We start from the raw sequence: 197,930 nt of genomic DNA, 5'->3' as shown, positions 1-197,930 counted from the left end.
ATTCCGGTAGCGGACCTTGCCGGCCCGTACGAGGGAATCGAGGGCTGCCATGGTCTCCTCGACCGGCGTCTCGGGGTCGAAGCGGTGGACGTAATAGACGTCGATGTAGTCGGTGCCCAGGCGCCGCAGCGAACCGTCCACCTGCTCGAGGATCGCTTTGCGCGAGAGGCCGCTGCCGCCGGGGCCCTCGTGCATCTTCCCGCTGACCTTGGTGGCGAGCACGATGTCCTCGCGCCGGGAGAACCTCCTGATCGCCCGGCCGACGAACTCCTCGGACGAGCCGCCCTGGTAGACGTTCGCGGTGTCCCAGAACGTGACGCCCAGTTCGACGGCCTGCTGGAAGAACGGCGCCGCGGCGTCCTCGTCCAGCGTCCACCGGTGCATGCCGGTGACCGGGTTGCCGTAACTCATGCAGCCGAGGGCGAGCCGGCTGACTTTGAGACCGGTACGGCCGAGTCGGGTGTGATTCACGGGTGCCCTCCTGGACAACGTCGGGATGCCTGGGAAGTATCAGGCCGGATCGAGGCGCATGGTGGCGACTGCGGAGGAGGCGTGTGTCATGGCCTGGGTGCCGGGCGGGTCCAGCCCGGGATCTCGAGCTCCTCGCTGACCGCGACGTCACCGCCGTAACCCTCGGTCGCGCTGTAGCGCCCGAAACCCGACAGGGAGACAGCGTGCAGGTGAGCGAGATCAAGATCAGTCAAGGGTTTCGGTTCCGGGCGGTCGACGTAGAGCACGCCCTCGGTCATGGTGATCGGCCGCCCGGCCCGATCCCGGGCGGGGTGCGTGTCGTCGGGGCCGTCGTCGAGGCTCAGGATCGCGACATAGCGGCCGCTGGGGGAGGCGACGCAGCCCCCGGGGGTGCCTTTGCCGATCTCGTACACTCCCTGAGGCCGCCCGTCGTTCCCGTCCCACCAGCGCAGCGTGCCGTCCACGTCCGTGGTGCAGACGGCGTCGTCCCGGGGCACCACGGCGCTGCCGGTGAGGATCGCGGAGTGCGCGACCAGCACCTTGTCGAGGGCCTTGCGGTCCAGGTCCCAGCGCAGCACCTGACCGTCCCAGCCCGCCGACACCAGTCGGCGGCCGTCCGCGGTGAACGCCGCTGAGCTCACCCAATCCCGGTGCCCGCGCAGCCGGGCCAGTTGCTCGCCCGTACTCAAGACCCGGACCATCAGGGTACGGTCGCGGCTGCCGGAGACGACCAGCTGCCCGTCGGGCGAGATCACGCAGGTGGTGATCTCGTCGTGGTGACCGTCGAGGAGCCGTGCGGCGCTGCCCGGGCGGCCGAGGTCGACGACCCGGATCAGGTGATCCGCCCCGGCACTGACCAGGTGGCTCCCGTCGGGGGTGACGGCACATCCGGTGACCAGTGGCGCCGACATGGTCCAGGTCGCCGCCGGCCGGTCGTCCGGGCTGATCGGGAAGGCCCGGACACCGCCGTCCCACGACGTACTCAGAATGGTGTTGTTCGCGGGGTTGACGGCCACGCCGCTGACCCAGGCCTCGTGACCGCCGCGGGTGGCCAGCAGCTTGCCGTCGGCGACCGACCAGATCCGCAGCGAACGGTCCCAGCCGGCGGTCACCAGCCATTGCTCGTCCGCGGAGAAAGCGCAGGTGGTGATGCGTCCGGTGTGGCCGCTGAGCCGGATCGTCCGCCGGTGCTCACGGTCGAGGACACGGACCACGCCGTCGCTGACCGGGACGATGTTGTGATGGGCCGCCCAACCGGTTCGGCGGCCGGGCAGACGCACCTGGTGCGCGACACGGTTGCCGCCGTCGATCGGCGCGACCTGCCGGGTCCAGTCGATCAGCAGCTCCGGTGCGCGGGCGACGGGCGCCGGGACGACCGCCGTGCGGGTCGGCGCGGAGACCCCGGGGGTGATCAGGAACGGCCAGCCGGAGCGGGGCATGGGGTCCGAGGTCAAGGTCGTTCACCGGAGGGCAGGGTCGAGCCGGGGTAGCGGCGCTCGAATGCGGCGAGGTCCCTCCGGAGCAGGTGCACCACGTTGATCCGCGCGAGTACCGAGTCGCCGGCTCTCTTGCGCATGTCCTGCAGCTCCTTGACCAGGCCTGCCGAACCCTTCAAGCTCTGTGCCTTGCGCTGGAAGGCGGCCAGCGCCCAACCGTTCTCCGGATTCGCGGCCTCCTTCTCGAACGCGAAGAAGCCCATGTCGATCTTCGTGAACCGGCCGGCGAAGCCGAGCACCCAGCTGAGTGACGCCACGCCCCAGAACTTGCGGCGATCACGCTTGGCCTGTTTGATCCGGCGCGCGAACGTACGGTCGCTCATGTCGTTCACGATCGCCTCGATCCGGTCCGGAAGCAAGGCGGTGAGCAGGACACTCAGATTGATCGGCGAACGGGGCCGATCCCGCTGCTTGACCATGGTGATCACGCCGTCGGTGTGTGTCTCCGGGGTGACCTCGTGGCCGGTGGAGGCTACCGGGATCAGCCGGACCGGAACCGTCCGGTGCGCGATCAGCTCGCGGATGTCCATTTCGGCGAGCAGGAAGTCGCGCACGGCCGTCAGCGGGATCCCGCGTGACTCGAAGAGGTCCCACTTGGTGATGAGCAGGTGAGCGACCTGGTCCCTGTCGTCGCTCCCCACGTAGAAGAGGTTCTCGGTCATCCGCTTCAGCACGGTCGCCGCGTCCCCCGGGTCGACCCCGAACGCTTCCCGGCCCAGCATGGCCTTCAGCACGATCTCGCCGTCGACAGCCAGCAGCAACGCGTCCGCCTGCTTGACGACACGATGCAGCTTGCGCCGCAGCGAACGGGACTCGCGAGACGGTTGCTCGTACAGGTCACCGGCGTAGTCCCAGTAATGCACGTCCAGCACCGGCTCGTTGCTGATCCGGCAGGTGAACGTGTACTCCTCGATCTCGTCCAGCGCGGTCTTCGGCGGCCACACCGCGCCGGCCTCGGCAACCCGGCGCGCGTTGGCCACGAGTTCCTCCTGTTGCTCCGGGTCCTGGCAGCGCAGCAGGTAGCCTCGCGCGTTGCCGCGGTCACGGGACAGTTCCTCGTACATCATCGCCAGCAGCGCCGTCTTCCCGGCCCTTTGCCCGCCGACCATCACCACCTTGAAGGTCGGCCGCCGCAGATTCGCGTTGCCGGGCCGGTGCCGGCCTCCTCCTTCGGCGGAATGCCGCGGGTCCCGTCCGGCCGTCTCCTCGTCGGAGCCGGCCGAATTCAGATCGGCGAGGCCGGGTTGTGCGGTGCCGGTGAGAACGCGTTCGCGCTGCTCGTCGATGTCGAGCAGCCGGCCGGTGTCGGGATGATCGGTCAGTTCCCGGACGCGCCAGTCCCGGCGTTCGTTGACCCGGGTGACCACCTGCGCTGCTCCCTGGTGCAGGCTGCGATCGGCCCGGTCGAACGCCGTGGCGTAGACCTCCACCTCCATCGACGCCTTGACCATGTCGTACGGTCGGCGCCGGCGCAGCGACATGAAAACCTTGTAGGTGATCGGGAAGATCTCGATCACCAAGAAGACGATCCGGAACGCGACCACCTCGGGACCCATCGGTGTCGGCGGCGCCACCCAGTTACGCAGCGAGCACAGCCAGCGGAAGAAACCGCGGCACGGCGGGATCGCGTCCTGCTCCGGCGTCTGGGGATCGGTGTCATGCTCGAGGTCGGTAAGTGCGGCCCGGCGCAGCAGCAGCCCGGCCTCGGCCGCGTTCACGCCGGGCACCTTGTCGATCTCCGACTGTTGCCCACCCGGAGCCGCGTTGTCCTGACGGGTGAGTTCCTCCAGAGCGAGCTTGTTCTCGCGGAGGATCGCCCCGCGCCGATCACCGAGTGCATCTCTTCCGTCGGAGACCTTCCCGGTCAGGTCCGAGACCAGCGATTCCTGGGTGGCGGCCTGATCGGCGAAGGTCCTGGTCGCCGGGCCGCTACCGCCGCCGCCCGTCGTACTGATGACGGTGCCGTCGGAGAGCTGGTACCGGCGTGCGACACCGTCCTCCTCCTTGGCCGCGGCGTCCTGGAGTTTCACCAGGTCGGCGCGGGCATCGGTCAGGCGCTTCTCCAACTGATCCAGGTCGCGGCCCAGCCGATCGAGTTGTGGATCGCCGGCGCCGGTCAACTGCTCCCGCCGGGCCGACCGGTCCTTCGCCCGCTGAACGTAATCCTGCTGGATCGTCTCGACCCGCTTCTGGTGGAGCCTTTCCTGCAGGTATTCCGTCCGATCGCCCACCTCTGCCTGGAAGATCAGCAGCAGGATCATGTCGGCCATGATGAAACTGGTCGCGAGCGCGAGAGCGATGCGCAGTGACGCCACCGAGAGAACCTTGATCACCTCGGCCATCCGCGTGCCGGCACCCCGGCCGGCCGTCTCGTGCGCCCAGTTCGTGAAGCGATGCGGATCGCTGAAGCCGCCGATGTCGGCCCGGCTGAAGTGGAACGGGTTCAGTGTCCCGGACACCAGTGCCCGGTCGAAGAAGAAGATCAGCACACCCCAGGCGAGCCCGATCAACACCGTCACCGGCGTCACCGCGAACCGGCCCTCGACCAGCACTCCCGCCGCCGACAGCGCCGCGACGACCGCGACGATCGACGTCAGTACGACCAGGCTTCCCTGAACGACGAATTCCGACTCGTCGACGGCGGCCCGGGCCAGGATCCGCCGGTCCACACCGGAGGCGTAGAGCACGAAGCGCCGGGGCCACGGCTCGTCGCCCGGTGGCTCGCCGCCCGGCAGCGGTCGTACCCGCGTCGGCTCGACGACCTCGCCCTCGGCCACCTCGGTGTCCGGTGCCGCCCGCGAACGCGGGATCTCGATGGTGACCTCGTGCTCGCGCTGAACCTCGGGACCCCAGCCCGCGACTATCCGTGGTCCTTGATCAGATGATTCGTCCCGCACCACATTCCTCCTCAGCCGCCACAAAGGAGTCGGACAGATCCGATGCCGCCTGATCGTAGGGACGCTTGATCGGGAACTACCACCACGCGCGGGTGCACACAATCGGATCTGATCGTCCACCACCGGATGGATGATCGGCGATGCTGTCATCCATTCAGGTGCACGGCGCGGGCAGGCGCCGCGGCCGGCTGACCGCGGGGCGACCAAGGCGACTGCGCAAGCGCAAGCGCCGCCATCTGTTGTCGCATCGCGACCGTGGCCGATACGGCATCCGGCTCGACGCCTGTCATGAGTGGGCGTGAGGTCGAATATGGCCTTCAGCGGCGGGCCCGCCGGAGACGACCCTTCGCGGCAGGCGGCGGCCCGTTCCGTGCGGAACGGGCCGCCCCTGTCCTACGGGTTGACAGTGAGCAGGTGGGCCCGGTATCCCTCGCCGAACGTCTTGGTCGGCGTGCCGGACCAGTCCTCGATCAGCACGTTGCCGGAGGTGCCGCAGCCGCCCCACGGATTCCAGGTCCACGCGGTGTATCCGACACCGTGGGCGTCCGCCCAGGCCATGACCTGGTCGATGTAGTCGTGGCCGCAGGTGTCCTGGCCGATCTCGCCGGCCTGCACCGGCACCTGGGCGGCCACCGCCCCGATCTGGCTGTCCCAGCAGGCGGTGGTGACGCACGCGTTGAAGTTGTACGAGTGCCACGACGCCATCAGGTTGCCGGTCGGGTCCACCGGCTTGTACGCCAGCCACTGCGACAGGTCGTTGGTCCAGGTCAGCCCGGCGCTCATGACGACGTTCGTGGCGCCGGTGGCGCGGACCGCGTCGAGCAGGTCCTGCATGCCGGCCACCTCGTAGGTGATGCCGGTGCAGGTGCCGCCGTCGCGCAGGCAGCGCCAGGCCGCGGCCATGTCCGACCAGTTGTTGGCGGCGTCCGGGTACGGCTCGTTGAACAGGTCGAAGACGACGGCGTCGTTGCCCTTGAAGGTGGTGGCCACGCCGGTCCAGAACCGCGGGGTGTGCTCGGCGCTCGGCATCGGCTTCTGGCAGGTGGCGTTGACGTCGGAGCAGGCGGAGATGTTGCCGGTGTACTGCCCGTGGGTCCGGTGCAGGTCGAGGATCGGCGTGATGCCGTTGGCGACCAGCGCGTCGACGAAGACCTTCACCTGCTGCTGGTACGCGGCCCCGCTGGGTGACCCGGACAGTCCGAGCCAGCAGTCCTCGTTGAGCGGGATCCGTACGGCGTGGATGTTCCACGACTTCATGGCGTCGATGTTGGCCTGCGCGGCCGGGTCGCCGTCCCACATGCCCTTGCCCTGTACGCAGGCGAACTCGCCGCTGGAGCGGTTGACGCCGAGCAGCCGGTACGTCTTGCCGGCCGCGGTCACGAGCTTGTTGCCGGACACGTGCAGGGCCGGAGCCGGGCCGGTGACCGGCGGCGAGCTGCTCGGCGGGGTCGAGGGGGAGGTGGACGGCGACGTCGACGGGGAAGTGGACGGGCCGGCCGACGGAGTGGCGACCCCGCCGGTGCACGGCACGCCGTTGATGCTGAACGCGCCCGGCTTCGGGTTGGCGCCGGTGAAGGTGCCGAGGAAGCCGAGCGACGACACGGTCCCGCTGGTGGGCACGGCCCCGTTCCAGCTGGTGCTGGTCGCGGTGACGTGCCGGCCCGACTGCGCCCAGTCGGCGTTCCAGCCCTGGCTGATCTTCTGGCCGGCGTCGGGCAGGTCGAACTCGAGTTTCCAGGCGATGAGCGGGTCGCCAAGGTTGGTGAAGGAGACGGCGCCCTGGAAGCCGCCCTGCCACTGGCCGGCCACCGTGTAGGTCACCGAGCATCCGGCAGCGGCCGCGGCGGCCGGCGTGATGATGCCGGTCAGGCCGGTCGCGGCCAGCAGCCCGGCCGCGGCCGCGGCGAGCGCGGCATAGCGAGGTCTCATCGGTTCTCCTTGCGTCGGGGATGGGTGGCCGATCGGGGCGTATCGATGTCGGCGCCTGGTTGGAGGGTGGCGAACTGAAACATTTAAGTCAAGAGTTCGACATGGTTCGATGATATGTGGCAGCCTGATCGGCAGGGCCCGTGCTTAAACGCTTAAGGGGGAAGGGCAACCGTGAAACGCCCGACCATCGCGGAGATCGCGGCGCGTGCCGGCGTCTCGATCAGTGCCGTCTCCTACGCGCTCAACGGCCGCCCCGGCGTCTCCGACGCCACCCGCCGGCACATCCTCGCGATCGCCGACCAGATCGGCTGGCGGCCCAGCGTCGCCGCGCGATCACTCTCCGGGTCCCGGGCGCACAGCGTCGGCCTGGTGATCGCCTGGCCGGCGGACACGCTCGGCGCCGAGCCGTTCTTCATGCGGTTCATCGCCGGGCTCGAGGGCGAGTTGTCCCGGCGCAGCATCGGCCTGCTGTTGCAGTTCGTCGACGACCATCGCGCCGCGATCGACGCGATGCGGCGGTGCTGGGCGGAACGCCGCGTCGACGGCATGGTCCTCACCGACCTGTGGCGCACCGACAGCCGCCTGCCGGTCGTCGAGGAACTCGGGATCCCGGCCGTCCTGGTCGGTGGTCCCCGCGCCGACAGCCGGCTGCCCTCGGTCTGGACCGACGACACCGCCGCGGTGACCTCGGCGGTCGACTATCTCGTGGCGCTCGGGCACCGGCGGATCGCCCGGGTCGCCGGGCTTCCCGCCCTGGAGCACACCCAGGTGCGCATCGGCGCGTTCCGGGCCGCCGCCCGCACCCACGGCCTGCCCGAACCGCAGGTCATCGAGACCGATTTCACCCGGGAGGCCGGCGTACGGGCCACCCGCACGCTGCTGTCCCGGCGCGACCGGCCGACCGCGATCATGTACGACAACGACGTGATGGCCGCCGCGGCGCTCAACGTGGCCCAGGAGATGAACGTCGCCGTGCCGGACGAGCTGTCGGTCGTCGCCGGCGACGACTCCCAGTTGTGTTTCCTGGTCCGGCCGGCGCTCACCGCCCTCGCCCGCGACATCCAGGCCTACGGTGTGCACACCGCCCGGGTGATGATGGACGTCATCGACGGGCGATCGCCGCAGTCCCAGCCGGACACCCCCACCCGCCTGGTGGTCCGTGCCAGCACCGCCGCGCCCGCGACCTGACCCCGCTGTCCACGTCGCGAGGCGAGCCGAGCTTACCGAGACATCCTATGTATACGGGCCCGAAAGCGCCTTGCAGCGGGGTACGCCGTGAAGGCTCTTGCGATCAACTCGGCATTACACGGCAATTTCGGCCGAGTCTCTGGACATGAGTCAGCTCGCGGGTCTACAAAGACATCCCATGTCCGGTGAGGTCGACCCCGGTGTGCCGGTCCCGGATCTGCTCCACTCTGCCCTCGGTACGCCCCTTGCTACTCGGATCGGAGCACCTCATGAGACTTCGGCTCGGCCCGATCGGGGCCGCCTTGTTGCTGACCACCTCACTGACCGCGGCATGTGGCGACAGCGGTGGCGGAAACGGATCCGCCGGTGACGGCAAGCTGGTGGTCGGCGTCGACTATCCCCGCTCGGACACCGACTTCTGGAACTCCTTCATCAAGTACACCCCTCAGTTCGCCGCCGAGCTCGGGGTGGAGATCAAGACCACGAACTCGCAGAACGACGTCGCCAAGCTGGCCGCCAACGTGCAGACCTTCATCAGCCAGGGCGTCAAGGGTGTCTCTATGGCACCGCAGGACACCGCCGCGATCGCACCGACGCTGCAGCAACTGGAATCCAAGAAGATCCCGGTCGTGACGATCGACACCCGGCCGGACACGGGCAACGTGTTCATGGTGGTGCGAGCCGACAACCGCGCCTACGGCGAGAAGGCGTGCAAACTCCTGGGCGCCAAACTCAAGGGCGCCGGCAAGGTGGTCATGCTGGAGGGCGGCTTGGACTCGATCAACGGCCGTGACCGGACCGAGGCGTTCGACCAGTGCATGAAGAGCAACTATCCCGGCATCACGGTGTTCGGGGAGGCGACCAACTGGGACGGCGCCGTCGCATCGCAGAAACTGCAGACCCGGCTCACCGAACATCCCGACATCAAGGGCGTCTACATGCAGTCCAGCTTCGCCCTGGCCGGCACCCTGCAGTTGCTCAAGCAGCGCAACCTGCTGGTCCCGCCCACCGACCCCCGGCACGTCTTCGTGGTCAGCAACGACGGCATTCCGCAAGAGCTCAAGAGCATCGCCGCCGGCGAGATCGACGCGACCGTCTCGCAGCCTGCCGATCTGTACGCCAAGTACGCGTTGTCGTATCTGAAGGACGCGATCGCGGGCAAGACCTACCAGCCCGGCCCGACCGACCACAGCAGCACGATCGTCCAGGTGCGCCCGGGAGTCCTCGAGGACCAGTTGCAGGCGCCGCTGGTGACCGCGGACGGAGCCACGTTCGACGGCGTTCCCAGCATCAAGTCCGATGACAAGTCGCTGTGGGGAAACAGCCCCAGCTGAGCCGACCGTTAGGCGGGTGCACGCCGACATGAACGACCACGAGGAGTCCGGCACGACGCCGGGTCCGCTCAGTCGCGCCGCACGGGTCCCTGACCGCCCGGCCGTGGTGCACGCTGCACACATCAGCAAGAGGTACGGCTCCACCGTGGCACTCGACGATGCCGGCCTGGTCGTCACGGAGGGGGAGACCCACGCGCTCGTCGGCCGTAACGGGGCCGGCAAGTCGACCCTGGTGTCGATCCTGACCGGGCTCCAGCAACCCGATGCCGGGCAGGTGCGGTTCGCCGGTCGCCCGGCTCCCAGGAGCACCGATCGGGACGCGTGGCGCCGCGAGGTTGCCTGCGTCTACCAGAAATCGACGATCATCGGGTCGTTGTCGGTCGCGGAGAACCTGTTCCTCAACCGGCAGAACCGTGGCCGGCTCGGTCTGCTGGACTGGCCGGTGGTCCGTCGCCGGGCGCGGGACCTGCTGGAGGCCTACGGCGTCGACGTCGATCCCCGGGCGCCGGCCGGGGACCTGTCCGTCGAGCAACGTCAGTTCGTGGAGATCGCCCGGGCCCTGTCGTTCGGTGCCCGGTTCATCATTCTCGACGAGCCGACGGCGCAGCTGGACGCCGGCGCCATCGACCGGCTGTTCGGCAAGATCCGTGAGTTGCAGGCGCAGCGGGTCACCTTCTTGTTCATCAGCCATCACCTGCAGGAGGTCTACGACCTCTGCACCACCGTGACCGTCTTCCGGGACGCCCGCTGGGTGCTGACGGAGCCCGTCGCCGAGTTGCCCCGTGCCGACCTGGTCGCCGCCATGACCGGTGAGGCCGGTGGGCTGATCACCGCCCGCCAGCGCCCGCTCGCCGGCGCGGGCGCCGTGCCGCTGCTGCGGGTCGCAGACCTCACCGCGCGAACCTTCGCCCACCTCAGTTTCGACGTACGCCCGGGGGAGGTGGTCGGCCTGGCCGGCGCCGGTGGCAGCGGGCGGATCGAGGCCGCCGAGACGATCGTCGGTCTGCGCCGGGCCACCTCGGGAACCATCACGGTCGACGGCGGTGTGCTGCGCCCCGGCGATGTGGGCGCCGGTCTGGCCGCGGGCATCGGTTTCGTCCCGCGGGATCGGCACCGCCAGGGATTCGTGCCGGACATGTCGATCGCGGCGAACGCCACCATGACCATCGGCGGACGGCTCACCCGGGCCGGTCTGATCAGCCGGCGCCGCACCGACGCCGAGGCCGGCCGGATGATCGACAGCTTGGCGATCAAGACGTCCGGGCCGGACGTCCCGGTGCGGGCGCTGTCCGGGGGCAACCAGCAGAAGGTCGTCATGGCTCGGGCTCTGGCCGGCGATCCCCGCCTCCTGGTGCTGATCGATCCGACGGCCGGAGTGGACGTGCGCTCCAAGGAGTTCCTGTTGAACAAGGTCGACGAGGCGGCCGGGGCCGGCACCGCGGTGCTCATCGCCTCCGACGAGCTCGACGACCTGCGCCCCTGTGACCGCGTACTGGTGCTCTTCCAGGGACGCATCGTCGCCGAACTGCCACGAGGCTGGCACGACCACGATCTGGTGGCCGCGATGGAAGGACTGAGCCGGCATGTCTGAGACCGCAACAGCCCCGCCCGCGCCGCAGGACACCCCGCACCGGCGAGGAGCACGGGGTGGCCTGTCCGGCATCCGGTTCGCCCGGCTCCGCGACCTCGTCCTGGTCCCGGCGATCGTGGTGATCGCGATCATCGGCCAGCTGGTCAACCCGGTCTTCCTCAACCGGGACAACCTGGTCAACATCTTGCAGACGATGTCCGAGGTGGCGCTGCTGGTGCTGGCGCAGACCGTCGTGCTGGTGGCGGGGAAGATGGACCTGTCGCTGGAGTCGACGTTCGGTCTGGCGCCCGGCCTCGCCGCGTGGCTGACCGTCGCCGCGGGCGCCGGTCACGGGCTCGGTCTGCTCTCCGGCGCCTGGGCGGTGCCGATCGTGCTGGCCGTCGGGGCCCTGGCCGGGATCGCCAACGCGGCGCTGATCGTGCGCTTCGGACTCAACGGCTTCATCGTGACGCTCGGCATGCTGATCGTGCTGCGTGGCCTGCTCACCGGCATCTCGGGTGGGCAGACCTTCTTCGGGCTCCCGGAGTCGATGATGTATCTCGGTACGACCGTATGGCTCGGGGTGCCCGTATCGGTGTGGTTGTGTCTGGTGCTCTTCGCCGTCGGAATCGTCGTCCTGGGCTACACCCGTTTCGGCCGCGCGCTGTATGCCATCGGCGGCAATCCGGACGCCGCCCGGGCGGCGGGCGTGCGCGTCGAACGGGTGCTGACCATCGCCCTGGTCGTGGCCGGTGTCCTCGCCGCGCTAGGTGGCCTGCTCCTGTCCGGCCGGCTGGCGTCGGTGGCATCGGGGCAGGGTAACGGCTACATCTTCACGGTGTTCGCCGCCGCGGTGATCGGCGGCGTCAGCCTCAACGGTGGCAAGGGCACGATGTTCGGGGCGTTCACCGGCATCCTTCTGCTCTACCTGATCCAGAACGTGCTGACGCTGGCGAATGTGCCGGCCCAGTGGATCGGCGCGCTGAACGGCGCCATCATCCTCATCGCGCTGATCCTGTCCCGGATCACCTCCGGCAAGGCGCAGGACTGATCGCCGGCGGCCCGCCGTCCACGGATCCGGCGGGCCGCTCGCCTCAGCCGGCTGCGGGCTGCTCGGTCCGTAAGTGCTCGCGCAGCCATTTCTCGGTGTTGCTGACATGCAGCAGCGCGGCGGCCTGGCTCAACGGCGCGTCACGCTGTGACAGGGCGCCGAGAATCGCCTCGTGCTCGGTGAGCGTGCGCACGGCGGACTGGCTGTCGTGCATCCCCCGCCAGATCCGAGCCTGCAGGGTACGGCCGGAGATCGCGTCGAGCACGGCGGTCAGCGTGGTGTTGCCGGTCGCCGCGACGATCGTGTGATGGAAAGCCGCGTCGTGCCGGTTGAGCAGCTCGACGTCGTCCCGGGAGTCGCGCATCGCGTCGAGGTGCCCGTGCAGCTCGGCCAACTGGTCGTCGCTGATCCGGACCGCGGCCAGCGCCGCGGCCACGGGCTCCAGCAGGCGTCGCACCTCGAGCAGTTCCAGAAGCGCGCCGGGATGTGCCTGGAGCAGTTCCACCGCACCGCTGAAGCTCTCCAGCAGCAGGCCCGGCTGCAGGCTGGTCACGTAGGTGCCGTCCCCGCGTCGCACCTCGAGGATCCGCGCCACCGACAGCGCCTTGACAGCCTCCCTGGCGAGACTGCGCGACAGGCCCAGTTGAGCTGCCAGCTCCTGCTCCGGGGGAAGTTTCGAGCCCGGCGGCAGGTCACCGGACTGGATGAGATCGCGGATCTGAGCGATGGCCTTATCGGTCAGTGACACGTGACTTCTCCCTCGCGTCCGGCACCGGCACGTCGGAGCTGATCAGACCCCGTGCGCGCAGCTCGTCCCACAGGGCCTGCGGGACACGCGAACTGTGCCACGCGATGTTGCCCCGGACCTGTTCCTGGTTGCGCATGCCGAGGGTGACGTTGACGACCGCCGGATGCGCGAGCGGGAATGAGATCGCCGCGGCCGGCAGCGTGGTGCCGTGCCGTTCACAGACCTCCGCGATGGCCCGCGCCCGTGCCACCAGCTGCGGTGGCGCGTCCTGGTAGTCGTACTTCGAACCGGCCTCCGGTCGCGGCGTGGACAGCAGACCGGAGTTGAAGACCCCGGCAGCGACGACGCCCTTGCCGTGCTGCACGGCGGCCGGCAGCACATCGTGCAGCGCGGACTGGTCCAGCAGCGTGTAGCGACCGGCGAGCATCACGACGTCGGCGGCTGTCTCCCGCAGGAACCGGGCCAGCATCGCGGACTGGTTCATGCCGGCCCCGATGGCGCCGACGACCCCCTGATCGCGAAGGTCGGCCAGGGCCGGCATGGCCTCGTCGGCGGCCTGTCGCCAGTGTTCGTCCGGATCGTGCAGGTACACCACGTCGAGCCGGTCGAGGCCGGTACGCAGCAGGGTCGCCTCGATCGAGCGCAGGACCCCGTCCCGGCTGAAGTCCCACTGCCGGCGCAGGTCGTCCGGCACGGCGAAGCCCTCGCTGTCGCGGCCGCTGCGATGCTCGTTCGCCACCAGCAGGCGGCCCACCTTGGAGGAGACGACGTACTCGGCACGCGGGTATCCGGCGAGTGCGGCGCCGACGCGGAGCTCGGAGAGGCCGAGACCGTAGTGCGGTGCGGTGTCGAAGTACCGGATACCGCACTCCCAGGCGGTGGAGATCGCTCGGGATGCCTCCTGCTCCGAGGTGACCCGGTAGAGATTGCCGATGACCGAGCCGCCGAAGCCCAGTTCGGTCAGCGCCACCGGGGTGCCAGGTATCTGTCGTCGGAGCACGGGTCCTCCTTCACGTGATGCGGACGTCACCGCTCTGCGGGCGTCGGCGAGATTCTCGGGCACGAGCGATCCAGACCGGCCCGTCCGGGTATGCGTACTCCTTCAGGGACGCAGCGTGCATCTGCGCGCTCAGTCCGGGTGCGGCCGGAGCCAGGTAACGACCGTTGCGGACTCGCACCGGGGCGACGAAGTGCTCATGCAGATGGTCGACGTACTCGATCACCCGGTCCCGCACGGTGCCGGAGACCGCGACGTAGTCGAACATCGACAGGTGTTGCACCATCTCGCAGAGCCCGACGCCACCGGCATGCGGGCAGACGGGAACCTCGAACTTCGCAGCCAGCAGCAGGATGGCGATGTTCTCGTTGACACCGCCGACGCGCGCCGAGTCGATCTGGACGATGTCGATCGCGCCCGCCTGCAGCAGCTGTTTGAAGACCACCCGATTGGCCACGTGTTCGCCGGTGGCGACCTTGATGGGTGCCACCGCGGCACGCACCCTGGCATGCCCCAGGATGTCGTCCGGTGAGGTGGGCTCCTCGATCCAGTAAGGCTCGTACGGGGCGAGCCGGCGCATCCAGTCGATGGCCTCGGCCACGTCCCATCGCTGATTGGCGTCCACGGCGATGCGAACGTCCGGCCCTACGGCGGCGCGGGCCACCCGCAGGCGCCGGACGTCGTCGTCGAGTGAGGCGCCGACCTTCAGCTTGATCTGGGTGAAGCCGTCGGCGACTGCTTCCCGAGCCAGCCGGGCGAGTTTCTCGTCGGAGTAACCCAGCCAGCCGGGCGTCGTCGCATAAGCCGGATAGCCGTTCGCGGTCAGTGCGGCGAGCCGGTCGGCTCGCCCGGGCTCGGCCTGTCGCAGCAGCGTGAGCGCCTCCTGCGGGGTGAGCGCGTCGCTGAGCCAGCGGAAGTCGACCTGAGCGACGAGCTCCTCCGGTGACATGTCGGCCAGCAGCCGCCACACCGGCTTGCCGGCCCGCTTGGCGGCCAGGTCCCACGCGGCGTTGACGACCGCGCCGGTGGCCATGTGGATCACGCCTTTCTCCGGACCGAGCCAGCGCAACTGCGGGTCGTGCACGAGCTCGCGGGCGAAGCCGCCGAGGTCGGAGCAGAGTTCGGTCAGATCACGGCCGACGACGTACGGCGTGAGAGCGGAGATCGCGGCAGCCTGCACATCGTTGCCACGCCCGGTGGTGAATGCCAGCGCATGTCCCTCCAGGCCGTCGGGCGCATCGGTGCGCAGCACGACGTAGGCGGCGGAGTAGTCCGGCTCCGGGTTCATCGCGTCGGAGCCGTCGAGGTGCTCGGAGGTGGGGAACCGGACGTCGAGAACTTCCAGAGCCGTGATGCGGGCAGCCCGGGCGGCCTGAGGCATGTCGTCTCCCGTGGACGGGCCCCGCAGAAGTCGAGCCGGAGCCGGATACATGTGATGTATACCGGCGGCGGGCGAGTGCTGTCCAGGTACTCCGGCCCGGCGGGCGCTCGTTAGCCCTCCTGGGCGCCGTGCATGGTGCCGAGCGGGGGAGAAGACATGTAATGTATTACTTCTCGGGATCGCAGCTCATCAGCTGCCCTGCGGCGCGAGTTGCTCGACCGCGCCATGGCCGCCGTCGGCTGAGCCGGCACGCGCTCCCTTCGGACTACCGCAAGCGGGTCAATGGCCGTACGGCGAAAGCGTCTTCTGATCGATCCGCGGAAGCAGCAGCGGTGTCGCGAGCAGGAGCAGGCCGGCCAGGGCGATCGCGGCGCGCGGGCTGGTGACGGCGGCGAGCACGCCCCATAGGGCGGTCATCGCGGCGATCGTCGCGCTGCTGGTGATCGACCACGCCGTCAGCGTGCGCGCGACGCGATCCGTCGCGGTCTGCTCCAGGCGGTACGTCGCGAACACCGGATTGAACACGCCCATGCACGTGACCAGGCCGAACTGGACGGCGATGACGAGCACGAGCCCGCCGGTACCGGGACCGACGAACGCCAGCCCGATCGACCAGCACGCGCGCAGCGTCCCCGAGACGAGCAGGGTGCGGCGCTCGCCGAAACGGCCGACGATCCGCCGGGCGAGTCGCGCGCCGAGCAGGCCGCCCAGGCACGGGAGGCCGAAGGCGAGACCGTACTGCCAGGTCGGGAACCCCAGCCGCCCGAGCATCAGGACGGCCATCAGCGGCGCGGTCGCCAGGATCAGGCCGTTGACCAGCACCGTGTTGAAGAGCAGCGGCCGCAGCGCCGGATGCGCCAGGAGGTAGCGCCAGCCGCCGATCCCGGTTCGCGTGCCGCCGGTGCGGGCCGGGCGTGGCTCCGGGCCGCCGATCGCGCCGATGCCGGCCGCCGACAGCAGGTAGCTGACCGCGTCGGCCGCCACCGTGATGACCGGCCCCAGCACGCCGATCGCGGCGTTGCCCAACGGCGGCCCCAGAACGGTCGCCGTCCACGTCGTCGCCTCGAACCGCCCGTTCGCGGTCAGCAGATCCCGCGGCGCGACCAGCGATTTCAGGAACGAGCCACTGGCCGCCCGGAACGCGATGTCAGCGGCGCCGGCGATCACCGACACGATCACGAGCTGCAAGAACGAGAGACAATTCAGCGCGTACGTCACGGGAATGCTGATCAGCGCGGCGAACCGCACCAGATCCATCGCGATCATCACGGGCCGTTTGCGGCGGAACTCCACCCACGGCCCGAGCGGCACGGCGATCAGCGCCCCGACGGCGAGTCCCGCGGCGGACAGCAGGGACACCTCGGCCGGGCCCGCGTGCAGCGCCAGGATCGCGATCAGCGGGAACGCGTCGAACCCCAGCCAGGTGCCCAGCGTGCTCGCCGTGAACGCCAGCCACATCCACCGGAATTGCCGTCCCACTGATCCACCCCTCGTTGACTGAGAGGATCCAAGCAACCCGCTGGCCTGCGGATCAAACAACCGGATCGCCGTCAGTGCACAACTCGTGGTTGTATGAGGAGGTGGATCTCGATGCCGTACGCACCTTCGTGGCCGCCGCCGATCTCGGTCAGTTCCAGGAGGTGGCCGCCGAGCTGACGATCTCGCAGCAGGCCGTCTCCAAGCGCGTCGCCACCCTCGAACGCCAGCTCGGGGTGCGGCTGTTCACCCGCACGCCGCGCGGCGCCGAGCTGACCCTCGACGGGCAGGCGTTCCTGCCGCACGCCCGTGAGCTGCTGAAAGCGGCCGAGCGGGCGGCCGCGTCGGTGCTGCCGGGCCGCCGTCCACTGCGGGTCGACGTGATCGCCTCACGGCTCGCCACGTCCGGGCTGATGCGCGACTTCCACCGCGCGCACCCCGCGACCGAGCTCGACGTGGTCAAGCTCTTCACCGTCACGGCGGCCGTCGAGGCGCTGCGCTCCGGCGCGATCGACGCCTCTTTCCGGGCCGTGGCGATGCCCGGCCATCCGCTGCCCGAGGAGATCTGCGCGGTACGTGTCCTCGACGAACCGTTGCAACTGCTGACCGGCCCGGCGCACGCCCTGGCGGCGGCGCGCTCGGTGAACCTCGCGCGGCTCGCCGGGCACCGGCTCTGGATGCCCGGCATCGAGCCCGGCACCGAGTGGGGCGCGTACTACGACGACCTCGCCGCCGAGTTCGGCCTGACGATCGAGGCGACCGGGCCGAACTTCGGCTCCGACGCGCTCCTCGACACGATCGCGGACACCCCGGCGCTGGCCACGTTCATCGGCGCGCAGACCCGGCTGGTGTGGCCCGAGAGCCACGGTCTGCGCCGCATCCCGATCGTGGATCCGACGCCGGTCTACCCGCACTTCCTCTTGTGGCATCGGGACAATCCGCACCCGGGGCTGGCCGCGTTGCGCGCCCATCTCGGCCCGCCGCCGGCCGTGACGGGATGGACGCCCGGCTGGGTCGTCTGACAACGTTGCCGCCATGTCCAGCCCCGCAGACGTGCCACCCGAGATCCTCGACCGGCTGCGGCCGATCGTCGGGCAGTTGCCGGAGACGTACGAGGAGCCGGCCTGGATCGGTGTCCGCTGGCGGATCCGGGCGCGGACGGTCGCGCACGTCTACACGCCCGACGTGCAGCGGTTCCCGGTCTACGCCCAGCACGTGATCGACGACGCGGAACCGATCGTGATGACGTTCCGCGTCCCGGTCGAGGACCTGCTCGGGCTGACCGTGGCCGGCTTCCCGTACTTCCGCGCGCCGTGGGGCGACAACGTGGCCGCGGCCGTCCTCGGCGCCCACACCGACTGGACCGAGATCGTCGAACTGCTCACCGACAGCTACCGCGAACTGGCCCCGAAGTTCCTCGCGGCCCGCCTGGCCCCACCCGGTCCGGCGGCCGGCCAGCCGCACCACGTCTCGCGGCGAACTCCCGGCGTCATCGACTGACCGGCGCACCATGGCGGCCACGACCGGGAATTCGTCGCGGAAGTCGCAAGATGTGCTCGAACACTTTACTGCGAAACCGGGGAAACAGCCCGGTGAATCGGAGTGAATTCACCTCGACGAGTCGGTGGAATGCGTTCTCGGATGATCGGTCAAATGTGCGTTGCGGCGGTGATCCGTATGGGTGACGGGCCGCCTATGGATCACGTATGACCCGTAGGTTGAGCCGCAGGAATTCAGCACTTCACCGGCGGTCAGGGGTGGCAGGGAATGGGAATTCGTAAACTCTTTTCAGGTGCATTGGTTGTCGCGACGACCGGGATCGGAATGGCTTTGACGGCACCATCATCGGCGAGCGCCGCCAGTCCCGGCGATGCCCGGTGCAAGGCGGCCTCCCACGGTGGCCGGCTCTACATCGGCAAGAGTCATCAGAATTCCGGCGCACCGAACTACGTGCCGAGCGGCTGTACCTCGATCTGGATGCAGCTGACCGAGGTCCACTACATCACGCACGCGAAGGCGTGCCTGGAGACCAGTTCGGGGCGGAACTACCGCTGCGGCCCGTGGGTGTACCTCGAGGACAACTACGCCTGGAACCGGCTGCTCCCGCAGGTGCGGCCCGGCGACCAGTGGCAGCTCTACCTGCACGCGCAGGGCCCCGGCTGGGTCCGCTTCGCCTTCTCCGGCTGACCGTCTCCGCCGATCGGCGGCTGATCGATGTTCCCCGTCCGATCCGGCCGGGGAGCATCGCAACGGTGATGCCCGCCGATTCCCGGCCTTCCGCGAACCTCGACAACCTTCCGGACCGGGTGCGCCGCCTCGGTTGTCACCGCTATGTCGCCCAGGGCGGTGACGTCGGCGCCGGCGTCACCGACGCGATGGGCCGGATCGGCCCGGACGGGCTGGCGGGCATCCACACCAACCTGCTCGTGCCCGCGCTCAACGACCCGGCGTCGCTACCTAACAGCATCGATGCGCCACGGACCGGGGCGAGCAGCGGCATCACCGGCTGGTCGCGCCACCGCACCCGGGCGCGACCGCACAGCTCTTCCGCCCGCGGCAGACGGTGCGGGCCGGCAGCGGGCAGGTGGGAGTCATTCGAGGGCCGGCCGCGCGAGGGTTGCCGGTTCGCGTCCGGCCAGCACCCAGGCGCCCAGGTAGGCCAGGAGTGGTAGCCCGGCCAGGATCGCCGCCAGGTTGGTCAGCGGCACCGGGGTGAGCCATTGCGCGTCGCGGTGATGCCAGGCGAGCAGGGCCAGGTAGGCGCCGGCCGCGCCGAGCAGCGCGCCGGCCAGGGCCAGTGCCCCGGCAGTGGAGGCGGTCAGCGCTCGCCGGGTCCGTCGGCGGGCACCGGCCGCGGTCAGGGTGCGCAGGTCACGGGCGGTCTCACTGCGGATCAGCCCGACCGTGGTGGCCAGCGCACCACCGCTCGGCGGGCGCTCATCCCGCCGTGGCCGGCGCCGAGCGAAAGCGGGCGGTCCCGCGCCGGGGCGCTCATCCGGCCGGCTCCTCGGCCAGCAGCGAATCCGGGTCGGGGCGGCCGCCGGTGTGGTCGACGATCCGGCCGTCGCGGATGAACACCACCCGGTCCGCCCAGGACGCAAGCTGCGCGTCGTGGGTCACCACGACCACGGCCAGCCCGCGCCGGCAGGCGGTGAGCAGCAACCGCATGACCGCCTCGCCGTTGGCCGTGTCGAGGGCGCCGGTCGGCTCGTCGGCCAGCAGCAGCCGCCGGTCGCCGACGATGGCGCGGGCGATCGCGACGCGCTGCCGTTCGCCGCCGGAGAGCTGGTCGGGGAAGTGCCCGGCCCGCTCGGTCAGGTCCAGCTCGCGCAGCGCGGCCACGGCGGAGACGCGGGCCTTGCGGGCGGACAGGCCGTCGAGTTCGAGGGGGAGCGCCACGTTCTCCGCCGCGGTCAGACCGGGCAACAGGTTGAAGTCCTGGAAGACGTACCCGATGGCCCGTCGCCGCAGGCGGCTGCGGTCGTCGCGGGACATCCCGGCGAACGCCAGCCCGCCGACCGTGACCTCGCCGCTGGTCGGGGTCTCGAGGGCGCCGGCGATGGTCAGCAGCGTGCTCTTGCCCGAGCCGCTGGGCCCCATCACTGCGACCATCCGCCCGGCCTCGACGCTCATGCTGACCTCGCGCAGGGCGTGCACGTCGTCGGTGCCGTCCCGGTAGGTCTTCGACACCTCGCGCAACTCCAGGACGCCGGTCATCGCCGGGCCCCCGTCCGACGCCGGAGCTGGGGCGTGGACCGCACCGGCGGCGGTGTGAGGGCAGCCCGCTTGAGGCGGCCGTCGGCGGTGTCCAGCCAGCGCACCACCGCGTCGAGCCGGAACAGCTCGGCGTCGACCGCGAGCGCGAGGCTCAGGTCGTGCTCGGCGTCGCCCTCCTTGAGGCGGGTCCACTGCTGCATCAGCTCCACCACATACCGCCGGTGCGCCTGGATCACCTCGTGCACGTCGACCCCGGGCAGCCGGACCGCCACGAGAATCTTGATGATCAGCTCGTCGCGCGGCGGCGAGCCGAGATCCGGCGGTGTGCGCAGCCATCCCGCCAGCTCCGCCGCGCCCGCCTCGGTGATCCGGAAGCCCTTCTGCGGGCCCGGCTCGGCGTCGTCGCCGGACTCGGCCAGGCCGTCGCGTTCCAGGCGCTGCAGCGTCTGATAGACCTGCCCGACGTTGAGTGGCCACACCTCGCCGGTGCGGGCCTCGAACTCCTCGCGCAGCTGCAGTCCATACTTCGGGCCCTCGCTGAGCAGCGCCAACAGCGCATGCCGAACGCTCACGTCGTCACCATGCTCGATATCATGGCCAGTAGAATACCGGGTATACACGGTGCTCGGTGATGACGGATGTGCCAATCCGGGATCAATGCCCACCCGATCGGCGGCGGATCCGCCCGCCCGCACGCCCGTACCGGTGCTGGCCGGCAATGTCACCGATGGCGTAGACGTGGTCGTATCCCGGGCCGCTCGGGGCCACCTTGGCATTCTCCGGCTGACCGTCTCGTTCGATCGGCTCGTTCGATGGCTCGTTTGATCGGGGCCTGGCGCGATCACTACTGTGACGGCCGTGAATGAACAACACGGGGTTCCGGCACCGCCGTCGCCCGGCGTCCCGGCGCAGCAGGCCCACCCGGACGCGCAGTTCGGGCAGCCCTGGCCGGATTCGGCTCCCCGGGAGCCGATCCGGTCACTGCGCGCTCCGCGGACCGCGTGGGGAACCTTCAAGATGCTGTTCGGTGCCGCCATCGTCCTGGCGTTCGTGGGTGGCGTCGTCTACACCCACGTCATCGATCCGGATCGCGACGACGCGGGCAACGTCCGCGGTGACCGGACGATCTCCTTCGACGACGTACGCACCGGCGACTGCGCCAACCTCAACAGGTTCATCGGCCTCGACAGCGACATGGCGGCGACGCCGTGCACGAGCGCCCACAACGCCGAGGTTATCGGCATCTACACCATGCCCAAGGGCGACTGGCCGGGTGAGGAGGCGGTCGGCGAGACGGCGAAGACCGAATGCTCGCGCCGGTTGCAGGCCTACACCGGCACCCCGGCCGACGACCTCGAGACCGTCTACGCGACGCCCACGTCGGCGACCTGGAGCAGGGACCGCGACATCGTCTGCTTCGCCTACCGGTCGGGCGGCGGTCTCACCGCCTCCGTGCGTCGCTGACTCAGGGTCGTAACGCGAGCTTGCCGACCGTGGCCCGGGCTTCGAGCGCCGCGAGGACCTTCGGGCCGTCCGCCAGGTCGTGGACGACCGGGCTCGCGGGCCGGATCACGCCGGCGGCGATCAGCGCGAACAGCGATCACCTGCGCGATGGCCGCCTGGGACTCGTTCGTGACCGCGCGGCCATCGACGGCCGGATGAAACGGCTAAGGGCAGCAGGCTGTTCGGCTGTGTCGGTGGACACCAATTCGGCCGGGTGGCGTCATTCGGCGTGCCGTTCGCGTAGCTTGGAGTGCTGCCCCGGGCAGCTCAGCGCCGTGTGCCTGGCCTGAGACGGACCTGTGGTGGAGAGGGAGCATGCCCGGTGACGGTGACCACTGACCTGCGTCTGATCGAGCTTTCCGAGATCGCGGCGTCGCCCGGGGCCCCGGCGGTGTTCCACTCCCGCTCCGCGCCGATGCGCCGCACCCTCGTCGACATCCTGGACGACACGGTGCGCGAGCACCCCGGAGCTCCCGCGATCGACGCCGGGGACGTGACGCTCACCTACCGCGAGCTGGCCGGCGAGGTGGAGACGCTGCGGGCGAGGCTGGCCGGGCACGGGGTCGGGCCCGGCGACCGGGTGGGCATCCGGATCTCCTCCGGGACGGCCGAGCTCTACCTGGCGATCCTCGGGGTGCTGGCGGCCGGCGCGGCGTATGTGCCGGTCGACGCCGACGATCCGGACGAGCGGGCCGAGCTGGTCTTCGGCGAGGCGGGCGTGTGCGCGGTCCTCGGTGACGGGCTGAGCGTGTCGTCACGCCGTACGCCGCAAGCAATGTCCGGACGTCCCGGCGCGGCCGACGACGCGTGGATCATCTTCACCTCCGGCTCGACCGGCACCCCGAAGGGCGTCGCGGTCTCGCACGGCTCGGCGGCCGCGTTCGTGGACGCCGAGGCGCAGTTGTTCCTGGTCGACGAGGGCATCGAGCCGCTCGGGCCCGGCGATCGCGTGCTGGCCGGGCTGTCGGTGGCCTTCGACGCCTCCTGCGAGGAGATGTGGCTGGCCTGGCGGCACGGCGCGTGCCTGGTGCCGGCCGCCCGCTCGCTGGTGCGCAGCGGCGTCGACCTGGGGCCGTGGCTGGCCGAGCAGCGGATCACGGTGGTCTCGACCGTGCCGACGCTGGCCGCGCTCTGGCCGGTCGAGGCCCTCGAGGACGTGCGGCTGCTGATCTTCGGCGGGGAGGCGTGCCCGCCCGAGCTGGCGGAACGCCTGGCCGTCGAGGGGCGCGAGGTCTGGAACACGTACGGGCCGACCGAGGCGACAGTGGTGGCGACCGCCGCACGGCTGACCGGCGAGGGTCCGGTGCGCATCGGCCTGCCGCTGGCCGGCTGGGAGCTGGCCGTGGTCGGCGCGGACGGTGAGCCGGTCGCGATGGGGGAGAGCGGCGAGCTGGTCATCGGCGGCGTCGGCCTCGCGCGCTACCTCGACGCCGCGAAGGACGCCGAGAAGTTCGCGCCGCTGCCGTCGATGGGCTGGGCCCGGGCGTACCGCAGTGGTGACATCGTGCGCGCCGAGCCCGAGGGGCTGCTGTTCCTGGGTCGCGGCGACGAGCAGGTGAAGCTCGGCGGCCGGCGCATCGAGCTGGGCGAGATCGACGCCGCGCTGCAGGCCCTGCCCGGGGTCGCCGGCGCCGCCGTCGCGATCAAGAAGACCGCCGCCGGCAACCAGTTGCTGGTCGGCTACCTGGTGCCGCAGGGCGGCGCCGAGTTCGACGTGGCGGCCGCCAATCAGCAGATCCGGGAGCAGCTGCCGGCCGCGCTGGTCCCGCTGCTCGCGGTGATCGAGGACCTTCCGACGCGTACGTCGGGAAAGGTCGACCGGGCGGCCCTGCCCTGGCCACTCGTCGTGGACGGCGCGACCGCGGCCGAGCTGACCGCGGCGCAGGACTGGCTGGCCGGCGGCTGGGAGCAGATTCTGGGCCTGCGCCCGGCCGACGGGGACGCCGACTTCTTCAGCAGCGGCGGCAGCAGCCTGAACGCGGCGCAGCTGGTCGCCTGGATCCGCGAGACGTACCCGCAGATGTCGGTGGCCGACATCTACCAGAACCCGCGCCTGTCGCAGATGGCCGCGGCCGTCGAGGCGCTCGGCGCGAGCGAGACCACCCATCGCGAGGTGCGGCCCACGCCGCTGTGGTCCGGGCTGGTCCAGGCGCTGCTGATGCTGCCGATGCTCGCGCTGGTCGGGCTGCGCTGGATGACCGTGCTCGCGGCGCTCGGCAAGATCCTCACGATGCTCGCGCCGGCCCCGTGGGCGCCGCAGGTGTCCTGGTCGTGGATCGCGGCGAGCTGGCTGGTGCTGTTCAGCCCGGCCGGGCGGATCGCGGTCACGGCCGCCGGCGCGCGGCTGCTGCTGCGCGGGGTGGGCCCGGGCAAGTACCCCCGCGGCGGCGGCGTGCACCTGCGGTTGTGGGCGGCCGAGCGGCTCGCCGAGCTGACCGGGGCGAACGGGGTCACCGGGGCAGGCTGGATGATCACGTACGCGCGGGCGCTCGGTGCCCGGATCGGCCGCGACGTCGACCTGCACTCCGCGCCGCCGGTGACCGGGCTGCTCAAGCTCGGCCGGGGCGTCGCGATCGAGCCCGAGGTCGACCTGTCCGGCTACTGGATCGACGGGGACGTCGTGCGGGTCGGCATGGTGCGGGTCGGTGCCGGCGCCCGGGTCGGCTCCCGCAGCACCCTGATGCCCGGCGCGCGCGTCGGCAAGAACGCGAGGATCGGTGCCGGCTCGACCGTCACCGGCGCTGTTCCCGCCGGTCAGCGCTGGGCGGGCTCCCCGGCCGTGCCCGTCGCGACCAAGGACGGCGAGGGCTGGCCGGCGCAGCGCCCGGCACGGCACCGGTTCGGCGCGAAGTTCTGGGTCGGGGCGTACAGCCTGACCGCCCACCTGCTCGGCCTGGTCCCGGTCGTGGCGGCGCTTCCCGCGCTCGCGATCCTCGGCTGGGCGCTCGGCGAGCAGCCGGCCGCGCGCGCGGCGCTGCTGGCCGCGCCGGTCGCCGCGGTCAGCTACCTGATCACGTACGCGCTGGTCGTGCTCGTCGCCGTCCGGATGCTCAGCATCGGCCTTCGTGAGGGCTTCCACCCGGTCCAGGGCCGCCGCGCCTGGCAGGTGTGGACCACCGAGCGCCTCATGGGGATGGCCCGGGTCGCGCTGTTCCCGATCTACTCCAGCCTGTTCACCCCGGTCTGGCTGCGGCTGCTCGGCGCGAAGGTGGGCCGCAACGTCGAAGCGTCGACAGTGCTGGCGCTGCCGGCCATGACGACTGTCGACGACGGCGCGTTCCTGGCCGACGACACCATGGTCGGCACCTACGAGCTGAGCCACGGCTGGCTGCGGATCGCCCCCGCCCGCATCGGCAAGCAGGCGTTCCTCGGCAACTCCGGGATGGCCGCGCCCGGCCGTTCGGTGCCCAAGCGTGGCCTGGTCGGGGTGCTCTCGTCGGCGCCGCGCAAGGCGAAGAAGGGCTCGTCGTGGCTGGGCGCCCCGCCGATGCCGCTGCGGCGCACCGTCGAGGCCGCCGACGCGAACCGGACGTACGCGCCGCCGCTGCGGCTGAAGGTCGCCCGTGCCCTGATCGAGCTGTGCCGGGTCGTCCCGGTGATGGCCGCCGGCACGCTGGTGGTCGGCGTCCTGGTCGCGCTCGCGTCGATCTGGCAGAGCTTCGGCGGCTGGGTGGCGGCGCTCGCCGCGGGTCCGGTCCTGCTGGCGTCGGCGATCGCCGCCGCGCTGCTCGGCACGGCCGCGAAGTGGCTGCTGGTGGGCCGGTTCCGGGTCACCGAGCACGCGCTGTGGACGTCGTTCGTCTGGCGCAACGAGCTCGCCGACACGTTCGTCGAGGCGTTCGCCGCGCCGTGGCTGTTCCGGTTCGCCAACGGCACGCCACTGCTCAACATCTGGATGCGGACCCTCGGGGCGAAGGTCGGCCGCGGCGTCTGGCTGGAGACGTACTGGCTTCCCGAGTACGACCTGGTGCGTCTCGGCGCCGGCGCGACGGTGAACCGGGGCTGCGTTGTCCAGACCCACCTGTTCCATGATCGAATCATGGCCATGGACGAGGTGACTCTGGGCGCGGGCGCGACGCTCGGCCCGCACGGGATCGTGCTGCCCGGCGCGAGCATCGGCGGCGGCAGCACGGTCGGGCCCGGCTCGCTGGTCACGCGCGGCGACGCGGTGCCCGGTGACAGCCGGTGGCTGGGCAACCCGATCGCGGCCTGGCCCGCCACGGCCCGCCGGCGGTCATGACCTCGGCCGCATCACCGGGCACCGACCACTCCACCGATCCGTACCTTCCCGGGCATGGCAACGGTGGCTACCGGGTGCTGCACTACAACCTGGAACTCGACTACCGGGTGCCGACGAACCGGCTGGACGGCAAGGCGGTCATCACCGCCCGCGCCGTCCAGTCGCTGTCCCGGCTGACCCTCGACCTCGGCCGCACCCGGGTCAAGGAGGTCCGGATCGACGGGCGGCCCGCGAAGTTCGACCACCGGCCGGACAAGCTGCGGATCCGCCCGGAACGCAACATCCCCTACGGGACGATCTTCAAGATCGAGATTCGGTACGGCGGCAAACCCGCCCCGATCCGCGGACGCTGGGGCGACATCGGCTGGGACGAGCTGACCGACGGCGCCCTGGTGGCCAGCCAGCCGAACGGGGCGCCGTCGTGGTTCCCGTGCAACGACCGGACCGACGACAAGGCGACATTCCTGGTGTCGGTGACCGCGGCGGCGCCGTACACCGTGGTGGTCACCGGCGACCTGGTCACCCGCCGCCGCGAGGCCGGCATGACAACCTGGGTGTACGAGCGGAACGAGCCGACCGCGCCGTACCTGATGGGCGTGCAGATCGGCCGCTACGAACTGCTGGAACTGGCCCCCGGGCGGATCGTCCAGCGCGCCGCGATCCCGCCCCGCGTGCACACTGCCTTCCGGCACGACTTCGGCCGGCACGGCGAGATCATGGCAGCGCTCGAGCACTTGTTCGGGCCGTACCCGTTCCGCGAGTACGTCGTGGTCATCACCGACGACGACCTGGACGACCCGATCGAGGCGCAGGGCATGGCCGTCTTCGGGCGCAACCACGTCGACGGGCGGCGCACCCACGAACGGCTCGTCGTGCACGAGCTCGCCCACCAGTGGTTCGGCAACAGCCTGACCGTCGCCAGCTGGCGGCACATCTGGCTGAACGAGGGCTTCGCGACGTACGCGGAATGGTTGTGGTCAGGCGCCTCGGGCGGCCGGTCGGCGGCAGCGCACGCCGCCCAGTGGCACGCCTGGGCCTCCGCCCAGCCGGCGGACATCGCCATCGCGGACCCCGGGGTGGACCGGATGTTCGACCCGCTCGTCTACAAGCGCGGCGCGCTGACCCTGCACGCCCTGCGGGCCCGGATGGGGGATGCGGCGTTCTTCGCCCTGGTCCGCTCGTGGGTGGCCGAGCACAGGCACTCGACGGTGACCACCGAGGAGTTCCGCGCGCACGCGACCCGCTTCACGACGCGGCCGCTCGACGACCTGTTCACCGCCTGGCTCGACCGGCCGGCTCTGCCCCCGCTGCCCCGCACGTCGTAGCCCCGCCGCGCCGTCAGCCGGCCTGTCCCGGCCCTTCGCTGCCTCCTCACGCCAGGACAGCTGCCTTACGGTTGGCGCGCACGCCGGGCAGGAGCAGCGGATGCCGCGCGTGTCGACATGCCAATTTCTCGTCTTTGAACGTTGGCGTTGTGATTCGTCGGTCGGCTCGCGATCGAGGGCAGCTCGGCCATTATGGAAATGTGGTGGCCATTTCCATTTAGATGCCGCCCGGAGGAGATTGTTTTGGCGCGTGCCGACGCTTGTGTCAGCATTTTCCGGGCTGGAATAATGTGATGGTGGCGCAGATGTCGTTGTTCAGTCGGACCGAGCTCGCGGGAATGCGGGATCGGACTCTGGCGCGCAATTACTCCGCGGAGGCAGAGGAGTTTCGGCGTGTACATGAGCGGCATCGTGCTTGGGGTTTACGTCAGCGGCATGCGCGGAAGCTGGTCCGGTCGGGGTGGGGTGCTTCGGCGGCGTGGGCGGCTGTCACCGCCGGGCAGGATCAGCGGCTGGAGGCGGCGTCGACGGTTGCCGTTCCGGCGCGGCCAGCGGATCCTGTCCCGGGCGCCGTGGCTCCGGTTGTTGCCTCGTCGGCGGGCCGGGCGTGCGGTGAAACGCCGGCATCGCCGCGACAGGTGTCCGGGCGGTCCGCGCCTGCCAGCCCTGAGCTTGTGCCCGGCCGTGGGCGGGCTGGGCTTTTTATTGTTTTGGTGGGCTGGTGTGTGATGGTGGTCAAGGTGGCACTCGATAAGGTGGGATGCCGCCGGGTTTGTCGTAGTCACTGGGCTGGGGTTCAGGTCAGGGCAACCATTTCTTGTTCTCTTTGCTGGGGTCGGAAGGCGCTTGGTGCTCGTGATCCGCCGAGTTTTCTTCGACGCCTGATTGAGTCTTTCATCGGCACGATTTCTCGGCGCGGTTCGCCCGGTCCGGGGGCTTCGGTGGGCGACAGTGCCCGCACGAGCACTTCCGAGTGTCGGCGCCTGCCCGGAGCAGCCTCAGAGCCCCGCGGATTACACCGCCAACGTTCAAAGGGGAGGCCCTAATCGAGCGGGATGACACGAAAGTCCGTCACGAAGCTGGCGATCCGCCCGTCCTCGGTCCTGCCGACATAGGTCGCGTATGCGCCGTCTCCCCATCCGGAGCCGACGACGTACACATTCGCTGCCGTGCGTTCGTCCACGACTGCGGCTATGACGGCTTCGATCGGGTCATGGGGAATCTGCGCAGGGATGAACGTGTCTTCGATCTGGTCGAAGTCCCATTGGGCCGTTGTCTCGATCGCGACCTGGTCGGCGAGGGTGCCGGTGCCCGAGTCCACGGGGTAGCCGAAGAAGGTGTCATCGCTCAGAGACGTGGCCTCCTGCCCCGGGAGCAGTGCCATGGTCCAAGCAGCGACCGGCTCGTCCAGAACTACCAGTTGCAGTGCTGCTGTCCGGCGTTGTGACTCCGAGCCGTTCTCGAACAGAACCGCCACCCAGGCCCGCAGGGGGTAATGGCCCGGCGCTACTTCGTCAACGAACGGCACGGCCTGCGGTACGAGCGGGTCGCACCCCACGACCTTGCCGGTGGGCAGCACAACAGGCCCGAGCGCATGAGGCTCGACGACGTAGGTGATCTCATCACGCTCGACGCGATATCCGGCGGTCAGAAGCAGTCCAAGATCAGGTACGTACGCCATGCGGCGCAGCCTACCGAGGTCGTCATCTCTCGAGGAGCCGCGGTTGAGCGCTGAGTTCGCGGGCGGGGACGTGGCCGGTGCGCGTCGGGAACGCGATGCGCACCGGCCACCCGGACCCTGGGGTCAGCTTGCCCGGCGCAGCGCCACGATGGGGAAGTCGACCGGCACCCCGAGGGCGATATTGACGTAGTTGGTGAACAGGTTGAGGGCGACCTGGGCGATCGTCTCGACGATCTGCTCGTCACTCCAGCCGTGTGCACGGACGGCCGCGACGTCCTCGGCCGTGACCTGGCCATGCTCGTCGACCAGCTTCAGGGCGAAGCCGAGCAGGGCGGCGGTCCGGGCGTCGCCGGACTCCCCGGTCTGCGCGGCGGTGAGATCCTCGCGGCTCAGGCCCGCCTTCCTGCCGAGCGCGGTGTGCGCGGCCAGGCAGTACTCGCACGAGTTGCGGTTCGCGACCGCCACGGCGATCTGCTCGCCCAGGGCTGCTCCGAGGGTGCCGCCGGAGAACGCGCCGAACGACCCCCACATGCTCTTGAGCGCGGCAGGGGAGTTCGCGACTGCCTTGAACATCGCGGGTACGGCACCGAAGGCGGCGTGGATCTGGTCCAGCTGCTCCTTCACGTCGCCGGTGGCGGAGTCACGGTCGATCAGGGGCACGTTCGTCATGACTGGGTCCTATCTGAGGTGACCACCCCGTTGTCGGGGCTGTGCACCAAGCCTGCCCTGAGTGGCCGGACGATACGTATCAGAAAGTCTTTGATTCGTAGCGGATCGTCCATAGGATGGCGGGTGTGGAATCCTCCGATCGCCTCACCTCGCTGCTGCAGCGGTTCCGGGTCAACACCAGCCTGTTCCACGCCGGCCCGCTCTGCGGGGTGACGACGTTCGCGGCCCGGCCCGGCCGGGGCTTCCTGCACATCCTGCGGCGCGGAGAGGTGGCGGTCACCCATCGGGAGCCCGGCGGCGCGGTGAAGCGGATCGAGCTCGACCGGCCGACCCTGATCTTCTACCCACGGCCCCTCGAACACGCCTTCCACAACGCGCCGGCCGACGGCTCCGACTTCGCGTGCGCGTCGCTCGATGTCGAGGGAGGTGCGACGCACCCGCTCCTGCTGACCCTGCCGCCGGTGCTCATCGTCCCGCTCGACGCCGTCAAGGGGCTGGAGCCGCTCCTGCAGTTCCTGTTCGACGAGGTCGACAATGTCCGCTGCGGGCAACGGCTCATCGCCGACCGGCTGTTCGAGGTCGTCCTCATCCACCTGCTGCGCTGGATCCTCGACCACGTCGGCGAGCTCGGCATCCCCTCGGGCATCCTGACCGGGCTGGCCGATCCGCGCCTGGCTCCGGCACTCGTCGCGCTGCACGACGCGCCGGAAGCGGACTGGACGCTGGACAGCATGGCCCGCGAAGCACGCATGTCCCGCAGCGCCTTCGCGGCCCACTTCAGGGAGGTCATCGGCTCGAGCCCGGGGCAATACCTGACTCACTGGCGGCTCACCATCGCCCAGGAGCGTCTGCGCGCCGGTGCCGCGGTGTCCACGGTCGCGGCCGAGCTGGGATACGCCAACGCGTCCTCGTTCTCGCGAGTGTTCTCCCAGCACCTCGGCACGGCGCCGAGGAACTGGCTGGCCGCGCCACCGCAATCACCGATCCCGGCGTGACAGCGGGCCCTGGTCAGCGGAAGCCGTCAGAACCACGCTTCGGCGGCTCGGACCCCGGGGTGACGAGCTTGTTCTGGTGGGCGACGACCACCGCCTGCGTACGGTCGTGCACCTCCAGCCGCATGATGATCCGGCACACGTGGGTCTTCACGGTCGGCCGGACGGGGAGGGCCCGGCGGCTCACCTGTCGCCAGGGGACAGCTAGCGTCCGGCGAGGGACAGTTCCACCTCGTCAATGACGGTCTCGAGCGCCCACGATCGGTGCCACGGCGGTTCACCCGGCAGTTGCGGCGACCCCATCGCGGCACCCGATCGCTTCTGCCTTCTCAAGATCCGCCGCTCGAATTCCTCGGATAGGAGAAGAAGTTGAAACTCAACCGATGGACCCGACTCGGCTCGCTTGCCATGGGGATGATCGTCCTGACAGGACTCGGAGCCGCTCCGGCGACCGCTGACTCGAGCCGGGCAGTGAAGATCGGAAAGACGCTCCAGGCAGCGACAGCGGGGCACGCGGACGAAGCCGTCGCGGCTGCCGGTAACGGCAACTCCATCATCGAGTACCGCGACCAACGGACGGATGTGCAGGTCCCGAGGAACGCTCGTGACGGCGTCAGCATCACCGGCGCTGCAGGAACTCTCAAGATCGGTCTGCCTGCGGCAGCGAGCGCGGCCGCCGGCGTCCAGACGTCAAAGGGCACCGTCGTCTATGCCGATCGTGGGCGGGCCGCCGACGTCGCGGTGCAGACCATGACCGAGGGCGCCCGGGTCCTCGTCACCATGGCAAACGCCTCGGCCCCGAAGGAATACCGGTTCCCGTTGACGCTTCCCGCCGGCACCGAGCTCGCGGCGACGGCGGACGGCTCCGTGACGATCGTCAAGAGGATCGGCCGCGGGACCGCCGTTCTCGGCACCGTCGAAGCGCCGTGGGCCAAGGACGCCAAGGGAAGTGCGATCAAGACCCACTACCGGGTCGCTGGAAGCAGTCTGGTCCAGACGGTCGACACGGACGCACATACCGCGTACCCGGTGGTCGCCGACCCGAGCATCTCCTTCGGGCGGTTCGTCTACGTCCGGTTCAGCAAGAGGGAAATCCAACGCATCCCGGCCAGGGTGTTCTCGGCCGGCGCGTCCGCGGTCATCCAGTACGCCTGCGGCCTGATCCCCAATCCTCTCTACAAGCGCCTTTGCAAAGGCATGGCGCGCGTGTACGTCGGCAGCGTCTACAACACCTTCCGTGCGGCCCGCCGGGCCAAGCAGTGCGTCGAACTCAAATACAACTACACACCCCAGCTGCTGGTCGGCTGGAGGCGTTACAGCTGCTGAGCTCGCCGCTGCGTGTTCCCGGTCGGCCTCGGGCCGGCCGGGAACACCGGACGTGCCGGCCGATGAATCTGCTCGTCCCCTTACATCCCCAGCCGTCCGCGGCCCCCTCCGCTACGCCGTCGAACTGGTTGAACGGCAAGCTCAGATTTCGCCGACAGTGAACGGTGGAAGATCGTCGACATCCGCGTGGTTGAGCGGCATGTACTCAACTTCTGCGGAGGTACCCGGTGACCAGCAAGCGTCTCCCTGTGTTGTTCCTCGACGACATCGTGCTGCTCCCCGGCATGGTCGTGCCCGTCGAGCTGGATGAGAAAGCCCGCGCGGCCGTCGACGCCGCCCGTTCCGCGGCCGGCTCCGAGCTGCTGATCGCTCCGCGCCTCGAGGACCGCTACGCCTCGTACGGCGTCGTCGCCAGTATCGAGCAGGTCGGCAAACTGCGCGGCGGTGCGTCCGCGGCCGTGCTGCGGACCGGCGTGCGCGCCCGGATCGGCAGCGGCGTGACCGGCCCCGGCGCCGCGCTGTGGGTCGAGGCCGAGCCGGTCGAGACCGGCAAGCCCGGCGAGCACGTCCGTGAGCTGGCCGCCGAATACAAGAAGCTGGTCGTCTCGGTGCTGCAGCGTCGCGAGGCGTGGCAGGTCATCGACTCGGTCAGCGCCATCGACGACCCGGGTGACCTCGCCGACACCGCCGGCTGGGCGCCGTACCTGTCGAACGACCGCAAACGCGAACTCCTGGAGACCCCGGACGTCGAGGCGCGGCTGCGGCTGCTCATCGAGTGGACCGGCGACTTCCTGGCCGAGTCCGAGGTCAGCGACAAGATCGAGACCGATGTGCGCGAGTCGGTCGAGAAGCGCAACCGCGAATACCTGCTGCGCGAGCAGCTCAAAGCCATCCGCAAGGAACTGGGTGAGGGCGAGGCCGACGGCACCGACGACTACCGGGCCAAGGTGGAGGCCGCGGAACTTCCCGACGCCGTACGGGAGTCGGCGCTGCGCGAGGTCGACAAACTGGAGCGCGCCGGCGATCAGAACCCCGAGGCCGGCTGGATCCGCACCTGGCTCGACACCGTGCTCGACCTGCCGTGGAGCGTCCGCACCACTGACAACACGGACCTGGCCGCCGCCCGCGCGGTGCTCGACGCGGACCACCACGGCCTCGACGAGGTCAAGGACCGCATCGTGGAGTACCTGGGCGTGCGTGCCCGCCGCGAGTCCCGCGGACTGAGCGTCGTCGGCGGGCGTGGCTCCGGCGCGGTCATCCTGCTGGCCGGTCCGCCCGGAGTCGGCAAGACCTCGCTCGGCGAGTCCGTGGCGCGCACCCTCGGCCGCAAGTTCGTCCGCGTCGCCCTCGGTGGCGTGCGGGACGAGGCGGAGATCCGCGGCCACCGCCGTACGTACGTGGGAGCTCTTCCCGGTCGCATCGTGCGAGCCATCCGGGAATCCGGCTCGATGAACCCGGTCGTCCTGCTCGACGAGGTCGACAAGATCGGCAGCGACTACCGCGGCGACCCCGCGGCGGCCCTGCTGGAGGTGCTGGACCCGGCGCAGAACCACACGTTCCGTGACCACTACCTCGATCTGGACCTCGACCTGTCCGACGTGCTCTTCATCGCCACGGCCAACACCCTGGAGACGATCCCGCAGGCGCTGTTCGACCGGATGGAGCTGATCGGGATCGACGGCTACACCGAGAACGACAAGGTCGCCATCGCCCGCGACTTCCTCGTGCCCCGCCAGCTGGAGAAGGCCGCGCTCGCCGAGGGCGAGGTGACGGTCACCGAGGACGCTCTGCGCGAGATCGCCGCCAATTACACCCGCGAGGCCGGCGTACGGTCGATGGAGCGTCTCCTCGCGAAAGCGTTCCGCAAGGCCGCGCTCGGTGAGCTGCCCGCTACTGTCGACGCGCCCGACCTCAAGGAGCTGATCGGCCGTCCCCGGTTCACCCCGGAGTCCGCCGAGCGCACCGCCGTCCCGGGCGTCGCCACCGGCCTGGCCGTCACCGGCATGGGCGGCGACGTGCTCTACATCGAGGCGTCGCTGCTGCCCGGCGACAAGGGCGGGCTCTCCGTCACCGGCCAGCTCGGCGATGTGATGAAGGAGTCCGCGCAGATCGCGCTCTCCTACGTCCGGGCGCACGCCGGTGAGCTCGGCATCTCGCCCGAGCAGCTGGACCACCCGATCCACCTGCACGTGCCGGCGGGCGCCGTGCCCAAGGACGGCCCGTCAGCCGGGGTCACGATGACGACCGCCCTGGTGTCCCTGCTGCTCGGGCGCAACGTGCGGGCCGAGGTCGGGATGACCGGTGAGGTGTCGCTGACCGGGCGGGTCCTGCCGATCGGCGGCGTGAAGCAGAAACTGCTCGCGGCGCAGCGGGCCGGGCTGACCGAGGTCTACCTGCCGCAGCGCAACGAGCCCGACCTCGACGACGTCCCGGCGGACGTGCTGGCCGCGCTGACGGTCCACATCGTCTCGGACGTCCGCGAGATCCTGAACACCGCCCTGGAGCAGGTCGCCGTCGGCGTCGCCGCCTGACCCTGCCTCCACCAGTGGCCGTGACTCCCGCCCGGGAGTCACGGCCACTTCTCTGTCCACGGGCCGGCGGCACCTCAATTCCGGACACGTGAGCAAGGCTCCGGAGAGAGTCACGGAACGCTGTCCGGCCCGGTCAGGTAACGGGTCAGCATGGTGACCAGCTCGTTCTCCAGCCGCTGCGGATCGACCGGCTCCGGGGCGGCCGTCAGCGTGTGGGTCACCAGCTCCACCGTGGTCACGACGAGCCGGATCGCGGTGTCCGGGTCGTCGACGCGCGCCTCCGGGTGGGTCTGCAGCAACTCTCGGAGCTCGGCGGCGCGCTTACGGTCGTACCGGGAAATCTTGTCCACGAGGTCGGGGGAGAGGGGCGCCTCCTCGATCATCATGCGCAACAACCGCGGGTCGAGGCGGTGCTGGCTGACGGTCTGGTGGACGAACCGCCGGATCGCCTCCTCCAGGGTGAGCCCGGCGGTGTTCAGAAACGGGCGGCTGTCGTCGATGTGCTGCAGGAGCAGTTCGGCGAGGATCGCGTCCTTGTTCGGGAAGTACTGGTAGAGCGAGCCGATCGAGACGCGCGCCTGCTCGGCGATGCGGTTGGTGGTGCCGGCGGCGTAGCCGTACTCGCTGAAAACGTGAGCAGCGGCGGCGAGGATCCGTACCCGGGTGAGTTCCGCGCGGACCTGAACGGGCCTGCGACGTGGCTCGGAGCGTTGATCACCGCGAGGCATGAGAGGTCTCCTCAAAGCGAGTACCGAAAAGCTGAAACTTTACTCACAATATAGTCATGACCAGTGAATACGTGGCACGCCTGCGTCGGTTGACGGCGGTCGGGCAGGTCGAGGCGATCATCGGGCGGCCCGGCGCGCTGATCAACCTGAAACAGCGGGACCGGCTCGACGACGGCGGTGCCACGGTGCTCGCGCACTCGCCGATCGCGGGCTTCGGCTACCGGGACGCGCGAGGGGACCGCCGGGCCACGTTCGTCGGCGGCACACCCGGGTTCGTCCGGGTCCACACCCCGCGCCGCATCTCGCTGGCCGCGCCCGCCGACGAACCGGGACCGATCAGCGGCGGGGTGTCGTTCGTCTTCCTCCTTCCGGGCGTCGGCGAAACCCTGCGCCTCAACGGCTCTGTGACAGGGCAGGACCGGTCACGGATCCAGGTGGAGATTCAGGAGGCGTACGTCCATTGCCCCCGCTGCATCCTCCGATCGCGGCTGTGGGAGCAGCCGCGCTCGGCCTCGTCCGCGCCCGGATCCACCCGCCTGGAAGTGACAGTCAAACGGGTCGAGGGCGGCGTCTTCTCCACGCACGCCCATGACACGTTGCGGGTGGGCGACCGGCTCTCCGTGCGTGGCCCGTCCGGGAACCTCCGCGTCTCCGGCGAAGTCGTCATGGTAGCGGCAGGCAGCGGGATCACGCCGATGATGAGCATCCTCCGCAGCGGGCTCGACGGTGCCCTGCTCTACGGGAACCGGGACGAGACGAGCATCCTGTTCGCGGACGAACTCGACCGGCTCCAGCGCTCCCGGCCCGGGCTGTCGGTGACGCACCGGCTGACCCGGCCGGGCCCGGCCTGGACGGGGCAGCGCGGCCGGCTCGACACCGAGGCGGTGCGGACCTGGCTCGACGAAGTGGCCGCCTCACCCGCGGCGCAGTACGTGCTGTGCGGGCCGGACCCGGTGATGCGAACCGTGCATGACGTGCTGGCCGAGCGCGGGGTGCCGGATGATCGGATACACCAGGAGAGCTACACCAGCGCGGTCGTCGCTCCGGTGGCGGGGACCGGGCCGCACCTCATGACCGTCGAGGACGGCGGGCACGAGGTGGCGGCGGTGACGGTCACGCCCGGCGAGACGCTGCTGGCGGCCGGTGCGCCGATGCCGTACTCCTGCACGGTCGGCAACTGCGGCGAGTGCGTGGTGCGCCTGCGCGCCGGCGACGTCACGATGAGCTCGCCGAACTGCCTGACCCCCGAGCAGCGTGCGGCCGGCTTCGTGCTGACCTGCGTCACTCAGCCGACGTCGGCGGTCACCGTCGACGTCGCCGACTCGTACTGAGCGCTCCGCGATGCCGGCGTAGGTGTGTCACTCAACCGGCGAAGCTCGCTATTGCGTCCGCCACCACCGAAGGATTGTCCTCCGGCACCTGATGACCGGCGCCGGTAGCGACGACGATCCGGCTCTTTGCGGAAAGCCCGGCGAGGCGCTTCTGGGCGTCCAGCCAAGCCGGCGTGACGTTCTTCTCCCGGCGGATCACGGTCATTGGCAGGTCAGCGAACTCGTGACTGCCGCGAGCCACTGCGGAAACGGTCTGGTCCTGCACGGCCGGCAGATCCAAATGCTCGGCTGCCATGGGCACTTCCGTCCAGGAGGAGGCGCCGAGCGCCTCGAGCAGCCCGAACTGAGGGTCGACGCCGTCCACCAGGATGACACCGCTCACTCGAGCACGGTGCCGCGCGGTGTAGATCAATACGGGGTAGCTGCCGAACGAGTGCCCGACAAGCAGAACCGGCCGATCCGGATCAGCCTGCTGCACCACGCCGTCCAATTCCTCCGCCAGTTGCGCAGCGTCTCGGCCACGTCGCGACGGCTCTGGGCTGTCTCCCGCGCCGGGCCGGTCGTAACGACACACTCGCCGGTCCGCCGGCAGTCCGGCGAGCACCTCACTGAACGACGAGGAGCCGGCATGGTCGCCGATGCCGTGCACCACGACGACTGCGGGTCCAGCCGTGCCGACACAAAGCACCCGTTGCCGCTCACCGGCTGCGGTATTCACCGATCCCCACTCCGGCTTGCTGGAGCACCCTCCAATGAGAAACGCCAGCAACGCGGCCGCCGACAGCAATCTCCGATTCGCCTGGCTCAGCATCCGACTCCTTGTCGAGGGGACCCATGCAGTATTCCTGACGGACGAACCGAAAGGCATGGGTGTTGCGGCCGGTCAGCCTCCCGACGAGATGCCGCCGGCCGTGGAACCGCTGCTCCCGCGGCCCACGACGTTGGTCTTCACGGTGCCGTTGGAGACAGGCCCCGAGGTCGGCAGCTTGAACGCGCGCCGGCTCGCGGTGTCACCGGGTGAGAAGGAGTCACCGCCGTCCAGGTAAGCCCCCGGCCCGAGGCCGCGGGAGTAGGACGTGGAGTGCCAGATGAGATACCGGCTGGTGTCGTCGTCGCAGTATTCCTCGTCGACGATTTCTCCCTCTTCGTCCGCGCAGTAGAACACCTCGTCGGCGGGCTCTTCATCGAGGGAATCCTCGTCGGTGACGGAATCCTCGACGACCGGATCCTCGACGACCGTGCCGCTGCCGCTGCCGCTGCCGCTGCCGGAGCCGCTGCCGCTGCCGGAGTCGTAGGCGTAGGCCGGCTCCTCGGTGTGCTCCCACTGTTCACCGGCGCCGTTGTCGCAGGCAGCGGTACCGCCGGCCGCCAGGGCGAGGAACGTGGCCGTCAGGACGACCTTGCGTGAACTGATGCGCCGGATGCTCACTTCGGCGTGGCGAACAGGCCGGCCGCCGACGACACCGTGGTCAGCAGAAGGGCAGACCGAGACAGACGCAACATGAACCATCCTCGGACGGGTAGGGATCAGCAACGTACCTGTTCCCGGCAAGTGCCGGATCGGCTCTGTGGCCGGAGCTTCACAACCGGCACCGCCGTCCACGAATCGGCTGGGTTCCCGTCAAGCATCCGAACGGTCGAAAAGCGCCTTTCACCCGGGTTGCACCGTCGGCTCGCCGGTGAGGCGGCGGTGAGGTCGCCCGGCGGGTCATGCCACTGTCGGATCACCGGACAATGGAGTGTGTCGATGCCTGGCGGCGCGTAGGGTCTGCCTGCGGCTTCCCCGTGGCGACGGGCGGGCCGTCACCGGCGACAACTGGTTTCGCCATGCCAACCCGATCAGTGTCGCGACTCGGTTTGCCGCCCGGCAGGAACCGTACGCCGCAGGGGAGTACTGAACGCCGGAACCGCGTCCCGATGTGCAGCCCGGGCCGGCGAATGAGCCCGGCGCGGACGGCGCTGACATACGGGAGCAGAGGCGATGAAGACGATCCGACAGTGGGGAGCGGCCGGACTGGCCGTTATCACGATGGTGACGATGACCGGCTGGTCCGCGCCCGCGGCGGCGGGCTCGGAGCGCGGCCCGACCTGGACCGGCTGCGGTCCACGTCTGGAGTGCGCCGAGGTCACGGTGCCGCTGGACTGGAGCCGCCCGCACGGACAGACGATCACCCTGCCGGTGGTGCGGCACCTGGCGAGCCGTCCGCAGCAGCGGATCGGTTCCCTGTTCGTCAACCCGGGCGGACCGGGTGACTCGGGCGTCGAGATGGCAACCACCCGCGGTGACGCGCTGGACGCGGCCACCGACGGACGCTTCGACATCGTCGGCTGGGACGTCCGCGGCGCCGGCGGCACCGCCCGGGTCGACTGCTTCGGCGACCCGGCACAGCGACAAGCCTTCTGGGCCGGCAAGCCGATCCCGACGACCGCCGCCGAACAGCGGGCCTACCTGGCGACGACCGCCGAGTTCGCGCGCCGCTGCGGCGCCGCCAACGGTGAGCTCCTCACGCACATCTCCACCGCGGACACCGCCCGCGACCTCGACCACCTGCGCCATCTCGTCGGCGACGAACAGCTGTCGTACCTGGGTGAGTCGTACGGCACCTTCATCGGCCAGGTCTACGCGAACATGTATCCCCGGCGGGTACGAGCCATGGCGCTCGACGGCATCGCCGACCCCGTCGCCGTCACCGGCGGAACCGAGACCGCCCTCGCCGCCGCGCTCGTCAGCACCGACAAGGCGTTCGAGCAGTTCCTCGCCACCTGCCAGGCCGCCGGACCGGATCGGTGCGCCCTGGCCGGTCACGGACCCGTCGCTCCCCGCGTCGACGCGATGCTGCGGCGACTCCGGCACACCCCGCTGCCCGCGCCGCACGCCACCCCACCGGGAACGCTGTCCTACCAGGAGGCGCTCGCACCACTGAAGTTCGCCATCCTCGGCCACCCCATCCTGTGGCCGGAAGCCGCCGCCGCCCTGGAAACCGCCATCGCCGGCGATGGCTCGGCTGTCAAGGACGCCGCCTCCTTCCCCGCCAGCGAGCAGTTCCACCGCCTGGTGGAGCCCGGGCAGGCAATCACCTGCGCCGACAGCCCGGCCAAGGTTCGCGCCGCCCGATGGCCGCAGGTCATTCACCGGTTCACCCAGATCAGCCGGATCGGCGGCGCACCGCTGGGCTGGGGCATGGGAGCGGCCTGCGCCTCCTGGCCGGCCGGCGACACCCACCGGTACACCGGACCCTGGAACGCGGCGACCAGCAACCCGATCCTGCTGGTCAACACCAAGTACGACCCGAACTCGCCGCTGGTCGGCGCGCGTCGCGTCGAACGCCTGCTCGGCAACGCCGTCCTGCTGGTGCACGACGGCTATGGGCATCTGACCAACTCCGACCCCAGCTCGTGTGTCACCGCCGCGACGCGTCACTACCTGGTCGAGCTCACCACCCCGGCACCGGGCAGCGTCTGCCTCTCCGACCGTGCACCCTACGATCCCGCCTTCGGCGGGCCCACGCCCTGACCGCTCGAGCGTCGACTGCGGTCACGAAGGTGACCAGCGCGGCTCCTCGCACTCGTAGCTCCTTGCCCGATCCGTCTGACGCGCTCAAAAACGGCCGAGCTGAGCGGCATCGGGCGGGGCGGCGAGGTCCAGCAGATAGTCGTGGTGCCCGCCGGGATAGCTGATCTCCGGCACCTGCTGCGGCTCGCCGCGTCCGTGCCGGGGGAGCCGCGCGATGCGCCGTACCCGCCAGAGTCGTTCGATGTCGCGGCCCAGCGCCTGTCCGATATCGTGCGCCACGTAGCCGTCGGCGACACTGACGCTGCCTCGAACGCGCACCCGTGCGCCCTGCTCCGGGACCGGCTTTTCCGGGTCGGAGCCGGGAAGCCGGTCGTTGACGCCAGGGACGACGCCCGCCCCGCGTCCCGCGGAGGATTCGACGACGTAGAACGGAATGCCGTCGACCTCGAGGACCCAGCCGCCGAGCGGGCACGATGGATCGACCGCAACGGCGACGCCGGTGAGGACGAACTCGCCGTCCGGGCCCCTGTCGGCGCCCGCCGGCTCGTGATCCCCGACCTGTACCCGGTGGCGGCAGTAGACCTCCAGCGCCAGCGGTGTCTCAGCGCCCACCCGGGCGCGGAAATCCGAACTCGCGACCAGGTCGGACGTGACGAGGACTCCGGACAGCATCCTCGAACGCTATCGCGGCGACTTCTGGGAACGCGGGATCGGGAGGAGCACCCCGACGAGTCGGCCCTGTCAGGCGGCGCTCGCGCGCACGCTGGTGGTCCGGGTGACCGGGGCGGTGCGGCGCCGACGGGCGAAACCGCGGCCGGCGCTCAGGCGGGAGCTCGGGTCGCGGCTGGTCTCGGTGTCCGAGGTGCGGTTGACCGTGCGGCGCAGGCCGGGGTGCCGGGTCTCCCACGCATCACGGACCCGGGACGGCAGGTGCAGGTCCCGCCACACCCGGCGGAGCATCGCCGGGTTGATCAGGTCCTCGACCTCGCCGCAGCCGGCCGCCTCGCACAGGACCTGTTCGTAGGCGTGCCGCAGTTGCGCGGGATCCTCCAGGTCGTACCGGCGGCGGCTGGCGTGCCCGCAGGCCATGTGGTGGGGGACTTCGAGCACGCCGATACTGCTGCCGTGCAGATCGTCGATCCTGTCAGGAACGGCTGGGGCCCGGTGCGCGGCGCTGCGATCCCGGCGCCCGTCACGGGTGGCGACGTACGACATGTGCTCAGGTTAGGGGGCGCGGAGGCCGCGGTCGGCGTTCTCCGGCCCACCGGTGACGAGGGTGTGCCGGAGTGCCCGCTGGGACCAAAGGTGTCATCCGGGGCCCAGTTGATGCGGGCCATCGTCGGGCCGGGGCTCATCGCGGGGCGGACATCTGCTGGGTGCCGATGGTGGCGAGCAGGTCGAGTTTGCCGCGGGCGTCGGTGCCCGCCCGCGGGGTGTAGACGATCAGGTGCAGATGGGAGCCCTGCGTCGTGAGCACGTCGCAGTCCAGGGCGATGTCCCCGACCTCCGGATGCTCGACGATCTTGTGCGCACCCTGGTGCTCGGCCACGTCGCCGCGCTGCCACAGCTCGCGGAAGCGGTGGATGCGGTTCAACCGGGTGACCAGTGCGGCGAGCTCCGGGTCGTGCGGGTAGCGGCCGGTGGCGGCGCGCAGGTCGCTGACCATCGACTCCTCGAACGCGGCGCGTTCCTCGGTGGTCTGCCGGACCCGGGACAGGCCGTCCTCGAAGTGCATGAGCAGGGCGTTGCGGGCACCGGCACCGCGCACGGTGGGGTCGCCGAAGGTGGCCGCGAACAGCGGATTCCAGTGCAGCAGCCGCCAGGCCGCGTCGTAGACCGCGAGTGGGTGACCGGCGAGCTGATCCATGATCCGGTAGAGGCTGCCCGGGATGACCCGGGGCACCCGGTCCGAGCCGGTGGCGTGGCCGGCGAGCCGCATCAGGTGGGCCTGCTCGGAGTCGGAGAGGCGCAGCGCGCGGGCCAGCGCCGAGCAGACCTGCGCGGAGGGGATCGGAGCGCGGCCCTGTTCGAGGCGCACGACATACTCCGCGGAGATGCCGGCCAGCACGGCCAGTTCCTCGCGACGCAGGCCGGGCACGCGGCGTGGGGAGTGGTGCGCGAGGCCGGCGGTGGCCGGGTCGAGCCGGTCCCGCCAGGCGCGCAGGGCGACGCCGAGCTGATCCATGCCCGTCATCATCCTGCACCGGCGCCGTCCCTGCCTGGTACCGGCTGTACCAGGATGAACGCTCTCTGCCCGACCGGCTCGTACGCGGGCAGACTCGGCGGCATGAACACCACGATCACCCTCGCCGACGACCTGGTCCTGACCCGGATGGGCTATGGCGCGATGCAGCTCGCCGGCCCGAACGCCTTCGGTCCACCGCGGGACCGTGCGGAAGCCGTCCGGGTCCTGCGCGCAGCCGTCGATCTGGGCATCACTCACATCGATACCAGCGACTACTACGGGCCGTTCGTGACGAATGAGATCATCCGGGAGGCGCTGCATCCGTACGCGCCGGATCTTCGTATCGTCACCAAGCTCGGCTTCCGCCGCGGGCCGGACGGCAGCTGGGTCCCGTCATCGCACAACCTGCGAGAGCAGGTGCAGGACAACCTGAAGCGCCTCGGCCTCGACGCGCTCGACGGCGCCAACCTCCGCGCCGAGGGGCCGGGTTCGATCGCCGACGCGTTCGGGGAGCTCGCTGAGCTGCGGCGCGAAGGGCTGGTACGTCATCTGGGGCTGTCGAACGTCAATGCCGAGCAGGTCGCCGAGGCGCGGAAGATCGCACCGGTCGTCTTCGTGCAGAACATGTACAACGTGGTGCTGCGCGACGACGACGCGCTGATCGACGAGCTCGCCGCGGAGGGGATCGGCTATGTGCCGTTCTTCCCGCTCGGTGGTTTCACGCCGGTGCAGTCCGAGGGGCTCGACGAGGTCGCCGGCTCGGTCGGCGCGTCGGTGCAGCAGGTGGCGCTTGCCTGGCTGTTGCGGCGGTCGCCGAACATCCTGCTCATCCCGGGCACGTCCTCCGTGGCTCACCTGCGGGAGAACGTCGCCGCCGCCGACCTCGAGCTTCCCGGGGAGGCGATTGCCCGGCTGAATTCCCTATGACTCCGAGCCGTGCAATTCTGAGCATCGATGAAGTTGGATCGATTGGCTTGGAGGCACCATGCGGATCAGCAGACTTCTGGTCACCCTGGCCGTCACCGGGGCGGCCCTCACCGTGCCGGCGGCGGCGTTGGCCGACGTGCCGCCGCCGGCGCGCGTCATCTCCCGGTACGAGACGGCCAGCGGTAACACCGCCAGCCGCGACTGCGGTTACAGCGCCGCGCTCCCGTCGGCGAGCGGTCAGGCGCTGTGGACGTTCTGCGACACCGCGATCAACAATCCGGCCGGCGCTGTGATCGGCTTCATCGGCGGCTCCACCGCTGCGGTCGGCTCCTACACCGCGGGCCAGGTGCCGAGCACCCTGAGCGAGCTGCCGACGCCGCCCGCCGCGCCGGCCGTGCCGAGCACCCGGGCACCCGCGCCGTTCCTGCCCACTCCGGCCGGGCTCGTGCTGCCCGGCACCTCCACCGCCTGCGGCGCGAGCGGCACCTCGTCGTACGCGGCCTCCTGGATCTCCGGTCTTACCCGCGGGCCGAACCGGACCATCAGTGGCCGCAACGGCTCGTCGCTGCTGTTCCTGACCTACAGCAACGTGTGTGTCTACAACAACGCGTGGACCACGCAGAGTTACGGCGTCACGTTCTACGACCCGGCGACGAACCAGCTCGTCGGCCCGGCCACGGTCTTCCCGCGCCCCGCCACCGGCGAGCTCGCCTGGCAGCGCCGGCTCGGCTCGCCGACGTTCGCCGCCGACGGCTACCTCTACCTGTTCACCTCGCTGTGCACCTCGTCGGCGTTCGGCGCGTGCGGCGCCGGAACCGTCGCGCTCGCGCGCACCCCGTGGTCGGCGAGTGCCGGATGGTCCAACGCCGCCAGCTATCGGTACTGGACGGGCACCACCTGGTCGGCCGACCCGGCGACCGCGGCCTCCGCGCTGCCGGGCGCGCGCCCGTTCGGCATCGACGTGCACGTCTTCCCGGGCCGGGGCTACGTCGCGATCGAGCAGACCACGATCGCCGGGCACTACCGCGTCTGGACCGCCGCCGCGCCGACCGGCCCGTGGACGGCCGGCGCCGAGAACGTTCTCCCCGGCTGCGCCAGCACCACCACGAGCTGGTGTTACGCCTTCATCGGCCACCCGGAGCTGAGCACGTCGACCTCGCTGTTCATCTCCCATTACCAGCCCGACGACAAGCACGTACGGGTCGTGGCCGTGCCCTGGTGACAGAGGGCGGCCGCGCTCGCGGTCTCAGTGGCAGCAGTGGGTGTCGCCGGTGAGGGCGGTGGTGCCGAGGTCGTCGTCGCGGCCGGCGGCGAGGCGAGCCCACTGGGCGGCCGGGCGGCCGTCGAGGCGGAACTGGTCGCCGTCGGTGCGGAACCGTTGCGGCCACCCGGCCGGCGCGTCCTCCCACTGCTCCTGCCTGCCGTGGACGGTCATGTCGAGCACGCCGTAGGACGGCGCCATGGCCTCCACGCCGCGGCCGCTCGTCCAGTAGGTCTCGAAGACCCGCGAGCCGTCCCGCAGGTAACACGCCTTCATCCCGAACGCGCGCCCGGCCACGAGCGCGCCGAGCGACTCCGCGGGCACCGAGTACCAGGGCGCCTGCCACCCCATGAAGTCCCGGTAACGCGACGACTCCTCGTAGGGACCCTGGCAGAAGACCGCGAACGTGACGTCGCGTGAGTGCAGGTAGGACAGCTCCAGCACCTGACCGGTGAAGAACGTGCAGCCCTCGCACTGCTCGGCGGCCGGCCTGCCGGTGTGCCACATGTGGAACGACGCGAAGAGCTGACTGCGGCCCTCGAAGACGTCGATCAGCGGAGTCGGCCCGCTCGCGCCGGTCAGCGTGGTCGCCGGGTCGACCTCGACCATCGGCAGGCGCCGCCGGGCTGCCGCGATGGCGTCGCCCTCCCTGGTGTGCGCCTTCTCGCGGTGTCGCAGCTCGTCGATGCGCTGCTGCCAGCTCTGCCGGTCGGTGATCGGAGGAAGCATCATGCTATGACGCTAATAGTGACTGGTATGCTGCCGCAAGAGGAGGTGTCATGCCGGCACAGCGGGGCTATCGGCAGGGCTGCGGCATCGCGCGTGGCCTGGATATCGTGGGGGAGCGCTGGTCGCTGCTCGTCGTGCGCGAGCTGCTGCTCGGTCCGAAAAGGTTCACCGATCTCCAGCAGGCGCTCCCGTCCGCCAGCCCGAACGCGCTCTCCGACCGGCTGCGCGAGCTGACCGGCGCGGGCGTCATCGTGCGCCGGGCGCTGCCGATGCCGGCCGGTGTCCGGGTGTACGAGCTGACCACCTGGGGCCGCGAGCTGGAGCCGATCGTGCTCGCGCTCGGCACCTGGGCGCTGGCCGCTCCGGCAACGCCCGAGCAGCGATTCGTCAGTGCTGACAGCGCCATGCTGACCATCCGGACCTACGCGCGCCCTGCACCGGGACGGCCCGCGGCGACCCTGCGGATCGAGTTGCGCGACCACGGTCCGGCCGGAACCTTCGGGGTGCGCCTCACCGCGGACGGCGCCGAGATCATCAGAGAGCCACTCGACTCACCGGACGTCACCGTGATCACCACGACCGACGCGCTGCTGTCCGCTTTCGGTCATGGTCCCGCGGTTCCCGGCAGCGTCACCACGGGCGACCCCGAAGCGGTGCGTCACCTGCTGGCCGCGGTCCAGATCAAACCCTCGGAAGACGATTCGGCGTACGACCGATCAGCCCGCGACCCGCACTGATTCCGCTCGAGCCCGCGCCGGCCGGACGACGGCGCGGGCGAAGCGGGTCAGGTGCCGGTGCCGTAGGCGGGGCAGACGTTGGTGATGGCGGCGTCGCGGATCGCCTCCAGGATCGGGACCGGCACCTCACCGTCGTAGTTGATGATCTCGTCCGGGGAGCTGCCGCTGTTCAGCCTGTCGCAGTAGGCGTGGCCCAGCGCCACCACACTGGAGCGCAGGCCGGGAGCGGCCCAGAGCGGACTGTCGGCAGCGGCCGAGCTGCTCGCGAAGTCGCGCCACAGGCCGTTGTCCCAGCCGAGTCCCCGGGGCCCCTGCTCGCCGGTGGCCCCCTTCTGCCCGGCCTCTCCGGTCGCCCCGGCGGCGCCCGCCGCGCCGGGCAGGCCCGCCGCGCCGGGCAGGCCCGCCGCACCCTGCTGTCGGATGCCGAAGTCGTGCAGACATGTCGGTCGTCCGCCCGTGCGAGTTGAGGAACTCGCGGCACGGTAATCTCGCCGCTCGTGCGTACTTTGAAGATCGTCGTTGCCGTACTGCTCGTGGTGGCCGGGCTGGCGGGTTGCAGCCTCTTCGGCCACGGCGAGCCCACGAAGGAGGAGCAGCTGCAGAAGGTCCTCGACGACAATGCCCAGTTCACCGTGTTCCTGCGCGACGACGCCACCGAGGCGCAGCGCAAGGATGTCGAGGCGGCGCTGCGGGCGCTGCCCGGGGTCACCGAGGTCAGCTTCGAGAATCATGACGACGCCTACCGGCGGATGACCGAGCTCTTCTCGGCGGATCCGACGTTCGTGGCCGGGGTCGAGCCGGAGGCGCTGCCGGAGAGCTTCAAGGTGAAGGAGACCGACGTTGCCGCGATCCGCAAGATTCGTGACGAGGGCACGGTGAGCAAACTGCCGGGCGTGTTGAAACCCGTCTTCACCTGCCTCGACGTGGAGGAGTGCAAGCGGATGTACAGCCCCCGGCCGAGTGGATCACCGGCCTGATCCGATCGATCGGCTTGACGGTGGCGCCCGGTCGCGGCACGCTCGGCCGAGTGACGATCTCTCGCCGTACGCTCATCGCTGTGGCAACCGCGGGCGCCGCCGCCGCGTCGGGTTCACCGGCGCAGGCGGGCGGCAAGCAGGTCGTCCGGCCCCCGGCGCTGCGGGCCGGTGACCGGGTGCGGGTGGTCGCTCCGGCCGGCGTGCCCGACACCCGGGTCGCCCGCGGCATCGAGATCCTGCAGAGCTTCGGCCTGGTCGTCGAGACCGGCGCCCACCTCTACGACCGGTACGGGTACCTCGCCGGCACCGACGAGGACCGGCTCGCCGACCTCAACGCGGCCTTCCGGGATCCGGGCGTGCGCGGTGTCTTCGCCGCCCGCGGTGGCTACGGCACGCAGCGGATCATCGACGGCCTCGACCTGGCCGCGGTCCGCCGGGACCCGCGCGTCGTCGTCGGCTTCAGCGACCTGACCGTGCTCAGCGGCCGGTTGTGGACGGCCGCGCGACTGGTCAGTTTCTACGGCCCGATGATGAACTGGAACGACGCGCGCACCGGCCCGGCCGAGATCGAGTCGCTGCGCCGGGCCGTCATGACCACCGATCCGATCGTGCTGACCAGCGACCCGGCCGAGCCGAGCGCCGCGGTCACCGTCCCGGGCGTGGCGACGGGGACGCTGCTCGGCGGCAACCTGACCATGATTCAGACGAGTGTGGGTACGGCCGATCTGCCCGCCCTGCGTGGCGCGATCCTGCTCTTCGAGGACACCGACGAGTCGCCGTACAGCTACGACCGCATGCTCACCCACCTGATCCGCAGCGGCGCGTTGCGCGGGATCGCCGGCGTGGCCATCGGCCAGTTCACCAACGCGCCGGTGACGAGTGGCCAGTGGACGGCGGTGCAGGCCGTGCAGGATCGTCTCGGGAGCCTGGGTGTGCCGGTCCTGGGCGGTCTGCGCGTCGGTCACGGCAACGGTCAGCTGACCGTTCCGCTCGGTACCCGCGCGACGATCGACACGGCGGCCGGCACCCTGACCGTGGCGGCCGGGGTCCGCGCCGGATCGGCGTACTGAATCCGGATTGGCCCATCCGATCGGCCGCAGAATGGCCCATCCAGCGAGCCGATCGCCGATTAGCGTGAGCCCATGCGGATCTTTGTTGCCGGGGCGACCGGCGCGGTCGGACGCCTGCTCGTGCCCCTGCTGCTCAGCGACGGCCACCAGGTGACGGGCACGACCCGCAGCTCGGCCGGCGTGCGGGCGCTGACCGCCCAGGGCGCGACCGGCATCCAGGTCGACGTCTACGACCGGCCCGCCCTGACCACTGCCCTGCGCGAAGCGGAGCCCGACGTCGTCATCCACCAGCTCACCGCCCTCGGCGACCACAACCTCGCCGACAACGCGCGGATCCGGCGCGAGGGCACGCGTCACCTGGTCGACGCCACGACATCTGCTGGGGTACGACGGCTGATCGTCCAGTCCATCGCCTGGGCCTACCAGCCGGGCGACGTCCCCGCGGCCGAGGAGACGCCGCTCGACCTGGCCGCGTCCGGGCCCCGCGCGCAGACCGTGGGCGGGGTGCACGCCCTCGAGACGCAGGCCGCCGAGATCGACGAGCACGTCATCCTGCGCTACGGCGCCCTGTACGGCCCCGGCACGTGGTACCGCCCGGGCGACCGGATCGGCGAGCTGTTCCGGTCGGGCGGCTTCACGGCGACCGACGCGGTCACGTCGTTCCTGCACGTCGAGGACGCCGCCCGGGCCGCGGTCGCGGCTCTCGGCTGGCCGGCCGGCGCCTACAACATCGTGGACGACGAGCCGGCCCCGGCCCGGACCTGGGCGCCGGTCTTCGCCCGGACGGCCGGCGCACCCACCCCGCCGGTCGCCCCCGGCCGGGCCCCGTGGGAACGCGGCGCCGACAACACCCTGGCCCGCACGAAGCTGGACTGGCACCCGGAACACCCCACCTGGCGCACCGGCTTCGCCGCCGCTTGAGCCGGTCCGCACGGCCGTGATCGGGCGGACGACCGTGAGCACCTGCCGATGCACTGATCTGCCGCTGGGCGCGCTCGGGCCGGGCCCCGCCGGCCCGCCAACCCCTACCACTCCGTCGACATCCGCGGGTCCGCGGAACTGGTCGATAACCCTGCGAAGACGCTGCCGGCCCGGCTGGCGGAGCGCTACCTCGGCAACGCCAACGCCAACCCGCCCGAGCCGGCCGAGATTAGCGGGGAGGAGTGGTGGATGAGACCTCGCGCGTCAGCGCTGTGGCCTCGCGGCGCCGGACGGCCAACCCGGGTGCACGAGATCCGAGTGAGCGGCACGTCGCGTGGCGGAACCCGCTGACGTCGTAGAGTCTGGAACGGCGCTCACGAGGACGACAGCCGTCGATGTTCGATTGACGGCGGGTGCCTCGCGGATCATATCGAACAGTAGTCACGTCGTGACAGTTTCAGGTCCGCCCGTCGCATTGCACGATGGCTCAATCAGCGACCGAAAAGTGTTACATCAATCGATGCGCGTTAGTCGCGGGCGATTCTTATTGAGGGTTCGGCGGCGCTCTCGTAACATGTTGGCAACGGTTGTTAGCGCTAACAATGATGGTTCGCCGACCTCGAAAGCCGCCGCCCCCACTCAGGAGAGAATCTGTGAACAGATCCAGACGAACGAATGTCGCCGTGGTCTCGGCCGGCGCCGTGCTGCTGGGATCGGCGACGCTGGCGGTGGCGCTGCCGGCCAGTGCCGCCGTGGCGGGCTGTTCGGTCAACTACGCCGTGTCCTCGCAGTGGCAGGGCGGGTTCGGCGCCAGCGTGTCGATCAAGAACCTCGGCGACGCGCTGAGCAGCTGGTCTCTGACCTGGACGTACGGTGCAGGGCAGACGGTGACCGAGTCGTGGAACACCGCGCTGACTCAGAGCGGTTCCGCCGTCACGGCCAAGAACGTCAGCTACAACGGCTCGATCGGCACGAACGGCGAGGTGTCGTTCGGCTTCAACGGCTCGTCGACCGGCAGCAACCCGGTCCCGACCGACTTCGCCCTCAACGGCGTGGCGTGCACCGGGCAGCCGACTACCAGCAGCCCGCCGGTCACCCCATCGTCGGAGCCGCCGGTTGTTCCGTCCTCGCAGCCGCCGTCGGACCCGCCGGCCTCCTGCGCGCTGCCGACGTCCTACCGCTGGTCGTCGACCGGCCCGCTGGCGCAGCCGAAGTCCGGCTGGGCGTCGCTCAAGGACTTCACCATCGCCCCCTACCAAGGCAAGCAACTGGTGTACGCCACCACGCACAGCAGCAGCGTCACCGGTGGCTGGGGTTCGATGAACTTCGGTCTCGTCGACAACCTGAACCAGCTCGGCACGGCCAGCCAGAACACCATGAACCAGGGCGCCGTCGCGCCGTCGCTGTTCTACTTCGCGCCGAAGAACATCTGGATCCTCGCCCACCAGTGGGGCGGCCCCGCGTTCTCCTACCGGACCTCCACCAACCCGGCCAACGCCAACGGCTGGTCCGCCCCGCAGACCCTGTCGACCGCCAAGGTCACCGACCCCGGCACCGGCGCGATCGACCACACCATCATCGGCGATAGCCAGAACATGTACCTGTTCTTCGCCGGCGACAACGGCAAGATCTACCGCCAGATCATGTCGATCGGCAACTTCCCCGGCAGCTTCGGCTCGAACTTCACGACGATCATGAGCGACACTTCGGAGAAAATCTTCGAGGCGCCGCAGGTGTACAAGGTGCAGGGCCGCAACCAGTACCTGATGATCATCGAGGCCCGGACCGCCTCCTGGGAGCGCTACTTCCGCTCGTTCACGGCGACCAGCCTGGGCGGTACCTGGACGCCGAACGCGGTGGACTACAACAACCCGTTCGCGGGCAAGGCCAACAGCGGTGCCACCTGGACCAACGACATCAGCCACGGTGAGCTGCTGCGTACCAGCGCGGACCAGACGAACACGATCGACCCGTGCAACCTGCAGCTGCTGTACCAGGGCCGCGCCCCGAACTCGAGCGGTGACTACGGCATCCTGCCGTACCGGCCGGGACTGCTGACCCTGCGCCGCTGATCACGAATAGGTGAGGCAACGAGGCGGGCCCGGTTCCACCGGGCCCGCCTTCGCGTGTTTGAACGCCGTCCCGTCGATGTCCTTGTCGGTAATCGGACGAAGCCGCGCTATCGGCGAGTATGTCCTGCATGGACGGGACATCGTCGAAAAGCTGTCCGATGGTGGGCTGTGGCGCTCCGGCCTCGAAACGCAACGCAACCCACGGGCCGATCGTCCAGTAATGGTCGGCACCGAGATCAAGAACTGACCCTGCCGCCTTTCGATCTCGTCCAGGGTCCGAGTCACTGCTCGCCATAGTCACCAAGGTTTCACTGCTCATGAACGCAGCGTGCGACGCGAACCTGAGCCTGATCCAGTGCCCTCTTCTGCCGCCGAGCGTGCGCGCCCGTAGGTGGACGCCGTCACGCCGAGTCACGCAATCGGGTCGGCACGGCGCACGCTCGTGCCGATGAGAGCGCGTCGCGTTCCGGCCGGGCATTCAGCGTCCTGAAACGGCGTGCGAGAGCCGTGAATGCCAGCCGGGCGCGCGGGGCAGGCGGGTGGTCCGGCCAGCAGCGAGCGTCGAGCCCTCGGCTGGTTCTCTTGGGCGTTATCCGGGTCGGATAACGCCCAAGAGAACCAGCCGGGACCTCACGCCGACGCGGCGTACTCATCTGCCGCAGAGAAGGCGCGGCCGACGATCGACGCCGCCTGCCAGGACTGGTTCGTCGGCACTCACCGTAGTTGCCCCGGGGACGTGGTGAGCTGCTCGGCGGCGACGCCGGGCAGACGGCGAAGGTTGAAGGACGAGCTGACCCGGGTTCACCTCGTAGGGTGTGGCGGTGGGGTGGGAGGCGCTCGGGCAGTGGGGTGACGACGTCACCCGGATCGAATCGCTCTCCGGTGGGGTCGCCAACGACGTGTGGAGCGTGCGGGTCGGCGGGCGCCTCGCGGTCGGTCGTCTCGGCACGAGAAGCGACGCCGACCTCGCGTGGGAGACCGGTCTCCTGCACCACCTCGACCGCCAGGGCCTGACCGTCCCGGTGCCGATCCCGACCGCGGACGGCCGGTTGTTCGCCGGCGGTCTGGTGGTGATGACCTACGTGGAGGGCGGGCCGCCGGAGACGCCGGCCGACTGGCGTCGGGTGGCCCGCATCCTTCGTGAGCTGCACCGGCTGACGCGAGGCTGGCCGCAGCGGCCGGGCTGGCGATCGTCGGCCGACCTTTTGCACGCGCGGACCGGCACGAGGATCGACCTCGGCGCGATGCCGCCGGAGGGCGTGGCCCGGTGCCGGGCGGCGTGGGCGCGGCTGGCCGGGCGTCCGACGTGCGTCGTCCACGGTGACCCCAATCCCCGCAACCTTCGGGTGACCGCGAGCCGGGTCGCGTTGATCGACTGGGACGAGTCGCACGTCGACGTCCCCGACCTCGACTTGGTGCTGCCCGGCAACGCCGCCGGTCTCGACGACAGTGCGTACGACATCGCCGCCCAGGCGTCAGCCGCCTGGGAGGCCGCCGTCTGCTGGGACGACGACCACTCGGTCAGGCGCCTCGCCGAGGTCCGCGCGATCTGAGGCCTCCGGAGCCGTGGCGCGGGACGTCACGCCGCCGCGTTCAGCGGCGTGTGGATCGGTAACGGCCCGGGGTCGTGCCGACGATGCCGGTGAAGGCCGCGATGAAGCCGCTCGGATTCGCCCACCCGCAGGCACCGGCGACCCGGATCACGTCGTGCCCGTCGGCCAGCAGGAGAAGGGCGTGAAAGACCCGCAGCTGGGTCCGCCATTCGTGGAGCGTCATGCCGAGCTCGTCGTGGACAAGCCTGCTGAGCGTACGGCCACTGGCCCCGATCTCTCGTCCGATGGCCGCCAGGGTGGTGCTGTTCGCGGGGTCGGCGCGGAGCAGTCGCGCGACCGCCCGCAACCGGTCGTCGCGCGGCTCCGGCAGCCGCAGCGGCTGTTCGCGGGCCTCCCGCAACTCGTCGACCAGCACCCGGCGCAGCCGCGCAGTGGCGGCCCGGTCACGCTGGTGCTCAGCGGCGGCCGGGTGGTGCCCGGTTTCGCCGGCGGGAGCGGTGAGCGCGAGCAGCACCTCCCGCACGAGCCCGGAGACCAGGAACACCGCCGGTCGGCCTGGCGGCTGCTTCCCTCGCGTCCGCACACGGCGTGGAGGTAGCGGCCACGAGCCGGCAGGCGCGCAAATCCGAGGTGCTGAAAGCGGCCGGAGTCGCCCGCGTACTGCTGGATGCCGAAGTGCACACGGTCTGGCCGGACGGGCCGGATCACGTGCTCGACCTGGTCGGAGCCCGCACGATTCCCGACTCGTTGCGGCTGGTCCGCCCCGGCGGCACGGTGTGCGTGAGCGGTTCGCTGAGCGGCTGGGCGCTGACGGACTTCGAGCCGATCGCGATGATCCCGTCCGGCACGCGGCTCACCGCCTTCCACAGCGACACGATGAGGGGCCGCGCCGACGTTCTGCAGCGCGTCGTCGACACCGTTGAGGCCGGCCTGGTGAAGCCGATCGTCGACAGTGCTTTCGCGCTGGACGACATCGCCGCGGCCCATCACCACATGGAAACCGATCAGGCCGCCGGCAAAGTGGTCATGCTGCCGTGAGCCCGTCCGGTTGAAGATCGATACCGAGAAGGGCACATGCATTGCCGTACGCGAAATCGGCCTTTTGCTTTTCGGTGGGAAGGTGGCTGAAGAAGGCGGTGATGTCGTCGCGACTCGGGTTCTGGAACGGGTAGTCGGTCGAGAAGATCAGCCGGTCCGGAGTGGTCACCGAGAGCGCATGCCGCAGCAGCGCCGGGTTCAGCATGCCGGACGTGGTGATGTGGAAGTTCGAGCGGACGTAGTCGGAGACCAGCCGCGGCAGGCCGGCCACCCGGGACAGGCTGTCGGCGCGGTCGAGCCAGAACAGCAGCATCTCGCCCCAGTGACCGAGAATGATCTGCAGCTCCGGGTGCCGGTCGAAGGTGCCACGCACGATGAGGCGCAGCGCGGCCGTCGCGGCGTCGAGGTGCCAGCCCCAGCCGAACGTGGCCAGCGCCAGGTCGGTGATCGGGTCGAAGCCGCGGTACGACGCGTCACGCAACGCGGGCGACGGCAGCTGCGGATGCAGGAACACCGGCTGTCCGAGCCGTGCCGCGGTGGCGAAGAAGTCGTCGTAGGCCGGGTCGTCGAGGAACCGGTCACCGCTGCGGCCGTAGACCATCGTGCCGACATGCCCGAGACCGGCGGCACGTTCCAGCTCGGCGGCCACCGCTTCCGGCGCGGACATCGGCAGCGTCGACAACGCACGGAACCGGGCCGGGTTCGCGTCGACGGCTGACGCGGCCAGGTCGTTGGCGGCGCGGCTCAGCCGTACGGCGGAGTCGGGGTCCAGGGGCTGGGTTCCCGGTGGGGTCAGCGCCAGCACCGACAGGTCGATGCCCTGGGCATCCATCGCTGCGATCCGGCCGGCGCCCAGATCCTGGAGTCGCCGCCGGTGGTCGCCGAGGTCGTTGAAGGCGAGGCTTTCGTCCCTGCCGTCGAGGGCGGACGTCAGCCCGGGCATGATCCAGTGTTCTTCGATGGCGATGAGAGTCATGATCCAAGCATCGAGCGGGCCGGGTGTCGTCATGCCGGTCGAGGTAGCATCGCCGTCATGGAAGACGTTGAATCGGCGGATTCCATCGTTCTGGATCCGGAAGACGTACGAATCCTTCGTGCGCTGCAGATTGATCCCCGGGTCGGATTCGCGGCCGTGGGGAGCGTGCTGGGGCTTTCCGAGCTGACCGTCGCGCGGCGGTATCGGCGGATGTGCAAAACCGGGGCCATCCGAGTCGTCGGCGTGGTCGATCCAGGGGCGTTGGGGCAGAGCCAGTGGCTGGTACGGCTGCGATGCCGGCCGGGCAGCGTGACAGCGATCGCGGAGGCGCTCGCACAGCGTTCGGACGTGAGCTGGGTGGCGCTGAGCGGTTCCGAGGTTCTGTGTGCGGTGCGGTCGCGAACCCAGGAGCAGCGCGACGACCTGCTCGGGCGTCGACTGCCCCGGGCGGCGGCAGTGCTCGACATCCAGGCGTCCGTGCAGTTACGGCAGTTCGTGGCCGGGCGCGGGCATTACTGGGCGGCGCTGGCCGGGGTGCTGACCCCCGCGGAGGAGTCGGCGCTGGGCTCCACCGGGCAGAGTCCGTTCACCGAGCGGCCCGTCGCCCGGGGCCAGGCGGCGCCGTTGACCGATGCGGACAATGCGCTGATCGCGGCCCTGGCCGTGGACGGGCGAGCCAGCCTGGTCGACCTCGCGGCCGCGGCCGGACTCACCCCGGGCCGGGTGTCGCGGCGCATGCAGTCGCTGCTGGCGGCCGGGATTCTCTACTTCGACGTGGAGGTGGCGCCGGCAGCGCTCGGTTACCGGACGCGCGCCAACCTGTCGATGCGGGTGCATCCGGCGTTGCTCAAGACGGCCGGGCGGGCGCTCGCGGGGATGCCGGAGGTGGCGTTCGCGGCGGCCGTGTCAGGTCCGCACAACCTGCACGCGGTCGTGCACTGCCGCGATCTCGACGGCCTGTTCGAGTTCACCACCGACCGGGTCGGCGCGCTGCCCGGGCTGGAGACGCTGGAGGTCAGCCCGGTCTCCCGCCAGGTGAAACAGGTCGGCACCCGCATCGACGGCGGCCGCCTCACCTGACCCTCCGCCCCGCTGCCCAGGCGCGTCACCTGATGTTCCGCTCCGCTGCCCAGGCGCGTCACCGGGCTTTCGCGCCTGCCGCCGAGCTGTGTCATCGGGCTTTCCGGGCCTGCCACCCGGCGGCGGCGAGGCCGACGGCGATGAGCGCGTCGACAGTGGCTGTCGGGCGCCACCGGCCGGACGTGACGGCCAGCCAGACGCAGGTGCTCGCATGCGCGGCGTCGACGAGCACGCTCAGCCCCGCCACCCGCGGCGACGGCCGTGCCGCGATCACCAGCGCCTGCGCGACCTGCCGCGCCCCGAGAACCCTCGCGACCGTCACCGCCCTGGCCGGTGGTGCTCCACGGCCGCCGATTCGCAGAACCCGCTGGGGTACGGCGAGGAGCGCGCACCCCCAGCCTGCCCGCACCAGGGCGGCGGCCCGCAGTTGCCACGCCGGATCCGGCGTTCTCGATCTCACGGGTCCGCTCTTACCCGATCCACCCGCCGCTACGCCCGGCAGCCGTGGTCGGCACAACGACCAGCACCCCATCCACGCACGGTGACGGAGACCGGAGAGAAGGCGAGCGTTGTCCGCGGCACATGAGGGCATCACCACGACGAGCACCAGCCGGGCCGCGACGTTCTCGGATCACGCCGCAGCGCTACCGATGGAGGCTTCAGGCCGAGCGAGCGCGGAGAGGGAAGCGCGATGTGGGTGCCGACTGCGCCGCGGGTGCCGGCTGCGCCGCGGGTGCCGGCTGCGCCGCGGGTGCCGGCTGCGCCGGGTGCTGGTTCGGCGCAAACAGCGCCGGTATGAATGCGCGAGGCCACATTTACGGCGGGCCGTCAAGAATGAATCTGGAATAGGGAGACGGCATTGCGGCCGGGAATGCAATGTTGGGCTTGTCACGCGCGTGTCGGCTGATTCGCCATTAGTGTTGCCGCTCGACGAGAGGGGACACTGATGCGGGCTCTTGCCGAGGAACAGCAATTCTTGAATGCGGCAGTGGCGCGGCGCGCGGAACTGCTCGCGCAGCTGCGGGCCGAGCTGGAGGTGGCGGCGACCGACGCGCTGGAGAAGGCGCGGCAGCGTGGGCTGTTGCGGCAGTTCGAGGAGTTGCGGCGGGCCGGCGACGGGCTGATCTTCGGGCGGCTCGACGGGCTCGACGGGGCGGTGCTGCACCTCGGGCGCGCCGGGGTGCGGGCCGAGGCGGAGGACGCGGATCCGCTGGTGATCGACTGGCGGGCGCCGGCGGCGCGGCCGTTCTACACCGCCACGGCGCGGGAGCCGCAGGGGCAGGCCCGGCGCCGCCACGTCAGGACCAGCGGCACCGTCGTGACCGGTGTCGACGACGAGCCGCTCGACGGTTCCGTGGACGGTGAGCTGGCCGGCGAGGGGGCGCTGCTGGCAGCGCTCGGCGAGCGGCGCACCGGGCGGATGTCGACGGCGATCGCGACGCTGCAGCGCGAGCAGGACGAGATCATCCGTGCCGGGGCGAGCGGGCCGCTGATCGTGCAGGGCGGCCCGGGCACCGGCAAGACCGTGGTCGCGCTGCACCGGGTCGCCTACCTGCTCTTCACCCACCAGCAGCTGGCCGACCAGGCGGTTCTGGTGCTCGGGCCGTCGCCGCGCTTCCTGGAGTACATCGCGCAGGTGCTGCCGGCGCTCGGCGAGACCGCCGTGGTGTCGGCGACCTGCGACACGCTGCTGCCGGGTGTCGCCGTGACCCGGCCGGAGAGCCGCGCGGCCGCCGAGATCAAGGGGCGGGCGCTCTGGCAGCCGGCTCTGCAGGGGTACGTGGCGTCGCTGCTCCCGGTGGCGCGGGAGTTGCGGTTGCGCTGGGAGGGCGAGTTCTACGTCATCGACGCTTCCACCGTGCGGCAGGCGCTGGCCTCCGCCGTACCGGGAAAGGATTGTCACCGTGCCCGGCGTGCCTTTGCCGAACAGCTTCATCAATTGCTCGCGGACGCGGTCGCGGAGCAGCGCGAGGCTTTGCTGAACGAGATGGAGGAGGGGTTCGAGGAATTGCTCGCCCGTTTCGACAGGGGGGTGCGGCCCGGCCCGGGAATCCACGAGTCCGCCTCCGATGTCGACGGGCTGCTCTCCGAGGAGGAGATCGAGGAGCTGCGGGAGCGGATCGCCGGGGATGCGAGCATCGCCCGGTTCGTGGACGCGTGGTGGCCCGTCGGGGATCCGGGTGCGACGCTGGCGCGGTTTCTCCATGACGGCGCTCTGCTGAGCCGATTCGCGCCGGAGCTTTCCGCGGCCGAGATCGCGCTCGTCACGGCGGAACCCGCCGGGTGGGCGCCCTCCGACATTCCGTTGCTCGACGCCGTCGCAGAGTTGATCGGCGAACCGGAATCGCCGCGATCGCAGGCCGATTTCGTCGCCGATCGGGCAAAGGCGCAGAGGAATTGGACGTACGGACATGTCGTCGTCGACGAGGCGCAGGAACTGTCCGAGATGCAGTGGCACATGGTGGTGCGGCGCTGCCCGGCCCGGTCGATCACCGCGGTCGGCGACATCGACCAGGCCGAGGCGTCGCACCGGCACACCACGTGGGCCGAGGCGGTCCGGTCGACGCTGGGTGAGCGGTGGACCGCCGCGGAGCTGACCATTTGTTACCGCACGCCGCGCGAGGTCATGGAACTCACCGGCCCGGTCCTGGCGAGAGCCGGCAGCCGTAACCGTCCGCCGCGCGCGGTCCGCAGCTCCGGGATCGTCCCGTGGGAGCGGGTCGTCGAGCCGGGCGAGGTGCTCGACGCCGCTGTCCGGGCGGTCGCCGAGCTGCGCGGACGCTGGCCGGGCGGGACGGTCGGGGTGGTCGCTCCGGAGGCTCGGGTGGCAGCGCTCACGGCCGTACTGCCGGAGGTTCCGGTCCTGACCGCGCCGCAGGCCAAGGGCCTGGAGTGGGATGCGACGCTGCTGATCGACGCCGACGGGATCGCCGCCGAGCCGCGCGGCTGGAACGGGCTGTACGTGGCACTGACCCGCTGCACGCAGGAACTCGGCCGGCTCCGTAGTTTCCGGTAGCGTCCGGGGCCGCTCAATCCGGTGGGACGGTGACGTCGTCGAGCGCGGCGCGGCTGCGGTCGGCCTCTGCGGGGGCGACGCGGAAACCGGCCGGGAGCTTGAGGCGCTGGGCGGTCAGGAAACTGTCGAAGGAGTCGCCGAGCCCGGCGTGGACGATACCGATGCAATGCCGGGTCAGGCGCTCGTCCCACTGCTTCTCGGTGTTGTGCGCGAGGTAGCTCAGCGGAACGATCAACACCTGGAATCCCGCGCAGAAGACAAGAACGAGGAAGCCATTGGTGGAGTCGGGTGAGGGATCCCAGGTGGACATATTCGCGAGAACCGTGATCACGAAGGTGACGTGGCCGGCCAAGGAGAGGCAGAGCGCGCTCGTCGCCGCGAGTCTCCAGAACCCGAGGCCCGCCCAGCGACTCCAGCCGGGAATGCGTTTCTTGATCCAGGCGATGACCTCGCGCTTCACCAGGTCGGAGGGGACCGCGGCGCCTGGCCGGTTGCTCTGCCGACGGTGATGTGCCTGCGCCGCGGCCAGGAGCCGGCCGGGAAGCCGGCGTTTCTGGAAGGCGAGCAGGACCGCCGGATAGAACGGATCCGTGGCGGTCCCGAGATCCTTCTCGACCCGGTCCACGATGCGGGTCACCCCCCACAGCACCAGGGCCTGCACCATGCCCCCGGTCACCAGCGCGGCGCCGGCGACGGTCAGGATGGCGGCCGGATCCCAGAGCGTCACGATCCACCCAGCATCAGAACGGACCTCCAACACGCGTCGTAACCCGTCGATGGATGGCCGACGGTAGCAACTGGGAGCCAGCAGCCGGGACGCAGGCGGCGGAGGTCACCCTGCCTGCCCGGGTGCCGGCCACCCGCGGCTCAGGGGTCGTGCACCCAGCGGTCGACCAGCGCCTCGTGGGCCTGAAGCCGTTGTTGCGTGCGGTGCGGGTCGGTCTTGGCGACGGCGTCGAGCAGGCTGATCGCCAGGGTGACCGCCGCCGCGTGGGAGTCGAAGACCAGGCCGGTGCCGACCGGGGCGGCCAGCAGCACGTCGGCGTCCCCGGCGAACGGGACGAGCGGGCTGTCGGCGATCACCACGGTGGCCATGCCGAGGCCGCGGGCCAGCCGGATCGCGGCAACCGTGCCGGCCGGGTACCGCGGCATGGCGAAGAACAGCAGCGCGCCGGCGCCCCGCCGGCTCAGTTGCAGCACCGCGTCGTCGACCGTGCCGGCGTCGGTGCAGACGCTGACAGCGGGCAGCACCCGACGGGCGAAGTAGCCGAAGTACTGCGCGAGGGCAGCCGACGCTCGCAGGCCGATCACGCCGAGCGGCCCGGCGCCGGCGAGCAGCCGCACGGCCCGGCTCATCGGGTCGCCGGTGACGACCCGTTTAAGGCTCTCCAGGTTCGTGCGCTCCTGGTCGATCGCGGCGACCCCCGCCTCCTGCCGGGCGGGGGACCGCTGCTCCGGGAGGCCGGCGAGGACGGCGTCGCGCAGCGCGGCGCGGAACTCACCGAACCCGGCGAAGCCGAGCGCCGCGGCGAGCCGGGTGACCGTCGGCTGGCTGACCCCGGCGCGCTCGGCGATCTCGATGGTCGACAGGAAGGCCACGTCGGGGAAGAGGCCGAGCATGCGCTGCACGATCTGCCGCTGCGCCGGGGAGAGCCGGTGCGCCCGGGCCAGGTCCAGCAGCCATTCCGCGGCCCCGTCGCGCGCCATCGATCTCCTTCTCCGTGTCCCCGTTGGTGAATACTCTAAAACACACAGGAGATATGGTGGATGCGATGATTCATGAGGACCGCGAGCCCGCCGACGCCGGCCGGATGCTCCGCCACCGATGACCGGCGAGCTGCGGGTGCGGACGGCGGCGGACCTCAGCCGTACCGAGATCGTTCTCGTCGCCCGCGAGGCGAAGCGAGTCGTGCTGGAACCGGCGCTGCTGGCCGAGGTGGCGGCGAGCCGCGCGGCGACGCTGGCGGCGCTCGACGGGGACCAGCCGGTCTACGGCGTCAACACCGGCATGGGCGCGCTCGCCGGGATCCGCCTGGACGCCGAGGCTCGCGCGCGGCACCAGGACACCCTGATGGCCGGGCGTGCCGTCGGCTCGGCGCCCTGGTTGCGGCCCGACCAGGCCCGAGCGGTCCTGGCCGTGCGCCTGCGGACGCTGCTGCACCCGGCGGCGGGCGTCTCCCCGGAGCTCTGCGGGCATCTGGCCGACCTGCTGAACGGCGGCGTGGTTCCGGCGATCCCGGCGCGTGGCGCCGGCGCGGCAGGGGAGATCATCCCGCTCGCGCACCTCGGGGCTGTCTTGATCGGAACCGGTCAGGTGCTCGACGCCGCGGGGCGCGCCGTGGACGTGACCGGGGTGCGGCCGCGGTCCTTCGGGGCCAAGGAGGGCGTCGCGTTCCTGGAGGGCGTGCCCGGGCTGACCGGGCTCGCGGTGCTGGCCACGCAGGCGGTCCGGGCACTGGCCGACCAGGTCGTGACGGTGGCGGGCGCGGCCCACGCGGTGATCGGCGCCAGCGCTGACCCGCTGCGGGCCGAGCTCGCGGCGGGCGACGACGAACTCCGTACCGTCAATGCCGCCCTTCTCGCCGCCCGCGGGGACGGACCGGTCAGGGCGTTGCAGGCGCCGGTGTCGTTCCGGGTGACCGGGCCCGCGCTGGCCGTGGTCGTCCGGGCGACCGGGGCTCTGGACGCGGCCGCCGAGCGGGCGTTGATCGGGGTGACCGACTCGCCGGCGCAGCTGGACGGGCGGTTCTACGGCACCGCGGGATTCGCCGGGACCGACCTCGCCGCGGCCTGCGGGGCGCTGACCACCGCACTGGTCCACCTCGCCGAGGTCGGCGCCGCGCGACTGCACCGGCTGCTGGACCCGGCCGTGACCGGGCTGCCGAAACAGCTGTCCGACGCGCCCGGTCTGCACGCCGGGATGGTGGCGGTGCACAAACGGGCCGTCGGGGTGGCGCATCGGCTGCGGCGGTTCGCGATGCCGGCGCTGACCGGGGCGATGGAGACCTCGGGTGGTCAGGAGGACGTGCAGAGCTTTGGGTTCGAGGCGGCCGAGTGCCTGGGGGAGGCGATCGACGGCCTGCGGGAGGTCCTGGCCTGCGAGATGCTGGCGGTGCACCAGGCCCGGCTGTTGTCCGGCGGCCCCGGTGGGTTGCTCCCGCCCGGCACCCTGCCGGCGGGGACCGCGGACCGGCCGTTCGGACGCGACCTCGACACCCTCATCGAGCTGCTGCGATCGGGCTGGTCGAGCGGCGCACGATGAGCTCCGGGCGGAACATCGGCGCGTCCGCGGGCTCGTCGAGCTGAGCGACCGCCGCCTCCACGATCGCGTCCTCGTCCCAGGCCATCGTGGTCAGGCCCGGCTCGACCAGCACCGCCAGCTGATGATCGTCGTAGCCGACCACCGACAGGTCGGCGGGAATGCGCAGGCCCGCCTCGCGGGCGGCCCGATAGACCGCGAACGCCAGCGAATCGGTCAGGCAGAAGACGGCGGTCGGACGGCCGGCGCCGGCGAGCATCGCGGCGACCACGGTGACGGCCTCGGTCGTGGCGGCCGGGGCGGCGACCACGATCAGCTCGATGCCCAGGCCGGCGGCGACCTCGCTGGCGAGCACCTCGGCCGGGCGGCCCGGCGTGGTGGGCAACGACGGGGCGAGCAGGCCGATCCGCCGGTGACCCAATTCGGTCAGGTGGGCCAGCGCGGTGCGTACGCCGTAGTCGTTGTCGAAGAGCACACTGCCCGAGCCGGGCCGGGCGATCAGGGCGTCACCGATGGAGACGACCGGGACCTCCGGGCCGAGCAGTCGCCAGTAGTCGGCGGCCGGGTCGACAGGGGAGACCAGCGCGCCGTCGACCCGCTGGGCGGCGAACTGCTCGACGATCAGGCGTTCCTGCTCCGGGTCGGCGTCGGCGTCGGCGATCGTCGCGTACCGCCCCTGGCTGCGCAGCGCCCGGGTCAGCATCACCGACAGGTCCTGCTGCCACAGATCACGCAACGAGCCGCTGACCCCCACCGATCCGGTGCGGCCGCTGGCCAGCGCCCGTGCGATCGGGTCGACCGTGTAACCCAGCTCCGCGGCGAGCGTGCGGACCCGCTCGATGGTGGCGGAGGAGCCACGGACGCCGCGCAGCGCGTACGAGGTGGCGGCCAGGGAGAGGCCGGCGGCGGTGGCGAGATCCTGCAGCGTACGCCGGGTCTGCCCCGGTTGGGTCCGTGACGGTTGGGTATGCCCGGGCGTCTGGCCTGGTTGCGTCTGGCCCGGTTGCGTGTGGCCTTGCCGCGTCGGGCCTTCTCGCATCGGGCGAGGGTAGCACCGACGGCGATACCGGTCATCGAGATCACGTTGCGCCGCGGCGAGTGAAGCGCTTCACTAGCGGGGTGGAGTGAAGCGCTTCACTCATCGGGAGACGGGAGGCGCCGGATGCTGTTCGACTGTCACCAGCACCTGTGGCCCGCGCGCTTCGTCGAGGCGTTGCGGCGGCGTGACTCGTACCCGTACCTGCGGGATTGGACGCTGCATCTGCCCGGCGAGGCGCCCTACCCGGTCGATCCCGCCGCGCACGACATCACCCGGCGCCGCGAGCGCGAGATCGCCGAAGGCCGGTCGCAGGTGCTGCTCTCGCTCTCCAGCCCGCTGGGCATCGAGCACCTGCCCGGCGACGACGGCGCCGAGCTCGTGGCGCTCTGGCACGAGAGCACCGCCGAGCTGCCCGACCCCTACCGGATCTGGGCCGCCGCGGCCATTCCCGACCCCGACCCGTCCGCCCTGGCCAAGGTGCTGCGCGAGGAGCGGGTCGCCGGCCTGCAACTGCCCGCGACGGCGCTGTCCGAGCCGGACGACATCACCCGGATGGGGCCGCTGCTGGCCGAGGCGGAACTCGCGGGCAAGCCGGTGCTGGTGCATCCCGGGCCCGCGCCGGCCTGCGCGCCGGATCTGCCCGGCTGGTGGCCCGCGATGGTGCCGTATGTCGCGCAGCAGCACCGGGCGTGGCTGGCCTGGCACATCGCCGGCCGGCGTGCGCACCCACGGCTGCGGATCGCGTTCGTGGCGCTCGCCGGGCTCGCGCCGCTGCACCACGAGCGGCTCGCCGCGCGCGGGGGAGAGCTCGGGCCGCTCGACCCGCACGTCTACTACGAGACCTCGTCCTACGGCACGCGGGCGATCGACGCGCTGGTCCGGGTGGTCGGCGTCGACCCGATCGTGCACGGCTCCGACCGGCCGTACGCGGAATCGATCGATCCTGGTCTCGGCGCGGCGTTCACCCATGCCATGTTCACCGCCAACCCCCGCCACCTGCTGACAGGAGACGCCCGATGACGACGGACACCCTGGCCCTGCCCGCGCTGCCCGGCCGTGTCCTCACCCCCAAGGAACTGCAGCTCTGGGTGGCCGAGCTGGCCGCCCGCCCGCACCTGTGGCAGCACCTGGTCCGCCACGACACGGGCGGGCGGCACTACGCGTCGCTCTATCGCGACGGGGACATCGACGTCTGGGTGCTGTGCTGGAACGTGCGGGACGACACCGGCTGGCACGACCACGACGTGTCGTCGGGCGCGGTCGCGGTCACCCGCGGCGCCGTCACCGAGGCGACCCCGCGGATCGGCGGCGACCCGGCCTCCCGTGTCGTCGAGGCCGGGCGGACGTTCGCCTTCGGGCCCGACCGCATCCACCGGATGAGCGGCGCCGTGGACGGGTCGGTGTCGCTGCACGCCTACTCGCCGCCGCTCTGGCGGATGGGGCAGTACTCGATCAGCGCCGACGGCGTCCTGCGCCGCAACTCCGTCAGCTACGCCGACGAGCTGCGCCCCATCGGCGAAGATCAGTAACCGCCGCCGTCGGTGGCCGTCGCGGCGGCCGGGCTCTCGCCGCGTGCCCGGGCCGCGAAATCGTCGAGGATGGCCTCGGTCGCCGTCGCGCCGAAGCGGGTGGCTCCGGCGTCGTGCAGAGCGAGCAGGGTGTCGAGGCTGCGGACGCCGCCGGCCGCCTTCACCTCGACGTGCGGCGAGACCGCGGCCCGCATCAGACGGATGTCGGCCAGGGTCGCGCCGCCGGGAGCGAAACCCGTGCTGGTCTTGACGAAGTGCGCCCCGGCCTCCTCGGCGAGCCGGCAGCCGGCCACCTTCTGCTCGTCGCTCAGGTAGGCGTTCTCCAGGATCACCTTGACGACACGGCCCGCCGCGGCGGCGACCACGGCCGCGATGTCGTCGTGAACGTACGCGGTGTCGCCGCTGCGCAGCCGTCCGATGTGCAGCACCATGTCGATCTCGTCGGCGCCCGCCTCGACGAGCTGACGCGCCTCGCCGGCCTTGACCGAGGTCAGCGTGTCACCGTGCGGGAAGCCGACCACCGTTCCGACGAGCACGCCGGTCCCCGTGAGAGCGGCGGTGGCCAGGGCGACGTCGGAGGGCCGGACGCAGACCGACGCGACCTGGCGGCGGGCGGCGATCTCGCAGCCGTGCCGGACGTCGCCGGTCGTCAGCTCGGGGCGCAGCAGCGAGTGGTCGATCATCTTGGCGATGTTCATCGGATCTCTCCCGTTCGGGGCGGCTGCACGTCGAAGGTGACGTGCAGGTCGTAGCGGTCGCCGACGTAGCGGCTCACGGTGTGCTCCAGGGGCGCCGAGTGCTGGTCGACGATCAGCCGGGTCTCCACCAGCAGAGGCTCGTCGGCCGGAACGCGCAGCAGCTCGCCGTCACGGCCGGCACGCTGGGCGGTCAGCAGGGAGGAGCCCAGGGTGGGACGTAACCCCCTGTCGTGCAGGGCGCGATGCAGTGACCCGGCCTCCAGGTCGAGATCGAGCAGGGCCTCCAGATGGGACGGGAAGCAGGCATACTCCACCGCCAGGGGCACGTCGTCGGCGAACCGCACCCGCACGATGGAGACCACCCGGGGCGCCGCCGCGGTCAGTTGCAAAGCCGCCGCCTCCGCGGGTGAGGCCGCTCGCACCTCACCCTCCACCAGGCGTGAGGAGGGGACACGGCCCCAGGCGCGCACCTGGTCCTGAAAGCTCATCAACGTTCCCGCGGCCCGCGGTTCCGGGCGGTGCCGCACGAACGTGCCCCGCCCCTGGATCCGCTCGACGAGACCGTCGGACTCCAGGGCGTTGAGCGCCGCCCGCACCGTCATCCGGGCCACGCCGAACTCCTCGGCCAGCGCCGACTCGGCCGGCACGGCATCGCCCGGACGAGCCTGGCTCAGGCGCGCCCGCAACTCCCGCTCGATGCGCATGTACAGCGGTGGCGTCTTCGCCATCATCGGTCCTCCAGGTCGTCTAGACAACCTAGAAGATGCCAGACGGCCAGCCTCGCGTCAACGGATGACACCGGTTACCGAGGTCACTGCTACCGTCGGCCGTCGGGGCGAATCAACGGGGGTTGCAGTGGATCCGACGGAGCAACAGTCACCTCTGCCGCAGTTCATGATCCTGATCTACGAGCGCGAGGCGCCGGCCAGTGCCTCGGCCGCCCCGCCCACGGTTCTCGAAGCCCACCTGCGCCTGCCGGGACAGATCGCCGAGACCGGAGCCCGAATCGTCGCCGGCAACGCGATGGGGCCGGCCTCCCACGGGGTGTCCGTCCGCGACAACGTGCCGGTCAGCGGGTCGCTGGCCGGGAACGATCAGACCCTGGCCGGCTACTTCCTGGTGGAGGCGTCGGACCTGGACCACGCGGTGTGGATCGGCCGGATGATCCCGGTCATCGACGGCTGGGTCGAGGTCCGCCCCGTCCTCACGGCCTGACCTCGCGAACCGGCAGGTCGCTCATCGTGGTCACCCCGTGGCTTCCCGCGGAGTCCGCGGGGCTCGTGACAGCATTCCCGGATGCGTGAGTCCGTTGCGGTCGTCCATGACCTGGTGTCCCGCCTCTCCCCGGCCGACGAGCTCGGCGCCGCCCATCGCGCGTCGGCGCTGGCCTGGCTGGCCGGCACGGACGACGTGTTCCGCCGGGTCAAGCCCGCGTCCCCATCCCAGCACCTGGTGTCGTACGTGGTGCCGGTCGCCGCGGACGGGCGGATCCTGCTCGTCGACCATGTCAACGCCGGATTGTGGCTGCCGCCAGGCGGTCACGTCGAGATCGACGAGGACCCCGCGCACACCGCGCGGCGGGAGATCGAGGAAGAGCTCGGTCTGGGCGATGCGGGCCTGTCACGGTCGCCGATCTTCCTGACCGTCACGCGTACGGTCGGGCAGGACCACGGCCACACGGACGTCAGCCTCTGGTACGTCCTGGCGTGCACCGGCGACGAGAACCTGCGTCCGGACACGGGCGAGTTCCACGCGGTCCGCTGGTGGACCCGCGACGAGCTGGCGGCGGCTGATCCGGGCCGTTTCGACCCGCACTTCTTCCGCTTCCTGGCTGCCCTCGACCGGGCTCGCCCGGTCCCGGGCGACTGAGCGGCGGGCCCGGGCGTGTCACTGCTCACGAGCGGGCCGCGGGATGTTCGACGGCGCTGGATCGGGCATACCAGAGGAGGAAAGCGCCACATCTCCGGGAGGAAACCATCATGCAGAGTCGTTCCATCGGTGACGTGCGGGTCAGTGCGATCGGGCTCGGCGGCATGCCGATGTCCATCGAGGGTCGACCGGACGAGGCCCGGTCGATCCGGACCGTTCACGCCGCCCTGGACGCCGGGATCACCCTGATCGACACCGCGGACGCGTACCACATCGGGGCGGACGAGGTCGGTCACAACGAGACGCTGATCGCGCGGGCGCTGGCCGGTTACGGCGGGGACACGTCCGGCGTGCTGGTCGCCACCAAGGGCGGTCACCTGCGGCCGGGCGACGGGAGCTGGACCCTCGACGGATCACCCGACTACCTCAAGCGGGCCTGCGAGGAGTCCCTGAAGCGGCTGGGCGTCGACGCCATCGGTCTCTACCAGTTCCACCGGCCGGACCCGAAGACGCCGTACGCCGACTCGATCGGCGCGATCCGGGACCTGCTCGACGCCGGGAAGATCCGGATGGCCGGCATCTCCAACGCGAACCCGCAGCAGATCCGCGAGGCGCAGGAGATCCTGGGCGGACGGCTCGTCTCGGTGCAGAACCAGTTCTCGCCGGAGTTCCGGTCCTCCGAACCGGAGCTGGAGCTCTGTACCGAGCTGGGCATCGCGTTCCTGCCCTGGTCGCCGCTCGGCGGCATCAGCGCGGCCGGTTCCCTGGGCGGCGCGTTCGCCCAGGTCGCACAGAAGTACGGGGTGAGCCCGCAGCGCGTCTGCCTGGCCTGGCACCTGGCCAAGTCGCCGGTGTCGATCCCGATCCCCGGCTCGAGCCGTCCGGAGACCATCACCGACTCGGCCGCCGCCGACTCGCTGGAGCTGACCGCCGAGGACCTCGCCCTCCTTCCGTAGGGACGTCGTGCCCCTGGCTGAGGTCAGCCAGGGGCACGCGGAGAACCCGCCGTGGAAGCGGGCGCCCGGGTGTGGGCGGACGCGTCGCGGGTATCGGGCGAGCAACGCCCCGGTGCGGCAGCGATGCCGGGGCCGGCGACGACGGAGGGCGAGCCGGATGACAGCCGGACACCGGGACACCGAACTGCGCCGGATCGGCGAGGCCATCGAGCGTTCCGGCGTGTACCTCGCGTTCGTGCCACAACCGACCCCTCTCGAGACGTGCTGGTACACGGTCGGCCTGACCGGTCACGGGCATCCTGAGCTGGTGATGTTCGGTCTGCCTCCGGACATCGCGCAGCCGGTCCTGCACACCGTTGCCGGGGAGGTCGTCGCCGGCCGGCGTACCTGCGTGGCGGGCCGGTACGCCGACGATGTCATCGAGGGGCACCGCGTCCGATTCGTCGCGGTGACCGAGCCGGATCGCCACCTGCCCGTTGCCGCGCAGTTCTACGCCGGCGCCGAGCCCGCGATGGAGGCGATCCAGATCGTGTGGCCGGACCGGTACCAGCGCTGGCCGTGGCAGCCCGGGTCCCGGGTGGACGACATGCCGGTGCTCGGGCCGTACGCCACCTAGGGAGCGGTGCGGTCCGCCGCGGTCAGGCCGGGTCGTAGGCGCCGTCGGCGATCTCCTGGAGCAGCGACCGGCGCGACGGCTTCCAGCCGAGCTCACGGCGCGCCTTCTCGCCGGTGGCCTGCTGGTCGAGCAGCAGGGCCTCGCCGAAACCGCCGAGCCGTTCGACCAGCGCGGCGGCGTCCTCGGGCACCACGCGGCCGTCGAGGCCCAGGCGGCGCGACGCGGCCTCGCCGAGCTCGCGGGCTGTGGGGTTGTCGCCGCTCACGCCGAGAAACACCGAGCCGCTCCCGGCCTGCTCGAGCGCTGCCACGTACAGCTCCGCCAGGTCGTCGACGTGCACGCTGGTCCAGTGCTGGGTGCCGGGACCGACCAGGCGCAGCGCGGCCGGATCGCCGGCCTGCTCGCCCGCGAACACCACGGTGGGGATGCCGATGCCGTTGCCGTAGACGGTGCCCGGCTCGATGAGGACCGACCGGATCCCCGGTGCGGCCAGGACGTGCAGGTCCAGCTTCTCGCGCCACGCCACCAGAGCCGGCGCGTTCCGCGGGGTCGTCTCGGTGATGTCCGGGGCGGAGCCGTGCACCCAGACACCGCCGGTGCGCAGGAAGGTGGCGCCCGGCCGCAAGCCGTCGAGGACGGCTTCGGCGAACGCGGTCTCGACCGAGCTGCTGGTCGCGTCACCCGGCGATGCGGTGGCGATCACTGCCTCGGTGCCGGCGGCCAGACGGCGTACGAGATCGAGGTTTTGAATGTCGCCGACGACGGCCTCGCCGCCGGCAGCGCGCACGGCGGCCGCCTTCTCCTCCGATCGCACCAGCGCCGTGACGGAGTGGCCGGCGGAGATCAGGGCGGGCAGGACCGCCGAGCCGATGTGGCCGGTGGCGCCGGTCAGAAAGACCTTCATGGTGACGAGCTCCTCGTTCGGGATCGGATGTCGCGCCAAGACTGCCGTGGTGCGACGTTCGCTACCAACGAATAGTCTCGATGCCCTTTATCGCCCTGACCGATTAGCATCGGCGGGTGGAACAGCGTCAACTGCAGTACTTCGTGGCCGTCGCCGAGGAACTCAACTTCACTCGCGCCGCCCAGCGCGCCCATGCCGTCCAGTCGACGGTCTCAGCGAGCATCCGGGCGCTCGAGCGGCACCTCGGCGCGCCCCTGTTCGAGCGCAGCACCAGCAAGGTCGCGCTCACCGAGGCCGGCGAGGCGCTGCTGCCCGAGGCCCGCCGGGCACTCGACGCCCTCGACCGGGCCCGCGCCGCGGTCGTCGGTCTGCGCGAGGGGCTGACCGGCAGGCTGCGTGTCGGCACGCTCTCCAGCCTCACTGTCGTCGACCTGCCCGGGTTGGCGAGCGACTTCCGCAGCCGCCACCCCGGCGTGCGGCTGAGCCTGAGCATGGCTGCCGGTGGCAGCGACGGGCTCCTTGCCGACCTGCGCGCCCGCGAACTCGATGTCGCGCTGGTCGCCCTGCAGGCCGTGAGCGTGCCCGACCTGCACGTGGACGTGATTGCCGAGTTCCAGCCGCGCGTGCTCGTCCCGGCCGGTCATCCGCTGGCCGAGCGGGCCACGGTGAGCCGGGCCGCATTGGCCGGCGAACCGTTCATCGACCTTCCACCCGGTTTCTGCAACCGCATCCGCACCGACCACGACTTCCGCCGGGCCGGCATCACCCGCACCATCGCCGTCGAGGTCAGCGACATCACCACCATTCCGGGCTACGTCGAGTCCGGTATCGGCCTGGCCCTGGTGCCGCCGCTGGCCGCCGAGGACGGCCGTCGCGTCGCCACGGTCGACCTGGACCCGCCCGCCGCGTCGTGGACCCTGGCCGCTGTCAGCCTCGGCGGCCCCGCGCCGAGCCCGGCCGTGCGGGCGTTCCACGACCTGATCGAGGCGCATGTGGTACGCCGGGATCGCTATTAGAGCCACCTCCCGCGGCACCGAACAGCTCCGCGAGATCCTTGGCCGCTGCCCGGAATCAGCCGGTTCGCCCCGGCCTCGCCGCGTCACCGCCGGGCTGAGCCTTTCGTTCAGCTCAGGACCGGTCGACGGCAACGTCAACCGGATTCTTCACCATCCTGGCCACCTTCGCCGAGTTCGAGGTCGACCTGCTGCGCCTGCGCACCCGCGAAGGCATGGCTATCGCCAAGGGCAAGGGCATACTCAAAGGCCGCGCACGAAACCCCGGCCTGAACACCCCATGAGAAGCGAGCACTACACCGTGTCGATCACCGCTGACAGAACCGCCCTCACCGACCCCGCCCGGCTGGCTGCGGTGCGCCGTTACGAGATCCTGGACGCCCCTGCCGACGGCCAGTTCGACACCATCGCGGTGGCCGCCGCAGCGGTGTGCGGCACGCCGATCGCCACGGTCAGCATCGTCGACGCCGACCGGGTCTGGTTCGCCGCGGCCAAGGGCCTGGATGGCGTCGCGCAGGTCGGCACCGAACCGGGACTCTGCGCGTCGGCGTTCTGCGCCGAAGGCTCCTACGTGGTCAACGACGCGGTCACGGACCCGCGCACCCTCGACCATCCTCTGGTCCGTGGCGAGCTGGGACTGCGGTTCTACGCCGCCGCCCCGATCGTCACCGCCGACGGGCACCACCTCGGCACCGTCACCGCGATCGACGCCATGCCCCGGGAGTTGACCGAGACGCAGACGACCGTGCTCGGCCATCTCGCCGACCAGGTCGCGCAGCACCTGGAGCTGCGCCTGGCCACCATCAAGGCGGTACGCGCGGAACGCCAGTTGCGCGACGATGCCGAGCAACGCGCCGCCGCCGCGGCCGAGCTCGCCGCCCAGATGCGAGCCGCGGCTGCCGTACAGGCCACCACGCCGCACCCTGAGCACTGCCAGCTCGGCGGCACCACCGACTGCACAGAACCCGCCGAGATCAAGATCGCCGACTCGTGGGGCGATTCGGCCTGGGGCTGCACCACCCACGTCGAGGAGGCCATCCTCAACGTCCGATCGGTGTTCATCGCCAGCGAAGAACTCGGCGGCCTCGACGCCTACGTCCACCGCTCCGGCAAAAGGTGACCATCACCGTCAGCGCGGACACCGGCGCCGTTCGTATGTACGTCGATGGCGAACTCGACATGGCCACCGCTGACGACCTACGCCAAGCCGTGCATCGCGGGGTCGGCCGGCCGGACACGACCGTGATCGTGGTCGACGTCGACCAGGTCTGCTTCTGTGACTGCGGCTGGTGAACCCGCAGCCGGCCGTCCGCCGGGTCGTGGCCCTGGTGACCGACGTCGCCCGGCTGGCCGGGCCCGCGCCGGGGTGCGGCCGGAGACTCGGCTGACGGCATGTCCGAGGGAGCCGGTGGAGAGGGGGCGTGACCGATTTCGCGTCAGCCGGTATGGTTTCGCCCGACCGTGCAGTGATCTCCGTAAATCCGCGGTCATGGGGGCGAGACGCTGATGGATGCCGGTGTGCTGGCAGTGCAGCAATGGGTCAACGCGACCTATGCCGCGGTCCCGGGCTACACCCGGATCGCCGAGGACGGCATCGCGGGTCAGCAGACCATGTTCGCGCTGATCCGGGGGTTGCAGCACGAGGTGGGGATAACGGCGCTCGCCGACAACTTCGGCCCGGCCACGCTGGCGGCGCTCACGGCGCACGGGCCGATCGGCCCCGGCGAGACCAACCAGAATCTGGTGCGGATCGTCCAGGGTGGTGTGGTCTGCAAAGGCTATGCCTCGATCCCTCTCACCGGTGTCTTCGGGACGGCGACGGCCGGCGCGGTGGCGGCTCTGATGACCGACGCGGGCCTCGCCGGGCGCATCGACGGGACCGTCATCCCGAAGGTCTGCAAGGCCCTGCTCTCCGGGGACGGTCACACCCTGGCGGCCGGTGGCTCCGCGCCGCTGCGTGCCGCCCAGCAGTGGCTGAACGGGCGCTACCTGAACCGGTCGGCGTTCTCCGTGCTGGCCTGCGACGGTCTGCGTTCGCGCCAGTTCCTCACGGCTCTCGTCTTCGCCGTGCAGTACGAGGGCGGCCTGACCGACGCGCAGGCGAACGGCAACTTCGGCCCCCTGACCCAGGCCGCGGTCCGGGCGTCCGGGCTGATCCGGGCCGGCTCGTCCGGGCCCTGGGTGCGGCTGTTCTCGGCAGCGCTCACGCACTACCCGGCCGGGTCCGTCTTCACCGCTGACTTCGACGCCCCGCTGGCCGCCGCCACCCGCGCTTTCCAGGCTTTCTGCCAACTCACCGAGAACGGCGAGGGCGACTTCCCGACCTGGGCGTCGCTGCTGATCAGCACCGGTGACCAGGCCCGCCCGGGCACGGCGGCCGACACCGTCGACGAGATCACCACGGCCCGGGCGCAGACGCTGCGGGCCGCCGGTTACCGCACGATCGGCCGTTATCTGACCAACGTCGAGGGCAGCGACTTCGACAAGAAGATCAAGCCGGGGGAGCTGGCGGTCCTGGCGGCCAACGGCTTGAGCCTGTTCCCGATCTTCCAGACGTACGCGGACTCGGCGAGCTACTTCACCTGGGCCCAGGGCTTCGCGGACGCTTCCGCGGCTCACGACGCGGCACTGGGTCACGATCTCGACCCGGGTGCTGTCGTCTACTTCGCCGTCGACTACGACGCCACGGACACCGAGGTGACGCAGCGGGTCATCCCGTACTTCCTCGGCGTCGACGCCGGGCTGCGCCAGCGCGGCGGTCGTTACGCGCACGGCGTCTACGGCGCTCGCAACGTCTGCAGCCGGCTGGCCGCCGAGGCGTTCCCGCGGTGGAGCTTCGTCAGCGGCATCACCTCGGGCTGGACCGGCAACGTGACGTACCCGTTGCCGGGCAACTGGGCCTTCGACCAGATCTCCACCATCCGGATCGGCACCGGTGGCGGCGGCTTGGAGATCGACAAATGCGTCCGGCGTACGGGCGCCGACCCGGGCGAGTCGGCCTTCGGTTCCCCCGCCACGGCCCTCGACGGCTACCTCGACTGGATCGACCGGCTGCACGAACTCGCGGTCGCCCACGGCCAGGGCGATCCGGGCGAGCGGGTCCTGGAGTACCTGCGCGCGGGCCGTTACGACAACTGGCGGAGCCGGAAGGTCGGCGGTGACACGGACGCGGCTTTCGTCGCCTACGTGGACGGCACCGGGTTGCCTCGCGTGCGCACCTATCGGGATCCGGTCGCCGGGGTGGACGTCGACGTGAGTCGTTTCGGCGCGGCCGCGCTGGCCGGGCTGCGCGACCCGGTGCGCGGGGATGTCGCCGGGTGGGGCGGCGACCTGATCGCCTTCTACGGCGGCTGGCGGTTCACCGAGCCGGGCACCCCGGCCCGCGACTACTGCGCGGCACGGCTGGCCCGCGGTGACATCGGGTCGGCCCTGGACCTCGCCGGTCTGGTCGCCGACGTGGACGCCCATCTCGCCGCCGAGGCGTTGCGCGCGGGCGGCACCCTGGGCGGTCACCTGCGGGCGGCCGATCGTGGCATCCGGTTCAACCTGTTCCACCGCGGGCGGTTCGGCGGCGACGTGACCGCCGCGGCGACCGCGGCGCAGACCATGCTCACCGACACCGGCGACACCGTGCTGGCCTCGGCCCGGTCCCTGCTGCTCCGTGGCCTCGTCGCCGGGCCGGTGACGGTGGACGAGCAGGTGCGCCAGTTCTGCCGCGGTTTTGCCGACCGGCTGGCCGCGCTGGCCGAGACGGAGCAGACGTCACTACGGCGACGGAAGGGATTCTGATGCGGCGACGTACCCTGCTGGCCTCGGCGGGAGCGGGGGCGGTGCTGGCCGTGCCCGGCCTGCCGGCCCCGGCTCAGGCCGACCCCGCTCAGGCTGCCCCGGCAGCCACCAGTCCAGCCCTGCGGACCTTCGCAGTGCAGGGCACCGACATCTCGGTGGCGCTGCTTCCCGGGCCGGCGGCGACGGTCCTGCTCTACGCGGCACGCCGGTTCCACTACGAGATCGACGCGCTGCACCCGGGGGATCTGCTCACCGGCGCGTCGGGCATCGTCCTGGACATCCGTCCGGGGTGGTACCCGGCCGGCGCCCGGGACGGCCTGCTGCCGTACCAGCTGATCGTGGTGCGGGACATCGTCGCGCAATGCGACGGGTTGCTCCGCTGGGGCGGCGACTCGGCGCGGGAACCCCGGGAGGGCCGTTTCGAGATCGCGGTGCCGCCGGCCGACCGCCGGTTGCGGGCGCTCGCGAAACGCCTGGACGCCGACGCCGAGATCCCGGGCCGCCGGGTGGGCGCGGGCACGGCCCTGCCGTTCACCCCTGATCGCGTACGGCGGGCGGAGTCGATCCGTCGCGGTGCGGCCGGCTGACGCCGGTGGTGACCGTGTGCACGGCGCTGACCCGGAGGAACTCGAGCCTCTCGGCGTCCGGGCTGCCCGCCGCCGCGGTGTAGACGATGATCCTCAGGTCGGAGCCGGGCACGGTCAGGACGTCGCAGTCCAGGACGAGCTCACCGACCAGCCGGTGCCGGACGACCTTCCGGGAGCTGGCGTGCCGGCCTGCCACGCCCGAGTTCCACAGTTCACGGAACCGGGGACTGGCCTCGGCGACGTCGGCGACCAGGGAGCGGAGGTGCTCGTCGGCCGGGTACGAGGTCACGGCCTGACGCAGGTCGGCGACAAGGGCGCGCTCGATATCCTCGTCCGGGCCGTGCGCGGCCGACTCGCCCGGCGCCCGGCAGAAGGTGGCCCGGATGAGGTTGCGGCCGGCCGCCGGCCATCCGGCCGGGTCACCGCTCAGCGCGCTCCACATCGCGTTCCAGGTGATCAGGGTCCAGTCCGCGGCGAAGACGGCGACCGGATAGTCGGCCATCCGGGTGACGAGCCGCTGGACGCCCGGCGGGACGTGCACCGGCACGGCACGGCTCGACGGCGCCGGAAGCCCGGCGGCCTGGTGGAGAACGGCGGTCTCCTGTTCGTCCAGTTGCAGGGCCCTGGCCAGCGCGGCCACGATCGGCGGGCCGGGACGCCGCGACCGGCCCTGCTCCAGGCGCACCAGGTAGTCGACGCTCACCCCGGCCAGGCCGGCCAACTCCTCGCGGCGCAGCCCGCGGGCCCGTCGCCGCCCGTGCGCCGTCAGGCCGACGTCGGCGGGAGCACATCTGTCACGCCAGGCACGCAGCAGACCGCCCAGATCATTCTCCGCGGAGGACATGCCCCCCATGATGGCCGCGGCGTCGCGGAGTTGCCTGGTAACGCCGTTCCTACCGTTGCGGCGGGCACTGGCTGCCGGCCCCCGGCCAGGTGAGCCTCGACGCATGACAGAACCTCTCGCCGGTCGGACCGCCGTGGTCACCGGATCCAACAGCGGCATCGGCCGTGCCACCGCGCGCTCCCTCGCCGGGCAGGGCGTCCGCGTCGTGCTCGCCGTCCGGGACCTGGACCGCGGCCGGGCGGCCGCCTCGTCCATGAACGGCCGGACCGAGGTGCGCCGGCTCGACCTCGCCGACCTGGCCTCGGTGCGGGACTTCACCGAGTCGTTCACCGACCCCGTCGACCTGCTGATCAACAACGCGGGCGTCATGATGCCGCCCCTGGGTCGTACGGCGGACGGCTTCGAACTCCAGTTCGGCATCAATCACCTGGGGCATTTCGCCCTCACGAACCTGCTGCTTCCCCGGATCAGGGGGCGGGTCGTCACGGTCGCGGCCGGCGGTCACCAGGCCGGGAAGCTGGACCTGGACGACCCCAACTGGGAGCGGCGTCCGTACCGGCCGTTTCCCGGATACGCGCAGTCCAAGCTCGCCAACATGCTGTTCACCGCCGAGCTGCAGCGCCGCCTCACCGCGGCCGGCTCCGGCGTCGTCGCCACCGTCGCCAACCCCGGCCTGGCCGCCACCAACCTGCTCGGTCACGGCGGCAACCTGCCCACCCGCATCATGAACGCGCTGCTGCGCCCGCTGTCCCAGAGCGACGAGGGCGGTGCGCGGACGACCCTTCACGCGGCCACCGCCGACCTCCCCGGCGACACCTACATCTCGCCCGGCGGCTTCCTGCAGGCCCGCGGCGTCCCGACGATCACCGGTCGCTCCCGGGCAGCCCGTGATCCCGGACTGGCCCGTCGCCTCTGGACCCTCTCCGAGGAGCTGACCGGCACCGCCTTCCCGCTGTAGAGCCGGCTCCGATCGAGCGCTATCTCTTGGTAACGATGAGCTCGCACAGTTCCGCGATCTCGGTGGCACCGGCCAATTCGCCTGCGCGCGCCAGGAACACCGCGACGTCTCGCCCGACCCACCACACGGCCTGCGCGTCCGGAGCGATCGCCACCGCGAAGGCGAGCAACGTCCGGTCACCGGTGCCGGCGGCGTACGCCGAAACCCACGAGCCCATCCACCTGGGAAACGGATGCGGCGCGGCGGCGAGCGTGCCGGGCACCAGCCGCATCTCGTCCGCACCGAATTCCTCGTACGGGATCCTCGTCCCGGTGCGGAACGCCGCGGCGAGCAGATCGGAGAACAGGTCAGGGTTGCGGCTCGCGAGGCGAGTCCGGGGAGCCATCGTGAGCAGGGACCTCAGCACCGCCCGGTTGGACCTGCCGGCCGGCGCGGCGAACAGCGAATCGGCAGCCGTATGGTCGCCGGCATCCACCCGCGCCCAGGCGAGCGCGACGTCGGCGGCCGCTTGCCAGTGCCGCAGACGGGCTCGCATCCGTGGTACGTCAGTCGTGGCCAACTCCGTGCGTATCGCTGCGTCGCCGAGGCGGTGGACCAGCCGCACCGCGTCGATGACGACGTCGTCCAACTCCTGCGCGATGACGTGGTCCCCGGCGAGCACGTCGAGCAGCGTTCGCAGCCGTGCCGGGGTGGCTTCTGCCGGCCGGTCCGCGAATCGGCGCAGGATCTTGACGGTCAGCTGTGCGGGACCGTACTCGGTACCGTGGCAGTCCGGCTGCTGGACCAGCTCCGCCATCGCCTCGTCGACCCGGTCGAGGGCGAGCAGCAGACAGATCCGACGGCCGCGATAGATCAGCTGGTCGATACGCTGCCGGCTCACCTTGGGGCACTTACGGTAGGCGGCGACGAGTGCCTTGCCCTGGGCGGCCGACAGGTCCGGCCCGGCCAGTCGTAGGAGCGCGGGTTGCCGAGCGCCTGCGCCGAGTGTGACGGCGAGGGCCAGGGCGTCGTCGAAGCGGCCGGCGTCGGCGTACGCGGCGGTCAGGGCCTCGCCGGCTTCGTCGGCGACCGTGCCGCACAGCCGCAGCGTCTCGTCGAGACCGAGCGGGCCGAGCAGCGGCGCCGCGAAGGCGAGATGCCGCCGATCGTCGCCGGCGAGCAGGCCGGCCAGGTGGTCGAGGTACGCCGGCTCGCCGCGGTGCGCCTCCGCGAGGGCCGCGACGACCACGCCGACCCGGTACGGGGTTTCCCGCCATGCCTCCGGCGAGTGCTCCAGCACCTTGCGCAGCGCGGCGTCCTCGAGATGCTGATCGCCGTCAGCCAGGCGCACGACTGTTGTCGCCACGCCAAGATACGGGTGCGACGAAGGACTTCCGTACCGCTCGGTGACGTGCGCGCTGGCGAGCATGGCGATGGCGAGTGCACGACGTCGCTCGCGGGCCTTGATCCTCGTTGCCGGCCCGTCGAATCCCTCTACCAGCTGTTCCCGGTGCAGGAGGTCGAGGAGCTCCACGAAGGCCCGCTCCTCGTGCCCGCCGTCGAGCAGCGCGTCGATCCACCGGATCGGGTCACCCATTCCGAACCGGGGCGGAGGCCCGCCGCACCGGGCGAACGCGTCGTGGACAGCCGCAACGAGGCCGGCGTCAGCCGTGGACGTGGATTGCACGCGCCGACTCTAGAGGCGGACCACCCGTGCCACTGAGCCAGCCTCGCGTCTCGACGACACCGCCCGACCTGTGGTCGCAGGTCGGGCGGCCGGCTTCATGGCACCAGGTACGCGGTCAGCCGATCGGCGAGTTGCCGCGGGTGACTGAGTGACACGCAATGGCCACCGTCGATCTCATCCGGAGTGACGCCGAGCCGGTCGGCGGCCACCCGGCGCTGGAAGCCGGGCAGGAAGAACTGATCCTGGCGGGCGATGAGCACCCTCGTCGGCACGTCCGGCCAGCAGTCCAGCGGCCACGGCTGGTCCCCTTCGGCGCTGACCTGATCCCGGCTGTGCTCCGCGGCGGCGGCGACGACCTCGGCCGGCACGCCGTTGTAGAACTGCTGTTCCTCGTCGAGCCCCGGGACGCCGTGGTAGCCGGTGTTGCCCCACCAGTCCGCGGGCTTCTCGCCGGACCGCGGGATCATCGGCGTGAGCAGGACGATCATCCGTACCGGGAGCTTGCCGGCGATCAGCGGTGCGGTGAACGCGCCGTAGGAGTGCCCGACGACCACGAGCTCACGCCGGTCACCGACCGCATCGACGACCGACTCGCAGAACTCGGCGAATCCCGCTGAGGGGTCGTCGATCGGCAGTTCCGGCACCACCACGTCGTGGCCGAGAGCGGTCAGCTCAGGGACCACCAGATGCCAGTCCCAGGCGCTGCCCCCGCCGCCGTGGATCAGAACGAACGTCGCCATGCCAAAAGCCTTGCACGGGTACGACAGGCCGGCGACCCGAGCCCATCGCGTTCACTGCCGCAGGCGTCACGCCGGTTCCTCTCACGCGTCGACGCCTTGATCTGCCGAGTTGAGCGCGTCGCGGCCCGGCTGGCGCTCACCGTGGTTATCGGGGCGGACAACCACGGTGAGGACCAGCTGGCAGCCCGCGCCGACGCGATGTCCTCAGCCGGGAGGGTGAACGACCGGCTCACCGGGTGTCGGACATCGTAGTCGTGACCCCGCCGGCGTTCGTCGCGGTCACCAGACAGGCCAGTGACGTGACCGCCTGACCGGGGCCGAGGCGCAGGGTTCGCGAGGTGGCGCCCTCGATCGGCGTGGGAATGACGAACGGGCCGTACACCGTGACGGTCGCCCATTGGAAAGTGATCCGGGACGGCGGCAGACCCCGTGACAGGTCCCAGGCCGGCGCGGTGCACCGGGCGGTGTCACCGGTCAGGCTCACCCGCGGGACGGCCGACGGGTAGGGCTGTGCCGGCAGGACCGGCAGGTGCGCCCACGCCCGGAACGCGACGGGGTCGGCGAAGTAGAGCGGTGACGGCTGCCCGCACTCCTTCCCGGCGGTCTCGCCGCCGAAGCTGAACACGCCGGTCAGCCGGGGGACACCGTTGACGGTCTGCACCAGCGGGCTGCCGCTGTCCTGGTAGCAGCCGGTCACCGGGGGCGTCGCGGGGTCGGCGGCACACCTGACCGAGGCGCCGTCCACGGTCGCGGGTGTGGCGTCACGGCAGGCGGCGTCGTCGAGGACGGTCAGGTCGCCGCGGTGCAGGACGTCGTTGCGGTAACTGTCCGGGCCGGCGATCCCGGTCGTGCCGTGGGCGAAGAACGCGACGGCGGTCCCGGCCGCCGGGCGGCGCACGGCGATGCGCAGCGGCACGACCTCGGTCACCGGGGCGTCCAGCAGGACCACGGCGAGGTCGCGGCGGGCGCTGGAGAAGTCCGTCCGGGCCGGGTCGACCGGTGACGGCAGGATGCGGTACCCGGGAAGTGCCGAGATGCCGCGGATCCCCCGGGTGCGGCCCGGTTCCGACGACAGCACCCGGGCACCGACGTGGACCTCGGTGCGGCTCGGGTCGATGCCGTCCACACAGTGCGCCGCGGTCAGGACCCGGTCGGGGGCGATGAGGGCTCCACCGCAGCCGGCGCGCTGGAGCAGCGGCGCGTCGCCGGTCATGGCCAGGGTCGCGACCCAGGGCGCCGTCGTTGGGTCGGTGACCGCGGCGCCACCGGACATCGCCGCGGCCGCTCCGGCCGTACCGGCCACGATCGAGGCCGCCAGGCCGGCGGCGATCGCCGCTCGTGAAAAGATCGACATGCCGGAGAAATCTAGGTTGGACGATCCCCGAGATTCATCAGGGAACGCCCTGTTCCGACCCCGGGGATCGTCGCCGCGGTGCCCTGATCAGCGCTCGGGACGAGAGTGCACGGCGGCATGCGGTTTGCCGCGATCACCGGGGGGTAGAGCGCGGCCATGTTGTCAGGCACGCAAGAGTCGTACTGGATCGAGTCCACCACACCGACCGCCTACCCGCGGCTGTCCGGTGATGCCGACACCGACGTGGTCGTGGTCGGCGGGGGCATAGCGGGGCTGTGCACCGCCTGGGAGCTGACCGAGGCCGGGCATCGGGTGACGCTGCTCGAGGCGGACCGGATCGCCACCGGCGTCACGGGGTACACGACCGCCAAGCTGTCGGTGCTGCACACCCTGGTCTACGACAAGTTGCGCACCTCCTTCGACCAGGTGAGCGCGCGGCAGTACGCCACGAGCCAGCAGGCCGCCGTGGAGCGCGTCGCGGAGGTGACGGCGCGCCTCGGGATCGACTGCGAGCTGGAACGGGTGCCCGCGTACACCTGGGCCGAGTCGGGCGACACCCTGGAGAAGGTGCGCGCCGAGGCGGACGCGGCGGCCGCTGCCGGGCTGCCGGCCACCTTCGTCACCGGGACGGGGCTGCCGTTCCCGGTGGCCGGCGCGGTCCGGGTCGGTGGCCAGGCCCAGTTCCACCCCCGCAAGTACCTGCTGGCCCTGGCTGACGACCTGGTCCGTCGTGGCGGGTCGATCTTCGAGCGCAGCCGGGTCACCGACCTGGACGAGGGCGATTCGTGCACGGTCACCACCGAGGGCGGGCACACCGTCACGGCCCGGCACGTCGTGATCGCCACCCATTACCCGATCTTCGACCGCGCGCTGCTCTTCTCCCGCCTGCAACCGCGCCGCGAGCTGGTGGTCGCCGCGGTGATCCCGGCCGGGCAGGACCCGGGAGGCGCCTACCTCACGCCGGATCTGAACACCCGCTCGGTACGGACCGCGCCGTACGGGGACGGGCAGCGCCTGCTCATCGTCACCGGCGAGCATTTCACCCCGGGCGCGGGTGAGGCCACCGAGCAGTGGCAGCGTCTCTCCGACTGGACCCGGGAGCGCTTCCCGGACGCGCGGATCGTCTACCGCTGGGCCACTCAGGACAACAGCACCACCGACGGGGTGCCGTTCATCGGGCGCTTCCACCGGGGCGTCGAGAACGTGTACGTGGCCACCGGCTTCGGCGGCTGGGGGATGAGCTCGGGCGTGCTCTCCGGTCAGCTGCTGGCCGCGTTGATCAGCGGCGACGCGCCGGAGTGGGCCGGGCTCTACGATCCGCGCCGGCTGGGCCTGACCCGGGAGGCCGGTTCGATGCTGAAGCTGGGGGCCGAGGTCGCCGGGCATTTCGTCGGCGATCGCGTACGGCCCTCGCACGTCGACTCGATCGACGACATCGCCCCGGGCCACGGCGCGATCGTCCGGGTCCGCGGGCAGCAGTGCGCCGCCTACCGGGACGCGGCGGGTGAGGTGCACACCCGCTCGGCCCGGTGCACGCACCTGGGGTGCATCGTCAACTTCAACGACGCGGAGACCGCCTGGGAGTGCCCGTGCCACGGCTCCCGTTTCGGCGTCGACGGCGCTGTCCTGCAGGGGCCGGCGATCAGCCCGCTGCCGCCGTTCGAGTGAGCCGGGTCGAAGGAGTGCGGCGTGGTGCCTGCCGGGCGCGGTCAGAGGAGCGCGGCGAGGGCCGGGAGCACGGTGACGGCGTTGTCCAGGTCGGTGCCGAGCGGCCGGTCGTCGAACCCGGGTTCCAGGTTCTTCGCGGCCAGCTCGAAGGCGTCCCGGGCGCTGCCCTCCGGCAGTCTGCCCGGTGCCATCCGCAGCGCGCGGACGGCAGCGACCAGCTCGGCGGCGAGCAGGGTCGGGGCGAGCCGGGTCATCCGCCGCAGCGAGCGGGCGCCCTGGGTGGCGAAGCTGGCGTGTTCCTCCAGGCCGAGCGAGATCGTCAGGGTGCCGGCCGCGGTGGGCTGCATGCCGACGCGGATCTCGGTGAGGACGTCCTGGACCACGTACTCGCCGATCATCAGGCCGGAGCTGCCGGCCGGCCCGTCGGCGAGGAAGGCGCGCAGGCCGGTCATGTCGGGGCGCATCAACAGGCCTACCCGTGCCGACGACAGCGACAGCACCGGCAGGAACGCGCTGCGCACCGCGTCCAGGCCGGCCGCCAGGGTCGCGGTGTGGAACTGGCCGTGGTGCAGCACGCCGTCGTCGGTGACCAGCGGGTTCTCCACGGCGGCGTTGAGCTCGGCGGTGAGCACGTCGTGCAGGGAGCGGGCCGCGTGCACGGCCGGCGCGGTGACCTGCGGCACGACGCGCAGCCCGAACGGGTCCTGGATGCGCACCGGCGGCGCGCACCCGGCCACCAGGGCGCTGAGCTGCGCGGCGACCTCCACCTGCCCGGGATGCGCACGGGCCCGGTGGACGGCCGGATGGTAGGCCTCGGGGTTGCCGCGCAGCGCCAGGAACGACAGCCCGGCCACCACCACCGAGGCCCGGATCAGCTCGTCCACCTGCGACAACGCGATGACTCCGGTCGCGACGGTGAGCGCGCTGGAGCTGATCATCGGCAGCGCGTCGGTGCTGTCGATGGTGATCACCGGCCCGTTCCCGGAGCGCCAGGGACGTTCCCCGGCCAGGGTCAGGCCGAGCTCGGCGAGCGCCGACAGGTCCGCAGTGCCGATCGCGCCCCACGGGTGCAGACTCGGCACGGCGCCGTCGCGCAGCGCCGTGGCCAGCGCCTCGGCGACCCGCCGGGAGACCCCGGAACCCCCGGACAAGATCTGATTCAGCCGTACGGCCATGGCCGCGCGCGCCGTCACGTCGTCCTCCTCGGGCCCGACGGCCGCACAGTGGCTGCGCAACAGGCGCAACCCGTGCTCCCCGGCGTCACCGGTGTGCTCGTGCCGGTTCGCGCCCACGCCCGTGTTCGCGCCGTAGACCGCGCCGCGCTCCCGGGCGTCGTGCAGCCGCGCGTGCCGCGCCTCGACGAGCCGCAGGGCGGCCGGTCCGACCTCGGTCACCGCCTGTCCGGAGGCGATCGCGAGCAGACCGGGGATCGTCAGGTTCCGGCCGTCGAGGGTCACACCGGTGGCCGTCTGCATGTACCCTCCAGCCCGCGTGTTAACGAGCCGTAACACGTCTCACGTGCCCGTTGACTTGTTATTCACCACTGAACAAGTATGAATAGCAGTATTCATGACAACGTCTGCCGCCGCCAGGAGCGCCATGATCACATTTGAGGACGTCGTCAAGATCTACCCAGGCGGCAGCACCGCGGTGGACCACCTCTCGATGGAGTTGCCCACCGGGAAGATGACGGTTCTGGTCGGGCCGTCCGGGTGTGGCAAGACCACCTCGCTGCGCATGATCAACCGGATGGTCGAGCCCACCTCGGGCCGGATCCTGATCGACGGCCGGGATGTCGCGGGGCAGGACGAGGCGCTCCTGCGGCGCGGCATCGGCTATGTGATCCAGCACGCCGGGCTCTTCCCGCACAAGACCGTGCTGGACAACGTGGCCACCGTGCCCCTGCTGCTCGGCAAGACCCGGCGCGAGGCCCGGGCGGCCGCCCTGGAGCTGCTGGAGCGCGTCGGGCTGGCCGCCGAGTTCGCCGGGCGCTACCCGGCCCAGCTCTCCGGTGGGCAGCAGCAGCGCGTCGGCGTGGCCCGCGCGCTGGCGGCCGACCCGCCGGTGATGCTGATGGACGAGCCGTTCAGCGCGGTCGACCCGGTCGTGCGCGAGGGCCTGCACCGCGAGTTCCTGCGGCTCCAGCAGGACCTGGGCAAGACCATCGCGATGGTCACCCACGACATCGACGAGGCGATCAAGCTCGGTGACCGGGTCGCGGTCTTCCGGCAGGGCGGGCATCTGGCGCAGTTCGGCACGCCGCAGGAGCTGCTCGAACAGCCGGTCGATGACTTCGTGGCCGAGTTCGTCGGTCGTGACCGCGGTCTGCGCAGCCTCTCCTTCGACACCGCCGCCGACCTGCCGGTCAGCCCGCTCACCGACGGCGGCGCCGAGCTGGTGCTCGACGAGGCCGGGCGCCCGGTCGGCTGGCGGCTCGGCGGCGTGGTCCAGCCGACCGCCGGGGTCTTCACCAAGGCCGACTCGCTGCGGATGGTCACCGACCTGGCGATCATGTCCCCGGTCGGCGTCGCGGTCCGGGTCGGCGCGGACGGCACTGCCGACGGCCTGGTCCGCCACCACGACCTCGTCGACTTCCTGGCGACTCGGCGCGACCGGCGGGCGGCGGAGCAGGAAGCATGATCCAATACCTGAGTAACAACCATGAGGTGGTGCTGGCTGCGCTGCGGCAGCACATCTACCTCGCCCTGCTGCCCATCCTGATCGGTTTCGTCGTGTCCCTGCCGATCGGCTACCTCGGGGTGCGGTTCCCCTGGTTCTACCACCCCCTGGTGAACGTCTGCGGCGTGCTCTACTCGATCCCGTCGCTCGCCCTCTTCGTCTTCCTGCCGGTCATCCTCGGCACCAAGATCCTGGCCCCGGCGAACATCGTCGTGGCACTGACCATCTACACGGTGGCGCTGCTGTCCCGCACGGTCGCGGACGGCCTGCGCGCTGTCGACCCGATCGTCACCCAGTCCGCCACCGCCATGGGATACCGCCGGACGCGCCGCCTGCTCGACGTCGAGCTGCCGGTCGCGCTGCCGGTCATCCTGGCCGGCCTGCGGGTCGCCACGGTCTCCAACATCAGCCTGGTCAGCGTCGGCGCGCTGATCGGCATCGGCGGGCTCGGCCAGCTGTTCACGCGCGGCTTCCAGCTCTTCTACCTGGAGCCCATCATCATCGGCATCATCCTGTCCGTGCTGCTCGCCGGGCTGGCCGACCTGATCATCGTGCTCATCCAGCGGGCCGTCACCCCGTGGGCGAGGTTCCAGCGCGGGGGTGGCACGGCGTGAACCTGTCCTATCTGTTCGACGCCGCGCACTGGGACCTCAGCGCGCCCGGCGGCTTCCCGCAGCTGATCCTGGCCCACCTCGGGTACGTCGCGCTGGCGCTGCTGATCGGCACGGTGATCGCGCTGCCGGTCGGTCTCTGGATCGGGCACACCGGGCGCGGCTCGTTCATCGCGATCAACTCCGGCAACGCCGGCCGGTCGCTGCCCACCCTCGGCCTGCTGATGCTGATGGTCACCCTGCTCGGGCTGGGCCTGACCCCGGTGCTGATCGCGTTGACCGTGCTCGTCATCCCGCCGATCCTGACCTCGGCGTACGCCGGAATGCGGTCTCTCGATCATCGCGTCGTGGACGCGGCGAAGGGCATGGGCATGCGCCCGTGGCAGGTGTTGTTCAAGGTCGAGGTGCCGATGGCGCTGCCGGTGCTGATGAGCGGCTTCCGCAGCGCCGCCCTGCAAGTGGTTGCGACCGCCACGGTGGCCGCCGCCGTGGGGCTCAGCGGACTGGGCCGCCTGCTGATCGACGGCCTGGCCGTCAACGACTACTCCCGGGTCCTGGCCGGCGCCATCGTCGTCGCCGTCCTCGCCGTGCTGCTCGACCTGCTGCTCGCGCTCGTGCAGCGGTGGATCGTCTCACCCGGGCTCAGCGGACGGGCGCAGCCCCGTTCGCGCCGTGCCACCACGTGAAGAAAACCCCCATCGGAAGGTCGACCATGTTCCGCATACGTACCATCGGCGCCGCCATCACCGGTATCGGCCTCGCCCTGTCCCTGGCCGCGTGCGGCGCTGACAGCGACCCGCTCGCCGGCGACACCAAGGGCAGCGGTTCGGCGGCCGCGGTCACCGTCGGCTCGGCCAACTTCGCCGAGAGCGAGCTGCTGGCCGAGATCTACTCGCAGGCGCTGGAGGCCAAGGGCGTCACGGTCAAGCGGCAGTTCAACATCGGCGCCCGCGAGCTCTACCTCAAGGCCCTGCAGGACAAGTCGATCGACCTGCTGCCGGAGTACAACGGCGCGCTGCTCGCCGCGCTCTCCACCGGCGGCGTGCCCGAGAACATCAGCAGCCCGACGGACGTGCTCGCCGCGCTCAAGAAGGTCCTGCCGGCCGGCACCGAGGTGCTGGAGCAGTCCGCCGCCGAGGACAAGGACACCCTGACCGTCACCAAGGCGACGGCCGACAAGTACAAGCTGACCAGCATCGAGGACCTCAAGGCCGCCGCACCGACGCTCAAGGTCGGCGCCGGCCCCGAGTTCCAGGAGCGCCACCAGGGGCTCAAGGGCCTCGAATCGGTCTACGGCGTGAAGTTCAAGGAGTTCAAGGCGCTCGACGCCGGCGGCCCGCTCACCATGAAGGCCCTGGTCGACGGCGACATCGACGTCGGCAACATCTTCTCCACCGACTCGGGCATCGCCACCAACAAGCTGGTCGTGCTGCAGGACCCGAAGAACCTCTACACCTCGCAGAACGTCATCCCGCTGATCCGTACCGAGGCGAAGACCGACGCGGTCTCCGGCGCGCTCAACGCCGTCTCGGCGAAGCTGACCACCGAGAACCTCACCACCTACCTGGCGAAGATCCAGGTGGACAAGCAGGACAGCGCGACAGTGGCCAAGGCGTTCCTCAAGGACAACGGCCTGGCCTGATCCCCGGCTGACCGCGGGACTCCGCCACCCGGGGGGAGTCCCGCCGTCAGGCGTGTCACCGGTGCTTCGGTGGCTTGGGATGCTTCGGCGGCTTCAGTGCCTTCGGCGGTTTCACCTTCGGAAGCTTCAAGGCCTTCGGGGCCGGGCCGGAGCGGGCCGTCTTCGCCGCGGGCGCGGCCGGCGCGGCGCCGTGGTCCACCACCTGCCGGACGACCGTCGCCTGCATGGACGTCGACGTCGTCGAGGTCGTCGTCGGCGGTGCTGAGCTGGTGGCGGAGGTGCCCGGCGGCGGGGCGGCGGCCGCCGGCTGCGAGGCCGGGGACGTGCCGCCGCTCATGGTCCACCAGGAGGCGCCCAGCGCCAGCAACGTGGCCGCCGCGGCACCGGCCAGCACCGGCCGCGATCGACGGTCGCGCAGCCGGAGCGCCGGCACCGTCCGGGAACGACGACCGCGGATCCGGGACGCCACGGCGGGGCGGGAACGACGGTCGCGAAGCCGGGGCACTGCCAGCGACGGCCCGGCGGCGCCGCGCAGCACGGTGGACCGCGGCTGGCCACTGATCTCGCCCAGCACCTGGGCGATCTCGGCCGACGAGGGGCGTTCCCCGGGCTTCTTGGCCAGGCAGCGGCTCAGCAGCCGGACGACCTCGGCGGGCAGGCCGTCGACGGGCGGCAGCGGTGCGGGACTCGCGTACACGTGCGCCTTCAGCATCTGTGTCACCGTCGTCGCCTGCCACGGCATCCGGCCGGCGAGCGCACGGTAGAGCAGCAGGCCGAGCGCGTAGACGTCGGTCGCGGGCCGCACCGGTCCACCCGCGATCCGCTCCGGCGCCAGGTAGGCGGGAGTGCCGAGCACCATGCCGTCCTGCCCGTCGAGCTCGCCCACCGTTGCCGAGATGCCGAAGTCGACCAGTTTGATCCCGGTGGCGGTCACCATGACGTTGCCCGGCTTCACGTCCCGGTGCACGACCCCGGCCCGGTGCGCCGCCGCGAGAGCAGCCGCCACCTCGGCGCCGATCAGGACGGTCAACTCCCACGCCAGGGGTTCGCCGGTCAGCATGTCGGCCATCGACCGGCCCTCGACCAGCTCCATGACCACGTACGACAGGACGCGTCCCGCTTCGGTCAACTCGCCGTAATCGAAGACCGCCACGACACCGGGATGCAACAGCCCGGCGGCGGCCCGGGCCTCGGCGCGGATCCGCTGCCGCAGCGCCGGGTCACCGGCCAGCGCGGCGGAGAGCACCTTGATCGCGACCTCGCGCCCCAGACTCTCGTCGTCAGCGCGCCAGACCACTGACATGCCGCCCTGCCCGAGGCGTTCGCCCAGTCGATAACGGCCGTCGATCAGGTCTCCGCGCTTCACAGCGGCCCTAGTTCCCGGCCGCCGCCCACCGAAACCGAATCGAAGATCAGAAATCAGCTGGGTACGTCGTCAGCCCGCCCCGCCCAGCGCGGCGGCAGCCCTCGCCCATGCACCCGGACCCAGGTCGCGCCTCCGAGCCGGTCCACGCCGTCCTCCCTGAACGGTTCCGCCCGCCGCTCTCGCCCGGCCGCCCGCCCTGCCAGCTGAGCAAGCACCTCGGCGCGGACTTCAGGCTGTTCACCACCGTGGTTGTCCGCCCGCACAACCACCGTGAGCGCCAGCCGGGCCGCGACGTCCTATTTGCTGATCGCGTTCAGCGAGCACGCCGGTCAGATGCCTGCCACTCTCGCCACGTTGCCGGCCGTCCTTCTCGTCGGGCACGACGGTCCCCCGTCGCCGGGTCGATGAGGGTCTACGGCGGCTGAGTGGCCACGATGGTGGTGCGGGGATCGAGACACCCAGCGGGCCGGAACCAGGTCGCCCGGATTCGTGACAGGTGTTGACGGGTTGATCGCTGCGTGCCCCGAAGTCGGGTCGCCCGGGGCGGGGCGCGGGTTTGCTCGGGTGGGGCTCGGGTAGCCGTGGCACAGCGGCACCGCGCGGACAGCCGTGGCACAGCGGCACCGCGAGTCGAGACCACGCGAGCCAGGAGGGCAGGCGTATGGAACCCATCGGTGATCCGGACGACGACACCGGCGACTTCGCCGAGGAGCACGAGCTGACCGAGGTCAGCGCGGAGGAGGCCGACGACGAGCCGGAGAGCCCGGGCCGGTGGACCGGGGGAATGGACCACGACGGGCCGCCGTGAACCACGACGGGCCGCCGGAAAACGGCGTACCGATCCGGCGAAGTCGATTGCGGACCGCCGGACTATCCGGCCCATGTCGTGGGCACACTGTCGCTGTGGAAATCACGGTGTGGATCGATCGAGCTGACTGGAACTGTTGTGGCGAGCCGTTCCGGCTGGGTTCCCGGGTGACGTGGGAGCTCCGGCGCGACATCGACAAGCGGTGGCTGGAAGAGGCCGTGGGCCCGGACACGGCGGCCCGCGTGGATGCGTATCAGTATCACCACGCCGACACCGGCATGGTGATCGAGCCGACGAACGGGACCGTCGCCCGGATCCAGGCGGTCCACGGGAGGCCCGATCCGCAGACCGGCACGGCGCGGGGGTCGGGTGTGCTCACCGAACTGGGGGAAGCCGACCGTGGCACCCCGGATCGGGGCGACCTGACGTTCGAGGGCTTCCTGGTCAACCTAGAGTTGTAGCCGCCTTGGGTCCGGCCGCGGATCATGGGCTCCGGCGCCGGGCCGCCCGCTGATGGCGGCTGCGGCTCACGGTCCGGCCGGGGTGAGCGCGGGGCTGGGCCGCCCCCTGATGGCGGCCGTGGCTCACCGTCCGGCCGGCGTGAGCGCGTACCCGTCTCGCAGCTCGGCGGCCTCGACCGCCCGGTCGAACAGCCAACCCTGGCCCAGGTGGACGCCCAGGCCGGCGAGGGCCGCGGCGTCCGCGGCGGTCTCGACGCCTTCGGCGACCACCGTGGCGCCGACCGCGGCGGCCAGGTCGGTCAGGGCGTGCACGACCGCCGCGAGCACCGCGTCGCCGGCCACCCCGCTGACGACGCTGCGGTCGAGCTTGATGACGTCCGGGCCGGTGGCCACGATGTGCCGGAGCGAGGAGTAACCGGCGCCGACGTCGTCGATGGCCAGTCGCATCCCGCGGGCGCGCAGGGGTGCCAGCACCGTGGCGAGCCGGTCGTAGTCATGGATCGGGTCGTGCTCCGACAGCTCGAGCACGATCCGTTCGAGCGGCAGGCGTGCCAGGAAGTCCACGCTGCCCGGAGACCAGAGGGTGGCGGGGGAGATGTTCATGGCGATGTACCCGCTGACGCCGGGCAGATGGTCGGCGGCCCGGTGCAGTGCTGCCAGTTCCAGGTTCTCCCGTTCGCCGATCAGGTCGGCGTCGGCGAAGACCTCGTCGGGCGGTTGCTGCCATTCGCGCGGGAAGCGGCTGAGCGCCTCGGCGCCGACCCGCCGCCCACCGGCGAGTTCGACGATCGGCTGGAGCAGGACCACCGGGCCGCCCCGGTCCAGCACGGGCCGCAGCCGGCTCTCGATCTCGGCGTTGCGCCGCTGCTTGCGGACGTCCGGTTCGATGATGGCGGCCGCGGCTTGGGCCAGCACCTGCATGAGTGCCCGGTCCCGGTCGGCCAGCTGGGGGTCGGCCTGCAGGCCCGCGCTGCAGAACGTGCCGTAGAGGGTGCCGTCGCTCAGCTCGACGGGCACCGACAGGTAGCTGCGGAGGCCCTGCTCGGCGGCGGGCAGGCGCATCGCCGCCGGGAAGCGGGTGACGTCCGGGATCACCGGCGGCAGTGCCCCGTCCATGATCGCCTGGCAGAACGAGGTGGCGCGCGGCTGCGTCATGCCGTCCTGCATGGGCAGCACGGAGTCGACGACCTCGAGGTGCTGGACCGGGCCCTCCATCCGGCTGAGGAATGCCAGCTCCATGCCGAGGGACTGCCGGGCGGTACGGAGGAGGTCCGCGACCTGCCGGGCGCTCTCGGTGCGTTCCGGCATCGATGTCCCCTCCCAGGCCGTACTTTCCTCTCGCGTTCTTGATCGGCATGGAGCCCAGCGGGCTGAGCCGATCGGCACCGGTGACCGGGCGCGCGTGCAGCCGTAGACGGGGTGACGGCACGCCCGGGATGCCCCGCGCGCGGGGACGGTCCGCGCGCGGGGGCCGCCCGCGCGCAGGGAGGTCGCGCGGGAGGTGGCGGGGTGTCACCCCTTGACGGCGCCGGTCAGCCCGCCCACGATGCGGCGTTCGAAGAGGCTGAAGAACACCAGCGCCGGGATCATCGACAACGACGTGAACGCGAGCACCTTCGCGGTGTCCACCGAATACTCCGACGCGAATGCCTGCACCCCGAGCGGCAGGGTGAAGGTGTCCTGCTCGCTGAGGATGAACAGCGGCAGCAGGTAACTGTTCCAGCTGTTGATGAACGCCAGGATCCCGGTGGTGACCAGCCCGGGCACCGACAGCGGGATGACGATCCGCCAGAAGAAGCCGAGCCGGCTGCAGCGGTCGATGGCCGCGGCCTCCTCGATCTCCCGGGGGATCGCCCGCAGGAACGGGACCAGGATGATGATCGTCGTGGGCAGCGCGAAGGCGATCTGCGGAAGGATCACCCCCGGGAGGGTGTTCACGATGCCCAGGCTCTTCACCAGGATGTAGACCGGCGTGATGGCGACCGTCACCGGGAACATCAGACCGGCGGCGAAGAGCGCGTACATCGCTCCGCTGCCGCGGAACCGGTAGCGGGCCAGGACGTAACTGGCCATCACGCCCAGCAGGACCACCCCGAAGGTGGTGACCACCGCCACGATCGTCGAGTTGCCGGCCTGGCGCCAGAAGCCGCTGCTGCTCAGCACGTTCGTGTAGTTGCCGAACTCCCACGGGTGCGGCAGGCCGGCCGGGTCGACGGTGATCTGCGCGTTGGTGCGGAATCCGCCGATGATGATGTAGACGACCGGCCCGAGCATGACGCCGATCAGCAGCAGGGCGCCGGCGTAGATGCCGGGGTGTCCCCAGCTGTTGTCATTCCTGCCGGCCATGTCTACCGCCCTCCGGTGAGCGCGCCCTCGGTGTCCCGGCGCAGGACGAAGCGCTGGTACAGCAGCGCGATGGTCATCGAGACGACGAAGAGCACGACGGCGACGGCGTTGCCGTAGCCGTAGTTGCCGGCGTTGCGGCCCTCGTTGACCATGTAGGTCACCATCGTCGAGGTGCCCGCGGTCGACGAGACGTACTGGCCCCAGATGATGTAGACCAGGTCGAACAGCTGCAGAGCGCCGATGATCGACAGGAAGCCCCAGATCCGGATGGTCGGCCCGAGCAGCGGCAGCGTGATCCGCCACTGGGTCTGCCAGTAGGAGGCCCCGTCGACGGCGGCGGCCTCGGCCAGCTCCTCCGGGATGTTCTGCATGCCGGCCAGGAACAGGATCACCGCGAAGCCGATGTACTTCCAGGTCAGGATCATGATCAGGGTCCAGATGGCGAGTTTCGGATTCGCCAGCCAGTCCTGCGTCAGACCATCCAAGCCGATTGATCTGAGTACGCCGTTGACCGCCCCGTTGGTCTGCAGCAGCAGCGCCCAGGCCGTCCCGACGATCACCTCGGCGATCACGTACGGGACGAAGATCAGCACACGGATCACCGACCGTCCGCGGATCTTCTGGTTGAGCAGCAGCGCGAGCGCGACAGCGATCGGACCCTGGAAGATCAGCGACAGGACGACGATAATGCCGTTGTGCCGGAGCGCGGCCCAGAAGGCGCTGTCCTGCAGGATCGTGACGTAGTTGTCGAAGCCCACGAAGTTGGTGGGAAGCCCGAAACCCTTCCACCGGTAGAGGCCGATGTACGCCGCGATCAGGATCGGGGCGACCACGAAACCCAGGAACATGAGGATCGCGGGCCCGGCCAGCAGCAGGATCTCCAGGCGTTGCGCCCAGCCGATGCCACGCCGCCGGGGACGTGCCGGGGGTGGCGGCTGAACGCCACCCCCGTCGCGTACGTGATCGGCGATCACGAGACTGCCGGCCACACTCAGCCCTTCTTGGCCGCGTCGTTGACGGCCTTGATGATCCCGGCCACGTCACCCTGGCCGGCCAGCAGGTTCACCACGCCGACGTTCAGCGCGTTGCCGACGTTCTGGCCGTACAGGGTGTCCAGCCACTGCGAGACGTACGGCGCCTTGTTATAGGCGTCGAGAACCGCCTTGAGGTACGGCTCGGTGATGGCGCCCTGAGCCTGCTTGTTCACCGGGAGGGAGTTGAAGGCCTTGTAGAACGCCTCCTGCACGTCCTTGGTCACGATGTAGTTCAGGAAGTCGGTGCACTCCTTCGGCGCCTTGGCCGAGCAGGAGTAACCGTCCGCGCCACCCATCACCGCGGCCGGGTCGCCCTGGCCGCCGGCGACCGCGGGGAACGGGAAGAAGCCCAGGTCGGGCAGGGGCTTGGTGTCCTTGGTCAGGGAGGCGATGACCCCCGGGTCCCAGGCGCCCATCAGTTCCATGCTCGCCTTGTGGTTGGCGAGCAGGCCGGCCGAGCTGCCGGCGCCCTGCTGCGCCGGGGTGGTCAGGAAGCCGTCGTTGAACGGCTTGGTGTCGGCGAACGCCTTGAGCTGCTCACCGGCCTTGGTCCAGCACGGGTCGTCGAAGGTCTTGCTCTTCGCGGCGGCGTCGAGGGTGGCCTGGCTGCAGGCGCGCAGCGCGAAGAAGTAGTACCAGTGGGCGGCCGGCCACGCGTCCTTGGCGCCGAGGGCGATCGGGGTGCCCTTGGCCTTGAGCTTGGTCACCGCGGCGTTCAGATCGTCCAGGGTGGCCGGTGGCGTGGTGACGCCGGCCTGCTGGAACAGGTCCTGGCTGTACCAGAGGCCCCCGGGCAGGATCGAGACCGGGACGGCGTACGCCTTGCCGTCGACCTGCCCGGTCTTGAGAGCGGCCTCGCCCACGGCCTGCTTGGTCTCGGCACTGACGGCGCCGGTGATGTCCTTGAGCTGGCCCGCCTCGACCATCGCGGCCATCTTCCCGCCACCGCGCTGCAGGAAGATGTCGGGCGCGGAGCCGGAGTTGAGCGCGGTCTGCAGCTTGCCGTCCAGGTCCTCGTTCTGGATCGACTGGATCTTGATCTTGACGGTCGGGTGGGCGGTCTGGAAGTCGGCGACCGTCTTCTCCCAGAACGCCTTGCCCGGGCCGGTGGTGGAGTTCTGCCACAGCTCCATCGTGACGTTGCCGCCGGAGCTGGAGCTGTCGTCGTCGCCGCCCCCGCAGGCGGTCAGGCCCAGGGTGCTCAGCGCCAGCACGGCGACCGCGGCAAGGGTTCTCTTGGGTGTCATGAAAAGCCGACCTTTCGTGAGCGAAAGTTTCGGAGTTATTTCGGAAGATGGCTCAAACTATGAAGCAGGTCATAGAGATGTCAAGATATTGATCGAAGCGAGATGCTTTGCTCCAGGTGAGGTGGTGTCATACGCAGCGTGATCCTCTTGAGGAAACCGACTGCTGAGCGGTAGAAAGATCGCTGTCGGACGGGCGGCGGCCGTCTCTGTGGCGCGCTGTGGGACGTACGCGATAGTTGTGGGATTTTTCCCGAAAGTTTCGGACGGTCAATCTTCTTCTCGGCGGGAGCTGTGCCGTGTCACCAGTCCATCTCGGCCATCGGACCGGCGAGGTCGTGGTCACCGTGCTCGACGCCGGCGGACGTCCGCTGAGTCACCGCGACGTCATCGCCGAGCAGCGATCCCACGCGTTCCCGTTCGGCAACATCGGCTTCGACCTGGTCGACCTGGCCGACGAAGCCCTGGCCGACGCGGAGAGCGACCCGGCTGCGAGCGGGTCCGCGGGCGTCGCGCGGGCCCGGCTCGTACGGCTCGCCGGTCAGTTTCTCGAGGTCTTCAACACGGCGACCCTGCCGTTCTACTGGAGTGACTTCGAGCCGGCGCCGGGCAGCCCGGACACCGCTCGGCTGCGCCGGGCCGCGAGATGGTTCGCCGAGCGTGGGTGCCGGGTCAAGGGCCACCCGCTGGTGTGGCACACCCTGGCGCCCGACTGGCTGCGGGAGGCACCGATCGGCGAGATCGAGGCGACCGTCCGTGCGCGGGTCCGGCGCGAGGTGGGTGACTTCGCGGGGCTGGTGCGGACGTGGGACACGATCAACGAAGCGGTGATCATGCCGGTGTTCCGCAACGAGCCGCACCGCAACGCGATCACCCGGCTGGCCTGGGAGCGGGGCCGGATCGCCACCGTGCGGCTCGCCTTCGAGGAGGCGCGCGCCGCGGATCCCGCCGCGACGCTGGTGCTCAACGACTTCGACATGTCCACGGCGTACGAGTGCCTGATCGAGGGGGTCCTCGAGGCGGGCGTCCGGATCGACGCGATCGGCCTGCAGAGCCACATGCACCAGGGTTACTGGGGTGAGGAGCGGACCCTCGCGGTGCTGGAGCGGTTCTCCCGTTACGGGCTGCCGCTGCACCTGACCGAGACCACCCTGGTCTCCGGGCACGTGATGCCGCCGGAGATCGAGGACTTGAACGACTACCGGATTCCGTCGTGGCCGTCCACCCCGGAGGGCGAGGAACGGCAGGCCGACGAGATCGTGCGGCACTACCGCACGCTGCTCGCGTATCCCTCGGTGCAGGCGATCACCTACTGGGGGCTGTCCGACGAGGGCGCCTGGCTCGGCGCCCCGGCCGGCCTGGTGCGCGCCGACGGCACCCCGAAACCCGCGTACGACGCGCTGCGGGACCTGGTGAAGGGGGAGTGGTGGCTGCCTCCCACGAGACTGCGGACCGACGGCGCCGGGCGGGTCGAGGTGCGCGGCTTCCTCGGTGACTACCGGCTCTACGACGACGGTGACGGCGGCGCGGCGCTGCTGACGATCACCGCGCCGGGCCGGGCGGAGACGACACTGCGACTGAAGGGCGAACGGTGACCATCGAAGCCGTCATCAACGTGGACCTCGGCGGCCCACGGATCAACCGGCATGTCTACGGGCACTTCGCCGAGCATCTCGGGCGGTGCATCTACGGCGGCTTCTACGTCGGCGAGGACTCGGACCTCCCGAACGTGGGCGGCATCCGGCTGGATGTCGTCGAGGCGCTGCGCGACCTGAACATCCCGAACCTGCGCTGGCCCGGCGGGTGTTTCGCCGACGAGTACCACTGGCGCGACGGCGTCGGGCCCAGGGACGGGCGGCCCGTCATGGTCAACACCCATTGGGGCGGGGTGGAGGAGAACAACCACTTCGGCACCCACGAGTTCATGGCGCTGTGCGAGATGCTCGGCGCCGAGCCGTACATCAGCGGCAACGTCGGCTCCGGCACGGTGCGGGAGATGAGCGAGTGGGTGGAGTACCTGACCCGCGCCGGCGACTCGCCGATGGCCCGGCTGCGCCGGGAGAACGGCCGGGACGAGCCGTGGCGGGTACGGTTCTGGGGCCTGGGCAACGAGGCGTGGGGCTGCGGCGGCAACATGTCCGCCGAGCATTACGCGCACCAGGCCCGTCAGTACGGCACCTACTGCCGCGACTACGGCGACAACCGGCTCTACAAGATCGCGGCGGGCGCCAACGGCACCGATTACGCGTGGACCGAGACGCTGATGAAGCAGCTCGGGCACCTGGGCTGCCGGCACATCTCCAGCACTGCCTACCACGCCCTGTCGGTGCACTACTACACGGTGACCGGGCCGACCTGGGAGGAGAAGGGCTCGGCCACGGTCTTCGACACCGGCGAGTACTACACGACGATGGCGGCCGCGGCCCGGGTCGAGGAGGTGCTCGCCGGGCACGCGGCGGTGATGGACTGCTACGACCCGACCGGCAGCGTCGGTCTCGTCCTGGACGAGTGGGGCACCTGGTTCGACGTGGCCCGCGGCACCAACCCGGGCTTCCTGTACCAGCAGAACACACTGCGCGACGCGCTGGTGGCCAGCGTGCACTTCGACGTCTTCCACCGGCACGCCGGCCGGCTCGTGATGGCCAACATCGCGCAGACCGTGAACGTGCTGCAGGCCATGATCCTCACCGATCCGGATTCGCAGGCCATGGTGCTGACCCCGACCTACCACGTCTTCCGGATGAACCGCGATCACCAGGACGCGACGTCGTTGCGCGTCGACTTCCGCACCGCGCTGCCGTCGCGCGCGGTCGGCGACGCGGCGCTGACGACGATCTCGGCGTCCGCCAGCCGCAAGGACGGCCGGCTGCTCGTGTCGCTGTCGAACCTGGACGCCTCGGCCCCCGCCGACGTGGCGATCGACCTGCGGGGTGGCGCCGTCACGGCCACCGACGCGACGATCCTCACGGCCGGCCTGCTGCAGGACCACAACACGCCGCAGTCGCCGTCGGTGGTGGCGCCCCGGCCGTACGACGGGGTGACGGTGGCCGGCGGCACACTGCGGGTGCACCTGCCGGCCCACTCGTTCGTCACGGTCAGCGGCGCGCTGTGAGCGGTGGCTGTGAGCGGCGCGCTGTGACCGGCGCGCTGTGACCGGGGTCAGCGCGTGTGGTAAACCGCCCGGTCGAAGTCGGCGTAACCGCCCTCGGCGCCCAGGTCCTGCACCCAGAGCCCGACGAAGGCGCCGGTGAAGCCCCACACCGGGGGCTCGCCGTCGGCCACCGTCGCGGCGTACTCGTCGGACAGGGTGGTGGCGTCGAACCGCTGATCGAGCTCCTGCCAGGGCGCCCCGGTGTCCGGGCCGGCGGTCCAGGCGAAGGTCAGGTCCGGGCCGTCCAGGCGGGCACGCAGCCCCACCCGGCGGACGTCGCCGAGCGGGATCCGCAGGCCCGGCGCCACGCTGACCCGCCCGCTGTCGCAGCACAGCACGTCGAGCACCGCCGCGCCGTCGTCGTCGGCGGTCACGTGCAGGTAGTACCAGTTGCGCGTGTTGTAGTAGGCGGTGATCCCGGCCAGCTGACGGTAGCTGCCGGGACGGAAGTCGAGCGTCGCCTCGAAGGTGCAGCGTTGCGCCGTCACCCGGCGGGCCACCAGGCTCGGCCGGCGCCGGCTCATCGGTGACTGCCCGCCGTGGATCCGCAGGTGCGAGGGACGGGCGGCCAGGTCGATCCAGTCCGGGGTCGCGGGGCGGCGCAGGGTCGACCAGTTGGGCCCGAGCACCGGCGCGTCGAAATGATCGTCCTCGGACTGCTCGCTGGAGAGCCGCGGCGGCGTCAGCGTCACCCCGGCCGGAGCCGGCACCTGCTCGGCCGGCACGCCGTCGAGGATGCGGGGCCAGCCGTCGGCCGGCCACTCCACCTTCTGCAGGGCGCTCTCCCGGCCCAGGACACAACGGTCGCCGGGCGCGTACGGCCGGGCGGCCAGATGCGCCAGGTACCACTCGCCGGCCGGGGTCTGCACGAGACTGCCGTGACCCGCCTTCTGCAGGGCCAGCTCGGGGTGCCCGGCCGAGGTCAGCATCGGGCCGGCCGGGTCCACCTCGTACCCGCCGAACAGGTCCCGGGACCGGGCGACGGTGACCTGATGGGTCCAGCTCGTGCCGCCCTCCGCGGTGACCAGGTAGTACCAGCCGTCCTTGCGGTAGATGTTCGGCGCCTCGGTGAGACCGGCGTCGGTGCCCTCGAAGATGACCCGCTCCGGGCCGACCAGGCGCCGCTCGTCACGGTCGTACCGCTGGATGGAGATGCCGGCGAAGCGGTCGCGCCCGGGGCGCCAGTCGGCGCGCATCGACAGCATCCACGTCGTGCCGTCCTCGTCGTGGAACAGCGAGGCGTCGAAGCCGCGGCCGTGCAGGACCACCGGATCCGACCAGGGGCCGTCGATGGCCGGAGCGGTCACCAGGTAGTTCTGCGGGTCCCAGTAACCGCCGGCGAACGTGGCGACGTCGGCGTAGAGCAGGTGGAACAGCCCGTCGTGGTAGGTCAGGTTGGGCGCCCAGACGCCGCACGAGTCGGCACTGCCGGTGAGGTCGAGCAGCCGCCGCTCGGACAGCGCCCCGCCGAGCGGCTCCCACTGGACCAGGTCGGTCGAGTGGTGCAGCCGCACCCCTGGGTACCACTCGAAGGTGGACGTCGCGATGTAGTAGTCGGCGCCGACCCGCAGGATCGACGGATCCGGATGGAAACCCGGCAGCACCGGATTGTGGATCACGCCGTCGGCGCTCCCGGCGACCCCGGCGGTCGAGGAAGTGGCCTTGACGATCGTCATGTGCGGAACCTCCGCTGAGAGATGACGCGCGAGAAGTCGGCGGCGTCTGGTGGCGAGGATGGCGGCCATCCCGGCCCACCATGGCGCGATCGTCACCCGCCGATGCCGGGGCTGTCAACAACTTCCGGAATCAAAACGGAAATACCGGCACTGTCCAGATACGACAGAAGCCACGGATCAGGGCAGCTCGGAGCCGCTCTGATCCGTGGCCTGGCTCGGGTCTCACCGTCGGCTCAAGAAGCTCCGAAAGTCGCGGTGAAACCTTTTCCGAAAGTTACGACGATGCGCAGGCGCTGCCGTTAAGGGTGAACCCGCTGGGCGCGCCGGCATTGCCGGAGTGACCGGCCTGGAAGCCGGCGGTGACCGCGGCACCCGGCGCGATAGTGGCGTTGTAGGACTCGTTCCTGGCGGTCACCGCGCCCGTCGCCGGCGTGAACGTGGCGTTCCAGCCGCCAGTGATCGTCTGCCCGGCGGGCAGGGTGAACCCCAGCGACCAGCCGTTGATCGCGCTGGAGCCGGTGTTGGTGACGGTGAGGTTGACGGTCAGGCCGTTGCTCCAGGCGTTGACCGAGCTGGTCACCGTGCACGTGGCGGTGCCCGCCGGGCCGCTCGGGGACGTGGACGGCGAGACGGGTGCCGACGGTGAGACCGGCGTGGAGGGTGAGACCGGCGTGGAGGGTGAGACCGGCGTGGACGGTGAGGCCGGCGACGACGGCGTGCTGGTGCCGTCCAGGCCGAGGAAGGAGATGGCGTACGCGAGTTGTCCCGCCATCGGCAGCGCGTGCCCGACCCCGGCGATGCTGATGCCCTCGATCGTCGCCCGGGTGCCCGTCGAGCCGTACCGGGTCCGGGTCCAGGACGACTGCGGGTGATCGGTGAATGCCGGGCTCTGGCCGAGACCGTGCAGGTTGGTCCACTGCTTGATCTCCTCGCCGAAGTTCGGGTAGGCGAGGGTGGTGTCGGTGGTGCCGTGCCACAGCTGCATCCGCGGGTACCCACCGGTGTATCCGGGATACATCGCCCGGGCCTGGTCGCCCCACTGCTGAGCCGACTTGATCAGGTTGCCGCCGGAGCAGGTGCTGTTCCAGAGCGAGCCGTTGGTGGTGGCGAAGCAGCCGGCCGGCACCCCCGAGAAGGCCGACGCCGCGGAGAACACGTCCGGGTACTGAGCGGCGAGCACGTTGGTCATCATGGCTCCGGAGGAGAACCCGCTCACCACGATCCGGGCCGGGTCCACGTTGTACCGCGTGCGGGCCCAGCTGACCATCGACATGATCCCGGTGGAGTCGCTGCCGCCGTTCCGGCGCAGCCCCTGCGGGCTGGATACGTCGAAGCACTTCTCGGTACGGGTCGCCTCGGGCAGCACGACGACGTAGCCGTACCGGTCGGCGGCGTTGAGGTAGTCCTTGCCGTTGCCGCCGGCGATCGCCCCGGCCGAGCCACCGCAGTAGTGCACGAGCAGGAGCAGCGCGGGCCTCGCCGCCACCCGGTCGGGCACGTAGGCGTACATCTTGAGGTTCGTCGGGTTGGCGCCGAAGCCGGTCACCTGGGTCAGCGAGGCGGCCGCGGCGGGGCGGGCGAACAGTAGCACCGCGACCCCGATCAGCGGCACCAGGGCGGCGACCAGCGCCGCGCGGAGATAGCGTTTCATGTCGTCCTTTCATGGGCCGTGTTTCGTGGTGCGGCCGCACTCGGCGCACCACGAAACACCGCCCGGGTGCGTGGGCTCAGCCGAGAGCGCAGGTGAGCGTGGGTGTCGCCGCCGAGTTGCCGTTGGCGAGCAGGCCGAAGGTGGTGCCCGCGCCGGGCGCCAGCGAGCCGTTGTAGTTGGCGTTGGTGACCGTGGCGGTGCCGCCGCTGCTGCTCAGCGAGCCGTTCCAGACCTGGCTCACGGACTGGCCGGCCGGCACTGCCCAGCTGACCCGCCATCCGGTCGTGGCCGCCGTTCCGGTGTTGGTCACGGTGACCTCGGCCTGGAAGCCGTCCTGCCAGCTGTTGACCACCCGGTACGCGGCGGTGCAGGCGCCGGGCTGGCCGCTGGGGCTGGTGGACGGGCTGACCGACGGGCTGACGGACGGGCTGACGGAGGAACTGGCCGACGGGCTGACCGACGGCGAGGTGGTCGTCGTGCTGGGCAGCTGCGAGAAGAACCTCCAGATCTCGCCACCGACCCAGGTGCGGGCGCCGCTCGTGCCGGTCGAGCCGTCCACGGGTTCCGGCGTGTGGTCACCGTCGAACGCGGCCCACCGCACCGGATAGCCGGCGCGGCACCCGCTGTAGGACGTGACGATGTGCGTCAGGCTGCCGCGGGCCGGTTCGGGCGGATTCTGCGGGGTGCAGCCGTTGTTGCGCACGAACGTGTCGCGGATCCCGCGCCCGAGCGAGATGTCCAGAACACTGTCGTGGGTGCCGTGGATGCCCAGGTAGGCGACCGGCTGGGTGCCTCCGGAGCAGCCGCTGAGGTTGGCCCCGGACATGACCGCCACCGCGCGGAAGACGGTGGGCCGGGCGCACGCGACGGCGTAGCTCATAGCGCCGCCGTAACTCCAGCCGGTCGCGAACAGCTGCGAGGTGTCGACGCACAGGTCACCCTCGATCAGCGCGGTCAGGTCGTCCACGAGGGTCAGGTCGCGGCCGCCGGTGTTGGCCCAGCCGTTGTCGATGCCCTGCGGCGCGACCAGGATCGCGCTGTTCTCCGAGAGGCCCTGCAGCCCGTAGTAGCCCGCGCTCGACACGTTGCCGGCGGTGCCGTTCAACCAATGGAAAGCGAAGATCAGCCGGTACGGGCGGTTCCGGTCGTAGCCGTCCGGCACGCGCAGGATGTAGCTGCGGTTCAGGTTGGCGCTGCGGATGGTGCGGGTGCCGCTGGCCAGCGTGGGGGCCTTGCCGCACCCGGCGGTGGTGGCCGCCGCGGCGGTCGGCGCCGCGGCGGCGACGCCACCGAGGACACCGGTGAGCATCGCGGTGGCCAGCGCCAGCGCGGCGGCGATCGCGGTCAGTGGCGCGAGACTTCGTCGGGACATCGCACGTTCCTTTCCCCGGCGCCGGCCGTGGCAGGCGGCGCCGGGAGCGGATCGACGGGAGGGGATCAGGCGGCCGAGCAGGCCGGGGTGGCGGTGGGACCGGTGCCGGTGCCCTGGAAGCCGAACTCGGTGACGCCACCGGCGGCGAGCTGTCCGTTGTAGCTCACGTTGCGGAAGGTGACGTTGCCGGTGGTGCCGCTGTTGGTGGCGCTCCAGGTGCTGGTCACGGCGCTGCCCGAGGGCAGTGACAGGCTGACGGTCCAGCCGTTGACGGGCGCGGATCCCGCGGTGACCTTGATGGTGGCGACGAACCCGCCGTTCCAGGAGTTGAGCGACACCGACGCGCTGCACGCGCCACCGGGCTGCGGAGAGGTGCTCGCACTCGGGGACGGTGCCGACGGGGACGGCGACGACGGCGAGGGCGAGGTGGTGCCACCGGCGTTGAGGGCGTTGAGCACCGAGGTGTACGCCGCCTTCTTGTTGCCGGAGTTGTCGAACAGCAGCGGGTTCTCACCGGTGCGCCACGAGTCGCTGTCGCGGATGCCCCACACCGTGATGCCGGTGCACCGGGACACGGCCAGGCAGGCGCGGGTCACGCTCGCGTAGATGTTCGCCTGGTTGCCGCCCTGCGCGACGTCGAGCTCGGTGATCTGCACGTCGACGCCCAGGTCCGCGAAGCGCTGCAGGTTGGCCTGGTAGTCGCCGGGGATGCCGGTGCCCAGGTGGGACTGGAAGCCGACGCAGTCGATCGGCACACCGCGGGACTTGAAGTCGCGGACCATGTTGTAGATGCCGGTCGACTTCGCGTTGACCCCGTCGGTGTTGTAGTCGTTGTAGCAGAGCTTCGCGGCGGGGTCGGCGGCCCGGGCGGCCCGGAACGCGGCCTCGATCCAGTCGTTGCCGGTGCGCTGCAGGTTGGAGTCCCGCCGGGCGCCGCTGCCGCCGTCGGCGAACGCCTCGTTCACCACGTCCCAGGCGTAGATCTTGCCCTTGTAGTGGGTGGCGACCTGGGTGACGTGGTTCATCATGGCGTTGCGCAGCGCGGTGCCGGACATCGACTGCGCCCAGCCCGGCTCCTGCTGGTACCAGAGGAGGGCGTGGCCGCGGACCTTGGCGCCCATGGAGATGCCCTGGTTCAGAATGCGGTCGCCGTTGGTGTAGGTGAACCGGCCCTGCGACGGTTCGGTGGCGTCCCACTTCATCTCGTTCTCGGGCGTGACCGAGTTGAACTCGCGATTCAGGATGCCGGTGTAGGTGGCGTCGCCGAGCCGGCCGGCGGCGATCGCCGCGCCGAAGTAGCGCCCGGACTGGGCGGCCGACGCGCCCAGCGTGCTGGCGGCCTCGGCGGTGCCGATCACGGCGACACTGGCCGCGACGACCACACCCGCGGCGGCCGAGGCCAGCAGCAGGAAGCGGTTTCTCTTGAGCAGTGGCATGGCGGGGGACCTTTCGGGGGCAAGGCATATGGGAGCGTTCCCAATGATGCTGGCCAATGTTGCCAGCGCATTTCGCGGAAAGGCAAGACGCGACTATTGAGCGCGGGCCGCCATAACGGTTTCCGTGTGCCGATTCGGCGGCATCAGAAAACTCGTCTCGCCAGAAGTGTTATGTGGGCGTCCGCCGCGAAGTCGGAGGTCCCTGCCGGGCCGACGAGCCACAAAAGACCTCTTGAATGTCTCGAAACATCCTGGCAATGTTCCACAGCAAGCTGTTAGCGCTCCCATCCCCGGTGCGTTTCCAGCCGCTCCTCGCTCATAGCAGGCGCCAGCCCGGTGTGAGCGATAACAGACCATCCCCCGTTCCACCAGCTCGTCAGGGAGGCGTATCGCCATGCCCAGAAGAAGACGGTGGTTGCTCGCAGCCGTCCTCGCCACCGCCCTGGCCGCCGTCGGTGTCGTGGCCGAGCCCGGCGCGGCCAGTGCCGAATCCAACGGCGGGACCCGGGTCATGCCGCTCGGCGACTCCATCACCGAGGGCACGCAGGTGCCCGGCGGATACCGGATCGGCCTGTGGCAACGCATGGCGACCGCGGGTTACCGGGTGGACCTGGTCGGATCGCAGTTCAACGGGCCGGCCGCCCTCGGCGACCACGACCACGAGGGCCATCCCGGCTGGCGGATCGACCAGATCGACGCCAACATCAGCGGCTGGCTGCGCACCACCACCCCGCGCACGATCCTGCTGCACATCGGCACGAACGACATCCTGCAGAACTACAACGTGGCCGGCGCCCCGGGCCGGTTGTCCACCCTGCTCGATCACATCAAGGCGGCCACGCCCTCGGCCGACGTCTTCGTGGCGACCCTCATCCCGCTGGCCAACTCCGGACAGGAAGCCGCGGCCCGCACCTTCAACGCCACCCTTCCCGGCATCGTGAGCGGCAAGGGCTCCCGGTTCCATCTCGTCGACATGCACGCCGCGCTCACCACCGCCGACCTGATCGACGGCGTCCACCCCACCGCCGGTGGCTACGACAAGATGGCCGCCACCTGGTACGCGGCGCTGCGGTCGGTCCCGGGAACGATCGGTGACCCGGCCACCGGCACCGGCGCCGCGCTGGTCGGCACCGCGTCCGGGCGCTGCCTGGACGTTCCGAACGGCAGCACCGCCAACGGCGTCCAGCCGATCATCTGGGACTGCAGCGGCGGCACGAACCAGCGCTGGGCCTACGACGGCCAGACCCTGCAGTCGGGAGGCAAGTGCCTGGACTCGCCCACCGGTGCGGTCGCCGGGAGCAAGTCGCAGCTGTGGGACTGCACCGGCGCGGCCAACCAGCGATGGACGTTCACGTCGGGCTCCACGATCCGTAACGCCCAATCGGGACTGTGCCTGGACGTCACCGGCAACGCCACCGCCAACGGCACCGCGGTCGTGCTCTGGACCTGCACCAATGCTCCCAACCAACTGTGGACGAGGCGATGATGGAGAACGAGCGGAACGGTTGTCGGTGCCACCCCGGCCGGATGCCGCGGGGATAGGGCAGGATCGACACGGTTCACAGGAACAGCCCTGCGCGTGGTGATGGTGACAAGAAGCATGGCAGTGACGCGGGTTGGCGGTCCCGGCCTGGTGCGAGCAGCCCAGGCCGGTGACCGTCACGCGCTGGACGAGCTGGTCGCGGTGCATCTGCCGATGGTCTACACGATCGTGCGGCAGGCGCTGGACGGCGACCCGGACGTCGACGACGTCGCGCAGGACATCATGCTGCGCGCGCTGCGGCAGCTGCGGTCGCTGCGCTCGCCGGACAGCTTCCGTCCCTGGCTGGCGGCGATCGCGCTGCGTCAGATCAGCACGCATCAGCACCGGCAGGACCGGGAGGCCGCCCGGGTCGTGCCGCTCGACGACGCCCCGGAGATGCCGGACGCCGGGGCCCGCTTCGAGGGCGTCACCGATCTGCGCCTGGAGTTGTCGGCCCAGCGCCGCCAGGTGCAGCGGGCCGGCCGCTGGCTCGACCCGGACGACCGGATGCTGCTGTCGCTGTGGTGGCTGGAGGTGGCCGGCCGGCTGTCCCGTGCCGAGCTCGCCGAGGCGCTCGGGATCACGGCCGTGCACGCCGGCGTCCGGATCCAGCGCATGCGCGCCCAGCTGGAGCTCAGCCGGGCGATCCAGGCGGCCCTGGACGCCCGGCCCCGGTGCCCGCGGCTGGACGCCGAGCTGACCGGCTGGACCGGGACCCCCGACCCGCGGTGGCGCAAGCGGCTGGCCCGGCACGTCCGGGACTGTCCGATCTGTGCCCGGGCGGCCGGCGACCTGGCACCGACCGAGCGGCTGCTGCCCAGCGTGGCGCTGCTCCCGGTGCCCGTGGCGCTGACCGCGACGGTGCTGGCCAAGAGTGCGGGCGGCGGCGGTGCCGCCGCGACGGCGTTGTCCACCGCCGCGGCCGTCGGCAAGGCCGGGGTGCTGGGACAGCTGGCGCCGCTGGCCGCGGCTCATCCGGTGGTGGCCGTGGTCGCCGCGGCGACACTGATCGCCGGCGCCACCGCCGGCGCGGTGCGGCTGGCCGGCCCGGAGACGCCACGACCGGCGACGATCGCGCAGACGCCGCGACCGGGCTCGATCGCGGCGCCGACGCCCACGCCGGCCCCGGCCTCGCGGAGCACCCCCGGGAGTGCGGCGGCCACCACCAGCCCACCTGCCACCACCAGCCCACCGGCCTCCGCGGCGCAGCCCGGTGTCCTGCGCGCCGGGCCGGTGTCGCTGGAGGCGGCGAACGCCACCGGGCGCTTCGTCACGGCGGCCGGGAGCTACGGCATGCTCACCCAGGTGGGAGCGGGGAACACGGTGACCGCCCGGCGGCAGGCCAGCTTCCGGGCGGTGGCCGGGCTCAACGACCCGCAGTGCTTCTCGTTCCGCGCGACCGACGGCGGTTACCTGCGGCACGCGTCGTGGCGGTTGCGGCTCAATCCCGACGACGGGTCGAAGCTGTTCCGCGGCGACGCCACGTTCTGCCCCGGGCCGGGTCAGGTCGCCGGCTCGATCACCCTGGAATCGTCGAACTATCCCGGTTGGTTCCTGCGGCACCGCGGCGACGAGCTGTGGGTCGACCAGTTCGACGGCAGCACCGCATTCCGTGCAGACGGATCCTTTCTGGTCCGTCCGGCGTTCGCCGGCTGAGCCGACCACGGCGTCGCCGCGCCCATAACAGAAACGGCGCGATCTCCTTTCGCGTCACCGAGTGAAGGAGTTTCCCGGAAACCGTTATGGCGCGGTTCCCGGGCTGGTCGGACGGTTAAGGAATTGAAACGCATGAAACCGTCTGGCAATATCGCATCACGAATGTGAGCGCTCCCATAACGGCCTCATGCATCGATTCGAGGAGTGGGCGATGAGGGTCTACCCTGCAATTCTCCGCCGGCCGTGGCGTCTGGTCGCCGCAGCTCTGACCGCCGTCCTGAGCGCCGCGCTCGTTCTCACCGCCACCTCCGCGGCCGTTGCGGCGACGATCGACACCAGCGCCTCGTACGTGCTGGTCAACCGCACCAGCGGCAAGGCGCTCGACCTGTACAACCTGGCCACCAACGACGGCGCGCGGATCACCCAGTGGACCCGTAACGACCAGGCGCAGCAGCAGTGGCAGTTCGTCGACTCCGGCGGCGGCTTCTACCGGCTCAGGTCCAAGCACTCCGGCAAGGTCCTCGACGTCTCCGGCAACTCGACCGCCGACGGTGGCGCGATCGTGCAGTGGACCGACAACAACGCCGCCAACCAGCAGTTCAGCATCCAGGACATCGACGGCTACATCCAGCTGATCAACCGCAACAGCGGCAAGGCCGTCGAGGTGCAGGGCGCGTCGACCGCCGACGGCGCGAACATCGTGCAGTACAGCGACTGGAACGGTGCCAACCAGCAGTGGCAGCTCGTCAAGCTCGGCGGCGGCACCCCGTCCACCGGGACCTTCACGAACCCGGTGGTGTGGCAGGACTTCGCGGACGGCGACATCATCCGGGTCGGGGACGCCTACTACTACTCGGCGTCGACCATGCACTACTCGCCGGGAGCGCCGATCCTTCGCTCGTACGACCTGGTCAACTGGGAGTACGCGGGCCACTCGGTGCCGCGGCTGGACTTCGACTCGAACGCCTACGACCTCAACGGCGGGCGGGCCTACGTCAAGGGCATCTGGGCGTCGGCGTTCAACTACCGGCCCAGCAACAGCACCTACTACTGGCTGGGCTGCACCGAGTTCAACCGCACGTACGTCTACACCGCGTCGGCGGTCGACGGCACGTGGTCGAAGAAGGCCCGGATCAACAACTGCTACTACGACGCCGGGCTGCTGTTCGACAACGACACCCCCTATGTGGCGTACGGCAACGGCACGATCAGCGTCGCGCAGTTGTCGCCGGATCTGACCTCGCAGGTGCGGTCGCAGACGGTCTACACCACGCCGTCGAGCATCGGCACCCTCGAGGGGTCCCGGATGTACAAGCGGGGCAACTACTACTACATCTGGGTGACCCGCCCGGCCAACGGCCAGTACGTGCTGCGCTCGACCAGCCCCTGGGGTCCGTACGAGCAGAGGCAGGTCCTTCTTGACCTTCCCGGGCCGATCTCCGGGGGAGGTGTGCCGCACCAGGGCGGCCTGGTCCAGACCCAGAACGGTGACTGGTGGTACATGGCGTTCACCGACGCCTACCCCGGCGGCCGGGTGCCCACGCTCGCCCCGATCACCTGGAACGGCGACTGGCCGGTGCTGACCACCGTCAACGGCCGGTGGGGGAGCTCGTACCCGAAGCCGAACATCACCACCTCGAAGACCGTCCAGTCGATGATCGGCGCGGACACGTTCACCGGCAGCACGCTCGGCCCGCGCTGGGAGTGGAACCACAACCCGGACACCAGCAGGTTCAGTGTCGGCAACGGGCTGCGGCTGTCCACCGCGACGGTGACGAACGACCTCTACAACGCCCGCAACACGCTCACCCACCGGATCCAGGGGCCGACCTCCACCGCCACCGTCGAGCTGGACTACTCGCAGATGGCGAACGGCGACCGGACCGGCCTGGCCATGCTGCGCGACTCGTCGGCCTGGATCGGCATCCGCAAGGACAACGGCACCACCCGGGTGTCGATGACCAACGGACTGACCATGAACTCCAGCTGGGCCACCACCGGCACCGGCACGGAAGCCGCCGGCGCGAACGTGAGCGGCGGCAAGGTCTGGCTGCGGGTCAGCGCCGACATCCGGCCCGGCTCCGGGCGGACCGCGACGTTCTCCTACAGCACGAACGGCAGCACGTTCACCACGCTCGGCCCGGCGTTCACCCTCAACAACGCCTGGCAGTTCTTCATGGGCTACCGCTTCGGCATCTTCAACTACGCCACCCAGGCGCTGGGTGGCGCGGTCACGGTCAGCCGGTTCGACCTGACGACCCCCTGAGGTACCAGCGCCATCCCCATCCCTTCCCCCGAGGAGAACGACATGACAACGGGTAGTTCCCCCGTATCCGGGACGGTGCCATCGGTGCCGGCCGTGGGTCGCCGCCGATGGTGGCGCAGTGCCTTCGCCGCGATGGCCGTCCTGGCCGCCGCCGGTGGGGTCGCCGTCACCGCCTCGTCCGCGTCCGCCGCGACGATCGACACCAGCGCCTCGTACGTCCTGGTCAACCGCACCAGCGGCAAGGCCCTCGACCTGTACAACCTGGCCACCAACGACGGCGCGCGGATCACCCAGTGGACCCGTAACGACCAGGCGCAGCAGCAGTGGCAGTTCGTCGACTCCGGCGGCGGCTTCTACCGGCTCAAGTCCAAGCACTCCGGCAAGGTCCTCGACGTCTACAACCTGTCGACGGCCGACGGCGGCGCGATCGTGCAGTGGACCGACAACAACACCACCAACCAGCAGTTCAGCATCCAGGACATCGACGGCTACATCCAGCTGATCAACCGCAACAGCGGCAAGGCCGTCGAGGTGCAGGGAGCGTCGACCGCCGACGGCGCGAACATCGTGCAGTACAGCGACTGGAACGGCGCCAACCAGCAGTGGCAGCTGGTGAAGGTGGGCAGCGGGGGCACCCCGAGCTCGCCGCCGCCGTCCGGGTCGTGCACGCTGCCGTCGACCTACCGCTGGTCGTCGACCGGCGCGCTGGCGCAGCCCCGGTCGGGCTGGGCGTCGCTCAAGGACTTCACGGTCGTGCCCTACAACGGCAAGCACCTGGTCTACGCCACCACGCACGACAACGGGTCGAGCTGGGGCTCGATGAACTTCAGCCCGTTCACCAACTGGTCCGACATGGCCTCGGCCAGCCAGAACGCGATGAACCAGGGCACCGTGGCGCCGACGCTGTTCTACTTCGCGCCGAAGAACATCTGGGTGCTGACCTACCAGTGGGGCGGAACGGCGTTCTCCTACAAGACGTCGAGCGACCCGACGAACCCCAACGGCTGGTCCGCGGCGCAGCCGCTGTTCACCGGCAGCATCACCGGGTCCGGCACCGGGCCGATCGACCAGACGATCATCGGCGACGGTACGAACATGTACCTGTTCTTCGCCGGTGACAACGGCAAGATTTACCGGGCGAGCATGCCGATCGGGAACTTCCCGGGCAACTTCGGCTCCTCCTACACCACGATCATGAGCGACACGACGAACAACCTGTTCGAGGCGCCGCAGGTCTACAAGGTGCAGGGTCAGAACCAGTACCTGATGATCGTCGAGGCGATCGGCAGCCAGGGCCGGTACTTCCGCTCGTTCACCGCGACCAGCCTCAACGGCTCGTGGACCCCGCAGGCCGCCACCGAGAGCAACCCGTTCGCGGGCAAGGCCAACAGCGGCGCCACCTGGACCAACGACATCAGCCACGGTGAGCTGATCCGGGCCACCGCCGACCAGACGATGACCATTGACCCGTGCCACCTGCAGCTGCTCTACCAGGGCCGCTCGCCGAGCTCCGGCGGCGACTACGGGCTGCTGCCGTACCGGCCCGGTGTCCTCACGTTGCAGCGGTAACTGATCCACCCCGATGGGCCGGCCCCCTTCCGGCCCATCGGGGACCTTCCCGCGTTCCCTGATGTGTCCGAGGGAGAAACGATGTTGAGAAAGAGACTCCTGGTGTCGGCCGGTGCCGCGCTGCTCGCCTCGACGGCGGTGGTGGTGGCGATGCCCGCGGATGCCGCGGCGGCCGGCTGCTCGGTGAACTACGCGGTGTCCTCGCAGTGGCAGGGCGGGTTCAACGCCGACGTGTCCGTCACCAACCTTGGCGACCCGTTGTCCAACTGGACCCTGACCTGGGCCTACGGCGCGGGCCAGACGGTGACGCAGGCGTGGAACGCCACGGTCACCCAGAGCGGCTCGGCGGTCACCGCCAAGAACGTGAGCTACAACGGCTCGGTCGCGACCGGCGGCACGGTGTCGTTCGGCTTCAACGGCTCGTGGACCGGCAGCAACCCCGTGCCGGCGAGCTTCAGCCTGAACGGGGTCGCCTGCACCGGAGGGGTCGGCCCGTCGCCGTCCAGCCCCTCACCGTCCAGCCCGTCACCGTCGTCACCGTCCACCTCGCCCTCGACGCCGGGCGGCACGTGCACGCTGCCGTCCAGCTACCGCTGGACGTCGAGCGGTGCTCTGGCTCAGCCCAAGTCGGGCTGGGTGTCGCTGAAGGACTTCACCAACGTCGTCTACAACGGCAAGCATCTGGTGTACGCGTCGAACGTCTCCGGCTCGGGCTACGGCTCGATGAACTTCGGCCTGTTCAACGACTGGTCGGAGATGGGCTCGGCCAGCCAGAACGGGATGAGCCAGGGCACCGTGGCGCCGACGCTGTTCTACTTCGCGCCGAAGAACATCTGGATCCTGGCCTACCAGTGGGGGCCGACCGCGTTCAGCTACAAGACCTCCACCGACCCGACCAACGCCAACGGCTGGTCCGCGCCGCAGACCCTGTTCACCGGCTCGATCACCGGCTCCGGCACCGGCGTGATCGACCAGACCCTGATCGCGGACGGTACGAACATGTACCTGTTCTTCGCCGGTGACAACGGCAAGATCTACCGGGCGAGCATGCCGATCGGGAACTTCCCGGGCAGCTTCGGCTCGTCGTACACCACGATCATGAGCGACACGACGAACAATCTGTTCGAAGCGGTCGAGGTGTACAAGGTGCAGGGTCAGAACCAGTACCTGATGATCGTCGAGGCGATCGGCAGCCAGGGCCGGTACTTCCGTTCGTTCACCGCGACCAGCCTCAACGGCTCGTGGACCCCGCAGGCCGCCACCGAGAGCAACCCGTTCGCGGGCAAGGCCAACAGCGGCGCCACCTGGACCAACGACATCAGCCACGGTGACCTGGTCCGCACCAACCCCGACCAGACCAAGACCGTCGACCCGTGCCACCTGCAGTTGCTCTACCAGGGCAAGAACCCGAGCGCCGGCGGCCCCTACGACCAACTGCCGTGGCGTCCCGGCCTGCTCACCCTGCAGCGGTGACGAACGGCCCACAATCCTGATTCGATGGGGAATCGGCCCGGTGTGCTCGGCGGCGAGCGCACCGGGCCGGTGTGCGTCCCGGCATCGAACGAGCCTTGTCGAGGACCGAGGAGAGTAGCTGCTGGAACGGCGTTCCGGTAGGGCCTTGTCAAGTCGTCCATCGATACCTAGAGTCCCCGTGCTGCTAACAACTACAAACGGGGAGCTCGATGTCACACCACTGGCGTCATCGATCGGTCCACCGCAGGACCGGTCACCTTTTCCCCGCCACCGGCCGCGCCCTGGCCGCCGCCCTGGCGGTCGCCCTGGCCGTCGTGATGAGCGACAACGTGCTGCCGCCGGCCGCCCGGGCCGACCCGGCCGCCGCGCCGCCCGCGGCCGGCGCGAAGCTCGAGCGGCCGGACGAGCTCTCGGCCCTGGCCACCGCCCGGACCACCGGCAAGCCGGTCACGATCACCGGGAAGACCACCGCCACGTCGGAGTTCGTCGCGCTGCCCAGCGGCAGCATCGAGCTCACCACGTACACCGCCCCGGTGCGGGTGCGCCGCGGCGACGACTGGGTGCCGGTCGACCTGACCCTGCACCGCGCCACGGACGGCTCGATCAGCCCCGCCGCGCACCCCGAGGGCCTGCGGATCACCGGTCGGCGCTCGGCCACCTCGGGCGCGCTCGCCACCCTCGGCGCGGGCGACCGGCAGGTCGCCATGGGCTGGGCCGGCGCGCTGCCGGAGCCCGAGCTTTCCGGCAACACGGCCACATACGCCGAGGTGCTGCCGCAGGTCGACCTCGTGGTCGAGGCCACCCGCACCGGCTTCGAGCAGTTCGTCGTCGTCAAGAGCCGCGCCGCCGCCCGCCGGGTCGCCTCGCTCTCGCTGCCGATCACCGGCCCGTCGGTCGCCTCGCAGAAGCGCGACGCCACCGGCGCTCTCGTGCTCGCCGACGCCAAGGGCCGGACGATCGTCACCGCGCCGACCCCGCTGATGTGGGACGCCACGACCTCCGCCGACGGCGAGACGCCGCAGCGGCGGGCCGTGGTCCGGTCCTCGGCCAGGAAGCGGCCCGCCGCGGCGGGCCGCCACGCCGGCGTCGACCTCACGCTCACCCCCGACCTGGCCTGGATCGACGACCCGGCCACCACCTTCCCGGTCACCATCGACCCGGCGCTGGCCGTCGCGACGACCTTCGACACGTACGTCAAGGACGGCGACAGCGCCGACCACGGCGGCGCCAACGATCTGCAGCTGGGCCTGCTGAGCGGCACCGGCGGCAAGCGCACCCGCTCGTTCGTCACCTGGGACACCACGGCGCTGCGCGGCAAGCAGATCACCTCGGCGACCGCCCAGTTCTACAACTGGTACTCGACGACCTGCACGGCCACCTCGTGGGAGATCTGGAGCACCGGCGCGACGACCTCCGACACCCGGTGGGCCAACCAGCCGGCCTGGTCGGCCAGGGAGGCCACCTCCACACAGACCAAGGGCTTCAGCTCGAGCTGCAGCGACGGCTGGGTGTCGATCACCGCGACGTCGTTCTTCCAGCGTGCCGCCACGGCCAACGCGACCCGCGGCTACATGGGCATCCGGGCGACCGACGAGACCAGCACCAGCGCGTTCAAGCAGTTCCGGTCGCGCAACGCCGCCGACAACGCGCAGGTGCCCAAGGCCACCGTCACCTACAACTCGATCCCGGTGGTCGGCACGCGCTCCACGACCCCGGCGACCTCGTGCGCGACGGGCACGTCCCGCCCGTACCTCGCCAGCCGGACGCCGGCGTTGAAGGCCGCCGCCTCGGACAGCGACGGCACCGCGCAGAAGGTGACCTTCGAGTGGTGGCCGGCCGGTGGCACCGCCAAGATCGGCAGCGCGACGGTGAGCGTCGCCTCCGGCGCCACGGCGTCGACGACGGTCCCGGCCGGCGCGTTCGCCGAGAACGGCACCTACTCGTGGCGGGTCAACACCTCTGACGGCACCACCACCTCGGCGTGGTCGCCGTTCTGCGAGTTCACCGTCGACACGACCGCGCCGGGCACCGCGCCCGCGGTCAGCTCCACCAGCTACCCGGCCGGCACCTGGTCCGGCGCCCCCGGCACGGCGGGCACCTTCACGTTGTCGGCCGTCGGCGTCGCCGACGTCAAGTCGTACGTGTACGGCCTGGACACCAACCCGCCGGCCACCACGAAGGCGGCAGCCGCCCTCGGCGCCGCCGTCGACGTCCCGGTCACGCCGGCCACCGCCGGTCCGCACACGCTCTACGTGCAGTCGGTCGACCGGGCCGGCAACAAGTCGCCGCTGACCTCGTACGCCTTCTCGGTCGGAGCCGCCGCCGTGCTCTCGCCCAGCGAGGGCGCGACCAGCGCCGGCCTCACCCGGTTGCAGGGCTCCGCGCCCCCGTCGGTGACCGGCGCGACCTTCCAGTGGCGTCGCGCCGACACCGACGCGTGGGTGAACGTCCCGGCCGGTGACGTCCGGTCCGCCGCCGGCGGCACCGCCGTGAACTGGCCGGTCGCCATGTCCGGCGGCACGTCCGCCGCGCTGAACTGGAACGTCCGGCAGACCCTCGCCAACGCCAACAGCCCGGCCTCGCTGACCGGCCGCTGGTGGCTCAACGAGACCTCCGGCAGCACCGCGGCCGACTCGTCCGGCAAGGCGCACGACGCCACCACCTCCGGCGGCGTCACCTGGTCCGGCGACCACGGCGGCTCGGCGGTGCTCAACGGCGCCGACGGCTACATCCGGACGAACGCGCCGGTCATCGACACCACCGGGTCGTTCACCGTGTCGGCCTGGGTGAACCTCACCGACACCAGCGACCACCGGGTGCTGCTCAGCCAGTCCGGCACCCGGCAGGCATCGTTCGCGATCCAGTACGAGAAGGACGCGAAGCGCTGGGAGCTGATCCGCTGGGGTCAGGACGTCGACGACCCGGCCCAGGCGTACACCGTGGACTCGCTGGCCGAGCCCCGGCTGAACAGCTGGACCCACCTGGCCGCGGTCTTCGACAAGACGACCAGCAGCATGCAGCTCTACGTCGACGGCGTGCTGCAGGGCGGCGCCACGTTCGCCACCCCGATCGCCGGCAACGGCCCGCTGCTGATCGGCAGCGCGATCTGGAACGCGGCGCCCGCCGCATTCTGGAAGGGCGGCATCGCCGACGTGCAGGCCTACACCGCGGCCCTGTCGGGGGCGCAGGTCGCCACCATCGCGCAGGGCGGGCAGGCCGTGAACACCAGCGCGCCGCTGACCGGCCCGCTGCAGGTACGCGCCGTCTACACCGGCAGCACCAGCAGCAACTCGGCGCCGACGCACTTCGTCTTCGACCCGGCGCAGGCCGACGCCGAGGCCGGCAAGGTCGGCCCCGGCGACGTCAACCTGCTCACCGGCAACCTCGAGGTGACCGAGGCGGACGCGGCGATCGACTCGTACGCCGCCCAGTTGTCGGTGTCGCGCACGTTCAACAGCCGGTCGGCGCGCGACTTCGACAACACCCACATGTTCGGCCCCGGCTGGACCTCCAGCGCGGTCGTCGACACCACCGGCCTGCTCTACGGCGGGCTCACCGTCAGCGGCTCGCTGGTGCAGGTCACCCGCACCGAGGACGGCATCCTGGGCTTCACCCAGGCCGCGACCGCGGGCGGCGTCACGTCGTTCACCCCGCAGGTCGGCGAGGAGGATCTGAGCCTCACCTACACGGCGGCGACCAACACCTACGTGCTGAGCACCCGGGGTGGTGTCAAGGTCACCTTCACCGCGGCCGGTGTGGCCGGCCGATACGCCCCGACCCGGGTCGACCAGCCCGGCGTGGCGCAAAGCACGACGATGAGCTGGGAGGCGGCAACCGTCGACGGGGTCGGCGTGGTCCGGCCGACAAAGGTCCTCGCGCCGCTGCCCGGTGGGGTGACGTGCACGACCCCGGCGGCCGGCTGCCGGCTGCTGACCTTCACGTACGCCACGGCGACCACCGCCACGGCGACGGCACGCGGCGACTACGCCGGCCGGCTGAGCAAGGTGTCGTTCACCGCCTTCGACCCGGCCACCTCGGCCATGCGGACCGTCGATCTGTCGGCGTACCAGTACGACGCCGGCGGCCGGCTGGCCGCGCAGTGGGACCCGCGGCTGGACAACGGGACCACCCACCTGCAGACCGTCTACACGTACCACGCCGACGGCACCCTGGCCTCGGCCGGTCCGGACGCCACCCGGGCATGGACCTTCGCGTACACGACCGTCCCGGGTGATCTCGGTGCCGGGCGGCTCGCCTCGGCGTCACGCACCGCGCTGACCGCCGGCACCGCCACCACCACGGTGGTCTACCGGCTGCCGCTCTCCGGGACCGGCGCGCCCTACCAGCTGAGCACCGCGCAGACGCTGCGATGGGGGCAGACCGAGGCGCCGGTGTACGCCACCGCGATCTTCGACCCGGGCCAGATCCCGGCCGGCAATCAGGCCGGTGGCGTCCTGCCCACGTCGTGGACCCGGGCGACGGTCACCTACCTGGACGCCAACGGCCGGGTCGTCGACACCGTCACGCCGGGCGGTCACACGACCGCCACCTGGTACGACGCGTACGGCAACGAGACCCGCTCGCTGACCGCGGCGAACCTGGCCGCGGCGCTCACCGCGTCGTCGTCGGACACGGCGGCGCAGGAGGCGGCGCTGGCCGAGGCGGTGTCCACGGTCACCGTGTACTCCGCCGACGGGCTCACCGAGCTCAGCACGGTCGGCCCGGCGCACCAGGTCACGCTGGCCGACGGCGCCGTGGTCACCGGCCGCTCCGTGGTGCTGACCAGCTCCGACCAGAACGCGGCAGCGCCGTGCCCGTGCGGGCTGACCACCACCCAGCGGACCGGGACGCAGTACGTGGACGCGAACGGCGCCACGGTCAACGCCGACCTGGTCACCAAGACCACGGCGTACGACTGGGACCTGCGCAAGGACGTCACCGTCACCACCGACCCGGGCGCCGCGCCGCACCTCAACCTGGTCGAGCGCACCAGCTATGACGACGCCGGGCTGGTCACCTCGCTGACCCGGCCGGGCGGCGGCGGCTCGGACACCACCGCGTACACCACCCGGACGACGTACTACCGGGCCGGCACCGGCTCCGGTCACACCGAGTGCGACTCGCGTCCGGAGTGGGCCAACCTGGTCTGCCGCACCGACCCGGCCGGCCAGCCCGCGTCCGGTCCGGCGCTGCCGGCGACGGTCGCCACCTACAACTACTACCTCCAGGAGGCCACGGTCACGGAGCGGACCGCGGCGGGCGTCCTGCGCACCACGACCACCACCTACGACGGCGCCGAGCGGGTCGCGACGATCGCCGTGACCGGCTCGACCGGCCAGCCGGTCTCCACCACGCGCAGCGTGTTCGACCCGGCGACCGGCCACATCGCGCAGGTGCAGGCGGTGGGGGCGGACAACACCGTGCTCGCGAGGACCACGGTGGGCGTCGACGGACTCGATCGGGACTCCTCCTACCTCGACGCCGACGGCGCCGCGTCCACGGTCGGCTACGACCTGCTCGGCCGGATCCAGACGCGGAGCGGCACGCTGGGCACCCGCACCTACACCTTCGACCAGAACGGTGAGGCGCGCGGGCTGCCGACGCAGGTGGTGGACTCGCGGGCCGGCACCTTCACCGCGACCTACGATCCGGACGGCCGGGTGGTCACGGAGACGTGGCCGACCGGGATCACCGTCACGCACACGTACGACGCGGTGGGCGAGACCGGCGTGACCTACACCAAGCCGGGCTGCGGGCTGAGCGACTGCACGCTGTACTCGCAGTCGCGGACGGCCGGCTCCAACGGGCAGCCGGCGGCCACGGTGTCGCCGTTCAGCGGCGAGGCGTACACGTACGACGCGGCCGCGCGGCTGACCGCGGTGCAGGACACCCAGCACAGCACGTGCACCACCCGCACGTACCGGTTCAACGCGGCCGGCGACCGGACCGGCCTGACCACGTACGCCCCCGGCCAGGACGACGGCTGCCAGACGGCGACCGCCGACACCGCCCGGACCTGGACGTACGACACGGCCGACCGGATCACCAACGCCGGTTACCAGTACGACGTGCTCGGCAACGCCACCGCGATCCCGGCCGAGGACACCCAGACGGCCGAGACCGGGCCGGTCACCCTGGGCTACTACGTGAACGGCCGGATCCGGTCGATCACGCAGAACGGCACGTCGACCGCGTACGAGCTGGACGCGGGCAACGAGCGCGTCCGGTCCTGGACCGACCCGCAGGGCGTCACCCACGTCAACCACTACACCGCCGCCGGCCAGCGGGACGCGGCGTGGACCGACGAGGGCGACGGCAACCGGACCATGCCGGTCGCCGGCCTGTCCGGTATCGCCGGCACCGTGACCGTCGGCGCCACCACTGACGTCGCGTGGCGGCTCAGCGACCTCGACGGCGATCTCGTCGCCACGGTCGCCGGCGCCGACACCGCCGTCTCGGCGTTCACACTCACCGACGAGTACGGGACGCTGGAGGACAGCTCGCAGGCCGGCGCGGTGCGCTACGCCTGGCTGGGCGAGCGGCAGCACGCCGCGGACAACCCGGGCGGGCTGGTCTCGATGGGCAGCCGCGTCTACAACCCGGCGACCGGCTCGTTCACCGCGGACGACCCGATCCCCGGCGGCGGCGTCAGCCGGTACGGCTACTGCGGCGGCGATCCGCTCGGCTGCCGGGACACCAGCGGCGAAGGGGAATGCTCGGGGTGGGGCATCTTCAAGATCTGCGGCAAGGTGACCAACAACTGGATCTCCGACAAGCCGGGCGAGATCGCCCACCACCGCAACAGCCGGGGCAAGCCCTCGACCACGAACGGGCAGAACTTCTGCCGGCTCAAGCCGGCCAAGCACTCGTGGAAGGCGCCGTGCAGCTTCAAGGACACGGACCTGCTGTGCAACAAGGGCAAGTGGAAGATCGTGCACGACGACGAGCACCTGCCCATGTACGTGCGCAAGCAGGACCGGGGATGGTGTTCGCACATGACCAAGTAGGCGGGTAGGCGCACGCCGGCCGGGCCCGTCACGGGCCCGGCCGGCGTGTTCGCGGCCATGACACACTCCACAGCGCAACAGCGACACGAGGGGCCACCGACAATGACCGAGGCGCGCAGGCGACCGAACTGGCCGGCCCTGATCTCGATCGTCAGCGCGATTCTGGCGGTGCTGATCCTCTTCTTCGCGGTCGCGGGTTTCTTCGGCGGGTTCTTCGTGTGGCATCCGGGCACGCCGCCGGACGCCGGGCGGTCCCGGGCGGCGGGGCTGCCCGCGGCGGTGGGCGTGCCGGGCATCCGGGCCGCCGACGAGGCGGAGCACCCGGTCGGCGCGGCCTCGATGCTGCTCACCGGTGAGGACTGGTTCGCCGACGACTCCGACTGGTTCGGCGCGGTGATCGGGGCCGGCGGCTACCGGGTGTTCGTCAACGGCACGAACCCGGCCGGGCTGGGCGCCGTGCTCTCGCCGGACGGGCGCCGCCTGGCGTCCGGGGACGGGATCCTCGACGTCGCGACCGGGCGGTGGACGGCGTATCCCGGGGCCTGGCGCAACCGGGAGCTCGCGCCGCAGGCCTGGTCGCCGGACGGTGCGCGGCTGGCCGTGACCAGCCGGGTGTCGCCGGAGGATGGACCTTACGCGGGCGGGGCCACCACGCTCGCTCTTCTCGACACCGGGACCGGCTCGATCACCCGGATCGCCGAGCTGGACGAGGGCGCGATCCGGGACGGCTGGACGGCCGCCTTCGCGCCGGACGGCACGCGGCTCGCCTACCAGTCCCGGGACATGATCTTCATCGTGACGCTCGCCGATGGTAAGAGCGTGAGTGTGCCGGTGCCGGCCGGGTCGCGGCTGGCCGGCAAGGGCGCGTGGACCCGCGACGGGCAGGGATTGCTCGTGGTGTCGGGGGAGCGGCCTTGGACGATCACGACGCTGGCGGTGGCCACCGGGGCGGTCCAGGGGCCGCAGTACCGGGTCGACGGCGCGTCCGCCGTACGCGTGCTGGGGTGGTGGCCCTCGGGCCGGCCGGTCGCCGTCGCGTACGCGGGGACGTCCGCCCGGCTGCTGGAACTGGCGCCGGGCGCGGGCCAGCACGAGCTGAGCACCGTCGGCACCGAGGGTGTCGACGTCGCCGACGACGTGCTGGCCGCCGGAGAGGTCGGGCCGGCCGACGTGCCGGCGACCTCCGTCGATCGACTGCTCTCCGGCCTGGTGATCGCCGCGGCCGTCGCGGGTGGCGTCGCGCTGCTCTCCGGCGGCCTGGGGCTCTGGCTGCGCCGGCGGCGCCGCTCCTCCGCGGAGCCGATCACCGGTTAGCACGTACCGGTCAGCCGACGGGCCCACTTCCCCGGTGTGCGGGATTGTCAGGGATGAATCGATTTCATTTCGCCGTACGGCAGATTCTCCGGTTTCTGTTATCCGTGAACCGGCCCGATGGTCGGGGGCGTGCAATTCTCGGAGTTTCCGCCGAAACTTCCGAAGCGCTGTATTCGAAGCGTCTTTCCCGGAGCGGCGCCGCGACGGTCGAAGTGCCGCCGACGCTCGTATAAGTGCAGTTCAAGACGGGTTTGTTTGAGCGGGGCCGGAAAGTGAGGTCGCGCTGATACTTCCGGAATGTTTCCGGAACCACTTGTTTCAACAGTGTTACCCGTGCCAGCATGGCCCCATTGAAGCCCATCTTTACTAGATGGCTCTGCGCCCCAACCGTCGTCCTTGTCCGCGCACGTTGTCACCACCGTGCGCGTGATGCTTGGCGGCCTCGCGCGGAGCCGAGGAGGGAGGCCTTCGTGGCAACCACATCCCCTGTCCACTCCACCGGCTCACCGCGACGACGGTCGCTGCGCGGCCGGGCACTGTTCACCGGCGCTGTCGCCACCGTCGCGGCGTTCGCGGCCGTGCTGGTGGCGACCCCCGACGCGAATGCCGCGAGCACCCTGGGTGCCGCGGCCGCCCAGTCGGGCCGCTACTTCGGCACGGCGATCGCGGCGAGCCGCCTCGGCGACGGGACGTACTCCTCGATCGCCGCACGCGAGTTCAACATGATCACCGCCGAGAACGAGATGAAGCCGGACGCCACCGAGCCCCAGCGCGGTCAGTTCAACTTCAGCTCCGGCGACCAGATCTACAACTGGGCCACGCAGCGCGGCCTGAAGGTCCGGGGGCACACCCTGGCCTGGCACGCCCAGCAGCCCAGCTGGTGGGGCGGTCTCAGCGGCAGCAGCCTGCGTCAGGCCATGATCGACCACATCAACGGCGTGATGGCCCACTACAAGGGCAAGCTGGCCGCCTGGGACGTGGTCAACGAGGCCTTCAACGAGGACGGCAGCCGGCGGGGCTCGAACCTGCAGGGCACCGGCAACGACTGGATCGAGGTGGCGTTCCGCACGGCTCGCGCCGCCGACCCGTCGGTGAAGCTCTGCTACAACGACTACAACATCGAGAACTGGTCGTACGGCAAGACGCAGGGCGTCTACAACATGATCCGCGACTTCAAGTCCCGGGGTGTGCCGATCGACTGCGTCGGCCTGCAGACCCACTTCACCGGGGGCAGCTCGCTGCCGGGCAACTTCCAGACCACGTTGCAGAACTTCGCGGCGCTCGGGGTGGACGTGGCCCTGACCGAGGTCGACGTCACCAACTCCTCGACGTCGCAGTACGCCGGTCTGACCCAGGCCTGCCTCAACGTTCCCCGGTGCATCGGCATCACCGTCTGGGGCGTGCGTGACAGCGACTCGTGGCGGTCCAGCGAGAACCCGCTGCTGTTCGACGGCGGCGGCAACAAGAAGGCCGCGTACACCTCGGTCCTCAACGCTCTCAACAGCGCCGGCCCGGGCCCGTCGTCACCGGCGCCCAGCGGCAGCAGCGGCGGGCCGTCCCCGTCGACGTCGGTTCCGACCGGCAACGGCAACCGGCTCCTCGGCGCCCAGTCCGGCCGGTGCATCGACGTGCCGAGCGCCTCGCAGAACAACGGCACCCGGGTCCAGCTCTACGACTGCAACGGCCAGACCAACCAGCAGTGGACCCTCACGTCAAGCAGGCAGCTGACCGTCTACGGCAACCGGTGCCTGGACGCGGCCGGCTCCGGCAACGGCTCGGCCGTGCAGATCTACAGCTGCAACGGGCAGGCCAACCAGCAGTGGAACGTCAACAGCAACGGCACGATCACCGGTGTCCAGTCCGGGCGCTGCCTGGACGTCTGGGGCACCGGCAACGGCCAGCAGGTGCAGATCTACGACTGCAACGGGCAGGCCAACCAGCGGTTCAGCCTGAGCTGAGCCGGTAGCGGTCCCGCGCGGCCGGTCACCGGGTTCCAGTCCCGGTGGCCGGCCGCTGCGCTTTCCCCGCGGCGAGCGGGCGCCGGTCCTGCTCGCGGTGCCGGGCCGGGGTGCGGCTCGCGCTTGCGAGCTGGTCGTGACCGTGGTTGTCGGCGGTGGGCAACCACGGTGGTGACCAGCTGGGGCCCCGCGCCGACGTGACGACCTCGACCGGTCAGCCGGTGGCGGTGCCGATCAGGGCGCCCACGGCGAAGGTCACCGCCATCGCGAGCGCGCCGCCGAGGACCAGGCGCAGCACCGCGCGGCCCGGGCGGGCGCCGCCGAGACGGGCGCTCAGGTATCCGGTGGCGGCCAGCGCGGCGACGACCACGAGGAACGTGACCGGGACACGGATGCCGGCCGGTGGGAGCAGGATCGCCGCGAGGGGGAGCAGGGAACCGGTGGTGAAGGCGACCGCCGACGCGCCGGCGGCCTGCCACGGGCTGGTCAGCTCGTCGGGGGACAGGTGCAGCTCGACGTCGGCGTGCGCGGCGAACGCGTCGTTGGCGGTCAGCTCCAGCGCCACCTGCCGGGCGGTCCGCGGGCTGAGCCCTTTCGCCTCGTAGAGCTCGGTCAGCTCGTCCAGCTCCTGCTCCGGGAACTCGGCCAGCTCCCGGCGTTCCTTGTCGAGCAGGGCCTTCTCCGTGTCGCGCTGGCTGCTGACCGACACGTACTCCCCGAGGGCCATCGACACCGCGCCGGCGACCAGGCCGGCGAGACCGGCGGTCAGGATCGGGCCGGCCGAGGTGGTCGCGCCGGCGACCCCGACGACCAGGCCGGCGGTGGACACGATGCCGTCGTTGGCGCCCAGGACCCCGGCGCGCAACCAGTTCAGGCGACCGGCCACGGTTTCGTCGTGCGGCTCATCAGGATGCGTGACCATGGGAGCGAACTATAACTATGCGATCCGCGCCGGGCCGCCGTGACCAGGCCCGTCCCGCCGTACCGGCGGTGATCGAATTCCCCGGATTGGGTGCGGCGGGGCGCGGGTATCCGCCGGTCGCACCGCGAGGAGGCGGTGACACCGCAGGAACAGTGGTGACGCCGCGGGCGAGAGCCGGCGACGCCGCAGGGGGAGAGGACGCGCCGTGTCGATGATGCGGACCAAACCGATCGAGGATGTCATCGCCCAGGGGGACGAGGAGGGCGGCGAACGCACCCTGCGCCGGCGCCTCGGGCCGCTGGACCTGATGGGCTTCGGGATCGGCATCGTGATCGGCACCGGGATCTTCACGCTGACCGGTGTCGAGGCGCGCGACCACGCCGGGCCGGCGGTCACCATCGCGTTCGTGATCGCGGGCGTCGCCAGTCTGCTGGCCGCGCTCTGCTACGCCGAGCTCGCCTCCAGCGTGCCGACGGCCGGCAGTGCCTACACGTACGCGTACGCGACTCTGGGGGAGATCTTCGCCTGGATCATCGGCTGGGACCTGGTCCTCGAGTTCGCCCTCGGCGCGGCGGTCGTGGCCCGCGGCTGGTCCGGTTACCTGGCCGAGCTGTTCGACCTGCCCACGGCGCTGTTCGGGGAGGGCAGCAGGGTCAACGTGGGCGCGGTCGTGATCACCCTGCTGCTGGGTGTGGTGGCCGCCACCGGGGTGCGCCAGTCCTCGCGGGTCACGAACGTGCTGGTCGCCGTCAAGATCGCGATCTGCGTTTTCGTCGTGGTGGCCGGGTTGTTCTTCGTCAAGGCCGCGAACCTCACCCCGTTCGTGCCGGCCGCACAGCCGAGCCCCGAGCAGGAGTCCGGGCTCACCCAACCGCTCACGCAGCTGCTCTTCGGCTACGCCCCGTCGACGTACGGCATCGCCGGTGTCCTGACCGCGGCAGCGGTGGTGTTCTTCGCCTACACGGGTTTCGAGGCCGTCGCCAACCTCGGTGAGGAGACCCGCCGGCCCCGCCGTGACCTGCCGCTCGGACTGTTCGGCACCCTCGCCGTCTCCGCGGTGCTCTACGTCGCGGTGTCCTTCGTCGTGGTCGGCATGGTCGACTACCGCAGCATCGACCCGGGCGCGCCGATCGCGTCGGCGTTCTCCGCCGTCGGCGCCGGCTGGGCGTCGGCCCTCGTGTCGATCGCCGCGGTCGCCGGTCTGACCAGCGTGATCCTGGTGGACATCGTCGCGATCGGCCGGATCGGGTTCGCGATGTCCCGGGACGGACTGCTACCGACCTCGGTCGGTGCGGTGCACCCGCGCTGGGGCACCCCGTTCAAGGTGACGATCGGGGCGACAGTGTTCATCGCCGCGCTGGCCGGTTTCGTGCCGCTGTCGTCGCTGGCGAACCTGGTCAGCATCGGGACGCTGTTCGCGTTCGTCATCGTCTCCGTCGCGGTGCCGGTGCTGCGCCGGACCCGGCCTCGGCTGGAACGGCCGTTCCGGGTGCCGTTGTCCCCGGTGGTGCCGGTGCTCTCCGCGCTCGCCTGCCTCTACCTGATGACCAACCTGTCGGTGGAGACCTGGCTGCGGTTCCTCGCCTGGATGGTGCTGGGGCTCGCGGTCTATCTCCTCTACGGCCGGCGCAACAACCGCCTGGCGCGCGCCGACGCGAAGTGACCACCGCCGTTTGAGGGTTGCCCGCCCGGAGACCTGGTCGCAGGCGGGCAACCCTCCACCGAGTGTTCAACGGTACCGTTGAGGAAATGGATATCAAGGACATCGCGCGGCCACTCGACGGCGCGGGCATCTCGGCGTTCCTGCAATCCCTTCCCGTACGGCCGTGGCTGCTCGGCCTCGGCGAGGCGCGGCACTTCGTCGGCGAGCTGGGCGACGTGCGCAACGAGATCTTCCGGCACCTCGTCGAGCACGAGGGCTACCGATCGCTGGCGGTCGAGAGCGACTGCCTGTCCGGCATGATCGTCGACGAGTACGTCAGGACCGGCGCGGGCGACCTCGACGAGGTCATGAGCAGCGGCTTCAGCCACAACTTCGGTGGCGCGCCGGGCAACCGCGAACTCGTGCGGTGGATGCGCGAGTACAACCAGGAGCACGAGGACAAGCTGCGGTTCTTCGGCTTCGACGGCCCGCTGGAATACTGGGCGGCGAGCCCGCGGGAGGCGCTGACCGCCCTGCACGACCTGCTCGACGGGCCGCTGGGCTGCACCCGGGAAACCCTCGACGCGCTGCTCGGCCCCGACGAGCGCTGGTCGAACCCGGCCACGGTGATGGACCCGTACCAGTCGATCGGGCAGTCCGCGGACGCCCAGCGCCTGCGCGTCATCGCCGACGATCTGCTGGCCCTGCTCGACACCCAGCTGCCACGGCTGACCGCCGCGGACCGCGAGCGGGCGGAGCTGTACGGCCGCACCGCCACCGGCCTGCTCCGCTATCACCACTGGATGGCCGACACGTCCCCGGCACGAATCTCCCGGCTGTCCGGGCTGCGCGGCGCGATGATGGCCGCGAACCTGCAGGCTGTCGCCGCGCACGGCCCGGCCCTGGTCTTCACCCACAACCTGCACCTGCAGCGTGCCGAGAGCGTCATGTCGCTCGGCGACCACGAGGTGCGGATGTGGAGCGCGGGCGCGATCACCGCCGCCCGCCTCGGCAACCGCTTCGCCTACCTGGCCACGGCGTTCGGCACTGTCGGCGACGATGTCCCGCCCGCGGACACCGTCGAGGGCATCCTGTCCGGACTCCCGTGGGACAACGCCCTGATCGACACCCGGGGCCTGGCCACGCTCGCCGGCGGAGCCACCCCGCGCGTCTCCACGGACTTCGCCTACTTCCCCCTGGACCCGGCCCACCCCGGCGCGATCGACGGCCTGGTCTTCCTCAAGCAGGTCCTCGACGTGCGCGCACCCGCCTGAGCCGGCTTGTGGGCGTGCGTCGCGTCGCGGGCCGGTGCCTATCGACGCGGCGGGCCCGCCTTCTTCAGCTCGCCGACCGGCGTGTACGCGTCGTGCAGCTTGCGCAGCGAGCGGAGGGCCGACCGGATCTCCTGCAGGTAGCGTTCCGGGCCGAAAATCTGCTCGGCGTCGAAGCCGACCGTGTCGACAGCGCAGCCGTACTCCAGGGTCAGCAGCCGGATCGCGTCGGCGTGCTGGAACGGGACGTAGATCGGTGACGTGACGATCAGGACCGAGTCGTCCGGGCCCGGGTGGTGCTCGCCCGCCCAGAAGCGGTACGTGTCCGAGGTGTCCGCCCGCCGCGCGCCCGGCTCGGCCGACGGCGCCGCCATCGCCTGCACGAGCGTGCCGTCCCCGGCCGCGAAGCTGGTCACCGACCAGGACTCGTTCGTGACCGGGCCGGTGGTGCCACGGTGCTCGACCGGCTCGGACAGCCCGAAGCTGTCACGCAGGCCGGCCCGCATGGCGTCCACCTCGTACGCGCATCCGGTCAATCGAGGATCGGCCAGCTCGACCTCGTGCAACGCGCGGAAGCTGCCCAGCCCGGCGATCGTGGGGGAGCCGGCGGCACCGGACCGCCAGAGCCGGGCGGCGTAGTCGGCGCGTCGGAGGCAGGTGTCACCGAGGCCGCCGAGAACCAGCAGGTGGGTGTAGCCGGTCGCGCTCGGCTTCTGGGCGCCGACCATGCCGAGAGCGGTGGCGGTGCGCTCGACGACGGTGGTCAGGGCCGTACCGAGATCCTGAGGGGCGACCATGTGACGCTCGAGCCCGCCGCGCCGGAAATCCCAGTGGTCGCCGGAGAAGTCATCCAGCCAGGCCAGCACATCCGCGGTGCCACCGCCGGGCAGGCTGCCGCCGAAAGCCTCCACGAGACTCCGCAGCGGCGCCGAGGTGATCCACTCACGGATGCCGCCGGCGAGGTCACCGGGCGGGCTCGCCGGCAACGGCACCGGTGCTGTTCTGTCCAGATCCACACCGCGATCCTGCCATCGCCCCGCCGGACCGCCCGACGCGATCGGTGTCGCGGGTGAGCCGGCGCGCCGGTCCGGCGTCCGGGAGTGCGAGGCTCCGCCGGACGCTCCCTGTCACCCGAGACATCGATGTCTCTGGTCGTCTCCGGCTGACACAATGTGGCTCGTGAGCCGAACCGTGTTACGGATCGTGCAGATCACTCTGGCCGCTGTCGGCAGCCTGGTGGTCATTCCGTATGCGGTCAACACGGCCCCTCCGGCGTGGCTGACCACGCATGTCGCGGCGCTGCGCGTGGTGGCACTCGGATGTCTTGCCCTGATCATCGTGTTCCAGGCCGTCGACGGGCTGACCGCGCCCGGCGAGACCCGGGTCTGGCTCGGCGCCAATCATCCGCACAACCTCGACCTCGCCGTCCGGCGGGTGGAAACGTACCTGCGGCAGCGCCAGGAAGGGCTGCTCTCCGAACGCATCCGGATCATGCTGGAGGAACGCCCGGATGCCGTCCGGCAACCCGTTCACCTCGTGCGGCGCGTCGGCGGCGCCGAACACGAGATCTCCGGGACCCGGCGGGTGGTCGAGGTGTTCGACGAGATGACGGGCTCGATGCTGATCCTCGGCGCCCCCGGGGCGGGCAAGACGACCCAGCTCATCGATCTCGCCCAGCAGTTGCTGACCCGGGCACGTGCGCGCCGCGAGGCGTCGATCCCGGTGCTGTTCGACCTGTCCGACTGGGTGAACTCCCGGCCGTCACGCTGGAACCTTCGCCGGCGCGGGGACGACGAGGAGACACGCACCGTGCGGAGCTGGCTCCTCGGTGAACTCGAAGAACGTTACGGCTTCCACCGCTGGCTGTCCCGCCGCTGGCTCCGCGAGAACCGTTTCGTGGTGCTGTTGGACGGGCTCGACGAGGTTCCCGCCCGGCTCCGCGAGGCCTGCGTGGATCAGATCAACCAGATGCAGCGGGACGCACAAGTCGCCCGGATCGCGGTGTGCAGCCGCGAGGTCGAATACGAGAAGCTGACCCGGCGCCTGAGATTGCAGGGCGCCGTGCTGGTCCGCCCGCTCACCCGCGAGCAGGTCCTCGAGTACCTGGCCGTGGCCAAACCCCGGCTCGCGGAGATCGCCGCCACGCTCGACGAGGACGAGGCGCTGTGGGAGCTGCTCACCACGCCGCTGATGCTCAGTGTGATGATGCTCGCCCACTACCAGGGCCAGGACTGGCAGGCGGTCATCCTGCACGCCGATCCGGAGGAGAAACGGCGGCGCATCTTCGACGCGTACATCGTGGAGGTGCTCGCCCGTCCCCGCGCGCAGCAGGGCGCCCCGCCGGTGCAGACCCTGCAGACGTTGAAGACGCTGTCCGAGCTGGCCGGCCGGCGCGAATCCGGGATCCAGGTCGTCTTTCCCGGCCGTACGGACCTCCGATCGGTCCTGCCGTCCGAGGTCAGCGATCTGGTGCGGCAGTGGCTGGTCCCGCTGCCCTTCGCGGTCTGCCTGGCAGCTTGCGCCGCGGTCCTCGGCCGGCTGGGCGGGGTGACCGCCGCCGCGGTGATGATCGTGGTGTGCGCCGGCGTCCTCCTCCGGTTCCCGGCACGCCCCGGGCCGGGCACGCCGGGCGGCGACGCGGCGCTCGCCCGGCTGTCGGGTTTCCTGGCCGTGGTCCTCGCCGGGGTGACCGTGATCGTGCTGGGCGTGGACGCGCTGAGCACGGGTTTCGACTCCGTGCTTGCCCTGATCGTCCTGGTCCTGCTGGTGAGCGTTGTCGACATCGCTCTGCTGCTCACCTTCGGCGGGCCGCACATCGCGCTGATCCTGGCGGTCTTCGGCCTGCTGTTCTTGGTGGCGATGACGACAGCGGCGAGCGGGGTCGACGAGGTCGCGGTCCGCAGCGCTGTCATCGGGCTGTTCTGTGTCGTGGCGGTGGTGTGCCTGATCGTCTGCGACACCACGCTGCGTCCGCCGTCGGAGTTCGCTTCCGGTGCCGCGATCAGGGTGGTCGAGGCCCTGGTCACGATGATGATCGCGGTGGCGGTCGCGGGTCTCGCGGCCACACCGCGGCCGTCGGCTGCCGCCGCGCTGACGGGCTGGGTCGTCGGTGTCCTGTTCGGATACCCCGTCGCCCACGCGGTGGCGCGTGCGGTGCAGATACCCATGGCGCGGGCGGCCGCCGCGGTCCTGCGCCGGCCTGATCCGTGGAACGGTGCCTTCCTGGCGTACGCGGCGGACCGCAGCCTGCTGATCAGCGCCGACTTCGGATACCGGTTCGTCCACCTGCTCATCCGTGACCATCTCGCCGAGATCGACCCGGAGAGGCTCGCCGGGGAGGTCCGGCTGCGACGCCTCGAGATCGGCTCGGCGTAGACCACCGGTGGTCGCCGCTCCGCAGCGCCGGCACGGAGAGGGCCGGCGACCACTGAGGCGCCGGCCCGTCCGTGCGGGGTGGGTCAGGGCTGCTGGTGGCCCTGCTGCTGGCTCTGGCGCTCGCGCTCGGCCGCCAGCTGCTCGAAGACCTCGTTGACCTGGGCCTGCTCCGCCTGCTGCATGGTCAGCAGGGTGGCCCGGTCGGTCTCGGAGAGGCGGGCCTGGTACATCAGGGCGCCGGTCACCACGAGCAGCGGCAGGCTCCACGCGAGCGAGGCGTGCGAGTCGGAGTCGGTCAGGCCGCCCAGCACCATCAGGGCGGCCGGGATGGCGATGAACCAGCTGAGCCGCTTCACGCCGACGCGGCCCAGCGGGTTGCCGTAGTACCACATGACGGCGGCCTTGAGCAGGCCGAAGCCGAGGAGCGCGGGAACCCCGGCGAAGACCAGGACGAAGAGCATGACGATGATCCGGGCGCCGGTGCCGTCGGGACCGTGTGTCCAGGCCGCGAAGAGCAGCGCGCCCGCCGCGGCGAACGGCAGCAGACTGTACGCCCCGGCCAGCTTGCCACCGAGCTGGTCCTGCGCGGTCGGGACCTGGCCCGGCAGCGGGCTGGTCTGCCAGTCGGTGAACACGTCGCTGCGGTTGCGGAAGAAGACGGTCACCATCCCGGCGGTCAGGGCGGCCGCCGGGATCGTGACGGCGAGACCCGTGACGACGTCCCCGTCGAAGATCAGGCCGAGCCCGAAGCACATGACGATGAAGGCGAAGGCGAACAGTAGGCGTACCGGCCGGTGCAACACGATGTGAATCTCCCCGTGGTCGATGGTTGATGCGCGGTCACGCACCTTACAGGGAGGGTCTGTGGACGATGGATCAGTGCGCGCGGTGGTCCCGGTAGCGCGGGGCGAGCTGGGGTGACTGGTTGCCGAACGCCGCCAGGTCCGCGTCGAAGACCCGGTCGAGCAGCCCGCTGTCGTGCACGCCGGGGGCGATGACGGTCTCGCCGAGCGCGATCCCGGCCAGGGCGGCGGTGACCACGTCGTCAGCGGTCATCCGGGGCAGCGCCGACAGGTCCATGCCCTGGACCTCGTGGAACTCGGTGGCCACGATGCCGGGGCAGACGACGTGGACGGTCACGCCGGTGCCGGCCAGTTCGGCCCGCAGCGTCTGCGCCATCGCGACCGTGTAGGCGAGAGTGCCCACGTAGACCGCGCGCTGCCCGGCCGGCGGGGCGGCCGGGGCGGGGCCGGAGAAGGCCAGCATCCCCGCGACGTTCACGATGGTGCCCGCGCCGCGGCCGATCATGGCGGGCACCGCCGCCCGGCTCAGCAGCGTCGGAGCGGTCACCTTGACGTGCATGAGCTCGCCGGCCTTCTCGACCGGCAGCTCGGCGAACGGCATGTAGTGCGCGACGCCAGCGTTGTTGACCAGCATGTCCAGCGGGCGGCTCGCCGCGATCGCGGCCACCTCGGCGACCCCGGCGTCGGTGGCGAGGTCGGCCGCGACGACCTGGACGTCGACGTCCGGCAGGGACGCGGCGAGCGCCTCCAGCCGGTCCTTGCGACGGCCGACGACCACGAGGTCGTGACCGTCGGCGGCGAGGCGTTCGGCGAAGGCCTTGCCGATTCCGGAGGAGGCGCCGGTGACGAGAGCGAGTGGCATGGGTGTGCTCCTGGAGGTGCGGTCGGGGAAGGTTGCGGGCTCACGACGTACCCGAATCGTCTTGATGTCTTTGATCGTGGTCCTCGCCGTGCGGCGGTGCCAGAGCCCTGCTCGTCCTGGGACTGCCGGACCCACCGTCCGGCTTGTCCGATCAGGCGAAGAGCGTCACTGATCAGGATGAATCACTGGTACAGCATGACGCGGTAGCTGACAGTGAGGAGTGTGAACCGCGTGGAGTGGTCCGATGTCGCGTGATCTTCGCCGGCGGCCGCGTCCCGTCCGGGCCGCCCGGGGCGTGTCGCCGCTGAAGGTGACGCTCGCCGTGGCGGGGTCGGTCATCGCCGTGATCGTGCTGTTCGCGGCCGGGATCGCGGCCGAGCAGTACGGCCGGCGACCGGCCGCCGCGACCGCCACCACCCGCCCGCCCGCGAAGGCCGGGCCGGGCCTGGGTGACGCGGTACGCGACGGCAAGCTCGAGTTCGTGGTCTCGCGGGTGGACTGCACCCGGCGGACCGTCGGCGCCGAGCGCCTCACCCGCACCGCGGCGGGCAGGTACTGCGTGGTCAGCATGTCGGTGCGCAACATCGGCGACGGCGCGAAGTTCTTCGTCGGTCACGGGCAGAAGGCGTACGACGCGTCCGGCGCCGAGTATGCCGGTGACGAGCTGGCCGGCGTCTACGCCAACCGGGGGACCGAGTCGTTCCTGCGCCGGCTCGCCCCGGGTGAGAAGGTGGCCGGCAAGCTGGTGTTCGACGTCCCCGAGAACGGCAGCCTGACCAGCCTCGAGGTGCACGACTCGCCGCTGTCCCACGGAGCCGTGATCATTCTCGGTCAGCGTTGAGGCTCACGCCTAGCTGACCGTGGTTGCCTATTGCCACCGGACAGGCCAGGCGCGGCCGACCAGCACGGAGCGCGGCTACCGGGACGCCGGAGAAATGCTGGAACGGCAGGGCGGCCTCGTGGAGTTGGAGGCGATGTACGACCGTCTCATGGTGTTGGTGGCGACCCGTCCCGCGACGAAAGTGGTACGTACGCGAGCCGGTGAGATCGAGCAGGCCTACCGCGACTTCCGCGACGCCGTGGCGTAAGCCTCGACCGCGGCTGTGAATCCCGCCATCTGAGGTGTGGTGCTCGGCCGTACTACGAAACACCCGCCTCGGGAACGGTGGCGCCTGAGGCGAGCCGGCGCAGGTGGTTGGCCTGGGCGGTGTTCCACAGTCCGTAGGCGATGGTGGCGCACGCGGTGCCGAGGGCAACGACCGCGACGACCGTGTTCACGGCGGTGCCCGTGAGGGCGAGCAGGAGGATGCCGGTCAGGCCGACCAGCGTGGTCCACGTCGCGAGCCAGTAGTCGATTTTCCGCTGGAACAACGGCGCGAACGGGTAGAAGTGCAGGCCGACGACGAGGGCGATGGCGGGAACCACATAGTCCTGCCGGCCGGTGGCGTTGAGGATGATCGCCGCGGCCGCGATGAGCACGAACTCGGCGCCGAAGACGATGCCGAACCACATTCCCGTACGGCGGTGAAAGCGCTGGTCAGCCTCGCTGAGCTCGGCCGGGAAGGCGGCCCGCACGCGCAGCAGCCGGATGGCGGTGGTGACGAACAAGGCGGCGAGCAGCAGGCCCAGCGTCCACAGCGTGGCGGCGACGGCGATCGGCAGGACCGCGAAGAGGTTCGTGAGCCAGAGCAGCGTGAAGAAGCTCATCAGGAACAGGCCGGAGGTGACGCCGGCGATGATGGGCCGGGGTGGGAGTGACATGCAGGGAAGGTAACAGCGCGGACCACGCGGCCGGTGATCGCTCACCGGCCGCGTGCTCGGACCGTCAGGCGCCGGGGCGCGAGACGTCGCCGCGCCAGGCGCCGGTCTCGGTGCCGCGGCTCTCGATGAACTCCTTGAACCGCTTGGCGTCTGCCTTCACCTGGTGGCTGTCGACGCCGACCGCGCTGCCGACCTTCTCCACCAGGCCCTCCGGCTCCCAGTCGAGCTGGATGGTCACCCGGGTCTCGTTGTCGGCGAGGCGGTGGAAGGTGACGACGCCGGCGTGCTTGGTGTCGCCGCTGGTGCTGCGCCACGCGACGCGCTCGTCGGGGTGCTGCTCGGTGATCTCGGCGTCGAACTCACGGGTCTGGCCGCCGATCTTGGTCACCCAGTGGGTGTGGGTCGGGCCGGTCTGGCTGATCGACTCGACGCCGTCCATGAACTTCGGGAAGTCCTCGAACTGGGTCCACTGGTTGTACGCGGTGCCGATCGGCACGTTGACGTCAACGGACTCGGTCACGGTGCTCACGATTCTCTCCTTCGTTCGGGATACCGGTGGACTACCCGGCGACGAGCGTCCCAAACAGATTGCGTCGATTGGCGCGTCGATTCAGATCGTGGCAGGGTGGAGCCGTGGAATCGGTCTGGGACTACCCGCGTCCGCCGCGGTTGGAACGCACCACCTCCCGGGTGACGATCGTGCACGCCGGGATGGTGATCGTCGACAGCGATCGCTGCTGGCGGGTGCTGGAGACCTCGCACCCGCCGGTCTACTACGTGCCCCGCGACGACATCACGGCCGGGGCGCTGGAGCGGGCCGCCGGTCGTTCCTTCTGTGAGTTCAAGGGTGACGCGACCTACTGGGACGTGGTGGCCGGTGACGTCCGGGTGCCGCAGGCCGGCTGGTCCTACGAGAGCCCCACTCCGGCGTACCGGGAGATGGCCGGAGCCGTCGCCTTCTACCCCAGCCGGGTCGACGAGTGCCGGGTCGCCGGTGAGCTGGTCCAGCCGCAGGAGGGCGACTTCTACGGCGGCTGGATCACCTCCGGCATCGTCGGCCCCTTCAAGGGTGGCCCCGGCACGCTCGGCTGGTGACGGCATCAGCACGAGGCGGTCGCCGGTGACCGCGGTCCAAGCCTGGGCGACGTGGCGAGCCGGCCCGCCTAGCTTGCTCCGTGGTCTCGCCAGTAGGCCCGCGAGGCAGGGAGGCGGAGCAGCACCAAGGCGCCCGCCACCAGGACGAACGTCGCACCGCCGGTGGCCCGGGTCAGGGTGCCCCACCAGGGCGCCGGGTCGTAGCCGCCGGCGATCAGCGCCAGCAGCGCCACGGCGAGTGCCGGGACGCACAGGATCCAGACGATCGCGCCCGCCGTCCGGGAGCCGAGGGCGGTGAGGACGGCGAACAGCACGACGACCAGTCCGATTCCGATCGCGACCAGGGACACCGTCGTGTACGCCGAGGTGATCGACGACACCTGCCCTTCCCCGTGGGTGCGGTTGAGGAAGATCACCTCGAACTGTGACAGGCCGAGGAGGGTGCCCACCGCCCAGGTCGTCCAGAGCGAGGCGGCGCCGCCGAGGAGGTAGGCGGCGGCGAAGACCGGGCGCGGGCTCATCGGGTCGCCGTCCGGCGCCGCTTGCGCAGCAGCAGCCCGCCGGCCAGCAGCCACAGGGCGATCGGCAGCAGGCCGGCCACCCAGAACAGCGTGGGCGGTGACGGCGGCCGGTGCGCGTCCTCGTACGACAACTCGTTCGTCTCGTTGCCGAACCAGAGCTCACCGGCCCGGTCGGTGGCCGGCCCGCCCGAGACGTCGGACACCGCCTCGCTGACCCCGGGGTGCCGGGCGGCGAGGTCGTCCGCGGAGAGTTTCGCGGTGGGCGTGGCGGTGAAGTCGACGCCGCCGTACACGTAGGTGTTGGTGTAGATCGTGTCGCCGCTGCGGGTGGTGCGCTTCACGGTGAACTCGCCGTCGCGGTAGGACTTCACGTACGCGTCGAAGGTGTCCTTCGGCTTCCAGCCGGTCGTGGTGACCCATGGCGTGATGTCCCCGCTGCCGACGATGCTCTTGTACGCCGTCTCCTTGGTGGCGCTGCGCTCCCGGTACCACTGCGCCGCGACCCGGCTGGCGTAGACGCGGCGCAGGTCGGCGTACTCCGGCGCGGTGTTCACCGCCTTGACCACCTGCGGCAGGATGAGCGACCGGTAGACCTGCTCGTTGTGCTGGGTGTCGGCGGTCGCCTGCCCGGGGCAGTTGTCGGCGCCGGAGAGCTTCTTGTACTCGGTCTCCATCTTGACGTCGAGCGGCGCGTCCAGGATGAACAACTCGGTGCCGTTGTCCCGGACCGTGGCCGGGGTCGGCACGATCCACTCCCGCATGGAGATGCAGCGCTGCTCGCCCCGCAGTCGGTCCCAGTAACTCAGGCCGGCCGCGGTGTCGGGGTGGATGAGCTTGGCGACCGTCTTCTTCATCTCGAAGTCGGCCTCCAGCAGGACCCGTCCGGCGTCGGTGCGGCCGAACCGCTCGTCGACGATCCGGTTCGGTTCCTCCGGGTTCAGGTTGACGGTGAAGGCGCTCTCCGGCAGCGCGAGCCAGGTGAAGAACGAGTCGGCGGCCAGTTTGGCGGCCTTGGCACCACCGAAGGAGATCTTCTGGTTCGGGTCGGGATCGACGTGGTACGCGTACTTGACCCCGGCCGCCCCGGTGAAGGTGTCCGAGAGGTAGCGCAGCTCCAGCGTGGAGAAGTCGACGCCGCCCAGCGGCCGGGGTGTCTCCGCCATGTCGCTCGCGTCGACGTCGGGGGAGGCCGAGGCGTCCTCGACGAGCCCGTCGGTGATGCTCCTGGCCTCGTCGTAGGACTCCTGGTCGTCGGGGGAGTCCGCGATCTGCTCGGTCGCGGCGCTGTCCCAGGACTGCTGACCACCGGCGACGATCGCGCCCGAGAGCCGGGCCTTGGCCGCGTCGTACTTCCTCGCCGTGCCCGTGGCCGGGAACACGCTCGCATAGACGGCGCGCTTGCCGACGTTCGCCGCGCCGTACTTCTCGCGGCGCGCGGCCAGCAGGCGCTCGTTGAACTTCTCGAGCACCTGGATGCCCTCCGGGCTGGGTCGTGCGATGAAACTGATCGCCAGGTCGGCGTTCTTCTCCAGGCAGACCCAGAAAAGCACGTCGTTGAGCTGCTTGACATCGACATCGGCGGTCGCCTTGAGTTCGACGACCAGGTCCCATTCCCGCTCTGCGGCGGTGTCGTCCTTCTCCCGGAGGTCGTCCACCCGATAGTTCTTGTTCCGGCCGTTCTTCGTCTTCCCCGGGAGCTCGACACCGGGGACCTTGCCGTCGCGCACCGTGAACCGCGGGTCGGTGTAGACGCCGTTGTCGGTCCGGTACAGACCTTCGAAGGCTTCGCCGAGAGGACGGGCGTTGAGGGGGTTGCGGTAACGGTTCTTGTAGGTGCTGAACTTCGACTTCCTCGTCTTGCCGGCCGGTTTGTCGAGGTAGTCGCGCCACGCGGTCAGGAAATGGTTCTGCCCGCCCACCCCGAACGACTTCCAGAACTGTTCCTCGCTCACCGTCTCGGCCTCGACTCCGTGAGCTTTCATCCCGTCCCGGTAGGCGGCATAGGCCCGCTGGAAGTCCGGGTCGTTCCGGTAGCCCTCGGTCAGCCAGTACCGCTGCGCGTCGAGGATCTGCGCCCCCTGCCCGGCGGCTCTCATCCGTTCCTGGTACGCCTCGTAGTCCTCGACGAAATCCTCGTCCTTCAGATCGTGGTCGTCCCTGATGCCATGGTCGGGAAGCGCCCTGAGGTACTGCTCCTCCGTCATCCACTCCGGGACGTCCAGATCCTCGGGGGCGAGCTGCTCGTACGTGAAGCTCCGCTTGGTCAGGTCCACCTTCGCGTCCGGGTCGAAGATGTTCTGCCCGGGCAGCGTCCAGCCCGGCGGGTTGTACTCATCCGCCCAGGCCGGTGCCGGCAACGCTCCCACCAGGGAGAAGGCCAGGGCGAGGGCGAGCAGGAAGGCGTACGCGGGCCTCGGCCGGATTCTCATCAGGGCTCCCTCGTGGACGGAAGCGGCTGTCACACCGCCCACAAGGTATCGCCTGGAATCAATTCCTATTGATCTTTACGGGCCAGGCGCCGGCAGCGGGTGCCCAGATAGCGGCTGATCGACATGCCGGCCTGCAACTCCTCGACCGGCACGTAGGACCGGTTGTCCCGGCCCACGTTCACCAGGCGCGGCCCGTCCTGCCAGGACCACTGGCCGTCGCCGGCCCGGCGGTAGGCCTCGCCGGTGTACCAGGCCGCGCCCTCGACCAGGTCGCGATTGGCCGGATCGAGCACCGCGGCCTTGTCGCCGAGAAGCTGGATCAGCAGGTCGGCCAGGCGGTTCAGGGAGGCCGGGGAGAAGTCCCACGTCCCGTCCGGCGCCCAGCGTGCCACCCAGCGCGGGAAGTCCGCCTCGCGGCCGGCGAGCCAGGCGTCGACCTCGGGCGACGCCGGCGCGGGGTGCGGGTCGAGCCCCGGCGTCGGCTCCTTGACCGGCCGCCACCCCGGCTCGGTCCGCGTGCGCGCCGCGACCGCCGAGGCCCACGCGTCGAACGTCTCCGCGGCGAGCCCCTCCTCCTCGAACAGCTCCGCGGGGGTCACCTCCGGCAGATCAAGAGCAGGATCAGCGCGTACGGCCGGATGTCCGTCCCCGGCGACCCACCCGCCCCCGGCGGCGCGCAGCAGGGTCTCGCCCAGGTAGGCGGCACAGCCGGCGACGAACTCCGCGCTCACGTCCCCCGTGGCGAGCCGCTCCAGCACGGCCAGGTCGTCGCGCCCGTAGTCGAGCCGCAGACCGAGCCCTTCCAGCCCGACGATCCGCGGCTGGACGCTGTCCACCCATTCCTCGAGGTCCATGCCGGCGATCGTAACCACGCCGGTCACGGCGTACGCCGGAAAGGTGCGGGTGATCGACGGCGGCGACAACGTGCACGTCGGCCGGGACCTGCTGGAGAACAACTTCTACAAGACGAACCGGGTCCTCGACCAGGACCAGTTCCTGGTCCGCGTCGACCGCTGACCGCCCGGCCGGATCATCGGCCACCCCATCGGGGCGGCGCCGTCAACGGTGTCGCCCTGATGGCCAGATCTGCAGGCGGTATCGCTCGTCGGGCTCGTGGTAGGCGGTGACCCGGACGCCGTACGTCCCGGCGCCACCCGGCAGGGGCGTCCCGGCCTGGACCGCCGAGTCCTGCGACTCGTCGATGCACCACTGCCCGGTGCTCAGGTCGATCTCGCCCTCCACCGCATAGTCGTACGGCGTCTCGTCGCCGATGAGCAACGGCCGGCGCGACCAGATCTCGACCGCGGCACGCACGCTGCCCGGGTCGGCCACCGTGCGCACGGCCACCGCCGAACCGGAGAAACCGACGTCACCGGCGTCGGCCAGCCGGCCCGCCGCCTGCAGGTCGGCGAGGTAGCCATCGGCCCGCGCGTGCAGCCAGAAGGTACGGAACGAGGGCGAGACAACAGTCTCCACCGCGGACAATCGAACGGCCATACCGGACATCCTCGCAGCCGGACTCCGGAGCCGCGCAAGGCCGGACGCCCCGGTCGAACACCACGGCGGCGACGCCCCAGCTGCCGGGGACCACGCCGGTCACGGCGTACACCGGAAAAGATGTCGTAGCCCGCTGCTACCTTCCGTCGATGCCGATCATGTCGAGTTCGGACGCGGAAGCCACGATGCGCCTCGTGGCGGGCAGCATCCGGGTCATGCAGCAGCGCTACAACAACCACCACGTCGGGCAGAACGAGCTCCGGCAGTACACCCAGCACGCGGCCATGGTGTGCGGCTGGGCGCCCGCCGGGACGGGCGAGGCGTTGCTGGCCGCGCTCGTCGACCCGGACGGGCCCTATGACACGGTGCCGATCCAGCGCGAGGTGACGCCCGAGGTGGTCCGGCTGACCGGGCAGCTCGCCGCCGCCGTGGCAGCGCTGGAGAGTGACGACGCCGGCCATGACGAGCGGGTGGAGGCGGCCGAGACCGCCGCGAGCTTCCAGAGCACCGGCATCATGGGCAGCGCCTACCACTCCGACTACAGGCAGTGGTGGGCCGCGGCGAGCAGCATGCGCGAGCGGGCCGGCGACCTGCTGCGCGCCCAGCCGCCGGCCGTGCGGCAGACGCTGTTCGACAGGTGGACGGCCACCGACGGCTCCGCGAAACCCCACCTCGACCCGCACCGCAGCCTGATCGGCGCCATGCTGGCCGGCGGTGGCGTCGACGGCCGGGGCTGGCTGGACAGGCTGGGCGACTTCGACCTGCTACACAGCGGCGACTGGACCGAGGAGATCATCAAGGCCGAGCACCGTGCGGGCCGGCCGCATCCGTGGGCGCTCGGCACCTGGCGCCGGGTGCAGATCGAGGACGGCAACGCGGACACCGGCAGAGAGTTGTGGCCGGTTCCGAGCCCTGGCGAGCCGTGGGCCGATCGCGCCGTCGCGGACGTCGAGGCGATGGCCGGCCCGCGCCGCGCCGACTGGCACGCGCTGCTCAGCCACTGCGTGCCCGCCAAGGACTCGGCGCGGCCCTCGACCGCCTGGCGCAAGGGAGCCGGCCCGCTGCTCGATGCGGTCGGCGCCGACGAGTTCGCCATGGTCGTGGACGAGTGGCTGGCCCTGGTGGGTGCCTCCCGGACCGGGCCGGTCCCGACGCCGATACCCGACCGGTACAACGTCCGGCTGCTGTCCGGCCTGCTGTGGGTGCGCGCGATGTGCCCGCCGTCGGAAAGCTACCTGCGGCACCTCGGCCAGATCGCGGAACGGGCCACCCGCAACGTCCCCGGCCACGGCCCGGCCAGCCCCAAGCTCGCCAATGCGGCGGTGACGGCGCTGGTCGGCGCCGACCATCCCGCCGCGGTCGAGCAGCTCACCCGGCTCGCGTCCCGGCTGACCTACAAGAGCACGCTCCGCCTCGTCAAGAAGGGCCTGGAGGACCGCGCGACGGCGGGGCCGCGTGTCACTCCAGGTCCACGGTGAAGCCCGCGCCGGTGGCGGCCAGGACACCGTCGACCGTCTGGCCCGGGGCGAGCCGGCGCAGGACCAGGCCGTCGCCGGTGACGTCGAAGACCGCGCGGTCGGTGATGATGCGGTCGACCACGCCGGCGCCGGTCAACGGCAGGGTGCAGCGGCCGACGACCTTCGGGCTGCCGTCCTTGGCGACGTGCTCGGTGACGACGATGACGCGCGGGGTGCCGGCGACCAGGTCCATGGCGCCGCCCATGCCCTTGACGAGCTTGCCGGGGATGGTCCAGTTCGCCAGGTCGCCGTTCGCCGCGACCTGCAGCGCACCGAGGATCGCGGTCTGCACGTGACCGCCGCGGATCATGCCGAACGAGGTGGCCGAGTCGAACACCGACGCCTGGGGCAGCAGGGTGACGGTCTGCTTGCCGGCGTTGATGAGGTCGGGGTCCTCGTCGCCCTCGTAGGGGAACGGGCCCATGCCGAGGATCCCGTTCTCGCTCTGCAGGGTCACCCGGACGCCGTCGGGCAGGTGGTTGGCGACCAGGGTGGGGATGCCGATGCCGAGGTTCACGTACTGGCCGTCGGTCAGTTCCGACGCGGCGATCGCCGCCATCTCGTCACGCGTCCACACGGGCCCGCACCGTCCTCTGCTCGATGTCCTTCTCCTGGATCTCGGTCCGGACCAGGTGCTGCACGTAGATGCCCGGGGTGTGCACGTCGTCCGGGTCGATCGCGCCGAGCTGCTCGGTCTCGGCGATCGTGATCCGGCCGGCGGTGGCCACGAGGGGGTTGAAGTTGCGCGCCGTGAGGCGGTACCGCAGATTGCCCTCGAGGTCGGCACGATGCGCCCGGACCAGCGCCAGGTCCGCGACGATCCCGAGCTCCAGAATTGTCCGTACGCCGTCGAAGGTCTTCTCGGGTTTGCCCTCCGCGATCGGCGTTCCGGCGCCTGTCGGGGTGTAGAAGGCGGGAATGCCGGCGCCCCCGGCGCGCAAGCGCTCGGCGAGCGTGCCCTGCGGGACGAACTCGACGTCGAGCTCGCCGTCGAGGTACTGCCGGGCGAACAGTCTGTTCTCGCCGACGTAGGAGGCGAGCACCTTGCTGACCTGCTTGTTCTCCAGCAGCAGGCCGAGGCCCTTGCCGTCGACGCCCATGTTGTTGCTGACGATGGTGAGGTCGCGGACGCCGGTGTCCCGCAGGGCGATGATCAGCGAGGCAGGGATGCCCGACAGGCCGAAGCCCCCGACCGCCACGGTCATGCCGTCCCGGGCGACGGCGGCGACGGCCCGTGCCGCGCTGTCGACGAGTTTGCTCATGGACGCGCACGGTAGGGACGCCGGCGGGGCAAGTCCGCGAATGATCACTCCGTGGCCCGGTTGGGCATCCGGTGCTCATAATGTGAGCATGCAGGGAACGCAGCTGGTCAGCCGGGTCGCCGCGGTGCTGCGCCGGGTCGGGTCGGGCGCCGCGGACGGTGTCACCACCGCGGAGGTCGCGACGGCCACCGGGCTGCCCCGGTCGACCGCGCAGCGGGTGCTCGCGGCGCTGGCCGAGGAGGGGTTCGTCGACCGGGACGCCCGCCGCGGGCGGTGGTTCCCCGGGCCGGAGCTCTTCCTGCTCGGGTCGGTCGCGGCGGAACGCTACGACGTGACGTCGACCGCCCGGGACGTGCTGCGCTCGCTGGCGGCCAAGACCGGGGAGAGCGCGTTCTTCTCGGCGCGGCGTGGCGACGAGACGGTGTGCCTGGCCGGCGAGGAGGGCAGTTTCCCGCTGCGGTCGCACGTCCTGCGCGAGGGGATCCGGTTCCCGCTCGGCGTCGCGTCGGCCGGGCTGGCGATCCTGGCGTTGCTGCCGCTGGAGGACGCGGAGAGCTACGTCCGCTCGCGAGGTGGCGAGCTCGTCGCGGCCTACGGTGAGCAGCACGAGCCGGCGACGCTGTCCCGGCGGGTCGCGGCGACCCGGCGGCGTGGTTACGCCGTGAACCCGGGCCTGATCGTCCCCGGCAGCTGGGGTGTCGCCGCCGTGGTGTTCGACCGCGCCGGGTCGCCGGCCTGGGCGCTGAGCCTGACCGGGGTGGAGTCGCGCTTCGACGGGGAGCGCACGGCGCAGCTCGGCGCGTTGCTGCTGGAGGCCGCGCACACGTTGACGCAGCGGATCGCCCGCCGGGGCTCCCGGCTGTAGTTAACACTCTTGACTGCGGCATGCACAGCTACCAGTACGCGATCGCCGCCACCTACGACAAGAACGTCGGCGCGTACCTGGGGCAGTTCCGCAACGAATACCTCGACGACACCGGCTGGTGGGGGCTGGCATGGCGTGGACCTGGTTCCAGGGGACCGGCATGATCAACGGTTCGGGCCTGGTCAACGACGGGGTCAACCTGAGCACGTGCCGGAACAACAGGGACGTCACGTGGACGTACAACCAAGGGGTCCTGATCAATGCCCTGGTTCAGCTGAACCGGCTGACCGGTGACGCGAACGCGCTCAGCACCGCCCGGCGCATCGGCGACGCGATGACGACCAGCGGGTACCTGTCGCCGGGCGGCATCCTGCGCGAACCGAACGAGCCGGACACCTGCGGTGGGGACGGAGCCTCGTTCAAGGGCGCGGCGATCCGCGGGCTGGGCGTGCTCAACGCGGCTGCCGGCGGAGCCTACGACACCTATCTGACGCGCAACGCCGACAGCGCGTACGGCCGCGACCGCGACAGCCTCGACATGTACGGCTCGCACTGGGCCGGCCCGTTCGCCGGCACCAGCCACAGCTGCCAGCACAGCGCGCTCGACCTGCTCGACGCTGTACGGTGATGGCCACGTCACCGAGTCGGGGGAGCGGGAATGGCCATCACCGGAGTGATCATCCGCAGGCCGGTCGACGACCTCGCGGAGGCGATCCCGTTCTATGAGTCCCTGACCGGTGAGACGGCGCACCGGTTCGCGTTCGGTGCGGTCGAGCTGGCCGCTGTCGGGCCGTTCCTGCTGTTCACCGCGGGCGAGCAGACGAACCGGATCGCCCAGGTGGCCGCCACCCTGACCGTCGACGACCTGCCAGCCACCGAGAAACTTCTCACCGGCCTCGGCGCCGAGATCATCGCCCCGGCGACCGCCACCCCGAACGGGCACCGCCTGATCGCCCGCCACCCCGACGGCGCGGTCTACGAATACACCGGCCCGTAGCCGAGGCTGCCGCCGAACTCCACAACCGGCCGCGCAAGAGCCTCGGTTCAGGTAGTCGCGGCCGACAACCACGCTCAGAACCAGCGGGCAAGGTTGCGCCTCCGGCTGGTGCTGACCGTGGTGATGCGGCCGCCGATTCCACGGTGGCGGCCAGCTCGCGGCGCGCGGCTGGTGCTCACGGTGGCTGTTCGTCGCGCATGACCACGGTCAGAACCAGCTGGGACTTCGCGCCGACGCGTCGTCCTCAACTGCGATCCGCGCGTTTCGGCGAGCTGGTGATGGCCCGTCGACGAGGATGCTGTGGCCGAATCACTAGGCTCAGCCTCGAAGGTGCTCGGCTGAAGTGTTGCGACGACTGCCAGAATCCGCCGTCATGGGATGGAGGCCTTGATGTTCTCGGTGCCGCTGGGCGACGACGCCCGTCTGGAACCGCTCGAAGTGTGGCAGGCGCGGGAGTTCGCCGACCACCTGGATCGGGCCCGCGAGCACGTCCGGCCGTGGGTCGGGCCGGCATTCATCGCTGACGCGGCGGCCACGCTGAAGCGGTATGCCGAGCGCCAGGCCGCGGACGGCGCGCGCCTGTTCGGGATCAGGCACCGCGGCACGCTGGTCGGCGGGGTCATGTTCACCGACTTCAGTGCGGCGGCCGGCAGTTGCGAGATCGGTTGCTGGCTGGAGCCGGCCGGCGAAGGGCGGGGCTTCGTCACGCGGGCGAGCGCGATTCTGCTGGACTGGGCGTTCACCACTCGGGGCCTGCACCGCGCCGAGTGGCACTGCCGGGCGGACAACGATCGCAGCTCCGCGGTGGCCAAGCGCCTGGGCATGACGCTGGAGGGTGTGCGGCGCGAGGCCTGGCCGTTCGAGGGCGTCCGCTACGACAAGCAGATCTGGGCGATCCTCGCCCCGGAATGGGCGGCCCGCGACCGCTGACGTCAGAGATAGGCCCAGGCATCAGGCGTGATCAGCTGCCGGCGGGCGCCGGGGAGACCGGTGCTTCCGGCCGGCCACCGTTGTGCCTGCGGCCGCGGATGGTGGCGAGGACGAAGTCGACGGTCAGGAACGCCAGCAACGGGATGCCGAACAGCGGCAGGAACCAGCCCAGCGCGAAGAGTGCAGGCAGGCCGACGGCGATAGCGGGCATCGGCAGGCCGGTCCACCACGAGCCGCGGGCGGGCGGCGCACCTGCCAGGGCGCGCCGGTCGGCGCGGGTCGGGCGGCGCTGCCACCACATCCGGTACCCCCAGACGATGACGCAGATCAGGCCGGCCGCGAGGGCCGCCAGCAGGATCTGGTTGGCCGGCCCGAACAGCTGGCCCATGTGGGCGTAGATGCCCCACTGCGTGAGCTTGGCGGCCAGCGGCCAGTCCGCGAAGTCGATCCGCTCGACGATCTTCCCGGTGGAGTCGACGGCCACGCTGTCCCGGCCGACGGGCCAGAGGCTGTCGTTGCCGGTGACGCTCCAGGCGGTGGTCGCGTCGGCCGGGACGGTGATGGTCACCGCTCCGGTCAGGCCGGCGTCCCGGGCGCTCCGGTAGACAGTGGTGATCGCGGCCGGGTCGACGGGGACGGCCGCCGAGCCGCCGCCCATGTCCATCCCGGCGTGGTGGCCGCCACCGCCGCTCGCGGAGGCCGATCCGGTCAGGTCGGTGGAGACGGCCGGCCGGCTGGCGTCGAGCGAGTCGATGATCTCGTCGAAGTTCGCGCCGGCGTGGTTCGACCAGGTCAGGCCGGTCGCGGACAGGAACAGCAGGCCGATCGTCAGCCACATTCCGGTGGCGGCGTGCCAGCCCCGGGTGCGGCGCACGCCCTTCCTCGCCGACAGGTCCGGGGTGAGCAACCGCCGGGCGCTGCGGACTCCGCGCAGCCGGCGCCACCAGAGCACGATGCCGCCGAGCGCGATCACCCACAGCCAGCTCGCGGCCAACTCGGAGTAGAGCGCGCCGGTCTCACCCAGGTGCAGGTTCGCGTGCAGGTTGTCGAGCCACTCGTTGAGCGGGGTGGCGGCCCACCAGGTGGTCAGCCGGCCGGTGACCGCTCCCGTGTACGGGTTGACATACACCGTGTGCTGGTGGTCGGCGTCCAGCGACGGATCACTGAAGTCGATCTGCGTGGTCGCGGTTCCCTCTCCCGGCCGTACCGTCAGCAGGTCTCCGGAAGGATGAGCGGCCCGGGCCGCGGCGACCTGATCGGCCAGCGGCAAGGTCGCGGTCCCGGGGTCGGCGACGGTCAGCTCGGTGCTGTAGACGATCTTCTCGATCTGCGGGGTGAACGCGAACAGGATGCCGGTCGTGGCGGCGACCAGCAGGAACGGGGCGACCAGGAGTCCCGCGTAGAAGTGCAGTCGCAGCAGCAGCGCGCCGAACGGCGATTGCTGCCGCGGGGCGCGGACCGGCGCGGGCGGGGAGACGACCGGGTCGGAGACGTCGGGGGAGAGGGCCATCGGCTGTCCTCGTCGAGGTGTCGGCGGCGCTGAGAGGGTGCGCCGGCATCCGGGAGTTGCAGTCGACGCGCCGGCGTCCCGAGGCGTCGCATCGATAGTCGCCGCCCGCCCCCGATTGGTTCCCGCTGTCTTCCCGGTCTTCAGAGCCGACCACCGATTTCCCGGTACGGCGTTGCGCTGCGGCTTCGGCGCCCGTCGCGGACCCGGCTGGTGCTCATGGTCGTTACGAGGCACGGATAACGACCATGAGGACCAGCCGGGACGGTGGGTCGCGTCGCTGCCCGGAAAGCGCATTCCCGCGGAATCTTCTACCTGTCGGCGAGGCGGGTCAACAGATCCGCGAAGGGTTTCAGGGATTTGAGGGGGTCTATGGAATGCGTTATCCCGAGTGTTACGGTCCGGTTAACCGCTTCAGTAGCGGTGCGTCCCCGTCCTCAACCACGTTGGGATCCCCCATGCGACGCAAAGTCCTGTGCGGCCTGTCCGTGGCCGCCGTCCTGCTCACTGCCGGCGGAGTCCCCGCCACCGCCAGTGCCGCGGACACCCCCGCCACCACCACCGTCGACAACCTGGATCGCGGGCTGATCAGCCTGCGGACCCCGACCGGGAACTTCCTGTCCTGGCGACTCCTGCAATCCGACCCCGCGGGTGTCGCCTTCAACGTCTACCGCGGCTCGACCAGGGTGAACGCCGCACCGATCACGAAGGGCACGAACTTCACCGACACCGGAGCACCGGCCGGGACGACGTACACGGTGAAGCCTGTGATCGACGGGGTGGAGACCCCCTCGCTGAAGGCCGCCACCCCCACGGCCGCACTCGCGGCTGCCTACCAGGACGTGCCGATCCAGATCCCGGGCGGTGGCACCACGCCGGACGGGGTCGCCTACACCTACTCGGCCAGCGACGCCTCGGTCGGTGACCTGGACGGCGACGGCTCCTACGAGATCGTCCTCAAGTGGGACCCGTCGAACGCCAAGGACAACTCGCAGTCGGGGTACACCGGGCCGGTCATCATCGACGCGTACAAGCTGAACGGCACCCGGCTGTGGCGGCTCAACCTGGGCCGCAACATCCGCGCCGGCGCGCACTACACCCAGTTCCAGGTCTTCGACTACGACGGGGACGGCCGGGCCGAGGTGGTCACGAAGACCGCGGACGGCACCGTCGACGGCACCGGCGCGGTCATCGGCAGCTCCAGCGCCGACTACCGCAACTCGTCGGGCTACGTGCTCTCCGGCCCGGAGTACCTGACCGTCTTCAACGGTCAGACCGGCAAGGCCATGGCGACCGCCGACTACGTGGTGCCGCGCGGCACGGTCTCGTCGTGGGGCGACAACTACGGCAACCGGGTGGACCGGTTCCTGGCCGGGACCGCCTACCTCAACGGCTCCTACCCGAGCATCATCATGGCCCGCGGCTACTACACCCGCTCGGTCATCGTCGCCTGGGACTACCGCAACGGCGCTCTGACCCGCAAGTGGACCTTCGACAGCAACTCCAGCACCAATGGGTCGGCGTGGACCGGCCAGGGCAACCACCAGCTCTCCGTCGCCGACGTCGACAGCGACGGCAGGGACGAGATCCTGTACGGCGCGATGGCCGTCGACGACAACGGCTACGGGCTGTGGGTCAACGGGCAGGGACACGGCGACGCGTACCACGTCGGTGACCTGATCCCGAGCCGGGCCGGCCTGGAGATCTTCAAGGTCGACGAGAGCACGAACAAGCTCGCCGCGTGGATGGCCGACGCCCGCACGGGCGCGATCATCTGGTCGAACGCCTCGTGCGGCTGCGACAACGGTCGTGGCGTCTCCGACGACATCTACGCCGGCAGCCCCGGCGCCGAGTCCTGGTCGTCGGCGGTCTCCGGCCTCTACAACACGTCGGGCCAGAACATCGGGCGCAAGCCGTCCAGCGCCAACTTCGTCATCTGGTGGGACGGCGACGCCCAGCGTGAGCTGCTCGACGGCACCCACATCGACAAGTACGGCACGAGCGCCGACACCCGGCTGCTGACCGCGAGCGGCGTGCACTCCAACAACGGCACCAAGGCCACCCCGTCGCTGCAGGCCGACATCCTCGGTGACTGGCGCGAAGAGGTCATCTGGCCGACGACCGACAACACCAAGCTGCGCATCTACTCCACGACGGACAGCACGAGCATCTCGCGCACGTCGCTGATGCAGGACCGGATGTACCGCGAGGCGGTGGCGTGGCAGAACACCGCGTACAACCAGCCGCCGCACCCGTCGTTCGCGATCGGAGGCTGACCATGCGACGCATCCTCGCGCTGGCCGCGGTGCCGGCCGTGCTGCTGGGACTCTCCGCCGTCCCCGCGGCGGCGGCCACCACGCTGACCGTCGCCGCTGACGGCTCGGCCACCTACCGGACGGTCCAGGCCGCCGTGAACGCGGTCCCGGCCGGGAACACCAGCCGGGTCACGATCACCATCAAGGCGGGCACCTACCGGGAGAGCGTGGTCATCCCGTCGAACAAGCCGTACATCACGCTCGAAGGCCTCGGTTCGACAGCGGCGGCCACGGTGATCGTCAACAACAAGCCCGCCTCGACCGCCGGTACGACCGGGTCGGCCACGGTGTACGTGCAGGCCAAGGAGTTCTACGGCAAGAACCTGACGTTCAGCAACGACTACGACGAGGCCGCCAACGGGTCGTCGCAGGCGCTCGCGCTGGCGCTCTACGGCGACCGGGCGCGGCTCGGCAACGTCCGGGCCCTGGGGGATCAGGACACACTGCTGATCTACAACAGTGCGCGGGCGTACGTCTGGAGCTCCTACATCGAGGGCACTGTCGACTTCATCTACGGCAACGGCAGCGCCGTCTTCTACGCGTGCCAGATCTACGAGAAGCGCACCAGCGGCGGCTATCTCACCGCCGCCAACACCCCTTCCACCCAGACGTACGGCTTCCTGATCTACAAGTCGACGATCACCGGCGCGACCGGGAACGTCACCTACCTCGGCCGCCCCTGGGGTGCCGCCGCCCAGGTCACCGTCCGGGAGTCCAGCCTGAGCTCCACGATCAGGGTGGCCCAGCCCTGGACCGACATGTCCGGCAACTCGTGGAAGAACGCCCGCTTCTACGAGTACAAGAACACCGGCGCGGGCGCGACCGTCAACAGCAACCGGGCGCAACTGACGGACGCGCAGGCCGCCAACTACACCCCGCAGAAGTACCTGGCGGGATCGGACGGCTGGAACCCGGTCGGCTGAACCCCGGCCGCCGATCACGGTCAGGGCCCGACCAGCCACCCCTCGCGCTGGTCGGGCCCCTGCCGCCGGTGACCGCGCCGGCTCGCCCGGCACCTCCGCGATGTGGGCGGGCGGTCCCGGCATCCGGGCGCGTCGTGGCCCCGGCTGGCGCTCAGGGGTGTATCGGGCTGGTTTGACACCCCTGAGCGCCAGCCGGGGCTCGCGCGTGCCCGGCAAGACCAGCCCCGGCCCGGCCCGGCCCGGCTACCGAGCTTCCGGTGATGCGGGCCGGAGGAAAGATCGGGGTTTTGCCTCGGTGGGGGTGGCCGGGTTGCCACGCTCGTTGCGTCGGCACGAAGGAGGGCTCAACGATGCGCACGGTCGTGGCGGTGCTCGCCGCAGGGATGATGGTCGTGACGTCACCGGCACAGGCGGCGTCCGCGCCGCACTACCGGCCGGGGACGATCTACTTCAACAAGACGGAGACCGCCCAGCTCACGTATCTGACCGGGGTGGCCGCTGTGCGGTCTGTCGCGGCGGCGCCGTTCGGGCGGATCATCGGGGACAACGCGGCGGAGATCATGGTGCGGGCCGGCTCCGCCAACATGGTGGGGCAGTGCGTGAAGATCACGTCCATGGGCGCGATCGGCACGTACGGCGGCAACGACGGCGACGGGTTCTGCCAGTAGGGCGGCCCGCGGTGACGCCCGACACCGGCCCCTGGCGGTTGACGAACATGTTCGCTACGATCGTGTTATGAGTCCTCGCCGTGAACCCGTGAGCCGCCGCGACCGGCCCGCCAAAGCGCCCCTCAGCCGAGCGAGCCTGGTCACGGCCGCGCTGCACGTCATGCGCGAGGAGGGGCTCGAGCGGCTGACCATGCGGCGGCTGGCCGCCGAGCTCGACACCGGCCCGGCGTCGCTCTACGTCTACGTGCGCAACACCGCCGAGCTGCACGGCGCGATCCTCGACGAGCTGGTCGCCGGTTTGGAGACGCCGGACCCGACGGTGGGGGACTGGCGGGAGCGTCTGATCGGGACGCTCACGGCGTACACCAGGCTGCTCTTCTCCTATCCGAGCCTGGCGCGCTCGGTGCTGATGCTGCGCCCGGCCGGGCCGCACTATCTGCGGCTCATCGACACGATCGCCGGGCTGCTGCTCGACGGCGGGGTGCCGGTGCGGCAGGCCGCGTGGGGTGTCGACATCCTGCTGCAGCACGCCACCGCCACGGCCGCCGAGCAGGGCAGCCGTGACGAGTCGGCGGAAGCGGAGGCCGAGCAGGAGGATCTCGCGCTCGCGGTCGTCGAGGCCTCACCTGGCACCTATCCGAACCTGGTGCGCGTGCGGGAGGAGATCCTGGCGGGCTCGGGGGAGGAGCGGATGCGCTGGGCGTTCGCCACGATCATCGACGGTCTGCGCGCCGGCTGAGTTCCAGGCTGATTCGCACGCTGGTCGTCCGGCCCCGGATGACCAGCCCGAGCTTTGCTCAATCCGAACATGTTCGTCCCGAACGTGTTCAACACTGCCAGGAGGCATCATGAACATCACCATCATCGGCGCGGGACTCGGCGGTCTGACGCTCGCCCGCGTCCTGCACGTCAACGGGATCGCCGCCACCATCTACGAGCTGGACGACTCACCGGCCGCCCGGACGCAGGGTGGCATGCTCGACATCCACGACTACAACGGGCAGGTCGCGCTGCGGGACGCCGGGCTGTCCGAGCAGTTCCAGGCGATCATCCACCCGGGTGGGCAGGCCATGCGGGTGCTCGACCGGGACAACACCGTACTGCTGGAGGAAACCGACGACGAGAGCGCCGGGGATCGTCCGGAGGTCGACCGCGGGGAGCTGCGGCAGATGCTGCTCGACTCGCTGCCGGCCGGGACGATCAGGTGGGGCAAGAAGGTCACCGGCGCGCGGGCGCTCGGCGACGGGCGGCACGAGGTGAGCTTCGCCGACGGCGAGACGGTCACCACCGACGTGCTCGTCGGGGCGGACGGCGCCTGGTCACGGATCCGGCCGCTGGTGTCCGACGCCGTGCCGGCGTACACCGGGATCTCGTTCGTCGAGGTGGACCACGCCGACGCCGACGCGCGCCATCCGGTGCCGGCCTCGGTCGTCGGCGGTGGCATGCTGTTCGCGCTCGCGCCCGGCAAGGGATTCCTGGCGCACAAGGAGACCGACGGCAGCCTGCACGTCTACATCGCGCTGAAGACGTCGCAGGAATGGCTCGACGGCATCGACTGGGCCGACCGTGACAAGGGCAAGGCCGTGCTGCTGGAGGAGTTCGCCGGCTGGGCGCCGGAGATCCGGTCGCTGATCACCGAGGCGGACGGCGCGCTGATCCCGCGGACCATCAACGCCCTGCCGGTCCGGCACCGCTGGGAGCGCGTCCCGGGGGTGACGCTGCTCGGCGACGCCGCGCACGTGATGTCGCCGTTCGCGGGGGAGGGCGCGAACCTGGCCATGTTCGACGGCGCCGAGCTCGGCAAGGCGATCGCCGCGCACCCCGACGACATCGAAACAGCGCTTTCGGCGTACGAGAAGGAGCTCTTCGAGCGCAGCGAGCGGATCGCCCAGGAGTCGGCCGACAGCCTGGAGCTGATCTTCGACGACAACGCGCCGCGGTCACTGGTCGACATGTTCGCCTCGTTCGGCCCGCACTGATCAGGCGCCGACGGTCCCGTCGACCCCCTCGCGGATCAGGTCGGCGTGACCGTTGTGGCGGGCATACTCCTGCAGCACATGGGTGATCACGAAACGCAGCGAGACGTCCTTCTCCCAGCGGGGCTGATAGCCGACCCGGTCCAGGGACTCGGAGGCCTGCTCGATCGTACGGGCGTGGGCGACCTCGGCCTCCCACGCCGCGAACGCCTCGGCCCGGGTGGAGCCGCCGGGATCGTACGCGGCCTGGAAGTCCATCGTGTCCGACCAGACCAGCGGGATCTCGTGGTCCTCGAACACCCGCCGGAACCAGGTGCGTTCCACCTCGGCCATGTGCCGCACCAGCCCGAGCAGGGTGAGCGTGGACGGCGGCATCGAACGCTCGCGCAGCTGCTCGTCGGTCAGGCCGGCGCACTTACGGGCGAGCGTGGCGCGGTGGTAGTCGAGCCAGGCGCACAGGGTGTCGCGCTCGCTGCCGGTCAGCGGCGGCCCGATCCGGTCGTCAGTCATACCGGTGATCATGCTGGACGACGTCGCCGGCCCGCGCGCCCCCTCCGCGGCGAGGTCGGACGCCGAGCCGGTCGTGCTCGTCGCGGTGAGGGCCGCGGCGAACAGCAGCAGCTGATTGAGCGCGCTCAGGAAGACCAGCAACCCGACCGAGCCGGCGACCAGCTGGTACACCGGGTTGGCCTCGGTCGCCCGGATGTACTGACCGCCGAGCGTCTTGAGCAGCTCGATGGAGACACCGGCCACCGCCGCCGGGCCGAGCAGGCGGCGCCACGGCATCCGGACCCGCGGCAACCCGGTCAGCGCGCCGCACGCCAGAACCGTGTTCAGGGCGGAGCCCACCAGGAAGGCGACCACCGTGAGCGCCGCCCGGGACAGGCCGTCACCGGCGTCGGCGACCTCGGTGATGCGGGTCGCGACGACCGTCGTCACGTAGGCCACGGCGAGCGAGGCCACCAGCAGCACGCCCAGGCCGACGAGCACGAGCAGGTCGATCAGCACCCGGCTCGGCAGGCGGCCCGGGTACTCGGGGAGCCGCCAGATGCGCCGGATCGAGGAGCGGAACGCGTCCGCCCAGAACCAGCCGGTGATCGGCAGCCCGATCAGGGCCACCACCCCGGCCGTGGTCCGGGACGCCCGCAGCGTCTGCACGTCGAGCTGCGGCAGGTCCTGCGCCAGGTACCGTTCGACGGCGGCGAGCACCTGCGGGTCGTCCAGGACGAACCCGAAGATCGCGAAACCGAGCAGCCAGGCCGCGAACGTGCCGAAGAACGCGTAGTAGGTCACCGCGGCGGCCAGCCGCCCGCCGTCGGCCTCGTCGTAACGGACACCCGCGCGGGCCAGATGATCGACCCAGCCCGCGCGGCGCCGCAGCCGCTGCCAGCCGGTCGTGAACCGCTTCGAGGAACGCCCGGCAGCCATGGCCGCGTCCGTACCCGCTGCGCCGTCCCGCTACTCCTCACCCGCGGCGTGACGGGCCACGGCGTCAGGCAACGATCGTGGCCGGACGGGTAGGGTCCTGGCCGTGACCGAGGTCGTGACCCATGTCGACGCCGCGCCCGCCCAGGTTTCCGCGGCCCTGCAGGCGGTGCCGCTGCCGCTGGTCCTGGCCAACGTGCGCCATGAGGCCCTCGTCGAGCACACCGGTGACGGCCGCACCCGGATGACGCAGCGCATAGCGGGCGGCCGGGACTTCCTCGTGCCGTACCTCCAGCTGCAGGCGGGCCGCATCATGGAACACGCCGAAGCCACGGCGCGGGTGGATCGGGCCGGGCTCGCCCTGGTCCTGCACGCGGTCGCGGCGGAGGCGGGCGGCACCGGGCGTGAGTGGCATCGGATCGCCGGGCCGGCGCTGGCCGCCGGCGGGGACTGGCCCGCCCTCGCCGAGCTGGCCGCTGACGGCCCGCTGGCGACCAGCGACGACTACCTCGACGCGGACATCCACGCCGCGCAGAAACGGCTGGCCGACCAGCTCGCCGCCGAGCTCGGCGACCGGCCACGCCTGGACTACTGGGACATGATCGCCGGTGTGGCGGCGCGTGCCTGCACCCTGGGCGTCATCGGCCCGTACGACCTCGCCGGCGTGCTCGGCAGCTACGGCCACGACACGATGGACGAGGATTCCGCGGGCGCGGACATGATGTGGGAGGTCTGGAGCACGAATGCGGTCGAGGGTTCCACCGCCGAGTTCGGCGGATACGGCGGCCCGGGCTACGACGAGGAGGAGCTACGGGTTCGCGGCGACCGGTTGATCCCGCCGGGCAGCATCAACGGCCCGCTCGCCCTCGTCCTGACGGAGTTCCTGCACGGCTGACCGACCGCGAGCCGCCGAAGAGGTAGAGCACGCTCGCGGCGAACTCCAGCACCCGGCCGGAGAACGCGAGCCCGGAGAAGCCGCCGCCCGGTGCCGAGCGGGCGGATCCGGCGGCTCGGGTGTCGCCGGGGTCGACGTCATCCCGGCAGGCTGCGCCATCGGCATTCAGCGGCCCGCCCCTTTGCCGGTGGCGAAGCCGGCCAGGATGACGTCGATGGCGCGGTCGAGCACGGCCGGCGGGGCAGGGGAAACGGTAGTGGTCTGGGTCAGGGCGCGGATCAGCAGGTAGAGCTCGTCGACGCCGACGTCCTGCCGGATCTCGCCGGTGGCCTGGGCCCGCCGGAGCACCGCGTCGACGCCCGCCTTCACCTGGCCCGCCGCGGCGACGACGGCCGGAGGTGGCGCCGCACCCAGCATGGAGGCCAGGGTGAGCTTGGTGGCGCCGTGCTTGATCAGGTCGCGGATCAGGGCGGTCAGCGCCGCCGTGGGATCGGGCGCGGCGGCCGCGGCCCGCGTCCGGTCGAGCAGTCCGGTGAAGTGGCGCACCAGCGTGGCCTCGATCAACGTCTCCTTGGCCGGGAAGTGCCGGAACACGGTCGCGATGCCCACGCCGGCCAGCCGCGCGACCTCCTCGGTGGAACCGGCCTCGCCGTGGGTGCCGAAGACCTGCTCGGCGGCGGCGAGGATGCGCTCGCGGTTCTCCCGGGCGTCTTGACGCATGACACGTACTGTAACCGGAGCCTCGACTTCGGTAGCGTAAACGGAGTCCGGACTTCGCTAACCCGTTTGGAGTCGCGCCGTGCGCACACCCGAGGAAACCGTCCGAGCCGTCGCCGACGGCGTCTGCCGTCTCATGCGGGGCGGGCTCACCGCCGAGGAAGAGGCAGCCGAGCTCGACGAACTGGCCGCCTGCTACGCCGAGCGCACCGACGTCCGGCACCCGTTCAGCCCGCTCGGCGACACCCCGCTGCTCAGCCGGGCCGCGCTGCGCGAGCACTTCGCCGGCGGTGGACGGACGGCCGGCGTCGAGAGCTACGAAGTGGCCGGCGACCACGTCCACGCGACTCCGGACCCCGAGGTGGTGATCTTCGAGTTCCGGTACGAGGGTGTGATCGACGGCCGCGCCTTCACGGTCCCGTGCATCTTCGTGGTGCGGGTCCGCGACGGCGAGATCGTCGAGTCCCGTGACTATGTGGACCATGTGGCCGGCGCCCGTGCGTTCGGCCGCCTCCCCGGGCTGGCCGCCGCCCTCGCCGAGCCGGCCACGGCCTGACCCGCCTCAGGACTGCTGAGATTCAGCGCGGCCGGAACAGATAGTTGTTCGTGTGGGCGCACACCCGCTCCGCCGGCCGCCACCCCCGCTCCCAGGTGTACATCACGTACCCCCGCGCCGTGAGCCACCCGACGACGTCCCCGGGCGAGTATGCGTACCGGCAAGTGTGTCTCTCCTCGATCTCGATGAACATCACGGGACGGAATCTGTCCACGGTCTCCGCCGCACCGTGCAGCACGTGCAGTTCCCCGCCCTCCACATCGATCTTGACGAAGTCCAGACGGTGCAACCGCGCCTGAGCCACCATCTCGTCCACGGTCGTCACCTCGACCAGCACGTCCTCGTACCGGGTGAACTCGTCGCCGGAGCCGACCCCGCGGCTCTTCCAGTCGAGGAAGGAGCGGCTGGTGGCCGGGCCGGCCGGGGTGTACGGCACCCGCATCGCCACCCGCCCGGGTTCGGCGCCGAGGGCGACCGCGCGATGGTGGACGTTGGCACGCCGCTGGGCACCGAGGACGCGGGTCCAGAACGGGTGCCCGAAGGTCAGCGGCTCGGCACTGTGCACCGCGCCGTCCGGGCCGGCCAGGTCGGACAGCAGCCGGCTGTACAGGCCGGCGGCCGATCCGATGTCCAGGCACACGTCGCCCGGCCGGACCAGGCCGCCGATCGTGTGCAGTTCGGCGTCGAGGTACCGGGTGTGGCGCGACAGGGTGGTCGCGACTGCGTTGAGGATGGTCACGGCCCCGAAGGTAGGCGGTGGGCGGCCGCCGCGAATCGGCCGGCGGGCTTACGCCCCGGGGCTTACCAACCCCATCTCGTACGCCATGATCACCAGGTGCACGCGGTCGCGCGCGTCGAGCTTGGTGAACAGGCAGGCCACGTGAGCTTTGGCGGTCGCCGGGCTGATGTGCAGGCCGGCGGCGATCTCCGCGTTGGAGCGGCCCAGGCCGACCAGGGTCAGCACCTCCCGCTCCCGCTCGGTGATGCCCTCGGCGGAACGGTGGACCGGGGCGGGCACGGCCGGACGACCGGTGAACTGCTCGATCAGCCGCCGGGTCACGCTCGGGGCGATCAGAGCGTCCCCGCCCGCTACGACTCGGACCGCGCCCAGGATGTCGTCCAGGGCCATGTCCTTGACCAGGAATCCGCTGGCCCCGGCGCGCAGTGCGGCGTAGACGTACTCGTCGTCGTCGAAGGTGGTCAGGATCAGCACCTTGGGCGGATCGATTCCGGACAGCAGGTGCCGGGTCGCCTCGATGCCGTCCATCACCGGCATCCGGATGTCCATCACCACCACGTCCGGCCGCTGCTCGCGGGCCAGGCGCACCGCCTCGGCGCCGTTGCCGGTCTCGCCGACCACGGTCAGGTCCTCGGCATCGTTGATCAGGACCCGCAGACCGTTCCGGATCAGCGGCTGGTCGTCGACGAGCAGCACCCGCACGCTCATGCGCCCTCGCCCGGCATCGGGATCCGCGCGTACACCCGGAAGCCGCCGGAATCACGCGGACCGGCGCTGAAGTCGCCGCCGAGCAGGCTGACCCGCTCGCGCATGCCGGAGATCCCGTATCCGTGATCACCGTGGCCGGTGACGCCGCGCCCGGCGTCGGTCACCTCGATCGTCAGCATCTGCTGTCCCTGTTCGATCACGACGTCGCACCGGTCGGTGGCGGCGTGCCGGATCACGTTGGTCATCGCCTCCTGCACGATACGGAACGCCGACAGGTCGATGTCCGGCGGCAGTTGCGCCTGTTCCCGGCTGCGCCGCAGAAAGACCTTCAGACCCGCTTGCTCGGTACGGGCGATCAGGCTCTCCAGATCGTCCAGACCGGGCGCCGGATCCCGCGTCACCGGCCCCGCCTCGAGGTCGTTGCGCCGCAGCGTGCCCAGCATCCGTCGCAGTGCCGCCGCGGTGTCCCGGCTGGTCTCCTCGATGTTGGCCAGCGCGTTGCGGGCCTCGGCCGGCTGGGTGTCGATCACCCGGCGGCCCATTCCGGCCTGCACCGCGATTACCCCGATGCTGTGCGCGATCATGTCGTGCAGCTCCCGGGCGATCCGCAGCCGCTCGGCCTGCACCGCCCGGTCCTCGGCCTCGGTCCGTTGCGCGGCCGCGTACAGCCGGCGCTGCCGGACCGAGTTGCCGATCACCCACGCGGTCACGACGCCCAGGATCTCGATCACGTAGAGGGTGGTCAGGCCGTTCGGGTTGTCCAGCGCGGCCAGCAGCATCTGGGCCACGGCGGTCGCCACCGCGGCCGTGACCGATTGCCACCGCGGAGTCTTGGCGGCGACGTTGCCGACCACGATGTCGGCCAGGACCAGCAGCGGGATGAGCAGCACCCGGCCGGAGAACTGCTGATGCACGGCCGGCACGACCACGGCCGCGCTGATCACCACGATCACCAGGGCCGCGATGGGACGCCGGCGCATCAGGCCCAGCGGCAGGCCCAGCACCAGCACGATCGCGGCGATCTGGATCAGGACGTCGCCGGTCGGCATCATGGCGGCCAGGAAGAGGGCGACCGGGAACAGCAGCGCGAGACTCCAGCGTGACAGGCCACCGAGACGTACAGACATGTCGATGATCGTATCGGCGCTGGTCAGCGCGGACATCGGCCCACGGGTGTACGCCCGTGGGCTACCCGCCGCCGACCGCGATGTGATCCACGGGCCGATGTGCGTCGATGCGTGCACCCGGCAGGTTGTCGGCCATGAAGAAGAACATCGTCCTGGCCGTCCTCACCATGATCGTCACCCCGTCGGCCGGCACGCTGCTCGCGCCGCCGGCCACCGCTCCACCCACTGCGGTGAACCGCCCGCCCGGCACCTACCTGCTGTTCGACGCGCGGGGCCAGGGCCGGGTCGCCCAAGTGTTCGGGGACCTGTCCACCGCGCGCCGGATCGCCGTGCTCGTGCCCGGCATGTCGCACCGGCTGCAGAACTTCTGGCGCGGCGTCGGCGGTAAGCAGTATCGGTCACCGGCGACCCAGGCCGCGGATCTCCAGCAGGCCATGGGCCCGGGTGATCACGCGGTGGTGGCCTGGCTCGGCTACACCACCCCGCAGACCGTCCGGCAGGCCGGGCGCGAGGACCTGGCCGGCGCGGGCGCCGACGCGCTCGTCGCGTTCGTCGGTGACCTGACCACGGCGTACCCGCGGGCCACGATCGCGCTGCTCGGGCACAGCTACGGCTCCACGGTGATCGGCCTGGCCGCGTCCCGGCTCCCGTCGCGGGTCACCGACATCGCGGTGTTCGGCAGCCCGGGGATGGGCGCCGACAACGTCGCCGGTCTGCACACCACGGCCACGGTCTGGGCCGGGCAGGGCGCGGGGGACTGGGTCCGCTGGGTGCCGGGTCTGCGACTGCTCGGTCTCGGACACGGCACCAAGCCGACCGATCACGCCTTCGGCGCCAAGATCTTCGAGACCGCTGACGTACGCGACCACGACCACTACCTGGCGCCGGGCACCGATTCGCTCGCCGCCCTGGCCCGGATCGCCGGGGGTGCGGCATGATCCCGGCCGATCGGGACCGCACCGTCGACGCCCTGCGAGCCGTCGCCATCCTCGGCGTGGTCCTCGGCCACTGGTTGGTGTCCGCCCTGGTCAGCGACCCGGCCCAGCCGGCCGCGTGGCACGGCGCGAGCCCGCTGGCCGGCCATCCGGCGCTGATCCCGTTCACCTGGGTGCTCGAGACACTCGGCCTGTTCTTCTTCGCCGGCGGTTTCTCTGCCGCCCGTGGCCTGCGCCGCCGCGCCGCCCGGCCATGGCTGACCAGCCGGCTCACCCGGTTGATCCACCCGATCCTGGTCCTCGCCGCGGTGTGGCTGCCCGCGCTCGGGCTGCTCCGGGCGGTCAGCGCCCCGGCGAGCACCCGGCACGCCGTGTGGTCCCTGGTCGCGCACCCGATGTGGTTCCTGATCGTGTACGCCGTCCTGCTCGCCCTGACCCCACTGCTGCGCACCGCCGTGCTCCGTTGCGGCCTGTGGACGGCCGTGGTTCCGGTCGCACTGGTCGCGGCGAGCGACGTCGTGCGCCACCTCGGCGTGGACTCCGCACTGCTCCTGCCGGCCGCCCCGATCGGGTGGGCTGCCCCGTACATCCTCGGGATCTGCTTGTCCGAAGGTCTTCTGACCCATCGGCACGGGCGCGTCCTGGCCGTCGGCGGGCTCGTCACCGGGGCGGTCCTGGTCGTCGTGGCCGGGTACCCGGCCAGCGCGGTCGGCGTCCCAGGCGACGGCTGGTCCAACCTCGACCCGCCGTCGCTGTTCGCCCTCGCGCTTGCCGCGGCCCAGCTCGGCCTGTTCCTGCTGCTGCGGCCCCGCCTCGCGGCCGTGCTGCACCGGCCGGGGCTGTGGCGGCCGGTCATCGTGCTCAACCTGGCCGCCATGACCCTGTTCTGCTGGCACCAGACCGCGCTGCTGCTGGTCACCTTCGCGAGCCTGCCGGCCGGCCCGCTGCCCGGCCTGCTCGACGAGCCGGCCGGGACGTGGCCGCTGCACCGGCTGCTGTGGCTGCCGGTCTTCGCGCTCGTGCTGGCCGGCCTGTGCGCGATCTTCCAGCCCCGGCCTTCACCCCTGCGCCGCAGCCTCCCGGCGGCATGCGACACGAGTCCGGCCCCGGCAGGACAGGACGCGGCCGGGAGAGGTGAGGGCTTTCCCGCCGTGGCCGGCATGGCACAGCGTGACTCCCTGCCGACTCCTCCGCCGTGAAGACGCCCCGCCCTCGCCGAGCCGGCCACGGCCTGACCCGCCTCAGGACTGCCGCAACCTCAGGACTGCCGCAGCCGGTAGAGGGTCAGTGCGGCCAGCGAGGGCGCGTCCACGATCTGACCGGAACAGATCATCTCCGCGATCTCGGCATCGCTGAACGCACGGTGGACCATGTCCTGCTCACTCGCCTCCCGGTCGGGCAGGCCCTCCTCGAGCTCCGTCGCAAGGTAGACGTCGAATCCCTGCGTCGAGTATCCGTACGCCTCGAACAGATGCCCCAGATGCTTCATCGACCCGGCGCGCAGGCCGGTCTCCTCGGCCAGTTCGTGCCGGGCAAGGACAACCTGATCGCCGGTGGCGTCCCGGCCCCAACTGCCCTGCGGGAACTCCCACGCTCGTCGTCCCACCGGGTAGCGGAACTGCTCCACGAGCCAGAACCCGTCACGACTGCGGGGCAGGACCAGCGCGAAGTCCAGCTTCTCGACCACGCCGTAGATGCCCGGGCTGCCGTCCGGCCGTCTGATGTGGTCCTCTCTGACGGTCATCCATGGGTTCCGGTACACCACGCGGCTGCTGACCTGTTCCATCGGGCGATCATCTCAACCCCGGCTGCCCATGACACGGAAGGACCGCGGCGGAGCCGTTGCTTCGTCGCGGCGGTAGAGGGCGCGGCTCGTGGCGATGAGCAGCCCGTCCACGCTCGTTAAACCGCGTTGCGGGCCGCAGGCCGCGTCTCTAGGCTCGCGTCTCATGATTCCGGCAACCTGGATCCCGTATCGGCGGGCCGAGGACGACGAACTCCTCGGCTATCTGCGTCCCGTCGAGGCCGGCCCCGAGCGGCTGCGTGTCCGGAACGTCGACTACGGATACGAGGGCAACATCGGCGACATCTTCGTCCTCGACGTGCCACCCGGCGACGTCCTGCGTCGTCGATAGACCCCATGTTCGAGCACCGGCGCGCTTGCTCCCCTCGTGCCGGCACGGCTCAGCGGGCCGTTGGGCAACCACCTCGTGCCCGGCTGCTCTGGTCAGCCGATGTTCTGACCGGAGCAGCCGGAACCCCGCCGTCGGGACCGGGGCCGGGGCCACTTCACCTCATTCCGGTCGCCCACCACGCCACAGCAGAGATCACTGCTGCGGCGGCTGGTACCCGACCGTCGGCTGGGCGTACGGGGCGTGCTGGCCCGCCTGCCACGCGGCGTACTGCTGCGCGGCCTGCGCGTACGCAGCGTGCGCGGCGGTGACGAACTGCGGGTGCGCCTTCGGGAAGTCGACGGTGGAGCCGTCCCGCGACGCGAAGCCCCCCGGCAGCATGCGGTAGGCGCCACGGGCCAGCACGAGAAGGCCGGCGAAGGCGGCGACGAGGCCCAGCAGGGTCAGCAGCGCGCCGGTGTCACCGGCTCCGCTCGCGACCACGAAACTGAGCGGCAGCAGGGCGATCAGGGCGATCCCGGTGATCAGCCGGTTCTTGTGCGTTTTCTCGCACTGCGGGCAGAACGGCCAGGCTTGTGCCCGCACCTCCTTGCGAAGGATCAGGGTCACGATCAGGAACGGCAGGGCGCCGAGAATGATCAGAAAGTACGACCAGATCGGCGGCTTGGACCAGAACTTGACCGGCTTGCCGACGGAGGCGGCCTCGCCGTGCCGCGTGCACACCTGGGGTATGCCGGTGCCGTTCTGGACCAGGCCGGATGGGATTGCGATGCTCATGAAAGCCTCGAAGTAGATGCAGCCCGAGGGCTGAAGTCGATCAGGATGGCGCGTGATGCTAGCAGGGGGTTCTTGGGCTCGGACTTGCGCATTCCCACTGTCCTGGCGCCGTGGCTGCCGGCAACTTCCGCGGCAAGACGTATCGTCGGTCGGCGTGGAAGCAAGAACCGATCTCGATGCGAAAGCCGGCGTGACGGCGGAACCCGTGCCGTTCCTGCTCGACATCGACGGAACGCTCGTCGACTCGCGGCACGTGGTGGAGGACGCCTGGCGGGAGGTGGCCGCGCGTTTCGGCGCTGACGCGGACGCCATCCTCGCGGTCTGCCACGGGCTTCGCGACGAGGACGCGGTCGCCCGGTTCTTCCCCGAGCCGCTGCGCGCCGCCGTCGTCGACCACATCGCCGCCATCGAGCAGGAACGCGCCGCTGACGTCGTGGCCATGGCGGGCGCCCAGCGTTTTCTCGCCGGGCTGACGCCGGGCCGGTGGGCCGCGGTCACCTCGGGGTCGCGCCGGCTGATGACCGCCCGGCTGCGCGGAGCCGGTCTGCCGGTGCCCGCCGTGTTCGTCACCGCGGACGACGTGCGGCACGGCAAGCCGCATCCGGAGGGCTATCTTGCCGCCGCGGCGCAACTCGGCGCCGACATCAAGGAATGCGTGGTGGTCGAGGACTCGCCGACGGGAGTCGTCGCGGGCCGGGCCGCCGGTGCGTTCGTCGTCGGCCTGGCCGCTGATCCGGCCGCCCTCACCGAGGCCGACGTGGTCGTCCGGACGATCGCGGACGTGCCGCGCGCGGTGGCGGGACGCCGCGACAGCTGAACTCGGCTGGAGAAATGGTCAGCGGCGATAGACGGTCACGCCATAGTCCTGGAGCACGACCTGATATCCGAGGGCCGGCAACCGGTCGCGGGCGACGCCCATCGACCCGGGAGTGGCCATGCTGGTGTCTGGCGGGTCGCTGACGGCGACCCATTCGGGCAGGACACCGATCTGCGGGTACGCCGGGAAGAAGTACACCTCGCATCGGGACGTGAGCTGCGGCGCCAGCCGGTTGTCGGCGGCCACCCGGGCATCGTCCGGTATGCGGGCGAGCGCGAGTCGTACCGCATCGGCGCCGCGCATGCCCGGGTCGAGGAGCCCCCGCAGCGGTAAAGGCGCCAGCATCGTCGCGGCGAGGGCGATCACGCACGCGGCGTGGGCCGCCGCCCGGGCCCGCCGCTCGGGAAGCGCGTCGAGGAACGCCACGAAGACGATCGGCATGAGGACGGCGCTGTACTGGAACCCGGTGCCCCAGTAGGAGGGGTTCGCCGACCAGAACCGCCAGACCAGGGTCGGCGCCGCGACCAGGAACAACGGCGATCGCAGCGCCAGGAACAGCGTCGGCGCCAGCAGCCACAGCAGGGTTTTGATCTTGGTTGCCGGCAGAAACAGGCGCTGCAAGGGGTCCTGGCCGTCGAGAGTCGTGCTCCCGGCGTACGCGTAAACGTGCGTGGGGTTGAGCGCCGGCAGCAGCACGCCGACGATCAGGAGACCCGAGCCGACCGCGACCACGATCGTCGTGACGCCCAGCCGCCGGCGCCCGCGCCACACCAGCAGCATCCCGATGACCGCCACCGTCGCCGGGAGGTCCTCCTTCACCGCGATCAGCGGCACCGCCCATCCGGCCGCGGCGACCCACCGGCGCTCGACGAACGCGACCAGGCTGAACGCCAGCAGTGGCACGGCGAACGCCACCTCGTGGAAGTCGAAGTCAACCGCCGACTGCAGACCCCAGGACATCCCGTACGCGATCCCGGCGCTCACCGCGGCCCCGAAACCCGCGACGCGGCCGGCCAGCGCGGTGACCGGGATCGACGACACCGCGAGCAGCGCGGCCTGCGCGACGAGCAGCGTGACCGGGCCGGGAAACACCCGGTAGAGCGGGGCGAGCAGCGCAAGGATCGGGTGGAAGTGATCGCCCAGCAGGTTGAAGCCGGGCCCTTTGATCGTCGACGTGGGCGCGCCGGGACCGGCGTAGCCGCGCACCGCCTGCTCGAAGATGCCCAGGTCGTAGCCCCTGGTCAGCAACGCCCGATGCCGGTGCACCGACCAGCACGTGTAGAGCAGGAACAGCGCGGCGGCCACGACGTAGGGCGCTGCGGACAGCCGGGTGGTCTCCGGCGAACGGACAACGGTGGTCTGCATGCGGCGATGCTCGTGAGCCGCGCCTGAACCCCCGCTGAATCAACCTGAACTTCCTTCAGCCTCGCGGTGCTCCGGCAGCTCGGCGACGAGACACGCGCCGTTCGAGGTGTCCGCCACGTAGAGGCGGCCGCCGTGGCGAACGGCGATGTCGCGGGCGATGGCCAGGCCCAGGCCGGCGCCGCCGTCACCGCGATCGCGGGCCTCGTCGACGCGGGCGAACCGCTCGAAGACCCGTTCCCGGTCGGCTTCCGGGATGCCGGGGCCGTCGTCGCGGACCTCCACGCGCACGAGGCCCGGCTCAGGCCTCGCGACGGTGACGACGATGCGGTCACGGGCGTATCGGGCGGCGTTGTCCAGGAGATTGACCAGCATTCTGACCAGCTCGTCCGCACGCCCGAGGACCAGCGCGGGATCCCAGGCCACCGCGATGAACCGTTCGTCCGGTGGCACGCGGTAGCTTCGTTCGCCGACCAGTTCCTCCGCGATCGCGGCCAGGTCCACGGTTTTCCCGGTGGCAGGTGCAGTCCGCTCGAAGCGGGCGAGCAGCAGCAGGTCCTCGGTGAGCCGCTGCAGGCGCTCGGTGGTCACGCCGAGGACCGTCAGGTCCGCGGCGCCGCCGTGCGCGAGGGCGACCTCGACGGTGTTGCGGAGGCCGGCGAGCGGGCTGCGCAGCTCGTGCGCCGCGTCGGCGACGAACCGGCGCTGCCGCTCGGCGGCGTCGGCGAGCCGGTCGAGCGTCTCGTTCATGGTCACGGCCAGTTGTTCGATCTCGTCACCGGTACGGGGCTGGGGCACCCGGCTGCTCATGTCCGCGGCGGTGATGCGGGCCAGTTCGGCGCGCATGCGTTCGACCGGGCGCAGCGCACGGCCGGAGGCCCACCACGCGATCGCGGCGACGAACACGATCGCGGCGGGGAGGCCGCGGCGGAGCCAGCGGTCCACCGGGGCCACGGCAGCCTCCGCGTCGGCCGAGTCGATGAGCATGTAGACCGTCGTCGTGAAATCTTCTGACAAGCGGTGGTGGGGCAACAGGGTCACCGTGCGGTCGTCGAGTCGCCCGTGCGCATCGCTGCGCGCGGGTGGCAACAGGACGTCGATGGTGTGGAAGGGGTCGCTTGGTGGGAAAGCGGGAAAGGTTAGACCGCCTTTCTGTACGTAATAAGCCAGTTGGCCCTGAATCAACAGCACTGTTCCGCGGTTGTCGACCACCGCGAAGCTGATGTTCATGCCGTAATAGGGAAACTCGTACCACTTCTCGTAGCCGTCTTCATTGCCCACGTCTGGCGGCCGGTTGGCCAGCGCGCCGCCGGCCGCATCGAATCTGGCGGCCTGCGTGTCATACGTCAAGGCGATGGCGAGGGCCTGCGACTCCGCGGTGGCGATGGACCCCGCAATGCTGTTCGCGTAGATGACGTGGCGCAGCCAGAGCGCCCCACCCCCGAGACACAACGCGGCTGCCAGCGCCGCCGCGGCCGCCGCCCGCACGCGCACCGACGCCAGCCGCGGCCTACGCACGATCGTCCACCAGTCGGTAGCCGACCCCGCGTACCGTCTCGATGGTCCGCAGTCCGAACGGCACGTCGATGCTGCGGCGCAGCGCGCGGATGTAGACCTCGACGATGTTGAGGTCGCCGTCGTAGGCCGTGTCCCACACCTCGTCCAGGATCTCCGCCTTGCTGACCACGGTGTTCGCCCGCCGCGCCAGGCAGGCCAGCACCGCGAACTGCTTGGCGGTGAGCGTGATCGGCGTCGGCCCGCGCGCACAGCGGCGCTGCCCCTGGTCCACGACCAGGTCACCGACGCGCAGCAGGGCCGGCCGGGGCTCACGGCCACGGCGGAGCAGGGCTCGCACACGGGCCAGCAGGACGACGTACGAGAAAGGCTTGGTCAGGTAGTCGTCGGCTCCGGTGTCCAGAGCCTCGGCCTCGTCGTACTCCCCGTCCTTGGCGGTCAGCACCAGCACCGGCGTGGTGATGCCGGCCGCCCGGAGCCGGGCGCACACCTGGAAGCCGTTCAGCCGCGGCAACATCAGGTCGAGGATGACGGCCCGGTAGCCCTCGGTCAGGGCGTATTCGAGGCCGGCGTTCCCGTCGTGGGCCACATCAACTGTGTAACCCTCGGCGAGCAGGCCACGACGCAGGGACTCGGCCAGTTCCCGCTCGTCCTCCACCACCAGCAGCCGCATCGGGCCATCCTTCCAGGACCCGCCGGAAGATCCTGAAGTCGATTTCAGGAAAGGGGTGGGAGAGTTTGTCGGTTCGGGGCGGCGGCGTTCGTAGCAGTGGTGAGGTCGCCGCACCGCGCGGCGCACCCGGATCCTCGCAGGGAGATCAGACCGTGACTGCCACGTACACCTTCGACATCTTCTCGACGCTCGACGGCTTCGCGAACCACCGCGGCGACTGGGGTGGTTACTGGGGCAAGCAGGGCCCGGAGTTCCTCGCGCATCGCGCCGCCGCCTACCGTGACCCGCTGCGCATGGTGCTCGGGGCCACGACGTACTCGTCGAACGCGCCGTTCCTGGCCCCGGGTTTCGACAGCGGCCTGTTCGACGAGTGGATCACGCGGATGTTCGCGTCGCCGGTCACGGTGCTCTCCAGCCGGCTGACCGAGCCGCTCGCCTGGGCGGGGACGACCATCGAGTCCGGCGATCCGGTCGAGGTGGTCCGGCGGCTCAAGGCCGAGTCCGGCGTGCCGCTGCGCTCGCACGGCAGCCTGACGCTCAACCGGGCGCTGCTGAACGCCGGCCTGGTCGACGCGATCGAGGTGACGGTCTTCCCGGTGATCTCCGGGGCGACCGGGGTCGACCGGATCTTCGACGGCGCGGGCGACTTCGACCTGCGGCTGCTCGACAACCGCACGTTCGACGGCGACACGCAGGTGCTGACGTACCGTCCGGTCCGGCACGGGTGAGCGGGGCTCAGCGACCGGCGTGGACGACGGGCGGCTGCGGGATCACCGGCGGCCCCGGCCCCGGCCGCTCCGACGCGGCCCCGCCGATCGTCACAGCCGGGCCCATCGACCCGCCCGGTTCGCGTCTGAGGCAAATGCGCAAGATCAACCCCGGTTTCCGGTACGGCGGGGGAGACGCACCTCACGAAGCGGGTTTGACCCCAGCTCGCGCCGCCCGTCCCGCCCGTCCCGCCCGTCCCGGCGGCCGATCGTGAACTGCTCTGCCGGTGATTGGGTAATCACTACGCATGGACGATCAGACGTACACGCTCCTCGCCGAGCCCGGCGAATCCGGGCGCGCCGTTGTCCTGAAGATCCGCGGCGCCCTCGACATCACCTCCCGCGACGACGTGGCCACGACGATCGCCGGCATCGTCGCCGGCGGCTGTGACCGTCTCGTCGTCGATCTCGCCGAGGTCACCTTCATCGACTCCGAGGCCCTGAGCGGCCTGCTGGAGGGCTACGCCGCGGCGGACCGGGCCGGCGTCCCGATGACGGCGGTCGGAGCCCGGGGCATCGTGCACCGGGTCCTGCAGATCACCGGCCTCCTGACCGTGCTGCAGCACCCCTGACCCGGAGCTGCCGCCGCGGGCCGCGTGCTCCGCCGTCACCGCGCCGGCACACCGGTCAGCCGCCGCCGGCGACTTGCCGCCGAAGGGCAGCCATCATCAGACCGCCTGCGGCATCGGCTCCGCCAGACAGACCCTAGTGTCCGAAGGAGTCGGAGTCGGTGACCGCGGACTCGCCCCGGTCCAGCTCGGACAGCGCCACCATCTGCTTGTCGGTGAGCTCGAAGCCGAACACGTCCAGGTTCTCCCGCAGTCGCTGCGGGTCGGCCGACTTCGGGATCGGCACCAGGCCCAGCTGCAGGTGCCAGCGCAGCACCACCTGCGCGGGGGTACGGCCGGTCTCCCGCGCGATCTCACCGACGAGCGGCAGGTCGAGGACGGCGACGCCCTGACCACCGATCGGGGACCAGCTCTCGGTCACGATGCCGTGCTGCGTGTGGAACGCCCGGGACGCCTCGCGCGTGGCGGCGGGGCTGAGCTGGATCTGGTTGACGTCCGGCGCGACCCCGGTCGCCGCGATGATCCGCTCCAGGTGGGTGGGCTTGAAGTTGCTCGTGCCGATCGCCTTGACCCGGCCGGACTCCAGCAGCTGCACCAGCCCCTCCCACGCCTCGACGTAGCGGTCGTGCGCCGGGTTCGGCCAGTGGATCAGCAGCAGGTCGAGGTAGTCCAGACCGAGCGTGTCCAGGCTGCGCTGGGCAGCCTGCGCCACCAGGTCACGCCCGTGCCACTCCTTGTTGAACTTGGTGGTGACGAAGTACTCCGCCCGGTCCAGCCCCGCGGCGCGCAGACCGCGGCCGACGCCGAGCTCGTTCCCGTACGCCTGGGCGGTGTCGATGAGCCGGTAACCGGCGCTCAGCGCGTCGGCGACGACCCGCTCGGCATCCTGGTCCTTGAGCGGCCACGTGCCGGCGCCGATCCGCGGCATCTCCGCCCCGTGCAGCAGCCGCACCGTCGGTTCGATCGGGTTGCTCATGTGGATCCTCACGTCGTTCCTGTTACCAGCGCGAGCCTACCTCCGCCCGGCGGCTGACCAGCCCCGCCCGGGCAGGCTCCGCGGTGGCCGGGCGGTCACCGTCGCACACCGCTGGGCTCAGCCTCCGTTGGCGGAGAAGTGCATGAAGTCCTTGAGCGATCGGTAGTCGCCGCCCCACTTCCAGCCGACCTCGGCGAACGCCGCCACGACCGGCCCGCGCGCGAGGACCATTCCGGGCCGGGCGTTCCCGCGGTCGAGGTAGGAGGTGGCCAGCTCGGGAAGGACCACCTTGCCCTTGTGGTACGGGTTCTGGAACGGATCGACGTCGACCGCCAGCCCGTACGCGTGCTGCGACCACGCCTTTCGTCCCCGCACGGGACGGCACGCGAACACCTCGGTGGTGTTGCCGTCCCCGGTCGGCGCCGCGTTGAGCTCCGCGACGCTGCTGATCCGCATCCGCTCGATCGGGTAGTTCTCGGCGAACAGCCTGCCGAACACCGTGACCAGGGGTTTCGCGGCGCGCTCGTGGACCAGCAGCTCCCCGGTGTGCGCCAGCCCGTCGAACCCGCGGAAGCCGACCGTCACGTACCGCAGATCCTGCGCCTTGACCGGGCACGCGCTGGTCCAGCTGGAGCGGGCGAGCACGTCCGCCGGAACCGCCTGGACCGTCGAGTGGAAGCGGCCGTCGACCGGTGGCGGCAGCTCGTCCGTCGTGACGATCGAGCGGTTGAGCAACTCGGGCGGGGTGATCCGGGCAGCGGCGAACCCGTCCGGCCCCACCGGCAGAACCCGGGTGCCGAGCCAGGCCGGCGCAGCGGTGGCAGTGCCGGCCGGCGGAACCGCGGGACTCGGCGCGACGGCCGGGGAAGAGGCACTGACCGCCGGGGGAGCGGCACGCACGGCCGGGGAGGAAGCCGGCGGGAGCGCCGCGGGCGTGGACGCTTCGCCGGAACAGCCGGCCAGCGCGCAACAGACCAGCGCGGCCACCACGAGCGCGCCCGGCCGCCGCCTGTCCTTGGTCACGCCCCGACAATATCGGCGCCCGCGCAACGGTGGCGGCCCGAGGCGACCGGCTCGACGTTCAGGACACGCGGCGTGCCGCGTCGTGGTCGTCGAGCGCCCGCGTCAACGCCCGGCACACCTGCCCGTAACGGATCGCGTCGTCGGTGCACAACACCCGCACCGGCGCCCGCGCCACCGTGATCCACAGCTCCCTGGAACGGCCGTACCGCCGGATGTCCTCCATCGCCTGCAGGCCCGTCGAACCGGCCGCGAGGTGCGCGATCACCCGTACCAGCAGAATGGCGGCGACCAGCAGCAGACCGCGACCCGCCCAGATCCACCGCGTGCTCCACCAGACCGCGGCCTCCACGACGATCGCCACGAGCAGCACCGCCCACGCGATCAGCGACTTGCGCCCGGCGGCCCGGCGCGCGCCGCGCCACGCCTGCTCGATGTCACCCAGGGCGTAGGTCCGCCCGCGCACCTCGACGCCCGACGCGGCGACCGTGATGTCCGCGTCCTGGTAATAGATCCGCATCCCGCACCACCATCCGTACCCAGGATGCGACGGAACACGAGATCAGGTCATCGACCGACACCTGATCGGGCTGTCACATTCCGGCAGATCGGGCCGTCACATCCGGGCGCCAGGTGTCACGTGCCGCAGCCGATGCGCCGGCACCCCGGCGGACGCCAGCCGGTCGGCGATCAGCTGATGGGGATGATCGAGGAAGACCGCGACCTTGTGCTCGTCGCCCAGCACGCAGGCGGCGGCCAGCGTCCCCAGGTTGATCGGGTCCAGATCGCCGACCTCGATCAGGTCCACGACCAGGCGTAACGGGCGGGTGTGCCGGATGGCGTGCACCAGCGTGCGCTGCAGGTCCACCGCATCCGCGTCGTCGAGGCTGCCGTGCGGCCGGATGACGAGCGTGCCGTCGGGTCCGGTGCCGATGTGGACCGTCGTGGCGGTCATCGCAGTCAACCTTCCGTAACCCCGATGTTTCCCGAGACGCCAGATTACGCACCGCATGCCGCGCGGTCGATGGCCGCCGGTCACAACAAGGACCACAATCCCGAAGACCTCCTTGCCCATCTCCGCCGTGGTCCGGACCGTCGCTCCCGCGGGGACCCTTGCGCTCCGAGCAGGGCGCGGGGCGCCCAGAACGCTCGGACCGCAAGGGCGGCCTCCGTGGCCGGGCACGGTCACCCCAAGATCAAACCAAGCCCCACCACGGAAGGTCCCGCTCGTCAGCCGGCCCTCACCGTGGTTGTCCGGGCGGCGCAACAACGGTGGGAGCCAGCTCGGGGAGCGCGGGCGCGCCGAGGGCTCGGGCAGCGTCGGAGGTCGCGGTTGCCGGCTGGTGCTCATGGTCGTTATCCGGCCCGGATAACGACCATGAGCACCAGCCGGCAAGGGTGCGGCGCGCTGCAGGCAGGTCGCGGCACCTGATGTCACGCCCTGCGGGATGCTGGCCGGGCGCCGCGCCTGAGGTCCACGCCATTCGCGACATCCCCTGAACGGCCGACCGCTCCCGCGCGGCGCGACGCCACGGACGGATGAGGCCGCTGTTCCGGCGATCCAGGCGCATTTAGCGTCAGACCATGACGAAACTGGCCTCGGTCGTCGCCGCGGCGTTACTGGTCACCGTCGCGACGGCGACACCCGCGCACGCATGGACCGACGGGCCGGCCGCGGTTCCGGCGTGGACCCCGCTGTGCGAGGACGGGCAGCGCGACACCGCCACCCAGTGGGCCGCGATCGGCGACTTCACGGCGCCGCGGCAGGTGACCTGGGCCGGTGGGAGCCGGGTCGAGCTGCACTACAACGGGGAGGGCCGCTGCGCGTGGGGCTCGTACACCGGCGCGAAGCCCGCTGTGCTGTACGTCGACCGGTCCTCCGACGGTGGCGCGCACTGGGAGGGTCCGCTGGGTTCCCGGGGGCCGGGCGAATCGGCGTACACGGGCGTGTACAACGACAGCAGTCCGTACGTCATCCGAGCCTGCGCCAGCTCTCAGGGCCACCTGCACTGCACCGACTGGTACTGACCTCGGCCGACCGGCTCCTCGTCCTTCGTGGCAGCCCGCGATGTGGACGCCGGTCCCGGCAAGTGGCGGATCCCGTCCCGCATCGGAGGATCCCGATCGCCGTGATCCGTGGGTGATCGTGCTGACAACGGCCGGGCGTGGCCACGCCGATCGGGCATGCTTGACGGGCACGACGACGAGGGAGGATGCGCGATGGCTACGGAGAAGGCGATTCTGGCCGGTGGCTGTTTCTGGGGCATGCAGGATCTGATCCGCAAGCGCCCCGGGGTGGTGACGACCCGGGTCGGTTACACCGGCGGTCAGGTGGAGAACGCGACCTACCGCAACCACGAGGGGCACGCCGAGGCCATCGAGATCACGTTCGATCCGGCCCGGACGTCCTACCGGGATCTGCTCGAGTTCTTCTTCCAGATCCACGACCCGACCACGCTGAACCGGCAGGGCAACGACATCGGCACCAGCTACCGCTCGGCGATCTTCTTCGAGAGCGACGAGCAGAAGCGGGTCGCCGAGGACACGATCGCCGACGTGGAGGCCTCGGGCCTGTGGCCGGGCAAGGTCGTCACCGAGGTGACCGCGGCCGGTCCGTTCTGGGAGGCCGAGCCGGAGCACCAGGACTATCTGGAGCGCATCCCGAACGGTTACACCTGCCACTTCCCCCGCCCGGACTGGAAGCTGCCGCGCCGCCAGTCGTGAGGGATCGGCGCCGGGCGACTGCGTGCCGAGTCGGCCGGCAGCGGATGCTCAGTGGCAGGCCGGCCCGGCCCGCCACTGAGCGCACGGGTCAGCCGATCAGCAGGTCGGCCCAGCCCCATAAGACGCGGTGGTCGGAGCAGGGGGCGCTGCCGCAGGTGCTCAGCGGCAGCGAGTCACCCAGGTGCTGGCCAGTGCTTGGCGTTCAACGCCGCAGCGACTCGGCCGGCGCGACGAGGGCGTAGGCGGAAGATACGTCGGACGGGTCCCCGCGCAGGTAGACGGCGAACAGTTCGGCGGGCAGCGTGCCGATCCAGTTGGCCGTCGGCGTCGCGTCGCAGGCGATCTCGACGGTGGCCAGCACATTGCCGGAGGAGCCGGGCGCGCCGCTCTGCACCTCGATCGAGAGCATCTTGCCGGGCGTCGCCGAACTGCAGGCGGCATGCACCCAGTACTCCTGATCGGCCCGCGCCTTGCGGCGGATGGTGCTGACGCGGCGATCGTTCCCGGTGCCGGCGACCACCCGGGACAGTTCGCCGTCCACGACGGCGGGCGGTTGCAGCCGATGTGGCGGTGTACCGAGGCTCGCGGCCGCCGGGGCAGCCGGGGTCGACGGGGCTGCTCCGAGCCGGGACGCCGGGGCCGATCCGGGCCGCGGCGCAGGGTCGTTCGTGCAGCCCGCGAGCGCGGCAAGGGCGACAAGGGCGAGGCCGGCGAGGCCGGCGAGGGCGAAGCGGGCGGGCGCCAAGTGGGCCAGGGCGAAGCGCGCAAGGGCATGGCGGACAGGGCCGGCGGGGGCGGGGCCGGCGTTGATCAGGGCGGGCTGCCGTGATCTCGGCACGGCCCCATGATCGCACAGGATGCCGATGGGCCCGGCGCGACTGTCAGGTACGGGAGCGGCGCAGGAGCCAGACGAAGTAGGGGGCTCCGATCAGGGCCATCATGAGCCCGGCCGGGATCTGCGACGGCGCGATGACCGTGCGGCCGAGCGCGTCCGCGACGCCGACGAGCAGGGCGCCGAGCAGCATGGCGACCGGGATGACGCGGCTGTGGCGGGCGCCGGTGAGGCTGCGGGCGAGGTGCGGGGCGACGAGTCCGGCGAAGCCGACCACGCCGACGGCGACGACGCTCACCGCGGCGGTGACCGCGGCGATCGTGAGCAGGGTCAGTCGCGCGGCTTCACGACGTACGCCGAAGATCTTGGGAGTGTCCTCGTCGATGGAGAGAAGGTCGAGCTGGCGACGAAGGCCCAGCACCGCGGGGGTCGCGACGAGCAGCACCACGGCGACTAGGAGCACGTCCGCGAACGACCGGCCGTAGGTGGTGCCGGAGAGCCAGGTCAGGATCCGCGGCGTGTCCCACGGGTCGGCGCGCAGCAGCAGGAACGTGCTGACGTCGGTGAGCGCGTAACCGCAGCCGATGCCGATGAGCAGGAACCGGTCGGGCAGGATGCCGCCGCGCCAGGCCAGCACGGCGATCACCGCGAACGTGGCGAGTCCCATGGCGACGGCGGTGACGACGAGCGCGGTCCGGCCGCCGGAGCCGGAGGTGACCACGATGACCGCGCCCAGCCCGGCGCCGGCGGTGATGCCGAGCACGCCCGGTTCGGCGAGCGGGTTGCGGACCGTGCCCTGCACGACGGTTCCGGCCAGGGCGAGCGCGGCGCCGGCGACGACGGCCGCGGCGACGCGCGGGGCACGGTCGTCGAGCGCCCGGGCGATCAGGTCCGGCGCGGCGCCCTGCAACCAGAGGACGAGATCGCCGGTACGCAACCACAGGCTGCCCGCCAGCAGACCGCCGATCACCGTGACGACCAGCAGCGTGGCCGTGATGCCTAGAACGGTCAGGAACCGGCGGCGCGAGCGGACCGCGACGTGCGCGCGGGGCGCCTCCCGTCCGGCGCCGGTGTCGCGCAGCCGCAGCGCGAGGACCACGATGACCACGGCGCCGAGCAGCGAGGTCGGGATCCCGGTGGGGATCGACGCGGCGGCCTGCGCACCCATCGCGGCGCGCAGGCCGGCGTCGGCGAGGAGCACGAGCAGCGCCCCGGTCAGCCCGCACGCGGGGATGAGAAACGCGTGCCGGCTCAGGACGCCGATCCGGTTCGCGGCCAGGCGCACCGCGACGGGCGCGGCCAGTCCGATGAACGCGATCGGCCCGGCCAGGGTCACCGACACGCTGGTCAGCAGAACCGCGCAGAGGATGGCGGCGATCCGGGTCGACCGGATCGGCACCCCGAGCGAGGCGGCCGTGTCGTCGCCGAGTCCGAGCACGTCGAGGCGCCGCGACAGCAGCACGGCGACGACGAGCACGACGGCGATGACCGGGGCGGCGCGGGTGGCGGCGTCGAGGTTCAGCTGGGCCAGTGAGCCGCTGCCCCACGCGTACAGGCCGGTGGTGCTCTCCTTGAACAGGATCAGCAGCACCGCGGTGGCCGCGTCGAGGGCCAGCGCGACCGCCGAGCCGGCCAGGATCAGCCGGGTCGTTCCGATGCCGGAGGCGGTGCCGACCAGCGCCAGGACGAGGCCCGCGGCGAGCAGGCCGCCGCCGAACGCGACGGCGCCGGAGGCCCACAGCGGCACGGCGAGCCCGAACGCGGCGACCGCGCACAGCGCGAAGTACGACCCGGCGGTGACGGCCAGGGTGTCCGGGGCGGCCAGGGCGTTACGGGTGACCGACTGCAGGAGCGCGCCACCCGCGCCGAGCGCGACGCCGACCGCGATCCCGGCGAACATGCGGGGCAGGCGGGAGCCGGTGACGATGTCGGCGATCGGGACGCCACCGACGTCCGGGTGCGCGCCCAACAGGTAGCGCAGCAGCTCCCCGACGCCCACCCCGGAGGTGCCCTGCGTGACGTGCCACAGTCCGACCAGGATCACGGTGACGAGCAGGACGGCGAGCACCGCCGCCCCGCTCGTGCCCCGCCCGAGCCCGATCGGCGCCCGGGTGTCGCTCACTGCTTGGTCAGGATCTTCACGTAGGCGTCGATCGCCTCTTCGTTCGACTTCGGGCCGCCGGCGCCCCAGACGCCCGCCGGGAAGGCGTGCGCGCGGCCCTCGGCGACGGCCGGCAGCTTCGTCCAGATCGGGCTCTTGACCAGCTCCTTGGCGTAGCTGTCGGCGGTCTGGTCGTCGGAGTAGAACAGGGTGGCGCCGCCGACGGCGGTGAGTCCCTCGATGTCGGTCTGCGCGAGGCCGTACGCGGGGTCGACGCCCCCGCTGCCGTACGTCTTGTTGATCGCGTCCGTCCAGGCGGCGGTCATCCCCAGCTGCTCGCCGAGCTCGGTGAAGAGCGCACCCTTGCCGTACGGGCGGATGACGACGTTGCCGCCCTCGATCCAGCCGTCGAAGAACAGGAAGTCCTTGGCGGTCACGGATGCTGCCGCGACCTTCTGCTTGGCCTCGGCGAGATGCTGGTCGAACTGCTTGATGACCAGGTCGGCCCGCTCGGTGCGACCGGTCGCCTGGCCGATCATCGAGAAGACCTTCTTCATGTTCGCGATCTGGCCGGACGCGTCGGCGCCGACCGTGGCGAGCACCGGGACGCCGCGCTTCTCCAGCTTGGTGATGATCTCGTCGTTGGCCTTGAACGCCTCGACGATGATCAGGTCCGGGTTCGCCGCGTAGAGCTTGTCGAGGTCGGGCTCGCCGCGCTCGCCGGTGTCGACGACGCTCGCGGGCAGCGTCTCCGCTTTCACGTACGTGGTGTAGCCCTTGGCGTCGGCGACCGCGACGGGGTTGAGGCAGAGCGTGAGCACGTCCTCGGTCTGCTGCCACTCCAGCACCGCGACCCGGGACGCCGGCTTGGCCAGCTCGACCTTGCGGCCGACCCCGTCGGTCAGCGACACCGGGCCGGTCGCCGTCGTGGTCCGGTCGTCGGCGCAGGTCTGCGACGCGGGGGCGGCGGACGCCACGGCGGCCGGCTCGACCTTCGTGGTGCCGCAGGCGGTGAGCGCCGCGGCCACGGCAAGGGTCGCCGTGGTGGCCGCGAGGCGGGAAACGGGGATCATGCGGTTCGTTCTCCTGGGTGGATCTGGGTGCGGGCGGGATGCCGCCCGATCGGGTCGATACGGATACGGCCGGTGCGCGCGTCGACCTCGACCTCCACGCGCAGGCCGTAGACGTCGCTGAGGTGCTCGGCGGTGAGCACGTGCCGGGGGTCGCCGGCGGCGTGGATCCGCCCGTCCTTCAGGAGGACGAGCGTGTCCGCGACGCGGGCGGCCTGGTCGAGGTCGTGCAGCACGATGCCGACGGCGACGCCACGCTCGTCGGCGAGATCGCGTACCAGGTCGAGCGTCTCGATCTGGTAGCGCAGGTCCAGGTGGTTGGTCGGCTCGTCGAGGAGCACGACGCTCGTCTGCTGGGCGAGGCAGGCCGCGAGCCAGACCCGCTGCATCTCGCCGCCGGAGAGCTCACCGACAGGACGAGAGGCCATGTCCCGTACGCCGGTGGCGGTCATCGCGTCGTCGATCGCGTTCCGGTCGGCGGGGGCGAGCCCGGCGAAGCGGCGCCGGTGCGGATGACGCCCGAACGCGACGACCTCGCTGACCGTCAGCCCGTGCGGGGTCTGACGGGACTGCGAGAAGAGGGTGACCTCCTGAGCGAACTGCCGGGCGCTGAGCCGCGCCACCGCGTGATCGCCGAGCAGCACCCGGCCCTCGCCGACACGGTGCAACCGGGCGAGGGAGCGCAGCAGGGTGGACTTGCCGCTGCCGTTCGGGCCGATCAGCGCCGTGACGTGGCCGGGCTCGAGGGTGACCGAGACGCCATGGACCACTGCCGTCTTCCCGTACCCGAGCACGAGCTGCTCACCGCGCAGGACGGTCGTGGACATCGTTCGGCTCCGACTCAGTTAGGTTTGCCTTGCCTAACGGAGGCTAGATGATGATCTTGTCGTTCTGCAATCCGGCCCGCCCGGCACGAAGAACGCGTCGTGCAGCTCGGCCGCTGCCGTCGAACGCGCCGAGGCTGAGGCCGGAGGAGAGCGCAACCATCGTGGGAGCCGCCTGCGGCGCCTCGACCAAGATCGCTACCGTGGGCCATGTGATTCAGCCCGCGGACGGTCACGTCCACACCGAATTCTCCTGGGACGCTCCCGACGGTTCCATGGAACGGACCTGCGCCCGCGCGGTGCAGCTCGGTCTCCCGGCCGTCGCATTCACCGAGCATGTCGACTACTCCCGGTGGACGGTCGACGACGTGGTTCTGGAGCGCTCACCGCTGCGGCGCGAGCTGACCGGCCCCGACGGCGTGCTGGTCCCGCCCGAGCTGGACCAGGAGCGCTATCTCGCCTCGATCCAGCGGTGCCGCGAGCTCTTCCCCTCACTCCGCGTCATCAGCGGCGTCGAGCTGGGCGAACCCCACTGGAACGCCGTGCCGGTCGCGAAACTGCTCGGCACCGGCCACTACGAACGGGTGCTCGGCTCGCTGCACGCCCTGCCCGTCGATGGCCGGCTCGTCGAGGCGAACGCGCTCTACCGCCAGCGCCCCGCCGTCGAGGTGCTCCGGCTCTACCTGGCCGAGATCGCCGACCTGATCGCCCGCACGGATGCCTTCGCGGTCCTCGCCCACCTGGACTACGCCGTACGCGGCTGGCCCGCCGAGGCGGGGCCGTTCGACCTGCACGCCTTCGAGGACGAGTTCCGGCACGCGCTGCGCGCCCTCGCCGCCACGGACCGGACGCTGGAGGTCAACACCCGTATCCCGCTGGCCTCGGAGATCGTCCGCTGGTGGCGCGACGAGGGCGGCAAGGTGGTCACCTTCGGCAGCGACGCCCACGTCCCGGACGCCGTCGGCACCGGCCTCTCCGCAGCCGTCCACATGGTCGAAGCACACGGTTTCCGGCCCGGCCGTCATCCGTACGACCGGTGGACCCTCCCGGGGTGACGCCCGCCGGGAGGACGGGCGGGCCGAGCCGGACATCCCCCTGGTGGACCCGATATGTCGCCGCGCTCCCGCGAAAGGCCATTGGGGTCAGTTGATACGGTGTGCCCGATCGTGCGGGCCGTCAGCGGTCGGCGGGAAGGGTGCGCGGTGGGGGAGATACGGCTGTTGGGGCCGGTCGAGGTCCGTACAGCCGATGGGTCCGTTCTTGGCGGCGAACCCCGGCGCCTGGCCGTGCTGGCGGCATTGGCGGTCGACGCGGGCCGGGTGGTGCAGGCGACGACCTTGATCGACCGGGTCTGGGGTGAGGATCCACCGGGGCAGGCGGCCAGGACGCTCGGCACCTACATCACGCGGATCCGTCGCATGCTGGAACAGTCCTTCAGCGATGTGACAGTGGTCAATCACCCCGGCGGCTACCGGTTGACCGCCGTGCCCGACCAGGTCGACCTGATCCGGTTCCGTGACCTGGTGGTCCGGTCGCGGGCGTCGTCGTGCACGCCGGAGACCCGTGTCGAGTTGCTGCGGCACAGTGTGTCGCTGCACCGTGGCGACCCGCTGACCGGCGTGAGTGGAGCGTGGGCGACGCGCACCCGCGAACAGTTGACCGATGAGCTGCTGACGGCCAGGGCGGAATGGGCCGAGGCCGAGTTGGCCGTCGGCAACGCGACGGCGGTGCTGGCGCCACTGAGCACGCTGGTCGATGCCAATCCCCTGGTGGAGCCGCTGGTCGTGGCGCTGGTGCGGGCGCTTGTCGACGCCGGGCGGCCGACCGAGGCTCTGGAACGGTGCCGCCTGCACCAGCAGCGGCTCGCCGACGAGTACGGCACCGAACCGAGTCCGCAACTGATGGCGCTCTACACAGAGACTTTGCGCGGCGACCGGCATCCGGCCGGCGCCGCCCAGCCCCCGACTTCGGCGGCGCCGCCGCCCCTGCCCCCGCCCCCGCCCCCGACTTCGGCGGTGGCCGCCGACCGGCCCGTCTCACCCTGGAAGCGCCGCCGCCGGTATGTCACGGCGACCGTCGCCGTGGGAACGACGCTCGCCGTGACGCTGGGCGCCGTCGCGATGTTCCGGCCGTCCGGGCGAACCGCCGCCGCCACCCCTTTCACCGTCACCGAGGATTTCTCGGGCACGGAATTGACGCCGATGCAGTGGGCCGCCAATCAGGCCCAGCGGGAGAACGGCTCGTCGTGGTCGCCGAGCGCGGTGCGGGTCGGGGGCGGCGAACTGCAGATCAGCGGTACGGGCCGGAACCCGACCGGCGCCGGCAACGTCGCTGGTGCCGTCTGCTGGTGCCTGGAGCAGGGAATCGTGCGCAGCTACGGGGTGTGGGAGGTGCGGGCCAAGTTCGACGTCGGCTCCGGCTACGCCCCGGCCCTCGGGTTGTATCCCGGTGCCGGCCCGGACACCCCGGGCTGGGGCTTCATGACGATGGCCCGGTTCGACGAGGGTGATCGCCGGGTGATGTATCCGGTGATGGGCGGGTCTGCAGCCGAGCACGTCGACGGCGCCGCGGTGACCGGAGACTTCACCACCTGGAACACGTACGCGATCGAGTGGCGGCCCGAGTTCGTCACCATCTCCCTCAACGGTGCGGTCATCCTCGACACCCGGAAGTTGCCCGGCCCGGTGAGCATCCCGACCGTCCCGATGTTTCTCTACGTGCAGATCAACCCAGGCCCCGAGGGTTCGATCCCGGCCCCGAACCAGGAGACACCGAACCAGGTCGCGGCCCACGTCGACTGGGCGCGCTACACGAGCTGACCTGCACCGCAACGATTCCGCAGTCGACCCTCCCGGGCGGTCTGCGTTCGTGACAGCATCGTTGACCGACGGGCTGTCCCGCCTCTGTCCGGCATTTCGCCGCCGCCGGAGAAGCTCGTCCGGCTCGTGCTTTCGCCCGCGACCTGGCTGTCGCGCGGCTTAGCCGCGCGAGGTCACCGGCATCCGCAGGGGGACGCCGAACCGGTTGTACGCGTTCATCAGCGCGACCTGGACGACCAGGGCCCCGAGCTCCTCGTCGTCGAAGAACTGGCGCACCCCGGCCCACACCTCGTCGCTGACGCCGTGCCCGGTCAGCGTGGTCGCGGCCTCGGTGTACTCCAGAGCCGCGCGCTCGGCCGGGGTGAACAGCGCCGACTCGCGCCAGGCGGACAGCTGCAGGCGGTTGACGGAGCGCTGCCGGCCTTCCGCTGCACGGAGGTGCGGCAGCGAGGGCCGCTGGCGACCCCGGCCGAGGAATGCACCGCGCCGTGCGCGATCGCCAAGGTCATGGACTCGGCGGACCACGTCTGGCGGGAGTCGCTGCGCGCGATGCCGCCCGGGACACCGGAGCAGGCCAGGGTCTGGCTGCGAAGCTGACCGGCCCTCCGCCGCTCCGACACGCCGGAACGGGCGGGGAGAGGCCCGCCGGGCACCACCGGGTGGAGACTTGATCTTGTTCTCGTACCCACGCTGACCTGCTGGGATGTCCCATGACCCGCCTGCCGTTCCGGCGCCGCTCCGGCGTCCGCGCCGCCATGCAGATCCTTCTCGCCGTCTGCGCGGTGGCGACCGTGGCGAGCATCGTCGACATGGTCGCCGGCGGTCTGTCGGACAGCCGCATCGGCGTGCTGCTCGGGCTGGTCAGCCTGACAGCCGCGATCGTCATGTACCTGTGGCCGGAGAAGAGCCAGGAATCGTCCTGCGAACTGGCCGACGACCTCGCCGAGACACTGCGCGAGCAGTGGCTCGACGAGGCTCAGGCCCGTCGGCTGCGGGATCCTGGCGTCATCCCGCTGTCCTGGGCCGCGACCGGCAGCGACGCCATCGCTGACGGTCCGGCAAGGTCCGACAACGGCTTGCGCGTACGTCGTAAGAGGCTGAGCGGTCGCCTGGACGGCAACTTCGACGAGGTCGTCCACCGGCTCGCCGACGACTACGCGCACCTGGATCGCGGCCGGCTCGTGCTGCTCGGCGAGCCCGGCGCCGGCAAGAGCGTGCTGGCCATGCTGATGACACTGGGTCTGCTGGACGCCCGCACGCCGGGCGGCGTGACCCCGGTGTTGCTGTCCGCCTCGTCCTGGGATCCGCTGTCGGTGTCGCTGGACGCGTGGATCGTGCGCAGTGTCGCCGCGTTGTATTACAACGACCAGCCCGAGACGCCGCGGCGGTTGTTGCTGAGCGGTCTTCTCCTGCCCGTGCTCGACGGCCTGGACGAGATGCCCGAGTCGGCCCGGCGCGGCGCCGTCCATGAGATCAACCGGGCTGTCGGCAACGACCGGCCGGTGATCGTGACGTGCCGGTCCGCGGAGTACACCGATGTCATCCGGGGTGGTTCCCCGGTCCTGCACGGCGCTCCCGTCGTGGAGATGGTGCCCTTGCCGGCGCAGGACGTGATCGCCTACCTGTCGTCGATCACCTGGCCACCCGGCACGGTCTGGGACGAGGTGTACGCCGACCTGCTCGCAGCCGCGGCCGACGGGGATCATGATCATCCGGTGGCGAAGGCGTTGTCGACGCCGCTCATGGTGTCGCTGGCCCGGTTCACGTACGAACGCTGTGGTGGCCGTCCCTCCGACCTGCTCGACACTGCGCGGTTCGAGTCACGCCACGAGGTCGAGGACTTCATCATCGACCAGTTGATCGACGGCGCGTACGCCCCTCGCTTCCGGCCCGCGGCCCAGCCCATGAAGCCGTCGCGGTGGTCCGCCCCGCAGGCCAGGAAGTGGTTGCGCTTCCTGGCCGGCTATCTGCACCAGCATCAGGATCGTGACCTGGCCTGGTGGCTGCTCCCGCGCCTGCTGCGGCCCTGGGTCGGGTTCGCCCTCGGCATCACCGGTGGTGCGGCGGTCGCTGTTCTCGTCATCGCAGGTCTTGCAGTGCTGAGCGATGGTCAGGATGTCATGTATCTCTCCACCGACTGGGGCATCCTGCTGAGTGTTTCTTTTGCACTTCTCACAGTGATGATCTGGTTCGCGGCCGGCGACCGGCTCCCTGGACGACTGTCACTGTCCTTGAAGGGATCGAGCAGCCGGTTACGCCGTGGATTCCGCAACGGCATCGCGATCGGCACCGTGGTCTGCGGCATTCCGCTGGTCATCGCCACGGCCATCTTCGCGTTCAGAGTCGTCCGATGGGATCTCGCCGAATTCCGGGGTTTTTGTCAGGTCTTCACTCAATGTGGAGCGATCACTCTGGTGGTGGGTCTGGCCCTGGCGGTGCACAACTGGCTGAACGCTCCCGCGGAGCGGTCCGCACGCGCCGACCCGCTTCGGTTCGTCCAGCAGGATCGCCGGTCGTCGCTGTCTGGAGCCGCTTGCGCGGGTCTCACGGTCAACGTTCTGCTCTTCCCGGCGATGATCGGCGGTGGCTTCGCCGGCACCCTACTGAGCAAGGCGATCTCCCGTGATCCGGCGTGGGCGGCAGCCTGGACGCATCTTGACCGGCGAACCACGTTCGGCATGGGCGTGGCCTGGAACTCGGTGGGCGACAATCTTGCGCGTGCCGTCGCTTTCGTCCTGCCCGGGCTGATGCTGGCGGGTCTGGTTCTGCTCACGTCCGCCTGGCCGCGATTCGTGGTCGCGCGGGCCGTGCTCGCCATGCGTGGACAGTTGCCGTGGCGCCTGATCGGCTTCCTGGCCGAGGCCCGGGAGAAGGGCCTGCTGCGTCAGGTCAGCGGTGTTTACCAGTTCCGGCACATTCGGTTCCAGGAGCGTCTCGCCACCCGGCCGACCGGGCTGACCGAGGTTGCCGATACGGCGCCGGATCGCAGAAGGCATCGACGGCGGCTGTTGGCGGCATCCACCGCGGCAGCCGTCCTGGCGTGTGTGGTGGTGACGATCGCGCCCGCCGACAAAGCCGTCGCCGTGCTGTCGCGGTCCGGGGTCGCATACGAGTTCGTCGCACTGGGCGAAGCAGCTCGCGTCATGGCGGTCTCGAGGCGGGACGGCTCGGTCGAGATCTGGAACCGTGACTCTGCGGGATTCGGTGATTCTCCCCGGGCGGTCCGGAAGCTCGCGGGGCGGCTGTTCGCCATGGCGTTCAGCGGCGACGGACTCACCCTGGCTGTCGCCGTCGACAATCTCGTGTACGTGATGGATCTGGATCTGGTGGATAGATATCGACCGTTTCGGTCCTATCAGCCTGTGCGCTCCCTGAACCTGGACGAACGTGGCCGAGAGTTGGTTGCGGTGGACGCCCAGCATCGAATCATGGTTCGCGACCTGCGATCCCGGGTCGTTCGCGGTTGTGACATCACCCTCGCCGACTCCGACCGGGGAAAGTTGGAACTGTGGTACGCGTATCCGCTCTGGATCGACTGGGGCGGGTGGGCCGAGTCGGATACTCGCGGAGGACCGCAGGAATTCGACCAATGGGTCGGTGATCCCGAGCGGATGGTCACTGCTGATTGTGATGGGGTCGCTGTGCGGGGGATCTTCGGTGACCATTATGAGACCTATTCCCCCGGCTATCAGTACGGCCTTTGGGGCGGAGCCGTGACTGCACAGTCGCGAACGGCGGCGACCTTCGCTCAATTCGGCGCCAGCATGATGACCGTGACCCGAGTGGGTGTGGATTCCCCCGGCTCGGCCCAGGTCCACATCGGCACGGGCCGCAGTCTGAATGTCGGATACGAGTTCGGCGTCGACGATCATGTGGCGATCAGTCCCGACGGGAAGTTCGCGGCGGCGACGTTCGGTGGAATCGTGCGCCTCTGGGACGTCTCGGAAGCGGCCCTTCCCTGGTCCGAGCCGCTCTGACCACCCGCATCGTCCATCGAGACCACGCCACCGCCATGGCTGCGGCCGCCTTCCTACGCGTGATCGCGTTCGACCGGCCTTCCCACGTCCCGTGAGTGTGTAAAGCTGGCGACTCCGGACGGTGCGAACGGACCGAGGAGCGCGAACGATGGCAAGAGTCGTCATGCAGGCCGTGGTGTCGGTCGACGGGTTCATCGCGTATCCCGACGACTCGGTCGGGCCCCTCTTCGACTGGTACGGCAACGGCGACGTGACCGTCCACGCCAACGACAAGTGGTCGTTCACCATGAGCCGGGCCTCCGCGGACTATGTGACGCCCTTCTGGACCGGCGTGAAGTGCACCGTGATCGGGCGTCACCTGTTCGACACCACCGACGGGTGGTCGGGTGTGCCGGCCGCGGGGGAGACGCTGGTCGTCGTCACCCACCGGCCGCTGCCGTCGGAGTGGCTTGCCCGGTTCCCCGGCGCGCCGTTCCACACGGCCGGCTCTGTCGAGGAGGGCATCTGGCTCGCGAAGGAGCTCGCCGGGGACGGCCTGGTCTGCGTGACCGCGGGCGACGTGGGCGGCCAGGCATTCGCGGCGGGCCTGGTCGACGAGGTCGCCATGGACGTCGTGCCGGTCGTGCTCGGCGAGGGTGTGCGCTTCTTCGGCCGCCACACCGGAACCGTCCTGCTCGACGACCCGGACGCGGTCGTCCAGGGCGACCGCGTCCTGCACCTGCACTACACGGTCAGGCGCGACAGTCTCTGATCAGGTTCAGCCACGCGCCGGCCGATCAGGCGGCGTCGACGCTGCTCACGAAGCCGCGAACGGCCCTCGCCCGGCTTGTTGTCCGAGTCGCCGAAGCCGCGCAGGTCATCTGCGAAGACGCTGCCCCACGCGCCCGGAGCCGGACTTCGCCCGGCTGAGCTTCGCCTGCCGTACGCCGGCAAGCCGCGCGTCAGGTAGCCGGTAGACCGGTGACCTCTTCGTAGATGGCGTCGTAGCCCTCCGCGTCGACCAGGTCGAGCAGGCCCGACTCGTCCAGGGCGTACACGTTCCGCGCGAAGCAGGCGTTGGTGACGGCGACAAGCTCGGCGACGGAGCCGTACTCGACGACGGGGTTTCCCGGATCCAGCAGCGACACCACGACCGGCTCCTCACCGGTCTCGGACCACGCGGCCACGTACAGATCGGTGCCGCCGTCGCGCAGCAGCGGCACCCCGTGTCGATAGGGCAGATCGACGGACAAATCGTCACGGGCCTCGGCGAGGGAGACCGGCCAGTATCCCGGGATCACCCAGCAGTCGCCGATCGTCTGGCCGGGCGCGTCCTCGACGCCGTCGCACCACGAGAACCAGGTGAGCACGGCTGCGGGCAGTTCGGCGCCGAGCACGGCGACGATCTGTTCGGGCGACCGCCCGGGTCGTAGCGAGGATGCGACCGGAGCGCCGAGCCGGCTCAGCCACTCGCTCCACGAGCGCAGAGCGTCCGCCAGACTTGCGTCATCGTTCACGCGCAGGAGGCTAGCGCGAGTCGGGAATCCCGCCTACGCGTCGAGGGCGCCGAGGCCGGGGGAGGAGAGGTGCAGCACCTCGTACCGCTCGGTCGCGTCCTCGTCCGGGGCGGACGTGTCCGCCCAGAGCACGAACCGCAGCAGCTCCCACCGGTCCGGGTCGACGGCGAGCGCGGCCGTGTGCACCCCGTCGCGGTGGGCGAGGTCCCGTAACCGTGACACCTCTTGTGAGATCAGCGCGGGCAGGTCCGTCCCGACGCCGGCCGGCACGGCGGTGAGCCGCCGGGACGCGGCCCGGGGCGTGGTCGCGCGGGCCGGCCCGGCTTCCGCGGCGATGCCGGTCCAGTGCCGTACGGCGGGACGGCCGAAGTCGCGGATGATGTTCTGGAAGCCGCCGCCGCCGACCAGGAAGTGCGCCATCGCCGCAGGGTTGTTCCACAGGTAGAACGGCGCGTACTGGTTGACCGGCGACCCGTCGACTCCGCGTTCCCGGATGACGTACGCCTTGAGGCCCAGCCCGGCACGGTCGTCGAGCACGTGCCCGCCGGCCGCCACTCGTTTGCGGATGATCCCCATGTCGTAGTCGGCGGGCAGGGCGATCTCGTACTGGCTCGCGTACACGGGTCTCCTCAGTCGGTCAGCAGGCTCAGCAGACCGCTGACGGCCTGGTCGAACGGTGCGGGCGAGCCGGCGGCGCGCGCCAGCACGTACCCACCCTGCAGCGTGGCGACGATGGTGGCGGCCACCGCTTGCGGGTCCAGTTTGGTGCCTGTCTCGGCGACGATCCCGGCGAGGCGCCCGCGCAGCCAGCCGAGCGTCTCGTCGACCGGCGCGCGCAGCAGCGGGTCGGCCATCACGTCCGGGTCCTGGGTGAGCCGCCCGATCGGGCAGCCCTTGAGCACGTCCCGCTCGCGCCGCAGGTAGGCGGTGATGCGCTCGATCGGAGTTCCCGGCCCGGAGAACTGCTCCTCGGCTCTGGCCCTCATCTCTTCCGCGGTACGGCGGATGGCCGTCAGCGCCAGCTCCTGTTTGCCGCTGAAGTGGTGGTACATGCTGCCCTGGCCGGACCCCGCCCGCTGCTGGATCGCCTTCGGACTGGTCCCGACGTAGCCACGCTCCCAGAGAAGGTCCCGGGTGCTCTCGATCAGTCGTTCCGCCGCGTTCACCCCCGCACTGTACATACTAGTATGTACAAAAGTTGACGCGGGTTCCGGTGACGCTGGACTCCGCTGGCGCGGCGGAACCCGGCAACATGCGCGTGCTGCACGTCGGCACGGGCGCCGAGGAGCGGGTGGCGCCACGGGGTGACGACAGTGATCCGGTGCACCGTTCCGGCGCAGGCTGCGGTGTGCGAGCATCTGTTCACCCTCGTGCCGGGTCCGGGGCGTGAGGTGACGGAGGCCTGAGTGAGAAGTGAGCGGTTGAGGGTCCGACGGTTCGCCGCGGGGGATCTCGACGACTTCCTGGCCTACCAGGCCGACCCGGTGGTGCGCCGCCACCTGCCGGGGGAGCCGATGAGCCGGGAGCAGGCGGCCGGCTACCTCGTCGCCCAGGCGGTGCTGGACGAGGGCGCGACCCAGGCGTGGCACGGCTATGCCGTGGAGCACGTCGCCGAGCAGCGGGTGATCGGCGACGTGGGCGTCTGGGCGCCGAGGGATTCCGGCGCGCCGGGCGATGTCGGCTTCCAGTTCCACCCCGGGTTCCACGGCCGTGGCTACGCGTCCGAGGCCATGCGAGTCTTCGTCCCGTACGTCTTCGGGACGTTCTCCTTCCCGGAGATCACCGCGACCTGCGATCCGGCGAACACGTCGTCACAGGCCTTGATGAAACGTCTGGGGATGCGCCTGATCGAGGAGTCGGAGACCCGCATCCGGTACGCCGTGACCCGCGAGGAGTGGCGAGCAGCGTCGATGCTCGCCGTGGACTGACGCCGGGCCGTCGATCGAGGCAGTACGACTGTCGGGCCGAGCCGCGGACGCCGCTTCCGGTCCGGCTCAGCGATGGTAGGTGCGCTGGCTGGTGGCTCGCAGGTTGCCGGCCCGGTCGTAGGCGCGGATCCGGACGGTGAACCTCTTGCCGTACCGGCCCGGCCGGAGAGTGAAGGCGAACGCGGGCCTGGTGTCGACGGCCACCTGCTTGCCGTTCACCATCAGCTGGACCCGGGCGATGCCGTTACGGTCGCTCGCCGTCGCGGTGATCGTGGTGGTCCTGGAGAGCGTGGCACCGTTCCTGGGCGCTCTGCCGAATGCCACGGTCGGCCGGGTGTTGTCGACGATCACGGTGCGCGATGCGCTGGTCTGGTTGCCCAGCGCATCGCGCACGATCCAGGTGAAGGTCCGGTTGCCGTCCCTGCCGGTCTTCAGGCCGGCACTGGTGTAGGAGGCTGGGAGACCCGCCCCATCCGCACCAGCCAGGTAGGACCGGCTGATGCCGGCGGGATCCGAGGCCGTGACGGTGGTGGTGAATCGCGGGCCACGTACCAGGGCTCGGTCACCGGGAGTGACGGTGACGACCGGCCCACTGGTGTCCGCGTCGGAGTCGCCCGCGGTGGTGTGCGCGGTGATGCTGATGAGATAGCTGACGCCGTTGGTCAGCCCCGTGATCGTGCAGGCCTGGGCGTCGGCACCGGTGGTGGTGCAGGTCGCCGGCTCCGGCGCCGCCGCGGCAAGCTGGACCGTGCCCTTCTGGCGGGTCGAGGACGTGACGATGCACGGGGTCTTGGTGGACGAGCACGGATCCTTGGTGGCGGCCGCCGTCACGGTGTAACCCAGCAGGGTTCCGGCGCCCAGCGCCGCGGGCTCCCAGGCGACGGCGATCGACTCGCTCTGAGGCTGCGCGGCCCTGATCACCGGCGGCTGCGGCCGATCCGCGGGGAGCACGGCGGCCGGGGTAACCGGACCGGTCGGGCTGCTGGGTGGCGAGGTTCCCAGCTTGCTGGTGGCGGTCACGGAGACCGTGTAGGCGGTGCCGTTGGTCAGCCCGTTGATCGTGCAGATGCCGCCGTGGCTACTGCTACTGCTGATGGTGCAGGACTTCCCGCCCGGGGAGGCGGTCGCCGTGTATCTGATCGGCGTCTCCTCACCGGAGTCCGCTGAACTCCAGGACACCGTGATCGCCTTGTCCCCGGCGGTGGCGGTCACACCCGTCGGCGGCTGCGGCCCGATCGACGGGCTGGCGGACGGCTGCGGGGTGGTGGTCGCGCTCGGCGACGGTTGTGGACTGGCCGGCACGCTCGGCGACGGTTGTGGACTGGCCGGCACGCTGGGCGAGGGTTGCGGGCCGGTGGTCGGGCCGGCCGACGGCTGGGGTCCGGCCGCCGGAGGGTCCGGCGGCAGCACTGCCACCGGAGCCGGCTGATTCGTGACGTCGCCGTTGCCGAGCTGGCCGTGGACCGCGGCGCCCCAGCAGTAGGCCTTGGCATCGCTGCCCAGCCCGCATTCGTGGCTACCACCGGCGCTGAGCCCGACGAAGGTGACCCCGGCCGGCGCGTTCACCGCCACCGGGGACGACTGTTGCGCGGTGCCGCCGTCGCCCAGCTCGCCGGAGGCACCCGAGCCCCAGCAGTACGCCTTCGTGTCGCTGCCCCGCCCGCACGTGTGCGCGCCACCGGCGGTGAGCTGGGTGAAGGTCACCCCGGCCGGTGCGTCCACCGCCACCGGACCCGACCGGTACGTGCCGCTGTCACCGTCGCCGAGCTGGCCCCGGTCGCCGGCGCCCCAGCAGTAGGCCTTGGTGTCGCTGCCCAGCCCGCACGTGTGGGAACCACCGGCGGTGAGCTGGGTGAAGGTCACGCCGCCGGCCGGGGCGTTCACCGCGACCGGACTCGACCGCTTCACGGTTCCGCCGTCACCCAACTGGCCTGAGCTGCCGTAGCCCCAGCAGTAGGCCTTGGCGTCGCTTCCCAGCCCACAGGTGTGGGCCAGCCCAGCGGCGAGCTGGGTGAAGGTCACCCCGGCCGCCGCGTTCACCGCCACCGGGCTCATCCGGTACTCGTTGGTGCCGTCGCCCACCCTGCCGTCACCGTTGTAGCCCCAGCAGTAGGCCTTGGCATCGCTGCCGAGCCCGCACGTGTGGGCCAGCCCAGCGGTGAGCTGGGTGAAGGTCACTCCGGCAGCCGGGGCGTCCACCGGCACCGGACTCGACTGGTTCTCGCCGTCGCCGTTGCCCAACGGCCCGCCCACACCCCAGCAGTACGCCTTGCTGTCGCTGCCCAGTCCGCACGTGTGCCGGCCGCCCACGGCGAGCTGGGTGAAGGTCACGCCGGCGGCCGGGGCGTTCACCGCGGTCGGGCTCGGCCGGTCCGTGTCGGTGCCGTCGCCCAGCTGGCCGGTCTGATTGTCACCCCAGCAGTACGCCCGGCCTGCGGCCTCCAGCTCACAGCTGTGAGTGACGCCGGCGGCCACCTGCACCACCGGGCTGGCGGGTTGCTCGGTGACCGGGGTGACCGGCCCCGCCACCGCGCTGGCCGGAGAAGTTCCGCCGTGAACTCTGGTCACCACGGTGACGGTGTACGCGGCGCCGTTGGTCAGTCCGGTGACCGTGCACGTCAGCGCCGGGCGGATCCCGGCGGCGCAGGTTCTCCCGCCCGGGGACGCGGTCGCCGTGTAGCCGTCCAAGAAGTCGAGGCCCGGACCTGTCGGGGCCGTCCAGGAGACCGCTATTCGCCGGTCATGGGCTGTTGCCGTGACGCCGGTCGGCGGAGGCGGAGGGGTCGGGGTGGCCGGCTCGGAGGGGTCGCTCGCGGCCGAGGTGCCATCCGTGCTGGTGGCCGTCACGGTAACCGTGTAGGGGGTGCCGTTGGTGAGCCCGGTGATCGTGCAGGTCCTCTGGTCGGGGTCGGTGGCGCAGGTTCGCCCGCCCGGCGACGCGGTCGCCGTGAAGCCGGTCAGCGTCCCGGTGCCCTGGTCCATCGGGCTCCGCCAATACACCACGAGTTCCTCGTGACCGGCCAGGGCCATTACCGCGGTCGGCGGTTGCGGCCCGGTCGGCGCCGGTCCGAACAACATCCGGGCCGGAGCCGGATGATCCGTGCTGTCACCGGTGCCCAACCGGCCGCGGTCGCCCCAGCCCCAGCAATAGGTGGCGGTGCCGGTCAGCCCGCAGGTGTGGTGGTAACCAGGGGCGAGCTCGGTGAAAGCCACCCCGTCCGGTGCGTGCACCGGCACCGGACTCGACCGGTTCGTGGTGCCGCCGTCGCCCAGTTGACCTTGAGGATTGTTGCCCCAGCAGTACGCCTTGGTGTCGCTGCCCACCGCGCACGTGTGATGGTCACCGGCGGCGATCCTGGTGAAGGTCACCCCGGCGGGCGTGTTCACCGGCACCGGAGTCGAGTGATTGGTGGTGTCGTCGCCGTTGCCCAGTTGGCCGGTGTCGCCGACTCCCCAGCAGTACGCCTTGCTGTCGCTGCCCAGTGCGCAGGTGTGGTAACCGCCGCCGGTGATCCGGGTGAAGGTGACTCCGGCGGGCAGACTCACCGGCACCGGACTCGACTGGTTCGCGTCACCTCCGTCGCCCAGCGTGCCGAATTGGCCGGCGCCCCAGCAGTACGCGTTGTTGTCACTGCCCAGCCCGCACGTGTGGTAGCCACCGGCGGCGATCCGGGTGAAGGTCACGCCGTCGGCCGGGGCGTTCACCGCCACCGGACTCGACCGGTCGATGGCCTCGCCGTCGCCCAGCTGGCCGTGGAGTCCGACGCCCCAGCAGTACGCGTTACCGTCACTGTCCAGCGCGCACGTGTGGAATTCCCCGGCGGTGATCTGGGTGAGGGGCACCCCGCCGGGTGGGAGCACCGCCACCGGACTCGTCCGGCTCGTGGTGCTGCCGTCACCCAACTGCCCGTAGGCGTTCTGTCCCCAGCAGTAGGCGTTGGCGTCGTCGCCCAGCCCGCACGTGTGGTAAAGACCGGCAGTGACCTGGGTAAGGGCGACTCCGGCAGGGGCGTGAACCGCCGTCGGAGTTGTCTGGTCCGTGGTTCCGCCGTCGCCCAACTGACCTAGATAGTTGCTGCCCCAGCAGTAGGTCACGCCGTCGTCGGCCCGAGCACACGTGTGGGCGCCCCCGGCGGCGATCTGGGTGAACCGGGCGGTCGACGGGTCAGCCGCGGCCGGGCCGGTGATCACCGCCGCCAGCATCACCGCCGCGGTGGCCATCGACGTGATCCTTCTCAGCCCACAGCCCACCATCGCAGCCCCGCAGCATCCGTGTGGTCTTCCCCCGAAGACTCACTCGTCCAGGGATTATCAGGCGGAACGCACCACGTCAGGAGGCGTTTCCTCGAAACTCGTCGGCGCCCGCCGGGGCGAACCGAGGCGTCAGGACGAGCCGCGGATGATCAGGGACGTGGGGAGGATGATCGGGGCCAGCGGAGTGGTGGCGTCGGTCAGCATGGACATGATGGACTCGGCGGCTGCGGTGCCGATGCCGGTCTTGTCCTGGGCGACGGTCGTGAGTCCGGGAGGGATCAGCGCCGCCACCTCGATGTCGTCGAAGCCGACGATGGCGACGTCCGCCGGCACGCGCAGCCCGGCCTCGTCCGCGGCGCGCAGCGCCCCGACCGCCATCTCGTCGCCCGCGGCGAACACGGCGGTGGGCCGTGGATCGGTGCTGAGCAGCTCTTTCATGGCGGTGTAGCCGCTCTCCAGGTACCAGTCCCCGGCCGGCGAGCCGGCGAGCTCGAGACCCGCCTCGGACAGCACCTGGCAGAAGCCCTCGAGGCGTTCCACGGCAGGGTACGTCGGCAGCGGCCCGGTGATCGTCGCGATGCGCCGGTGGCCGCGTTCGATCAGGTGCTGGGCGGCGAGCCGGCCGCCGCCCGCGTTGTCCGACGTGATGTACGTGCAGGCCGGCCCGGTGAACCGCAGGTCGAGCGCGACGCACGGCACCCCGGCGTCGGCGAGCGCGAGCACTGCCGGGTCCCGGCTGCCGTTGTCGATGATGACCACGCCGTCGACGTTGTGCCGCTGGACCGCGCGCAGGAAGCGCGACTGCCCGGGGCTCTGGTCGGGTGCGAGCATCAGCAGGTGCAGGCCGTGGGCGCTGAGGGCGCTCTTGAGCGCGACCAGGATGTCCTGGAGAAAGGGGTGCCGCCAGCCGGGCCGGCGGTGGTCGGTGTCCCAGACCAGGCCGACCATGTTGGACTTCTTCGTCGCGAGGGTGCGGGCCGACTCGTTCGGCAGGTATCCGATCTCGGCGGCCACATCGAGCACGAGTTGTCGCGTCTGCTGACTGACCACCTCCGGCGTGTTGAAGACCCGTGAAACGGTGGCGACGGAGACGCCGCTCCGACGTGCCACTTCTCTGATGCTGGACACCCTGGACGCCCCTATGTAACCGGTTTCAAGACCGTAACAGCGCCGTGTCGCGACGGTCAACACCCGTCGACGCCGTTACAAGCTCGTGACTTGACAGGATGCACATCGATGTAGGCAAACTCTTGGCTCAAGGCCGCGGCACTCGGATCCGGCCGTCTCGTACCTCAGCTCCTCCTGCGCCTTTTGATGCTCTGCATCGTGTAACCGGTTTCATGAAACCGGTTACACCTGACGAAAAGGAAGGTTCTGCATGTCTTTGTCCCGGACAGCGCGCGCTCTCGTGGCGGCCATGGGTGCCGCGGTGATGCTGACCGCCTGCGGTTCCAGCGGCGACGCCGGCAGCGGCGGCAGCAACATCACGCTCAACGTCAACCTGTTCGGCAACTTCGGCTACAAGGCGCTCTACGACGAGTACCAGAAGGCCCATCCGAACATCAAGATCGCCGAGCACACGGCCGCCTACAACGACCACCACCGGGACCTGGCCACGCACCTCGCGACAGGGACCGGCGCCGGCGACATCGAGGGCGTCGACACCGGCTTCATCGCCCAGATGCGGGCGGTCGGCAAGCAGTTCACCGACCTGGGCACCGACCGCGCGTCGCAGTACCTGCCCTGGAAGTGGCAGGCCTCGATGACCAAGGACGGCAAGCAGATCGGGTACGGCACCGACGTCGGCGGCCTCGCGATCTGCTACCGCCGCGACCTGTTCGAGCAGGCTGGGCTGCCCTCCGACCGTGAGGCGGTCTCCGCGCAGTGGGCGGCCGGCTGGGACAAGTACATCGAGGCCGGCAAGAAGTACACCGAGAAGGCGCCGAAGGGCACCGCGTTCTTCGACGGCGGCGGCGCGCTCTACAACGCCGTGATCGGCCAGGCGCCGCAGGGCTTCTACAGCGAGGACGACAGCATCGTCGTCGGCACCAACCCCGAGGTGCGCAAGGCCTGGGACCTGGTGGTCAAGGGGATCCAGGCGAACCTGTCGGCGAAACTGATCGAGAGCTCGCCGGAGTGGAACAACGGCTTCGCCAAGGGGCAGTTCGCCACGATCGCCTGCCCCGCGTGGATGATGACGAAGATCAAGGACCAGGCCAAGGCGTACGCCGGGAAGTGGGACGTGGCAGCGGTCCCCGGCGGCGGCGGGAACTGGGGCGGGTCGTACCTGACCGTGCCCAAGCAGGGCAAGCACGTCGAGGAGGCCAAGGCGCTCGCCGCCTGGCTGACCGCCCCGGAGCAGCAGGCGAAGATCTTCACCTCGCAGGGCCTGCTCCCGTCGATCCCGGCGCTCTACGACAAGCCGGAGATCGCCCAGTACAAGGACCCGTTCTTCAACAACGCGCCGGTCGGCACGATCTTCACCACCGCCGCGAAGCAGCTCAAGCCGCAGTACCAGGGTCCGCGCACCGGTGACATCCAGACCACCATCCGCGACGGCCTCGTCCGGGTCGAGCAGGGCAAGCAGAACTCCGAACAGTCCTGGCAGCAGACGGTCAGCGACGTCGACCGCCTGAAGAAGTAGCCAACCTCGCACGGCCGGCGGCTCTTGGGGGAGCCGCCGGCCACCCCGGTGAAGGATTGACATGACCCTGCTCAACCGGCTCGACACGAAGGGCTCGCCCTACCTCTACGTCACGCCGTTCTTCCTGCTCTTCGGTGTGTTCGGGCTGTTCCCGCTGCTCTACACCGGGTACGTCTCGTTCAACGACTGGGACCTGCTGGACGCCGGCGAGCACACCTGGGTGGGCCTGGCGAACTACCGCGAGCTGCTGCACGATCCGTACTTCTGGAACGCCCTGGGCAACACCCTGAGCATCTGGGTGCTGTCCACCGTGCCGCAGCTGCTCGCCGCCCTCTGGATCGCGCACCTGCTCAACCACCGGCTGCGCGCCCGCACCAGCCTGCGCATGGGCGTGCTGCTGCCGAACATCACCTCGATCGTCGCGGTGACGATCGTGTTCACCCAGATGTTCGGCCGTGACTTCGGCATGATCAACTGGCTGCTCGGGCTGACCGGGCTCGGACCGGTCGACTGGCAGGCCAACACGTGGAGCTCGCACCTGGCGATCTCGGTCATCGTGGCCTGGCGCTGGACCGGCTACAACGCGCTGATCTACCTCGCCTCGATGCAGGCGATCCCGCACGACCTGTACGAGGCGGCGGAGCTCGACGGCGCGTCGTCCGGCCAGCAGTTCTGGCGGATCACCGTGCCGCAGCTGCGCCCGACGATCATCTTCACGGCCGTCATCTCCACGATCGGCGGCCTGCAGGTGATGGCCGAGCCGCTGCTGTTCGCCGGCTCGTCGACCCCGACCGGTGGCTCCGACCGGCAGTTCCAGACCGCCGCCCTGTTCATGTACGAGCAGGGCTTCCGGGAGTTCCGCTTCGGCTACGCCTCCGCCATCGCGTGGACGCTCTGCCTGGTCATCGCCGTCTTCGCGATCGCCAACTACCTACTGACCCGGCGCATCGCCAACGACGAGGAGTAGGCCGCCGTGACCGTTCTTACCGACAAACCCCCTTCCGCGCGTACGGCGGTGGCAGCCCCGAAGCGGCCGTCCCGCCGCCGCCGGTTCGGCTACCCGCGGCGCGCGTCCGTGTGGACGTACGGCGCTCTGCTGGCCGTCGTCGCCGGGTCGGTCTTCCCGCTCTACTGGTCCTTCGTCGTGTCGTCGCAGACCAGCGAGGCCGTCGCCCAGGTGCCCCCGGTCCTGATCCCCGGCGGTCACCTGTTCGACAACATCGCCTGGGTCTTCGACAGCACCGACTTCGCCCAGGCGCTGCTGAACTCGTTCATCGTCAGCGCGTCCGTGACGATCTCCGTGGTGTTCTTCTCGACGCTGGCCGGGTTCGCCTTCGCCAAGCTGCGCTTCCGCGGCCGCAAGGTGCTGCTCGCGCTGGCGATCGGCACGTCGGTCGTGCCGCAGCAGCTCGGCATCATCCCGCTCTACCTGCTGATGGCCAAGCTCGGCTGGACCGACCGGCTCGCCGCCGTGATCGTCCCCGGCCTGGTCACCGCGTTCGGCGTGTTCTTCATGACGCAGTACCTGGGCCGTGCCGTGCCGGACGAGCTGCTGGAGGCCGGCCGCATGGACGGCTGCGGCACGTTCGGCCTCTACTGGCACGTCGTCCTGCCGGCCGCCCGCCCGGCCGCGGCCGTGCTCGGGCTGTTCACGTTCATGCAGGCGTGGAACGACTTCTTCTGGCCGCTGGTCGTGCTGCAGAACAACGCCACCGTCCAGGTCGCCCTGTCGTCGCTGGCCAGCGGCTACACCACCGACTACACCCTGACCCTGACCGGCACGGTGCTGGCCACGGTCCCGATCCTGGTGATCTTCATGGTTCTCGGCCGGCAGATCGTCGGCGGCATCATGCAAGGAGCGATCAAAGGTTGACAACATTGAATGAACCGGCGGCACCATTCGAACTCCCGGCGATGCCGGACGACTTCCTCTGGGGCGCGGCCACCGCGGCGTACCAGATCGAGGGCGCGGTCGCCGAGGACGGGCGCGGCGAGTCCATCTGGGACACGTTCACCCGCCGGCCGGGAGTGATCACCGGCGGCTCGTCCGGGGTGGTGGCCTGCGACAGCTACCACCGCTGGCGCGACGACGTGGAGCTGCTCGCCGGGCTGGGGGTGGGCGCGTACCGGTTCTCGGTCGCCTGGCCACGGGTCATGCCGACCGGTCGCGGCACGGTGAACGAGGCGGGGCTGGACTACTACGACCGGCTCGTCGACGCGCTGTGCGAGCGGGGCATCCGCCCGTTCGTCACGCTCTACCACTGGGACCTGCCGCAAGCGCTGGAGGACACCGGCGGCTGGCGGGAGCGCGACACCGCCGAGCGGTTCGCCGACTACGCGAGGGTGGTCGCCGGCCGGCTCGGTGATCGGGTCCGGGACTGGATCACGCTCAACGAGCCGTACGTGTCGTCGATCGCCGGATATGCCGAGGGCCGGCACGCCCCCGGCGCGCGGGAGGGGCACGGCGCCCTGGCCGCGGCCCACCACCTGCTGGTCGGGCACGGTCTGGCCGTCGCGGCGCTGCGCGCGACAGCCCCCGCCGCGCGGGTCGGGATCACCCTGAACCTGTCCCCGGCCGTGCCGGCCACCGGCTCGGCGGCGGACGAGGCGGCCGCCCACCGGATGGACCTGCTGCTCAACCGTCAGTTCACCGACCCGGTGCTGGGCCGCGCCTACCCGGAGGGCTTCGAGCGCCTTTACGCCGGCGTCAGCGACCTGTCCTTCCGGCGCGACGGCGACCTGTCCCTCATCGGCGCCCCACTCGACTTCCTCGGCGTCAACTACTACTACCGCATCCACGCCGCCGACACGCCGCACGAGCAGCCCGACCCCGCGCTGCGGACCGCCAGCGACATCGGCGTACGGTCGGCGCCGCGCGACGGCGTGCCGCTGACCGACCTGGGCTGGCCGGTCGAGCCGCGCGGGCTCTACGACACGCTGACCGGGCTCGCCGGGCGGTACCCGGGGCTGCCACCGGTCTACGTCACCGAGAACGGCATCGCCGAGCTGCGCGACGACACCGGGGCCGACCCGGAGCGCATCAGGTTCGTCGCCGAGCACGTGTCGGCAGCGGCCCGGGCGGTCGCCGACGCCCGGGTCGACCTGCGCGGCTACTTCTACTGGTCGCTGATCGACAACTTCGAGTGGGCGCGCGGCTACGGTCCGCGGTTCGGGCTGGCGCACGTCGACTACGCGACCGGGGTCCGCACGCCCCGGGCGAGCTACCACTGGCTCCGGGAACAGCTCTCCCGACGTACGGGAAGAGTGGTTTTGAACGGTTTCTCGTCTTGATTGCTGAGACGACGAGCACTCGATGCAACAAAATGAGCCCCGCACACGTCTCTGTCTTTATGGGGTTCACTCGCCTGCGGGCGTATCTGGTGTTTGGTGTGCTGGCCGTGGCGGCGGCCGTGGCTGTGGTGTTCGCGCTCGTGAAGGACTCGCAGGGCGGTGCGGTGGCCGGTGGCTGCCCGGCCGGTGCGACGATGGTCAACCTCACGCTGCCGACCGAGGCGGACCAGGTGAAGCTGCGGGTGCTCAACGGCACCCGCACGCCGGGCCTGGCCGACCAGGTCAGCAACGAGTTCAAGGATCGCGGCTTCGTCACCCAGCCGACCAAGGACAGCAAGAAGAAGGTCACCGACGTGGCCGTCATTCAGTACGGGCCGAAGACGGTCGGCGCCGCCCAGTGGATCCGCGCCTACTTCCTCGGCGACGCCGTTCCGGAGTACAGCGCGGAGCGCACCAACGACGTCATCGACATCGTGATCGGCTCCAAGTTCCGGTCGCTGGCCACGTTCACCGAGGTCAACCAGTCGATGGCGCAGATCGGCGTGCCGACCGCCCCGCCCGGCACCTGCGTGGCCCCGGCACCGAAAGGCGCTTGAGTTCCACAAATCTCCGCCGGTGACGTCGGATCCGGGCGCGGCCGTTCGTGGCATGACTGAGCGGCGAACGACCGCGCCCTGCGAGGAGACGACCATGACGGAATACCTGATCAGCTTCAACGACGAATGGGTGCCCGAGCACACACCCGAACAGATCC

General features: G+C 70.9%; 178 protein-coding genes and 1 pseudogene (1 of these 179 only partly in view). 97 read left to right on the top strand and 82 right to left on the bottom strand.

Features of this window, described 5'->3' with window-relative positions; genetic code table 11:
• From Acy02nite_RS28640 to Acy02nite_RS28625, 4 genes are all read right to left on the bottom strand, one after another.
• A partial coding sequence (locus Acy02nite_RS28640) for an aldo/keto reductase (protein WP_203746170.1) occupies window positions 1-471 on the bottom strand: 471 nt, incomplete at its 3' end.
• Between the two features lie 86 nt (window positions 472-557).
• A complete protein-coding gene (locus tag Acy02nite_RS28635; RefSeq protein WP_203746161.1) occupies window positions 558-1,925 on the bottom strand; it encodes a WD40 repeat domain-containing protein in 1,368 nt (455 codons plus the stop codon).
• Window positions 1,922-4,864, bottom strand: coding sequence for a DUF4407 domain-containing protein (locus Acy02nite_RS28630; protein ID WP_203746159.1), 2,943 nt, complete (start codon window positions 4,862-4,864; stop codon window positions 1,922-1,924). Before Acy02nite_RS28630 ends, Acy02nite_RS28635 begins: the two co-directional genes overlap by 4 nt.
• A gap of 393 nt (window positions 4,865-5,257) precedes the next feature.
• Window positions 5,258-6,793, bottom strand: a complete 1,536-nt coding sequence (locus Acy02nite_RS28625; RefSeq protein ID WP_203746157.1) for a cellulase family glycosylhydrolase — start codon at window positions 6,791-6,793, stop codon at window positions 5,258-5,260.
• A 171-nt stretch (window positions 6,794-6,964) separates the two neighbouring features.
• On the opposite strand from Acy02nite_RS28625, the gene Acy02nite_RS28620 reads away from it, so the two are divergent.
• The 4 genes from Acy02nite_RS28620 (at window position 6,965) to Acy02nite_RS28605 (ending at window position 11,936) form a co-directional block, all read left to right on the top strand.
• Window positions 6,965-7,981: a LacI family DNA-binding transcriptional regulator gene (locus Acy02nite_RS28620; protein ID WP_203746155.1), complete on the top strand. Its 1,017-nt coding sequence runs from the start codon at window positions 6,965-6,967 to the stop codon at window positions 7,979-7,981.
• Between the two features lie 269 nt (window positions 7,982-8,250).
• Complete coding sequence (locus Acy02nite_RS28615; RefSeq protein ID WP_203746153.1) at window positions 8,251-9,315, top strand: sugar ABC transporter substrate-binding protein; 1,065 nt, start codon at window positions 8,251-8,253, stop codon at window positions 9,313-9,315.
• A gap of 16 nt (window positions 9,316-9,331) precedes the next feature.
• The gene (locus Acy02nite_RS28610; RefSeq protein WP_239175294.1) at window positions 9,332-10,906 is read left to right on the top strand and encodes a sugar ABC transporter ATP-binding protein; all 1,575 of its coding nucleotides are present in this window, start codon (window positions 9,332-9,334) and stop codon (window positions 10,904-10,906) included.
• Entirely contained in the window at window positions 10,899-11,936 is a 1,038-nt protein-coding gene (locus tag Acy02nite_RS28605; RefSeq protein WP_203746151.1) for an ABC transporter permease, read from the top strand. The genes Acy02nite_RS28610 and Acy02nite_RS28605 overlap by 8 nt, the downstream gene beginning before the upstream one ends.
• Before the next feature lie 43 nt (window positions 11,937-11,979).
• Here Acy02nite_RS28605 and Acy02nite_RS28600 read toward each other — a convergent pair whose 3' ends face one another.
• From Acy02nite_RS28600 to Acy02nite_RS28585, 4 genes are all read right to left on the bottom strand, one after another.
• Window positions 11,980-12,684, bottom strand: a complete 705-nt coding sequence (locus Acy02nite_RS28600) for a FadR/GntR family transcriptional regulator (RefSeq protein ID WP_203746149.1) — start codon at window positions 12,682-12,684, stop codon at window positions 11,980-11,982.
• Window positions 12,668-13,684 carry an aldo/keto reductase gene (locus Acy02nite_RS28595; protein WP_203746147.1) on the bottom strand — a complete coding sequence of 339 codons (1,017 nt, stop codon included), beginning with the start codon at window positions 13,682-13,684 and terminating at the stop codon, window positions 12,668-12,670. The genes Acy02nite_RS28600 and Acy02nite_RS28595 overlap by 17 nt, the downstream gene beginning before the upstream one ends.
• 10 nt (window positions 13,685-13,694) lie before the next feature.
• Window positions 13,695-15,062 (bottom strand): L-fuconate dehydratase, encoded by a 1,368-nt coding sequence (locus Acy02nite_RS28590; RefSeq protein ID WP_203746145.1) that lies wholly within the window; start codon window positions 15,060-15,062, stop codon window positions 13,695-13,697.
• A 279-nt stretch (window positions 15,063-15,341) separates the two neighbouring features.
• Entirely contained in the window at window positions 15,342-16,541 is a 1,200-nt protein-coding gene (locus tag Acy02nite_RS28585) for an MFS transporter (protein ID WP_239175292.1), read from the bottom strand.
• A gap of 101 nt (window positions 16,542-16,642) precedes the next feature.
• Between Acy02nite_RS28585 and Acy02nite_RS28580 the strand changes: the two genes are divergently transcribed.
• The 4 genes from Acy02nite_RS28580 (at window position 16,643) to Acy02nite_RS47530 (ending at window position 19,210) form a co-directional block, all read left to right on the top strand.
• Window positions 16,643-17,560: a LysR family transcriptional regulator gene (locus Acy02nite_RS28580; protein WP_203746143.1), complete on the top strand. Its 918-nt coding sequence runs from the start codon at window positions 16,643-16,645 to the stop codon at window positions 17,558-17,560.
• Between the two features lie 13 nt (window positions 17,561-17,573).
• Entirely contained in the window at window positions 17,574-18,038 is a 465-nt protein-coding gene (locus tag Acy02nite_RS28575; protein ID WP_203746141.1) for an MmcQ/YjbR family DNA-binding protein, read from the top strand.
• A 477-nt stretch (window positions 18,039-18,515) separates the two neighbouring features.
• Window positions 18,516-18,725 carry a hypothetical protein gene (locus Acy02nite_RS28570; RefSeq protein WP_203746139.1) on the top strand — a complete coding sequence of 70 codons (210 nt, stop codon included), beginning with the start codon at window positions 18,516-18,518 and terminating at the stop codon, window positions 18,723-18,725.
• Between the two features lie 65 nt (window positions 18,726-18,790).
• A complete protein-coding gene (locus Acy02nite_RS47530) occupies window positions 18,791-19,210 on the top strand; it encodes a hypothetical protein (RefSeq protein WP_307872296.1) in 420 nt (139 codons plus the stop codon).
• A 319-nt stretch (window positions 19,211-19,529) separates the two neighbouring features.
• Here Acy02nite_RS47530 and Acy02nite_RS28560 read toward each other — a convergent pair whose 3' ends face one another.
• Both Acy02nite_RS28560 and Acy02nite_RS28555 read right to left on the bottom strand, forming a co-directional pair.
• Entirely contained in the window at window positions 19,530-20,255 is a 726-nt protein-coding gene (locus tag Acy02nite_RS28560) for an ABC transporter ATP-binding protein (RefSeq protein WP_203746133.1), read from the bottom strand.
• A complete protein-coding gene (locus tag Acy02nite_RS28555) occupies window positions 20,252-20,827 on the bottom strand; it encodes a PadR family transcriptional regulator (RefSeq protein WP_203746132.1) in 576 nt (191 codons plus the stop codon). The genes Acy02nite_RS28560 and Acy02nite_RS28555 overlap by 4 nt, the downstream gene beginning before the upstream one ends.
• 286 nt (window positions 20,828-21,113) lie before the next feature.
• Between Acy02nite_RS28555 and Acy02nite_RS28550 the strand changes: the two genes are divergently transcribed.
• The 3 genes from Acy02nite_RS28550 to Acy02nite_RS28535 all read left to right on the top strand — a co-directional run bounded on the left by Acy02nite_RS28550 (window position 21,114) and on the right by Acy02nite_RS28535 (window position 27,323).
• Window positions 21,114-21,719, top strand: a complete 606-nt coding sequence (locus Acy02nite_RS28550) for a septum formation family protein (protein ID WP_203746131.1) — start codon at window positions 21,114-21,116, stop codon at window positions 21,717-21,719.
• A gap of 361 nt (window positions 21,720-22,080) precedes the next feature.
• The gene (locus Acy02nite_RS28540) at window positions 22,081-25,998 is read left to right on the top strand and encodes a Pls/PosA family non-ribosomal peptide synthetase (RefSeq protein ID WP_203746130.1); all 3,918 of its coding nucleotides are present in this window, start codon (window positions 22,081-22,083) and stop codon (window positions 25,996-25,998) included.
• The gene (locus Acy02nite_RS28535; RefSeq protein ID WP_203746243.1) at window positions 25,995-27,323 is read left to right on the top strand and encodes a M1 family metallopeptidase; all 1,329 of its coding nucleotides are present in this window, start codon (window positions 25,995-25,997) and stop codon (window positions 27,321-27,323) included. The genes Acy02nite_RS28540 and Acy02nite_RS28535 overlap by 4 nt, the downstream gene beginning before the upstream one ends.
• A gap of 1,042 nt (window positions 27,324-28,365) precedes the next feature.
• Here Acy02nite_RS28535 and Acy02nite_RS28530 read toward each other — a convergent pair.
• Complete coding sequence (locus tag Acy02nite_RS28530) at window positions 28,366-29,004, bottom strand: DUF4241 domain-containing protein (protein WP_203746129.1); 639 nt, start codon at window positions 29,002-29,004, stop codon at window positions 28,366-28,368.
• Window positions 29,005-29,127: 123 nt separating this feature from the next.
• The gene (locus Acy02nite_RS28525; RefSeq protein ID WP_203746128.1) at window positions 29,128-29,673 is read right to left on the bottom strand and encodes a carboxymuconolactone decarboxylase family protein; all 546 of its coding nucleotides are present in this window, start codon (window positions 29,671-29,673) and stop codon (window positions 29,128-29,130) included.
• Between the two features lie 125 nt (window positions 29,674-29,798).
• On the opposite strand from Acy02nite_RS28525, the gene Acy02nite_RS28520 reads away from it, so the two are divergent.
• Entirely contained in the window at window positions 29,799-30,668 is an 870-nt protein-coding gene (locus Acy02nite_RS28520; protein ID WP_203746127.1) for a helix-turn-helix transcriptional regulator, read from the top strand.
• 13 nt (window positions 30,669-30,681) lie between these two features.
• Here the strand turns inward: Acy02nite_RS28520 and Acy02nite_RS28515 are convergent, their stop codons facing one another.
• Window positions 30,682-30,852: a helix-turn-helix domain-containing protein gene (locus Acy02nite_RS28515; RefSeq protein ID WP_203746125.1), complete on the bottom strand. Its 171-nt coding sequence runs from the start codon at window positions 30,850-30,852 to the stop codon at window positions 30,682-30,684.
• A 182-nt stretch (window positions 30,853-31,034) separates the two neighbouring features.
• Here Acy02nite_RS28515 and Acy02nite_RS28510 point away from each other — a divergent pair, with 182 nt between their 5' ends.
• Both Acy02nite_RS28510 and lon read left to right on the top strand, forming a co-directional pair.
• A complete protein-coding gene (locus tag Acy02nite_RS28510; protein WP_203746123.1) occupies window positions 31,035-31,991 on the top strand; it encodes a hypothetical protein in 957 nt (318 codons plus the stop codon).
• A gap of 227 nt (window positions 31,992-32,218) precedes the next feature.
• Entirely contained in the window at window positions 32,219-34,522 is a 2,304-nt protein-coding gene (lon, locus tag Acy02nite_RS28505; protein ID WP_264653300.1) for an endopeptidase La, read from the top strand.
• 110 nt (window positions 34,523-34,632) lie between these two features.
• Here the strand turns inward: lon and Acy02nite_RS28500 are convergent, their stop codons facing one another.
• On the bottom strand, window positions 34,633-35,250 hold the full coding sequence (locus Acy02nite_RS28500) for a TetR/AcrR family transcriptional regulator (RefSeq protein ID WP_203746121.1): 618 nt from the start codon (window positions 35,248-35,250) through the stop codon (window positions 34,633-34,635).
• Between the two features lie 56 nt (window positions 35,251-35,306).
• Here Acy02nite_RS28500 and Acy02nite_RS28495 point away from each other — a divergent pair, with 56 nt between their 5' ends.
• Window positions 35,307-36,581 carry a 2Fe-2S iron-sulfur cluster-binding protein gene (locus tag Acy02nite_RS28495; RefSeq protein WP_203746119.1) on the top strand — a complete coding sequence of 425 codons (1,275 nt, stop codon included), beginning with the start codon at window positions 35,307-35,309 and terminating at the stop codon, window positions 36,579-36,581.
• Between the two features lie 31 nt (window positions 36,582-36,612).
• Here Acy02nite_RS28495 and Acy02nite_RS28490 read toward each other — a convergent pair whose 3' ends face one another.
• Together Acy02nite_RS28490 and Acy02nite_RS28485 are read right to left on the bottom strand one after the other, a co-directional pair.
• Window positions 36,613-37,392 carry an alpha/beta fold hydrolase gene (locus Acy02nite_RS28490; RefSeq protein ID WP_203746118.1) on the bottom strand — a complete coding sequence of 260 codons (780 nt, stop codon included), beginning with the start codon at window positions 37,390-37,392 and terminating at the stop codon, window positions 36,613-36,615.
• A 72-nt stretch (window positions 37,393-37,464) separates the two neighbouring features.
• A complete protein-coding gene (locus tag Acy02nite_RS28485) occupies window positions 37,465-38,010 on the bottom strand; it encodes a hypothetical protein (protein ID WP_203746249.1) in 546 nt (181 codons plus the stop codon).
• Window positions 38,011-38,562: 552 nt separating this feature from the next.
• On the opposite strand from Acy02nite_RS28485, the gene Acy02nite_RS28480 reads away from it, so the two are divergent.
• Window positions 38,563-40,095 carry an alpha/beta hydrolase gene (locus Acy02nite_RS28480; RefSeq protein WP_203746116.1) on the top strand — a complete coding sequence of 511 codons (1,533 nt, stop codon included), beginning with the start codon at window positions 38,563-38,565 and terminating at the stop codon, window positions 40,093-40,095.
• Window positions 40,096-40,179: 84 nt separating this feature from the next.
• Here Acy02nite_RS28480 and Acy02nite_RS28475 read toward each other — a convergent pair whose 3' ends face one another.
• The 3 genes from Acy02nite_RS28475 to Acy02nite_RS28465 form a co-directional block, all read right to left on the bottom strand.
• Window positions 40,180-40,767 (bottom strand): hypothetical protein, encoded by a 588-nt coding sequence (locus tag Acy02nite_RS28475; RefSeq protein WP_203746106.1) that lies wholly within the window; start codon window positions 40,765-40,767, stop codon window positions 40,180-40,182.
• 69 nt (window positions 40,768-40,836) lie between these two features.
• A complete protein-coding gene (locus Acy02nite_RS28470; RefSeq protein ID WP_203746104.1) occupies window positions 40,837-41,310 on the bottom strand; it encodes a hypothetical protein in 474 nt (157 codons plus the stop codon).
• Between the two features lie 136 nt (window positions 41,311-41,446).
• Window positions 41,447-42,280: a helix-turn-helix transcriptional regulator gene (locus tag Acy02nite_RS28465; RefSeq protein ID WP_239175288.1), complete on the bottom strand. Its 834-nt coding sequence runs from the start codon at window positions 42,278-42,280 to the stop codon at window positions 41,447-41,449.
• A 102-nt stretch (window positions 42,281-42,382) separates the two neighbouring features.
• Between Acy02nite_RS28465 and Acy02nite_RS28460 the strand changes: the two genes are divergently transcribed.
• Together Acy02nite_RS28460 and Acy02nite_RS28455 are read left to right on the top strand one after the other, a co-directional pair.
• Entirely contained in the window at window positions 42,383-43,207 is an 825-nt protein-coding gene (locus Acy02nite_RS28460; protein ID WP_203746100.1) for an oxidoreductase, read from the top strand.
• A 58-nt stretch (window positions 43,208-43,265) separates the two neighbouring features.
• Window positions 43,266-44,429, top strand: coding sequence for a glycoside hydrolase family 183 protein (locus Acy02nite_RS28455; protein WP_203746098.1), 1,164 nt, complete (start codon window positions 43,266-43,268; stop codon window positions 44,427-44,429).
• A gap of 24 nt (window positions 44,430-44,453) precedes the next feature.
• On the opposite strand, the gene Acy02nite_RS28450 is transcribed toward Acy02nite_RS28455, so the two are convergent.
• Complete coding sequence (locus tag Acy02nite_RS28450; protein ID WP_203746096.1) at window positions 44,454-45,200, bottom strand: DUF899 family protein; 747 nt, start codon at window positions 45,198-45,200, stop codon at window positions 44,454-44,456.
• A 47-nt stretch (window positions 45,201-45,247) separates the two neighbouring features.
• Between Acy02nite_RS28450 and Acy02nite_RS28445 the strand changes: the two genes are divergently transcribed.
• Window positions 45,248-45,934: a winged helix-turn-helix transcriptional regulator gene (locus tag Acy02nite_RS28445; RefSeq protein ID WP_203746095.1), complete on the top strand. Its 687-nt coding sequence runs from the start codon at window positions 45,248-45,250 to the stop codon at window positions 45,932-45,934.
• Window positions 45,935-45,981: 47 nt separating this feature from the next.
• Here Acy02nite_RS28445 and Acy02nite_RS28440 read toward each other — a convergent pair whose 3' ends face one another.
• Window positions 45,982-46,137, bottom strand: coding sequence for a hypothetical protein (locus tag Acy02nite_RS28440; RefSeq protein ID WP_203746093.1), 156 nt, complete (start codon window positions 46,135-46,137; stop codon window positions 45,982-45,984).
• Window positions 46,138-46,431: 294 nt separating this feature from the next.
• Here Acy02nite_RS28440 and Acy02nite_RS28435 point away from each other — a divergent pair, with 294 nt between their 5' ends.
• The 5 genes from Acy02nite_RS28435 to Acy02nite_RS28415 all read left to right on the top strand — a co-directional run bounded on the left by Acy02nite_RS28435 (window position 46,432) and on the right by Acy02nite_RS28415 (window position 52,527).
• Complete coding sequence (locus tag Acy02nite_RS28435; protein WP_203746091.1) at window positions 46,432-46,911, top strand: permease-like cell division protein FtsX; 480 nt, start codon at window positions 46,432-46,434, stop codon at window positions 46,909-46,911.
• Between the two features lie 80 nt (window positions 46,912-46,991).
• Window positions 46,992-47,981, top strand: a complete 990-nt coding sequence (locus tag Acy02nite_RS28430) for a S66 peptidase family protein (protein ID WP_239175287.1) — start codon at window positions 46,992-46,994, stop codon at window positions 47,979-47,981.
• A gap of 72 nt (window positions 47,982-48,053) precedes the next feature.
• On the top strand, window positions 48,054-48,902 hold the full coding sequence (locus Acy02nite_RS28425; protein ID WP_203746087.1) for an NAD-dependent epimerase/dehydratase family protein: 849 nt from the start codon (window positions 48,054-48,056) through the stop codon (window positions 48,900-48,902).
• A gap of 653 nt (window positions 48,903-49,555) precedes the next feature.
• Window positions 49,556-50,974 carry a non-reducing end alpha-L-arabinofuranosidase family hydrolase gene (locus tag Acy02nite_RS28420; protein ID WP_239175286.1) on the top strand — a complete coding sequence of 473 codons (1,419 nt, stop codon included), beginning with the start codon at window positions 49,556-49,558 and terminating at the stop codon, window positions 50,972-50,974.
• 821 nt (window positions 50,975-51,795) lie between these two features.
• The gene (locus Acy02nite_RS28415) at window positions 51,796-52,527 is read left to right on the top strand and encodes a phosphotransferase enzyme family protein (protein ID WP_203746083.1); all 732 of its coding nucleotides are present in this window, start codon (window positions 51,796-51,798) and stop codon (window positions 52,525-52,527) included.
• Between the two features lie 40 nt (window positions 52,528-52,567).
• Here Acy02nite_RS28415 and Acy02nite_RS28410 read toward each other — a convergent pair whose 3' ends face one another.
• The gene (locus tag Acy02nite_RS28410) at window positions 52,568-53,071 is read right to left on the bottom strand and encodes a helix-turn-helix domain-containing protein (protein ID WP_239175285.1); all 504 of its coding nucleotides are present in this window, start codon (window positions 53,069-53,071) and stop codon (window positions 52,568-52,570) included.
• A 44-nt stretch (window positions 53,072-53,115) separates the two neighbouring features.
• Here Acy02nite_RS28410 and Acy02nite_RS28405 point away from each other — a divergent pair, with 44 nt between their 5' ends.
• Window positions 53,116-53,565 carry a zinc-binding dehydrogenase gene (locus Acy02nite_RS28405; RefSeq protein ID WP_239175284.1) on the top strand — a complete coding sequence of 150 codons (450 nt, stop codon included), beginning with the start codon at window positions 53,116-53,118 and terminating at the stop codon, window positions 53,563-53,565.
• Here the strand turns inward: Acy02nite_RS28405 and Acy02nite_RS28400 are convergent.
• Window positions 53,552-54,541: an amidohydrolase family protein gene (locus Acy02nite_RS28400; RefSeq protein ID WP_203746081.1), complete on the bottom strand. Its 990-nt coding sequence runs from the start codon at window positions 54,539-54,541 to the stop codon at window positions 53,552-53,554. The genes Acy02nite_RS28405 and Acy02nite_RS28400 overlap by 14 nt on opposite strands.
• A 57-nt stretch (window positions 54,542-54,598) precedes the next feature.
• Between Acy02nite_RS28400 and Acy02nite_RS28395 the strand changes: the two genes are divergently transcribed.
• Window positions 54,599-55,621 (top strand): Lrp/AsnC family transcriptional regulator, encoded by a 1,023-nt coding sequence (locus Acy02nite_RS28395; RefSeq protein WP_203746079.1) that lies wholly within the window; start codon window positions 54,599-54,601, stop codon window positions 55,619-55,621.
• Window positions 55,622-55,712: 91 nt separating this feature from the next.
• Here the strand turns inward: Acy02nite_RS28395 and Acy02nite_RS28390 are convergent, their stop codons facing one another.
• A complete protein-coding gene (locus Acy02nite_RS28390) occupies window positions 55,713-56,081 on the bottom strand; it encodes a hypothetical protein (RefSeq protein WP_203746077.1) in 369 nt (122 codons plus the stop codon).
• 486 nt (window positions 56,082-56,567) lie between these two features.
• On the opposite strand from Acy02nite_RS28390, the gene Acy02nite_RS28385 reads away from it, so the two are divergent.
• Window positions 56,568-58,637 (top strand): HelD family protein, encoded by a 2,070-nt coding sequence (locus tag Acy02nite_RS28385; RefSeq protein WP_203746075.1) that lies wholly within the window; start codon window positions 56,568-56,570, stop codon window positions 58,635-58,637.
• Window positions 58,638-58,650: 13 nt separating this feature from the next.
• Here Acy02nite_RS28385 and Acy02nite_RS28380 read toward each other — a convergent pair whose 3' ends face one another.
• Both Acy02nite_RS28380 and Acy02nite_RS28375 read right to left on the bottom strand, forming a co-directional pair.
• Window positions 58,651-59,364 (bottom strand): hypothetical protein, encoded by a 714-nt coding sequence (locus Acy02nite_RS28380; protein WP_203746073.1) that lies wholly within the window; start codon window positions 59,362-59,364, stop codon window positions 58,651-58,653.
• A 140-nt stretch (window positions 59,365-59,504) separates the two neighbouring features.
• Window positions 59,505-60,344: a MurR/RpiR family transcriptional regulator gene (locus tag Acy02nite_RS28375; RefSeq protein ID WP_203746071.1), complete on the bottom strand. Its 840-nt coding sequence runs from the start codon at window positions 60,342-60,344 to the stop codon at window positions 59,505-59,507.
• A 118-nt stretch (window positions 60,345-60,462) separates the two neighbouring features.
• Between Acy02nite_RS28375 and Acy02nite_RS28370 the strand changes: the two genes are divergently transcribed.
• Window positions 60,463-61,899 carry an aromatic amino acid lyase gene (locus Acy02nite_RS28370; RefSeq protein WP_203746069.1) on the top strand — a complete coding sequence of 479 codons (1,437 nt, stop codon included), beginning with the start codon at window positions 60,463-60,465 and terminating at the stop codon, window positions 61,897-61,899.
• On the opposite strand, the gene Acy02nite_RS28365 is transcribed toward Acy02nite_RS28370, so the two are convergent.
• Entirely contained in the window at window positions 61,856-62,935 is a 1,080-nt protein-coding gene (locus tag Acy02nite_RS28365) for a LacI family DNA-binding transcriptional regulator (RefSeq protein WP_203746061.1), read from the bottom strand. The two genes, Acy02nite_RS28370 and Acy02nite_RS28365, sit on opposite strands and share 44 nt — an antisense overlap.
• A 123-nt stretch (window positions 62,936-63,058) precedes the next feature.
• Here Acy02nite_RS28365 and Acy02nite_RS28360 point away from each other — a divergent pair, with 123 nt between their 5' ends.
• Together Acy02nite_RS28360 and Acy02nite_RS28355 are read left to right on the top strand one after the other, a co-directional pair.
• Entirely contained in the window at window positions 63,059-63,955 is an 897-nt protein-coding gene (locus Acy02nite_RS28360) for an amidohydrolase family protein (RefSeq protein WP_203746053.1), read from the top strand.
• The gene (locus Acy02nite_RS28355) at window positions 63,952-64,464 is read left to right on the top strand and encodes a cysteine dioxygenase (RefSeq protein ID WP_203746051.1); all 513 of its coding nucleotides are present in this window, start codon (window positions 63,952-63,954) and stop codon (window positions 64,462-64,464) included. The genes Acy02nite_RS28360 and Acy02nite_RS28355 overlap by 4 nt, the downstream gene beginning before the upstream one ends.
• Here the strand turns inward: Acy02nite_RS28355 and deoC are convergent.
• On the bottom strand, window positions 64,458-65,162 hold the full coding sequence (deoC, locus tag Acy02nite_RS28350) for a deoxyribose-phosphate aldolase (protein WP_203746050.1): 705 nt from the start codon (window positions 65,160-65,162) through the stop codon (window positions 64,458-64,460). The genes Acy02nite_RS28355 and deoC overlap by 7 nt on opposite strands.
• Window positions 65,159-65,893: a GntR family transcriptional regulator gene (locus tag Acy02nite_RS28345; protein WP_203746048.1), complete on the bottom strand. Its 735-nt coding sequence runs from the start codon at window positions 65,891-65,893 to the stop codon at window positions 65,159-65,161. The genes deoC and Acy02nite_RS28345 overlap by 4 nt, the downstream gene beginning before the upstream one ends.
• 124 nt (window positions 65,894-66,017) lie before the next feature.
• On the opposite strand from Acy02nite_RS28345, the gene Acy02nite_RS28340 reads away from it, so the two are divergent.
• From Acy02nite_RS28340 to Acy02nite_RS28325, 4 genes are all read left to right on the top strand, one after another.
• Window positions 66,018-66,377, top strand: a complete 360-nt coding sequence (locus Acy02nite_RS28340) for a YciI family protein (RefSeq protein WP_203746046.1) — start codon at window positions 66,018-66,020, stop codon at window positions 66,375-66,377.
• An 81-nt stretch (window positions 66,378-66,458) separates the two neighbouring features.
• Window positions 66,459-67,031: an NUDIX domain-containing protein gene (locus Acy02nite_RS28335; protein WP_203746044.1), complete on the top strand. Its 573-nt coding sequence runs from the start codon at window positions 66,459-66,461 to the stop codon at window positions 67,029-67,031.
• Between the two features lie 110 nt (window positions 67,032-67,141).
• A complete protein-coding gene (locus tag Acy02nite_RS28330) occupies window positions 67,142-67,987 on the top strand; it encodes an aldo/keto reductase (RefSeq protein WP_203746042.1) in 846 nt (281 codons plus the stop codon).
• A 157-nt stretch (window positions 67,988-68,144) separates the two neighbouring features.
• On the top strand, window positions 68,145-68,603 hold the full coding sequence (locus tag Acy02nite_RS28325) for a DUF4262 domain-containing protein (RefSeq protein ID WP_203746040.1): 459 nt from the start codon (window positions 68,145-68,147) through the stop codon (window positions 68,601-68,603).
• Window positions 68,604-68,625: 22 nt separating this feature from the next.
• Here the strand turns inward: Acy02nite_RS28325 and Acy02nite_RS28320 are convergent, their stop codons facing one another.
• Complete coding sequence (locus tag Acy02nite_RS28320; protein ID WP_203746038.1) at window positions 68,626-69,507, bottom strand: NAD(P)H-binding protein; 882 nt, start codon at window positions 69,505-69,507, stop codon at window positions 68,626-68,628.
• Window positions 69,508-69,623: 116 nt separating this feature from the next.
• Here Acy02nite_RS28320 and Acy02nite_RS28315 point away from each other — a divergent pair, with 116 nt between their 5' ends.
• The 6 genes and pseudogenes from Acy02nite_RS28315 (at window position 69,624) to Acy02nite_RS28290 (ending at window position 74,896) form a co-directional block, all read left to right on the top strand.
• Entirely contained in the window at window positions 69,624-70,523 is a 900-nt protein-coding gene (locus Acy02nite_RS28315) for a LysR family transcriptional regulator (protein ID WP_203746036.1), read from the top strand.
• 125 nt (window positions 70,524-70,648) lie between these two features.
• Window positions 70,649-70,804: pseudogene (locus tag Acy02nite_RS47280) on the top strand (recombinase family protein); the annotation flags it as partial.
• Window positions 70,801-71,640, top strand: coding sequence for a GAF domain-containing protein (locus tag Acy02nite_RS28305; RefSeq protein ID WP_203746034.1), 840 nt, complete (start codon window positions 70,801-70,803; stop codon window positions 71,638-71,640). The pseudogene Acy02nite_RS47280 and the gene Acy02nite_RS28305, both read left to right, overlap by 4 nt.
• Entirely contained in the window at window positions 71,637-71,813 is a 177-nt protein-coding gene (locus tag Acy02nite_RS28300; RefSeq protein WP_203746032.1) for an STAS domain-containing protein, read from the top strand. Before Acy02nite_RS28305 ends, Acy02nite_RS28300 begins: the two co-directional genes overlap by 4 nt.
• A gap of 213 nt (window positions 71,814-72,026) precedes the next feature.
• On the top strand, window positions 72,027-74,309 hold the full coding sequence (locus Acy02nite_RS28295; protein WP_203746030.1) for a glycoside hydrolase domain-containing protein: 2,283 nt from the start codon (window positions 72,027-72,029) through the stop codon (window positions 74,307-74,309).
• On the top strand, window positions 74,309-74,896 hold the full coding sequence (locus Acy02nite_RS28290) for a hypothetical protein (protein WP_239175282.1): 588 nt from the start codon (window positions 74,309-74,311) through the stop codon (window positions 74,894-74,896). The genes Acy02nite_RS28295 and Acy02nite_RS28290 overlap by 1 nt, the downstream gene beginning before the upstream one ends.
• Here the strand turns inward: Acy02nite_RS28290 and Acy02nite_RS28285 are convergent.
• The gene (locus Acy02nite_RS28285) at window positions 74,841-75,740 is read right to left on the bottom strand and encodes a helix-turn-helix transcriptional regulator (RefSeq protein ID WP_203746028.1); all 900 of its coding nucleotides are present in this window, start codon (window positions 75,738-75,740) and stop codon (window positions 74,841-74,843) included. The genes Acy02nite_RS28290 and Acy02nite_RS28285 overlap by 56 nt on opposite strands.
• A gap of 103 nt (window positions 75,741-75,843) precedes the next feature.
• Here Acy02nite_RS28285 and Acy02nite_RS28280 point away from each other — a divergent pair, with 103 nt between their 5' ends.
• Complete coding sequence (locus Acy02nite_RS28280) at window positions 75,844-76,698, top strand: oxidoreductase (RefSeq protein ID WP_203746026.1); 855 nt, start codon at window positions 75,844-75,846, stop codon at window positions 76,696-76,698.
• 19 nt (window positions 76,699-76,717) lie between these two features.
• Here Acy02nite_RS28280 and Acy02nite_RS28275 read toward each other — a convergent pair whose 3' ends face one another.
• The 3 genes from Acy02nite_RS28275 to Acy02nite_RS28265 form a co-directional block, all read right to left on the bottom strand.
• On the bottom strand, window positions 76,718-78,364 hold the full coding sequence (locus Acy02nite_RS28275; protein ID WP_203746024.1) for a hypothetical protein: 1,647 nt from the start codon (window positions 78,362-78,364) through the stop codon (window positions 76,718-76,720).
• 95 nt (window positions 78,365-78,459) lie between these two features.
• Window positions 78,460-79,104, bottom strand: a complete 645-nt coding sequence (locus tag Acy02nite_RS28270; protein ID WP_203746022.1) for an alpha/beta fold hydrolase — start codon at window positions 79,102-79,104, stop codon at window positions 78,460-78,462.
• A gap of 229 nt (window positions 79,105-79,333) precedes the next feature.
• Window positions 79,334-80,458, bottom strand: coding sequence for a S1 family peptidase (locus tag Acy02nite_RS28265; RefSeq protein WP_203746020.1), 1,125 nt, complete (start codon window positions 80,456-80,458; stop codon window positions 79,334-79,336).
• 156 nt (window positions 80,459-80,614) lie between these two features.
• On the opposite strand from Acy02nite_RS28265, the gene Acy02nite_RS28260 reads away from it, so the two are divergent.
• On the top strand, window positions 80,615-82,126 hold the full coding sequence (locus Acy02nite_RS28260; protein WP_203746010.1) for an FAD-dependent oxidoreductase: 1,512 nt from the start codon (window positions 80,615-80,617) through the stop codon (window positions 82,124-82,126).
• Between the two features lie 41 nt (window positions 82,127-82,167).
• On the opposite strand, the gene Acy02nite_RS28255 is transcribed toward Acy02nite_RS28260, so the two are convergent.
• The gene (locus Acy02nite_RS28255) at window positions 82,168-83,601 is read right to left on the bottom strand and encodes an aromatic amino acid lyase (protein ID WP_203746008.1); all 1,434 of its coding nucleotides are present in this window, start codon (window positions 83,599-83,601) and stop codon (window positions 82,168-82,170) included.
• A gap of 124 nt (window positions 83,602-83,725) precedes the next feature.
• On the opposite strand from Acy02nite_RS28255, the gene Acy02nite_RS28250 reads away from it, so the two are divergent.
• From Acy02nite_RS28250 to Acy02nite_RS28235, 4 genes are read left to right on the top strand one after another with little or no spacing between them, the layout of a single operon-like run.
• Window positions 83,726-84,766, top strand: coding sequence for an ABC transporter ATP-binding protein (locus Acy02nite_RS28250; RefSeq protein WP_203746001.1), 1,041 nt, complete (start codon window positions 83,726-83,728; stop codon window positions 84,764-84,766).
• On the top strand, window positions 84,763-85,419 hold the full coding sequence (locus Acy02nite_RS28245) for an ABC transporter permease (RefSeq protein ID WP_203745993.1): 657 nt from the start codon (window positions 84,763-84,765) through the stop codon (window positions 85,417-85,419). Before Acy02nite_RS28250 ends, Acy02nite_RS28245 begins: the two co-directional genes overlap by 4 nt.
• Window positions 85,416-86,102: an ABC transporter permease gene (locus tag Acy02nite_RS28240; protein ID WP_203745991.1), complete on the top strand. Its 687-nt coding sequence runs from the start codon at window positions 85,416-85,418 to the stop codon at window positions 86,100-86,102. Before Acy02nite_RS28245 ends, Acy02nite_RS28240 begins: the two co-directional genes overlap by 4 nt.
• Before the next feature lie 26 nt (window positions 86,103-86,128).
• Window positions 86,129-87,058, top strand: a complete 930-nt coding sequence (locus tag Acy02nite_RS28235; protein ID WP_203745989.1) for an ABC transporter substrate-binding protein — start codon at window positions 86,129-86,131, stop codon at window positions 87,056-87,058.
• Window positions 87,059-87,113: 55 nt separating this feature from the next.
• On the opposite strand, the gene Acy02nite_RS28230 is transcribed toward Acy02nite_RS28235, so the two are convergent.
• Window positions 87,114-88,424, bottom strand: coding sequence for a serine/threonine-protein kinase (locus tag Acy02nite_RS28230; RefSeq protein WP_203745987.1), 1,311 nt, complete (start codon window positions 88,422-88,424; stop codon window positions 87,114-87,116).
• Between the two features lie 661 nt (window positions 88,425-89,085).
• Between Acy02nite_RS28230 and Acy02nite_RS28225 the strand changes: the two genes are divergently transcribed.
• Window positions 89,086-89,232 carry a hypothetical protein gene (locus Acy02nite_RS28225; protein ID WP_203745985.1) on the top strand — a complete coding sequence of 49 codons (147 nt, stop codon included), beginning with the start codon at window positions 89,086-89,088 and terminating at the stop codon, window positions 89,230-89,232.
• 95 nt (window positions 89,233-89,327) lie between these two features.
• Window positions 89,328-89,693, top strand: coding sequence for a DUF6578 domain-containing protein (locus Acy02nite_RS28220; protein ID WP_203745984.1), 366 nt, complete (start codon window positions 89,328-89,330; stop codon window positions 89,691-89,693).
• A gap of 123 nt (window positions 89,694-89,816) precedes the next feature.
• On the opposite strand, the gene Acy02nite_RS28215 is transcribed toward Acy02nite_RS28220, so the two are convergent.
• From Acy02nite_RS28215 to Acy02nite_RS28200, 4 genes are all read right to left on the bottom strand, one after another.
• The gene (locus tag Acy02nite_RS28215) at window positions 89,817-91,001 is read right to left on the bottom strand and encodes a sensor domain-containing phosphodiesterase (RefSeq protein WP_203745982.1); all 1,185 of its coding nucleotides are present in this window, start codon (window positions 90,999-91,001) and stop codon (window positions 89,817-89,819) included.
• A gap of 204 nt (window positions 91,002-91,205) precedes the next feature.
• Window positions 91,206-92,039, bottom strand: coding sequence for a carbohydrate ABC transporter permease (locus tag Acy02nite_RS28210; protein ID WP_203745980.1), 834 nt, complete (start codon window positions 92,037-92,039; stop codon window positions 91,206-91,208).
• Window positions 92,040-92,041: 2 nt separating this feature from the next.
• The gene (locus Acy02nite_RS28205) at window positions 92,042-93,028 is read right to left on the bottom strand and encodes a carbohydrate ABC transporter permease (RefSeq protein WP_239175281.1); all 987 of its coding nucleotides are present in this window, start codon (window positions 93,026-93,028) and stop codon (window positions 92,042-92,044) included.
• A 2-nt stretch (window positions 93,029-93,030) separates the two neighbouring features.
• Complete coding sequence (locus Acy02nite_RS28200; protein WP_203745978.1) at window positions 93,031-94,320, bottom strand: ABC transporter substrate-binding protein; 1,290 nt, start codon at window positions 94,318-94,320, stop codon at window positions 93,031-93,033.
• Window positions 94,321-94,616: 296 nt separating this feature from the next.
• On the opposite strand from Acy02nite_RS28200, the gene Acy02nite_RS28195 reads away from it, so the two are divergent.
• Entirely contained in the window at window positions 94,617-95,912 is a 1,296-nt protein-coding gene (locus Acy02nite_RS28195; protein WP_203745970.1) for an endo-1,4-beta-xylanase, read from the top strand.
• Window positions 95,909-97,429, top strand: coding sequence for an alpha-N-arabinofuranosidase (locus tag Acy02nite_RS28190; RefSeq protein ID WP_203745968.1), 1,521 nt, complete (start codon window positions 95,909-95,911; stop codon window positions 97,427-97,429). Before Acy02nite_RS28195 ends, Acy02nite_RS28190 begins: the two co-directional genes overlap by 4 nt.
• 47 nt (window positions 97,430-97,476) lie before the next feature.
• On the opposite strand, the gene Acy02nite_RS28185 is transcribed toward Acy02nite_RS28190, so the two are convergent.
• The 4 genes from Acy02nite_RS28185 to Acy02nite_RS28170 all read right to left on the bottom strand — a co-directional run bounded on the left by Acy02nite_RS28185 (window position 97,477) and on the right by Acy02nite_RS28170 (window position 103,603).
• A complete protein-coding gene (locus Acy02nite_RS28185; RefSeq protein WP_203745966.1) occupies window positions 97,477-99,144 on the bottom strand; it encodes a glycoside hydrolase family 43 protein in 1,668 nt (555 codons plus the stop codon).
• 274 nt (window positions 99,145-99,418) lie between these two features.
• On the bottom strand, window positions 99,419-100,795 hold the full coding sequence (locus tag Acy02nite_RS28180; RefSeq protein ID WP_203745964.1) for an extracellular catalytic domain type 1 short-chain-length polyhydroxyalkanoate depolymerase: 1,377 nt from the start codon (window positions 100,793-100,795) through the stop codon (window positions 99,419-99,421).
• Between the two features lie 76 nt (window positions 100,796-100,871).
• Window positions 100,872-102,167 carry a CE1 family esterase gene (locus Acy02nite_RS28175; RefSeq protein WP_203745962.1) on the bottom strand — a complete coding sequence of 432 codons (1,296 nt, stop codon included), beginning with the start codon at window positions 102,165-102,167 and terminating at the stop codon, window positions 100,872-100,874.
• Window positions 102,168-102,232: 65 nt separating this feature from the next.
• Window positions 102,233-103,603 (bottom strand): glycoside hydrolase family 10 protein, encoded by a 1,371-nt coding sequence (locus tag Acy02nite_RS28170; protein WP_203745960.1) that lies wholly within the window; start codon window positions 103,601-103,603, stop codon window positions 102,233-102,235.
• Window positions 103,604-103,997: 394 nt separating this feature from the next.
• On the opposite strand from Acy02nite_RS28170, the gene Acy02nite_RS28165 reads away from it, so the two are divergent.
• The 8 genes from Acy02nite_RS28165 to Acy02nite_RS28130 all read left to right on the top strand — a co-directional run bounded on the left by Acy02nite_RS28165 (window position 103,998) and on the right by Acy02nite_RS28130 (window position 122,368).
• Window positions 103,998-105,089, top strand: coding sequence for an RICIN domain-containing protein (locus tag Acy02nite_RS28165; protein ID WP_203745958.1), 1,092 nt, complete (start codon window positions 103,998-104,000; stop codon window positions 105,087-105,089).
• Window positions 105,090-105,203: 114 nt separating this feature from the next.
• A complete protein-coding gene (locus tag Acy02nite_RS28160; RefSeq protein WP_203745956.1) occupies window positions 105,204-106,781 on the top strand; it encodes a sigma-70 family RNA polymerase sigma factor in 1,578 nt (525 codons plus the stop codon).
• A 211-nt stretch (window positions 106,782-106,992) separates the two neighbouring features.
• Entirely contained in the window at window positions 106,993-109,047 is a 2,055-nt protein-coding gene (locus Acy02nite_RS28155) for a family 43 glycosylhydrolase (RefSeq protein ID WP_203745954.1), read from the top strand.
• Between the two features lie 42 nt (window positions 109,048-109,089).
• The gene (locus Acy02nite_RS28150; protein WP_425548135.1) at window positions 109,090-110,616 is read left to right on the top strand and encodes a non-reducing end alpha-L-arabinofuranosidase family hydrolase; all 1,527 of its coding nucleotides are present in this window, start codon (window positions 109,090-109,092) and stop codon (window positions 110,614-110,616) included.
• An 81-nt stretch (window positions 110,617-110,697) separates the two neighbouring features.
• Window positions 110,698-112,089 carry a non-reducing end alpha-L-arabinofuranosidase family hydrolase gene (locus tag Acy02nite_RS28145; protein ID WP_239175279.1) on the top strand — a complete coding sequence of 464 codons (1,392 nt, stop codon included), beginning with the start codon at window positions 110,698-110,700 and terminating at the stop codon, window positions 112,087-112,089.
• Window positions 112,090-112,298: 209 nt separating this feature from the next.
• Window positions 112,299-119,096 carry a LamG-like jellyroll fold domain-containing protein gene (locus tag Acy02nite_RS28140; protein ID WP_203745953.1) on the top strand — a complete coding sequence of 2,266 codons (6,798 nt, stop codon included), beginning with the start codon at window positions 112,299-112,301 and terminating at the stop codon, window positions 119,094-119,096.
• Between the two features lie 102 nt (window positions 119,097-119,198).
• Window positions 119,199-120,410: a WD40 repeat domain-containing protein gene (locus Acy02nite_RS28135; protein ID WP_203745951.1), complete on the top strand. Its 1,212-nt coding sequence runs from the start codon at window positions 119,199-119,201 to the stop codon at window positions 120,408-120,410.
• A 470-nt stretch (window positions 120,411-120,880) separates the two neighbouring features.
• On the top strand, window positions 120,881-122,368 hold the full coding sequence (locus tag Acy02nite_RS28130; protein ID WP_275407303.1) for an endo-1,4-beta-xylanase: 1,488 nt from the start codon (window positions 120,881-120,883) through the stop codon (window positions 122,366-122,368).
• Between the two features lie 214 nt (window positions 122,369-122,582).
• Here Acy02nite_RS28130 and Acy02nite_RS28125 read toward each other — a convergent pair whose 3' ends face one another.
• Complete coding sequence (locus Acy02nite_RS28125; protein ID WP_203745949.1) at window positions 122,583-123,290, bottom strand: VIT1/CCC1 transporter family protein; 708 nt, start codon at window positions 123,288-123,290, stop codon at window positions 122,583-122,585.
• A 211-nt stretch (window positions 123,291-123,501) separates the two neighbouring features.
• On the opposite strand from Acy02nite_RS28125, the gene Acy02nite_RS28120 reads away from it, so the two are divergent.
• Both Acy02nite_RS28120 and Acy02nite_RS28115 read left to right on the top strand, forming a co-directional pair.
• Window positions 123,502-124,953, top strand: coding sequence for an amino acid permease (locus Acy02nite_RS28120; protein ID WP_239175298.1), 1,452 nt, complete (start codon window positions 123,502-123,504; stop codon window positions 124,951-124,953).
• A gap of 86 nt (window positions 124,954-125,039) precedes the next feature.
• A complete protein-coding gene (locus Acy02nite_RS28115) occupies window positions 125,040-126,206 on the top strand; it encodes an erythromycin esterase family protein (protein WP_203745945.1) in 1,167 nt (388 codons plus the stop codon).
• A 38-nt stretch (window positions 126,207-126,244) separates the two neighbouring features.
• Here Acy02nite_RS28115 and Acy02nite_RS28110 read toward each other — a convergent pair whose 3' ends face one another.
• Window positions 126,245-127,219 carry a hypothetical protein gene (locus tag Acy02nite_RS28110; protein ID WP_239175278.1) on the bottom strand — a complete coding sequence of 325 codons (975 nt, stop codon included), beginning with the start codon at window positions 127,217-127,219 and terminating at the stop codon, window positions 126,245-126,247.
• Between the two features lie 163 nt (window positions 127,220-127,382).
• Here Acy02nite_RS28110 and Acy02nite_RS28105 point away from each other — a divergent pair, with 163 nt between their 5' ends.
• A complete protein-coding gene (locus tag Acy02nite_RS28105) occupies window positions 127,383-129,578 on the top strand; it encodes an NACHT domain-containing protein (RefSeq protein WP_203745936.1) in 2,196 nt (731 codons plus the stop codon).
• Window positions 129,579-129,661: 83 nt separating this feature from the next.
• Here Acy02nite_RS28105 and Acy02nite_RS28100 read toward each other — a convergent pair whose 3' ends face one another.
• Window positions 129,662-130,381 carry a hypothetical protein gene (locus tag Acy02nite_RS28100; RefSeq protein ID WP_203745934.1) on the bottom strand — a complete coding sequence of 240 codons (720 nt, stop codon included), beginning with the start codon at window positions 130,379-130,381 and terminating at the stop codon, window positions 129,662-129,664.
• 73 nt (window positions 130,382-130,454) lie between these two features.
• A complete protein-coding gene (locus Acy02nite_RS28095; protein WP_203745932.1) occupies window positions 130,455-131,243 on the bottom strand; it encodes an SDR family NAD(P)-dependent oxidoreductase in 789 nt (262 codons plus the stop codon).
• Window positions 131,244-131,487: 244 nt separating this feature from the next.
• Here Acy02nite_RS28095 and Acy02nite_RS28090 point away from each other — a divergent pair, with 244 nt between their 5' ends.
• Entirely contained in the window at window positions 131,488-132,084 is a 597-nt protein-coding gene (locus Acy02nite_RS28090) for a DUF4352 domain-containing protein (protein ID WP_203745923.1), read from the top strand.
• Between the two features lie 94 nt (window positions 132,085-132,178).
• Window positions 132,179-132,331, top strand: coding sequence for a hypothetical protein (locus Acy02nite_RS28085; protein ID WP_203745921.1), 153 nt, complete (start codon window positions 132,179-132,181; stop codon window positions 132,329-132,331).
• A 52-nt stretch (window positions 132,332-132,383) separates the two neighbouring features.
• Here Acy02nite_RS28085 and Acy02nite_RS28080 read toward each other — a convergent pair whose 3' ends face one another.
• Window positions 132,384-133,004: a hypothetical protein gene (locus Acy02nite_RS28080; RefSeq protein WP_203745919.1), complete on the bottom strand. Its 621-nt coding sequence runs from the start codon at window positions 133,002-133,004 to the stop codon at window positions 132,384-132,386.
• A gap of 64 nt (window positions 133,005-133,068) precedes the next feature.
• Window positions 133,069-133,533, bottom strand: a complete 465-nt coding sequence (locus Acy02nite_RS28075; RefSeq protein ID WP_203745917.1) for an SRPBCC family protein — start codon at window positions 133,531-133,533, stop codon at window positions 133,069-133,071.
• A gap of 104 nt (window positions 133,534-133,637) precedes the next feature.
• Between Acy02nite_RS28075 and Acy02nite_RS28070 the strand changes: the two genes are divergently transcribed.
• A complete protein-coding gene (locus tag Acy02nite_RS28070) occupies window positions 133,638-134,099 on the top strand; it encodes a DUF427 domain-containing protein (protein WP_203745915.1) in 462 nt (153 codons plus the stop codon).
• Between the two features lie 68 nt (window positions 134,100-134,167).
• Here Acy02nite_RS28070 and Acy02nite_RS28065 read toward each other — a convergent pair whose 3' ends face one another.
• The 3 genes from Acy02nite_RS28065 to Acy02nite_RS28055 form a co-directional block, all read right to left on the bottom strand.
• Window positions 134,168-134,620, bottom strand: a complete 453-nt coding sequence (locus Acy02nite_RS28065) for a hypothetical protein (protein ID WP_203745913.1) — start codon at window positions 134,618-134,620, stop codon at window positions 134,168-134,170.
• Window positions 134,617-137,049 (bottom strand): hypothetical protein, encoded by a 2,433-nt coding sequence (locus Acy02nite_RS28060; protein ID WP_203745911.1) that lies wholly within the window; start codon window positions 137,047-137,049, stop codon window positions 134,617-134,619. The genes Acy02nite_RS28065 and Acy02nite_RS28060 overlap by 4 nt, the downstream gene beginning before the upstream one ends.
• 65 nt (window positions 137,050-137,114) lie before the next feature.
• The gene (locus tag Acy02nite_RS28055; protein WP_203745910.1) at window positions 137,115-137,903 is read right to left on the bottom strand and encodes a hypothetical protein; all 789 of its coding nucleotides are present in this window, start codon (window positions 137,901-137,903) and stop codon (window positions 137,115-137,117) included.
• Between Acy02nite_RS28055 and Acy02nite_RS28050 the strand changes: the two genes are divergently transcribed.
• Window positions 137,902-138,066 (top strand): hypothetical protein, encoded by a 165-nt coding sequence (locus tag Acy02nite_RS28050; protein ID WP_203745908.1) that lies wholly within the window; start codon window positions 137,902-137,904, stop codon window positions 138,064-138,066. The genes Acy02nite_RS28055 and Acy02nite_RS28050 overlap by 2 nt on opposite strands.
• 42 nt (window positions 138,067-138,108) lie before the next feature.
• On the opposite strand, the gene Acy02nite_RS28045 is transcribed toward Acy02nite_RS28050, so the two are convergent.
• Window positions 138,109-138,546, bottom strand: a complete 438-nt coding sequence (locus Acy02nite_RS28045) for a hypothetical protein (protein WP_203745906.1) — start codon at window positions 138,544-138,546, stop codon at window positions 138,109-138,111.
• Window positions 138,547-138,695: 149 nt separating this feature from the next.
• Here Acy02nite_RS28045 and Acy02nite_RS28040 point away from each other — a divergent pair, with 149 nt between their 5' ends.
• Window positions 138,696-140,024: a hypothetical protein gene (locus tag Acy02nite_RS28040; RefSeq protein WP_203745904.1), complete on the top strand. Its 1,329-nt coding sequence runs from the start codon at window positions 138,696-138,698 to the stop codon at window positions 140,022-140,024.
• On the opposite strand, the gene Acy02nite_RS28035 is transcribed toward Acy02nite_RS28040, so the two are convergent.
• Window positions 140,005-140,640: a CoA transferase subunit B gene (locus tag Acy02nite_RS28035; protein WP_239175276.1), complete on the bottom strand. Its 636-nt coding sequence runs from the start codon at window positions 140,638-140,640 to the stop codon at window positions 140,005-140,007. The genes Acy02nite_RS28040 and Acy02nite_RS28035 overlap by 20 nt on opposite strands.
• Entirely contained in the window at window positions 140,627-141,325 is a 699-nt protein-coding gene (locus Acy02nite_RS28030) for a CoA transferase subunit A (protein ID WP_203745902.1), read from the bottom strand. Before Acy02nite_RS28030 ends, Acy02nite_RS28035 begins: the two co-directional genes overlap by 14 nt.
• An 88-nt stretch (window positions 141,326-141,413) precedes the next feature.
• Between Acy02nite_RS28030 and Acy02nite_RS28025 the strand changes: the two genes are divergently transcribed.
• From Acy02nite_RS28025 to Acy02nite_RS28005, 5 genes are all read left to right on the top strand, one after another.
• Window positions 141,414-142,190, top strand: coding sequence for an IclR family transcriptional regulator (locus tag Acy02nite_RS28025; protein ID WP_203745900.1), 777 nt, complete (start codon window positions 141,414-141,416; stop codon window positions 142,188-142,190).
• A 20-nt stretch (window positions 142,191-142,210) separates the two neighbouring features.
• A complete protein-coding gene (locus tag Acy02nite_RS28020) occupies window positions 142,211-142,354 on the top strand; it encodes a hypothetical protein (RefSeq protein WP_203745899.1) in 144 nt (47 codons plus the stop codon).
• Complete coding sequence (locus Acy02nite_RS28015; RefSeq protein ID WP_203745898.1) at window positions 142,351-142,818, top strand: glycoside hydrolase family 76 protein; 468 nt, start codon at window positions 142,351-142,353, stop codon at window positions 142,816-142,818. The genes Acy02nite_RS28020 and Acy02nite_RS28015 overlap by 4 nt, the downstream gene beginning before the upstream one ends.
• Before the next feature lie 30 nt (window positions 142,819-142,848).
• The gene (locus Acy02nite_RS28010) at window positions 142,849-143,187 is read left to right on the top strand and encodes a VOC family protein (protein ID WP_203745897.1); all 339 of its coding nucleotides are present in this window, start codon (window positions 142,849-142,851) and stop codon (window positions 143,185-143,187) included.
• 390 nt (window positions 143,188-143,577) lie between these two features.
• Window positions 143,578-144,117, top strand: a complete 540-nt coding sequence (locus Acy02nite_RS28005) for a GNAT family N-acetyltransferase (RefSeq protein ID WP_203745896.1) — start codon at window positions 143,578-143,580, stop codon at window positions 144,115-144,117.
• Between the two features lie 31 nt (window positions 144,118-144,148).
• Here the strand turns inward: Acy02nite_RS28005 and Acy02nite_RS28000 are convergent, their stop codons facing one another.
• Window positions 144,149-145,627 carry a PepSY-associated TM helix domain-containing protein gene (locus Acy02nite_RS28000; RefSeq protein WP_203745895.1) on the bottom strand — a complete coding sequence of 493 codons (1,479 nt, stop codon included), beginning with the start codon at window positions 145,625-145,627 and terminating at the stop codon, window positions 144,149-144,151.
• A 455-nt stretch (window positions 145,628-146,082) separates the two neighbouring features.
• Between Acy02nite_RS28000 and Acy02nite_RS27995 the strand changes: the two genes are divergently transcribed.
• The 5 genes from Acy02nite_RS27995 (at window position 146,083) to Acy02nite_RS27975 (ending at window position 151,509) form a co-directional block, all read left to right on the top strand.
• Window positions 146,083-147,900, top strand: coding sequence for a rhamnogalacturonan lyase (locus Acy02nite_RS27995; RefSeq protein ID WP_239175275.1), 1,818 nt, complete (start codon window positions 146,083-146,085; stop codon window positions 147,898-147,900).
• Between the two features lie 2 nt (window positions 147,901-147,902).
• A complete protein-coding gene (locus Acy02nite_RS27990; RefSeq protein WP_203745893.1) occupies window positions 147,903-148,862 on the top strand; it encodes a pectinesterase family protein in 960 nt (319 codons plus the stop codon).
• A gap of 350 nt (window positions 148,863-149,212) precedes the next feature.
• A complete protein-coding gene (locus Acy02nite_RS27985) occupies window positions 149,213-149,530 on the top strand; it encodes a hypothetical protein (protein WP_203745892.1) in 318 nt (105 codons plus the stop codon).
• 67 nt (window positions 149,531-149,597) lie between these two features.
• Window positions 149,598-150,269, top strand: coding sequence for a TetR/AcrR family transcriptional regulator (locus Acy02nite_RS27980; RefSeq protein ID WP_203745891.1), 672 nt, complete (start codon window positions 149,598-149,600; stop codon window positions 150,267-150,269).
• A gap of 109 nt (window positions 150,270-150,378) precedes the next feature.
• Complete coding sequence (locus tag Acy02nite_RS27975) at window positions 150,379-151,509, top strand: FAD-dependent oxidoreductase (RefSeq protein ID WP_203745890.1); 1,131 nt, start codon at window positions 150,379-150,381, stop codon at window positions 151,507-151,509.
• Here the strand turns inward: Acy02nite_RS27975 and Acy02nite_RS47790 are convergent, their stop codons facing one another.
• Window positions 151,510-152,934, bottom strand: coding sequence for a YhjD/YihY/BrkB family envelope integrity protein (locus Acy02nite_RS47790; RefSeq protein ID WP_239175274.1), 1,425 nt, complete (start codon window positions 152,932-152,934; stop codon window positions 151,510-151,512). It lies immediately after the preceding gene.
• Window positions 152,935-153,037: 103 nt separating this feature from the next.
• On the opposite strand from Acy02nite_RS47790, the gene Acy02nite_RS27960 reads away from it, so the two are divergent.
• Entirely contained in the window at window positions 153,038-153,826 is a 789-nt protein-coding gene (locus tag Acy02nite_RS27960) for a hypothetical protein (RefSeq protein ID WP_203745889.1), read from the top strand.
• A 165-nt stretch (window positions 153,827-153,991) separates the two neighbouring features.
• Here Acy02nite_RS27960 and Acy02nite_RS27955 read toward each other — a convergent pair whose 3' ends face one another.
• Window positions 153,992-154,546 carry a TetR/AcrR family transcriptional regulator gene (locus tag Acy02nite_RS27955; RefSeq protein ID WP_203745888.1) on the bottom strand — a complete coding sequence of 185 codons (555 nt, stop codon included), beginning with the start codon at window positions 154,544-154,546 and terminating at the stop codon, window positions 153,992-153,994.
• A 79-nt stretch (window positions 154,547-154,625) separates the two neighbouring features.
• Here Acy02nite_RS27955 and Acy02nite_RS27950 point away from each other — a divergent pair, with 79 nt between their 5' ends.
• Window positions 154,626-155,099 (top strand): nuclear transport factor 2 family protein, encoded by a 474-nt coding sequence (locus tag Acy02nite_RS27950; protein WP_203745887.1) that lies wholly within the window; start codon window positions 154,626-154,628, stop codon window positions 155,097-155,099.
• Window positions 155,100-155,121: 22 nt separating this feature from the next.
• Here the strand turns inward: Acy02nite_RS27950 and Acy02nite_RS27945 are convergent, their stop codons facing one another.
• Genes Acy02nite_RS27945 through Acy02nite_RS27935 form a run of 3 tightly spaced genes read right to left on the bottom strand, consistent with a single transcriptional unit; the run spans window position 155,122 to window position 157,673 of the window.
• Window positions 155,122-155,838: an FkbM family methyltransferase gene (locus tag Acy02nite_RS27945; RefSeq protein ID WP_203745886.1), complete on the bottom strand. Its 717-nt coding sequence runs from the start codon at window positions 155,836-155,838 to the stop codon at window positions 155,122-155,124.
• A gap of 48 nt (window positions 155,839-155,886) precedes the next feature.
• Window positions 155,887-156,546 carry a response regulator gene (locus Acy02nite_RS27940; RefSeq protein ID WP_203745885.1) on the bottom strand — a complete coding sequence of 220 codons (660 nt, stop codon included), beginning with the start codon at window positions 156,544-156,546 and terminating at the stop codon, window positions 155,887-155,889.
• Complete coding sequence (locus Acy02nite_RS27935; protein ID WP_203745884.1) at window positions 156,543-157,673, bottom strand: sensor histidine kinase; 1,131 nt, start codon at window positions 157,671-157,673, stop codon at window positions 156,543-156,545. The genes Acy02nite_RS27940 and Acy02nite_RS27935 overlap by 4 nt, the downstream gene beginning before the upstream one ends.
• 134 nt (window positions 157,674-157,807) lie before the next feature.
• On the opposite strand from Acy02nite_RS27935, the gene Acy02nite_RS27930 reads away from it, so the two are divergent.
• Together Acy02nite_RS27930 and Acy02nite_RS27925 are read left to right on the top strand one after the other, a co-directional pair.
• Complete coding sequence (locus Acy02nite_RS27930) at window positions 157,808-158,611, top strand: alpha/beta hydrolase (protein ID WP_203745883.1); 804 nt, start codon at window positions 157,808-157,810, stop codon at window positions 158,609-158,611.
• Window positions 158,608-159,807 (top strand): acyltransferase family protein, encoded by a 1,200-nt coding sequence (locus Acy02nite_RS27925; RefSeq protein WP_203745882.1) that lies wholly within the window; start codon window positions 158,608-158,610, stop codon window positions 159,805-159,807. Before Acy02nite_RS27930 ends, Acy02nite_RS27925 begins: the two co-directional genes overlap by 4 nt.
• Window positions 159,808-159,866: 59 nt before the next feature.
• Here the strand turns inward: Acy02nite_RS27925 and Acy02nite_RS27920 are convergent, their stop codons facing one another.
• Entirely contained in the window at window positions 159,867-160,394 is a 528-nt protein-coding gene (locus Acy02nite_RS27920) for an NUDIX hydrolase (protein ID WP_203745881.1), read from the bottom strand.
• Window positions 160,395-160,557: 163 nt separating this feature from the next.
• Here Acy02nite_RS27920 and Acy02nite_RS27915 point away from each other — a divergent pair, with 163 nt between their 5' ends.
• Complete coding sequence (locus tag Acy02nite_RS27915) at window positions 160,558-160,743, top strand: hypothetical protein (RefSeq protein WP_203745879.1); 186 nt, start codon at window positions 160,558-160,560, stop codon at window positions 160,741-160,743.
• Between the two features lie 192 nt (window positions 160,744-160,935).
• Here the strand turns inward: Acy02nite_RS27915 and Acy02nite_RS27910 are convergent, their stop codons facing one another.
• Window positions 160,936-161,517 (bottom strand): hypothetical protein, encoded by a 582-nt coding sequence (locus Acy02nite_RS27910; RefSeq protein ID WP_203745878.1) that lies wholly within the window; start codon window positions 161,515-161,517, stop codon window positions 160,936-160,938.
• Between the two features lie 154 nt (window positions 161,518-161,671).
• Between Acy02nite_RS27910 and Acy02nite_RS27905 the strand changes: the two genes are divergently transcribed.
• The gene (locus Acy02nite_RS27905) at window positions 161,672-162,334 is read left to right on the top strand and encodes an HAD-IA family hydrolase (protein WP_239175272.1); all 663 of its coding nucleotides are present in this window, start codon (window positions 161,672-161,674) and stop codon (window positions 162,332-162,334) included.
• An 18-nt stretch (window positions 162,335-162,352) separates the two neighbouring features.
• Here the strand turns inward: Acy02nite_RS27905 and Acy02nite_RS27900 are convergent, their stop codons facing one another.
• The 3 genes from Acy02nite_RS27900 to Acy02nite_RS27890 are packed head-to-tail and all read right to left on the bottom strand — an operon-like array spanning window position 162,353 to window position 165,884.
• Window positions 162,353-163,699: a DUF2079 domain-containing protein gene (locus Acy02nite_RS27900; RefSeq protein ID WP_203745876.1), complete on the bottom strand. Its 1,347-nt coding sequence runs from the start codon at window positions 163,697-163,699 to the stop codon at window positions 162,353-162,355.
• A 39-nt stretch (window positions 163,700-163,738) separates the two neighbouring features.
• A complete protein-coding gene (locus tag Acy02nite_RS27895; protein ID WP_239175271.1) occupies window positions 163,739-165,190 on the bottom strand; it encodes a sensor histidine kinase in 1,452 nt (483 codons plus the stop codon).
• Between the two features lie 16 nt (window positions 165,191-165,206).
• Window positions 165,207-165,884, bottom strand: a complete 678-nt coding sequence (locus Acy02nite_RS27890; RefSeq protein ID WP_203745872.1) for a response regulator transcription factor — start codon at window positions 165,882-165,884, stop codon at window positions 165,207-165,209.
• A 152-nt stretch (window positions 165,885-166,036) separates the two neighbouring features.
• Between Acy02nite_RS27890 and Acy02nite_RS27885 the strand changes: the two genes are divergently transcribed.
• On the top strand, window positions 166,037-166,612 hold the full coding sequence (locus Acy02nite_RS27885; protein WP_203745870.1) for a dihydrofolate reductase family protein: 576 nt from the start codon (window positions 166,037-166,039) through the stop codon (window positions 166,610-166,612).
• A 287-nt stretch (window positions 166,613-166,899) separates the two neighbouring features.
• Window positions 166,900-167,223: an STAS domain-containing protein gene (locus tag Acy02nite_RS27880; protein WP_203745869.1), complete on the top strand. Its 324-nt coding sequence runs from the start codon at window positions 166,900-166,902 to the stop codon at window positions 167,221-167,223.
• A gap of 133 nt (window positions 167,224-167,356) precedes the next feature.
• Here the strand turns inward: Acy02nite_RS27880 and Acy02nite_RS27875 are convergent, their stop codons facing one another.
• The 4 genes from Acy02nite_RS27875 to Acy02nite_RS27860 all read right to left on the bottom strand — a co-directional run bounded on the left by Acy02nite_RS27875 (window position 167,357) and on the right by Acy02nite_RS27860 (window position 170,171).
• A complete protein-coding gene (locus Acy02nite_RS27875) occupies window positions 167,357-168,196 on the bottom strand; it encodes an aldo/keto reductase (protein WP_203745867.1) in 840 nt (279 codons plus the stop codon).
• Between the two features lie 117 nt (window positions 168,197-168,313).
• Window positions 168,314-169,219, bottom strand: a complete 906-nt coding sequence (locus tag Acy02nite_RS27870) for a M15 family metallopeptidase (protein ID WP_239175270.1) — start codon at window positions 169,217-169,219, stop codon at window positions 168,314-168,316.
• A gap of 58 nt (window positions 169,220-169,277) precedes the next feature.
• Entirely contained in the window at window positions 169,278-169,736 is a 459-nt protein-coding gene (locus Acy02nite_RS27865) for a DUF6232 family protein (protein WP_203745859.1), read from the bottom strand.
• Between the two features lie 96 nt (window positions 169,737-169,832).
• Window positions 169,833-170,171 (bottom strand): STAS domain-containing protein, encoded by a 339-nt coding sequence (locus Acy02nite_RS27860; RefSeq protein ID WP_203745857.1) that lies wholly within the window; start codon window positions 170,169-170,171, stop codon window positions 169,833-169,835.
• Between the two features lie 629 nt (window positions 170,172-170,800).
• Between Acy02nite_RS27860 and Acy02nite_RS27855 the strand changes: the two genes are divergently transcribed.
• Window positions 170,801-171,244: a hypothetical protein gene (locus tag Acy02nite_RS27855; RefSeq protein WP_203745855.1), complete on the top strand. Its 444-nt coding sequence runs from the start codon at window positions 170,801-170,803 to the stop codon at window positions 171,242-171,244.
• Window positions 171,245-171,436: 192 nt separating this feature from the next.
• On the top strand, window positions 171,437-171,940 hold the full coding sequence (msrA, locus tag Acy02nite_RS27850; protein ID WP_203745853.1) for a peptide-methionine (S)-S-oxide reductase MsrA: 504 nt from the start codon (window positions 171,437-171,439) through the stop codon (window positions 171,938-171,940).
• 202 nt (window positions 171,941-172,142) lie between these two features.
• On the opposite strand, the gene Acy02nite_RS27845 is transcribed toward msrA, so the two are convergent.
• The 5 genes from Acy02nite_RS27845 to Acy02nite_RS46705 are packed head-to-tail and all read right to left on the bottom strand — an operon-like array spanning window position 172,143 to window position 176,960.
• A complete protein-coding gene (locus tag Acy02nite_RS27845; RefSeq protein ID WP_203745844.1) occupies window positions 172,143-172,778 on the bottom strand; it encodes a hypothetical protein in 636 nt (211 codons plus the stop codon).
• Between the two features lie 43 nt (window positions 172,779-172,821).
• On the bottom strand, window positions 172,822-174,894 hold the full coding sequence (locus Acy02nite_RS27840) for an iron ABC transporter permease (RefSeq protein WP_203745842.1): 2,073 nt from the start codon (window positions 174,892-174,894) through the stop codon (window positions 172,822-172,824).
• The gene (locus Acy02nite_RS27835; protein ID WP_203745840.1) at window positions 174,891-175,946 is read right to left on the bottom strand and encodes an iron-siderophore ABC transporter substrate-binding protein; all 1,056 of its coding nucleotides are present in this window, start codon (window positions 175,944-175,946) and stop codon (window positions 174,891-174,893) included. Before Acy02nite_RS27835 ends, Acy02nite_RS27840 begins: the two co-directional genes overlap by 4 nt.
• A complete protein-coding gene (locus Acy02nite_RS27830; protein ID WP_203745833.1) occupies window positions 175,943-176,770 on the bottom strand; it encodes an ABC transporter ATP-binding protein in 828 nt (275 codons plus the stop codon). The genes Acy02nite_RS27835 and Acy02nite_RS27830 overlap by 4 nt, the downstream gene beginning before the upstream one ends.
• 43 nt (window positions 176,771-176,813) lie before the next feature.
• Complete coding sequence (locus Acy02nite_RS46705) at window positions 176,814-176,960, bottom strand: hypothetical protein (protein WP_239175269.1); 147 nt, start codon at window positions 176,958-176,960, stop codon at window positions 176,814-176,816.
• Between the two features lie 19 nt (window positions 176,961-176,979).
• Between Acy02nite_RS46705 and Acy02nite_RS27825 the strand changes: the two genes are divergently transcribed.
• Together Acy02nite_RS27825 and Acy02nite_RS27820 are read left to right on the top strand one after the other, a co-directional pair.
• Window positions 176,980-177,822: a PHP domain-containing protein gene (locus tag Acy02nite_RS27825; protein ID WP_239175268.1), complete on the top strand. Its 843-nt coding sequence runs from the start codon at window positions 176,980-176,982 to the stop codon at window positions 177,820-177,822.
• 54 nt (window positions 177,823-177,876) lie between these two features.
• Window positions 177,877-179,586 carry a BTAD domain-containing putative transcriptional regulator gene (locus Acy02nite_RS27820; RefSeq protein WP_264653304.1) on the top strand — a complete coding sequence of 570 codons (1,710 nt, stop codon included), beginning with the start codon at window positions 177,877-177,879 and terminating at the stop codon, window positions 179,584-179,586.
• A gap of 159 nt (window positions 179,587-179,745) precedes the next feature.
• Here Acy02nite_RS27820 and Acy02nite_RS27815 read toward each other — a convergent pair whose 3' ends face one another.
• The gene (locus tag Acy02nite_RS27815) at window positions 179,746-180,111 is read right to left on the bottom strand and encodes a carboxymuconolactone decarboxylase family protein (RefSeq protein ID WP_203745823.1); all 366 of its coding nucleotides are present in this window, start codon (window positions 180,109-180,111) and stop codon (window positions 179,746-179,748) included.
• Between the two features lie 185 nt (window positions 180,112-180,296).
• Here Acy02nite_RS27815 and Acy02nite_RS27810 point away from each other — a divergent pair, with 185 nt between their 5' ends.
• The gene (locus Acy02nite_RS27810) at window positions 180,297-183,563 is read left to right on the top strand and encodes an NACHT domain-containing protein (protein ID WP_203745821.1); all 3,267 of its coding nucleotides are present in this window, start codon (window positions 180,297-180,299) and stop codon (window positions 183,561-183,563) included.
• A gap of 148 nt (window positions 183,564-183,711) precedes the next feature.
• Window positions 183,712-184,314, top strand: coding sequence for a dihydrofolate reductase family protein (locus Acy02nite_RS27805; protein WP_203745818.1), 603 nt, complete (start codon window positions 183,712-183,714; stop codon window positions 184,312-184,314).
• A 190-nt stretch (window positions 184,315-184,504) separates the two neighbouring features.
• Here Acy02nite_RS27805 and Acy02nite_RS27800 read toward each other — a convergent pair whose 3' ends face one another.
• Genes Acy02nite_RS27800 through Acy02nite_RS27790 form a run of 3 tightly spaced genes read right to left on the bottom strand, consistent with a single transcriptional unit; the run spans window position 184,505 to window position 186,225 of the window.
• Window positions 184,505-185,059, bottom strand: coding sequence for an SMI1/KNR4 family protein (locus tag Acy02nite_RS27800; protein WP_203745816.1), 555 nt, complete (start codon window positions 185,057-185,059; stop codon window positions 184,505-184,507).
• Window positions 185,060-185,092: 33 nt separating this feature from the next.
• Window positions 185,093-185,680, bottom strand: coding sequence for a DUF4865 family protein (locus Acy02nite_RS27795; RefSeq protein ID WP_203745814.1), 588 nt, complete (start codon window positions 185,678-185,680; stop codon window positions 185,093-185,095).
• A gap of 8 nt (window positions 185,681-185,688) precedes the next feature.
• Window positions 185,689-186,225 carry a TetR/AcrR family transcriptional regulator gene (locus Acy02nite_RS27790; protein WP_203745812.1) on the bottom strand — a complete coding sequence of 179 codons (537 nt, stop codon included), beginning with the start codon at window positions 186,223-186,225 and terminating at the stop codon, window positions 185,689-185,691.
• Between the two features lie 255 nt (window positions 186,226-186,480).
• On the opposite strand from Acy02nite_RS27790, the gene Acy02nite_RS27785 reads away from it, so the two are divergent.
• The gene (locus Acy02nite_RS27785) at window positions 186,481-186,987 is read left to right on the top strand and encodes a GNAT family N-acetyltransferase (protein WP_203745810.1); all 507 of its coding nucleotides are present in this window, start codon (window positions 186,481-186,483) and stop codon (window positions 186,985-186,987) included.
• 66 nt (window positions 186,988-187,053) lie between these two features.
• On the opposite strand, the gene Acy02nite_RS27780 is transcribed toward Acy02nite_RS27785, so the two are convergent.
• Window positions 187,054-191,208 carry an RCC1 domain-containing protein gene (locus Acy02nite_RS27780; protein ID WP_203745808.1) on the bottom strand — a complete coding sequence of 1,385 codons (4,155 nt, stop codon included), beginning with the start codon at window positions 191,206-191,208 and terminating at the stop codon, window positions 187,054-187,056.
• A 162-nt stretch (window positions 191,209-191,370) separates the two neighbouring features.
• A complete protein-coding gene (locus tag Acy02nite_RS27775; RefSeq protein WP_239175267.1) occupies window positions 191,371-192,351 on the bottom strand; it encodes a LacI family DNA-binding transcriptional regulator in 981 nt (326 codons plus the stop codon).
• Window positions 192,352-192,619: 268 nt separating this feature from the next.
• On the opposite strand from Acy02nite_RS27775, the gene Acy02nite_RS27770 reads away from it, so the two are divergent.
• The 6 genes from Acy02nite_RS27770 to Acy02nite_RS27745 all read left to right on the top strand — a co-directional run.
• Window positions 192,620-193,885: an ABC transporter substrate-binding protein gene (locus tag Acy02nite_RS27770; RefSeq protein ID WP_203745797.1), complete on the top strand. Its 1,266-nt coding sequence runs from the start codon at window positions 192,620-192,622 to the stop codon at window positions 193,883-193,885.
• Between the two features lie 61 nt (window positions 193,886-193,946).
• Window positions 193,947-194,852, top strand: coding sequence for a carbohydrate ABC transporter permease (locus Acy02nite_RS27765; protein WP_203745795.1), 906 nt, complete (start codon window positions 193,947-193,949; stop codon window positions 194,850-194,852).
• 48 nt (window positions 194,853-194,900) lie between these two features.
• Entirely contained in the window at window positions 194,901-195,758 is an 858-nt protein-coding gene (locus Acy02nite_RS27760) for a carbohydrate ABC transporter permease (protein ID WP_203746211.1), read from the top strand.
• A gap of 41 nt (window positions 195,759-195,799) precedes the next feature.
• The gene (locus tag Acy02nite_RS27755; protein WP_203745793.1) at window positions 195,800-197,176 is read left to right on the top strand and encodes a GH1 family beta-glucosidase; all 1,377 of its coding nucleotides are present in this window, start codon (window positions 195,800-195,802) and stop codon (window positions 197,174-197,176) included.
• Window positions 197,177-197,235: 59 nt separating this feature from the next.
• Window positions 197,236-197,772, top strand: coding sequence for a LytR C-terminal domain-containing protein (locus Acy02nite_RS27750; protein WP_239175266.1), 537 nt, complete (start codon window positions 197,236-197,238; stop codon window positions 197,770-197,772).
• Between the two features lie 94 nt (window positions 197,773-197,866).
• A protein-coding gene (locus Acy02nite_RS27745) for a YciI family protein (RefSeq protein WP_239175265.1) crosses the window boundary here: on the top strand, window positions 197,867-197,930 show its beginning. 305 nt of this gene lie beyond the right edge of the window; 64 of the gene's 369 nt are visible here — the first part of the coding sequence; it begins with the start codon at window positions 197,867-197,869; its stop codon lies beyond the right edge, outside the window.

This window comes from Actinoplanes cyaneus, from assembly GCF_016862095.1.
In the GTDB taxonomy this organism is placed as follows: Bacteria; Actinomycetota; Actinomycetes; order Mycobacteriales; family Micromonosporaceae; genus Actinoplanes; species Actinoplanes cyaneus.
This window is presented reverse-complemented; position numbering and strand designations above follow the sequence as displayed.

Coding starts and splice junctions, on each gene's coding strand:
- Acy02nite_RS28625 (WP_203746157.1), bottom strand. CDS start 6,793: ATGAGACCTCGCTATGCCGCGCTCGCCGCGGCCGCGGCCGGGCTGCTG.
- Acy02nite_RS28615 (WP_203746153.1), top strand. CDS start 8,251: ATGAGACTTCGGCTCGGCCCGATCGGGGCCGCCTTGTTGCTGACCACC.
- Acy02nite_RS28605 (WP_203746151.1), top strand. CDS start 10,899: ATGTCTGAGACCGCAACAGCCCCGCCCGCGCCGCAGGACACCCCGCAC.
- Acy02nite_RS28590 (WP_203746145.1), bottom strand. CDS start 15,062: ATGCCTCAGGCCGCCCGGGCTGCCCGCATCACGGCTCTGGAAGTTCTC.
- Acy02nite_RS28575 (WP_203746141.1), top strand. CDS start 17,574: ATGTCCAGCCCCGCAGACGTGCCACCCGAGATCCTCGACCGGCTGCGG.
- Acy02nite_RS28570 (WP_203746139.1), top strand. CDS start 18,516: ATGCAGCTGACCGAGGTCCACTACATCACGCACGCGAAGGCGTGCCTG.
- Acy02nite_RS28560 (WP_203746133.1), bottom strand. CDS start 20,255: ATGACCGGCGTCCTGGAGTTGCGCGAGGTGTCGAAGACCTACCGGGAC.
- Acy02nite_RS28535 (WP_203746243.1), top strand. CDS start 25,995: ATGACCTCGGCCGCATCACCGGGCACCGACCACTCCACCGATCCGTAC.
- Acy02nite_RS28530 (WP_203746129.1), bottom strand. CDS start 29,004: ATGGCGTACGTACCTGATCTTGGACTGCTTCTGACCGCCGGATATCGC.
- Acy02nite_RS28525 (WP_203746128.1), bottom strand. CDS start 29,673: ATGACGAACGTGCCCCTGATCGACCGTGACTCCGCCACCGGCGACGTG.
- Acy02nite_RS28500 (WP_203746121.1), bottom strand. CDS start 35,250: ATGCCTCGCGGTGATCAACGCTCCGAGCCACGTCGCAGGCCCGTTCAG.
- Acy02nite_RS28495 (WP_203746119.1), top strand. CDS start 35,307: ATGACCAGTGAATACGTGGCACGCCTGCGTCGGTTGACGGCGGTCGGG.
- Acy02nite_RS28490 (WP_203746118.1), bottom strand. CDS start 37,392: ATGCTGAGCCAGGCGAATCGGAGATTGCTGTCGGCGGCCGCGTTGCTG.
- Acy02nite_RS28480 (WP_203746116.1), top strand. CDS start 38,563: ATGAAGACGATCCGACAGTGGGGAGCGGCCGGACTGGCCGTTATCACG.
- Acy02nite_RS28475 (WP_203746106.1), bottom strand. CDS start 40,767: ATGCTGTCCGGAGTCCTCGTCACGTCCGACCTGGTCGCGAGTTCGGAT.
- Acy02nite_RS28470 (WP_203746104.1), bottom strand. CDS start 41,310: ATGTCGTACGTCGCCACCCGTGACGGGCGCCGGGATCGCAGCGCCGCG.
- Acy02nite_RS28465 (WP_239175288.1), bottom strand. CDS start 42,280: ATGGATCAGCTCGGCGTCGCCCTGCGCGCCTGGCGGGACCGGCTCGAC.
- Acy02nite_RS28460 (WP_203746100.1), top strand. CDS start 42,383: ATGAACACCACGATCACCCTCGCCGACGACCTGGTCCTGACCCGGATG.
- Acy02nite_RS28455 (WP_203746098.1), top strand. CDS start 43,266: ATGCGGATCAGCAGACTTCTGGTCACCCTGGCCGTCACCGGGGCGGCC.
- Acy02nite_RS28450 (WP_203746096.1), bottom strand. CDS start 45,200: ATGATGCTTCCTCCGATCACCGACCGGCAGAGCTGGCAGCAGCGCATC.
- Acy02nite_RS28445 (WP_203746095.1), top strand. CDS start 45,248: ATGCCGGCACAGCGGGGCTATCGGCAGGGCTGCGGCATCGCGCGTGGC.
- Acy02nite_RS28425 (WP_203746087.1), top strand. CDS start 48,054: ATGCGGATCTTTGTTGCCGGGGCGACCGGCGCGGTCGGACGCCTGCTC.
- Acy02nite_RS28400 (WP_203746081.1), bottom strand. CDS start 54,541: ATGACTCTCATCGCCATCGAAGAACACTGGATCATGCCCGGGCTGACG.
- Acy02nite_RS28395 (WP_203746079.1), top strand. CDS start 54,599: ATGGAAGACGTTGAATCGGCGGATTCCATCGTTCTGGATCCGGAAGAC.
- Acy02nite_RS28385 (WP_203746075.1), top strand. CDS start 56,568: ATGCGGGCTCTTGCCGAGGAACAGCAATTCTTGAATGCGGCAGTGGCG.
- Acy02nite_RS28375 (WP_203746071.1), bottom strand. CDS start 60,344: ATGGCGCGCGACGGGGCCGCGGAATGGCTGCTGGACCTGGCCCGGGCG.
- Acy02nite_RS28370 (WP_203746069.1), top strand. CDS start 60,463: ATGACCGGCGAGCTGCGGGTGCGGACGGCGGCGGACCTCAGCCGTACC.
- Acy02nite_RS28365 (WP_203746061.1), bottom strand. CDS start 62,935: ATGCGAGAAGGCCCGACGCGGCAAGGCCACACGCAACCGGGCCAGACG.
- Acy02nite_RS28360 (WP_203746053.1), top strand. CDS start 63,059: ATGCTGTTCGACTGTCACCAGCACCTGTGGCCCGCGCGCTTCGTCGAG.
- Acy02nite_RS28355 (WP_203746051.1), top strand. CDS start 63,952: ATGACGACGGACACCCTGGCCCTGCCCGCGCTGCCCGGCCGTGTCCTC.
- deoC (WP_203746050.1), bottom strand. CDS start 65,162: ATGAACATCGCCAAGATGATCGACCACTCGCTGCTGCGCCCCGAGCTG.
- Acy02nite_RS28345 (WP_203746048.1), bottom strand. CDS start 65,893: ATGATGGCGAAGACGCCACCGCTGTACATGCGCATCGAGCGGGAGTTG.
- Acy02nite_RS28335 (WP_203746044.1), top strand. CDS start 66,459: ATGCGTGAGTCCGTTGCGGTCGTCCATGACCTGGTGTCCCGCCTCTCC.
- Acy02nite_RS28330 (WP_203746042.1), top strand. CDS start 67,142: ATGCAGAGTCGTTCCATCGGTGACGTGCGGGTCAGTGCGATCGGGCTC.
- Acy02nite_RS28325 (WP_203746040.1), top strand. CDS start 68,145: ATGACAGCCGGACACCGGGACACCGAACTGCGCCGGATCGGCGAGGCC.
- Acy02nite_RS28320 (WP_203746038.1), bottom strand. CDS start 69,507: ATGAAGGTCTTTCTGACCGGCGCCACCGGCCACATCGGCTCGGCGGTC.
- Acy02nite_RS28305 (WP_203746034.1), top strand. CDS start 70,801: ATGAGAAGCGAGCACTACACCGTGTCGATCACCGCTGACAGAACCGCC.
- Acy02nite_RS28295 (WP_203746030.1), top strand. CDS start 72,027: ATGGATGCCGGTGTGCTGGCAGTGCAGCAATGGGTCAACGCGACCTAT.
- Acy02nite_RS28290 (WP_239175282.1), top strand. CDS start 74,309: ATGCGGCGACGTACCCTGCTGGCCTCGGCGGGAGCGGGGGCGGTGCTG.
- Acy02nite_RS28285 (WP_203746028.1), bottom strand. CDS start 75,740: ATGTCCTCCGCGGAGAATGATCTGGGCGGTCTGCTGCGTGCCTGGCGT.
- Acy02nite_RS28280 (WP_203746026.1), top strand. CDS start 75,844: ATGACAGAACCTCTCGCCGGTCGGACCGCCGTGGTCACCGGATCCAAC.
- Acy02nite_RS28270 (WP_203746022.1), bottom strand. CDS start 79,104: ATGGCGACGTTCGTTCTGATCCACGGCGGCGGGGGCAGCGCCTGGGAC.
- Acy02nite_RS28265 (WP_203746020.1), bottom strand. CDS start 80,458: ATGTCGATCTTTTCACGAGCGGCGATCGCCGCCGGCCTGGCGGCCTCG.
- Acy02nite_RS28260 (WP_203746010.1), top strand. CDS start 80,615: ATGTTGTCAGGCACGCAAGAGTCGTACTGGATCGAGTCCACCACACCG.
- Acy02nite_RS28255 (WP_203746008.1), bottom strand. CDS start 83,601: ATGCAGACGGCCACCGGTGTGACCCTCGACGGCCGGAACCTGACGATC.
- Acy02nite_RS28250 (WP_203746001.1), top strand. CDS start 83,726: ATGATCACATTTGAGGACGTCGTCAAGATCTACCCAGGCGGCAGCACC.
- Acy02nite_RS28245 (WP_203745993.1), top strand. CDS start 84,763: ATGATCCAATACCTGAGTAACAACCATGAGGTGGTGCTGGCTGCGCTG.
- Acy02nite_RS28235 (WP_203745989.1), top strand. CDS start 86,129: ATGTTCCGCATACGTACCATCGGCGCCGCCATCACCGGTATCGGCCTC.
- Acy02nite_RS28225 (WP_203745985.1), top strand. CDS start 89,086: ATGGAACCCATCGGTGATCCGGACGACGACACCGGCGACTTCGCCGAG.
- Acy02nite_RS28215 (WP_203745982.1), bottom strand. CDS start 91,001: ATGCCGGAACGCACCGAGAGCGCCCGGCAGGTCGCGGACCTCCTCCGT.
- Acy02nite_RS28210 (WP_203745980.1), bottom strand. CDS start 92,039: ATGGCCGGCAGGAATGACAACAGCTGGGGACACCCCGGCATCTACGCC.
- Acy02nite_RS28200 (WP_203745978.1), bottom strand. CDS start 94,320: ATGACACCCAAGAGAACCCTTGCCGCGGTCGCCGTGCTGGCGCTGAGC.
- Acy02nite_RS28185 (WP_203745966.1), bottom strand. CDS start 99,144: ATGACGATCGTCAAGGCCACTTCCTCGACCGCCGGGGTCGCCGGGAGC.
- Acy02nite_RS28180 (WP_203745964.1), bottom strand. CDS start 100,795: ATGAAACGCTATCTCCGCGCGGCGCTGGTCGCCGCCCTGGTGCCGCTG.
- Acy02nite_RS28175 (WP_203745962.1), bottom strand. CDS start 102,167: ATGTCCCGACGAAGTCTCGCGCCACTGACCGCGATCGCCGCCGCGCTG.
- Acy02nite_RS28170 (WP_203745960.1), bottom strand. CDS start 103,603: ATGCCACTGCTCAAGAGAAACCGCTTCCTGCTGCTGGCCTCGGCCGCC.
- Acy02nite_RS28165 (WP_203745958.1), top strand. CDS start 103,998: ATGCCCAGAAGAAGACGGTGGTTGCTCGCAGCCGTCCTCGCCACCGCC.
- Acy02nite_RS28160 (WP_203745956.1), top strand. CDS start 105,204: ATGGCAGTGACGCGGGTTGGCGGTCCCGGCCTGGTGCGAGCAGCCCAG.
- Acy02nite_RS28155 (WP_203745954.1), top strand. CDS start 106,993: ATGAGGGTCTACCCTGCAATTCTCCGCCGGCCGTGGCGTCTGGTCGCC.
- Acy02nite_RS28150 (WP_425548135.1), top strand. CDS start 109,090: ATGACAACGGGTAGTTCCCCCGTATCCGGGACGGTGCCATCGGTGCCG.
- Acy02nite_RS28145 (WP_239175279.1), top strand. CDS start 110,698: ATGTTGAGAAAGAGACTCCTGGTGTCGGCCGGTGCCGCGCTGCTCGCC.
- Acy02nite_RS28140 (WP_203745953.1), top strand. CDS start 112,299: ATGTCACACCACTGGCGTCATCGATCGGTCCACCGCAGGACCGGTCAC.
- Acy02nite_RS28135 (WP_203745951.1), top strand. CDS start 119,199: ATGACCGAGGCGCGCAGGCGACCGAACTGGCCGGCCCTGATCTCGATC.
- Acy02nite_RS28125 (WP_203745949.1), bottom strand. CDS start 123,290: ATGGTCACGCATCCTGATGAGCCGCACGACGAAACCGTGGCCGGTCGC.
- Acy02nite_RS28120 (WP_239175298.1), top strand. CDS start 123,502: ATGATGCGGACCAAACCGATCGAGGATGTCATCGCCCAGGGGGACGAG.
- Acy02nite_RS28115 (WP_203745945.1), top strand. CDS start 125,040: ATGGATATCAAGGACATCGCGCGGCCACTCGACGGCGCGGGCATCTCG.
- Acy02nite_RS28095 (WP_203745932.1), bottom strand. CDS start 131,243: ATGCCACTCGCTCTCGTCACCGGCGCCTCCTCCGGAATCGGCAAGGCC.
- Acy02nite_RS28090 (WP_203745923.1), top strand. CDS start 131,488: ATGTCGCGTGATCTTCGCCGGCGGCCGCGTCCCGTCCGGGCCGCCCGG.
- Acy02nite_RS28085 (WP_203745921.1), top strand. CDS start 132,179: ATGCTGGAACGGCAGGGCGGCCTCGTGGAGTTGGAGGCGATGTACGAC.
- Acy02nite_RS28080 (WP_203745919.1), bottom strand. CDS start 133,004: ATGTCACTCCCACCCCGGCCCATCATCGCCGGCGTCACCTCCGGCCTG.
- Acy02nite_RS28065 (WP_203745913.1), bottom strand. CDS start 134,620: ATGAGCCCGCGCCCGGTCTTCGCCGCCGCCTACCTCCTCGGCGGCGCC.
- Acy02nite_RS28060 (WP_203745911.1), bottom strand. CDS start 137,049: ATGAGAATCCGGCCGAGGCCCGCGTACGCCTTCCTGCTCGCCCTCGCC.
- Acy02nite_RS28050 (WP_203745908.1), top strand. CDS start 137,902: ATGCCGGCGATCGTAACCACGCCGGTCACGGCGTACGCCGGAAAGGTG.
- Acy02nite_RS28055 (WP_203745910.1), bottom strand. CDS start 137,903: ATGGACCTCGAGGAATGGGTGGACAGCGTCCAGCCGCGGATCGTCGGG.
- Acy02nite_RS28045 (WP_203745906.1), bottom strand. CDS start 138,546: ATGGCCGTTCGATTGTCCGCGGTGGAGACTGTTGTCTCGCCCTCGTTC.
- Acy02nite_RS28040 (WP_203745904.1), top strand. CDS start 138,696: ATGCCGATCATGTCGAGTTCGGACGCGGAAGCCACGATGCGCCTCGTG.
- Acy02nite_RS28030 (WP_203745902.1), bottom strand. CDS start 141,325: ATGAGCAAACTCGTCGACAGCGCGGCACGGGCCGTCGCCGCCGTCGCC.
- Acy02nite_RS28025 (WP_203745900.1), top strand. CDS start 141,414: ATGCAGGGAACGCAGCTGGTCAGCCGGGTCGCCGCGGTGCTGCGCCGG.
- Acy02nite_RS28020 (WP_203745899.1), top strand. CDS start 142,211: ATGCACAGCTACCAGTACGCGATCGCCGCCACCTACGACAAGAACGTC.
- Acy02nite_RS28015 (WP_203745898.1), top strand. CDS start 142,351: ATGATCAACGGTTCGGGCCTGGTCAACGACGGGGTCAACCTGAGCACG.
- Acy02nite_RS28010 (WP_203745897.1), top strand. CDS start 142,849: ATGGCCATCACCGGAGTGATCATCCGCAGGCCGGTCGACGACCTCGCG.
- Acy02nite_RS28005 (WP_203745896.1), top strand. CDS start 143,578: ATGTTCTCGGTGCCGCTGGGCGACGACGCCCGTCTGGAACCGCTCGAA.
- Acy02nite_RS28000 (WP_203745895.1), bottom strand. CDS start 145,627: ATGGCCCTCTCCCCCGACGTCTCCGACCCGGTCGTCTCCCCGCCCGCG.
- Acy02nite_RS27995 (WP_239175275.1), top strand. CDS start 146,083: ATGCGACGCAAAGTCCTGTGCGGCCTGTCCGTGGCCGCCGTCCTGCTC.
- Acy02nite_RS27990 (WP_203745893.1), top strand. CDS start 147,903: ATGCGACGCATCCTCGCGCTGGCCGCGGTGCCGGCCGTGCTGCTGGGA.
- Acy02nite_RS27985 (WP_203745892.1), top strand. CDS start 149,213: ATGCGCACGGTCGTGGCGGTGCTCGCCGCAGGGATGATGGTCGTGACG.
- Acy02nite_RS27980 (WP_203745891.1), top strand. CDS start 149,598: ATGAGTCCTCGCCGTGAACCCGTGAGCCGCCGCGACCGGCCCGCCAAA.
- Acy02nite_RS27975 (WP_203745890.1), top strand. CDS start 150,379: ATGAACATCACCATCATCGGCGCGGGACTCGGCGGTCTGACGCTCGCC.
- Acy02nite_RS47790 (WP_239175274.1), bottom strand. CDS start 152,934: ATGGCTGCCGGGCGTTCCTCGAAGCGGTTCACGACCGGCTGGCAGCGG.
- Acy02nite_RS27955 (WP_203745888.1), bottom strand. CDS start 154,546: ATGCGTCAAGACGCCCGGGAGAACCGCGAGCGCATCCTCGCCGCCGCC.
- Acy02nite_RS27940 (WP_203745885.1), bottom strand. CDS start 156,546: ATGAGCGTGCGGGTGCTGCTCGTCGACGACCAGCCGCTGATCCGGAAC.
- Acy02nite_RS27935 (WP_203745884.1), bottom strand. CDS start 157,673: ATGTCTGTACGTCTCGGTGGCCTGTCACGCTGGAGTCTCGCGCTGCTG.
- Acy02nite_RS27930 (WP_203745883.1), top strand. CDS start 157,808: ATGAAGAAGAACATCGTCCTGGCCGTCCTCACCATGATCGTCACCCCG.
- Acy02nite_RS27925 (WP_203745882.1), top strand. CDS start 158,608: ATGATCCCGGCCGATCGGGACCGCACCGTCGACGCCCTGCGAGCCGTC.
- Acy02nite_RS27920 (WP_203745881.1), bottom strand. CDS start 160,394: ATGGAACAGGTCAGCAGCCGCGTGGTGTACCGGAACCCATGGATGACC.
- Acy02nite_RS27915 (WP_203745879.1), top strand. CDS start 160,558: ATGATTCCGGCAACCTGGATCCCGTATCGGCGGGCCGAGGACGACGAA.
- Acy02nite_RS27910 (WP_203745878.1), bottom strand. CDS start 161,517: ATGAGCATCGCAATCCCATCCGGCCTGGTCCAGAACGGCACCGGCATA.
- Acy02nite_RS27900 (WP_203745876.1), bottom strand. CDS start 163,699: ATGCAGACCACCGTTGTCCGTTCGCCGGAGACCACCCGGCTGTCCGCA.
- Acy02nite_RS27890 (WP_203745872.1), bottom strand. CDS start 165,884: ATGCGGCTGCTGGTGGTGGAGGACGAGCGGGAACTGGCCGAGTCCCTG.
- Acy02nite_RS27880 (WP_203745869.1), top strand. CDS start 166,900: ATGGACGATCAGACGTACACGCTCCTCGCCGAGCCCGGCGAATCCGGG.
- Acy02nite_RS27875 (WP_203745867.1), bottom strand. CDS start 168,196: ATGAGCAACCCGATCGAACCGACGGTGCGGCTGCTGCACGGGGCGGAG.
- Acy02nite_RS27865 (WP_203745859.1), bottom strand. CDS start 169,736: ATGCGGATCTATTACCAGGACGCGGACATCACGGTCGCCGCGTCGGGC.
- Acy02nite_RS27860 (WP_203745857.1), bottom strand. CDS start 170,171: ATGACCGCCACGACGGTCCACATCGGCACCGGACCCGACGGCACGCTC.
- Acy02nite_RS27855 (WP_203745855.1), top strand. CDS start 170,801: ATGACGAAACTGGCCTCGGTCGTCGCCGCGGCGTTACTGGTCACCGTC.
- msrA (WP_203745853.1), top strand. CDS start 171,437: ATGGCTACGGAGAAGGCGATTCTGGCCGGTGGCTGTTTCTGGGGCATG.
- Acy02nite_RS27835 (WP_203745840.1), bottom strand. CDS start 175,946: ATGATCCCCGTTTCCCGCCTCGCGGCCACCACGGCGACCCTTGCCGTG.
- Acy02nite_RS27830 (WP_203745833.1), bottom strand. CDS start 176,770: ATGTCCACGACCGTCCTGCGCGGTGAGCAGCTCGTGCTCGGGTACGGG.
- Acy02nite_RS27820 (WP_264653304.1), top strand. CDS start 177,877: ATGTCGCCGCGCTCCCGCGAAAGGCCATTGGGGTCAGTTGATACGGTG.
- Acy02nite_RS27810 (WP_203745821.1), top strand. CDS start 180,297: ATGACCCGCCTGCCGTTCCGGCGCCGCTCCGGCGTCCGCGCCGCCATG.
- Acy02nite_RS27805 (WP_203745818.1), top strand. CDS start 183,712: ATGGCAAGAGTCGTCATGCAGGCCGTGGTGTCGGTCGACGGGTTCATC.
- Acy02nite_RS27780 (WP_203745808.1), bottom strand. CDS start 191,208: ATGGCCACCGCGGCGGTGATGCTGGCGGCGGTGATCACCGGCCCGGCC.
- Acy02nite_RS27770 (WP_203745797.1), top strand. CDS start 192,620: ATGTCTTTGTCCCGGACAGCGCGCGCTCTCGTGGCGGCCATGGGTGCC.
- Acy02nite_RS27765 (WP_203745795.1), top strand. CDS start 193,947: ATGACCCTGCTCAACCGGCTCGACACGAAGGGCTCGCCCTACCTCTAC.
- Acy02nite_RS27755 (WP_203745793.1), top strand. CDS start 195,800: ATGCCGGACGACTTCCTCTGGGGCGCGGCCACCGCGGCGTACCAGATC.
- Acy02nite_RS27750 (WP_239175266.1), top strand. CDS start 197,236: ATGGGGTTCACTCGCCTGCGGGCGTATCTGGTGTTTGGTGTGCTGGCC.